Source organism: Roseivirga sp. AWQ4_251 (assembly GCF_056158225.1).
Genome location: NZ_JBSWSW010000001.1, coordinates 1,264,809 through 1,495,494, shown reverse-complemented (window position 1 = coordinate 1,495,494; position 230,686 = coordinate 1,264,809). Strand labels below are relative to the sequence as shown.

The following is a 230,686-nucleotide window of genomic DNA, read 5'->3' as shown; positions in this document are numbered from 1 at the left end:
ACCATTTCCTAAGAAATAGGTAAAGCTTCTACCCAAGAGATTCGCATCAATTTCGGTTTCACTTCTGGTGTTTACATAAGCCGGAGCGTTTGCATAACCCAGTGGCCAATGATTGTATGTAGCACATCCCGTAGGAACATAAAACTGGTTATTTGCTTCATTGAATCGCTGGTCGTCTGGATAATAGAAATATTGACTATTCGCCACTACATATTCAAAAGAAAGGCCTTCTGAAGTACTTTCAGACATATTGGTAGCTCCATAAACTTGCGTGAATAATGCTCCCGATGAATGGCCAGTTACAATGATTTTCTCTAAAACTGGGAATACGGATTTATCCGATAGCCTTTCAATCAAAGCATCTATAGCTTCGAAAGAGCTGATTTTAGCCGAGCTGTTGGATTTTTGACCTTCTCGCCAGTCGTTGGCCCAATACATATCAGTACTGGAGGCGGTTTCACTACTTTTAAATTCTGGAGAAATGAGAATCGTACTCTCCAAAAGCGCTTCAGCATTTAAAGGATTCATCAAAAAATTGAAGTAATTATTCGCATCCCGATTTGCTCCATGAACGACTATAATTGCGTATTTCAGTTTTTCCCATTCAGCATTTTCCAGATAGATTGGGTACGTGCTGTAAAAGCCAAAATCACCTGAATTTTCAGAAGCATCGGTAAGCGACACTTTTTGATAACAATCTTGCGAAGCAGAAGTACAAGGCGCCATTTGTCTGACCGTGCCATCTTCCACTGTGGTAAATGATATGATCAAATCGCTTTGCAAAGACTGACCATTGGCCCCAATAGTGCCAGCAGCCACTTTCACTTCATAATTGGTATCGAAGGCCAATTGAGAAGCATTAATCACCACTTTTGAAGAAGCATTTGAATACGTTAATTGATAATTGGGTTCGCTTCCATTATTGGTAAAACTAAATGCTGCTTCAAACTTGGGAATGTCGAGCGTGGCTGAAAAGACAAGTTCTAACTGAGCTTCAACAGGAATATTAGTAGCCCCATTTGAGAGCGCTGCCCCATTAACTTTTGCGGAAATTAAGGTTAATGGATTTGGCGCAGGATCATCCTTCCCTCCACACCCAAACACTGTGAACAACACAAACACACACATCCATACAATGTTGTTCGATCTATTTTCCCAAATTCTATTCATTCTTTTATAAGCTTTAACATTCCGAACCCATCCGACCCCTTTGGGCCGGACAAGTCGGAACTTCCGTTAACTTAATTAGCTACCTAATTAATTTTCTTGTTTAGACATCGATTTAAAATTAGAAGTCACTGCCATCTGCCTTTTTCCCTGGAGAGAATAATAAAGCGGCATTGGCGGTTTGATGTAAAGTATACGCTCCAGTAATATCAGGTGATCGTGTTACTGACTGGTCAGATCCAAAATCAATTCCCAAACCGTCTACTGCACTATCGAAAGTGAGATAAACATTGCCAGAGGCGTCTAGAAGAATGATTTTATCAGCCGCATTATTCAGGTTCATGTTACCCGTAGTAGAAACTGCAACGGTGGCATTTCCGAAATCGCCAGCGGGACTACCTCCACCAAAGAGCACATATACACCGTGGGCAGGAATTATCGTTCCGCTAGGGAAAGTGTGACGAGGCGTTAACGTGGCAAAATTATCATCATCGTAAAGCGTAAAACCGCTCAAATCAATGGGAGAATTACTATCATTTACAAATTCGATAAACTCATCTTCGGAAGCGCTTCGAGTACCGTCTCCATTGGCATCGCCAGCATCTCCTGAAGCGGGATCGAAAAGCACTTCATTTATGATTAAACCTGCACCTGAATCTCCACTTTCCGCAAAAATTGGAGAACCATCGGCTCTAGTTCCTGGTGAGAAAAGAAGACTTGCGTTGATTTCTGTGTGAAGCGCAAAGCCACCCGTAATTTCTGGAGAACGCGTAACCGATTGGTCTGCACCAAAATCGATTCCTGCTCCGTCAATAGTTGAATCGAAAACAAGGAATTCATTACCAGAAGCATCCAGAATGATGATTTTATCGGCTGCGTTGTTCAAGTTCATATTTCCTGTGGTTGAAGCTGCCACCATTGCTCCTCCAAAATCTCCTGTCGGATTTCCTCCACCAAAAAGCACAAACACACCGTGCGCGGGCACAATTGTTCCTTCAGCAAAAGTATGGCGAGGGGTAAGTGTAGCGAAATTGTCTTCATCGTATAGGGTAAATCCGCTTAGATCTACTGGCGTATCGCTATCATTTACGAACTCAATAAATTCATCGGCAGAAGCACTTCTTTCTCCATCGCCATTTGCGTCTCCAGCATCTCCTGATGGAGGATCGAAGAGCACTTCGTTAATGATAAAGCCTTTGCCCTCAGCATCGTTGTCTTCAATACCAATAGAAACTTCTTGTGGAGTAGCCTCAATAGCGTTCGTAACACTTTCTATAGAAACCGAAACATTCTCTAAACCTTCAATTTCAACATCATCAATGGCGGTAATGGTCATCGATCCGCTTAACTCTCCAGCAGGAATCGTAATGCTGTTCGCGCTCGTCAAATAGTCGCCAACAGAAGCAGAACCTGCAAAAGCCAAAGTCACAGTCACTTCTTGAGAAACTGACTCGCTCATAGTTGCGGTAACAGTAGCTATTCCCCCAGCTTCAACAATACTTGGTTTATCGCGAGTCAAAGTCACATTAGGCGGAACAAATTCTTTGACAGTGAATGTGTATGAAATATTCTCTTCCAATTTATTACCGTCTACACCATAAGTTCCTGCAGGCAGTGAGATTGTATACTCCGTTTCATAGTCCAATTCTTCGGTTGAACTTAGAGTCACTATAGAATTGGAATTGGTGTATGCCAAGCTGTAATTGGCACTTCCAGCACCAGAAGAAAACGACAAAGCGCTTTCTAAAGCACCGGTATTTAATGGGTGTGAAAAAATGATTTCTACACTCACCTCCAGATCAACTCTTGAAGGGCTATCTTTTAAATTCTGTTCGTTTACATTGGCCTTCAATATTCTCAAATCGTTAGAAATTGGCGGCTGATCATCTTCTTTACAAGCACTAATGGCCACAAAAAGGATGGCAAACACAAGCATCGCTAGTTTAAATTGTCTGCTTTTCATGATAGTATTTTTAAGCGTTAGAGTCTTTTAATTTTAATTACCGACAAGGTTTGAAAACTGATCGGGTACGAAATCCCATAAGGGCGGCAAAAGGAAGTAAATCATCAAAGTGATGAAGAATATGGAAATGCAATTCATCCATACTCCCGCACGCATCATATCCGGAATTCGAAGGTATCCCGAACCAAAAACCACAGCATTTGGCGGAGTGGCAACGGGCAACATAAATGCACAAGAAGCCGCCAATGTTGCGGAAACCATCAGCATATAAGGGTTCATATTAAAGGCTAGTGCCATTGGTGCCAAAATGGGCAATAGCATGGCGGTAGTAGCCAAATTGGAAGTTAATTCTGTAAGGAAATTCACAGCCGCAACCAGAATCAAAATCACCAGAATCATTGTGATTCCATCTACCATAGAAATCTGAGAACCGATCCAAAGGGCTAAACCTGTACTGCCAAAAGCTTCGGCCAAGGCCATTCCACCACCAAACAGCAAAATGATACCCCAAGGCATTTTAACCGCCTCTTCCCAGTTCAGAATTCGCTCTCCTTTTTTACTCGAAGGCAGAATGAAAAGCGCTACTCCAGCAATAATGGCAATGATGGTATCGTCAATGGCGGGAATGAATTTCTGAAGAATGAAACTGCGTGTGATCCAGCAGAACGCTGTTGCTATGAAAACCACTAAAACGGCCTTTTCTTCCTTGCTAAGTTTACCGAGCTCTTTTAGCAGTCGACTTATCTCTTGCTTTCCTCCTGGAAATTCAGCTTTCTTAAGCTTAAATGCATATTTGGTTAAGTATTTCCAACACACAAAAAGCAGTACAATGGAAACTGGGAAACCAAACTTGAACCATTGAAGAAATGAAATTTCCACTCCGTAGGTTTCTTCTACCACGCCCACAAGTACAAGATTTGGAGGCGTACCAATTAAAGTAGCCATTCCGCCAATGGATGCACTATATGCAATAGCCAGCATCAAGGCTTTTCCGAAAAGACCGGAAACCTTTTTGTCTACCATTGCACTTTCATCCAACTGGCTTACAATGGCCATACCAATAGGCAGCATCATTACAGAAGTTGCCGTGTTGGAAATCCACATAGATAGAAAAGCCGTGGCCAGCATAAAGCCCAAAATGATATTTACCATGTTGGTCCCTATAGCATTGATGATGGTAAGCGCAATACGTTTATGCAGTCCCCATTTTTCGATGGCAATGGCAATAATGAAGCCGCCCACGTAGAGAAATACATATTTGTGACCAAATGAAGCCGTTGTAGTGGCTAAGTCCATCACGTTAAAAACCGGGAAAAGAATGATAGGCAACAATGCCGTAACCGCAATAGGTATGGCCTCAGTTACCCACCAAATGGCAATCCAACAGGTAATAGCCAAAAGATGATACGCACTCACCGACATTGATTCTGGTCTACCGATGATTTCCAAAATGATGAAAACCAAAGGTCCCAGCGCGAGTGACAACCATTTACGTTTTTCACTCATAAGTAACTTCTTTTATATCGGCAGCATCTACCAATTCTTGAAAGTAATCCGCTAAATCTTCTGGCATTATGGCCAAATACATGGTTTCTCCATCTTTATCGGTTCTGGTAAGCCTATGAGGAATATCTGCGGTTTGTTTTCCTGTTAAGAATTTGAAAAAAGCCAACGCATTGAAGTAGGTTCCATAAGGAGAAGGGTGACTGCCGTCAGCAAAATATAAATCCACATCGGGTCTGGTTTTAAGAGACTTCATCCACAGTTCACCTACCGGAACCACATTAGAATGAGTGTTTTTGGCCAAAGTTTCGTAGCCTTTGGTTATTGTATGCTGCATTTCAGGTTTTCCCTTTCGTGCCCAAGTCATATAGAACACAGGCTTGGCCCCTTTTGATTTGATTAATTCCGCAAACAATTTTCCGTAAGTATCAAAATCTTCAGGAGTGTCAATGGTGCTCAAACTATGGTTGTTCATTACCACATAATCCCATTCTCCGCTTTCCAATAAATCACGGGTTTTGGTTTCTCTTTCCCGCTTCCAATGCTGCTCCAAATTGCTTCCGCCAACGGTTGATTGCCGAGCGATAATTGGCACCCCCTGTGATTCGCCCATGGCCATTACGAGTTGAGGTAAATTCCAGAAGTAGGTATAACTATTCCCCACAAACAACACTCGAATGGTATCTTGTTTTGCTTGCGAGAAAAGAGAAGTCGGAAGTAAAAGGATTGCCAGAAGAAAAATCTGGCTAATCCATTTTCTACGATTGCTATTCATGTATAAAATCTAATTATTGATTGACCTTGGTAGGTTCAAAGAAGTTTGGAATAGGGTTAGGAACGTTACTGTTTCTGTCGATTTCGGATTGAGGATAAATGAACCTCTGCGGCAACTGATTGCCTACATTAGGCTGAACTGGCACTCGGACAACCAACTCATTTTCTGTTCTTCGGGTATCGTTGAAACCTTCTACCTGACCGAAAAGCGTGATATATCTTTCTTCCAGAATTTCGCGAAGCAAAGCATCATCAGCAGAAATATTATCTTGATTTTCGATTCCACCGTTGGTGAAGTCCGCAGCATCGTAAGCATCATATTGCACGTTGGCAGCGTTGGCGTTTGTCAAATATCCACCAGCATCCATATAAGTTCTGAAGTCGTTCAAATGCTGTAAACCCGTATTAAAGTTTTGTGACCTGAAACCAGCTTCAGCCAAAATCAGCATATTTTCTTCATAAGTAACTAAAGCAGCTGAGGCGGTTTGCGCACCAATACCATCAACAGTATTAGGCTGAACGCCCACGCCTTTCACTTGGAAATAGAAACCATACCGGCCTGCTTCATTGGTTTTTGCATTCCCTCTATAATTCGAGAAATCAGGGCTTAAACCAGCTTCTGGTGCCACAAGGCTTGTCATGAAATCGGAAACAATTAAATCCGCTGCGCGGGAATAAATCGCAAAAAACTGGTAGGTCAAATTTGATTCATCTTGACCTGTTCCATGAGGAGCATATAACCCATTAGCTTGGGCGTTTATTCCTTTTTGAGCTGCTGCATATGCATTCCCATATTCTTTGGTATGCATAAAATAGCGCGCCTTTAGCGTATAAACCACTTGAATCCACTTCTGGGCATCTCCATCCAAATACACATCAGAACCTGTGGTTGGGCGGCCTGTTCCTGCTTGCAAGTTCACAATGGCATCATCGAGCAGTGCTTGAATTTTTCCATAAACCGTAATTTGGTCTTCATAAGTTGGGTTTTCTACTTCGAAAACCGCTTCATCGAAAGGAATATCACCATAAAGGCTGGTTGCCGTTCCGAAAGCCATGGCCTGAAGTGCTTGAGTAATTCCAATAGCCACACCTGAAACACCAGCCTCTTCAGCGGTTTGCATAGCTACTCTGGCATTTCTCAAAGCATTGACAAAGGCATCGTCCCAAATATTGTTGAAGTCACTCGTAGTTACGGTGTATTGGCTATAACCTTGATGCTGGCGATCAATCCCTGTATAGTAACCCGCAAAAATACCTGCTCTACGCGCTGTTTCACCAGTTTGAAGCACAATATTCCCCACTTCTGCCCCGGTAAGAATATTTCCGTAAGGCGCACTGGTAGGATTGTTTGGGTCATTATTGATACCCTCAAACATGTCTTCACAAGAGAAAGCAAAAAGGGCTGTAAGTATGATAAAATATATCTTTTTCATCGTCATCTTCTTTTTGAACAATTAGAATGTAGCCGTTAGGGTGAACACATAAGACTTGGTTCCCGGATTATTGAAGTAGTCGATTCCGCGAGCAGAACCTACACCGGTAAGGTTGGTATCTGGGTCGTTTCCTTCAAATTTGGTCCAGATAAACAGGTTACGACCCGTTGCAGAAAGCGAAGCCGATTTCACCCCGATTTTCTTTAACCAAATGGGCTTCAAACGGTACGAAAGTGTTAATTCACGCAGCCTTGTCCATGATCCGTCTTCAATATAAAGCTCATCATTTCCACCGCTGAAATATCCTCCGTCACCATTATACCATGGCTCGGTTAAGGCCACAGGACCAGCTCCGAAATCATAAACACTACCCCTAAATGTGGTTCCTATCGGAATTAGGTTTCCGTTGTAGTCTAGTAGGTTTTGGTTGGCCGTTACTTCATTGCCAGTGCTTACCCAACGGCCTAAGTCAGCTAACACTGATTTGGTACCTGCATAAATATCAGCTCCTTGATAGGTTTCAAAAAGGGCTGAAAGCGACCAGTTTTTGTAGTTCACTTGAGTTACAATACTTCCTTGCCAATCAGGGTTTGGGTCACCGATAATTCCTTCTGTTTGATCTTGTTCTGGGAAGCCATTTTCATCGTAAACAATGTTTCCATTTTCATCTCTCAAGGTTCTAGAACCCCAAAGCACGCCAATGGCATGGCCTTCAACCGCTCTTGCATTTACTGCAGCCAAACCTCCCAATTCGATAGACTGAACACCAACAAGGTCTTCCACCCTGTTCTTGTTTTTGCTCCAAATTACATTGGCTTGCCAGCTAAAGTCTTGCTTTTGAATAATGGTGTAACCCAAATCTAATTCCGCTCCTTTATTGCTGATTTCAGCGCCATTCGCATAAATTTCGTCATAACCTCTTGAGTTGGCTATCGGGAAATTCAAGAGCACATCGCTGGTTGTATTGTGATAATAAGTTCCACTGAAACTTAATCTATCGTTAAGAAAACGAAGATCTAAACCAATCTCGGTTTCCTTCTTTCTTTCTGGTTTTAAGCTTGAATTGCCACGGTTTGTGCTAGGCACAAAACCACCATTTCCATAGAAACCTAAACCTAATCCTCCACCCCATTCATCGCTATAGGTTGGCGAAACAAACACATTGGTTGTGTTATACCTTGCAGGTTGAACCCCTACTTCTCCATAAGAGAAACGAAGTTTCCCGAAAGTCATGGCTTGTGTTTGAAGGGCATCCAATTTGGTAAATTGCCAAGCCAAAGAAGCAGAAGGGAAATAGAAAGGCTTGTTGGAAACATCTCCAAAAGTAGAAGCCTTTTCCGCTCTTAACGAACCACTGAAATACAGCATGTCGTAAGCTGAAAAATTAGCTGAAGTGTAAATCGCAGCTGTTCTTTCTTGTCCGAAAGTGCTACTCACACTTCTGTTTTCAGGAAATGCATTATCAATGTCTCTTACTGTGCTGTTCACATCGGTGAAGAGAATAAAATTGGTGATTTCGCTTCCGCTGGTTTCGCGTTTTGTTGCGTTATAATTCACGCCTACCAAAAGTGAACCGTTGAAATTTTCGTTGAAGGTTTTGGTTGCTGTGGCAATGTAATCCATATTGAAAATGGTGTTGGAAGCCATCTCCCTTCCAAACAAACCAGAACTGTAAGCACCTGCTGCTGAACCTGGCGTAAAGAAAGATTCCCTTCTTTCAGTATAATGATCTAAACCAACTCGGGCTTTCAAATTCAACCAAGTGGTTGGATCGGCAGTTAAGGTAAAATTGGTGATGAAACGATCGTTGTTCGCCAAATTCTCTTGCTCATTGATCGTCCAAAGAGCGTTGTTATATACCGCTGTGTTATCGGCTCCAAGTGGTTCTCTGTAAGATCTGTGACGATTTGAAACTGGTGCGGAGTTGCTACTAGCATAATAATCGCCTCTATAACCCGACTGATCGAAATCGGCTGGAGTTCTCAATAAACCCAAGTAAAAACCTGAAGAAGAAGCTCCCTTTAAAATCTTGTTGGAAGAAGTTCGAGCATAAGTGGTGTTGGCCGTTAAGCTTACGTTTTTAGAAAGCAGGTATTCCGCATTGATTCTGGCGGTTGTTCTTCGATAATCAGAATTATTACGAATCAAACCTTGTTGATCCATATCGCTTAAACTGAAATAGATTCGGCTATTATCGTTACCAGCGCTTAGGCTCAAATTGTTTTCGATGAACTGACCATTTTGAAACACCTGATCGAAATTCTGATCGTCATAAATGGTTTGTGAATTCTTTTGATTGATGGGATAATAAGTCACGCCATTCTGGCCTACGAAAAACTGACCTGAGGTATTGAATTCATCTAATCCTCCTGACCGATCTGAAATTTTATCGCCCCATGAATCACGGGCAGTTTGGTTATAAATTCCGTTATCGCCTTGGCCATAAGCTGTTTGCAAAGGATATTTTCGGCTGATTTGATCTAGCGAATAGCTAACTCTGTAAGCGATGCTCAGCTTTTTATTGAAATCACCTTTCTTCGTTGTAATGTAAATCACGCCACCCAAAGCCTTGGTTCCCCAAAGTGCGGCAGCAGAAGCTCCTTTTAAAACGGACATGCTTTCAATGTCATTAGGATTAAGGTCGTTTAAGCGTGATTCATTGCTCACACCTCCTGTTCCGCCATCCCCACGAACATCATTGCTTATAGGCACACCATCTACAATTATCAATGGCTGGCTGTTTCGTGTAATACTGGACAAACCGCGAATCTGGATAAAAGCACCGGCTCCTGGGTCGCCAGAAGTTCTGGAAATCCGTACGCCTGAAACTTTCCCCGAAAGGCTATTCAATAAAGTAGGTTCTGCGGCTTTGGTAACCGATCCTCCATCTACCGTTGAATTGGCGTAACCCAAATTATCCTTATTGGCCGTTTGCCCCAAAGCTGTTACCACTACAGTTTCCAATTCTGAGATGGCCTCAACCATGGTTACATTCACTTCTGTTCGGTTACCAATAGTTTGAGTTACTGTTTTGAATCCTAAAAATGAGAATCTTAAAATTGAACTTTCATTTTGCACTACGATGGAATAAGCACCATCTAAACCCGAAACGGTTCCGTTTCCAGTGCCCACTTCTAAAATGGAAACACTGGACATTGGCTGACCCGTTTCGTCAATTACTTTTCCGGTTACTTTGATTTGCCCAAAGCCCTGTTGCGTAAAAAAACAGAAAAGGCAAAACATTATGAGTTTAGAAAACCTGATCATATAGAATTATTTGTTTCTTAAAATTTTAACTTCATCCTTTGAACCAAAAGATGCACTGGTTTAAAAAAGTGATGTAGAAATCTACACCGGCAATCGTTTGCATCTTACGAAACATAATTTTGTTTTCTGTTGATTCATGGAATTATATTCTATTTCAATGAATTTTAATGGATTTCAACAAATGTTAAATTGAAAATAACACGCTGAATGGCTATTGATAAGTATCAGGAATTTGTAGAAAAACTAGGGCAGCTCTTCGGGGAGTTTGATTCTGAATTGAAGCGTTTTAAAAATGCTAGCAATTCTGAAATATCAAGGAAACTCGGATATAGCGATGCACAGTTTTCCCGACTTATCAATTCTAGTGCTACTGAAGGTGAATACGATCGAGCTCTCCAGAACACAGATCGAATTCTAAAGCTGATTTCTTTAGAAGAAGAACTTTCTATTTATAAGGAGAAAGATGGTTCGCCCAACCAAGCTAAAAATGGCCGCGGAAATAAGCCTATTCTATTCTTTGCTATTGCCTTTACAGCATTTATCGCGGTATTTTTTATTTACCAACAAACCAAAGAGCCTAAAATGGCTCAAGACGAGCTTCAATACAGAGACGGCATGTTGAAATGGAGTTTTGAAACTCCTTTTGTAAATCCATTTGTAGAATTAGACGATCTGCCCTCCGATTGCTCCTACCCCTGCTACAAATACCAAGGCAAATGGGAACTTCAGCAACCTTATAAAATCCCGTTTTTCAGAGAAAGAAATGGCTTTCATTACCTCGCCACGGAAGTGAATATGTATGCGCGCTGTATGAGCGAAAAAAGTGCTGAAGGCGATGTTATTGAAGCTTATGAGTATCAGCGTCATGAAATATGGTACGACAAACGTGAACTTCCAATAGACTCTTTTATGGTTTCTTCAAATTCTTCAAAGTTGAAGCCTTCTTACCAAGAATTGGATTTTGAAAGCGACAATACTTTTGTAAGGTTAGCGGTGATTCACACATTCTTTAGAAATGAATTCAATCTTGATTCGGTAGGCATTAACCGAAGTGGAAAAGTGATTGGTCGCGATGTGGAGTTTGTTTCGGAAGAAATTCTAAGAAATGAGTTTTCCTCAGAAAGCTTAATGAAAGATGCTTTGACTTAGGTAAACGCTATTATAGCCAATAGACTTGAAGATTTTTCTCGTCCCATTTCATGTGATTTTGCAGAGTTGCCTAAAGACGACTTCAACCTTATTTCCGAAGGCGATCAGATCAGTTTCGACTGTCAAATGACGACAAGCCGTTTTTCTGTAGACTACACAAAGACTTATGTTCTGAAAAATCAATTCATTAAGAACACCTGTGTACCGGGCATTTAAATGGGTTTAATCATGCTGAGTTCATGATCATAACTTCCGGCCTCTAAGTCTTCCCACTCCCAACCGTCATCTTTGATTAAGGAGAGCAGAAGCCTTCTTCTAGAAGTAAGATTTTCATATTCCACATCTACTTTTTCTCCATATTCAATTGGCACGCCCATATCTTCGAGCTCACTCAATTTTAGAACTGGCGGAACTTCATCAGATGGTGTCACAAAAGCAGAAGGAAGCGTGACCAAATAACTCGATATGGCTTTTCTCAAACCAATTAAAATGTTGTATTCGGGCTTCACACTATCCGATACATGGTGAAGCAAAATGGTAAGTGCTTCATCCAAATTGGTAATATTGAGCACAAAAGCTTCCTTTTTATTCGATGTATGAAAGAAATGAAGCACGGAATAAGCTTTGTGATTCTGACTGTGCAGAATTATCATTTTGGTAAGCTCTGAAAAAGGAGTTTCAAGCGATTTAAAATTCTCCCCATTCCAATAATTGGTTAGGATTTCCTGAACAGAACAGCCCAATGTGGTAATAAATACGCTGATTCTGCGCTTTTCTATTTCAGCAGAAACCACAGGAATCAAATAAGTAACGGCAATGGATAGCAAAATCAACCCAGCGAAAGAAAGAACAGCAGTTAGCACTTCCCAATAAGCCCCATCAGGTTCCATATCTCCCAAACCTAAAGTTGAAAGTGTATAGCCAGTATAGAAAATCTTGCTGATGATTGATGCTTGAGTATTAGTTTCCACATTCATCAAATCATCAGGCTGACTGATAAACATGAGACTAGCACCTGTCCAAATCAAAAGAAGCCAGGTTATCAAAATAGAAATCAGAATCATGGCTCCTCCCATTTCCAGAATTTTCTTCTGGCCAAGATTCCGGTTAATGGCCAAAAGCATTTTCCAAATGGCTTTAGACAACCTTCTTGTTATAAATCCAGCTCCATTCACTGAAAGAGCAGTTCTAATCAAATCTGTGGCGGTAATGATGAGCAACAAAACGCCAGCACTAAAAGAAATGTAGTTCATCTTGGTTGAATCGACCCTAATCGAAGAGATTTCATAGGTAATAACCTTTGATGATCTACTATGTTCTTAAAAGCATCAGCAAAAAATAAATTAACAACTAGTTAAAGCCTACCTAAGCCTGCAAGTTTCCAATAGTATTGCCCAAGCTTTGTCAGTTCACAGTGTTTCTCTTCCTTCGCTATCTCACTCATTTGTCTTCCCTGATCTTTATGGTCGGATGGTGTTACCAAACCAGCGCTGAGATACATTTGCAAATGAGAGAATTCGAGTTCCTTTTTAGGGTTTGAAGGCTCATCTCCAATCAAATGCTCTTTGCTCAATTGTAGCGTTGAGTTTTCTTCGGAAAAATAGGAAGGCAGTAATCTCAAAATATTCCGATGCACTCTGGGTTGGCAATTTCGAACCGAAATCATAGTTGAGGCATGTGTTTTAAAAATAGGTCTTTGCTCCCAAGAAGACAGTACTTGATCAGAATATTGATAAATACTGGCAACATCCACTTTTCCTAATAAATCCGCAGCTTCACCGTCAATTGCTTCGCATATTATTCTAGTGAAAACCCCTCTTCCGTTCTTTTCTTTTGATGGCTGATAACTTCGACTTGATGTTAATATAGAAACCCCTTCTCTGAGTAAGGTCTTCTTTCCATTATCCATTGGGTCGTTCCCAAAATTCCCACTGTAGCAACAGTCCAAAATGATCACAATTTCTCTTACTCTAGATTTATTGGCCATTATCAGAATTTCGTTAATGGAAACTCCCTCGTCAAATTGAATAGCATCTTGAGTAATTAGATATCCACCAAAATCATTTTGCCCGCCATGGCCTGAAAAGTAGAGTAAAGCCACATCGGCCTCGTTTGAAAATAAACTATGAATTTTTCTTCTGAGCCGATATCTCGTGATAAAACCTGGATGCTCGTTGTCTTCCTGTGAAATCATGAGATCACAATCAAAATTTGGCGATCCATCCTCATGATTATCTAATAACTGCTTTACTTCCTTGGCATCTTCAATGCATCCCGCCAAGGGGCTAAAATCATAATGATTAATACCTACTAAAAGTGCTCTTCTCATCTTTTTTTGCTTCCAATATCCTATTCAGAGTTATTGGAAACCATAGCTGAAACCCACTATTTAGACTAGTCAGAACTGACTACTGTAAGGCTTCTTGATTTTGAAGTGCCCACTTTATCAAGCCCTTGGTAGAATTATCTACACCAAGCTTATCGATCAAATTTCTACGATGTGTCTCTACGGTACTATGGGCAATGAAAAGGAGTTCTGAAATTTGCGGTGTAGTGTGTCCATCTGCAATAAGCTTAAGTACTTCCTTCTCTCTTCTTGTTAATGGAGGGTGATCATCGACCTTTTTCTGAGCATCAGATTTGATCTGTTCAATCAGCTTTTGAGTTACTTCCTTTCCAAAATACGGTTTGCCCTCAGCTATATCGTTAATTGCCTCTACAAGTTCTTCTTGACCCTTATTCTTTAGAATATACCCATTCACCCCAACTTCTATCAACTTTTTTATGAAAGCTTGTTCATTGTGCATACTCAAAACCAGGGTATATATTTTGGGGTACTCCTTTACAATATGTTCAATTACTTCAATGCCATTCATTTTAGGCATCTTCAAATCTACAATCGCAATATCTACAGAATTAGACCTAAGAAAATTGAGGACCTCTGCCCCGTTATTTACCATTCCTACAACATTAATATTGGCTTCTTTATCCAACATCAATCTTAGACCGTCCAGTACAATCTGGTGATCATCAGCTAAAAGTACCTTGATCATTTGACTTGTTATTAAAAGGTATATCGATTGTTATAGTGGTGCCTGCTCCTTTATCGGAATCAATGCTAATTTCACCACCTAAACTCTCCACTCTATTTTCTACATTCTGCAAACCTATGCCGGCTGCCTGATTTCTTTTGTTAGTTGAAAAACCCACTCCATTATCTTCAACTATTATGTTTATGCTCGTTTTCTTTTTGAAAACCTGAAGATTCATTTCGCTTGCTTCGGCATGCTTTAAAGTATTACTCAATAATTCCTGAATCATTCGATAAATATTGATTTCGTAATTGTAATCGAGACGTTTTTCTAAGCCAATGGCAACCAAATTGATTTTGAGCTTTCCTGTACTTTCTACGGCTGACTTTAAATCGTTCAATGCTTCAACTAAGCCAAATTCAACCAACACACCAGAAATCATATCATGGGCAACTTTTCTAACCTCATCACAAGCTTCATCCAGTAAGGTATTTGCCTTCGCGTATTGCTCCAAATTTCTTTCTTGAAGAACCTTTATTTCGCTTTCTACAGACTTAAAATGCAGTTTCACCATAGAAAGCATACTCCCTAATCTATCATGCAGATCTCTGGCAATTCGGTTTCGCTCCTTTTCTTGACCAGATATCATGGCCGAAAAAGTGGCCAGTTCTTGCTTCTGTAGAAGCTCTTCTACTTGCTGTTGACTGATTTTTGCTGCTTGTTCGCTTAATTCTTTGTCCTTTTTAAGCTTAAGATTTATGAACATGTAAAAAAAGAGAGCCGATAGTAGCAAAACTCCAATCACAAGGGCATAATTAATCGTCTTTTGGGTTGCCAGTTCCGATTGCTTAATCAATGTATCTTTCTTCAATAATTCATTTTGAACCTTCTGATCTTCAAATTTGTCAGCCGATCTTAGTGTTTCTTGAAGCTCCTCTGTCGTGTTTTTTTGAATTTCCTGATACTTACCAATGAACATTTTGGCTTTTGAGGGCATTTCAAACTTTGTGTAAAGTTTAATAAGTTCCCAATAAAGCTTTTTCTGGAGAAATGGATACTGGGCTTTTTCGGCATAGGCAAGAGCTGTTTCTAAATTGAATAAAGCGCTATCTTCCTTGCTTAAATGGTTATAGATATTACCAAGGTTATAATAAGCCAATGATAAACTCTTATGGTCGCTAGAACCTATTTTTATTTCTAATGCTCTTCGGTAAAGTGAATGCGCTTCCAAAAAGTCTCCTCTCTTTTCAGAAACCAAAGCCAAATTGTTGTAGTTATGAAACACATCTCCTTTCCCTTGCTCAATTTTGGAGTTAAGGCTTTTTTCGAGCCAAAAACTAGCTTTATCTAAAGAGTCCAGCTTGATGTAATTCAATCCAATATTCGTTTCTACTTTCGCTACTTCTAATAAATCCTTTTCACGATTATAAAAGTCGAGAGCAGAGTTATAATTGGTAAAGGACTTTGAGTATAGTCCAAGCAATGAATAGATGTCTCCCAAAACCAACTTTGAAGAAGCCATTAATCGTTCATCACCAATTTCGAGTGCTTTGTTATAAGTGAGTTCATTATAATAAATGGCTTTATCATAATTCCCTTTGGAATAATATGCTATGGCCTGCCTTTGTAAGGCTCTAGCTTCACTTCTTAGATTGTTTATGCCTTTAAACGTGGTGATGGCCTCTTCCCCAAAACCAAGTGCTTCATCATATTCACCAATATCAATATGCAATTGGGTTAGCTGGCCAAGCGCTCTTCCTATTCCATATTTATGATTTTCTGCCCTTTCAATGGATAGTGCCTCTTTAAATAATGGAATTGCCTTTAGCGGTTCATTTTGCAAACGCCTCACTTCGCCTGCTCGATTAAGCGAAGTAGCTCTTATTAGGGGTTGACTGATTTTGAAGGAGAGGTCAATAGCATCTTCAGCATATTGCAAGGCCTCTTTGGGCGATTTAATTCTAAGCTGCCACGCAAGCTCATTAAGGATTTCACACCTTATAGAATCATCTTTTGCTCCCATCAAGAGGGTTTTTAACTCCTTTACATTAGAAGGCAACTGCGCCAAGCAATTATTAATTATCAAAGAAATTATAAAAGCTAAAATCATGCATTTCCTCATAGTTAATAAAGATAACAGACTTTATGTAACCTGCCTGTTATCTTTATACTTCAATTTACTATTGGACCACTCTAGGATTATTAGAACTAGAAGGATCACCTGGTTTGTCGGTTTCCACGACTGGTGGATCATCGGGAGAACCCTCGCCTTCTCCTCCTCCACCATCTTCTGAATCATCATCTTCGTCTGGCGGAGGACTCATTCTCATTTCAATAGAATTTGCCCATAGCAATGAATTGAACCACTGCGGTTTAAAAAATTGGGATTGATAGTTTGAAGTAATCATAATTTATATGTTTTGATCTACTTCAAATTTTGTGGATTGATTAATCGAAAAAGCCCTCAGTACTTACGTTTCTTATTCTCATCAGAACTGAGGAGTTACAAATCATCAGAAACTAGCTAATATTTAGGACTTCCATTATAAAACTTTGAGTCAACCAAAACCAAAGTCTTGTTATGGATACCACTAGTCAAGAAGATAAAAATTCTAATAAGAAGGATGGTCGAAGAAAATGGAGTTTCAGGCCATTCATTTTTTCTAAAAAATCCAAGAAGAAAAAACAAAAGGCTAATAAACCAAAACCTGTCGATATTTCTTCTCAAACTCAGATTGGAGATAATCACTATCAAAAAATAGGCTTCTATTATGCAATAGAAACACAAAAGTCATATAGCGACCTCCTGACATTTCACATTGAAGAAAGAAATCAGATTGAATTTTCGTATAAAAAATACATCGATGAGCGTATTCAATTTTTACATGCAAGAATACTAAGCCTTAGAAACAACTCAAAAGAAAAGCTTGATGTAATAAGAAACTATTACAACTCTTCGGAAGCCCTGATTCAAGAAAGGAGCTTGTTAATTGAAAAGGTAAAATCAGTTAAAAAAGAGGTAATTGCTTTGTTATCTACTTTTCTCTTAAGAAAAAAAGAATTCTTAGAAAACAGAATCAGCACCCGGATAGACAAAGTAAAAGGTCAAATCACAAAACTCTTAGACAGTGTAAATCTGGTTAACGAAACAATCGACCTCAAAGACAAAGATCAAGAACAATCCATACAAAATGCTTGGACACGATTTATTGACTATCTGACAGAAGAAGCCAACAAAAAGAGACAGTTCTTATCACTTTTAAATACTAGACTGGGCAAATTAAACGAGCTTCACGTCAGCAATAAGGTCATTAGCATTCTTGGGCTGGCGGCAATTACCTCCATGACCACTACGGGTTGGTTTTTCTCAATTTTTGCAGAAAAATCGCAATACGGAAGTGCTGACAAAATATCATTCATTCTCGATTCTCTCTTAAATTTTGGTCAAAAGGTATTCCAACCTGAGCAAAATATATTAGGAGCCTTACTGAATCTATTGATTGCGACCCTAATTATTCTTCTTGCTTTAGGGATTATTACATTTCTTTTCATTCTCTTAGATCGATTGGTGAGCCCTGTACCCTCTCAAAGTCTCCCCAACAACAGTTCAGAATCTATTAAACCAGATAAGTTTGAGAAGAACGGCAAACCTAAACTCCCTAGGCAACTGAGTTTCTCAACCTTAATCTGGCTTCAAAATCTTCCTTATATTCTTATAGCCCTAATGGCTATTTTAATTGCCATTTTCTTATTAAGCTTTTCAAAGAATGGAAGTGACAATCTTGCCGGACTTACAAATGCATTGTCAGGTCAAGTCGTTGGTTCCTCTATTGCTCTGGCTATCGGAGGCATATTATTTATCTATGTCAATTATGTGATTGAACACAGGTTAGATTCCAAGGGGCAATTTAAGGCTCTCCATTTCTGGGAATTATTCGTATCTCTTTCCGTTCTGTTACTCGGTTTCATTCTGGTTCTCTCCTACGAAATGTTCGGTCCTATTAAAGGCGCAAAGCTCATTGAAAGAACATCCTTTAGTTTATTCGTGGTTATGGCTTTCACCTCAGGCTTAATCATAGCCTATTTCGCAAAACTCAGCTCTTTCTTTTTACTGGCCAAACAAACAGAATCCGACATCATAGATTACGAAAACAGCATAATGTATTATTCTGAATTGCGTCATCAAAAAAGATGGAGACTAATTCCGCAAAAGGATTTTGTACATGCTTTCAAGGTGGTCAATTATGAAATATTTGATTCCATTTCTCTAGAAAATCAAGAAGAGGTAGAGTTGCTGAAAGATCAAACTTCAAATTCTTTAAGAAAGAAAATCAGAAATCTCTGGAAAGGCTTGGTTGAAAAAAAACAATCCCCGACCCCAGAAAACAACCCTCTTCAGGCAATTATTTTTTGGAGGAAAAATCCAAACACAAAAAATAAGCAAACTCAAGACTCGAATACTGAAGACCCCAATCCCATAATTATTCCTTCCAAGAATTCTGGGGAACTCAATTTCGACAATTATATCGCCAAAGAATACTTCACCGACCTCTACTTCGAAATCAGAGATAAACTGAATGTAATTCATCAGTTAGAAACAAGGATAGCAGAGTCATACGATGAAATGGACAAACTCAGAAAAGGTGAAGAACCCCAAGCCATTCTTAATGCCCGAAAGGAAAAACAAAACATTGAAGATCAGATCACTGACGTAGAAGTTGAAATTGTGAACAACAAGACAGAAAGTCTAGAATTTGAGCACAAGCATCAACAAGAAAGTCAAAAAATATGGCTCGAGCTATCAGAAGGATATGAACTAGGGCAATGGTACCTGAACAACAAACTTTAAAATCCGATGAAACATTTTTTCAAAAATAAACTCAAATCCATCCGTAAATTTTTCTCTGGTAAAAAGTCAAAGTCACCCAAATCAGGGTCTGCCCCAAAAAATGAATCTTCACATGAATATGATTCATTCAACGATTTTGAGTTGTTGGTTAAAGACAATCTACCCGATACGCTACTAAAAGAGGTAGAATCATTGAACAGAAATATCAATGAAAGCGGTAAAAAAATGGAAAAACAAGGCTTTCGTGATGGCTCTACAGGAGTTGTAAATCGAGAACAGGCCAAATTGAAAATCTACGCCATTACTACCCACGTTTTGGAACCTGTAAGAGCGCTTTCACAGGGGATTTGTGATGGATTAGAAAACCTGCAAAAGATAAAGCGTGAGAACGAATATGAACTTCATCAAAAATATCTGAAAGCCTACGCTGCCAATGAATTCATTCTCAAAAGTTATCTAAAAGATTTTGTCAGCTTTTCTCGGGGGTTAGGGGTTTTCTATCTAGTTATTGCATTCATATTAATCATCGCTGATATCCCCTTAGCAGTTGAACTAACAAAGGAAGGATTCGAATTAGATAAAATTGCTAACAAGGAATCAGGAATCGCTTATCTGTTCATTCACTTTAAACAGGTCTTGGTTAATAACTGGGAAGTCTTTATTCTATCTTCTGGGATAGCCCTTTGTGCAATCTACTTCAAAGTATATTACGACTATCTAATCGGAAAATCTCCATATAGTTTTATTCTATTTAGAAAATATTTCAATAGTGAACATTCCCCCTCATCAGATGATATAAAACACTTAAAAAATTCAGAGAAAAGAAAATTCTGGATCAGTTTAGGTTTATTCCTAATCACTGTGCTGACATTGATTGCCCTTGGTTATTTTAGAATTGAAACGATAAAGTCTTTAAATAAAGTAAAGTATAAGGGCTATTATCAAGCTTTATCTTTTAGTAAAAAGGCTGCCCTAATCTTGATTACTATTATTTTCCCGATAATTGGTGGGGTATGTGCTTCAATAGGCTTAAACCATATCTTTAATTTTTTTCATAAGAGAAAACACAACAAGGAAACCAATAGAGCCAAAGAAGAATACAACTCAGCTTCTGAGGATTTAAAGGAAACTGAAATTCATTGTAGTACATGGAAAAGTTTTCATTCTCGACTAACTGCTGATTCCCATGCTTTACAATCCAAAGTCGAATCAATTCCTTCCATAAATTTATCGAATACCGAAAGCTCATTTTTACCCAGCTCATTTACATGGAGGCTCTCAAAAGCAGAACTCCAAATTTCAAACTACTTAATGTCTTGTTATGAATTGGGGCACAGCCATGGCGTTGTAAATCCACAAAATCCTACTAAGACTAACGATCTTTTCGATAATACAATGGAGCTCAGAAGCCGAATGAACTCCACTAATTTTTATAAGAAACTCAGAAAAAACTAACTTCCTATCATATCATGAAAACCCTATTTATACTTTTTGCAATCTCCTTCTCTAACCTTTTTTATGCCAACAACAGTCAGAAACTGTTGCCTGCCAAAGATGATTTAAGTCCAAAATCAAATTTTGTAGTTCAAAAAAAGGACACATTGATAACCGTAGTCTGTGATTTAACCTTAGAAGACCCAAAGCAAATTTCAAAGGTGATTACCGATGCTAAAAAGATATTGTCCATAAATGGGGCTGAAAAAATGAAGTTTGTCTTTTATGTATTGGACAATCATATCAATGGATCAATTCTCCAATATCAAAGACCTAAATCAAAGTACCCTAACCCTAAAACCCTTTCCGAACGAAAACTAAAAGCCCTTGAAAATCAAAAATTCAAAAAAGAAAAAAACGAATATATAAACTCACTGGGTAGAAAACTTCAAAAGCTATATGAAGAAGAATTCAAGGATAGGGTTAGTATTGCCAGAAGCTGTCATTTTAGAGCGCTTTCTACCTTAAGCAAAACCATTGCTTACAACTCAACCGAAGAGGACTATAAAATTTTAATATTTCTTTCCGATTTGGTAGAAAAGTGTGACCCATCCATATGTGGCGAAAAGTTGTTTTTCACAACTCAAAGCGAAGAAAACGCAAGCAAGATTATTGAATCATGCGAAACGGACACAGACCTCAGTGGTATAGACAAAATTGTGGTGATAGAATCCGCTACGTACAACCATCAAAACCCAAATGCTATTAGACCAGAAAGGATCCATAAACTTTGGAGACAAGCTTTGGCGAAATTCCAATACCCAAAGTCAAAATCAGAGAATCTAATGATCACCGCAGAAATCCCATCCCAATTGTTTTGGTGAGTTATTTCAGCTTATTTATTAATTCATCAAAACCACATTACACGAATTGAAGATTCCATATCTTTGCGGCCAAATTTCGATTCATGATTTCAGTAGATGCCGTTGGGGTTGAATTCAGTGGACACACACTTTTCAACAATGTAACCTTTAACATTAACGATAATGACCGAATTGCCCTCATGGGTAAAAACGGTGCAGGTAAATCTACCCTGCTGAAAATTATTGCAGGGAAGAACAACCCTACACACGGAAAGATTTCTGCTCCAAAAGATGCCATTATCGCGTATTTGCCTCAGCATTTACTTACAGAAGATAATTGCTCTGTTTTTGAAGAAGCCTCTAAAGCTTTTGCCAAAATCCAAAGCATGAAAACTAGAATTGATGAGTTGAATCATCAACTGGAAACTCGCACCGATTATGAATCTGATGCGTACAGTAAAATCATTGAAGAAGTTTCTGAACTCAGCGAAAAATACTACAGTATTGAAGATATTAACTACGATGCTGAAGTAGAAAAAACACTTCTTGGTCTTGGGTTCGAACGTGCCGACCTTCAAAAACCAACCAATGAATTTAGTGGTGGCTGGAGAATGCGTATTGAACTCGCTAAAATCCTGCTTCAGAAACCAGATTTGATCTTGCTCGATGAGCCTACCAATCACTTGGACATTGAATCGGTACAGTGGTTGGAAGATTTCCTAAAGAACAGTGCGAAAGCCGTAATGGTAATCAGCCACGATAAAACTTTTGTCGATAACCTGACCAACAGAACCATCGAAATTACTCGTGGAAAGGTCTATGACTACAAAACCAATTATTCGCATTATCTAGAACTGAGAAAAGAAAGGCGCGAACAGCAGCAAAAGCAATTTGATGATCAGGCTAAGGAAATTGCAGAAATCAAACAGTTTATTGAGCGCTTTAAAGGCACTTATTCTAAAACTCTCCAAGTTCAATCGAGGGTGAAAATGCTTGAGAAGATAGAGATTGTTGAGGTAGATGAAGTAGATACTTCCGCTTTAAACATCAAGTTCCCTCCTGCCCCTCGTTCTGGAAACTACCCAATCATTGTCGATGATTTGGGCAAAAGCTATGGCGATCATGTGATTTTCAAAGGCGCTTCGTTTACGGTTGCCAGAGGAGAAAAAATTGCTTTAGTAGGTAAAAATGGTCAAGGTAAATCCACTTTCGTAAAGGCTGTAATGGGTGAAATTGATTTTGACGGAACTCTTACCGTTGGCCATAATTCAATGATCGGATATTTCGCCCAAAATCAGGCTTCTCTTTTGGATGAAAACCTTACCGTATTCCAAACCATAGATGAAATTGCCCAAGGCGATATCAGAACCAAAATCAAAGATTTGTTGGGGGCCTTTATGTTCTCGGGCGATGCTATCGATAAGAAAGTAAAAGTGCTTTCTGGTGGAGAAAGAACACGTTTGGCCATGGTGAAACTTTTATTGCAACCTGTCAACCTTTTGATTCTGGATGAACCTACAAACCATTTGGACATTCGTACTAAAGACATTCTTAAAGACGCCCTTAAAGCTTTCGATGGTACTTTGGTACTTGTCTCCCACGACCGAGATTTCCTTGATGGCCTAGCCACGAAAGTGTTTGAATTTGGGAATCAACGAATCAAAGAGCATTTGGAAGACATTAATGGTTTCCTTCGCAACAAAAAGATGGAAAACCTACGTGAAATTGAGCGCAAAGCATAAATCTGCTGCTCATCACATATTGTTGCTCAATCCATTCTAGGATACTTATCTTCAGCATTTAATTGAAATTATTATGCTGAAGAAGTCATTTTTATCCCTTCTGATTATCACCCTCTTTCTTTCAGGGTTAGAGAACGCGCATGCTCAAACTGTTTTGGAAGACAGCCTAATGAACGGTAATAACTTTCAGAAAGCAGCATTTCGCTTATGGATTGGCCCGGAAACCAATACAATAGCCGGTGTCATCGTGATGGTGCCCGGCTCGAATGGCAACGGCAGAAATATGGTGGAAAAGCCCGAATGGCAAGCTCTGGCCCAAAAGCATAATATGGCTTTATTGGCAGTACATATCACCGATAAGCGAAGTGAGAATATGGCCATTGAGCATTATGCCGATGTCAGTCAAGGCAGCGGTCAGGCGATGCTGGACGTGCTTGACAGACTTGCAGATAAAAGCGGACACCCTGAACTGAAAAAAGCCCCCTTTGCTTTTTGGGGAATGTCGGCCGGTGGAGAGTTCAATTACGAATTCGCTTGCTGGAAGCCAGAGCGGGTTATCTCGTTTATAGTGAATAAAGGAGGTGTATACTACACTGCGCTGGCCTCAGAAGCTACGCGAAAAGTTCCAGGCGTATTTCTCACCGGAGAAATAGATAATCCTTATCGAAACGAAATTGTCGAGGGCATTTTTTCAGTCAATAGGCGATTTGGTGCCCAATGGATCTTTGCAGAAGAGCCCGGACAAGGTCACGAATTTGCCAAGTCTGAAGTCTTTGCTTTAAAGTACTTCGACCTGATCATACCAATGAGATTGAAAAGTTCAGGCCTCGCTCCTTTGCCTTCTTCCGGTTATTTAGCGTCAATCGATACTCATGAAATCGTGGAAGATAGCCTAAAGCCCCTACCCAAAGGAATTACCTCCTGGTTTCCCAGCAAGCAGATTGCAGAATTGTGGTTGACTCTTTTTGAAAAGTAAGCACTAGCTCAAAGAAACTTCCCAAAAGCTTGAAGCTTTTGGGAAGTTGTTATCATAGCAAACAGAACTCAGTGAGCCTTTTCTAAAGCCTCCTTTCCATTTTTAATCGCTTTGTCAATATCCTCAGCGACAGTTTTCACAAGCTCAAGTTCTTCTTCCAGAGCTTTGGTCAGCTTGTCCTTTTCTGGTATTTCGGCTTTGCTTTCAGATGCAGTCTCTCCTCCCATCAAAGTTCCTTCAGGAAATCTTGCTGAGAAGTTCCGCATCCAGGTCATCATGCCGTCATTAGCTTTGGTTAATGCTTCTACATTGTGACTTACCAAACTGTCAGGGATAGTCTCATCATCAAGTTTGGATAACTCAGCTTTCAACTTCATAATCTCGCCCATTTTAGCCATGGCATCATCATGAATTTCAATCACTTGCTCTTTTAGTTCATCGATTCTTTCTTGCTGCTCATCTTTCGGCTGACAAGAAGAAACCACAACCATCAAAGCCACAGCAACACCTAAAACCAGAGTCGTGGTTCTGTTTATTAGCTTTCTCATAATCTTCTTTATAAGCTATAATAAACCCCAACTGACAACCTGTTGCCTCCTTTAATCGAAGCGAAAGCATCTGTGTGAAATTTCTGTTGAACAGGAATCTGATACTGAGCATTTAAGGTCAGTCCTTTGAAGAAAATCTGAGTTCCTAATGTCGCCAAAAGAGAATTTCCACCTGTATTGGCTTCGCGAATTCCCTGATTGTAGTGGTAGTTTCCATTTTCATAAAACCCACCCACAAAAGGCAAAACAGAAACCGTGGCAGTCTCTACATAGCGATAAAGGTTCAGAGCCACATTGGCCTGATTCCCGAACTTATAGTTGAGACTATTTGCTGAATTCATCTTGTAAGAAGACTTTACATTGGCACCAAACTTTCCAAACCTCACCATATAATTGGCGGAAAGTATATAATCCAAACTACCTGAACCTAACTGGAAATTACGGTTGATAATATCGCCATCATCCGTTTTTTTGAATTCACCAACCGGCAGTTTTAAACCTGCACCCAGGCTCAGCGAATGCACAATCCCTTCCATGTTTTCGGAAGTGTTGAAAATGGAATAGTATCCCAAAATCATCGGATCACCAATGCCCGATGAACGGACATTCTGATGAGAACCTTCCATGTGATTGCTGATAAATGGCACCACATATCTCAACTGAAATTTCTGGTTCACCCTGAACATTCCTGTTAAATCGAATCGCTGATAAGTATCGTGAGAATACTCATCTTCATAGTAGTAATCATCATTATCGATAAAAGCCTTGAAAGAGGCTGAACTGTATTTTAGGCCAATAAAATGTCGGTTTTGCATGGATACATAACCGAAATAAAGGCCCGAAAGGCTGCATCCGCACACATCGCAAGCCCAGCTTTTGGGAATGCTCATAATGGTCAGTAATGCAACCAGAATTATTTTTCTATTCATGATTTCTGAATCTTTCGTCTGAAATAAATGTGTAATCGGTCAGGGTGTTGATGAAGTCAATAATCCTGGCCTTCTCTTCTTCTGTCATGGGAATTCCAACCACCGCTTCTCCATTTTTGAATGAAGGATCAAGCGTGGGAGAATCCACCATATTCTCCGAATAATGGTCGAGCACTTCTTCTAAAGTGGAAAATCTCGCATTGTGCATATATGGGCCTGTAATAGCCGCATTCCGTAAACTTGGCACTCGAAATTTGCCATTGTCAGCAACATCTTCCGTGATTTTGCCCCTGCCCTCATCGCCAAAAATGGAGCTGATTCCATTGTTTCGATAACTCTGATCGGTAAACAATACGCCTTCATGACAGCTCGAACATTTCTGTTCGAATAGTTCTAGTCCTGTCAATTCATTCACAGTCAGCTCTTCCTTTCCCAACAGGTATCTGTCGTATTTAGAATCGGCCGAAACCATCATGGAAGTGAATTGAGAAAGCGCATGAAGCATAAATGGCGAAGTGATTTCATCGACATCAAAGGCTTCTTTGAAAAGCTTCTTGTACTCTTCAATGGCATTCAACTTCTTCACCACATTCTCCAGCAACTCGTCCATTTCCACATCAGATTCTATGGCATTGATGGGCACAAAATCCAGATGCGTTACGCCTCCATCCCAGAAAAACTCCTTTAGAAAGGCCATATTAGCAATGGATGGCGCATTTCTGATTCCGAACTGGCTATCTACGCCAATGCTGGTTTTGTGCAATGGCGAATCGGCAAACGCTCTCGATTGCTGATGGCAATTGTTACACGAAACACTGTTGTCTCTTGACAAAATGGGATCGAAAAACAGCTTTCTTCCCAACAGAAAACCTTCCTCTGTAACAGGGTTATTCTGAAAGGTGTAAGTCGGTTCGGGAAAATGCGGAGGCTTCACAAATGCGAATTCCTCCGAAGGCATTTCTTCCATTCCACCCTGGCAAGACCAAAAGGAAAAAAGCACCCAGCCAATGGCCAGGCACTTTTTGAATAAACCTTTAGTCACCATGACCATTAGAGCTCTGGTGCACATGATTTACCTGAAAAGCACTGCTTAATTGATTGGCAAATGGACTTCCGGCTTTAGGTGCATGAACTGAATAAGTTGAACTAAAGTCAATATTGGCCCCATCCAAAAGCTTCAACACATCTGTAATAATATGTGCATTGGGAGAAAGTTCTTCAGAAACAGAAACTGTGGTGCCGAAATCAAGTGTGATGGTTCTTACATTGTTCACAAAGTTTTCATTGCCAGCAACATCTTTCCAGCCTCCAATGTGAATGGCGAAAGTTTTCTCCTGAGTTTCTGCTCCACCACCCCAATCTACATATTGCTGAGGAGAATTTTCGGCAGTTCCTTCCATGGCCAGACCTATGTAGCCCGCATTCCAATTCCAGAACCAGGCACCATTGGCAGGATCTAAAACACCGCCCAAAGCTCCTTCCTGAACGCCATCTTCTTCAACACCAATGGTAAAAGTGACTTTGTTGTATGAACCAGCAGGAACATTTTCTACCACAATATTGTGCGTGCTGGCATCACTTTCCAAAACCTGATAGTATCCTTTAAACTCACTGGCAGAAACGCTTACTTCATCTTCGAAAAGTTCGCCATTTGGGCCTTCAAGCTTGATTTTGCTCACATAATACCCCAACATAGACATGTTGAATTTCTCGCCATTGGCAGTTTCGTAATCGTAAGTGGTTGAACCCGGCTCAGAAAGTACCAGCTCATTAGGGCCTACTTTGTTATCGAAATAAAGTTGAAAGGTTCCGAATTCTTCTGGGCTTGGATCATCGTTGCTACTACAAGACACAATGGTTCCGATTAGCGCCAACAGCGCTATTATTTTAGATATTTTCATTTTTATGATTTCTTAGATTTCTATTCGATTCGGCAAAAACTTATGCATAAACCTTCAGCCTAAAAGTTCACTTTGGAACTAATAGACACAGGTTTTCAGTAGCTCCACTTAGAAAGAAGAGCTTTAAGCTTAAACCGAATTCGCTTTATTATTTAGTTTAGAAAATAGTGTACAAGGCATTCTCTCATTCACTTTGAGCGAATGGAAAACACAGCAGTTAATACACAAATTGGGAGTGGGGAATCTAAGCCCGGGGAGGATGGAAAATATCGAAAGTGAAGATATCGCTCGGGATTTCTTCGTTATAAGCTTTTGGCGAATCGTTTTGCAACAATTGCCAGTTGGCCTCACCTATTGCTGCGCTCTGCTGTTGCACATTACAGAAGAAGGTAAAATCTTTAGGAATCACCTTTTCAGACTTTTCCTTAGTGTCTTGAGCGGTTTGTAGGTTTTTGCTCAAAACACAGCTACCATAACAGACTGTAATGGGCTTGTCTCTTTCGACACACAGAAACTCAGCAATATAATCTTTCCTTATCTCGTAGTCGAGATAGATCAGCGGCAGAAGCAATGTGCTCACCAATTGGGAGCAAATCACCACACCGATTATAAATGATCGAATTGCTGACATTGCTGCAAATGTCGGTTACTAAAAAAGAAGATTCAAAGACTTATCTTCATTTTTTGGCAAACGAATAAAATCATATTTAAACGGGTGTATCTGTTTTAGATTGACATGGATGATAGCCAAAACAAATGATTTGCATAAATTCCGAAGCAATTTGATAAACCATGTCTAAACGCACTCCCGCCATTGGATTCATTTTCGTTACCGTTTTAATCGATGTAATAGGTATCGGCATTATTCTTCCTGTTATGCCTAAGCTTTTGGAAGAACTCACCGGAAAAGGCCCAGCAGAAGCCTCCTATTTAGGCGGACTTCTCCTCGCATCTTATGCTATTATGCAATTCTTTTTTGCTCCAATAATGGGAGGCATTAGCGACAAATACGGAAGACGACTTGTATTGCTCATCGCTTTATTTGGGCTTACCATCGATTACCTTTTTCTAGCACTCGCCCCTACTCTTTCTTTATTGTTTATTGGGAGACTTATTGCAGGAATTGGCGGAGCAAGCTTTACCACAGCATCGGCATATGTTGCAGATGTGAGTCCACCAGAAAAAAGAGCACAAAACTTTGGAATTCTGTATGCAGGTTTCGGTCTTGGTTTTGTTTTGGGGCCGTTTTTAGGCGGAGTTCTTGGCGACCTTCATATCAGACTTCCTTTCTATGTGGCAGCAGGCCTTACTTTTGTAAATTTCATTTATGGCTTTTTCGTTTTGCCAGAATCGCTCAAAAAAGAACACAGAAGAGAATTTGAGTGGAAACGCGCCAATCCGTTTGGATCATTCAAACAACTTCAGAAATACCCTCTTATGATGGGCATGATCACGGCCGCTTTCATTATTTACATTGCCACGCACAGTGTAAATAGCAACTGGTCGTTTTTTACCGATGAGGTATTTGGTTGGAGTTCAACTCAAATCGGCCTTTCTTTAATGTATGTGGGCATTTTGGTTTCAATTGTTCAGGCGGTTCTTGTTAAAATTTTCGTAAAACGAGTAGGCATTAAAACTGCCATTTACACAGGCTTGACTTTTAATTGCCTTGGACTAATTCTTTTCTCTATGATGTATCAGGAATGGATGGTTTATGCCATTACTACCATTTATGTTTTGGGAGGAATTGCTGGTCCTGCTGTTCAGAGTATTATGTCGAACATGGTTCCAGCAAACGAGCAAGGCGAATTAATGGGGGCAATCACAAGCCTTCAAAATCTGGCCAATATTTTTGGGCCGCTAATCATGACATCCATTTTTAGCTATTTCACAGTAAAAAGCAGTATATATTTCCCGGGAGCTTCTTTCGCTTTAGGCGCTCTGCTCGTTATGCTAAGTATCTACTTCGCTTCCAGAACTTTAAGAAATTACCACCCAGAAACAGAACAAGATTCTAGCTCCAAATCCTTAGAGGAATCTCCAATTGAAGCGGCCTAAACTGGTCTTTCTAGGCATTTATCACCAAATTGGGCGCTCAATGAACAACAAATTTATGAGCGAGAAGCGTTCCGAAAACTCAAATAGCTATATACCACTATACATAACAAACGAAACCGATAAGCTAGAAGCGGTTGTATTGGGCATCGGTTCTGACTTGGGGGAAGAACTGGACATTAACCCCACTAGCAAATGGCATATGGAACATGGTACCTACCCCAATGAGGTCGATATCATGAGAGAAATTGCCACTTTAGAATCGGCATTGAAAAGCCAAGGTGTAGAAGTTTTTCGCCCTAAAAACATCCCTGGAATTGAGCAAATCTTCACTAGAGACATCGGTTTTGTAATTGATGATTTCTATGTAATGGGAAGTATGCAGGAAGATGTCCGCCAACTGGAACTGCCTGGAGTGGCTCATGTAACAAGCAGAATTTCACCTGAAAAGATATTGACTCCACCTAAAGAAGCCAGTATTGAAGGTGGCGATGTTATTCTTTGGAACGAACACATTTTTGTTGGCATTAGCGCCAGAACCAATTGGGAAGGTTACGAATTCATTAAAGCCTCATTTCCGAATAGAAAAGTACATGCCATCCCTCTTTTTGTGTCAGATGACAGAACCAAAAACATTCTCCATTTAGACTGTACCTTTCAACCGATTGGTCAAAACGAGGCTATTATTTATGAAAATGGATTTTTAGAAAAGCCTGAAATCATTTACGACTTATTTGAGGAGAAGAATCTGATTAAGGTAAATCAAGATCAGATGATGAGAATGTTTCCCAACATTTTTTCAGTAGCACCGGATACCATTATCATCGATCAAACCTTTACAGAATTGATTGAAGAACTTGAAAAAAGAGGCTACAAAACCTTAAAAGTTGAGTACCGCGAAAACTCAAAATTGAGCGGCTTATTAAGATGCTCTACACTTCCTTTGAAAAGAGCTAAATCCTCGAAATAGGCGGCAACGATTGCAATTATCACAATTCAATATAAAACAGAATTTTAAAAAATATTGATCAATAATTAACCCTCAATTATTGTTGAATACGTTTTTAATTTTTAAACTGGTATAAATTTTAACTGGTTTTAACATGAAAAACGTTTTAAGGGAAGAGACAACTCAAGAAATTGACATTCGTAGCTTGAATATTAATGATGAAACCTCGACCCTTAAAACCGTTATTCTTGGTATCGCCACAGACACTGGAGAACCTCTCGACATTAACCCCATGAGTCGTTGGCATATTCAACAGGGCACTTATCCAACGGATGAAAATCTTCAGAAGGAAATTGCTGAATTTGAAAAGCTATTATCGCAACTCGGCATAGAAGTGTTACGACCCAAAAACCTTCCCGGAGTAGAGCAGATCTTCTGCAGAGACATCGGTTTTGTGATTGAAGATTACTTCATTATAGCCAATATGAAAGAGGGAGTCAGGAAAAGAGAATTGCCCGGCATTCAACACATCATTAACTCATTCGACCCAGAAAAGGTGATTCAAGTACCCGAAGAAGCCATGATTGAAGGTGGCGATGTAGTACTTTGGAACGAATACATTTTTGTTGGGCAAAGCGACCGAACCAACTATGCTGGCTATAAATTCATCAAAGAAACTTTCCCTAATAAACTTGTTTATCCTGTTCAGCTCAATTTTGGTGACGACCCTGAAGACAATGTGCTTCACTTAGATTGTGCCTTTCAACCTATTGGAGACAATCAGGCCATTATTTATGAGAATGGTTTTACAACTTGGCCCAACATCATTTACGATATTTTTGGGCCTGAAAACTTTATCAGAGTAACAAAAAGCCAAAAGAACAGAATGTTCCCAAATGTGTTAAGCGTGGCGCCTGACACTGTTTTGATAGATCAAAGCTTCACGGAATTGAAACTAGCATTAAAAAGCCGCGGATTCCGAACTTTCGAAGTGGATTTCTTCGAAAACTCAAAACTCAGCGGCCTCTTACGTTGTGCTACGCTTCCTTTAAAAAGGATTTAAAATCTATTTTTCCACAAAGGAAAGTTCTACCCTTCTGTTAATCGCTCTACCAGCAACAGTTCTGTTTGAAGACACTGGCAAGTCCTCACTGAATGTTTTCGTATCCATCTGATCTGGGTTTACGCCTTTACTCACCAAATACCTAAACACTTCTTCGTATCTCAATTTACCCAAATCGACATTATAGGGGTTCGTTCCATAAGCATCGGTATGACCCGCCACCAATATTCTCAAATCTCTATGCTCTTTAAGAAGTTCTGCAGCCTCATTTAGCCTGTCAAAAAACTTGGGTTTAATGTTGAACTTATCGAAATCAAAGAATACAGTCGGTAGCTTCAATTTCTCTTCAGGCGCCAAAGCAGCAAAGGCTACAGCGGCTTTAGAACTCGGCTCTTCCGCAACAACTTCCACCACAGGTTCTTCAGTAATTTCTTCTTCATAAATTGGCGTAATACCTTCAACAGAAGGATCTTCAACAGGAAGTTTGAAAGGATCGAGATCGAAACTGTTAATCATTTTCAAATAAATGGTTTCATCGTTTTCATCACAGCCCACAAAGAAATCCTGCTCTACATCAAACTCATCCCTGAACAACACGCGAATGGTATGTTGCTTTTCGTAAATCACCTCTCCGTGTTTTTCTACCTTCAGCGTAAACGGCTTTTCGATAGGCATAACCATGCGATAAACTCCATATTCATTCGTTACAGCGGTCATTGACTCTTCTTCCTGACCCACCACTGAAATTGTTGCGTTTGGCACTGGTGTTACACCATCGCACTCCAACAATTTCCCCTGGATTTGAGATGCATCAAACATAATCACTCTGTAAATATCTACTTGACCATAACCTTCTGGCCTACTTGAAGAGAGATAAGCCACCTTTCCATATAGGGTGAAGAAAGTATCGTCATTAGGCAAATTGATTGGAGCGCCCATATTTACAGGAGGCGTGAAAAAGCCGGAAAGACTATCGTACCTGGTAGAGAAAATATCATAACCGCCCATTAAGTCGTGACCGCGGGAAGAGAAGTAAAAAGTACCATCATCGGCCACAAATGGCGCATCATCGTTTAATGAAGTATTCAATTCACGAATCGGAGCTGCTTTTCCCCATTTTCCATTCGCGTCTTTATGCATGATGTACAAATCAAGATTCTCAACTTCGTGATTCACATCGGAAGCAAAAATCATCGAATTTCCATTGTTATAGATAAAAGCGTGAGAATCCCAACGCTTTGAATTAACAGGAAGCGCTTCTCTTTTGCCCCAAGTTCCGTCCTTGTTTCTTTTAGAAATGAATAAATCTTCGTTGTAGAAGGTGATCAAGGAATTATCATTGTTGAATAACTGAATGGGCGCTTCATTGGCTGTGGCACTCGCAAAGCCTTCAAGCGGATTGTCCTTATCCCATTCATCAATATCATTCATATCAGCGGTGAGCACTTGTTCAAAAGCTTCACCATCGTCAGCAATTTGGGCAGCCCCTTCCCTTCTGGCCGTAAAATAAATACCCCGTTGGTTGGCTGTTACTACCTGACTATATTCATTTCCTTCGGTGTTAATATGCGGCCCAAGGTTCTTTATAATTATCTCTTTTGGTTCAGGAAGATACTTTTTGGCACTCTGTATATTACTGCTCACAAGTAAATAATCCGATCTCAGAAATTCTTCCAAATCCTGAATTCTAACCCTTCTGATGGTTCGTTCGGCATCTTCAACTTGTTGATTCAACAGGTATGCTTTGGCAAATTTCACCCAGAAATAGGGCGTATCTTGAGCAAATGGAGTTGCCTCTTTAAAAAGCTCAATGGCTTTATCAAGCCTATATCGTTCTGTATGGCAAATTGCGGCCAAAAATTTAGCCTCATAATTATCCGCATTCTTGTCGATCATAGGTTTAAGCATGGTCAATGCAATCTCCCAATCTTGATCTTCCAAAGCAGCATAAACCTTATTCATGTTTTGGCCAAAAGCCACATGATTAAGCGTTAAGTATATGATGGAAAGAAATATAGCTTTCTTCATAATGACAGTTTTAAACAAGGCATAACTAAAATACCAGAAAAATATAAGAGTAAAGAAATGAAATGCTGAATGGATGAGATAATGGCCGAGTTAACCACTTTGAACGAAGGTATAGAGAAAAAGTTAAATTATAAAGTTAGGATATACTAACGCTCAGAATATCATTTGGCGTACAAGTTAAGCTTATCAAATCACCTGGTTGTTTTTTAGTATTCACCAATGCTTGAACTGTATAACCTTCGCCCTTCACATTCAGCAGCTTCTCTGCTCCCATAAAGTAGCTGGTTTCAATATAACCTTGAAAAGAAAAATCTGTTTCTCCTTCTGCAAAGGCTTCTGCTCTAATGATCGCTTTATTATCATCTTTCAATTGAAAAGGCAAACTTTCACCAAAAAGAGACTGAAATGCGATTGAATCGAAAGTGTTGATCAAACCAAAAAAGCCTGCAATTCCAATATCCTTTGGCTGTTCATAAAGTTCACTAGGTGTTCCGAATTGAATCAGTTCTCCCTGTCTTATGAAGCCAATTTTATCCGAAAGCATGAGTGCATCTTTGGTATCATGAGTAACTAAAATCATACTCAAGCCTTCTTGACGAACAATTTCAGAAACTTCTCTGATCAGATTTAGCTTAACCACAGGATCCATACTGCTGAATGGTTCATCCATCAAAAGCAGTTCTGGTTCTTCTGCTAAAGTTTTTGCTAAAGCAAGTCTTTGCTGCTGCCCACCCGAAAGCTCTCTTGGCCTCCTTTTTCGAAATTCTGTAAGTCTACAAAGGTCTAGTAGCTCATTTACCCGAGCTTCTTGAAATTCCTTGTTAAATAGAAGTAGAGGATATTTGATGTTTTCTTCTACCGTATGATTTGGCATCAAGTGCAAATCTTGAAATACCATTTTTATGCCTTCCTCTCCTGCAATCAACTTATCCTCAGGGTCAGTTAAAGGTTGATTCTGGAATAAAATGGTGCCTTCATCGGGCGCCATAAGTCCATTAACCAGCTTCATCAGGGTAGACTTCCCCGATCCACTTGGGCCAACAAAGGAAACCACCTGACCTTGATCCATTGAAAAAGCCAGACCTGAAATGGCTGGCTTTTCATTACCTGGATAATACTTTGTGATATTCTTTACTTCAAGAATCTTCAATACCGGTATTTTTAATTACTTCTCGTATGTTATTCTGTAAATCGCTCCGGCAATATCATCAGAAACGAGAATAGAACCGTCAGGCATTTCTAGAATATCTACTGGCTTGCCCCAACCTTTATTCTCGTCTTTATCTAACCAGCCAGAAGCAAATATCTCACTGCTCACTACTTTATCGTTTTCCACTTGAACAAATCTCAATTGATAACCAATATGGCCAGCTTCTGGGCTTCTGTTCCAAGAACCGTGTTGGGCTACAATGATATTGTTCTTGTATTTAACAGGAAACATATCTCCTTCGTAGAATCTCAAGCCTAAAGGAGCTGAATGCGGCTCAAATTTATAAGCAGGTTCAGTAAAATCCGTTCTTGGGAATTTGTCACCAAAATCAGGATCAGGAATATCGCCTTGATGCCAATATGGAAAACCGAAATTCATTCCTTTTTCAGGAGCAAAATTAAGCTCACAAGCAGGAATATCATCGCCCAACATATCTCTACCATTATCGGTAAACCACATTTTGCCAGTTTTTGGGTTCCAATCGAAACCTACACTATTTCTTACTCCTTTGGCGTAAATCTCCATATTAGAACCATCAGGATCCATTCGTGTGATTGAAGCATAAACTTCATTTTCCTTTTCACACACATTACAAGGAGCACCAACTGGAATGTAAAGTTTTCCATCAGGGCCAAAGGCAATGAATTTCCAACCATGGTGCGTATCGGTTGGGTAATCTTCATAAATCACTTCCGATTGAGGATTGTCCAAATGATTCATAATATCTGGAAATCTATGAATTTTATTCACTTCGGCTACATACAAATCGCCATCATGATAAGCTACTCCGTTTGGCATATTCCAGCCAGAAGCCAACTCATAAGTCTTGTCTGGCTTCATATCTCCATCCGTGTCGGTAAGAGCATACACGCTTCTTCTGCGTTGATTGCCAACAAAAATGGTTTTTCCATCAGGTGTTCTGCTCAATGAACGAGCGTTAGGAACTTCTGCAAAAAGAGAGATTTTGAAACCTGCTGGAAGTTTAATTTTTGAAAGGTCGACTTTACTCTGTGCCTGACCTTCTACCTGAGCAGAAAACAGCAATAGAGCACCAGCGGCCAATATTTTAGTTATGCGTTTCATATTCCAATCCGTTTAAGTTCGAAAGATATCACTTAAACCGATAAGACTTAAAAAAGATTTGACAAATGGGCTTTTGGCAAATTACGGTATCAAAGATTTGAATTGGCCTTACAAAAGCTAATTTTGCGCCATGATCGCGATCAATAATCTTTCTTACCTCATTGGAGGACGTGCCCTTTACGAAAATGCCTCATTGCATATTAAGCCTAAAGACAAAATCGGCTTGATTGGTTTGAATGGCAAAGGTAAATCGACTTTGCTGAGGCTGATTGTAGGCGAATTTCAGCCTTCATCAGGAGATATCAGCAAGAGTAAGGATTGCTCTATCGGTTTCTTGAATCAGGATTTGCTTTCATATCAATCGGAAGAAAGCATTTTGGCCGTGGCCATGCAGGCGTTTGGAAGAGCCAACGAGCTTCAAAAAACGATTGACAAGATTTTGAAGGAAATGGAAACCAATTATCGCGATGAATTGGTAGACCAACTTGCAAAAGCACAAGAGCAATTCGAAACTTTAGGTGGCTATAGTATGCAATCCGATGCGGAAGCCATTCTTGAAGGTATTGGTTTTAGAACAGAAGACTTACAAAGACCATTGAAGCAGTTTTCTGGAGGTTGGAGAATGCGTGTGATGCTGGCCAAGCTTCTGCTTGAAAAGCCTTCCCTCCTAATGCTCGATGAGCCTACCAACCACTTGGATTTACCTTCTATTCAGTGGATTGAAAATTACCTGAAAGGTTATGAGGGAGCTGTAATCGTAGTTTCTCACGACCGCTCATTTTTGAATAATGTAGTGACTTCCATCGTAGAAGTTTCCAACGCAAAATTGACACAATATAGCGGCAACTATTCTTTCTATTTGGAAGAAAAGCAGCAAAGGGAAGAAATTCAGAAAAACGCTTTCGAAAACCAGCAGCAGCAAATCAAGCAAACCGAGCGATTCATTGAACGATTCCGCTCTAAAGCCACAAAAGCGCGCCAAGTGCAATCAAGGGTTAAAGCGCTGGAAAGAATGGACATGATTGAAGACATTGTGGACGACAACATGGTGATGAACTTCAAGTTCGGCTTCAAGCAGAAATCTGGTCGTTCTATTATAGAACTCAATGATATTTCGAAAGCCTATGGCGATCTTCAAATTTTGAAAAAAACCACAGCTCAAATCGAAAGAGGTGACAAAATCGCTCTGATTGGTGCGAATGGGAAAGGTAAATCGACCTTGCTCCGAATTATTGCGGGAACCGAGAAAATCCAGGGAGGACGAAATGAAGGCTATAATGTCATCACTACATTCTACGCGCAGCACCAGCTTGAAGCTTTAAATGTTGAAAATGAAATTCTGCAAGAACTTCAACAAGCCGGAAGTGAAAAGTCAGAAATGGAGCTCAGAAGCGTTTTGGGATGCTTTCTTTTCTCTGATGAAGATGTCTTTAAGAAAATCAAAGTGCTTTCTGGAGGTGAAAAATCCAGAGTGGCTTTAGCGAAAACTCTAATTTCCGAAGCCAATTTCTTGATGATGGATGAACCGACAAACCACTTGGATTTTCTGTCGGTAAATATTCTAATTCAAGCCTTGCAACAGTATGAAGGCACTTTCTTGATCGTATCTCACGACAGACACTTTATTTCTCAAATCGCGAATAAAATTTGGTATATCGAAGATCAGGAAATCAAAGAATATCCTGGCACTTATGCTGAATATGTCTACTGGCAAGAAAAAAGAGAAACAGAGAAAAAACCTGTAGAAGCAGAAGAAAAGCCTAAAAAGGAGAAGCAAGCTCAAAAGCAGAAACCACCTCGCAACCCCAATGACAAGGAATTAAAAAGGCTTCAATCCAAATTGGAAAAGGCTGAAGAAGACATTGAAAAACTGGAGGCTCAGAAAAAGCAAATTGAAGCTGAAATGGCTGACCCGAAGGTGTTCGGAGACTTCAATTTATTGCAAGAAAAGCAAGCTAATTACGATAAAATAGGAACTCAGCTAGACAAAGCCCAAGAAGAATGGGAAGCTTTAGCAGAACAAATTGATGAAATCGAAGGAAACTAAAACTTAGTATCCTTCGATTCTAATTTTTGCCACTTTAGGCTGATCTGAGTTTTCTGTATTTGGGAACGGAGTAAGCTCTTCTAGGGTAAATGTGTAGCCATTTATCTCTTTGGACACATATTCCACATCATTCAAAGTGAAGGTCAATACTTCATCCGTAGACCAGCGAAGTGTTACGGAGGCTCTTCCCTCCCATATACAGTCTGTTTCTTCAGGGCATCTAGAATCTTCAACTTCTGACAATTCAATGGTCGAACCGTCCATTAGATTTCGAGTTTCATTGAGCCTTAGAGAAACAACAGCTTCTTCAAAAGTAGGATGCTCCTCTTCACAAGCACTGAAAAGAGAAATCAACAGCGCCAGCATCACGAATTTTATACTATTTACTCTCATATGGTTCTTGATAATGTTCCTAAGGTTTAGCAACACACATGCCATTTTCACAAGTAATTTCAGGAATATGAAGCAAATCACAAGTACTGAAAATAGGAAAACGCTGGTTTATTTCTGCTTGATAGTTCGTGAAATCGTTGCACCTGCTAATCAGCAAGCTTTCGTTCACACCACTTCCATAGATTATATAAGTAGAAGGCCCACCACAAGCTTTTCTGCCATAAGCATATATTTTGCAGCTTCCGGCATTAGCACAACTTTTATCCGCAGCTATTTTATTAATGTCAGCTTGAATTTTACTCAATTGTTCTTGGGCTTCATCCAAAGTAATATCGGGATCTAAAAAGTTATCAGGATCCGTCTCATCGCAGCCATTCAGTGCAAGAAGCAGAATCACAGCAACACACTTTATAAAGTATTGAGCTTTCTTATTCATCTTCCTTTTTTATGAAGTAATTAACGCCAACCCCAAAGCCCAAAATGGAAGCTTTCGATTTGACTACGCCATCACCATTATTGGCTCTAAAATATTTTCTATAGTTGGCATCCAAAGCCACTCCCCATTGCGAATTGAACTTATAGCCCAAACTCAAACCACCTGTAGTTCCCAAATTAAAGCGATTGAATAAATCCATTTCAGAAAAGTCAGCTTTCCTAACTTCAAGGAAATTCAAATCGCCTTTAACTTGGTAAGAGAGGTAATAATCAGCTACTAATCCTCCGTTTAGCCTAACATTGAAAGCCCCAACATGGAACAATTCATAAGAAGCCTGAAGCGGAAGTGAAATACTTCGAATGGTGTTCGTAAGGTTATAGAAACTGGTATAAACCAAATCTCCAGAATAACCCGCAGGAAGATAAACCGGCAACGAAACACCATCTTCAATAGAATAGAAATTAGCCTCGTTGGCAAACTTGTATTCTGAATATCTTAAACCCGCATTAAGTCTCCATTTTTTATCAAGGTCATAGGCCAAACCCAAACCAGCTGAAATAGAACCAAGCGGTTTATCTTCAGAATTACGCGCAATGTCTACAGATGCAAATGAGCTTGGACTAAAATTCATTTGTCTGACATCGGCAAATTCAGCACCGCTTGAACCGCTGTTTGGGTTGGGATTAAAAGATCCACCGCCAATTCCTCCGGCTAAAACAATTCCTCCGGAAGAAGATGGGTTAACAACTGATTCCTTAATGATTTCAGTACTTTCCAAAGCCGCAACCATATGCTTCATTTCCCACCGCGCACGAATAATGTTAATGCTTTCATCTGGATTTCTGAGTTCAAAAATGCGCTGTAGATCGTCCGCATTGTTTTGGGCAATCAAAGCTTCATTGCTATTATTCTCAAAAAACATTGATTGTGATGCGCTTTCAGCCAAACCTTTAGAATTGCTCGTTTTTCCAAATTCTGTGGTTGTGACATTGTTTAAAGCAGCCATTTGCTGATTATTCACATCTATATTAGAAGCGGTTTTTTCTAACTCCTGATTAGATGAAGTCGATTCCTCTGTTGTTTGGCTTTCTTCAATTTCAGAATTTTCTGATGAATTGGCCGATTTACTATTTTCCTTTGTTTCGTTTTGGGTTAATTCTTTGCTTTCTGAATTATCAATTGAGTTTTCTGGCTTCAAAAACAAATAGCCGAGCGAAACCAACAGCGCAAGACCTGCGGCCACGCCATAAGTTTGCCAATAGAAGAAAATTCCCTTTTTCTTCTTTCCTTTCAAAGCACTTTCAACTCCTCCCCACACACGTTCGGACGGGCTAAATACAGCCTGCTCGAACATTTCCTTCAATTCCTTCTCAAAATCGCTCATGAGTTCGACATATTAACTTGAACAACTTTATTTGCTTCTTCAATCATGACCTTCATCAAGGCCCTTGCCCTGGCATACTGAGATTTAGACGTCCCTTCGCTTATTTCCAGCATTTCTCCTATTTCCTTATGGCTATAACCCTCTATAGCGAATAGGTTAAAAACTGTTCTGGAACCTACAGGTAACTTCTGCATCATGGCCAGTATTTCGGTAAAATGCATATTGCTGATCGTGAAATCACTTTCTACATGCAATGGTGCTTTTTCAATATCCAGCATAGGCTGCTGGTAAAGTTTCTTTCTGTTGTGATTGATAGCCGTATTGATAACAATACGCTTTAACCAAGTAAGAAACTGAGCTTCTTTTCTAAAGGAAGAAAGACTTGCAAAAATCTTGATGAATGCATCTTGGAGAATATCCTCTGCGTCTTCTTGCGAACGTGCATAACGCATAGCCATAGGCATTAGCTTTGATGCATAGCGATCGTAAAGCTCGCGCTGAGCCTTAGGATCATTATTCACACAAGATTCTATCAGTTTTTCGTCCAAATTCATGAATTGAATGAGGGCATTTCTCCCCTTTCCCGTTAAATAGACACCAACCACAAAGGTATCGTTGTAATAGAATATATAATTTATTTGATCGTATTTAAACCAGTATTGCTTTAGGCATAATTTTGGAACAATTGCCTTTGAAAACTTGGCTGGATTGGCTCAGGAACTTAAATTTCAAAAAAACCGAACTCCATTGAGAACACTACTTCTTTTCATTTTCTTATTCTCTTTTTCTCTGCCTTCATTCTCTTATCAAAAAAGGAATTTAGAATATGACAACGTTGCTTATAAAGAGACTATAAAAACAGTTCAAATTTTCCCTAATGGAACTTCGGTGCAGAACAGTATTTCACCTTCAGTAAAGAAAATAGATGAAGGAAGCCCGCTGGTTTTGGAGTTTGATGACCTAAGAGATGATGCCGATTATTATTTTGTAAGATTTATCCATTGCAATGCAGATTGGACTCCTTCAGGCCTTAAGCCTAACATGTACGTTAAAGGCTTTAACGAATTTGAAATTGTTGATTTTCAATTTAGCGATGAGTCAAAAATCAACTATGTGCATTACCGTTTTCCATTCCCTCAATTCATCACTACCGGCAATTATTTGGCTGTTGTTTATCGCGACAGAAATAAAAATGATCTCGTACTCTCTCATCGTTTTATGATTTATCAAAACGAAGTTGGAGTAGGCGGAAACATTGAACGTTCAACCGCTGCAGGAGACCGCATGACACACCAGAGAATTGAAGTCTCAATGAGTTATGGAAATGTAACCAGCCTTAATCCCAATAACGATTTCAAGGTTTTAGTAAGACAAAACCAAAGACCTGATGAGCAATTATGGCTGAAACCTACTTTCCTTGATGAAAACAATAAAACCATCCGCTTTCAGAATTTAGGTAGCGAAAATGATTTTGCTGGAGGCAATGAGTTTAGGTTTTTCGACCTAAGCACCGTTAATTTTAATGGAAGAAATGTGGTTGATGCTGGCTTTAGAGACAACAAACCTTATGCTGTTTTAGGAGTAGATCAAAAAAGAAATGATGGCTATTTCCAAAACTTGGACCTGAATGGCCGATACTACATCAGAGATTTAGAAGGTGGCGGCTCTTATGCGATTTCATCAGAATATGTCGATACTCAATTTAATCTAAGCATAGAAAAACAACCCTTCGACATTTACATTCAAGGAGCTTTCAATGGATGGGAAAAGAACGAGAAATCTTTAATGAAGTGGAATTCCGAAGCCCGCATGTACCAAAATCATTACCTCTTAAAACAAGGCTGGTACGATTACCAATATTGGTCGGCCGATCCTGAAGCTCCCAACATGTTGGAAAGGAGCTTCTTCCAGACCGAAAATTTATACGAAATCTTTGTGTATTTCCGCCCCGTAGGTAGCCGAGGCGATTTATTGGTTGGTTATTCCCGAATCGACTTTAACAGAAGACGTTAAGGAGTAACCTTTTCACGTTTAAATTCATAAGCTGTGGAACGCTCAATCGGATTTACATTAGCTAAATCTACCATTCCAAAGCCTTTGTAAGTATAATTTCCTATACCACAATTGAAAATGAATTCTTGAACCTCTTTAGCCGCGTATAGTTTGAAGGGCAAAGTATAACCGCGAACTTCATATTTCACGTCCATATCGAAAAGAGAATAAATCCTGGCGAACTTCTTCTCGTTTTCTCTCAGCTTATTCAAATAAACAGAATCAGGCACTACCTGAAATTTGTTAAAGCCTTCAATTTTATCGAAGTCATACATTTCAGATTCTTCCATTCTTTGAATAGTTGAATCGAAAAGATAATCAGAGAACTCATCGTTTTCTGGTTCGATAAAACGCTTGCCTTCTGGCCCATTGAAAGAAGACCTTACTGGCACAATTGGAGAAATACAGATAAACTTCATTTCAGAAGTAAAATCTGGCGTTTTCTCAATTTCAGTGCTTTCTGGAATCAATTGCAAATTGCCCAGTTCGAAGTTTTCGAAACGGAAAATCTCCGATAACACGTAATCAATAAACTCTTTGCTTGGTGATGACAAAACCAAAGTCACAAGATTTGAGAAATAATGTAATCCTGTTCTACTTACTTTAGTTTGCCCCTTTAAGCCTGAAAAACTATAATATGGATAGTTAACAAACTTCTCGTTTCTACCATTTACGATAACCCCTTTAATAAACTGGGCCAAGATGTACTGGTGGTGAAAAGGGAGTACTGCCCCCCTGTTCTTAAGCTTAAAAATAATCCTAACTCTCACGACAACTCTACTTTTAAAATCAAAAATTTTCTTGAACCGTTGTTCAGATTTACACTTTAAAGTATAGCAGTAACCACTTACGTTAAAAGTTTGTTCAAAACACGGTGTAAAAAATGAAGTTGGGTCTCAACAACTGATTATACGTTAAATCTAAAATGCATAACGTCTCCATCCTTCACTATATATTCCTTCCCTTCAATAGACATTTTGCCCGCTTCTTTAACGGCTACTTCAGTCTTATACTTTTCATAGTCATCAATTTTGATAACCTCTGCCTTGATAAAGCCCTTCTCAAAGTCTGTGTGGATGACTCCGGCCGCCTGAGGTGCTGTCCAGCCGTTTTTGATGGTCCAAGCTCTAACTTCTTTCTCGCCAGCTGTAAAGTACGTAATTAAATTTAAAATTGCATAAGAAGCACGAATAAGTCTACTTAATCCCGATTCTGAAAGGCCATATTCCTCTAAAAACATGGTTTTCTCCTCTTCATCATCTAATTCTGCAATTTGAGATTCAATTGCCGCAGAAACAATAATTACTTCAGCATTTTCTTCCTTTACTGCGTCCTTTAAAGCTTCAACATGCTTGTTTCCCGTATTTACACAAGCTTCCTCTACATTAGCTACGTAAATTACAGGCTTAATGGTTAGCAAACTTAGATCTTTTACAGAAGCTAACTCTTCTTTGGTAGCTTCAACTGATCTTGCATTTTTACCAGCCTCTAAAGCTTCTTTAAACCTCTCTAAAACCACCAAATCCTTTTTGGCGCTGGCATCACCAGATTTTGCAATCTTAGAAAGTCTTAAAATTTTCTTGTCGATAAACTCAACATCCTTGATTTGTAATTCAGTGTCAATTACTTCTTTATCAAAAACAGGATCTACAGTACCTGCCACGTGAACTACGTTATCATCATCGAAGCAACGAACTACGTGCAAAATGGCGTCTACCTCACGAATATTGGCTAGGAATTTATTACCAAGCCCTTCTCCTTTAGAGGCTCCCTTTACCAACCCAGCAATATCTACAAACTCAATAACCGTTGGCAAAACACGCTGTGGGTTCACTAAACTTTCTAAAACTTTAAGCCTTGGATCGGGTACAGTTACTACACCCACATTAGGTTCTATTGTACAAAAAGGAAAATTAGCAGCTTCTGCCTTTGCGCTTGATAATGCATTAAAAAGTGTTGATTTACCTACGTTTGGCAATCCTACAATCCCACACTGAAGTCCCATTTTATCTTTACTATGATCTGAATATTCTATACTGATTATAGCCCCTTCTCAACTCTACCACCGAAACCCTAATAATTGTATAGGCAGGTATGGCAGCTATCATTCCGGGGATACCCGCTATTGAAGCGCCCGCAAAGATAATAACAAAAATTTCTAACGGATGCACTTTAACGGATTTGGAGAAAATGAGAGGTTGCAGAAGTATATTATCAGTGAGTTGAACCACTGAAAAAACAGAAACTACTTTTATTATTAGGAAAACGTAATCGTTAGAGGTCTCCAGACCATTGCTCGTGGAAAGCCCAACGATAATACCAAATACAGAACCTAAAATTGGACCAGCATAAGGAATTAGATTAGCCAAAGCTGCAAAAAGGGCAATGGTAAGCGAATATTTTATCCCCATTAAAGAAAGTCCAATAGCCGCCATACTGAAAATAGCGAAGACTTGAAATGAAAGCCCGAGAAGGTAATTGGAAAGTAAACGTTCTATTTTATCCAGAATGGCAATACTCACTTCAAAATATTTATTAGGAATAGCCGCGATTAAGCTATTTCTCAATAAACCCTTTTCATAAAGAAACAAGAAAGTGATAAAACTCAAAGCCAATAACCCAACAAAAAAGCTGCTCAAAAACGATAGAATCATGGATAAAATGCTTTGAACCTGTACTTTACTAATGGCTTCTGTAATGGTTTCTCTCAAACCGGTTACCATAAAACCTGGAGATTCCTCCGTGAGCCCCTTTTCAATCAAAAAGCTCTCGAAATCTTGGATAGGCTCTAAAACGCTACTTGTAATACTGTCTATACTTAAACCCGAAAGAAGAGAAATCTGGTCGTCAATCAATGGAATAAAGAGGATAACAAACAACGTAAGCACACCAACAACAGCAGAATATGCCACCAAAATGGCCATCCAACGGGGAACATGGGTTTTGAAAATTTGTGTTCCGTTGATTTTCTCTACCAAAGGCCTCAAAATAGAAGCTAAAACCAATGAAAGAACTAGATAAGTAAAAATATTAGTGAAATACCATATAAATAGAATCAGAGCCGCAATAATTAAGGCAATGTATATGGCAGTTTTTCTCATAAGTACTAAATAAAAAAGAGTTCTTGAATGTTCAAGAACTCCCTCATAAACTCTTTAATAAATTTTCTTTAGTCCCAGGACAAATCAGAATTGTTGCTGTTAGAAGATTCAATGGCCATGTCATCTTCATCTTCAAATTGATCAAAATCGAAATCTGGCATAAGCTCATCTTTCACATGATCAACGGTAGAATTCAAAGCATTTAAAAACTTATTGAAATCTTCCTTGTACAAAAAGATTTTGTGCTTTTCGTAGGTAAAGCCGTCATCTTTATATTTTCTCTTGCTTTCCGTAATTGTCAGGTAGTAATCGTTAGAACGCGTAGCTTTGATGTCAAAAAAATACGTTCTTTTACCTGCCCTTACTCGCTTAGAAAAAATCTCGTTCTTGCCACTATCCTTATTCTCTTCCACAATGCAACGTTGGTTTGGTATCTCTCTTCGGTAGATGAATCTGTAAAAACTGCTTCAATATAAACCAATAATACTTACTATTGCAATAGACGAATATAGAATTTGACAAACTTAATATAGAGAGAACAGTAACTAGATTAAGTTCAAAAAACGTTATTTCGGGTAATTAGGGATAAAAAAGGAACCGATAAATGGGATTTTCACTAGATGACGTAAAACAGTTTTCCAATATAGAACTCCTTGCTAAGCAGATGGTTGAGGGATTTATTACGGGTTTACACAAGTCTCCTTATCATGGATTTTCTGTTGAATTTGCCGAGCACAGATTGTACAATACCGGAGAAAGTACAAGACATGTTGATTGGAAAATTTTTGCAAAAACTGATAGACTTTATACAAAACGATACGAAGAAGAAACTAATCTTCGCTGTCAAATCGTAATTGATCAGTCGTCATCCATGTATTATCCGGAAGAAAATTTCGGAAAAATGCGCTTCAGCGTTTTGGCCGCTGCTGCCCTAACCTACCTGTTTCACAAGCAAAGAGATGCCGTGGGACTTCATACTTTCAGCGATAAATTGGAGATAGAAACACAGGTAAAATCTTCCGCATCTCACATTCATAAGCTTTTTCTTCAGTACAATGAATTATTGGAAAAACAAAAATCAGAGAAACGAACGAATGTTGCTTCAATACTTCATCAATTGGCAGAAAAGGTTCACAGAAGATCGCTGGTAATTTTGTTTAGCGATATGTTCGACAACGAAAATAATGACGCTGAAATCTTAGCCGCACTTCAACATTTAAAGCATAAAAAACATGAGGTTCTGCTTTTTCATGTTACCGACCATAAAACGGAGTTTGAATTTGAATTTGAAGACCGTCCGTATGAATTTATCGATGCTGAAACCAAAGAACGTATAAAACTCAACCCCGCTTCAATAAAGAAGGATTTCAGAAAGCAAATGGATGCTTATTATAAAGAACTCTACTTAAAGTGTGCGAAGCTGAAGATCGATTTGATTGAAGCAGACATCAATGAAGGCTTTGATCAAGTGCTGAAAGCTTATTTGATCAAAAGAGGAAAAATGAATTAAGCGCTTTGAAATGACAAATGAAGAATTCATTGAAATGGCACTTTCTTTTCCAGAAGTGGAAGCTAATCCTCATTTTGAAAGAACCGCCTTTAAAGTTAAGGGTAAAAGGATTTTCGCTACAATTCTGAGTTCAAATCAAACTGCTAACTTAAAATTGAGCTCAGCTCAGCAACAAGTTTATTCTGATTTTAAAAGTGGTGCCATTTATCCCGTCCCCAATAAATGGGGAGAGCAAGGTTGGACTACTTTCGAATTCTTGAAAATCCCAGAAGGGCTTATGCTCGATGCTCTTGATTCTGCCTATCAAGAAGTTTTTAAAGGAAAAAAGAAAGCTAAGAATTAACTGTCTCGTATTCTTCTTCCTTTTCTAGAGTCTCTTCCACTTCTTCCTTATCCGATTCATCCGCATGGGGAGTTTCTTGAATTTCTACAGGCTCTAAGTCAATCGAAATAAAGATTGGAAAATGATCTGAACCCACATTCTCGCACACCTTTAAGTCGTTCAACTTAAAATGAGCTGAAACGAAAATGTGGTCTAAGGGCCATCTCAAAAGCGGATATTTAGCATGAAACGTATTGAAAGGTCCACGCCCAATTCTAGGATCGAGCAAGCCGCTGTATCGCCTAAATAGCCTAGTAGTATGCGACCAGGCCACATCATTCAAGTCGCCCGTTACAATCACTGGCATATCAATCGTTTTGATTTCATCGGCCAATTTCAGTAACTCAATATCTCTGGGTTCCGAAGTTTCACTTTCACCTGGCGCTGGTGGCTCAGGGTGAACTCCATAAAACCTAATCTTATTATTTTCATAGAGTAACAAATCTGCCTTGATTGACGGGATATCGTCTTTCAATAAAAATCGCACCTCAACATTTTCGAGCTCTACTTTAGAATAAAGCAGCATTCCATACGTATTCTCCAACGGGTATTCGACCGCATAAGGATATTTCTGTTTCACAACTTCCATAGCTTTAGCCCACTTCTTATCCGTTTCTAAAAGCAATACCATATCTGGGTCAGCCTCGTTGATCAAATTCTTCAGCTTAGCATATTCGCGATTATATTGATAAACATTGGATGACATGATGGAAATTGAATGTTCCTTTCCCTCCTTATTTGATACCAAATCGTAAGAATGAAGTTTTGTATACGGCCAAATCCTAAACATTAGGTAAATAGAACAGATCACTGCTACTGAAAGAAACACAAAATGTGTTGGCTTAAATCCGCCCCAATGAGCCCAAACAAAGAGCCCTAGTGTAATTAATTCTAGAACTAAGAGCTGTTTCATTGGAAAATCGAAAGCCCTAACTAACCAATGAACCCACCTTGTAAGTTGAGCGAAAACCGACCAAACTAATAACAGAGTCGATCCATAAAATAGGTAATTTGAAATTTTTGCTAAAATGCTGACTGTATCATTCATTTTCGTTCGATTCTGGTTCTATATGGGTTATCTCCTCCCCGGAAAGCGAAGCGAGAGGTTTTAGATTGATAAAATGTTCGGCTAAAATTCTTGCCATGGCCGCAAGCGGAAGAAATAGAATCATGCCTGCCAAACCCCAAATATATCCACCAACAGCCAAGGCCATAATGGAAGCTAGAGGATTGAGTTTCATACTTCCTCCCACGATTTTAGGTGTTAGAAAATTCCCCTCAATGGTCTGAATCACGATAATGGATCCAATCATCAAAAGTGGAATTAGGTGATTATCTAAAGTGAGATAGGCATAAACTACGGGAAGCGATGCCCCCAACGTGGTTCCTATATATGGTATGATGGCCAATAAAGCCGCCAAACCACCAAATAACAATGGATAATCAAGGCCAAAAGCCCAGAAGGTAATGGTATACATAGAAGCTAAAATCAGGATGAGCATGCTGAGCCCAGCGATATAATGTTGACCGGTTTTCAGAACATCTCTAAGAATTTCAGACTGCTCTTCCGTATAAGCTTGCTTTCCTAGATTCACAATAATCTCTGCTATACCATGCCTATAAAGCAAAATCAGGAAAGTATAAACTAGAGTTAGAATGGCGCTACTGAAAAGCTTCCCCATAAAGGAGAACGTGTCGCCTATCAGAGGCATTCCTATGTCATTGAGAAGCTTGTCTTTATTCTCCTCGAATTGTTCGCTTCCTAACTCTCCTGTTTCGAAAGGTAAGTAGGGCCTCACTCCTTCATAAATCTCTGCAGCTCTATCATCCAATTGCACATCGCCTTGAACGGATGATACAACGCGATAAACCTGCGATGAAATGAAGAAACCTATGGTAAGCAGTAAGAGAGAACCCGCTACGATGGACGTAAAAACTGACCAAAAGCGGGAAAAACCCCATCTTTCTAAAATTTGAGATGGTTTTAAAAAGACTGTGGTCGCGAGTAGAGCGAAAGCCACTGGTTTAAGAATAACTTCCCCTTCTTTGAGAATTACCACTCCTAAAACAATGGCTAGTAGAATGTATGCGGTTCGTTTGGCTGAAATTTTCACAATTGATACATCGTGAAAATCTTGCCAATTGCTTAAACCGCTTTTTAACGCGAAGAAGACAAATTTCAGAAACAAAAATGAGGACTTTTTTCCCCAACACGAGTGGCATTAAGCACTCAAATCTGGCTAACTCTTCTTTATTTCTGGTTGATTGTTCACCTGAAGATTGAAGACATCATTGCGTGAATAATGGCCAACTACATCAAAATCAAGTTTGGCTCGCACAATGTCATCTAAATCAATTTCTGCTGTAAGTACGCCTTCTTCGTCCCAAAGTGGACCCGCCAGCACTTCTCCTTTGGGCGAAATAATCACCGAACCGCCTCGACTCATCACTTCTGGCTGACCTTCTAAATCTTTGATGCCCGCTAAATCTTGTGGATACATGGATTTGGTTACAAACTGATTACAACCGAGCACAAAACAACCTCCCTCATGCGCAATATGCTTCAGAGTATATTGCCACATATCGCGATTATCGGCAGTTGGTGCCAAATAGAGCTGGACTCCTTTTTGATACATGGCAGTTCTGGCTAATGGCATATAGTTTTCCCAGCAAATCAAACCACCTATTCGGCCAATCTGAGTTTCAAAAGTCGAAAGGGTTTCTCCATCGCCTTCTCCCCAAACAATTCGTTCAGCTGCTGTAGGCTTTAGTTTCTGATGCTTGCCAAGCAGTTTTCCATCGTGATTGAAATAGAGCATGGAACAATAGATGGTTCCAGTGACCTTATCTCTCTCATTCACTCCAATGACCAAGTAAATACCGTTTCTCTTGGCAATTTCACCTAGCCGATCCGTGGTTGAACTAGGTACTTCTACCGATGACTGCCATAAACGCAGCCATGTTTCGCGCCCCTCTTCTGACCTACTGCCTACAACCGTTCCAAAAGTCAAGCCTCTAGGATAAGCCGAAAGAAAAGCCTCTGGAAAGAGTACGAGTTTAGCTCCTTGCTTAGCAGCTTTCTCAGTCCATTCCTCTACTTTCTTTACGCTGTTTTCCAAATCGAATAAAACAGGTGCGGCTTGAACCACAGAAACTTTGAATTTTGTTGCCATGCCTGAAAGTTATGAATTAATCAATCAACAAGTCTTTAAAGAATGGCTAGGGCAATCTTCGCTCCTTTCGATGGTTGAATGAAGGCTTAGAAAGAAGAATTCCGAAAGTGAATCAAATTTCCATTGGTAAAAGAGATACGATTTTTGTTTACTAAATCGATTGCGTGTTTTAGCTTAGCATATTATCAATTATTGTAAAAAGACGCGCAAAGTTCAATGATAACACTTCAGAAAGAATGGCGGCTAAAAAGCCCATCAAACCTATCATTAGGTAGTATATCCAAATTATTTCTCTTATTTCTCATTGGTTCAATGGCAGTTCAATTCAGTGCAACTGCTCAACAAAATCGATTGATTAATTCATACAACAGGGAATCTGTAAGTTTAAACGGGGAATGGAATTACATTGTAGACCCTTACGAAAACGGCTATTACAATTATCGTTATGAACCGTTCGACCAATCCGAGAACCCAGCCAGAGCGGCCTTTTTCTTGAATTCTAAGCCAAATGATAAAACCGACTTAATCGAATACGATTTCGACACTTCGCCTACCATGACCATTCCAAATGACTGGAATACTCAAGACGAAAAACTCTTCTATTATGAAGGTACAGTTTGGTTTAAAAAGAGCTTTGACTACAAGAATAAGGAAAATAACACAAGACAATTCCTCTATTTCGGAGCTGTAAATTACAAGGCTGAAGTTTACCTAAACGGCAAAAAGTTGGGCACACACATTGGTGGCTTCACTCCTTTCTATTACGAAGTAACCAACCTTTTGAAAGACGAAAACTTTGTTGTGGTTAAAGTAGATAACAAGCGTCATGCGGAAGGTGTGCCAACATTGAACACCGATTGGTGGAATTATGGCGGAATTACCCGCGATGTAAAGGTGGTCGAAACTCCTTCGACCTATGTTGAAGATTATAAACTGGCTTTAACTGACCTTAAGTCGAGTACAATTGAGGGTACTATTCAATTAAATGGGGATACCAAAGCCAATCAAAAAGTAACCGTTAACATTCCAGAATTAAAGGTTAATGAACAATTGACTACGGATGCGCAAGGAAAAGCTTCATTCAAACTAAAAGCAAAAAAGCTTGAACTATGGTCGCCTGAAAGCCCAAAACGTTATGAAGTAAACTTCAAAACCAATGAAGAAACATTAACCGATCAAATCGGATTCAAAACCATTGCTACCCAAGGCACAGAGATTCTTCTCAACGGAAAAAAAGTATTCTTAAGAGGTATTTCTATTCATGAAGAAAGACCAGGCGGTGGACGCGTAAGCAGCTTGAAAGACGCAAAACAACTATTGGAATGGGCAAAAGAATTGGGCTGTAATTATGTTCGTTTGGCACATTACCCACATAACGAGCATATGTTAAGATTGGCCGATGAAATGGGAATCATGGTTTGGGAAGAAATCCCAGTGTATTGGACCATCGATTGGACAAACGAAGAAACTTACGCCAACGCAGAGAATCAGCTTACCGAAGCTATTCAGCGTGATAAAAATCGAGCGGCCGTTATCATTTGGTCTATGGCCAATGAAACTCCAGTTCGCCCTGAAAGAAATGCATTTCTTAAAAGATTGGCAGCAACTACCAGACGCCTCGACCCAACTCGCTTGATCAGTGCAGCATTAGAGCAAAGCAGCTACAATGGGGATCCAAACACAAAAACAATTCACGATCCATATGCTGAAGTAGTGGACGTTTTAAGCTTTAATCAGTACGTAGGTTGGTATGATGGTTTGCCAGACAAAAGCGAGAAAATTTCATGGAAAATCGATATCAATAAACCTGTTTTGATTTCTGAATTTGGCGCTGGTGCCAAGTACGGTTTCCATGCCGATAAACTCACACGCTTTTCTGAAGAATACCAAGAATACCTCTATGAAGAAACTTTGAAAATGGTAAGCAGAATCGATCAGCTTCAAGGTTTTTCACCATGGGTTTTGATGGATTTCCGTTCTCCACGAAGAGCTCTTCCTAAAATTCAAGATTACTGGAATCGTAAAGGCCTTATTTCTGAAAATGGGGAGAAAAAGAAAGCCTTCTTCGTTTTACAATCTTTTTATGAGAGTAAAAAACAAGAAAACAAATAGATAAAAACTTCAAGTCATGAAAAGCCTTCGCCAAAACGAAGGCTTTTTTTATGCCTTCTGAAAAAGTCTTTCTCGGCACAGCATACAGCATTCTCAAAATCCCTTATCTTCATTTTATCATACTTCAGATTTATGAACATGATTGAAAAACTTGCACTTCGCGATTTAGACCCCACAGATTGGGCTCATGTAGCTAGAATTTACAAAGAAGGTATAGACACGGGACAAGCCACTTTCGAAACTCAAATTCCCAGTTGGGAAGCTTGGGACAAAAGCCATATGCCACAGTGCAGATTTGTGGCCAAACTAGGCAAAGAAGTTTGTGGATGGGCCGCATTAACCCCTGTTTCTGGCCGTTGTGTGTATGCTGGCGTGGCCGAAGTAAGCGTTTACATTGCTCAGTCGCACCGAGGCAAAGGAGTCGGTCAGTTTCTATTGAAAAACTTAGTTGAAAAAAGTGAATCTGAAGGCATTTGGACTTTACAGGCGGGTATTTTTCGAGAAAACACCGCTAGTACCCAGTTACACCTGAAAAACGGCTTTAGAGAAATCGGATTCCGCGAAAAAGTCGGCAAAATGAATGGCATTTGGCGAGATACATTATTATTGGAAAGAAGAAGCAAAATTGTTGGCATTGGCTAACAACGCCTTTATTTTCAGGTTAACATATAAACCACTTTTATGAATCTATATACGATTGGACTTCCTGGAGGAGCCGAAATCTTTTTCATTCTCATCATCATATTCATCATTTTTTGGGTCGTGGCTCTATTCGACTGCCTTAAAAGCGACAAACCCATAGAATCTAAAATCATCTGGGTAGTGTTAATTATGGTGCTTCCTGTAGTAGGGTCTATCATTTATTGGCTTGCTGGTCGCGATGGCAAAAAATCATAGCTTCATATACTCCACACCAAAAACGTAAGCACTTAAACACCTCCACATACATCAATTCCCACTCACATCATAAAAATTGGTTGTGGCTAAAAATGGAACTAGTTTCCAAACTCAAACAACGCAACAATTTTATGAAGACCATCGGAAGAATTTTGATGGCGCTGATGCTACTCTCAGCAACATTAAACGGATTTGCTCAAGATGATGCAAAAGCCAACTCCACAAAAAAAGAAAATAAGAAAAAGAAAGGCCTTCCTCTTGAGCCAGGACGAACTTTCAATTTTGATTTAACTGAAGGATCATGGATTGCGCTAGACGTTAGCCCTGATGGAAAAACAATTGTTTTTGATTTTCTTGGCGACCTCTACACCATGCCCATTTCTGGCGGAACAGCCTCTAAACTTACCGAAGGCATGCAGTTCGACAGCCAGCCTAGGTTCAGCCCTGACGGGAAAAAAGTAATTTTCATTTCCGATGAATCCGGAGGAGAAAATGTGTGGACCGTGGATTTGCAGAGCAAAGAAACCAAGCAAATCACCAAAGGCAATTCAAGCAGTTATCAATCTCCAGAATGGACTCCCGATGGCAAATATATGATCGCCTCAAAGCAAGCAAGAGGAATGCATAAAATCTGGCTTTACCATGTAGATGGTGGCTCGGGAACAGCTTTGGTAGACGAACCAAGCAACCTCAGAATGATTGAAGGAGCATTTGGAAAAGGAGATCGATACGTTTGGTTTTCGCAACGCAACGGCCTTTGGACATACAATGCGCCCATGCCACAATATCAAATTGCGACCTACGACAGAGAAACCGGAGATATCATCACCCAAAGTTCCCGATATGGTTCTGCTTTCCGCCCAACGCCATCGAGCGATGGAAAATGGTTGGTTTACGCCACGCGACACGATGCAGAAACAGGTCTTATTCTTCGCGATTTAGCCACAGGAGACGAAAGTTGGTTGGCCTACCCTATTCAGCACGATGATCAAGAATCAAGAGCTTCTCGGGATGCACTGCCTGGTTTTTCCTGGACTCCAGACAATCAAAACATCGTAATTTCTTATGGAGGAAAAATCTGGAAAATCAATGTCAGCTCAAAACAAGCTTCAGAAATTCCATTCAGAGTAAACTCAAATATCGAAATGGGTCCACTTTTGGATTTTGGCTATCCAATTTCCGATTCAGAAGAATTCACCATAACCCAAATCAGGGACATTACACCTTCACCTGATGGAAAACAATTGGCTTTTACTGCATTAAATGAGGTTTATGTAATGGATTTGCCAAATGGTGAACCTAAAAAACTAGTCAAACTTGACGAAACTCAAGCAGAGCCAGTTTGGTCGCCAAATGGTGAATGGATCGCCTTTGTAACTTGGCAGCCAGAGGGCGGTAAAGTTTACAAGGTTAGGCCTAACGGCAGAAACTTGACTCAATTGAATAAAAGTAATGCTGTTTATCAAAATCCAGCTTGGTCGAATGACGGTTCTAAAATTGTATTGATCAAAGGCCATTCTCAAGACTTCCGCGAAGCACTTCAAAGAACGGCCTTTAGAGGAACCAGCGACTTAGTTTGGGTTTCTTCTGAAGGTTCTGAAGACAACTTCATTGCGTATTCAAATGGCAGAAGTAGTCCTCATTTTGTAAAGAGTTCCGACAGAATTTATCTTTCTGGTTATAGAGGCCTTTCTTCTATTCGCTGGGATGGAACCGATGAGAAGTTCCATGTTCAAATCAAAGGAAAAGCTGCCGCTGGTTCTAGCAACGCACCAAGCGCTTCGCTTATCAAAATGGCACCTGAAGGCGATCAAGCTTTGGCTCAGGTTGTCAATGACTTATTCGTAGTTACTGTTCCTCAGGTAAGCGATGAAGCTCCAAGTATTTCTGTAGCCAATCCATCCAGCGCTGCTTTCCCTTCGCGTCAGCTTACCGATATCGGTGGGCAATTTCCGGCATGGAGTGCTGATGGCACCAAAGTGCATTGGGCAGTAGGAAACGCTCATGTGGTATATGATTTAACAGCTGCTAAGGCTTTTGAAGCAGAAAAAGAAGCACAAACAGAAGAAGAAAAGAAAGAGGAAAAAGAGAAAGAATACAAGCCTGTTGAAAATCGAATAGATGTAAAAGCAACTAGAGATTTACCTGAAGGAACAATTCTGTTGAAGAATGCCCGAATCATTACCATGAAAGGTGATGAGATTATAGAAAAAGGAGATATTCTGATTGAAAACAACAGAATTAAACAAATAGGAACGAATCTTTCTGCCGATCGCAAAGCCACTGTTATGGACATGAGTGGAAAAACGATTGTACCTGGTTTTGTAGATACGCATTCTCATTTCCGTGTGCCAGTAAACCTACACAGAGGCGAATTTTGGCCTTATCTAACCAATTTGGCATTTGGGGTAATCACCACACGTGACCCGCAAACCGCTACCACGGATGTTCTTACTTATGGTGATTTAGTGGACGCTGGCAAGTTAATTGGTCCTAGAATCTACTCAACGGGCCCTGGTATTTTCTCAAGCGAAAACATTAGCAGCTTAGAGCATGCTCAAAAAGTAATGAAACGCTACAGCAGTTACTACAACACCAAAACCATCAAAATGTACGGTGCTGGTAACCGCCAACAAAGACAGTGGCTCATTCAAGCGGCTCGTGAGCAAAACATTATGCCAACAACCGAAGGTGGTTTAGATTTCAAAGCAAATCTTACGCAGGTAATCGATGGCTACCCTGGTCACGAGCATTCTTTCCCGGTTTTCCCATTGTATAAAGATGTAATCGATTTAGTTGCTTTCTCCAAAACAGCCTATACGCCTACCCTTTTGGTAGCCTATGGTGGCCCATGGACTGAAAACTACTTCTATGCTACAGAAAACCCTCATGGCGATGCTAAACTGAACCATTTTATGCCTCACCATAACCTGGATTCAAGAACAAGAAGAAGAAACGATGGCTGGTTTATGAAAGAAGAATACGTTTTTGAAGAAGAATCATTATTTGCTAAAGACTTAATTGAGGCGGGTGGCCGAGCCGGAATCGGAAGCCATGGCCAACTTCAAGGACTGGGTTACCATTGGGAACTTTGGGCCATGCAGTCAGGTGGAATGAGCGAACATGATGCGCTTAAAGCTGCAACTATTTTAGGTGCAATGGCCATTGGTTTAGATACCGATTTGGGAAGTTTAGAAACCGGAAAACTTGCCGATCTTTTGATCTTAAACAGCAACCCATTGGATAACATCAAAAACTCTAAAGACCTTCAATATGTGATGAAAAATGGCCGTTTATACGAAGCCAACACTTTAGATGAGGTGTATCCTATGAAAAAACCATTGCCAAAATTGTGGTGGATGGATGCCGAGCCAAAAGATGTGCCTGGCATTAAAAAGTAAAACTTAAGAAGCTGTTTCAATTAATCTGCTTGGGATAACCCTGAATTTCCTTCAGGGTCTCTTCCAAAATTTATGATTGAAACAGCTTCTTTCTTTTAATAAAAGTAGAAAGACATCTTTAAACCGTCTTCAATACATTTTCTTCAACCCAAGGTTTTCCCCAGTTTTCATGTTCTTGTTCACTCCAAAGCGTTGGGAAAAATGTGATTTTCTGAAATTTAGGAGGAAGATACTTCTGCCAATTTGTGCCACCAGTAGCTTTAATATCCGAAGGATTGCGCTGTAAATAACGAACAGCCGATTTATAATGCATCAAAGGCCATTCTACATTCACTAAGTAATCGAACTGCCTCAATTCAGAAACCAGTGCTTCTGACCCCTCCACTCCTTCATAATTTCTCAAGTAAAGTTGATTCAAGTTCACACTTTTCACATCCTCAGCTAAATGAATAAATTGTCTGGAATACTTCTCTTCAAACTGTTCAAGTGTCAGCGTTTTCTTCCCTGATTTAAGTTCCGTAGCGCCCGTTTTCCAATATATACAATCATACAATTCATCTATCGATGAATAGGGATCAAACTCATCGCGCTTGTCCAGGTTCACCAAATTGATCATGTCGGTAGCATTGATTTCAATCATTCGATATTGCCCCGACTGAAAACCTGAGGAAGGCAAAAGCGACATTCTGAACTGTAGAAACTGCTCTTTTTCCATGCCTTCTATCATAATTGAAAAGGAATGGCACAGAAATTTAAAGTAGTTGTTCATTCGCTTTAAGCGCGTTGTAAAGAACTCCGCATTCGGATGTTCAGCTTCTTGTAGCTGCTTCATTTCCCACAAAACCAGCTTAAAATAAAGTTCGGTAGACTGATGATAGATAATAAAAATCATTTCATCAGGAAAATGAGTTTTGGGCTGTTGCATTCCCAAAAGCGAATCCAGATTTATATAATCCCAATATTTTAGATAATCCGCATGTAAAAGGCCGTCCAAATACGAGGTCATATCTTGCCCCATAGATTCATATTTAGCCTCAAGCTTCTTAATTCTATCTAATATATTTTGGTCGATTTCGTGGTTGTTCATACGTTTGCATAACACGGAGAGCCGTGTAAAATTGTGAGTTATTAAATTAGAAACCAAAAACCTATGAACGCGAACGAAAGTGTAAAAATTCAAAAATCGTCTAAGCAAGATACGTTCGAACATCCCGACTTTTATGGCATGGACGACTTGCTTTCTGAAGAGCACAAACTCGTTCGTGGTGCCGTTCGTGATTTCGTTAAAAAGGAAATCTCGCCTTACATTGAAAGCTGGGCCGAAAATGCGCATTTCCCGCTTGAAATCGTAAAGAAATTTGGAGATATCGGTGCTTTTGGCCCTCAATTGCCCGAAGAATATGGCTGCGGAGGCATGGACTACATCGCCTATGGCCTAATTATGCAAGAAATTGAAAGAGGTGATTCTGGCATGCGATCAACCGCTTCTGTTCAAGGATCTTTGGTAATGTACCCGATTTACAAGTTCGGTAGCGAAGAACAACGCAAAAAATTCCTTCCAAAGCTAGCTTCAGGAGAAATGCTGGGATGTTTTGGACTTACAGAACCTGATCATGGTTCGAACCCTTCTGGCATGACCACCAATTTTAAAGATATGGGCGACCATTATCTCTTGAATGGTGCAAAAATGTGGATTTCAAATGCTCCTCATGCCGATGTCGCTGTTGTTTGGGCTAAGAGTGAAGAAGGAAGAATCCATGGATTGATTGTAGAACGCGGCATGGAAGGTTTCTCAACGCCAACAACGCATGGCAAATGGTCGCTAAGGGCTAGCGCTACCGGTGAATTGGTTTTCGATAATGTGAAAGTACCTAAGGAAAATTTGCTTCCAGGTAAAAGTGGATTGGGTGCTCCTATGATGTGCCTTGATTCTGCTCGTTATGGCATTGCTTGGGGAGCCATAGGTGCTGCCATGGATTGTTATGAATCGGCAAGAAAATACTGTGCTGAAAGGCATCAGTTCGGAAAGCCAATTGGTTCTTTCCAGCTTCAGCAGAAAAAACTTGCTGAAATGCTTACTGAAATCACAAAAGCTCAGTTATTGAACTTCCGCTTAGGCCAACTTTTTAACGAAGGAAAAGCTACTACTTCTCAAATTTCTATGGCGAAACGCAATGCCGTAGAAACCGCGCTGAACATTGCCAGAGAAGCCAGACAAATGCATGGCGGAATGGGAATTACAGGCGAATATCCAATGATGCGCCACATGGCTAATCTTGAATCTGTTGTAACATATGAAGGAACGCACGATATCCATTTGCTGATTTTAGGTGCAGAAATTACCGGAATTCCAGCATTTAAGTAAACCATAAGAACATAAATGAAAAGGCCTGTGTTGAACATTCGACACAGGCCTTTTTTATAATGAATATGCAATATCCTAATAAGGTACAATCACCTTACCCGTTGCTTTCAATTCATGTTCCTTTCCAAATAGATAAACCTTCAATGGCTGGTTCGATTCATTGGCTATATTCACATTGTCCTTCTTCACATTAATCTTAAGGTTGCGCTCCCTAAACTTAATTTTGAAAGAATAACCATTCCAATGATCTGGTAAAACAGGATTGAAATGCAGTTTACCTTCTCTGACTCTCATGCCTGCAAAACCCTTAGCAAAGGCCATCCAGGTACCCGCCATACTCGTGGTATGACATCCGTCTTCGGTATCATTATTATAGTCGTCCAAATCGAGACGAGCCGTGCGCAAGTACATTTCGTAGGCCTTCTCTTTTCTTCCTAGTTTACAAGCCAAAATTGAGTGTACGCAAGGAGAAAGTGAAAACTCATGAACCGTCATAGGCTCGTAGAAATCGAAGTTTCTTTCAATCGTTTTTACATCGAATTCATCTTCAAAAAGGTAAACCCCCTGCAAAGTATCCGCTTGTTTGATGAAGCACGAACGAAGAATTCTGTCCCAAGACCATTTCTGGTTTATTGGTCTTTCAGAAGCTGGTAAGTCTTTGGTCTGAATTAATTCCTTATCCAAGAAACCATCTTGCTGAAGGAAAACACCACGCTCTTCATCGTAGCCCAAATACATATTTTCTAAAATATGTTTCCAGTGCTTAACTTCTTCTTTCGAATTGAAATCTACTTTTTTCAGAAGATTTGAAAGCTTCTTGTTTCCCTCATATTTCTCCAAACCTTCAAGCGTGTACTTTAAAGTCCAGAGGGCAATTTTACTAGTGTACCAGTTATTGTTAACGTTGTTTTCGTATTCATTTGGCCCCGTAACACCCAGCATTACGTATTGTTTCTTGTTCTCAGACCAAGAAACACGTTGAGCCCAGAAACGCGAAATGCCGATTAAAACCTCAAGACCATATTCAATCAAGTAATCTTGATCATCGTGGTAATTGATGTAATCGTAAATGGCATACGCTATGGCTCCGTTTCTATGAATTTCCTCAAAAGTGATTTCCCACTCGTTATGGCATTCTTCGCCATTCATAGTCACCATTGGATACAGCGCGGCTCCATTTTTGAAACCTAGTTTTTCTGCATTTTCGATGGCTTTCTTCAAATGCTTATAGCGATAAAGCAACAGATTTCGGCCAACCTCCTTATCGGAAGTAGCTAAATAGAAAGGCAAACAATAAGCCTCAGTATCCCAATAAGTACTTCCTCCATACTTCTCTCCGGTGAATCCTTTTGGCCCAATGTTCAATCTTTCATCTTCGCCAGTATAAGTCTGGTTTAATTGAAAAATATTGAAACGGATGCCTTGTTGCGCTGAAATATCACCTTCGATAGTGATATCGCTTTGCTCCCATTTTTTAGACCAAGCGCGCATATGAGAAGCCAACATTTTCTCAAAACCTTCTTCAAAAGCTTCGGTCACTTCCTTTTCGGCCACGGAAGCCAAAACATTTTTGCCGTGGTTTAAAGACGACACATTGGAAGCGTATTTAAAAATGGTAAAAGAAGCTCCCTTTGTAACATTTCCTACTTCGGCAACTTCTACATATTTCTCCTTTTCAGAAGGTGTTGACGCGGTAGATTCCCATTCACCTTCAATTTGATACTTCATTCCTGTGCCTACCCAGAAATCAGTTTTCTTGGTGCTGGCCACTACATAAGAAAATCCTTCATCAGCCTTCTTTTCTTGCTCTATCCAGAATTTTTCATCGTAGTTCGAGTCCTTATTCACCACATCGAAATCTACAAAAGGCGTTACTTTGGCTTCGCCAGAAAAGTTCAAAGGAGTGACTTCATATCGAATAGCTCCTACCCTGGTTCTCACCATACTGCAGAAGCGTTTGGCAGTAACTTTTACTTGTTTACCACTTGGCAATTCAGCCTTAAAAGAGCGCTCTAACCAGCCCTCCTTCATATTCAATTCCCTTTTGAAATTGCTGACTTTGCAAGTGTGTAAATCGAAAACTTCACCTTCAAACTCAATATGAATACCTATCCAATTACTGGCATTCAATACTTTAGCAAAATATTCCGGATAACCGTTCTTCCACCAACCCACACGGGTTTTATCAGGATAGTAAACTCCAGCGATGTAATTTCCTTGTAAAGTTTCACCCGAATAATGCTCTTCGAAATTGGCTCTCTGGCCAAAAAGTCCATTGCCAAGGCTAAAAATACTTTCCGAAATACAGTTGTATTCTGGAACAAAACCTTCTTCAATAATAGACCATTCGTGGTGTTTGATGTAGTCTTTCATAATACGCGTTTCTTAAGGGAATATAAGACTATTATAAGTTTTGGAGCAAACGTAGGTCTGCTTCTTCAAGAGATTTTAATACTACGGTAGCTTTGGCTAAAACTTGAGAATCTCCAATGCCAATACATTTCATGTTTGCATTGAGAGCAGCTTCAACTCCAGAAATAGCATCTTCAATAACAAGGCAATCTTCTGGCGATTCATTCATTCTTTCTGCTCCTTTCAGGAAAACCTCTGGATCGGGTTTGGAATGTGTTACTTGATTTCCATCCACAATGGTATCGAAATCGTTTTCCAAACCTATACATTTCAAAATGGTAGGTGTGTTTTTGCTTGAAGAGCCCACGGCCATTTTTATTCCGTTAACTCTTAATAAATCCATAAAATCAAGTACTCCAGGCAGAATATCGTCCTTAGTCATTTTGGAGATAATGCTAACGTACAGATCATTCTTGCGAGTGGTGTAATCTAGAATTTCAGCATCCGATTTTTCAATTCCTCCAATGGCAAGAATTCTCTTCATGGAATCAACTCTACTAACGCCCTTTAGGGCTTCGTTAGCGGTTTCGTCAAAAGGAATGTTAAGCTCATCGGCTATGCTTTTCCAAGCAATAAAGTGAGCTGGAACAGTGTCAACTATAACACCATCCAGATCGAAAATGCAGGCTTTTGGTAAGCTCATTATTTAAAATCAGGGTAATTATTGCGAATCATCGCTTCGGTTTCAGATAAGGTTTTGAACACTTCGAAAGTGCTTCCTTGCGTGCGCTGAGCTCCAAGAGCATTGGCATACATGGCTGCAATATTATATTCTTCTTCCCTACCTAGCAAACCATAAGCAAGTCCGCCAGCAAAAGAATCGCCACAACCGGTGGTATCTACCACGTTATCCATGAAAATTGAAGGCACAAATTCTTCGTGCAACTCTCCGTTTTTCTTGGTGAAAATCTTACATCCAGAAGAATCCGTTGTAATAATCAATACTTTTGGACCTCTATCGAGGATATAATCGGCCATAGGCACCAAGTGATCGTGACCAATATTATCGAGTAAATCGGTAAGTTCACTTTCGGCATATTCATGCTTAAACCAAGTGCACCAAGATTCCTCAAGGTTCATTTTTAGGATATCGATATAAGGCAACCACATATCCCTTTCAACCCAAAACTTCTTATGCCTATCTCCTCCAATGGTCATGGTATGTGTAGGGCCATGTCCATCGAAAATAATGGTTCCGGAACTGTTTTCTTTCAAAAACTTCAGGGTATCCAAAGCAATTTCGTGATCAGTAATGGGCACAAACACAAAAACGTCACAGTCTGTGAAATTTTCAACATCGGCTGGCATTATGGGATTCATAAATGCCGTTTGTTTTTCCACTCTGAAATTTTGGTCTAGGAACTTCAGCTTAATTACATCACCACTGTCGGCTTCATCGCTTACCCCATTCATATCAATAGCGCTATAAGGAGCAAAGATCTCCTTTACCGCTTCCATATCTACTTTGCGAATGTGTGAAATGGGATAAACCGTGCCTTGACCGGCAAGCAATTGCGCCAAACCAATAGTTGGATGTGTAATACATCCGTACTTCTCAATAACCTCACCTTTATGGGTTGTAATATGGTCTCTGGGAATTGGCCCCAAAACGGCTACCTTATATGAATTATTCATATTCTATTCTAACTAAAATAGATCCAAAGTGCAATGATCACAACGATCAATATAATAGTAAGTAGTAAATCCTTCGACTTGTTTGCCGATTCTACTTTCTGACCTCTTTTATAGGTAATTCCTTCGGTTTTTTCTGGCGCTGGCGCTGGAGTTAGTAAACTCACAACCACAAGCACAAAAGAACAGATAATGAATAGGAATATCGCGATATGCAAGAAATTCACTGAGGCGTATTCATATAGCAAACCAGGAGAAAGTGCATCTTTATTCAATTCAAGAACAAACCTTAAAGTACCCAAAACTAGGCCTGTAAGCAATGAAGCCATAGCGCCTTGAGCATTAAGCCTTTTGAAGAAAATACCCAATAAAAACACTGCAGCGATTGGCGGTGAAATATAGCCTTGTACACTTTGCAGATAAACAAACAGCTGATCGGAAACATTGGCCATAAATGGAATCCATACCAGACCAATTCCTACCATGATTACGGTTGCTACCTGACCAATAACAACAAGCTTCTTCTCGCTAGTCTCTGGTTTCCATCGTTTATAAACATCAATGGTAAACAAGGTAGAACATGAATTAAATACAGAAGATAAAGAACTCATAAGAGCGGCTAAAAGGCCCGCAATTACCAAACCGCGCAAACCAGCAGGCACCATAGCTTTCACCATTACGATCAAAGCCTGGTCGTTGCTTTCCAATTCTACAATTCCTTTTTGAGAAAGTGCATAAGCGATAATACCAGGAAGAACGAATAAGAAAAGCGGAAGCATCTTTAAAAATCCGCCAAAAATGGTTCCCTTTCTAGCCTGTTCAATATCTCTGGCAGAAAGCACTCTTTGAACGATATATTGATCCGTACACCAATACCACAAGCCTAAAATCGGGGCACCAAAAAGAATTCCAGTCCAAGGGAAATCAGGGTGATCCATAGGTTGCCACATATCGAAATAACTGTCGCCAACGGTAGCCTTCAATTCACCCCAACCGCCTAAAGCTTGTAAACCGAAAACCGTAACGGCAATGGCTCCGCCTATCAACACAAACATCTGAATCATGTCTGTATACAATACAGCTTTTAATCCTCCGAAAATCGTGTAAATCCCTGTGGCCACCACAATGATTAAAGCACCCGTCCAAAAATCAACTCCAAGAGCAGTGAAAACAATGGCTCCAGCAGCAATGGTTACCGATATTTTAGTAAGAATATAGGCAATAATAGAAACCCATGTTAGATAAGATCGGGCTCCTGCTGAATATCTTTTTTCAAGAAATTCGGGCATGGTGAAGACGCCACTTTTGACATAAAAAGGAACGAAAACCCAACCGAGTAATAAGAGCATAAAGCCTGCAATTACTTCAAACTGACCTACTGCTACTCCAGAGCCTGCACCTGAGCCAGCAAGCCCCACTAAATGTTCTGAACCAATATTTGAAGCGAATAAGGAAGCGCCTATTACAAACCAGCCAACGTTCTTACCTCCTAAAAAATAATCGGATGATGAAGCGTTAACTTTTTCTTTAAAAGTGGACCAGGCGGCAATACCAAAGACCACCACAAAGTACCCCGCTATGATGGCATAGTCGAGGCCAATTAAATCTAACATGGAGAGAAAAGTTAAAAGTTAATCTGACAAGATATCAAAATTCATATACACGGACATAATCTATTTTCATAGATTGAGGCCAGATGCTATCGTCAACTCCATATTTACCTCCCCAATCGCCACCAACGGCAACATTGAAAATGATATAATGCGGCTGATCGAAAGGCCAATCGTCAGATCCCTTTCCTGTATTTTCAAAAGTGTGGTAATGTTCTCCATCTATAAACCACTCAATTTTATCTTCGCGCCATTCAATGGCATATTCATGAAATTCTGAAGAAGCTGTAGACACTACTAAAGAATCGCCTTTTTGCGTGCCCTTGGTATGATTGAAAGATTCTGTGTGCACTGTTCCGTAAACTGTGTTTTGGTTGTACCCAACGTGTTCCATAATATCAATTTCACCACTTCTGGGCCATCCACCATAGGTGTTTTCAGTAGGAAGCATCCATAATGCTGGCCATGTGCCTAAGCCTTCAGGAAGTTGAGCTCGGATTTCAATTCTTCCATATTTAAAATCGCCTTTGCCCTTGCTCGTCAGTTTTGAAGATGTATAATCCCTTTGCCCTTTTTTCTCTTTCAAGGCAGTAATTACCAAGTTGCCATCTTCAATTTTAACGTTTTTAGAATTGTCGGTATAATATTGAAGCTCGTGATTCCCGAAACCGCAAACTTGTGGACAACCATCTCCTACATACACATTCCACTTACTGTTATCAGGAGCACCAGAATCGTTGAATTCATCACTCCAAACTAATTTTGGGCCATCGTTCTGGCTACAAGCAGCGGTTCCAAAACCTACTGTAAGGATGATTAACGCCATCCAATTTTTCATAATTATTTGATTTATTGATTGAAAATAAAATTCGACTTTAACGATAAGGTTCAGCCTTTAGCTGTAATAAAAAATCGCCTCCCTAAAAATGCTGGTATTCAAAAAGCCCCACGCATTTTGGTGGGGCCGTTGGTTAATCTTTTGAAAGATTGAATTATCTGGAAGAATCGCGAATTACCACACGCGAATCAAACTTCATATGCTTTTCATGCTTAGGAATGTGGCGCTTTTGAATCACTTTGAACAATAATTCAGCAGCTGCCTCTCCCATAATGCGAGGCTCATGGGTAACACTTGTAAGGTTTGGTTCAACAATTTCACAAAGGTTACTATCGCCAAAACCTACTACAGAAACATCTTTAGGAACATTCAATCCCATTTTCTTCAATTTAATAATGGCCTCTACAGCCAACTCATCACTGAAGGTGAACAGAGCATCTGGCATTTTCTTGCGATCGGTAAATAAGGCTTCAATTTCCTTGTCGTGTTTTACTTCTGGATCGGTAAAAATTACATTTTCCTCTTCAACAGGGTAATTATAATTCTTCAATGCCTCAATGTAACCTTGATATCTTCTCTGGCTAATGCCCAGTTCGGCAGGGCCGCCTAAGTGAGCGATTCTTTTTCTGCCCCTTTTGATCAAATGCTCCACCGCTTGATAACCGCCTTCAAAGTCGTTTGCTTCTACTGTTGGCGTATCAAAAGATGGCGCAGCTCTATCGAAGAAAACGAAAGGTGTTTCGTAAGCTTCCAATGCCTTTAAGTGTTCAAAATCGCGAGTTTCGCTGGAAAGTGATAGAATTACGCCTTCTACTTTACAAGAAAGCAACGACCTGATCTGATCGATTTCATCATGATAGTTTTCATTCGATTGACAAATGATGGTAAAGTATCCATGATCGCTCACCACCTTTTGAATTCCATCGATTGCAGCTGAAAAGAAAGAACTAGTGATGTGGGGCACCAAAATACCAATGGAATTTGACTTTCGGGTTCTCAAACCAGCTGCAATAAAATTGGTTTGATAGTGCATTTCCTTCGCTTTTGCCGAAACAAGCGCTTTGGTTTCATCACTGATATTAGGGTGGTCGTTTAACGCTCTGGAAACGGTTGAAGGTGAAATCTTTAACTCGTTGGCGATGTCTTTTATAGTTACTGGCATAGTCTAATTTGTCTTTTGGGCATGAGTACCATCGCAATAGGGATGCTTTGCAGACCTACCACAGCGGCAAAACGAAATGGTTTCGTTAAAAACTTCGCTTTCGTTTCTGATATTCTTCACGGTTGCCCCTCCCTTAATGATTATTGGGCCGTGAGGAATGACAATAACTTCAGTTGAGCTATTGCCTTGCTCCTTGAATTTAACTCCTTTTATTGAAAGTGCCTTAGAAGGACATTCTTTTACAAGGTTTACAATTTCAGTTGAGCTTGCTTGGGTCACATCGGCCCAAGGTCGTTTTTTAAGGTTGAAAACTTGAGGTAATCCCCTCAAACAAATTCCCGAATGAATACACTTTTCTGGTTGCCAAACTACGGTGATTTCACCGTTGCTATACTCCTTTATAATTAGTTCATCGGCCATTTTTAAGCATTACCAAATTGAAATTAATTTAAAATTGGAAAATAAAGAAGACGTCAACCTATAAAAACCGTAGGATGGATGATTATTCAAATCAAGGCAAAATAGCAATCGAATAACATGTTAACATGTTAATTTATTTATGCAAACGTTCCAATTCGCTCCTGATGCGATTTTCCCAAGCCAACTGCTCTTCAACATCTCTCCCATTTTTGCTTTCGTAGTCGTATCGCTTCGAAAAAACATTGAATTCACTCAAAAGATTTTTCACCTCTTCTTTATAAACGGCTTCTTTCTTCTCTCCTCTTTTCTTCAATTCTTGAATCTTCACCGCAATTTTCCTTCGGTACAATTCGCCAATATCAAAGTGTAATCTTTCATGGTTCAAGAGCGCGACATCGGTAGTATCGGTTGTCCACGAATCGGCTGGCACAAAAAGCACCTTAACATCAAACTCAAGCTGGCCTTGCCTTTTATAACCCACTATGGAATGTTTCACAGACGTTATCGCAAGCTTACCTGTTCTTCTAAACCTTCGAAACGTGTAATCCTGCCAAGTTAAAGGGCGCTCTGCATTCCATTCAATTTGCGGCAGTTCATTCACCTGTTTCGATTGATGCTGCGCCACAATGGGAATTATCCCAAATGAAATCAACATACTCATCAGAACCAGCTTTCGAATCATGGCGAAAAGTAAAACCATCTTATCTCTGTTGCAAACCACAGCATGGCAAACCGTAGAATAATAATTTTAGTGTATCTTCTTCCATATTTATGGAGAAGATACTTTCATCTGAAATCAGAAGAGCCAAAAATGAAGATTTGCCAAAGCTTAATCAAATTGCTTGGGAAGCAAAGCAATATTGGGGTTACCCAGCCTCATGGATGGAAGCTTGGAAAGAAGACTTGAGTTTCTCCACCGATGACCTACAACGCTTTAGCACTTTCGTGATTTGTAAGAAAAAATCTGTTGAAGGTTTTTGTGCAATCCAAGCAAATGAACATGATTACGAAATTATGCACCTCTGGATTTTGCCCGAAAATATTGGCCAAGGTTTAGGCAGAAAGTTACTTAGGAGATCGTTAGCAGAAACTACTTTGGAAGAAAAACCCATTTTTGTATTGGCCGATCCTAATGCCGAAGAGTTCTATAAAAAGGAAGGTTTTATTACCATTGAGTTAAAAGAAAGCCTTCCAAAAGGAAGGTTTTTGCCTTTCATGAAAAGAAGTTAGAATAAGCGGTATCTTTGCGGTTTGGAAAAAGCGTTATGAGATTTGATCAATACAGAATTGCCGATGGCATAAAAACCAGCATTGCCAAACTGGGTTATAAAAAACCAACTGACATTCAGTTCAAATCTATTCCTCCGATTCTTAAAGGGGAAGATGTTTTGGCTATTGCTCAAACCGGAACAGGTAAAACGGCTGCTTTTGCCATTCCTGTTTTGCACATTTTGCAAGAAAGAAAAATTGCTGGCAGACCCGATGGCGTTAAATGCTTGGTGATGGCCCCTACCCACGAATTGGCACTTCAGATCGAAAGTGTTTTTCATACCCTTGGCAAGCATACTCGAATAACAACTTTTTGTATTCATGGTGGCGTAGATCAAGAACCTCAAATCAAACAGCTAAACAAGGGCGTAGATGTTCTAGTAGCTACTCCTGGCAGAATGTTCGACTTGGTTAGTCAAGGTCATTTAAAACTGAATCGCGTAGAAATTCTAATTCTCGATGAAGCTGACCACATGCTCGACCTCGGCTTTATTAAAGATATTCGCGATTTGATGAGGCACCTTCCTAAAAGAAGGCAAACCCTTTTCTTTTCGGCTACCATTAATGAAAAAATTAAAGAATTAGCTTATTCTTTGGTTACCAACGCCATCCGAATTCAAATCTCGCCTAAAAACCCTGTTGCCAAAAACATCGATCACGCGGTTGCTTTTATTGAAATGGATGATAAACGCTTCTTTTTAGAAGGACTTATCAAGCAACATAGTGAAAAGAAAATCTTGGTGTTCGTGAGAACGAAAGTTCGGGCCGAAAGAGTGAAAAAAGCGATGGAACGCGTGGATATTGTCACTGATACCATCCACAGCGATAAGCTTCAAAAAGAAAGAGAAGCTACCATGAGGGCTTTTAGAAGCGGGGAGCTGAAAATATTAATTGCCACGGATGTGAGTGCCCGTGGTATCGACATTCCGAATGTGGAGTATGTAGTAAACTATGATCTGCCTGATACTTCTGAAAATTATGTTCACCGTGTGGGAAGAACAGGCCGAGGAAGTCAGAAAGGGCAAGCGGTATCGTTTTGCAGTACAGAAGAGCTCCCTGTTCTGGAAGAAATAGAGAACAATTTAGGCAAAGCGATTAACCGCCTAGAAATTTCTAAAAGTGATTACCAGTACACCCTAGATGTATCAGAAGACAATTCTGATAATTGGAAATTCTTAATGAAAGAAGCAGCCGCTGAAGAAGAAAACTGGAAAAAGAAAAAGGGTAAGAAAAAGAAAAAATAGAAGCTTCTCTCCTTCATTTCCCTAAAGAAATACTCAAACAAAAACATGGTTTATTTCAAGTAATTCTTGAAATTTAGAAATGGCAAAAATCAGCACATGTGAACCTTCTCAAGTTGACGAATTGAGAGACTTCTCTATTAAAACTTTCTCAGAAACCTTTTTGGTCGATAATCTCGCTGAAAATGTAGAGTCGTACATTGCCAAAGCCATGACAAAAGAAAAGCTCGAACATGAGCTTAAAACTGACGGTTCTTTCTTCTATTTTCTGAAAGATGGGGAAGAAACGATTGGCTACTTAAAACTCAATTTTGCTCCTGCACAATCGGATTTAAACGACAGCGATAGCTTAGAAATAGAGCGCATTTATGTAGACCAAGAGCATCATGGAAAGGGTTTTGGCAAAATGCTTTTCGATTTTGCTTTAGATCAGGCAGTCAGTCATAAACTCAAATACATATGGCTTGGTGTGTGGGAAAGAAACTACAAAGCCATTGAATTTTATAAATCCAATGGCTTTGTAAAATTTGCTGAGCATCCTTTCAAATTAGGTTCTGACCTTCAAAAGGATCACCTTATGAGGCGTCCGCTTTAATCCATTACAGGTTCTGTTGTAGCGCTATAAACTTCAATATTTGAAATCACTGGGCTGGCTTTCGCTTTCACAAAAGTGATTCTAATCGCCTCTGTAGTAACTTCTTTCAACCTAAGAATTCTTTTATAGCCAATGGTGGTTTCACTAGCAATTTTCTCGAATCCATTTTCAGTTTTCGCCTCAACCGTGAACTCTTCAATTCTTTGACCAAGCTCCACATACTCCTGCAATAGAAGTCTGTTGAATGTTACTGGTTTACCAAAATCTATTTCAAGCGAGCTATTGATAGTTTCATTATCGGTAGCCCAATAAGTATCAGACTTTCCATCCAAAACATTTTCCGCAGCATACTGGCTTCCTCGGGTGTTTGAAGCTTGAATAGAAGCGCCTTCTGCCAAATTATTGCTGAAAGTTTCACCCAAGGCTTTTCTTAATTCCATCAGCGCGGCTACATCATTCTCATGTACAAGACCTCTCCTGTCCACAGGTAAATTGAGCAAAAGATTGGCATTTCGGCCAACTGACTTATAGTAAATATCAAGAAGCTGAGAAAGGCTTTTCACTTCCTCATCTTGGCTTTCGTGGTAATACCATCCCGGACGAATCGAAACATCACACTCTGCAGGAACCCAATCAGTTCCATCTTCATGTCCAGAAGTCAGTTGTTGATAAGGGCCAATACCTGGAGCAAATTCGGCTTTCCTTAAAGGTGCCCAGTTTGTAGCATCAGCAAAGCCATTTTCATTGCCTACCCAACGCACATCCGGACCACCATCGCTAAAAACAACAATATCAGGCTGAAGCTCTTTGGCCAAGGCAAACGTATTGTCCCAGTCATAATAGGTTTTTCTGTCCACATTTCTGGTTTCATTCGCTCCGCCATAATAGCCATCTCCACCATTAGCGCCATCTACCCACAACTCAAAAACATCTCCGTATTGGGTCAATAATTCACGAAGTTGATTTCTGTAATAGGTAATATATTCTGGCTTTCCATAGTCAGCGTGGTTTCGGTCCCAAGGCGAAAGATAAAGCCCCATTTTCAAACCATATTCTTTACACGCTGCTGCCAATTCTTTAATCACATCACCTTCTCCATTCTTCCAAGGGCTATTTTTCACTGAATGTTCAGTAAAAGCGGATGGCCATAGACAAAAACCATCGTGATGTTTTGCGGTAAGAATTATGCCTTTCATTCCCGCATCTTTGGCCACTTTTGCCCATTGCCTTGTATCGAGTTCGGTAGGATTAAAAGTTGCAGGTGACTCTCCGCCCAAACCCCATTCCATATCGGTAAAAGTGTTCATGTTGAAGTGCACGAACGCATAATATTGCATATCGTGCCATGCCAATTGTTGCGGACTTGGAAGTGGCCCTACAGGAACCGGTGGCGGAACATCTTTTTTACAGGACGCGCAGCATAAAATTGCGCAAAAAATCAGTAGCGTATTGAATTTCATAGTCTTGGTTTCTGCTTGAAGATAGCAAGTACAAACATTTCAATCGTTGCCAATTCTATATAAATTTCAGGTAGATTGAAGAACTCAAGAAAAGCTATGAACAGATATTCAAAATTGTCTCTTTTTATTTTTGTGCTATTCTGTTTGAATGGATGTGCCAAGTTACCTTACAATTCTGCTGAAAATGATGCCAGTTCTTTCGAAAGGGCACTTCAGGTTTCTAAAATTGAACAAGAATATGACTTCGCTAAAAAGCAATGCCCGGATTGTCAGTTCTTAGGCCAATCTCTGGCTTTTGAAAAACGAAAACCATACGATCTTCTCACCTATCAAAAGCCAGATGGCACACGAGTAGTGTACTACTTCGATATTTCTAAATTCTACGGAAAGTGGTAATTAGCTTAAATTCTAGCCAAATATTCATGAACGAATTTTATAGCCATTGCTCCTTCTCCAACAGCTGAAGCAACACGATTCATGGCGCCAGATCTTACATCTCCGGCAGCAAAAATGCCGGGAGTACTTGTTTCCAACATAGCAGGTTCGCGTTGATCTTTCCAGAGCTTTTTAAAGCTTTCTTGCTTAGCCACATTCCCGCCAGTCAGTACAAAGCCACGATCATCTTTCATGACTGATTCACCAGTCCAGCTTGTATACGGTCGTGCTCCAATAAAAATAAGAAGAGCACCAGCAGGCTTTTTCACTACTTCTCCCGAAACCAAACTTTTCACGCTTACGCACTCCAAATATTCAGCACCATAGGCCGCATCGATTACTGATTCAGGTTGAAGTTCAATGTTGTGCGTTCCATTAATTTGGTCGATCAAATACTGGCTCATGCTGCTAGACAAATCAGGTTTTCTGATTACGATATAAACCTTTTTAGCAAAGTTTGATAGATACATGGCCGCCTGCCCTGCAGAGTTTCCTCCACCAACAATGTACACATCCTTACCTTTACAAGCGTGCGCTTCAGTAGTTGCGGCTCCGTAATAAATCCCTGCACCAGTAAAGTCATTGATTCCAGTAGCTTCCAGTTTTCTGTATTGAACACCCGTAGTGATGATTACAGACTTGGTATTTACCGATCCACCATCTTCAAGCTTTACAATTTTATATTGATCCCTAGTTTCGATGCCCACTACCGTTTGAGGAGAAAGGAATTCGATACCGAAGCGTGTTGCCTGGGTAATTGCCCTTCTTGTCAACTCGGCTCCGCTTAAACCTTTAGGGAAACCCAAATAGTTTTCAATTCGAGAACTTGTCCCAGCTTGCCCTCCAGGAGCATGTTTTTCGATCAAAAGAGTTTTTAAACCTTCCGAACCACCATAAACCGCAGCGGCCATTCCAGCAGGGCCAGCTCCCACAATCACCACATCATACATGGTTTCGGCTGCCTTGCTTCGCAAACCAATTTTCTCTCCGATTTCAGTCATTCTAGGATTCTGTAAAAAAGAACCGTCTTCGAAAAAGACTACGGGCAAATCCTTGCTACTCAGTTCAGAAACCTCAATTAATTCCTGCCCTTTTTCGTCATGAAGAAAATCGAGCCACTGATATGGAATCAGATTTCCGGAAAGAAAATCCTTGATGCCATGAGCTTTAGGCGAATGTTGATACCCAACTACGCGAATGCCTTTGAATTCAGGAATGTGATGAATCTGCCACTCATCCAACAGATCTGTCAGTGTGGGATAAAGCTTCTCTTCAGGCGGATCCCAAGGTTTTGTTAAGTAGAAATCCAGTTGAACCTCATTGATTGCACGAATGGCTGCATCGATATCGGAATAGGCAGTGAGCAAAACCCTTTTGGCTGCAGGATAGATTTCTCTGGCCTTCTCCAAAAAATCAACTCCGCTCATTTCAGGCATACGCTGATCGGTAAGAAAAAGCGCCACCGACTCCCCTTTTTGTTTCAGTTCCACCAATGCTTCAAGCGCCTCATTTGCAGAAGTCGTACTCATTACGCGATAATCGGAACGGAATTCAGCACGAATATCCCTTCGGATAGCGGCCAGTACCTGTTCGTCATCATCTACGGTAAAAATTATCGGTTGTTTGCTCATGAATTGACCTTTTGACTGAGGCTTATTTATTGATTGATTGGTAAACAGAATTCGAATTTGGTGCGACCTGGAGAAGACTCCAAACTGATGCTACCATCATGCGATTGAATAATACGATGAACCACATCAAGGCCAAGGCCTGTGCCTTTACCAATGTCTTTTGTGGTGAAAAAAGGCTCAAAAATACGGTCTTGAATGTCTTCTGCAATCCCAACACCAGAATCAATGATTTGAACGCTGATCATTTCACCGTTATGCGAAGTTTTAATCTTCAATTCGCCTCCGGTACTTTCCATGGCATCTAGCGCATTATCAATGATATTCGTCCAAACTTGATTTAGCTCTCCTGGTCTCGCTTTTATTTTCGGCAACTCACCATCAAGTTCCTCTTCAATCTTGATGTTGTGTGTCTTAATTTTATGATTCAAAATCACCAAAGTATTGTGAATTCCCTCATGAATATCGGTCAGTTCTTTTTCATTAGAACGATCCATATTCGAGTAGCTTTTTATTGAATTCACCAAGCTCGAAATTCTTCTGGATGCTTCTTTGATTTCACTCACCATGCGTTCAGTGGTAAGCATATTATCAATCCAAGCCATCACTTTGGGAAACATTTCCTTATCTAAACCTTCATTGATTTGGCTGAGCCTTTCAGCACCAAAATCAAAGTCGGCTAATGTTTCTGCTAAAAGATAATGATCGCCATAACCGTTTTCTTCCAGCCAATCTGTAATTTCTTCTTCGCGTTGAGTTCTCACCATAAGAGACTCTTTTCTGTTTACACCACAGCCACTTTTTGCAGCCATAATGGTATTCAAGAGGTCGACTTGCTTATGGCTGATTTTCATCGAAATCACCTTTTTGAACTTCTCTGGCACACTTCCTAAATGCTTTTCCAAAGATTCGGAACTTCGCACAATGGCCGAAGCAGGATTGTTAAGTTCATGTGCCAACCCCGCAGAAAGCTTGCCCAGCGCCATCAATTTTTCATTCTGCTGCTGAAATCGCGTAAAATCCCGAACCCTATCAGTCATATGATGAACCAACATGCTGGTAAGTTCGTGACACTCGCATATTAAGTCACGGAAATGATCTTTATCGAGCACAAACATTTCCGAATCCATAACTGCCATTCCATAACCCAAAGCGGATTGTGCACGACTGTAAGGTAAAAGGCCGGAAATCTCGCCCACTTCCAAATGAAAAACCTCCTTAAACTGACCGTTTTGTTCACGTTTAAAGCTCAAACTGCCTGACAGCAAAACCTGAAGTTTATCTATCGGATCGCCCTTTTTGGTATAGTAATCACCAGCTTTCACCGATTCCACACGCCCTCGGTTCACCATCCATTCTATTTGGTTTCTTGGTACTTCAGAAAAAATAGAAAATGAAGCAATCTGATTAACAATACTTTCTTTGTTCATGGTTTGGTCATTTGGATGGCATTTAAATGCTAATCATAATTGAAGGTAAAAAAGTTTCTGAGGCCAAGCAGAAAGAACATATTAAGATGTAGAGATGTGACTATGAATATCTTGAATCATTAATTCTGCAGTTCTTTCCGAAGCCCCTATTCCCCCGAGCTTTTCTTCCAAACGGTCATAATCTTCGAGCATCTGCTCTCTTCTTTTTCCTTCTAAAATTAAGCTCAGTTCCTTCACCAATCGAGTCTCATTCAAATCACTTTCTATCAGCTCTTGAACAGCCATTTTATCCAAAACCAAATTCACCATACAGATATATTTGATTTTCACTAGGCGTTTTAACAAGTGGTAAGTAACAAAACCAGGTTTGTAACAAACTACTTGAGGCACCCTGAAAAGGGCCGTTTCCAAAGTGGCAGTACCAGAGGTTACCAATGCCGCAGTAGCATTGTTAAGAATATCATAAGTACTGCGGAAGAGCAACTTAACATTATCATTCAAGTATTCATCGTAGAACGATTTGTCAATGGTTTCAGAACCAGCCACCACAAATTGGTATTCAGGAAAATGCTTAACCGCCTTAAGCATTGCGGGCAGCTTGGTTTTAATCTCCTGCTTTCTACTTCCGGGCAGCAAAGCGATTAATGGCTTATCATTTAAATTGTGTTTGGCTTTTAATGCATCCCAATCCAATAAGTTCTGTTTTCGCTGTTCTAGCGCATCTAAAATTGGGTGGCCGACATAGTCAACATCATATCCGAAAGACTTATAGAAAGCTTTCTCGAACGGCAAAATGGCGAAAATCCGATGACACCATTGGTGGATCGTATGAACTCGTTTTTGTTTCCAAGCCCAAGCCTGAGGCAAAATATAATAGTAGATTCTAGTATTGAGCTTAGACAGTTTAACAAACTTCGCGATACGTAAATTGAAGCCTGAATTGTCTATTAGAATCAAAACATCGGGCTGAAATTGAAGAAGATCATTTTCGCAAATCGTGAAATTTCTTTTGATAGTTCTGATGTTCCAAAGCACTTTAAAAATCCCCATGAAGCTGGTGTCTTTAAAATGCCTAACCATTTCATTGGTTTCAGCCTGCATTTTATCGCCTCCCCAAACCCTAAAAAAGGCTTCTGAATCGCGCTTTTTCAGTTGCTTCATTAAGTTGGCGGCATGCATATCGCCAGAAGCTTCTCCTGCAATGATGTAGTACTTCATATCCTTGGGTCGAATTTCAGAGTTCTCGCTCAATAATCAAAAAGATACGGCCAAATGAAAACGCTGTGATTTGGCTTTTCATGCTTATTCATTTCTTACTCAAAAAGGCCTGTTATATTTGAATATGGACGGAAGAAAAAGATCAGACATTCAACCTGGAACGGAAGTGAACATTGTGTTAAAACAAGATCAAAGATCTGGAAACTTAACTCATGGGTTTGTAAAGGATATTTTAACCAATTCGCCTCAACATCCACATGGTATTAAAGTGCGATTGGAAGATGGCCAAGTGGGCCGAGTGAAAGAAATTCTGTCATAACCAAAAACGCATGAAAGCTCTCATCTGCACCGAATTTGGCTCTGTTGAAAACTTGGAATTGGCCGAAATAGAAAGTCTAAAACCAGCCGAAAACCAAGTTTTAATAGAAGTTGAGGCCTGTGGAGTGAATTTTCCAGATTTACTTATTCTTCAGAATAAATATCAGTTTAAGCCAGAACTTCCATTTTCGCCCGGAGGAGAAATTTCTGGTAGAATTAAAGCTATTGGAAAGAATGTAGAAGGCTTTAGCATTGGCGATTCTGTTTTTGCGCTTACGGGCTGGGGTGGTTTTGCAGAAAATGCTTTAGCCAAGGCCAGTAAAACGTTTCATATTCCTGAAGGAATGGACTTTACTACAGCGGCTAGTACTATGTACAATTGTGGAACCGCACTTTACGCCTTAAAGCAAAGAGGGAAATTGCAGGCTGGAGAAACGCTTTTGGTTTTAGGAGCCTCGGGCGGAGTGGGGCTTGCTGCCGTTCAAATCGGAAAGTTGATGGGCGCTAAAGTAATTGCTGCAGCATCGAACAATGCCAAATTGGAGATTTGCAAAGCCAAAGGAGCTGACGTTCTCATAAATTACGCTGAAGAAGACTTAAAAACTAAGGTTAAGGAAATCACCCATCAAAATGGTGTGGATGTAGTTTTCGATCCCGTGGGAGATCAATTTACGGAATCAGCTGTACGCTGTTTAGCTTGGGAAGGAAGATATTTAGTGGTAGGGTTTGCTGCAGGTAAGCCGGCTTCTATCCCCATGAATTTACCTCTTTTGAAAGGTGCTGCTATTGTGGGAGTGTTCTGGGGTGCTTTTGCTAAAAAGCAACGAGAAGAGAACGCTGCAAACTTTGAGCAAATCCTCAACTGGATTGAGGAAGGAAAACTATCTCAACATCTCCATAAAGTATATGGCCTTTCTGAAAGTGCTCAAGCCATTCAGGATTTGATGGAACGAAAAGTTATTGGAAAGAATGTGGTAAAAGTGAAGGAATGATCTTGCTTTTAATCCAGAAAAGAAAAAGCCCCTTTCGGGGCTTTTATTATTTTTTGACTTCTTTACCATCCTTCTGCCAGGCGGTTATACCTCCATCTAAATCATAAATTTTTCGAAAGCCCATTTCCTTCAGAATTTCAAAAGCTTGACCGCTTCGATTACCTGAACGGCAATAAATAGCAACTGGCTTTCGCTTCTTCAAAACTTTGAGCTGCTCTCTAAAATTCTCCGATTTAAAATCGATGAGCATGGCTTCAGGAATGTGTCCCTCTTCATATTCTTGTGGAGTTCTAACGTCCACCAGTTGAAGTTTAGGCTTTTCATCAATCATAGTCTCAAACTCATTCGTACTCACTTTTTCAGCCACTTTAGGCGAACAAGCCAAAGCCGAACTGAGCAGCAATACAGTCGATATTTTCAAAACCTGATTTTTCATATTAAGAAGTCTTTTAAAGTCAAATTAGGTCAACAAGTTTCCGTCAGCATCCCATTCTGCAATCACAGTACGTTTGCTTTGGTCTACACATCTGGCAATCCATTCTGGATCGTATGACATGCCTTGTTGCTTTAAAACATCTTCAGGAATTCCATCCCAAACACCTGGCGTATTTCCTTTGTAACCCAAATCTTTGATTCCCATTTCAGAAGTATAATATCCTGTCATGGTAAGGTTACGCATGGTGGTAAAGAATTTTTCACCTGCCAATAAATCTGCTTCGGTTTTTCCTGGGTATGCAATGGAATCGCAAATTGCTTTTTGCTCCTTCACATCCAATTCCTTAAACAGTTTTCCGTAAAGGTCTTTAGCACGGTTATCAATCCAAGCCAAACCACCTCTTACAGGCATTTGGTAATGAGGCATGTCCTTCACGATAAACTCGATGAAATCAGGAACACCTGCCTCACTTGCTGAACCGAAATTGGCATTTGCTGGCAAAATAAGATCTACTAAAACAGTAATTGTTGCTAGCTCATGCTCGTTCAAAAACTTCTCAGCCAAGATTTTTTGGTCGTGAAGTTTTTCCTTTTCGTTTCTACCATATCCTGGCAGTTGCTCTTGTGCCTTTTCAGCTGCCTCTAAATTGGCACCCGAAACCATCAAACCACTAGCAACCGAACCTACAAGTATAGATTTTAATGAATCGCGTCTATCCATGAGTTTATAGTTTTCTCTGTTTTACTTGTTCAATTAAATAATCTGAAGCTCTCCAAGCTAAAGCAAGGATCGTCCAAGTTGGGTTTTTATCGGCTTGCGAAACGAATGGACCTGCATCCATAACAAATACGTTTTCGCAATCGTGAAGCTGGTTAAACTTGTTCGTTACCGACTCACGTTTGTCGTCACCCATTCTTGTAGTACCCACTTCGTGAATAATTTCACCCGGAGCGGTCAAACCATAATCTCTGTCGGCACCTGGCTTATCGCCAAGAAGAATACCGCCAGTTGCTGAAAGAACTTCTTCAAAAGTATCTTGCATGTGCTTGGCTTGCTTCACTTCGTGCTCAGTCCATTTGTAGTTGAACTTCAAAACAGGAATACCCCATTCATCCACGGTATCTTTATCGATTTCGCAACGGTTTTCCCTTTGAGGCACACTTTCTCCTCTTCCTGAAATGCCCATTACTGCTCCGTAATACTTTCTGATATCATGACGAAGGTTTTCACCATATCCACCGATTTCGCCACCAACAATATCGTTAAGGCTATTTGGGTTAAATCCGAAGCCATAGCTTGGCATTCCCATTCCACCCCAAACTTCGATGTGGTAACCTCTTGGGAAATCTAATTTCTTATCGTTCAACCACCAAGGAGTATACACGTGCATACCTCCTACTCCATCTTCATTGTAAATCTTACGATCCATCAATTTAGGAATGAAAACTGAACGGCTAGCACCAGTAGAATCGTGAAGGTATTTTCCCACCAAACCACTACTGTTTCCTAAACCGTCTTGGTGAATGCTACTCTTAGAGTTCAACAAAATACGTGCTGTAGAACAAGCAGAAGCTGCCATAACTACAACCTTCGCCTTAAGGTGGTACTCTTTTCTTTCAGCTTTATTGATGTACTTAACGCCTGTAGCCTTACCATTTTTGTCGGTAGTTACTTCGCGTACCATAGCATCAGTGAAAATCTGAACTTTTCCACCGTTTCTTTGAGCAGGGAAAATCAAACATGTACCTGCTGAGAAGTCAGCATAAGCCATACAAGCTCTGTTACACTGACCGCAATAGAAACAGCTACCACGTTGATTGTTGATTCTTTTAGTAAGGATTGAAAGCCTTGATGGGATTACCGGAATACCTGCTTTGCGCGCTCCATTGATGTAATAAAGTTCGTGCAATCTTGGCTTTGGAGGAGGAAGAAAGAAACCATCTGGTTCGTTCGGAAGGTTTTCTTTTGTTCCGAAAACCCCGATGAGCTTATCTACTTTATCGTAATAAGGCTTAACGTCCTCGTAGCCGATCGGCCAGTTATCCCCTAGTCCATCATGACTTTTTCTTTTGAAATCAAGAGGTCCGAAACGAAGCGAAATCCTACCCCAGTGGTTTGTTCTACCACCCAACATACGAGATCTGAACCAAGCGAAACGAGTTCCAGGCTCAGTAGTATAAGGTTCGCCCTCAATGTTCCAACCGCCATAAGCAGCATCGAAGTCACCGAAAGATCTTCGGTTCGAGCTAGCTCCACGCCTAGGAGATTCCCAAGGCCAGCGAAGTTGATTTCTGTATTCATCTTTAGCCGGATCAAAAAATGGTCCCGCTTCCAGTACCGCAACGTCAAAGCCGGCTTCGGAGAGAATCTTGGTGGCCATACCGCCACCAGCTCCTGAGCCCACAATCGCTACGTCATAAACTTTTGAGGATTCAATAATTTGCATAAGGTGAGTTTGATTTTGGAGGGAAAATTTAAGGAATTCAATCCAAACCGTCCCCCTTTATTTTCGAAGTTTTTTTGAGTGGGCGCTTAACTTCAAAGCCCACAAACTCTGTGTAGCAACCCATTTTCAAGGTAAATTACTGAATCTGATAGAGTAAAACTTCACCTTCTTGCGTAAGCAGTTTCAGTTCTAAACCCCGATCCAAAATTTCAGACTTAAGTTTGTTATAATGCTCAAAGTCTTGGTATTCAGCGTTAAAGTAAGCTGGGTTGATCAATAAATAGTCACCACTTACGGGTTGATATCCTTGCATATCAGAAAGCCATATAAAGCGATCTTCTGGCTTTTTCATGCGGTAAAAAAAAGAAGCTCCGTATGAAGTTAGACCATCTGTTATAATGGTTTGCTGTTCAAAATTTTTTACGAAAAAATGATGAATGACTTCCTCTTCTTTCCTAAAACCGCGCCTTCCGCTCTTAGCAATTGTATAAATGGGGATAAATAGAAAAGCTCCGAGCGTCAAATAAACCAGCCACCGCTTTTTGATTAGTAACAAACGCTTGGGGTCTGTCCAAAACGTTACAGCTGCCATAACCAAAAGAGGAATAAGAAACATAATATGGCGAGTTTCTAGCGGCAAGGGACTGTAATAACGCCATGTAGTGGAGAAAAACCAGTAGGTTAAAATCAATATCAGCGATGCCAAAGGCCAAAGCTGTTCCGGTTTTTTCAAGGCAAAGCCCTTCTTTTTAAGCGAGAAAATGGAGGGTAAAGCAAGAATTAACGGAATAAAGAAACCTCCTTTGGTAAAAGTTAAAAACGGCAAATATGTGAGCCTTTTCCAGAGAAGGTTTTTCTTATCGAAAAAGGTTTTGGCTGTAGCCACATGATTGTCGGCAATATTCTGAAAACGAAAAAAGAAGCTCCCTTTGTTTTCTAAATACCAGAAACCCTGGAGAGCAAAAAAGAAAATGCCCAAGACTATAAAAATGCTCCAAAAACCTCTGTTCCTCTTTTGAATTCTGTCATTTAAAAACAGATAGCCGATTAAAGGCAAAAGCAAAACCACTGTGGTTTTAATGAATAACGCACCCAATAAAATTAGAGCACATAAAAGACCGGCAAATCTGTAATCAATTTCATTTTTCAAGAGCAAATAGTACACACAGAAAAAGCCAAAGATGCACAGTGCCAAAGGCATTTCAGGAAACAAATGAATTGAGAAGTTGATCATATGATAATCACAGATCAGCAGAAAAGCCCCCATTAAGCCATACCAATAATTGACAATTCGGCCGAGGGTGAAAGTAAGATTGAGAATACCCAAGGCACAAAGCAAAGGGTAAATAACCATTGTGTATTCATTAATACCAAGGCTTTTAATCATCCAAGCTGTAGGGAAAATCAATCCTATACGGCTTGTAAAGTGATTTGAAGTAATTTCAAAAGTACCCGTATTGATTTGATGAGCGAGGTTTAGGTAGCTAAAGTCATCCCAAAAAAGCAGACCTTCATTCGCTAAAAACCACGTCAGTATAAAGAAAAAGTTGGCAAGCAACTGCATGAGATTATACTGACGTGGTGAAAATATTCTTTCTGCAATCATAAACGCTCAATATAAGCTAAATTGGATTGCCAAGATCGCACATTTCGCTAAGAAGGTTAAAGCTGATTTACTTCACTGGAAATTTGATTTCAGTTACCAACTCATTTGCAGCAACTTGAGATGGATCGCTAACATAGACTTCAAAAGGAGCAATTTTCTTGTTCTGTGCAAACACTTTTGAACGTCCTAAATTCATCATCGCACTCCAGGCATTGCCCAAATGATGATATGGCCCAATATGAGTTGTAGTATATACCTGAGTTGTCGGGATTTCTCCAGGAATAAAGCCATTTGAAAGAGTAGGAACCGTTTTTACGGGAAAGCCAACGGTATAGTCTACTCGTTTTTTAGCCAAATCCCATTTGTGATAAATTGAAACAGGATAACCCGCCATATTGTCTTCTTGCCCCTTCATAAATTGAGAAAGCTTATCAAAATCTGAAGACATATTTGGGCCAATTTCTGAGATAGGGCATGTAGTTCTTAAACCAACATAGGTTATGCCTTGGAAAGTTGACACGCCATCATAACTCATTTTGCTGTGCGCTTCCCCATCTTCAACATAATCTTTGAGCAAGGCAAGGCCACGTTCAAAGTCCATTCCTATCCAAGCTTCCATCATAGATTTCATCCAAAACATAAAAAAAGGAAGACTTGTATCCATATGCCAAATCACCTTTGTAGCAGCGCCAGAAGGCTTCAATTCAAACTTAACTTTAGCAAACGACTTCCAAGGTTTTAAAAAAGTAAGGTCGTAATCCACAGATTGATTTTCGGATTCGCCTGTGATTTTCATATTGCCCGAACCTATGCGCTTTCCTTCCCATTCGTAGAATTTGCCATCCTCAGCAACTTTCACTTCTGTTTCGGGCTCAAGAATAAGCCATGGCGACCAGCCCTTCCACTGGTGCAAATCATTAACGGTAGTATAAACTTTTTCAACAGGAGCATCGATTTCGATACTGCGTTCAAGATGCAATTTTGGCATAGCAAGTAGTGATTTGATTATTGAAATCTACTAAATGCCTTAGAAAAAGAGAACAATCTTTAGGTTAAAGAATTGATAAATATGGATTTACGGTAAAAATTCAACCGATAGAACCTTAACCCTTTCAGGCGCACTTTCAACCAAACCTTCTCCATCGGCTTGAGTAACCTTTTCTATAAAGACATGCAATTTCCGTTGATTCTGCCACAACTCTGTATCGAAAGAAGGTTCCCATTCTCCCAAATCTTCTTCCAATAAATCTGAAACCTGCCACTCGCCTTCTGGGAAATTACTATTGAAAAAAATGGAGGGTTTGTTTCCGCGTTCTTGATCCCTGAAAATGAAAACCGCAAAGGTTTGCCCTTTATGATCACTTAATAAGATTTGTGGCCTTGAAATCGGAATTCTCTTTGTCCCTCCTCCGCTGAGAGAAAAATCCATTTGCCTTTGGGAAACTACTTGCGATTGCCATGATTCATTTCTTCTAAATATGACTCTGAATTGAGGTGCTTGATCTTCACTGCTCTTCCAATAGGTCGCGATTACAGGATTTCCATCGTTATCAACAGCCATGGAAGTTTGATTAATGAGTTCACTTTTTTGCGGTATGCTAAAGGCTACTTCTGCTGAATTCAAATTTATATTTCCAGAATAAGCAGTACCATCGGATTTAAGCCAAGTAAGTCCACCATCTTCAGATTTGGCATAACACATGTCGTGATTTGTAGCCACATCCCAAGTTTCTCGCCAAACCCAAGAAACGTGAATCACACCTTTTGTATCCACAAAAGCCTGCCAGTAAGCATTTCGTTGCCCTTCCCCATCAATTAAGTTAGACTGAACTTGGCTCCATTTTTCATTTTCTAGGTCATAGCGATTGATTACCAGATTTCCATTTCCTGAGCCTCCATCTCTATAAAGAAAGATCAAATCTCCATCTGGCATTTTATAAAACTCCGGATACGTCACGGCTTCTTCATTTTTCCCCGTCATGCTCTGCATTTCTCCCAAAACCAAAGTATTGGGTGCGGTCGTTTTCGCGTATCTCAATTGATTATTATGATGATCCCATGCCACATGAAGAAATCCGTTTCCATCAACCATTATACTGATTGAATTATGAGCGTCTTTGGCATTTCCCTGATACTGAGTTTTCTGAACTTCCCAATCATCACTCTCCAATTTTCGCTTTGCCAGCGTTAGAAATCCAGCAGAATCATAGAAAGCTATGTATTGAAAAGTGTTGTCTGAAACGATCGAATTCTTTCTGAAGATGGTAGTGTTCACCGAGTTTCTTGCCCAACCCTTAGCTACATTTGAAACACTGATTTGCCATAATTCTTTTTCAACTGATGTGCTCTTTTGGCAAGTGCTGAGAGTAAAAATGAGGAAGACGAAACAGAAAAAACTTTTCAAAATCAAAGTGTTTAAGGTCTTTCAAACCTAATAAAAGAATCCCATTTTCAATCTTCCAGAATAGAATATGCCAAGCTAAAAGCAAGCTGACTTTGCTGCGTAACGTATTCCCTTCCAACCAATCTATCCAGACTTTCCGCGGTTTTACTCAATCCAAATTCATATTTGAAATCTATATAGAGTTTTCCAATATCAATTCCCGCTCCCAATTTCCAGTACAATGAAAGCTTATTGTACTGATCCGTTACATTAGTTTCCTCTTGAAGAAAATACTGCGAACCTTTCAGTAAAACACTGAAACCAGGGCCACCATCTAACCGCAAGTTCCCAATGTTAACGCCAATGGTGAGCGGAATTTCTAAGGTTGAAAATTCAAAATCGGCAGTGGGATTAAAACCGTTGATATCGTTGTAATTATTGAGGGTTAATCGGTTTTGAATATTGCTCAAAAGGAGTTCTGGTTGAACATAAATATTGTTGATTCTGGCCCTAAAAAAACCTCCTAATTGATAACCCACCTCGCGCCCTTCTTCAGGAATGGTTACTTCATCACTATCTACTTTAATTCTCGGATTTAAGATGCCAAAAATGGGACCTGCCATGTATTCACTTTCATATCGGTCTTGTGAAAACAGCGAACTACAACAAAGCAGAAAGCCCAAAAAGAAGACTGCTTGCCTTAAACGCCAAAGCCAATTGTGTAAAGATTGCATATCTTCTAAGATTGAATAATTTTGATAGCGTAATTTATGCAATTCAAGAGAAATGGAACTACAAACTGAATTTGAAAGTGCGGTAAAAAACGTAGATACGCTTACCCAACGCCCAAGCAACGAACAACTTTTAAAGCTCTACGGACTCTACAAACAAGCCACTCATGGCGACAATAACACAGAACGCCCTGGAGGTTTCGACTTTAAAGCAGCCGCTAAGTACAATGCTTGGGATTCGCTAAAAGGCAAAACCAAGGAAGAAGCTATGAGGGAGTATATCGACCTTATAAACGCCTTGAAAGCCGCTGAAAACTAAATAGCTGCTGATGGTGTATTGCACACGTTTTCAGTTCTGAGTATTAAAACAAATTGCTTTTTTATTCGCATATTGCGACTGGTTAAGTAAAAATTCAAAATAAACAACAATGGGATTATTTGGTTTCGGAAAGAAAAAGAAAAAACCTGCGAGATCGTGTGATTTGGAAGGGTCGTTACTGGAGTTTGGTGAAGGTTATCTTCTTACTTCAGCCCAAATCATTCAATCAAAACGTTTTTGGGACAACAAAATGATTGAACCTGAAACGCTAGCTTACTCTAAGGCTCATTTTCAAAGAAATGATGAAATGGGCACAAAAATGAGAACCATGATTTTTCAAAAATACAGCAGCCAAGAAAAGCCTTGGTTGGTGGGTGATGGTCAGGTAAATCAGTTTGAAATTGATAAAGATCAGGCTCGTGAATTTGCGAGGCAATGGTGGGAATCAGAATTCAAATTCATGCCTCCTTCTGCTGGTTCAGCCGACAAAAACATGGAATCTGAGGAGTACGAAAAATGGAGAGATTATGCCATTATGAAAGCTGGCGAAGAGCAATTAAGAAAATTAGGCTAACACAATAGCTTCAAATATTAGAAAAGGAGATTGAAATCAATCTCCTTTTTTTATGCCTTGTTCTCTTTAAAAGTGAGCTTAAAATAAATGAGAATTAAGCTCAGAATGAAAATCATAGCATTGGCTAGAATAACAGGAAGGAGATTCAAGGAAAAACCATAAATCAACCATACAATGGTGCTACCGAATACGATCAAAAGCATGACTATACTCAAGTCGCCCACACTTTTCGTTTTCCAAGCTCGAACTACTTGAGGAATAAATGTGATACTGCTAAGAAGGGCACCCATATGCCCCATCAATTCTGTGATTTCCATGGATTAAAAGTAGCATAACTAAAAGAGTGTTAAATATAAAGTCAGCTATTTTTCTTTCAGCCCATTAAAATCCTAATTGAATTTCACTCATACCTTAATGCATCCACTGGATTCTGATAAGCTACTTTCAAACATTGCAAAACGATAGTAAATAGCGCTATAAATAGAATGACCAATGCAGGAACTACAAACACAAACCAAGACAAACCTATGTGGTAAATATACCCGTTGAGCCATTTTTGGCCACCATAATACACTAATGGCACAGCCAAGAAAATAGAAACTAAAATGAGCTTGATAAAATGTGAGGAAAGCATAGTAATGATACTCATGGTTTCAGCCCCTAAAACCTTTCGAATTCCTATTTCCTTAATACGTTGCTGTATTTCGTAAAGAATCAAACCGAACAATCCTAAAATGGAAACCAAAACGGTTATGGAAGAAAACAGCCCAAACACCACACCAAATTGTTGATCTGCTTTGTATTGTTTGTTGAATTGATCATCCAAAAAGAAAAAATCAAAATCACTTTCAGGATAAACGTCTCTGTAAGTGCTCTCAATTTCAGGTAAGGCAGATTTATATCCCTTTTCTGAAGTTTCGTTTCCTGAAATTTTAATTGAAGTATAATCCGCGTGGATACCATCACGATCATAGAACAGAATTGTAGGGTCTACCCCACTTTTTAAAGAGTGGTGATTATAATCATTGAACACGCCAATGACCGTAAATATCCGCTCCCACCGATCTATTTTTTGACCAATGGCTGCTTCGTTGGTTTCAAAACCTAATAGCTTACGAGCCATCTCATTAATCATCAATCCCTGAAACTGTCTATCCGTATCTTCAAAAGGCACTTCCAATTTCTTATCGAACGACCTACCAGCTAATACTTTAAAACCAAAAGTTTGAACAAACTGATCGTCCACAGTATAGAAATAATAATTGATGCCTTTGCTTTCTTGATTACCAACCCTGGAAATTCCGGTTGAAGCACTCATATCATTTGTGCCCTGGCCAAAAATGGTTCCGGAGTATGAAACGCCTTCAACCCAGCTTTTTCTATTCAATTCGTTTTGAAAAACATCACGTTTTTGTGCTTGATCAGCTTCGGACAAGGCAACAATCGGAGTTCGAATCACAATGGTTCTATCAATATCAATCCCTAATTCTTTGGTTCGCATATGCTGAACTTGCCTGTAAATAATCAATGTTCCGGATAGCAAAACCATGGTAATCAAGAACTGAAATACCACCAGTCCTTTTCTCAATAAAATGCCACTTCTTGAGTCTTTCAATTTCCCTTTCAAGACTGAAAGTGGTTTATAGTTGGCTAAAACAACAGCTGGATAAACACCTGATGCAAAAGAGCCTACCAAAAATATGATGAGCACAAGCCAAAGCGTTTTCTGGTCAGAAATAAAGCTTAATGAAAGATTTATACCTGCTAATTCATTGAACAATGGTAATGCGCCTTGAATACAAGTAATGGTTAAAATGAGTGATAAAAAATTGAGTAAAAATGCCTCTGTAAGAAATTGAATAAAAAGGGAAAAACGACTAGAACCCAAAACCTTTCTTACCCCTACTTCTTTGCCTCTTTCTAATGCCTTTGCAGTAGAAAGATTGATATAATTTACCCAGGCAATTACCAACACAAACAAAGCCACAACTAATAAAATATTGACCATGGCCTGGCTGCCATTGACGTCCGCCTCGTAAGTTTTATCAGAGTTAAGATGAATATCAGTGAGAGGTTGGACGATGAGTTTTTCTTCGCGGTTATCGGCCACCTTTACTTTAAAAGCTTGGTTGAGTTTTTCCGAAAAGTTATCTTCTAAGGGACTTCCGTTAGTTTGCAGGTATAAAAACTCATTATTCCCAGACCAACTATTTCTGTCCATCCCGATGTACTCCACACCCGTTTCATAGGAAATTAGCACATCGAATTTCAAGTGCGCATTCTCAGGAACATCCTTAATGATTCCATTAACCTTAAGCGGAATTTCACCTGCATCGGAAACCACAGCTAAAGTTTGTCCCATTGCATTTTCTTCTCCGAAATACTTATGCGCTAGACTTTCAGTAATTACCATCATACCTACATCATTCAATGCGGTTTTTCGGTCTCCACGAATCATTTGCCAATCGAAAACTTCTAACCAACCCGAATTAGCAAAGTAAGCCCTGTTTTCATTGTAAGCTTGTTGGCCATTTTTTAAGAGCAAACGGCCAACATTTCGAGCCATCGCAAAATTCTCGATTTCAGGAAATTCTTCCATTGTCATTGGCCCAACGGCAGGATAACATTGGGCATCGGACACCTGAAAAGCACCTCCCACGTACATATCAACACTTACTCGATAAATATCATCTGCATAAGGATGAAACCTATCATAACTCATCTCGAACCTCGCGTAGATAAGAATCAGAAAGCAGACCGTCATTCCGATGGTGAGCCCCAGAATATTGATTAGGGCAAATGACTTGCGTTTGAGTATGTTTCTGAAAGCTAAGAGAATGTTGTTTTTGAGCATTTCAATTGAGTTTAATCGTGGTGAAGCGCATTAACAGGATTCAAACGTGCGGTTTGCAAACTTTGACCGATTATGATAACTACCGAAATCAGCACTACAGTGAGAATCGGTAGAATGAAGAACAACAAACCGATGTCGGTTCTGTAAGCATAGCCATCGAGCCAAAGTTGAGCAGCAAAATAGATCAATGGAAGACCGATTATATTGGCTAAAAGAATCAACCAAAGGAATTCTTTAGAAAGCAGTTGTAGAATATCGGCAATTGAAGCGCCAAGTACTTTCCGAATACCGATTTCTTTGGTTCGCTGAACCGCAGTATAACCTACCAAACCAAATAAGCCTAAGCATGCAATAGAAATGGCCAGTAAAGAGAAGAGGTTGAAAACCTGACCGAAGCGAATATCGGCCTTATATTGATTGTTGAAACGGGCATCCATAAAGCCATAATCGAATAAATCTCCAGGGAAAAATTCATCGTAGGTCTTTTCAATGTAGGCCAATGTTTGCGGTAAATCAGTGGTGTTAACGCGAATGTGATAAGTGTCTTCCCCTCCTTCGTAAAATGGCAATATCAACAAAGGCTCGATAGATTCTTTTAAAGATCGCTGATGAAAATCATCTGTAACTCCAACCACATTCCAGTCCTTTCCAAAAAAATCGAGCTTCTTGTTAATGGCATCAGCAGCTGATTCAAAACCTAGCAGCTTGGCCGCCTTTTCATTGATGATGCAATTGTCAATGAACTGTGCATCTTTGTTATGATCGCTCGGACGGAAACTTCTTCCGGATAAGAGCTTGATTTTATAAACATCCAAAAAGCCATAATTAGCACCAAGTCTATTCAGCATATGGCCTTCAGCATCCCCCACTCTTTTCACATTGAAAGTTCTGGGCAACCTTCCGCCAAAAGCACTTGTCGATGTACCTGCTCTCACAATCGTTGGGTTTTGTTCCAGTTTGTTAAGAAAAGCATGAATGTGTGTCACAAATGTGGTGTCCATATTTGTGATTGATGGCCCTTCAACCGTAACTACTTGTTCCAAATCAGCTCCCAAATCTTGATTTTGCATGAATGAGGTTTGCTTCATTACCAAATAGGTTCCCGCGATTAAAGCGGTAGATAACATAAACTGTAGCGTCACCAAGGTTTTGCGAAGTAGGCGACCTTGAGCACTTTTTTGATAGTCTCCTTTTAAGGTTTGTGAAGGCTGAAAGCCAGAAAGTATAAAAGCAGGATATACGCCAGAAATAAAAGCACCAAGCAAAAGAATGCCAATTATCCAGATTGAAATGGGTAGATTCATTACTTCCATCGAAGCAAATTCTAATAGCGAAAGCTTTATTTCTACAAGGTTATTAAAAGGAACTTGAAGTGCCTGAATGAAGGTTAGCGACACAAGAAAGGCCAGAAAATTAAGAATAAGAGACTCTGAAAGGTATTGCCAAATCAACTGCTTTTTACTCGCGCCAACCACTTTTCTGACTCCAACTTCTTTAGCTCGTTGTAGCGACCTCGATGTTGTTAAATTCACGTAATTCATCCATGCCATTACTAGAATGAAAACCGCGATTATAATGAGTACCCAAACCATTTTACCATTAAAAGTTTCGTGGTTTTCATATTCATAATCAGAATACAGGTGAACATCTTCCAAAGGCTGCAAGTGAAATTTCTCAAAGGTTCCAGTCACTTCGTCTCCCCTGTAGTATTTCTCCGAAAAGGCATCGAACTTCTTCTGAAATTCCTTGTAATCCACACCTTCAGCCAGTTGGAGATAATGAAAATAGTCCGAGCCAGTCCATGTATTTCGCGCTTGCTCGCCCCAAAAATCAAAGAGGGTTTCACGCGAGAAAATAGCTTCAAACTTTAAACTGGAATTCACGGGTGGATCGGCCACAACTCCTGTTAATTGAAAAGGAACCTCGGACGAACCCATCTTCACAATCTCTCCTAAATAATCCGCCCAATTGGCTTCTCTGACTTGAAAAACCTTCTGAGCAAGAGATTCAGTTAAAACCAACTGTTTCGTTTCAGAAACCATGGTTTTGGGATTTCCAGCAAGTATTTTGAAATCAAACATTTCGAAAAAAGTCGGCTCAGCCAATAGAATAAATGGCACTGGTGTAGCTCGGTTGTCATAAACAAAAGCATTATCCATGAACATATTGATTGTGGTTTCATTCACCACTTCCGGATAATCAATCTTCATTTGAGGCCCTACTGCAGCATAGGTAATTTGCCCTCTTTGAATCATCTGATCTCCTTCAAAACGTTCATTCATTACTCTGAAAATGCGATCAGATTTATCATGAAACTTGTCGAAGCTCAGATGAAAAAAAGCATACTGAAGAATGAAAATCGAAGCTGCAAGGCCTAGGGAAAGGCCAAGAATATTGATAAAAGAAAAAGCTTTGTTTCTCCTTAAAGACCTAAATGTTGTTTTTAAATAGTTTCTGAACATTGTTTTTTAGTTTATTCGTAACGGAGCGATTCGACCGGATTCGCTAAAACGGATTTAACGGAGTGGAATGCCACTGTAATTCCGACAATGGAAAGGCAGAGCAAAGTAGAAAACAGAAATAGACTTGCTGAAATACTGATACTATAAGCAAAAGTGGAAAGCCACTCGCTCATGATGAAATAAGAAATAGGAACGGAAATGAGCGTACTGATTAAAATTAACCATAAAGTTTGCCTATTCAAAAGAAGGGCAATGTGTGTAAAACCCGCTCCTAAAACCTTTCTTATGCCAATTTCTTTGGTTCTGTTCGCCATATTGATTCCCGTTAAACCAAAGAGTCCAATACATGCAATCAACACTCCAAAACCCGTACAGATATTGACAATCTGCTTCCACTTTTGACTATCCTTGTATTTAGAATTTAGATAAGCATCTAAAAATTGAAGATTTTCTAAAGGCTTACCCATAATCTTTTCATAAGCAGAATGTATGACTTCAATCCCCTCTGGAATCTGATTAGGCTTAAGCTTAATAAAAACCTTAGAAAGCTGCTCCTTTGCTGTTAGCTCAAAACTTATGTTTGAAATGGGCTGCTGTAAAGATTCAAAATGAAAGTCTTTGATTACCCCCGCTACATCTTTCAAAGCTTTATTCTTTACTGTAGAATCGGCTATAATCTTGTTATAAAGCGTTTCGTTAATAAGCTGTTTACCTTCAGTAAGTGCATCCAAATCCATTTTAGGAATTCCTTGTACATCAATGACTTGTAGATTTAGCGTACTCAACAGATCATCATCCATATAAATCGCTAGAATTGACTCTTCCTGCCCATTAATCACTCGGGAATTATATCCAGTATAATTGTCGAATAGGCCGAATGCAGCAGAGGTTTGCGCCAATGTTGGGGATTTATCCAACTCTTCTTTCAAAAGATGAGCTTTGCCCCAGAGACCAGAGACGTACACGACTTGTTCTTTGTCAAAACCTAAATCTTTATTGTTGATATAATTGAATTGCTGTTTCATGATCAGGCTGGTAGATATGAAAATCAAACACAGAGTAAACTGAAAAACCACCATTCCTTTGATCAATCCTGGTTGAATTCGATAAGAAGAACTTTTTCCTTTTAGGCCAGTTAAAACCTTAAATCGAGTAAGGATTTGAGCCGGATAACCTCCGGCCAGAAAAGTTATCAGCACGCCAAAAGCCAATCCTACTTTTAAAAGTCTAAGGTTTTCGATTACCGATAAACTCAAATCTTTATCGGCAAGCTTAAGAAACAAAGGCATGAATGCTTGAGTAAGCGTAAAACTCAGCAAAACCGCTACGGTAGATAGCAAAAATGCTTCAGCGTAAAATTGTCCCTTTAAATGTAGACCTCTTGCGCCAACTACTTTTCTGATGGCAATCTCTGATCTTCTTCCTGCCGATGAAGCAATGCTGATTGACAAATAATTGATACAAGCTATGATTAGAATCACCAAAGCAATCCCTGCTAAAATAACCGAGTATAGCGGTGATGAACTTTTTGAGAAGCGAACCGAAGGGTTCAAGTAGAGTTCTGAAATTGGATCAAGATCATATTCAAAAACGGGATTATCTTCACTAAGCTTGAACATTTCCCTTCGCATTTCCACCGTTTTATCTCCCCTATGAGCAATGTCCAGATCACGAATCTTGTTGCTTACAGTCGATTTATTTTCTAATTGGTCAACCACGATAAGGGCACTAACCGCATTGTAATCCCAATTGTCTTTATTCCCTTTATAGTATCCAGAATTCTCAATCCTTAAAAAGAGATTATTGTAGAGGACGGAGCTTTGCTTGCTCGCAGTAACTCCACTAACCAAATAAATTTGATTGGGCTTACCTTTAATAGTGAGCTCTTCTCCCACCACATTGGTTTTGCCGAAATATTTCATCGCTAGATTATCTGTAATCACTACAGAATTAAGATTCTTCAGAAGGGTCTTCCGATTACCATAAAGCAATTCAAAGCCTATGTAGTCGAAGTAATTCTGACTTACATACTGAGTGTATTCATCAAATTCTTCTCCCTCATCAATTACAGTAGAGTAATTGTTCATAACCTTTATCAGGCTTTCTACTTCGGGAATTGAGCTTTCGATTTGTTCTAAAAATGGAAGATTGAAAATAGGAGATTTAGAAATTCCTTCTTCAATTTTAGGGTTTAATACATTTGGTTCTGCCCTGATTACATCATCATTATAATCTACTCTTGAAAGCAAAAGTGTTCTTTCACTGTAAGGATGAAAAGTATCGTAACTCAATTCATCTTCGATATACAAATAGCTGAAAAAGCAAATCATTAGGGCCATCGACAAACCCAGCAGGTTAATCATGGTGTATACTTTATTCTTAATCAGAAGTCGAAAAGCGGTTTTAAAATGGTTCTTAAGCATAATTTGGCTTTTATATCAAAAAGTGAGTTGAACTAAACAAAGCATTAAGGTCTATTTCAATAGAAATTAATTTAATGAAATTCATTCAAACTCCTCTCGCATTAGTCATAGAGCATGCCAACTATGCAATCATCTGAAAAACAAGCAGTTTCAATAACTTATTCACCGTCAATCAAGTATTTTGTATCAAAGTGAAACAAATACATGTATCACATTGACACATGTATTACCTTTACCTATCACCATTCAGATTTTCAGTAGTTTATGTCAAAGATTGAAGGAAAAATTCTAGTTCTAGACGATGATCAAGGCGTGTTATACACCGCCAATATGATTTTAAAACAGCATTTCACCACTGTAATTATCGAAAAGGATCCGTCCAAATTAGATTTTCTTCTCAACCAACATAAGTACGATGTAATCGTGTTGGACATGAACTTTTCATACGGGCTCACCAGCGGAAAAGAAGGCATCAAGCTTCTGAAGAAAATCATCGAAAAAGATCCTGACGCCCATGTTCTAATGAACACCGCTTATGGGGATATAGACATTGCTGTTGAAGCTATGAAAGAAGGTGCTGTGGATTTTTTAGTAAAGCCATGGCAAAAAGAAAAACTTCTGGCTACAGTTCAGGCCATCTTTGAATTGAGTAAAAGCCGGAAGGAGGTTCAAAAATTAAAAACCAGCCAGAGAATTCTGATCAATGACCAGCAAAAGGAATTTGACGGAATTATTTCAGAAAGCCCTGTAATGAAACCCATTTTCAATGCTATTGAAAAGGTAGCTGCCACAGATGCTAATGTGCTGATTCTTGGGGAAAATGGAACGGGAAAGGAACTCATCGCTCGCGAAATTCACCGTCAATCGAAACGAGCCGATGAAAATTTCATTAAAGTAGATTTAGGTGCCGTACCCACTAGCCTTTTTGAATCCGAGTTATTTGGGCATTCAAAAGGCGCTTTTACAGACGCCAAAGAAGATAGACCAGGTCGGTTTGAATTGGCTTCAAATGGCACTTTGTTTTTGGATGAAATCGGAAACTTGCCCTTACCTTCTCAAGCCAAAATGTTAACGGCTTTACAGTTCAAGCAAATCAGTCGTGTAGGTTCCAACACCGTTCTACCTTTGAATATCCGTTTGATTTGTGCTACGAATATGCCGCTTTACGACATGGTAAAACACAATGAGTTTAGACAAGATTTACTATACAGAATCAATACAGTAGAAATCAAGCTTCCTCCATTACGCGAACGAGTGGAAGACATTGCTCCATTAGCCAAGCACTTTTTGACAATCTACAGCAAAAAATATCAAAAGGAAAAAATGAGGCTCAATGAAACTACTTTGAGCAAATTGCAGACTTACTCATGGCCAGGAAATGTGCGAGAACTTCAACATGCGATTGAGCGAGCCGTGATCATGGCAAATTCACCACTTTTGGCCCCTGAAGATTTTCTTCTTCGGGAAGAAAACGAGAATAACAGCATTGCCCCTAAAAGCTTGAATATAGAAGATATGGAAAAGGCTGCCATTCAAAATGCTGTGCGGAAAGCGGGTGGAAATCTTACCCAAGCAGCTAAAGAATTGGGTTTGGGCAGAAGTACACTCTATCGTAAAATGACCAAATATGGTCTATAATGCTGTTTTTTCAAGAAGAATTATTCTTCTGATTCTTCTCACAGTGTTTTGCTCTTCTCTATGGGCTCAAAGAAGTATTGATGAAATTCACGATCGTATTAAGGAAAGCCAGTTGGCCGATGAAAAGTATGATTGGAAATACTTTGGTACGCTCAATTATGAGGTTGCTGGCACTGACAATTCTGGCGATTACAAATTAGACATTGAGGCCGGAACCATTGTAAGGATGTACTTATTGGTAAAAACAGACTGCATTCCCTACTTTGACATTCGCGACCCACAAACCCGATATGTTTTCGGCTCGAATGACAAAAACAGCCTTGAAACAGAAATTGATGGCTATAAAGCCGTAACAGCGGTATATCAATATCAAAATGATGCTTCAATGGTAATTGAGTTTGGTTTGCGTTGGGGTTGCTCTGCCATGCTTAAAACTCAACTGAAGCTTTTGATTTTCTACCAGAAGCCAAAAGAATGAAATACCACTACTTCAGAATAAACGTTGTAACAAGAATTGTCGCCATATTATTGCTAGGCTATTCGGGTATATACGTCCTCACGCAAACACATTTCTGGTTAGTCTCCTTTTGGCTATTTCTAGCATTAATATTGACACTGCTGAATTTAATCCGCTACGTTGAAAAATCGAGAAGAGAGTTGGCTTACTTCTTACTTTCTATTAAACAAGGCGACTTTACAAATACCTACCCTTACCTGAAAAAAGAAGATTTGAATTATGCCTTCCATGAAGTGAACAGGGTAATGAAAAACCTGAGTAGCGAGAAAGCCTCGAATTATCAATATTTACAGACTGTGGTAGAACACATTCGTGTAGCCATTATTTGCTTTGACGAAGATTTTAAAATTGAATTGTTGAACAAAGCGGCTCGCGATCTTTTTCATAAGCAGCATATCACTTCCATCAATACGATTGGAGTCATTTCACCAGAACTTTCTGAGGCTATTAAAAAACTACATTCAGGAGAAAGGGAGTTGGTGAAAATTCACATCAATGGAGAAACACATAACCTTTCCATTTTAGCAACCACATTTAAATTACAAACAAAGGAGTTTAAGCTGGTCTCCTTTCAGGATATTAAATCCGAACTGGAAGCGAAAGAAATTGAATCTTGGCAAAAGCTAATCAGGGTGCTTACGCATGAAATCAAAAACTCTGTAATTCCTATAAGCACACTTTCTGAGGTTCTTATTCAAGTTCTTCATGAACAAAAGCCACTGCTTTCTGAAATTCAGAATGGAGAAATTTACAATGATATTGTAGGCGGACTAGAGACTATTGAAAGCCGCAGTAAAGGATTAGCCAGTTTTGTAAAGACTTACGATCAATTGACAAAAGTACCTAAACCTGAATTTCAAGAAGTTACTCTCAAAAGTCTCTCTCATAGAATTCATCAGCTATTTAAGGTTGACTTAGAAAGAGACAATATTCAACTCAGCATGTTGATAAATGATGATTGTATGATAAACGCAGATCCAAATCTGGTTGATCAGGTACTTATCAATTTGCTAAAAAATGCCATGGATGCTTTAAGAGAAAATTCTCATAAACGAATTCAGTTATTAGCTATTGAGAGTGAAAATCATATCAATCTTCACGTCAAGGATAATGGTTCGGGAATCCCTCCTGAAGTACTGGAGAATATATTTGTTCCGTTTTATTCGACTAAAAAACTTGGATCAGGTATTGGCTTATCTCTCTCTCGTCAGATCATGAAATTACATGGAGGAAGTTTGTCCGTTGAATCTTCTAAGGAACAAGGAACTACTTTTACTTTGAGATTTCGAAAAGTATAGAATAAAGGAGTAAAGGAAAATTTCGTTTTAGTGAACGATAAACTTCTTAGTTTCTCTTTTCCCCAAATAGTCGATAGTAAGGATATAAATACCACTTGCTAACGTTCTAGTTTCTTCAATAGAAGTAGATGAAGTGGTTTCCATTTCCAGTGATTTTTGAAGCAGAATTTTACCTTTAATATCTCTGATATAAAGGCTTGGTAATTCATTACTTGCTTGAATATTAGTTTGCCATAAAGTCAGAGCATCACCTTGAATAACTGGGTTTCTGTTAATTCCAAAGTTGAAATGAGTGGCTCCTTCAAATACCGCAGTAATCACTTTAGAGTATTCGAACTGACCGTTGAAATCCGTTTGTTTAAGTCTATAATATGATCTACCAATGATAGGCTCAACATCTGAAGCAGTATAATGTCTAATATCAGTGCTATTTCCTGCTCCATCCAAATACAAAATTGGCTCGAAAACCTTACCATCACCAGATCTTTCTATGGTGAAGAATTGATTATTGATTTCAGAAGCAGTTGACCATTTCAGCAAAACAGATTCAGCTCTTGTTTCCGCCTCAAAAGAAATCAGGGTAATTGGCAATCTGGTTCCCTCATTATCCATTGCATAAAGATCACCAAAACCATCCGCAGAAGCGAAAGAAACCGTATTCGAAGTTGGATTCACATCACCGTTTACATACCAATCTAAAGTTGATCCTGCTGGTAAAGTCCTATATAAAGTGGCCACCATATTTCCTTCTGTTGTCTGAGTAAAGTCAGAATCATCATAAATATAGGTAGCATCATAAACAGGGTCTGTAATATTAGTTCCGCCTACCGTCCAGTAGACATCTAAATAGTCTGTAGCTGCAGTTCCATCATCATCTCCTGCTGGAGAATCGCCAGTGTTATCTCTATCTCTATTTGGATGAGCTGCATCGGTAACGTTAAAATCAAGTGAGGCTCCAGCTCCGATAGTGCCCGATGTAAGATCAATTGTAATTGGTGAATAATTATTTCCACCAATAGGAGCATTGACCGAAGTTAAAGCAGAAATTTCAACACTATAAATACCTGAAGAATTTGCCTGAACATAGCTAGAAGATGAACCTCCAGAAACTAAAGCTCCATCGGATATTACTAGATTATTGGTACCTAATACAATATCTCCAGCAGTTAGGGTTAATTGATTGTCAACCGTGATAAGACTACTCAAAGAGGCATCAACTCCATTCGCCTTATTTATAACCAAATTGTAATAATTATTATCGGCATCCGTAGTAGGCTGAATGGTTTGCGAAGCACCAGTATTATTATAGGTCACTATATTATCTGTCGCAGAAGCAGTAAAATTGGTAATTGTAAAATTAGCATCCGTACCTGCATAAAGTAAGCTTCCTGCTACCCCATTTATAAATTCACCAGTGCCCGTTAATCCATTGGTTATATTAACACCTCCAGAATTCGTATTTGTATAACTAGCAGGTGAAGCAATAGCCACATTTGCTAATTGATCAATGGAAGAAGCTCCAGAAATTGATCCAGACGTGTTTGACAAAGTGTAGGTACAACCTGTTGTATTTAAACATGCAGTAAAAGTCCCATCGTTAGCTATATCGCCAGAGATAGAAGGACTAAAAGTACTTTCAATGTCCCAAGTACCAAGTGCATTAATCGAAATATCGTTAAAGGAATAAGTCCCGGAAGAACCTCCTACCCAAAAAGAACCATTATCTACAGTAATAAGCCCTGTTGAAGTAATAGTTGGATTTCTTACCTCTACAATAGCACCTGAGGTAATAGTCATATCTACAAAAGAAATAGATCCTGCTTCTAAATCATTGGTTCCCCCAGTTGCCAAATACTCTCCACTTATAGCTAAAGTATGTCCAGAGTTATTCATGTCTATAGTTCCGGCTGAAACCGTTAAACCACCACTCGCATTATTAAGTGTTAAAGTCCCTTTCGTTAAGGTTACCGTTCCTCCAGAAATAGACATATCACTAGCATCAATGGTTGAAGTTCCAAGGGTCGTTCCTTCCGATACATTGATAGCACCTGAAGCAATTACCAGATCTCCTGTAATGTTTACATCTCCATCTTTCTGTTCAAAAGTTCCTCCATCTACTATCAAATTACCCGAAATATTGACGACAGTAGTTGAGCTGTTTGGCTCAAAAATCCCACCATCTACATTAACATTTCCAACAACGGTCAGAGTATTTGAAGCATTTAAGAAGAACCTACCAACATTCACAGTAAGATCATTATCAACATCAACATCTGCTCCATTAACTCTTGCTAAAATGGAAGAATCATCCATTTCAATTATAAGATCGTAATAAGGGCCAGGAAGCAGATTACCCAAAGAAGAGCCCCCAATTCTAACAATATTGCCAATGGTGTTTAGTGTTAGAGTTGAAATCGAAAATGTACCATTAATATTCAAAGTTAAATCACCAGTGCTTCCATTAATAAATTCACCGGTTCCTGTAATATCACTTTGAACTACTAGATTTCCATTGTTGGTTACTTCATTAGGAGTATTAATTCTCATTTTGGAGAAAACTGTTGTTCCGGTTCCTCCAATTTCATGAACGGCACTATTAAAGGTATAGATACTTCCTGTAGAAGATGATGAAGGGGTAAAAGTATTTGAGCTATTATTAACAATATCTCCATTCACTGTAAAGCTATCCGTGGTATTATTTGTGAAAGTTCCACCAGAATTAACAGTTAAGTTAGTTAAAGAGTGACTGGCTCCAGTAGTAGTGTTGAATTGTAATTCACCATTTAAGTTAATAGTGCTAGCTCCTGTGAATCTAACTCCATTCACTTGTAAAGTTCCAGAAGATGCAACGGTTGTAGAACCTGATGAGAGTACAACAAATCTATGAGTGGTTAAAGAACCTGAAATTGTTGAAGAACTAGTCGCGGTAAAAGCTCCATTAACGTCCAATCTTACTCCACTACCAAAAGTATAAGCGAGAGTTCCTCCATTTATGGTTAGAGCCAAGCAAGCCTTGGTTCCTGTAGTAGCTATATTAATAGTATGACCCGACTGAATAATAACATTATCATTCGAATCAGGAATACCATCAGCATCTCCACCATCAACGGTTACGGTCCAGCTAGATGCAGAAGTCCAACTTCCTCCGGAAGGGGTATTACTCGTAAAAGTTGACTGAGCAAAACCAAATCCAGCAGAACTAAGAAAAACTAAAATCAAAAAAACTCTAAAGGTCGAAAGCATTTAATAATTCGATTTTCCAAACACGTAGAAACCTACATTTCGTCTGAATACCACCATCATAACAATGAAAATGACATATGGTTTTGTTGAGGTACTTCTGCGAAAGTAAGAAATTAATTACAAACTCCTCGAATTGATTTGACAAGTTTTAATTAAGAAATACAATGAATTATTATTTCACTATTATCCGCTCGGTACTTTTGAAATTGGGTGTTAAAACTATTAAAAGATAATAACCAGTTTTAATACCTTCGTTGATTACAAAAGTTATATTATCAAACGTTTTCGTTGTAAGTTTCTGGATTTCCTCTCCTTCCAAAGAGATTAATTTTACAGTAATATTCTGAATAGGCTCAAAATTTTTCAATTGAATATTTAGGTCATTCCCAACCGAAACCGCGTTGGGATAAACCTGAATGGACTGTTCCGATATTTCCTTACTTCGTTCTACAAATGCACTAATAATTTCTGAATATTCATATTGCCCATTGAAGTCCGTTTGTTTTAATCTATAATAATTCCATCCAGAATTAGGAGAATGATCCAACATTTGGTATTTCTTTAAATCGCTACTAGAGCCTGCTCCGTCTTGATAAAGAATGGGTTTAAAATCAATCCCATTTGAAGAATGTTCTATAGTGAAAAAGTCGTTGTTCTCTTCAGATTCTGTTTCCCAATTCAAACTAATCTCACCTTCAATAACGTTAGCATCGAACGATAAAAGTTGGATGGGTAGCCTACCTCCATTGTCATCCATGGCATATAAAACACCAAAGCCATCACCTTTGGAAAGGGAAACTGTATTGTTAGACGGATTTACCGCTCCAGCCACAAGCCAATCTTGAATGGTTGAAGCGCCAACCGAAACTTGCCTTCTTAATACAGCTACCATATTAGCTTCTGTACCATTTACATCATCGTCAATATATTGATATGAAGCGGAAAATTTAGGTGAGCTGATGTCGTTGCCAGAAACCGTCCAATATCTACTAAGGTAAGCTGTAGTTGCAATGCCGCTATCATCTCCACCTGAAGCGGTATTACTGGTATTTCTATTCGGGTGAACGGCATCGGTTACCGAAAAATCAATGTATGGATTGGCTCCCAAAGTAGCAGAGGTTAGCACAAAACTTGAAATAGGAGAATAATGACTGTTACTATTATCTCCCAAAGGATAAAAGTAACTAGAACCTGTTGAAGTGATAAATTGCCTTACTTTTCCTGACGAATTGATTCTGATATAATCATCAGCATCACCACCTGTAATAGAAGCGCCTGCAGCCATTTCTAAATTATAGGTATTCAGCACAGGATCCCCTTCAATGATATTCAAAGTGCCATTCACTCTAATATTACTGTTGAGCTGCAATCTTTGATAATCCCCTGTATTAAAATTCAAAGTCACATTATAATAGTCGTTGTTAGCGGTTACGGTTTGTTTCCACCTTTGACTAGAACTTACACCAGCATAAACCACTGTATTCCCTACTGCCGAAGCATTAAAATTTGAAATCGTAAAATTAGAACCTGCGCTATTGTCTCCTTTATAAGTAAGAGTTCCAGAAGCTCCGTTAATAAATGTTCCCGTTCCGTTTAAAGTGTTCGCCACGGTTAATGATGTATTATTGGTATAGCTGGCAGGGCTATTAATTGCAATATCGCGAACCGAGAGCCCAGAAGTTCCTGAGATTTGTCCGTTAGAACTTGTCAAAGTATATACACTTGTTCCATAACCAGGATCACCAGTGAATGTGCCATTATTGGTGATGTTGCCAGAAATGCTGAAGTTATTAGGCTGTGTAACCGACCATGTTCCTCCCGAAGCTACGCTTACGGAGCCAAAACTCTTAGTTCCTGAAGAACCATTAAAAGATAATGTTCCGTTGATAGTTGCTGCGCCAGAAACATTAGTGGTTACATTCGTCAGTGTTAATTGTTTTCCTGAAGCAATGAAAACAGCTCCCGCGGTCAAGCTACCTCCTGGAAATGTAGCGGTTCCGTCATTCACAGAAAAAGTACCTGCAGCACTAATCGTAGCACCAGGATTATTAAATGCTGCCCCTGTATTGATATCAAAATCGCCAGTGCTAGTGATTGTTCCCGAATTCAAGGTGAGCGAAACACCTGTTAACGAAACACCTCCGACATTCAAGAATGAAGAAGCTCCGTCCAGAAGAAACTCCCCTCCTGTCACCACAAAATCTTCATCAGCATTTACTTGCCCACTGTTGTGATCGTATTGACCACCAGTCATTGTAATACCGCCACCTATATTGACTATTCCAGATGCGTTATCTGGTGTAAATTCTCCTCCTTCAACAATTAAATCGTTGCCTACGGTAAGCGTCACAGCGTTTACGGTTAAAATTCCACTTTGAACTTTCAAATCATTCAGCACAGAAAGGCTACCACCAAAACTTAAATTGCCTGAAGATTTATTGAGTGTTAGATTATAGTAATTCCCTGTAAACGAGGTTGGGTTACCGTAACCCGTATAAGTTATGGTATTGCCTGTTGCCGAAGCATCGAAAGAAGTTACCGAAAAAGGACCTCCATTTTGAAGCTCTAGAGTCCCACCTGCTCCGTTAGTGAAACTTCCCGTCCCTGACATACTATTTCTTACCGTTAGGTTTCCATTATTTACATATGAACCAGGTGAATTAAATACAGCCTTATACATACTGATATTTCCGCTTCCCGAAATCGTTTTTGAACTTCCTGTAAAACGAAACTCTGTTTGATCATTCGCTGTAAAAGTTCCATTGTTAGTAATGTTACCACTGAAGGTATAAAGATCGGCACCAGCCACAGACATGGTTGCCCCTGAATTGATAATCAAATCTGCAAAGTTTCTAGGTTTAGCTCCATATCCTGAAATGGCCAGCGTTCCATTAATTGTAGTGGTTCCAGCAATTGAAAAGGTATTAGCCCCTACCGTAAGTTGAATTCCGCTATTAATCGTGAGCCCGCCCAACACATTAAATATGTGGTTATTTGAGTAGCCAGAAACTGTAGAATTAGCAATTACACTTACATTTCCATTTATGGTAAGTGTATTATTGCTATTAAAACTTATCGTTCCATTATTAAAAGTGAGGTTATTACAAGCCTGAGCCGCAGAAATTGAAACGTTATGTCCCGATTGAATAGTTACATTATCGTTACTATCTGGTATTCCATCTGAATCCGACCCACTTGATAGAATCCATCTTGAAGCTGAATTCCAATTTCCCGATCCGTTTGATAAAAAATTAGCTTGGGCATAGGAGGTCGAGGTACTTATAGCGCATACGGCTATAAATAAAAGTAGTAGTCTCATGTTTTGGTTATAGGGTTTCCTTAAAAATCAGACCGTACATACGAGAGATATCCGGTGTTTAGATCTGACTTTTAAATTTATTTTTCAGTATGTGAAAAACATTTTTATTTATTCAAACTGCATTTTTACACCTGTCGGAACAAAACCCCTACCACAAAAGTTTAAAAAAGTTTACACCATGTTTATTTTAAATATTAAAATATAATAATTACATTTTTAAGCAGTCAATACTTTCAAGTAAACTGACGACTAAAAGGCGAGAAGGGAAATCTGAATTTTTAAAGCCGAAAGCGAACCCCTTCTGTATTCTGTTGTTTATACTTGCAGAATTAAATCAGAACAACTCCTTTATGAACCCACTATTGGAAATCCAAAACGGCCCATTTAACACTCCTCGCTTCTCTTCTGTAAAAAACGAACATTTTAAACCTGCCATCGAAAAGCTGATTGATCAGGCAAAGGCGGAAATTGATGCTATTGCCAAATCCGAGGAAATTCCTGGATTCGCAAATACTATTGAAGCTTTGGAAGGTGCTGGCAAGCAATTGGATCGGGTTTCCTCTATATTCTTCAATTTGAATTCTGCTGAAACTAACGATGAGATTCAGTCTATAGCAAGAGAGGTTTCTCCCCTATTAACTGAGTTTTCTAATGATATTCTTTTGAATGAAGAACTGTTCAAAAAGGTTAAAACCGTTCATGACAACATCGATCAATCTCAATTAACTCCCGAACAAAAAACGCTGCTTGAAAAAACATATAAAGGCTTTGTAAGAAACGGGGCTCTCTTGAATGAAGAACAAAAGAAGCAGCTTCGCGAAATCGATGTCGAACTTTCAAAACTCAGTCTACAGTTTGGCGAAAACGTACTGGCCGAAACCAATAAGTACGAAATGGTTATCGAAAATGAAGCTGATTTAAAAGGACTTCCTGATTTCGCCATAGAACAAGCCGCTCAAGATGCATCGGACAAAGGCCATGAAGGCAAGTGGGTAATTACACTCAACTACCCAAGTTATGTCCCTTTTATGACCTACGCTGCAAACAGGGAATTAAGAAAGCAATTGAGCATAGCTTTTTCTTCCAAAGCATTTAAAGGAGATGAGCTCGACAACCAAGAAACAGTAAAACGCATTGTTTCTTTAAGAAATAAAAGAGCTCAACTTTTAGATTATGGTACACATGCTGATTTCGTTCTGGAAGAAAGAATGGCCAAATCGCCCGAAAGTGTAATGAACTTTTTGAATGAAATTCAGAAATATGGATTAGATGCAGCCAAAAGAGATGTTGCAGAAGTTGAAGCATTTGCCAAAAAACTGGATGGAATTGACCAATTACAGCGCTGGGATTTCGCTTATTATTCTGAAAAGCTTAAAAAGGAGAAATACAGCATTGATGATGAAATTCTAAAGCCTTACTTCAAGCTAGAAAATGTAATTGATGGCGTTTTTAAAACGGCTGAAAAACTTTATGGCCTCCACTTTATTCCGAATAAAGAAATTGAAGTTTACCATCCTGAAGTCACAGCTTATGAAGTTCGAGACGATAGCGGTAAACACATGGCTGTTTTCTATGCCGATTTCTTTCCAAGAGCAGGAAAAAGAGCAGGCGCTTGGATGACTCAATTTGCAGGTCAATTTAAAAATAGCGAATGCGACCACAGGCCTTTAGTTTCTATTGTTTGCAATTTCACTAAGCCAGGAAAAACGACACCTTCTCTTCTCAATTTTAATGAAGTAACTACCCTATTCCATGAATTTGGTCATGCACTGCACGGCATGCTTTCCAATACTCAATACGAAAGTCTTTCTGGCCCAAGCGTTTACTGGGATTTCGTAGAACTTCCTTCTCAAATTTTCGAGAATTGGTGTTACGAAAAAGAATGTCTGGATCTGTTTGCCAAGCACTACCAAACTGGTGAAACTATTCCTGAATCACTGGTAGACAAAATAAAGGAGAGCGCCAATTTTATGGAAGGCTACCAAACTATGAGACAACTTGGTTTTGGCAAATTAGACATGGCTTGGCATGGTCAGGACAATGATGGAGTAGAAAGCGTTTCTGATTTTGAGCATTCCATTTTTGCCGAAACAGATGTACTTCCTGCCATTGAAGGCACAAATATGAGTTGCTCATTCTCACACATTTTCCAAGGTGGATATTCTGCAGGTTATTATAGCTATAAATGGGCTGAAGTTTTAGATGCCGATGCTTTCGATTACTTCAAGGAAAAAGGGATTTTCAATAAAGAAGTGGCCGACAAATTCAAAAATAACATTTTGAGTGCAGGCGGTTCAGAACACCCAATGACGCTTTACAAGCGCTTCAGAGGCCATGAACCTGAAGTAAGACCGCTATTGAAACGCGCTGGTTTGTTAAAATAATTAAGCATAAGCTAACCATCCATTTCAAAAGGAAGCAAACAAACTTTATATTGCAGTGAGCTTCAAATACAGGCTGTTTCAAACCGACTTGTATTTTAAAATTCCTTAAAAATGAAACGTACACTTATGTTCGTGGCCGTGCTGTTTTGCAGTGCGTTTACATCTTATGCCCAAATTGATTTTGTAGTTAGAAGAGCTGATAATGATGAAGAAGTTTCGCTCAAAACCCTTTTAGCCGGCAAAGATGGGCAAAGCAAAAAAACATTCTTAGTTACTTGGAGTGGCTCATGGTGCTTTCCATGTATGGAGGTTATCGCATCTTTAGACAAATCTGCAAAAACTGGCATTATTCAATTATTAGCCGTAAACGTAGATGATGATTGGTCAACCATTAAAAAAGAAGGTTACCATACAAAGTGGGCAAACACTACCAATCTTTATATAGATAATGAGTTGAGCAATTCCTTCAGCTCTTATTTTACGGTTGAAAACGCGCCTGTTGTCATCTTCTTTAATGAAGCGGGAAACATTCAGTATATGGATGCTTCTTTTAGTCTTCGATCATATATGTTTGTGGATTATTTCGGAAAAGAGTTTATCTGGGAAGACCACCAAAGCTTAAACACGCTTGCATGGAATTATTATTTGGACAACGAAGATAAAGACAAGGTAATTCCTAAGACTGACGAAGAAATGGCAAAAGCCTTGGAATACGTAAAGCGCTCTATCGAAATCGATCCTAATTATAATAATACCGATACTTACGCAGCGCTTTTATATTTAACAGGCGAGTACACCGAAGCTCTAAAAACCGCCAAGGAAGCTATTGACATTGCCAAAGCCAATGGCGATGATTACGAAACGACTTCTGAGTTAATTCAGAAGATTATCGAGAAAATGTAAATCCCAAAAGCTCTTGACTGTTAAAATTTTAATGGTCAAGAGCTTGATTTTGACTCCTAAATGAGTTCCTCTCCCATTCCCAAGCGTGTTTTACCAAGCATTGTTTTTGCCCAATTTGCAGGAACATCTCTATGGTTTGCTGGTAATGCAATCATCAAAAACCTTCAGTCAGATTGGGATTTACCCGCAGATGCCACAGCTTCGGTCACCTCATCCGTTCAACTCGGCTTTATTTTAGGAACTTTCATTTTTGCCCTGCTTTCTATTGCCGATAGATTCAAACCTTCAAGGGTTTTCTTCATCTGTGCTTTGTTTGGCGCTATTTTGAATGCTTCTATCACTATCGTTCCGCATACCTATACTGCATTGCTAATCGCTCGTTTTGCCACAGGCATCTTCATTGCGGGCATTTATCCTGTAGGGATGAAAATCGCCTCCGATTGGTTTGAAGGAAAATTAGGTAAGGCGCTTGGGTATTTAGTAGGCGCACTGGTTTTGGGTTCGGCTTTTCCTCATTTACTCAATTATTCTGGCAGTGATTTCTCTTGGAAGTTTGTTTTGTACGCAACATCTGCTCTATCCATTTTAGGGGGCCTGATAATGCTTCTCTTTGTAGGAGATGGCCCATTTAGAAGAGCCAGCGCTAAATTTAAACCTGCCGAAATCCTGGTAGTTTTTCAGGAAAAGAATTTCAGGAATGCTGCTTTCGGGTATTTTGGCCATATGTGGGAACTGTATGCCTTTTGGGCCTTTCTTCCCGTTATTATTACTTTTTACAACCAAGCCCACCATACCGAGATCAATTCAAGTTTGTGGACATTTATAGCCATGGCTGTTGGTGCTTTGGGCTGTGTTTTAGGAGGTATATATTCCACCAAATACGGAAGTGCTAAGGTAGCCTTCGCCTTTCTAATTACTTCAGGAATACTTTGTTTGCTCTCTCCTCTTTTCTTCCACCTTTCTCCTTCGCTATTTTTAGGTTTATTGCTGATTTGGGGTTTTGCTGTCATTGGTGATTCAGCACAGTTTTCATCGCTCAACGCCCAAACCGCACCCAAAGCTTATGTTGGTACTGCACTAACCATTGCGGTAAGTATTGGCTTTCTGCTCACCATCCCGAGCATTCAATTACTCGGTTATTTAGCTGAAAGAATAGACATCAAATGGTTGTTGTTCACTCTTTCCCTTGGGCCTCTTTTTGGCCTGATTTTCACCAAAAAGCTAGTTCGGGATTTCAAACTCTAAAGCCTCAATTTCAGCCTTAGTCATTTCAATTACATTCACATCCATGGTAATGGGCTTCAATGGCTGATCACTCTCATCTGTTTCGACTTTCACCATTCGATCTACCACATCCATACCTTTAATCACATGTCCATAAATGGTGTAATCTCCATCAAGTCTTGGTAAACCCTTTTTATTCTGAACAATGTAGAATTGGCAAGTCGCGGAAATTTTGCCGGGGTTATCGTCTCGGCCTGCGCCAAAAGCTCCATAAACGTGCTTAGCTATTGGAGCAAATTCCGGTTCTTCCAAATGGGTAGAGTACGCAAAGCCTTCAGGCGTATCAGGGCAGCCACCTTGTGCTACAAAGTTTTCGATCACACGGTTGAAGGTATAATCGTCCCAGTATCCTTCTTCAGCCAACTCAATGAAAGCCTTTTTATGTTTGGGAGTTTCATCGTACAACCAGACCAAAATTTCACCCATCGGGGTTTTTATTTGACCAACTTGATACTTTACATCCTGGGGAGAAGAAGCTCCAACCAAGAGAAAAAAAGAAAGGCTTAAAAGAAGATTTAATTTCATGGTTTTGAATAAATCTCCAATTTAAGCCAGAAAATGATTTTATGAAATTTCAGTTTCGAAGAAATGAATTAGCTCAATGGCTTAAACTTTATCTTCAATTCTCTTTCCATATCCTTCAACTTTGAAACTTCTTTTTCTAAAACAAACAGAATAGAATGTCCCTTTTTACCCGCTCTGCCAGTTCTGCCACTTCGGTGAGTGTAATATTCCGTTTGCTGAGGCAATTGATAATGCAATACAAAAACCAAATCCTTTACATCGATTCCGCGAGCAGCAATATCAGTAGCCACAAGCAAATCGATTTTCTCGCTTTTGAACATTCGCATTACTTTGTCTCTATCTCGCTGCCCCATATCGCCTTCCAATACCTCAACAGAAATATTTCTGGACTGAAGTTGTTTGGTCAAAGTTTTAGCAGCCTGTTTGGTTTGACAGAAAATCATTCCTCTTTCATTTTTATGATATGAAAGAAAATGAACCATCTCCTGAACTTTGTCTTTCGATTGGCAAACTACATATTCATGCGTAATATCAGCGTTGACACCAGCGCTACGGCCAATCTCTACTTTTTGAGCGTCCTTTCTTAAGAATTTGCGGATGATTTCACGGATGCCATCAGGCATGGTAGCGGAAAACAACCAGATTGATCTTTCTGTAGGCACATAGTCCAAAATCTTGTGCATGTCTTGTTTGAAGCCCATACTCAGCATTTCGTCAGCTTCGTCTAACACAACATACTTCACTTGGGAAATATCAACTGCCTGCTTTTCGATCAAATCCATTAAACGGCCAGGAGTGGCCACAACAATGTGGGTTGGCCTTTGCAAACGAGAAATCTGAGTTTGAATATCAGCACCACCGTAAACGGCTTCTGTAAAAATCTTGTCGCTGTATTTGGTGAATTTGAAAAGCTGTTTTGCAATTTGCTGGCAAAGTTCACGGGTTGGAGCAATAACCAATCCTTGAACTTCTTCCTTTTTAGGATCGATTTTCTCCAACAAAGGAAGACCAAACGCTGCCGTTTTACCAGTTCCGGTTTGAGCCTGACCAATAAAGTCAGAATTTCCTCCCAAAAGAATTGGAATAGCAACCTGCTGAATTTGAGAAGGATTATAAATGTTCAGCTCATTTAAACCTTTGATAAAAGCTGGCGAAACACCCAGTTCAGAAAATGTACTCACTTTAAATATCAATTAATTGAGCTACAAAGGTAGAAGGAATAGTTCGGATTAAAGCATTGCATTAGTGTAGTGCCCTGACTTTATTGCAGAACGGTTTGAAAAAAGGCGAATGGAAGTTAAAATAGGAATAATTACGGTTAGCGACAGAGCCAGTAAAGGAGAATATGATGACCTTTCTGGCCCTGCCATTATTGAAACCTTAAAGTCATATTTAAAGAGCGAGTGGGAACCGGTTTACCATGTAATTCCTGATGAGCAACATTTGATTGAAAGTGCACTAAAACAAATGGCCGATAAAGAAAAATGTTGTTTGATAGTCACTACAGGTGGTACTGGCCCTGCTCCACGTGATGTAACACCAGAAGCTACCGAAGCGGTTTGCCATAAAATGATGCCCGGTTTTGGAGAACTCATGCGACAAGAAAGTCTGAAATATGTACCCACTGCCATTCTTTCTAGACAAACAGCGGGAATCAGAGGTAAGTCTTTAATTGTGAATTTACCCGGAAAACCAAAGTCGATTAAAGAATGCTTAGATGCTGTTTTTCCAGCCATACCTTATTGTATAGACTTGCTTGAGGGTCCTCGGCTTGAAACCCACGAAGATGTAATGAAAGTCTTCAGGCCAAAAGCCAAGTAAAACGGAATGAACTCTTTTTACCACATTCGGTTAATGCTAAAAACACACCTACACCTTCTATGAAAACTACATTTACACTTGTATTGCTTTTATGTGCCATGGCAAGCACATTCGCTCAAAGCAGACCATCAGCCGACATCATTAAGACCGAAAAAGGAGATTTGGAAATTCAGCCTATTACACATGGTACTGTAGTTTTCAAATGGAATGGCAAAACCATTTACGTTGATCCTTATGGCGGAGCTTCTGGTTTTTCAGGGCTTGAAGATCCGGATTTAGTACTTATTACCGACATCCATGGTGATCACTTAAACGCTCAAACTTTACAAGCACTCAACACGGCTAATGCTGAATTTATAGTGCCTCAAGCCGTTGCAGATCAGCTGAAGGATATAAAAAACAAGGAAATTAAAGTATTGAATAATGGTTCAACTACGGATTTCCAAGGCATTAAAATAGAGGCTGTTCCAATGTATAATTTGCCTGATGACGAAACTTCTCGTCATACAAAAGGAAGAGGTAATGGCTACATTTTAACCATGGCAAACAAGAGAATTTACCTTTCGGGTGATACTGAAGACATTCCTGAAATGCGCAAGTTGAAAAATATTGATGTCGCATTTGTTTGCATGAACCTTCCATACACTATGGATATCAATCAAGCGGCAAGCGCAGTTTTGGAGTTTGAACCCAAAATTATGTACCCTTACCATTATCGAGGAAGCGATGTTGAGGCTTTCAAAAAGTTAGTGGACAATGGACACAAAAACATTGAGGTTCGGCTTAAGGAATGGTACCCCGCAAACTAGTTTAAAAGAAGTGTCTAGAAACCTTCCGGAACTTCTACCCAAGTGGGTTCTCCATGATAAAATTCTCCAGAAGTTACTTTCGTAAATTGCTTTCCATCCACAGTAATGGTGTAAATCTGATCACCATCATTTTCAGTGGTTCCATGGAAAGCAATTTTCTTTCCATCTAAAGACCATGCGATTTCCTGTTCGGCATAAGGTGTATCCGTTACCTGAACCAATCCCGATCCATCGATATTTATGATATAAATATCTTCTTTTGAATGGCTTGAATTCTCTCGCATCGTAAAAGCAATCTGGTCGCCCTTGGGTGACCAGCTGATATACTTTTCAATCCTATCATTGTCCGTGAGTTGCTTTAACTCCAGCGACTTAACATTAAGCAAATAGAGCTCATTCGATTCCGTTCTGTCAGAAATAAAAGCCAACTGATTTCCATCGGGAGAAACTGCAAAACGACCGTTATAACCATTAGAATCTGTTAATTTTCTATCGGTAGAATCTTTAAGATTTCGAACCCAAATATTTTTACTTTGACCAGATTTCTTCGTGTAAAAAACATATCTGCCATCGGGTGAAAGTTGATAGGCGGCCAGCTCTGAAAAAGGAAGACCGTTTTCGACCTTGTCTGAAAGGTTTTTACTCAATACAGAAAAACCTCCCGCGCTACCTTGATGATAAAAAACCAGTTGTTTTAAGCCCTTATTCCACTTGGGAAACCAATTAGAGCCTGAGCCAAAAGTGACCTGTTTTTCCCATTGCCCCAATTCATCGATATAGAAAATATCAAAACCATTTCTATCGGAAATATAGGCAATCGCTTGATTTACAGAATGCGCCTCTTTCAAGCTAGAATTACAAGCTGAGGCAAACAAAAGAAGTAAGACGGTCAGTTTTTTCATATCGGAAGGCCATTCTGCTTTCAGCAATTTTTTTGAAAGTTAGCAGCTTTAACTTTAAATTGATAGGGAGTTTAACACCTATGATAATTGACCCTACCGTAATCGCCATTCCGGTCTATTTTTTATTGATCGGGATTGAACTGATTGTGCATCGAATTCAGGCTGTAAAAAGCTATCGATTAAACGATGCTGTTACCAACATTAACTGTGGGGTTACTTCTCAAGTAACTGGTGCATTTCTAAAAGTATTAAGCATTGGTGCCTATACTTTTATTTATGAAGAATTCGCAGTCACTCAAATCCCAAACTCAGTTTTGGTGTGGATTTTAGCATTTATAGCTTACGACTTTTTCTACTATTGGGCACACCGAATGAGTCACCAAGTAAATCTCTTTTGGGGAGGTCATAGTGTACACCATCAAAGCGAAGATTACAACTTATCGGTTGCCTTGCGCCAAAGCTCTACCCAAGTTATCTGGACCTTCATTTTCTATATACCCATGGCCATTGCGGGCATAAATCCAATTATTCTGGTTTCAGTATCAGGTTTTAATTTGCTCTATCAATTCTGGATTCATACTGAAGCCATTAATAAACTTCCCAAATGGTTCGAAGCCATCTTTAATACTCCATCGCACCACAGAGTTCACCATGCAAGAAACCCGAAATACATAGATAAAAATCACGCTGGTACTTTAATAATTTGGGACAAAATCTTCGGTACATTTAAGGAGGAAGAAGAGCGACCTGTTTACGGAATTACCAAGAACATCAACAGCTGGAATCCGGTGTGGGCCAACGTAGCTCACTATTCTGATATGATGAAGGAAATCAAAACCATTCCGCATTGGAGCGATCGGTTTCGGTATATCTTCTATAAACCAGGTTGGCTTCCGGAATATATGGGTGGGTACATAAGCCCAACAGAAGTTGATAAAACTATTTACCAGAAATATGATGTAAAGTCAGCATCAAGTTTAAACCTATATGTTTTGGTCCACTACATTATTCTTTTGGCAGGCACTGCCCTATTTCTTTTCAACATTGATAAAATCACCACTGTAGAAAAGATAGCTTTTGCTGCTGCCATTATTCTTTCTGTAATCAGTTTCGGTGGACTTTTTGAAAACAGATCTTGGAGCCTTATGATCGAAATCCTCCGTTTGATAGCTACTCCCTTAGCCCTGCTTTATGCATTTGTTGGCACTGAGATTCAATTATGGCAAGCTATTGCTGCTATTTCTTTTATTCTAGTTTTTGGAATTTGGTTGATGAAAGCCCGAAGGTTACCTTTGCCAGCCAATCCTTAAAGCGCATGAAAAAAGCAATTGGTTTTTCACTTCTCTTCACCTGTTTATGTTTCTCTTGTACCAAAAAAGTTGAAGTTGGCGATTTTGATTCTGAAAAATGGATTGGAGATAAAAACGGCTGTGCTTTGCAGAGGGCCGAAATGGTTGAAGACGTAATTAAGATCAAAGAAAATCTACTCGGTTTATATCAAAAATCAATCATAAAAGTTCTAGGAAAACCTGAAAGCGAAGAACTTTACGAACGCAGCCAAACTTACTATTGGTATTACATCGATCCTTCTCCTTTATGTGATACTCCTTCTGAAAATCCTAGAAAGCTTACAATACGATTCACCGCTTTGGGCATAGCAAACCAAATCGATATTAAGTAATTGCTACTGTATCATTCAGAACAATCTGCACCTCTAAACATCCTAACAGAATATTTACCTTCTTTATAAAGTACAAAAAACAAGGCGCAATATCAAAAAACACACAAGACAACAAGAAGAATACTTTATAAGGCCAAACGCAATCAAAACACAACTTAACGTAAGTATTTACTTTTTTTTTGAAATAATATTTCATGTTTAGAAATATTTATATAATTTCAGAACATCAGATCAGTACAAAAACTGAATTGATTTCTAGCCCTTGTTTTGTTAGAAATGGCAAGTGTTAGTTTGCTTAAACTAAGTTAGTTTTAGTTTTATAGGTAGTTTAGGTGAAGGTTAGTCTCTCCTCAGGCTAACCTTCCGTTTTTCTACGGATTTCGTAATCAAAAATCTCTATTTCTCCAGCTTTATAGAGGCCACCCAAAATCTTCTTGAAGTTCTTTTTGCTCATTCCGAATTCATCTTGAATTTCTTCTGGGCTACTCTTATCACCATAAGGCAAACTTCCACCTTCCATGCGGATTTTATTCAACACAATTTGGCTCATATCTTTAACAGCTTCATAGCCCTGCTTCTGTAGAGAGACATCTATTTTGCCATCTTCTCTAACTTGCTTCACATAAGCCTCGCGAGCATCACCAACGTGGAGATTTTCAAAAACTTCGTTATGAAAAATCAATCCTTGATATTTTTGATTGATAATGACTTTAAAACCCAGATCGGTTTTTTGCCAAACAAGAATATTTACCTTTTCGCCCTCGCTAAGATCGAATCCATTTTTATCTAAAAATGGGGTAAGTTTAGAAGTTCCGATAAGTCGTTCGGTACGGTGATCAAGAATTACCTTAACCACATACTTTCTGCCTTCTACCATTTCTTCTTTCTGTTCCTTAAAAGGAATAAGCAAATCCTTCTCTAGTCCAATATCCACGAAAGCTCCTACCCTTGTGGTTTGCTTTACTTTTAACGCCACCACATCGTCAAGCTGAGCCAGCGGCATTTTTGTTACTGCCACAGGCCTACCCATAGAATCTATGTAAACAAATACATTGAGTTCGTCATCGACTTGAGTTCCTTCAGGAACATATTTACCCGGTAAAAGCACATCATTTTCTCCGTCAGTTAAATAAACTCCAAAATCTACCTCCCTAACTACTTTTAATTTTTGACTTTTACCTATTTCCATCTTCTTAATCGTCAGGTTTTAATTACTTTATTATATCAATTCGCAAAGTTATGATTAAGCATTGGTCTTTTACGCACTGCAACTTAAAAATTAGGAATTCGCTCATTTTCATCATCTTATGGATACCTTCTTTAGTTTATGCCCAAAAGCCATATTTAGCTAGTGAATCCTTTGATCCAAGCCTAAGAAATGAAAATTCGGTAAGGTTGGTCTTTTATAATGTTGAAAACCTGTTCGACTATTTTAATGACAGTACCACCAATGACGAGCAGTTTCTTCCGAGAGGGGATCATTATTGGACTAAAAAGCGCTATCAGTTAAAACTAAACAATATTGCCAAAACGCTAATTGCAATCGGTGGATGGGAGGCTCCTGCGCTTGTTGGCTTGTGCGAAGTGGAAAATCGATACGTATTGGAAAGTTTAACTGAATTCACCCAACTCAAATCTGTTGGCTATGAAATCATTCATCAAGACTCGAAAGATTCAAGGGGAATTGATGTGGCTGCCCTTTATAGACCTGACAAACTAAAATTGCTGAATTACGAATATTATCGCCTAAAATTCCCTTTCGACACCAGCAGCAGAACAAGAGACATTCTTCATGTTATAACTTTATTGCCTAATACCGACACGTTACATTACTTCGTAAATCATTGGCCATCAAAATTTGGTGGCGAATTCGAGACTAAACCCAAGCGACTTTATGCGGCACAGATGGTAAAAAGAAAAGTGGATTCTCTTCTTGCCCGGAACCCTAAGGCCAGAATCGTTATTACCGGTGATTTTAATGATGAACCCGAAGAAGAAAGCTTAATGGTGGGTTTGGCGACCAAAGAAACTTTAGAAGACACAAAACAAACCGACCTCTTCAATCTTATGTATCCGATTCGATTTAAAACCGGAACCCATAGCTTCGAAAACAAATGGGGAATTTTGGATCAATTTATAGTATCAGGGAATTTACTTGACAAATACGAAAAGACTAGCATAAAAGGGTTCTCGGCTCAAATTTTCGATATGCCATTCTTAATTATGGAAGGTGCTACGGGAGCCACAAGACCATTCAGAACTTATCAAGGCCCAAAATATATTGGCGGTTACAGTGATCATCTTCCCATTTTACTTGACATAGAATTGACTAAAGACCAATAAAAAAAGCCGAATCAATGACTCGCTTTCTATTCTTTCAAAATCTTTGATTACAGTTCATCCAAATCAACTATTTCGGATTTCACTTTCCATTTTTTATAACCGAACATTAGGTTGAAACCAAATCTCATATCGAATTTGGAATACTGCTCTGGTTTATTCCCTACCAAAATATTATCCATAGCTACGTAAAGTTGCACAGGACCTATATCTGTGGCCAAGTTCGCTCCTACATTCAATTCATTGTTTGCTCCTCTGTAACTTGTCACTAAACCCGCAGTAAAATTGTTTACAGAATGATTGAAAGCCAATGCATAATCAGGTTTAAATTCTTGAAAAACCGAGTTATTAAAGGCCATAACGGTCAATCTATTTTTGGGGCTCAAGTAGAAAGCAGCCGACAAATAAGTCTTTGTAGGTAAACTGCGACTAAAGCCAATCTGAGACTCGCCAGATCTTAATTTGTTTTGAACACTATCTTTAAAAGCATTAGAAGAATCTTCTAAACCTCTCAACTGAACACCTGAAATTGTAACGGTCGTGTCAGCAGAATAATAGTTTCGCACTTGTTCAACCCAATTGATGGTTCCGATGTCATTCATCGAGCCCTCAAGGGTAAGCCATTTGTTCACTTTAAACTTAGCTCCAAAATCAAAAGCCACAGTGCGATTATCATTATTCATAGCATATTTGGTCAAAGCATTATCAGCGTAGTTGTCGCTATTGAATATGTAATCTAAACCTGCCGTGTTTACTTTCGCATTCTGAAGAGTAATGCGCCATGAATAATCCGTAGGATCAGTATACAAGGTCCCTGTCGCATTCTTTTCAGTAGAAGCATGAAAAAGCCCAGTTACGAGCTTAACCCTTCCTCCTACCGTTAACCTTTTCTCTAAAAAGGTTCTTGCATGACCAATTCCAATTTCTTGATAAGAATTAGCTACCACTTGAGAATTCTCCAGATTGATTTCTCCACCAATTCGGTTTGAATTACCATTGGCCAAAAATTCCATCAAATCTTTATTGTATCGGATATCAATGGTGGTTCTAACATTGGCAAACAAGCTGTAAGCCCCATTTTTCGTTTTAATCCCGAAATATGCCAAGTTCGAAGTGAGGTCTGAGTTGATCGTATTCAACTCCGAAGAAGCAGCCAACAAAACGTTGAAGTCTATTTTGAAATTGACATCACCTTGCTGTTTAGACAAGATATCTTCAAGTCTGTATTGAGAGCGAGTTAAGATTCCAGCATTCGCACCAGGAATAGCGGCAGTAAATGAATTCTTAGGTATAAATGCGGGCTGTAAGCTTTGGGTTTGAGGAACCATTTCCCTCAATTGGTAAAACGAAAAATAAGCTTGGCCAAAAGAGCTAATCGTTGCTACAACCAATAAAGCTACTGTGAGTAAAATTCTTTTCATAACCGTATTAGTTTCCGCTTGTTTTTAAATCAACATCAGCTTGAATAGCCAGCTTAATCTTCAGCTCGTAGTCTTCGAAAAACTTGACAATATCTCCAGCATCGGCATTTGTAGAAGAAAGGCTAGAAATCAAATCAATATTGGTAGCCTTCTGAAGTAGTTTGACATCCTCCTCACTGAAGCTGATATCGACTGTCTTTATAGATGGCTCTACAATTCGGCCATCACTGCCCACTGTGGCGCCATCAAAATAGGCTCTCTCATTTACCACCAGTACATCTTCACCGTCATCATCTTTGAAAACCATTTGAATGTCTCCTCCAAGAGGCAACGAATTCTCAGAAACCAACCTCATGGTCATTTTGGTTGCATTTTCTAAGTCTTCTCCAAAATCAAAACTTACATTTTGGGTAGAAACCAACTGATTGATATTTACAATCAAAGGAAGCTCAAGTAATACCGAGGCGTTCAATTCGCTATTCTCAGTTACGAAGTTGTATTGCTGTGGTGCTTCATCAGGATTTGAAACCGACTTAACTTCCAAAATTACTTTTGATGGTTTGGAGCTTACCAGTTCTGCCACATTCGAATTCGTTTTATCCAAAACAAAACTCTTTGTAAGCGTGCCTCCAATATCATTGATTTCTGGGCCATCCACTATTACTGTCGAATTTGCCGCAGCCCCTTCTAAAGGAATAATCTGACCTTTTTGTGTTACCGCAGCAATATTGCTGAAGTTCATTCCAACGGGAAAACCAAAGCTATTTTCAAACACAAAGCTGAATCTTGGAGAATCGAAAATCAAGTCTCCGTCCTTAAACGAATCGAAAAAATTAAGATTCATCAACTGAAAATTGATATCTATTTCTCTCTGCCCAACATCACCATAAACCAAATCATAATCTGCATCAACAATAGCAAACGAGAAGTTTACGCCATCCTCAGCTGATATCTGAGAATTCTCATTTACATGAACCACGTATGAAAGCTCTACGACAATGTTGTTTCTAGTCGCTGAACCATCAGCCATTTTCGAAAAATCACCTTTGTATTGAGAAAGAGCTTTTGTAATGGATTCACTCGGTGATGAAGACGTTAATGTTCCCGTAAGAACTACAGGTTGATTACTAGATTTATCGATCAATGACTTAATAGTCATTTCATAATCTATTGGAGCACTAAAATCAGAGTTAACAGTAACGACTAAATTTCCACCAATGAAGTTGATACTATCATATTCCTCATTTTCAGTAGGTTTTAATGGGAAATTAAATTTTTCGTTCTTGCTTTCATCTTTGGTGAAGCCAGGATTATCATACACCAATCCGCCTTGCAAACTTTCATTAAAATTTTGATTAATCAAGGAAAGGAAACTTCTTGCTTTTTGAGATTGCAATTGTTGCTCGTAAGTTAGCAGAACAATATTGTTATCATCAGTTCCAATCTCCACTCCGGAATTACTGATCTCGGAAAACAATTCGCTTACAGAATAGGAAATTTCTCCGATTGGAATGGCCAAAGATGGGTTCCATGTAAATTCACTAAGTTCAGCATCAGCGAAGTAGTCAAGATTACAACTCGCTGTCAGAATCGCCACCAGACTAAACAAGGCAACGTTCTTAGCTATTTTTTTTGTCATTTTCGGTTGTTTATAATTTTTAGAGACAAACTCAGTTTTCTGGCATAACTATCCACAGAATAATGTACACTATCAATCCCGAAAAAGCGGTAAAAATAGTGAGCAAAACGTAGAGAATCCTTACTACGGAGACGTCCCATCCGAACCACTCTGCTAGGCCAGCACACACGCCTCCAAGCATTCGATCGGATGATCTTTTCAACTTTTTTTCAGTACTCATGATTTTGGGAAATTATCTGTAATTTAATCACTTACAGAATAATAACCTACTACAGGAAAATGGTCAGAATAATCTATGTGCTTTAAAGTGCTAAATTTATGAACTTTAATTTTACCTCTAAAAAATTGATTATCAATGCGTAAAAAAGGTATTTTACCATTATATGTAAAACCAAAACCGCTCCCTGCTTTTTCAAAAGCGTTATCAAAATATCGGGAAAGTTTAAAATAATTGTAACTGTAGGGAATATCGTTGAAGTCTCCTGCTACTATCACGGGATATGGGCTTTCTTCTATATGCTTAATGAGATCATTAATTTGCTTGGCACGAGATACTGACCCATTTTCTATTTTGTGCCTCACAATATCATAGTTTTCTTCAATCTTTTCTTGATCCATCATTTGGTCGACATTAATAGCCATCGACTCTAAATGGACATTGTAAACTCTTATGGTATCTCTGTTAATCTTAAGATCTACGAAAAGAATATTGTTGGTTGATTTACTCTCGTAAAATGCGCCTTTGTTTATAATTGGATATTTTGAAAAAATGGAAAGTGCATTTTTATAAGCTCCCGCAAAAACATTGTACTCTCCCTTCTTCGCTATTTCTTTGGCTATCTCAGGAGTGTAAAAGAATTCTTGAAAGCATTTTATATCTGCAGTTTCATTGGCCATCCACTTGACCATTTCCGGTCTAACCTCAGTGCCTTTTTTACGCATCAGCATCACATTGTAATTCATTACAGAAAAATTACTTTGATCGACTGAAGTCTTATGGAATACAAGTGTGGACTTTATAAACGGAAAGCCGATAAGAACCAGAATAAATGGGAGCAATGCTTTCTTAGGTTTTTTGAAAACCAAAATCAGCACTAGAGCAATGTTCAACAATAAAAAAAACGGAATGCCAAAAGACATTAAGCCCGAATACTTAAAAGTTACAGGAGAAACCCAAACGCTGGCATAAGCCATTAAGGTCAACACAGTCCAAATAAGAATAGGAAGTTTGGCAATACTTTTCATTCTCTCCTGCAATACAAGTTGCTATTCTAACACTTTTGCAGCGAACTTCTTGTATCTATTATACAAAAAAAGCAGTCCGATACACGAACTGCTTCTTTGTGAAGGCTTTATGATCTTACTCGCTTCTTAAAGCTTTAACTGGGTTAGCTCTTGCCACCTTTATGGACTGATAGCTCATGGTTAAAAACGCGATAACAAAAGCTGTTAAACCTGCTAAAAGGAATAGGAACATATTAATCGGAGGTCTATAGGTGAAATCCTGCAAATACCAATTCACACCTGCATAACCCAATGCTGAAGCCACTACAAAAGCCACTAAAACCAGAATAGAAACTTCCTTAGACATAAGGTATACCAATTGAGGAAGTGAGGCCCCCAATACCTTTCTGATACCGACTTCTTTGGTCTTTCTTTGAGCAGTAAATGCAGCTAAACCAAACAATCCTAAACAGGCAATCACTATTGCCAAACCAGCGAATACAGCTGAAAATTTCTCCCAAACGAGACTCAGCGGTGTACATATTATCGAAGCGATCGTCCAAAAATGAATATTCAAAAGGTTGACCTGGTGCCAATTCCTCCCATTTTGATCTTACTTCGTTTATAATTTGAGCGTAATTATCGGAATTGAGTTTAGCGCCCATATAACCCGTAGTATTTCCCAATCGCATAATTACGGGAGCGATTTCTGCCTTGAGCGATTCAAAATTGAAATCTTCAATAATTCCGACCACATTATAGCTATCTAAAATCTGATCATCATCCTCAAACGTTCCAATTATGGCTCCGTCTACTTCTTCAATACCAAATAGGCGCGCGGCCGTTTCGTTAATTACCATTGCGGTTGAATCAGTCGCAAATGTCTTATCAAAGAATCTGCCTTGCTTCAAATTCATCCCAAAAACATCCAAATAATCGTAATCTACTCTCCAGTTTTGCATTACCATCCCTCTTTCTTGGTCTTTAATAGCATCTGGAAAAAACACTGTAGAAGAACGAGAACTACTGGTAGGAAGAAAACTAGAAAAACCTGCTGCTTCAACTTGAGGAATGTTGGAAACGCTGGTTTTAAAAGCCTGTGTATTATCGCCAAGCATATAGGCGTTGTTCACAATCAGAACTCTATCTCTATCAAATCCTAATTTCCTATTCTGAATATAGCTTAACTGATTTGAAATACTGAAAGTAGCTATGATGAGTAAAATAGATACAAAGAACTGAAAACCGACCAACAGTTTTCGTAATCCCCCGGATTTAGAACCCAACGAAATATTCCCTTTTAAAACCTTAGCCGGAGCGAAAGCAGAAAGGAAAAATGCAGGGTAAAGTCCTGCTAAAAAGCCTACAACTACGGAACCAATGGCAACAAATGGCAAATTTGTAGCAAAGTCTACGTTCATGGCTCTATCGGCAAAATCGCTAAAGTAAGGAATGGCGATTACAGCCAAGGCCAAGCCTAAAAGACCAGAAATGAAAGTAATAAGAATTGATTCTGAAATAAACTGGCCTATCAACTGACTTCTGAAAGAGCCCAAGACTTTTCTTACTCCAACTTCCTTCGCTCTGTTTGCAGAACGAGCTGTAGAAAGGTTCATGAAATTGATGCAAGCCAATACCAAAATAAATGTGGCAATGGCCGTGAAAATATAAACGTAGGTAATGTCTCCTTCTGGTTCGAAGCCCCCATAATTATCAGACCAGAGATGAATTTCATCAAGAGGTTGCAAAAAGTATTTAAATCTGTTGCCAGCTTCTTCAAACTGATCAAAAGACATATCCAAATATCTAGAAAGCTCCGCTCCCATTTTATCGACAGCGATTGCATTCATTTTATCCGTAACTTGCTCTATATCAGCATTAGGATTCAAAACCATATAGGTTTCATAGTTTTGGCTTAGCCACTCCTGATTTTCGTACTGATCCTTTCGAGTAATGAATGACAGAATGAAATCGAACCTGAAATGTGTATTATCTGGGATGTCTTCATAAACCCCAGAAACCACAAAATCTTCTCTATTATCAAGTTTTAAGATTTTGCCAACTGGATCTTCATCTCCAAAATACTTTTTGGCCATGGTTTGATTGAGAACCAATTGATTTGGCTCAGACAAAACTTTGTCGGCCGTTCCTGATAAAAGATTGATTGAGAAAACATCGAAAAAGGTGGGATCAGCAAAGACTAAATTGTCTTCAGTAAATACATTCTCCCCATACTTCACAATCCAGTCCCCTGTATTTCTAAATCTTATAATTTCTTCAATTTCAGGAATTTGAGACTTAAAAGTAGGCCCTGCAGGTGCAGGATTTTGAACTCCAGTAAACTCACGTCCATTGAATCTTCCTTCAACCACTACGCGATAAATGTTTTCCTTATTCTGAAAATGACCATCGAAACTCAATTCGTAGTTCACGTAAGTCATTATCAAAACCACGCAAGAAATTCCGATGGCTAAGCCAGAAATATTGAGAACAGAAAAAAACTTGTCTCGCCAAAGACTGCGAAACGCAATTTTGAGGTAATTTTTAATCATAATGTTGTCGTTTTGAGTTGTTTTGACCGAACACTCTATCCATGTGTTCAGCAAGTAGACGACCGCATTATGCAATAGGTTGCCTCGGGTTTAAAAATTTTCCAAATGCAAAATTTCTTCTCCTTTAAAGGTTACGTACTTTTTCATAAGATTGGCAGTTAAGCACGAATGAATCGGCAAAACGCCAATAACATCGCCAACCTCTAGGGTTTCATAAATTTCGGGTTCGGCTTTCAGAATGCCATGTTCTTGAGAAAGTGAAGTCAATCTGATGCCTTCAATAATAGGCGACCAGCCTTCTTCTTCTAAAATCACAACTTCTCCGAAAAACTTATGCTCATTTTCATCAAACAAATGATCTTTCGAAAAATGAACAGCACCACCATGAATCACGATTTCCTTTCTATCCTCATTTTTAGCAACAATTGGGCAAGCCATGGCCACAGCAATGTCGGTTTCGTTGCAAACATCTAGGTAATTCATCACCAAATCGTAGAAAACAAAATTGCCAGGGCCAATCTCATCCACACCTGGCATTTCCTCCACAAGGGTGCAACCAGGAGTATCGCCCACTCTAACTTTAATCACTGGAAACTCAGAAATCAGATTTGCTTTCACTTTTGCCATTTTGGTTAGAGTAGAAGCCCATATTTCACGAATTCCCTCAACCGAATCGGCATGGTAAGTATTTCCTGAATGGCAGTATAGGCCATATAAATCCGTTTTCTCCCCTTCTTTAATCGTGTTCGCTAAAGCTGAAATCCTTGATAAATCATCGGTAACAATACCTGATCTTCCATAACCAGCATCCAGCTCAATAAAAACGTTCACCTTTCCACTTAACTGTTCATTAAGTGCTGAAACTACCTTTTCTTCTACCACAAAAAGATAGAGCTCAACACCTTCTTCAATTAATCTATTGGCTACGGGGATTTCTAAAATATTGAAAGGAAAAGCAATGGTTATCTTCTTCCAGCCCAAGCTCGCAAAGAACTCCGCCATTTTCACAGAAGAAACCGTAATCGCATCAATCCCAAATGGCTTGAACCACTCGCCTACCTCTTTGCTCTGATGAGTCTTAAAATGCGGAACCAATTTAACTCCCAGCTTATCAGCTTTTTGAGCCATCTTTTCAATATTTCTTTTGCATTGAGCTTCGTTCAAAAGCAAGGTTGGTCTGGAAATTGCAATCATGTGGTGGAGTTTAAAATTACCCTTAAATGAATTTAGCCATGAAGAAACTATATTTCTTTCTTTTCTCCATATTAATTCTGAGTGCTTGTGAGCCCGGTGGAAATGGAGGTATACCTGCAGAACCTTCTGCTGATTTTAGTCCTCAAAATGAAGCCGTTGAAATGGCAACCGATGGATTTGTGGGCAGAAAAATGATGAGCACCCAAGCCGGAAATTTCAACAATGAAATTCAGGATCAAAAAATAATCACTACTGGAAATTTGAATTTGGAGGTGAAGGATATCGAAGATTTCGAAAAATCAATTCCTGAATTATTGAAAAAATATGGCGCTCATATTACCAACCAAAGCAGCAACGATAATGATCAGCGTTTAGAAGCCAATTATACCATTAGAGTTCCAGCGAAAAATTTCGATCAGCTTTTTAAAGGGCTACAACCATTGGCGAAAAAAATCGCATTTCAATCTCAAAATCAACAAGATGTAACCGAGCAATATATCGACTTGGAAACAAGGTTGAAAAACCGAAAAGCGTTGGAAGATCGTTATAGAGAATTGCTCAAAAAGGCAACTGACATTAACGACATAATGAATATTGAGCGTCAGCTGAATCAAGTGAGATCGGAAATAGAATCTCAAGAAGGAAGATTGAAATATTTGAACGATCAGATTGACATGAGCACCATTCACCTAAACGCATATGAGGTGAAACCATATGTATATGAGCCAGAAGAACAAGACAATTTTGGGCAGCGAATTCTGAATTCACTTGCCAACGGATGGCATGGTTTCGTAGGAGGCATTATCTGGTTAATCAGCCTTTGGCCATTACTAATCGTATTCTTCTTAATCGTATTTGCCTTTAAGAAGAAATCAAAAAAATAAGACAAACTACATGTCCACTCTCGCCTCAGAGTCACCGAATTTTGGTCGATTCTGAGGTATTTATTTTTATAAATAGTCTTCTTTTTAAAATCCGCTTACATAATTCTGCCATAAAAAGGTGTTTGGTGATAGGAAACAATGCTTAAATTCCATTCCGAAAATCAACCACAATTACTATGAACAGAATTTTTTTATTGTCACTTCTACTACTCTGTAGCTTGAGTTTGGCCGCCCAAGTAAGGCAGCTAAATCCAGTAACTTGGCCAGAATCTGACAAAGACACCACCATGTATACCGTAAAGGGAGAAAGACACGGCATCAGCTTTTTTAAGCAGTACAGACATCCCGAAGTTCAATACGAACCCATGAAACAGCTTACATTCGACACTTATCACACAGTGGATGTAATGTATTATTGGTATAAGCTTTGGGCCGAAAAATATCCAAACCTTATTGATTTGTATCAGGTCGGCACCAGCTTTGAAGGTCGCCCAATATTACAAATGACGCTCACCAATAAGGAAACGGGCAAAGACACCGACAAGCCAGCCGCTTATTTTGAAGGAGGAAGACACAGCGGGGAAATTACAAGTAGTGAATCCATTTTATGGCTTACTCAGCATTTATTAGAAAGTTATGGCTCCGATCCCGCCATTACTAAACTTATTGATACCAAAGCCATCTACTTGCGTCCACAAAATAACCCTGATGGTTCAAACCTCTATTTACATACAGCCCAAAGAAATCGATCTACAGTAAAGCCTCATGACAACGATCGTGATGGTTTATTAGATGAAGATGACGAAGAAGATTTGGATGGTGATGGAATAATGTACCAAATCCGAAGAAAGGCCAAGAAAGGCGAAGAAGGAACTCACACGATAGATGAACGCGATCCGAAAGGTAGACTGATGAAACGTGTTTCTAGTGGCGGTGATTGGTTTGTCTATTCTGAAGGCATTGATAATGACGGAGATGGTAGATTTAATGAAGATGGAATCGGTGGCTTAGACCTTCACAGAAACTATTTGGAAAACTGGCGCCCCGATACTGGCGGAGATGCAACTGGCCGTGGATATACGCAAAATGGAGCTGGTGAATTCCCGTTGTCAGAAGCAGAATCACGTTCTATTGTAATGTGGATGTTGTCACACTCCAACATTTCCGTGGCAAACTCAATGGACACCCGTGTACCCATGCACTTGCGTGCTCCATCAACTTCAAAAAGTGAGGAACGCATGTATCCTGAAGATTTAGAACTTTATAAAAAATACGACAGCGTTGGCCTTTCCATTACCGGATATCCTTGGGCTGGCGATGTTTACGAAACTTATGCCACTCGCTATAAAGTAAACCCTTCTACAGGCGATCCATTGAAGCCAAGCCCCTTGTTCGGCCATGGGCCAGATTTTGGGTATTTCTACTTCGGAGCTATTTGGTATGGTGATGAGCTATGGAACAATGGCGCCATGAAAGATTATGATAACAATGGCATTTATGATGATTATGATGGCTTAAGATGGGACGATGAAGAAAATGGCGGAAGAGGCTTTAAAGAATGGGAACCTTTCGAACACCCAACACTCGGAAAAGTAGAAATTGGTGGATTTCATCCTAAATTCTTTGGGCAGAATGGCCCTCCTTGGCAGTTAGAAAATTGGGCTAAAAAACAGGCGCTTTTCAATCTAGCAATGGCTATGGATTTACCTCAAATTCAATTGGATGATGTGAGTGTAGCCAAAAAGAACAGAAATACATACTCGGTAACGGTTACCTACAGTAACACAGGCAATTTACCTACTGCACTACTCCAAGCTCAATTGGTTAAAATTGTTCGCGAAGATCGTGTTCAGCTTCAGTTTGATTCAAAATTGATCAAAGGAGAAAAAGATGCACAAGTTCAAATTTTGACACCCACCCTGCACGACAAAACTTTGTATATGGACAGAACTCTTCCAGGAGAAGTTAAAAAAGCTGTTTTTGAGGTTCAGTTTAATAAAATTAAAGGAGCAAAAGCGAAGGTGAAAATTCTCTCAACACGAGGAGGGTACATTGAAAAAGAAATTACAATTGGCGAAATAGAAGATTAACCTTGTTAGCCACTTACATTTTAATCTACCTAGGAATAACCTTAGCCATAGGTCTGTTTTCATCGAAGTATGTGAAACGATCTAATGATTTTATACTTGCAGGACGAAGGCTGCCGCTTTTTATGGCGGCCTCTGCCCTGTTTGCCACTTGGTTTGGTTCTGAGACTATTTTGGGTGCTTCTACAGAATTCGTGAACCACGGATTCCTAGGCGTGATTGAAGACCCTTTTGGGGCTGCTCTTTGCCTTTTCCTAATCGGTATTTTCTTTGCCAAGCCTCTTTATAAAATGGGCATCAACACTTTTGGCGATTTCTATAGAATCAAATTCGGCAAACGTGTAGAATTTATTGCAGGCATTTGTTTGGTGCTTTCCTATTTTGGCTGGATTGCCGCTCAATTGGTAGCCCTGGGCATAATGGGCGAATTGGTTCTGGGTGTTCCGCTCAAAGTTGGCATTTTCTTAGGCGCTGCTATTGTGTTGTTATACACAGTTTCTGGAGGATTGTGGGCGGTGGCCATTACGGACAGTATACAAACCATTATGATCGTGATAGGTTTGGTTTTTATCTCTATCAGTCTGACTCAAAAAACCGATGGCCTCGCTCCTGTTCTTGAAAATGTACCTGAACATTTCTATCGTTTTGTACCCGAGGCCAACTTAAGTCAAATACTAACATATTTTGCCGCTTGGATTACAATCGGTTTAGGTTCCATTCCTCAGCAAGATGTATTTCAAAGGGTGATGGCCGCTAAAAGCTCCAAAGTGGCTGTTCAAAGCGCACATTTAGGAGGCTTCATGTATTTAACCATTGGCCTTTTGCCTTTATATATTGGCCTATGTGCCAACTATTTAAATCCAGGGTATACCCAACAAGCCGAAAGTGAATCCATTTTACCTCAAATCGTTATGATGCACACTGGGTTGGGCATTCAAGTGCTGTTTTTCGGAGCACTTATTTCCGCCATATTAAGTACTACAAGCGGAGCCATTTTAGCCCCAGCAACCATTTTGAGCGAAAACCTGATAAAACCGCTTTTCAAAAATGGCCTTACCGACAAAAAAGAACTGATGTTGGTAAGACTTTCCATTATAGCGATTACGTTGATTTCTATTGCCTTTGCATTTAATGAAGGGAATATTTATGATTTGGTGGCTTCTTCATCAATACTCAGTTTGGTCAGCTTATTTGTGCCTTTGATTGCAGGCTTATATGCTAAAAGAGTGAACGAAGCTGGAGCAATTGGCTCTATGATTTTGGGCTTAGTCGGTTGGCTAATTGCCGATCAGTTTGAATGGGTTGTCCCTTCTTTGATCACGGGTTTAATAGCTTCATGGTTGGGCTGGGTGATTTTCTCGCGATCCTTCTTTCAGAACAAGTTCAATGAGATTTGATCAGCTTCAAAGTCTCGTTAAAATATTTGCCTTTCACGTTTATGAAATAGAAACCAGATTCAACCTGCGCTGAATTTTTATCGGTTCCATTCCATGAAATCAAATGAGTTCCTTCGGAGAATACTCCTTGGTGTAGACTTTTTACTGCCTTTCCTTCAGCATTCATTACAGAAATTTCAATGGGCTGAGTTTGTTTCAAATTCAACTCAAATTGAAAACTATCATGAAAAGGGTTTGAACTCAAAATATCAATATAGTTCGAAATTTGAGGTTCATTCAAATGCAGTGAAGTAACAATGTTCTCTTCACCCAACAAGTGTATCGATTGATAATCAAGCTGTCCCAAACTTTCTCCTTCAATAATTTTGTAAGCTTTATCGGGTTTAATCTGGGTGAAAACTTCCTCTTTACCATTCGGCCATGTTACTTTCAATTCTTCCACTTCGGTCAAATCACCCAATCCAAAGTGAATCATATGGCTATCATCGGCAGCCCAACTTCCTCCAGAAGTAATAACTCGGCTGAAAGTTTTTCCTTTAGAATGAAGCAGAACCTTGGCACCAATGGCAGAACGATTGCTTTCTGATCCTTGTAATTTAAGACGGAGCCAATGATTTTGATTTTCTTCAGCATTGATAAAGAGCTGAGCCACATCGGTTTTGCCTTGGTTTGAAATGAGAATATCAGGTTTTCCATCGCGGTTAATATCTCCGATTGAAGTACCATAAGTGGCTCCATTACTCGCCAAATCTGAATCTTGACCAACTCTGGTGAAAGTTTCATCTCCGTTATTCTTGAAAAGTGCATTTGAATAAGCCGAATAATCAGAATCATTGGCAATGTATAAATCTAACAAGCCATCATTGTTATAGTCTAGCCAGCTTACACCCCAGCCCATTCCTTCATCTTCTATGCCCGCTTTATCGCTGACTTCTGAAAAAGTGCCATCTCCGTTATTTTTAAATAAATCGTTGTGATAAAGATTGGTCAAATAAAGATCGGGCCAACCATCATTGTTAAAATCGCCAACGGCAACACCCATCGCCTGGCTCTTGGTTTGTAAACCAACCTTCTCGGAAACTTCGGTAAAGTGACCTGTTCCATCATTTTCAAAAAATAGATTCCCAGAACCATCATGGGTGGCATAAACATCTAAGTCATTATCCAAATCATAATCGATGAAAACCGTGCCCATACTGAGCCTCAGCCCATATAAACCACATTCCGATGTAGAGTCTTGAAAAGTGCCATCGCCTTGGTTGATCAACAAATGATTGTCGCCAGTCATGACCAAAACATAAAGATCCAGCCAACCGTCATTGTTTACATCACCCCAAATAGCTCCAATGGTTAAGCCTGTGATTCTTGTTTCTGTGGCTGAAGTAACTTCTTCAAAAGTTCCATTTCCTTTATTCCGATAGAGCCTATTGGGTTCATCAGCGCTCGTGGCCAAATAAAAATCTTCCCAGCCATCATTATCATAATCGGCCCAAGTAGCAAAACTCGATGCACCTATAAAGGCCACTTTAGCCTCGTTTCCCACTTCCTGAAAAGTGCCATCTCCCATATTCTGAAAAAGGCAATTGTTCCTCCCCTTTCTAGTGATGAACAAATCTTCAAAACCATCATTATTAAAATCGACAATGGCAGCACCACGGGAAAAAGGAACATCTACATCCAAGTTTTTTCCTAGATCGAAAAAACGAACTTCTTGCCCTTTGATGGGAAAACAGGATATAACGAGCAGAAAAAGAATTAACCCTCTCATATGTAGCACAATGGAGACAAATACTCCTCAGTGATAAAAATAGAAGTTAATTCATTTCAGTGAAATGCAAACGTTTGCTAAATCGAGAAAAATGTATTCAAAACCGCTTTAGAATAAATGAATAATGAAGTAATAGGCCATCACAAAACAGGCAATAAACTTTAATAAGGTACCTGCCAAAAAACCAATAAAAGAGCCCAATGCCGACTTCATGGCTTTATTCGTATCCTGACCTGCACTCATTTCGCCAACAAAAGCGCCAATCAAAGGCCCTAGAATGATTCCAAAGGGTGGAAAGAAAAACATGCCTATCACTAAACCGATGGTACTACCCCAAACACCACGTTTTGTACCTCCAAACTTTTTTGTTCCGTAAATGGGTACCACATAATCCAACACGGTTACACCTGCCGCTATCAAACCTAAAGTCCAAAGTAAATCATCAGAAAACGAAACTCTGTCCGTCCAATGGAGTAACAGAATACCTAAAAAACTAATGGGCGGCCCAGGCAAAATCGGAAGAATGCATCCTGCTATTCCTACTAAGGTGCAGACCATTCCTAAAATGATTAATACAATATCCATGGTGTGTAAAGGATGATATTTAAAGATGACTAAATTTGATTGAACAGAAAAAATGGACTTCAGAAAAGAACTTCTTGCCCACCGTTCCAAAGAACATACGGCCATGCTTGTTAATTATATTGATAATCAGCAGGAACGGTTCGATGCGCTGATGAATGTGTTTTTATCTGAAGATCAACTGTTGTCGCAAAGAGCCGCATGGGTATTGGGAGATGTTGGAAGAAAGTATCCAAAACTTGTTCAGAAGCATTTAGCCACGCTTGTCCAAAATTTGAAAAAAACGGAAAATCATGATGCCATCAAGCGAAATACCGTTCGAATTTTACAGGAAATCGATATTCCAGAAACGCTTTGGGGTGAAACAGCCGATATTTGCTTCAACTTCTTGGCTTCTAAAAATGAAGCTATCGCGGTAAAATGCTTTTCAATGACGGTGCTTTTTAACATTGTAAAGCACATTCCTGAATTAAAGGAAGAACTCAAAATTCTAATAGAAGATCAATTGCCCTACGCCTCAGCAGGTTTTAAGTCAAGAGGTAAAAAGACTTTGGCGCAACTGGCTAAACTAGACTAACTTTTACTGTACACATTAGACGCCTCCTACACTGCTAATATCAACCTAGGTTTGTTTTAAATGGAAGATATATTGAAATTCAAGCAAACATTTTTCTCTTAAACATGAAAAGCTCTTCACTTTTTGAAATTCCACTCACCCCAGAAGAAGCCCAATTTATTGATGATTGTATTCCGATTAAAACCTATAAAAAAGGAACCATACTATTGCGCGAAGGAGAAATTTCGAAAGAAGCTTATTTTAATCTGAAGGGTTTGGTAAGGCAATATTATCTGGTCGATGGAGAGGAAAAAACCACCTACTTTTACACTGAAGGTGAAGCCGTAGCCTCGCTCATTAGCTACAATAACAAAACACCGGCTCCACATTATTTTGAATGTTTAGAGGAAACAACACTTACGGTTCTCACATATGAGAAGGAAAAGGAATTGATCGCGAAAGTACCGGCTTTCGAGTCGCTTTGCAGAGTGAGTGTTGAAAATGACTTTGGCAAAAGCCAGCAAATTCTTTCTGATTTTATCACCAAAAGCCCTGAAGAACGCTATCTCAATTTGATGGAAACCCGGCCAGAATTGCTCAACAGAGTTCCTCAATATCATTTGGCTAGTTATTTAGGTATTAAACCAGAATCGTTAAGCAGAATAAGAAAAAGAGTTGCCCTTAAGCAATCACATTGATCACCACATTGCCGCTCTTATGGCCTTTTTCCACGTAGGCATGCGCCTTTTGAATCTCACTTAAGGCATATTCACAGTCAATGGTAGGTTTCAACTGACCTTGAGCCATCATATCCTGAATTTGGTTTAAGTCGCTAAGGCTTGGTTTCGATATTCCCAAAAACAGTTTTCTTTTTCCTTTGAAGAAATTCATTCCTTGAAAGTAATCGCTAGGGTCAGCAGCACAGCTCAAATAGACTCCTTTTTCTTTTAATAAATGCTTACATGCTGAAAAAGAAGTTTTACCTACTGTGCTGAAAATTACATCGAACTTTTCGTTGAGTTCTCTAAAATCTTCTTCCTTGTAATCAATAACTTTTTCCGCACCTAAAGACTTCACCAACTCCACATTTTTTGTACTGCAAACGCCTGTTACCAGTGCTCCCAAATGATGAGCCATCTGTACAGCAGCCGTCCCCACTGATCCCGAAGCTCCATGAATTAGTATTTTTGTTCCTTCCGAAATCGTTGTTTGCCTCAAAAAATAAAGCGCGGTTAAAGAACCAATTGGACCCGCAGCAGCTTCCTGAAAACTCAAGTTTTCTGGCATAATTTCAATGTTTGCATCCTCAGGAACCGCTTTAAATTCAGCATAGGTTCCAGGGTCAAATCCGGTAGAGCCAAAAATCTTATCACCCACTTTAAAGCGCGTAACTCGGCTGCCTACCTCCACAATTTCGCCTGATAGTTCGTAGCCTAAAATTGGCTTTTTAGGTTTGATAAGACCTGCCACAGCCCGAATTATGAAAGGTTCAGCTTTTCTCATGCGCCAGTCGCCAGCGGTTACAGAAGTTGCATGAATCTTCACCAAAACTTCATTTTCTTTCGGAACAGGGTTTTCCACTTCTTCCAATTTAAGTACTTCAGGACCACCGTATTTGCGATAAACAATTGCTTTCATGTTGTTTTGATTTTTGACATTTCAAAAGTAGTCGCCCCAATTTTGAAAGTCATTGACTTAAGTCAAGATTGAAAAAAATATTAAAAATGCATTTTCATGCCTTCATGAGTTGCTCTGAACCCAAGGTTTTCGTAAAAATGGATAGCTTCTGGTCTGAGCTTATCCGTAGTTAACTGTAACAAATGAGCCCCTTTCTTTTTTGCTCTATCAATTGCCCACTTGAACATGATACTGCCTAATCCCTGTCCTCTATACGTTTTATCGATTCTCACAGCTTCAATTTGAGCTCTTACTCCACCTTGATAAGTAAGATATTGAAGAAAACTCAATTGCATAGTGCCTAAAATTTGGCCATTCTCCCCTTCCAAAACAATCAGTTCTTGATTTTCATCTTCAGCAATCTTCTGGAAAGCGAGCAAGTAACTGTTAGGCAGAGGAAGTTGAAATGCTTCTCTCTTTTGCCCAAGTTCATCATCGGCCAGCAAGGCTACAATCGTTTCTAAATCGGCTAGTTTGGCTTCTCTAAACTTCATATGAAAAAGATTCTCGAAAATTTCTTTTCAAGAGTAAAGTAAAACATAGTGACAATTCGGCTAGCACTGCAGGAATTACCACAACCATTGCCAAAATTTCGGCATACTCAGGAGCTAAGAAATTACCGAAACTCTCAATCAAATAGGTTAGTCCTGCCACAGCTAAAAATACACCTAACCATTTAGAGAATAAAGAAGAACGGTAAATCAATATTCCTAATAGAACACAGTGAATGCCAAATAATGAGCCTGCAATAAGATAACCATGCTTATGGAGGTCGAAAAAGAAGCCGACCAAAACCTGAATTTGTTCTTGAGAAAAAGCTTCAAAATTAGATTGACTTACCAGAAGTACTGGTGCCAAATGATTCAATAAATTCATTGTACCAATAGCAGGGTGAGCCAACAAACGAAATGCGGCAGCTGTCATGGACAAGGTTTTATTGACTGGTTTTAACAGCTGATATAGGATAATGGAAACCGCAACATCGCAAGAAAAAGCAATCAAATCGAAAAGGAAACCAAGCCTGAATAAGCCTTGATTTTCTTGCAGATTATGAAACGTTTCAACGGCATTATTAGGGTTAATAAGCGATTCACGGACATAGCCTTCGGCAAAACCAGCCGTGATAAAAATGACCAAATAGAGCCAACCAGCCCATCGGAATTGTGATTTCAAGTTTTTCATAGTTGTTGTTCTTTTGAGTTTTTTTGACCTTTCAGAAGCAAAACTACAAACCACCTTAGCCTCAATTCATTGACTTTAGTTAAGAAAACAAGGGCATAAAAAAATGCCTTAAAACGAGCAACTCTGTACTCGCCTTAAGGCATTTTCAATAGGTTGAAAATCTTAGTCTTTCACAGTAACAGTAATGGTTTTGCTCCATTCTTCACCATAAGATTGGTGAAGGCCATTTGCAAACTGTAAAGTGATAGTGTGTTTACCTGGGCTTAAAGTCAATTCAGTTTCTGTTTGACCTTTTCCGTAGTGAATATGTGTTTCATCGGCAGGTACAACCGTAGCAGCAGGCACATAACTACCGTCTACTACAATATGATGGTGACCTTTACCTTTATGAACTTCGCCAGCAGGTTCAACTTCCATTCCGTTCACACCCATTTCAACCTTAAAAGTGCGTCCAACTTCATCTCCATCCTTAAGATTTTTGAAGTAAACACCTTCTGAAGAGCCACAAGCATAAACGGTAAGCAATACCAATAGCGTTAAAAGTAATCCTGATATACGTTTCATTATTTCTGAATTTAATAATTAGAATGGTTCTAAATAATAGCTCGGCAAAAGTACCAAACTCTGAACGCTATGCAAGTTGAAACAGTTCTAAGAAAGCACAAATAAGGTTCAACGGAAGCATATTTTCATTACTAGTAAAAAACTCCTAGTTTTCGTTAGGTTTGAAACCATTCCAGTTAGGCATTTGTATTGAAAAAGATGAGCGAGAAACAGAAAAAGAAAGGACCTTCGAAACGGGATATTATTGAATTGGCGATCATTATTGTGGTTTTCCTTGTCATTTATATCACGGGTGCCCAAGCTGAAGTCTTTGGAAAAGTGCAGCAAGTGGTTCTTAAAACTGGTGTCATGAATGCCGGAACTTTGAAAGAAGAAGAATTCATTGATGCCGATTACAATTTCTCGTTGGTAGATGCTGAGGGCAATCATCTTGATATGAATTCCTTAAAAGGAAAAACCATTTTCATCAACATGTGGGCTACTTGGTGTGCGCCTTGTGTTGCAGAAATGCCGAGCATCAACAAACTCTACAATAAAATTGAGAATAAGGAAGATATCGTTTTTGTGATGATTTCTTACGATAAAGAAATGAGTCGTGCCCGAGGTTGGGTAAAAAGAAAGGGATTTGATTTCCCGGTTTATCAACTTACTTCTGATTTGCCTCAAGTGTACGAAACAGGCGTAATTCCTTCAACCTTTGTGATTTCACCCAATGAAAAAATCGTAGTTCGCAAAACTGGAATGGCTAATTACGACAGTAAAAGGTTTCGGAAATTTTTGAATCGCTTAGCCGAAAAAGGAAAGTAAAAGGGAGTTCTTAATCGAACTCCCCAGCTTTATATCTTCTGAAATAATCCTTGGCAGCGTTCATAGCTTTGGGAGCTAGAATAAGCGCTGAAACCATAGTTGGAATAGCCATCAAGGCGAATCCGCTATCGATCAAACTCACAACAAAGCCTAAAGAAGCCACCGCCCCTACCACAATGGTAGCAATGTAGATGTAGTTATAGTATTGCCCGTTTTTCGCACCAAACATAAACGACATACTTTTCACTCCATAGTAAGAATAAGAAAGCAAAGTGGATACAGCAAACACCAAAATACAAAGGCCTAGCAAATAGCCCCCTACACCCGGAATGGCGGTATTAAAAGCTTCCAATGTTAAAGTAACGCCCAAAAGCCCAGTATCTTCAGCGCCAACATATTGTTCGTAAACGCCTGTTCCTAAAATCACCAAAGCGGTTAAAGTACAAACCAAAATTGTATCGATGGCAGGCCCCAACATAGCCACTAACCCTTCACGCACGGGTTCATCGGTTTTTGTATCGCCATGCACCATAGGCGCAGTACCAATTCCCGCTTCGTTAGAAAATGCAGCGCGTTTAGCTCCAGTTATAATAACGGCACCAATTCCTCCACCTAAAATGGCGCTTCCCGTAAAGGCTTCATCGAAAATCGAAGCAAAAATGGAAGGAATTTCAGATACGTTTTGTAAAAGAATGTAAACCACCAACACAAAATAAAGCACAACCATAGAAGGCACTAACTTTGACGCTACCTTACTGATTTTCTTGATTCCACCGAAAATTACAAGCGACACGAGCAGCATAAGCGTGATTCCTGTCACTAAGGAAGAAATGCTAACTGAAGCATCGAATACCTGGAAAGAAGCAGTGGTATCATAACCGATTGAAGGCCCCAAAACAGCATTTAAAGCGGCTGTCAATTGATTCGCTTGAAAAATAGGCAAGGCACCAACAAGTGTTACAATACAGAAGAAGACCGCCATAGGTCTCCATTTTTGCCCTAAGCCTTCAGTAATCACATACATTGGGCCGCCTCTCACTTCTCCTTCGCTATCTTTTCCACGATACATTACGGCAAGCGTACAAGTGAAAAACTTAGTGGCCATTCCGAAGAAAGCAGAAATCCACATCCAGAAAATTGCTCCTGGACCACCCATGGTTATGGCTACTGCCACTCCACTGATATTCCCCATACCCACGGTAGCAGCAATGGCAGTAGAAAGTGCCTCGTAGTGCGTAATTTGGCCAACCTCGTCCTTTTTATCATATTTTCCCCGCAACACATTAATGGCGTGCAGCAAATATTTAAACGGTAAAAAACGAGAGTAAATCAAGAAGATAAATCCTCCTCCCATTACTAAGATTAAGAGAGGAATTCCCCAAATCCAACCACTGAAACCCGAAACGGCATCTTCAATAAAACCCAAAGCAGAGAAAATTTTAGTTAAACCCCTATATTAATTCAATCCCCGTAACGGTACAAGAAGTAAGATGTTTTTGTATTCGGTAAGCCAGTTGACCAACTCTTGAAGAAGCTAAAACTTGCATGGTTGAAAACTAAAACTTACATTCAACTAAATTTTTAGTCAATATTCTTATGAAGCACCGTTTAGCTATTCTTTCCCTTTCTGCCCTCTCTTTACTTTTGATTGCTCAAACCCTTTTACCTTTTTCTCTCAAACTTTCAAAAGCCTATAATGATGAAGAGTTTAATGTTGAAGAAGAGATTCAGCTATTTAGCAAAGCTTTGTTGGAAGCGAGCGTATTGGATTCTGCTGACCTGAAGGATGCCAGTGCCATTTATGATAAGCTCCAGGCCGAACTACCTTACGCCAAACCAGAACACTACGGAATCAAAAAATATATAGATGAAAGGGCACTTGCCGAGATCAAAAAAGACAAATCCATACTTAAGGCCAATGAAACTGATCAGGCTCGTATCGCCCTTTTCACCTATTACCAGCTTTTCTCAGAAAAATATTGTGAGTTCAACCTTCAAGTAAAAGAAGATAGAACCGTAAATTTCAATAATGAACATTTGCCCATTGCTAGCTTTGAATCGGTTTTGTTCGAAGCCATCCAAAATAGAATCCAGAACAATGTATCCGTAGAAAATGCTGTAATGGTAATTTCAGCCGACCCTTATACAGATACTGACTTTCTAAGCTTCATTCAGAAAAAACTCAGAGAACTTAGCTTAAGAAAAATCAAATATACCAAAACCGTGAAACGCTAGAGCTTTCTCACCTCTCCCTTTTCAACACTCTCTTCAATCAAGGTTTGGGCGAAATCCCAGATTGCGGAAGAACCTTTACCTATTTTGCTTAATTTCTGAATAACCTCTTCAAAACTGACATCAAATTCAGCCCAGGTTCCTCCTTTATTCGATGTGTTTTGCAACACTGGCTCAAACCTATCTAGAGCTTTTGCAAATCGGGCTTCAGGAGTTTCTCCTTCTTCAAACTCCTTCCAAATAGCAATCATTTCCTCTTTTTGATCATCGGGGAGGATTCCGAAAATCCTTTCCGCAGCCAAAAGCTCTTCCTCAGAATTATCATGACTTTTCTGCTGATCGAATAAAAATGTATCGCCAGCATCTATTTCAACAATATCATGAATGAGCAACATTTTAATCACCTTAAGCTGATTAAAACTCGCATCGGCATGTTCGGAAAGCACCAAAACCATCATGGCCAAATGCCAGCTGTGTTCAGCATCGTTTTCGTGTCTATCGCTATTAATCAAGCGCGTTTTACGCTTTATATACTTCAGTTTATCGATTTCCTTAATGAATTCAATTTGTCGTATCAGTCTTTCGGAAGTCATGCTTTTGATTAATCTGTTAAATTGCGACAAAGAAACAGCTAAGGATTGAATCAGTAAAGGACATTTGTCCCAAAGCGATGATAAGAAGCAACCCAGAACTTTTAAACTATATTAAAAACTTAGCTGAACACGCACCTGAAAATGGGCTAATCCGAAGTCATATTTCTGCAGGAGAAATAATTTTGGCTCCTCAACAGCAAGTTTTCAATGCCTTTATTATTGAAACTGGATTGGCGAAATGCTATTTGGTTGAAGACAATGGCAATGACTTTATTCAGGAATTTTTTGCCGAAGGGGCATTATTCGGAGAAATAGAATTGATCAACGATCACCCGGCTTTCTCCTATATTCAGGCCATAACGGAAATGGAAATTTACCAGATTTCGAAGCCTATTTTCCAAGAAACACTTAAAAGTGATTCCACATTCAATCAATTGATTTTAAAAGCTTTAGCCACCAAAGTTCACTACAAGGCCATCCGGCATTCCTTTCATCAATCTCACCCGATTGAAGCTAATTTATTAAGGTTGAATCAAGAGCTACCTAATTTCTTCAACTTGATTAGCAAACCAGACATTGCAAGTTATTTAGGGATTACCTTAAGAAGTTTGAATCGGGCTTTGAGCACTCTGAAGTCGAAAGGGCAACTTTGATAAGTTTGCCTTGAGCTTTATCAATAATCCCAACCACCCATAAATTTCTCCCCGCTCACAACTTTCTTATTCCCTAAATTCCCATTCTACCTTAAACAAATTTGCTAGAACTCACTTGCTATGAAGAAAAAACCGTCTGACGAATCCTTAGGTCTGAATCAAAAGATCACCCGAAGGGACTTTGTAAACTCAACGCTGATTGGCGTTGGCGGCACATTATTAGGAGCTGCTGCCCCGCTGTCCTTTTTAGGATGTGAAAGTGCCAAATCAAATCCCATTGAAAAAGACGCTTGGACGGGCTACGGAGCCGTGGGTGATTATGCAAACGCTTCAGGAAACACGCGTTCAGTTATGGAAGCTGCTCATAAAATTCGAGATGGTGTTTATGCCAATCCTGATCTGAAAATAAAAGATACAGGCGAAGTTTATGACATGGTGGTTGTAGGCGGAGGCATGAGTGGTTTAGGCGCAGCCCATTACTTCAAAAAAAATACTGCGGAAAATCAGAAGTGTTTGATTCTAGAAAACCATCCCATTTTTGGCGGAGAAGCTAAGCGAAACGAGTTCGATGTAAACGGAATTCGGCTGATGGGGCCGCAAGGTTCCAACGATTTTGGCGTGCCAGCAAAAGGCACAGGTTCTATAACCGACCAACTTTTTGATGAACTAAAAATCCCAAGGGAGTTCGAATACCAAACTTGGAGTCCAGACTTAAAACCCTTAGAATTCGGTTTAGACAATTACGCTCATATGACGGGCGTAGCAGAATCGAAAGTAGATATCGGCTATTTTTTTAAGGAAGGTCAAAATGTATCTTCTAACCAATGGTTCAACAATATTTGGAGAGATGACTTGGCCAATGCGCCATTTTCAGAAGATGTTAAAAAGGATTTGTTAGCCTGGAGATATCACCGTGGTGATAGAAGAGGTTTGGAATATGCCAAATTTCTGGATTCGATGACTTACAAAGATCTTTTGGAGAAAGAGCTCAAGTTTTCTTCCCAAGTAACAGAATACACTGCTCCTGTCATTGGGCTAATTAATGGTGCTGGCCCTGATGTAATTTCGGCTTATGCGGCTTCTCAAATTGGTATGCCAGGCACAGGTAGGTCGAGAGGCAAAAATGCTTCGTTACCGCTTTCTTTCCCGGGAGGAAACACTGCCTTTGCTCGTTTCTTCGTGAAAGATTTGATCCCAGGTTCTATCGAAGGCAATCACACTTTTGAAGATATCACCAATCAGTCAGTGAACTTTGCGGCCTTAGACAACGAAAGCAATAAGGTAAGAATGAGAGTTGGCGCTACCGTTTTGAGCGTTCAACATGAAGGAAATCCTGATTCATCGGAATTTGTAAACATACTTTACGAACAAAACGGAACCGTTTACAAAGTGAAAGCCCGAACAGCTGTAATGGCTTCAGGAGGGTGGATCAATAAGCATATCATTCGTGATTTACCTTCAGATATCAAAACCGCTTACGATGAATTCACCTATGCGCCTGCACTAATCGCCAATGTTGCTTTAACCAACTGGCGCTTTATGTATAAGCTAGGGATTACAGCAGCTCAATGGTTTGGCGATGGATTTGGTTTTTCATGCAATATCCGAAAGTCGATGGTTATCGGAGACTACAACCCTCCGCTTCACCCCGATCAACCTGCTGTTCTTACTTTCTATATGGGTGTGAATAACCCAGGAATGCCATTGGCACAGCAAAACATGGCGGCAAGAGCAAAAATATTCAGTACCAGCTTCTTTGATTATGAAAAGCAATTAAGAACCCAAATGCTGGAACAGTTTGGAGCGGCTGGCTTCAATCCAGAAAAGGATATTGCAGGAATTACTTTGAACCGTTGGGGCCATGCCAGAATTACTCAACCACCAGGTTTCTACTTCGGAAAAGATGGAAATCCTTCTCCGAGAGAAGTAGTAAGCAAAGGCTTTGGTAGGGTAATCATTGGCCATTCTGAATTAAATGGGCACCAAAGCTGGACAGGCGGTGTAAGCCAAGGATATAGAGCAGCCAAAGAAGCCTTAGAAAAGATTTAATACAATAGATTAAAGAAATGGTTTGGGTAAAAGGGCTTCTGCCTAAATTTACAGCATGAAAGCGAAGTTCTTTTACCTGATCCGTATTCAGTATCTTGGTTATCGTTTCCATGGCTGGGCCAAGCAACCTCAGGTAAAAACAGTTCATCATATGGTGGATAGAACCCTGACCTTTGTCTTTGGCCACAACAATTTTAAAACCTTGGGAAGCAGTAGAACCGATGCCAAAGTATCGGCTAATGAATTTGCGCTAGAGTTATTTACCGAAGAGCCTATCCAAGAAAATTTTCTTCAAGAATTCGATCTTAACTTACCAGCTGACATCAGTGCTCTATCAGTAAAAGAAGTTGACAAAAGCTTCAACATCATAAAATCACCCCGCACAAAGGAATACATCTATTTATTCTCTTTTGGAGAAAAAGCTCATCCTTTCTGCGCTCCTTTGATCACTACAGTTCCTACAGTTTTAGATTTAGAGTTGATGAAAAAGGGAGCCAAACTTTTTGAAGGTTTTCATGATTTTACCGCGTATTGCAAACAACCAAATGAGAAAACGCAAACCCAAAGAGAAGTGCTTTTCTCCAGAATAGAGCCCAATGAGCAATACGAGGCAAACTTCTTCCCTAAACAAACTTATCTGCTTAGAATAAAAGCGAAAGGTTTTTTACGACATCAAATCAGAAAAATCATGGGACAATTGCTGCTCTTAGGCGAAGGCAAAACTACTTTGGAAGAAATTGAACTGACTCTGAAAAATGAGCATACCTCCGATGTTTTTTACGTTGCGCCTGCCTCTGGCCTCATTTTGAATAAAATTGAATACGAAGATTAACATTCTCCAATCATCCAAGCTTTGAGCCAAGCCTATAACCGCAGGGCTTTCCATACAAAAGTTGTGCTTTAAAAGCGGGATAATTTTACTTTTGGGCTGAAGAGAGAGACTGGAGTACCCTTGAAGCCAATTGTTGCATCTATATTGCTAGCATTGTTGGTTCTGCCTTTTGGTGGAACTTATATTTTTCTGGAATTCGAGAAATCAAAAGCTCGTAAGCAAGCGCAAACCCTTCTTTCTAATCCATCGGAACCTGCTGAAATGCTCTGGTTAAAATTTACCAAAGAGCAACTTAAAAACGAGCTGCGTTGGGAACACGACCGTGAGTTTGAATACAATAGCCAAATGTATGATGTGGCCAAAAAAGAGCAGCGAGGAGACACAACCTACCTTTATGTGTACTGGGACAAACTGGAAAGTTTAATTAATCAAAGGCTTCACCAATTATTGATATTGAACATGGAAGGGGAAGAAGATGAAGAAGACAGCAAACTTATATCTTCATTATTCAAAGCCGTTTACATGCAGCCTGAAGCACAATATCCTGCCATTCTTTCAAAACAATCGGCTAAATACTACCAAAACTACATCGCATTTTATAAGTCCATTTTATTTGCTGCGGATGCCCCTCCCCCGCAATGTGTTGCCTAATAAATTATACTAACTGCTTAAAATCTTCAGAAGAACTCTGGCCGAATTTCAGTGAATTCGTGGATAATCATTTATGTGTTTTTCCCACGAACCAGATGGGCTTATTCATTTTTTAAGTGGTTCAACACCAAACCAAAAAACATTTAAAACTTTTTTAACAGACTTATGAAACAGATTTTCATTGCCTGTTGCTTTTTGCTATGCGCTATGCAAGCTACAGCTCAGGTAGTAATTACAATAACTGACAAAAACACCAAGGAACCTTTAGAAATGGTCACATTGGCCAGTGAATCGCCTAAAGCCTTTGTGGTAACTAACATAAAAGGCCAAGCCCATATTAGTGTTTTTGCGAATGCCGAAGAAATCGAAGTAAGGCTTTTAGGTTACGAAAAGCAGACTTTTAGCTATGATGAACTTTCTCGTTCAGGCTTTACAATTGAGATGTCTCCAACTCGATTCTCTCTCGATGACGTTGTGGTTTCCGCTTCAAAATGGAACGAAGGACTTCAGGAAGTGCCAAACAAAATAACCACTATTACCCCAAAGGATATTCAGTTGCAAAACCCACAAACGGCAGCCGATCTTTTAGGGCAGTCAGGCGAGGTTTTTGTTCAGAAGAGTCAGCAAGGAGGCGGAAGCCCAATGATTCGAGGTTTTTCAACAAACAGACTTTTGATTACGGTTGATGGTGTTAGAATGAACACGGCCATTTTCCGTGGGGGAAATCTACAGAATGTTATATCACTCGATCCTTTCGCAACCGAAAGTGCCGAAGTTCTGTTTGGCCCTGGTTCGGTAATCTATGGAAGTGATGCCATTGGTGGAGTTATGAGTTTTCAAACTTTGAATCCTCAACTTTCATTGACGGATGAAACCTTGGTAAAAGGCAGTGCTCTGGCGCGTGTTTCTTCAGCGAACAGCGAACAAACCGCTCATTTTGACATCAATGTAGGCTGGAAAAAATGGGCTCTAGTTTCAAGCTATTCTCAATTTCACTATGGCGACCTTCGCATGGGATCTCATGGACCTGATGAATACTTGAAGCCATTCTATGTAGAAAGAATCAACGGTGAAGATGTGGCAGTAACCAATGACGATCCTTTGGTACAAAAACCAACGGGTTACAATCAAACCAATATGATGCAGAAAATCAGGTTTAAGCCAAGCGCGAATTGGGATTTAACCTACGGACTGCACTATTCTACCACTACGGATTATTCTAGATATGATCGTTTGATCAGAACCAGAGGCGGAAATCCAAGAAGTGCCGAGTGGAATTACGGCCCACAAGAATGGTTGATGAATAATTTAAATGTGAATTATCAGGGAGAAGCCGGAATCTTCGATCAGATGACTATCCGATTGGCTCATCAGTTCTTTGAAGAAAGCAGAATCGATAGAGACTTTGGAGGAGACACTAGAGCCAGCCGAATTGAAAAGGTTAATGCCTATTCCTTCAATGTTGATTTCAGCAAACACCTTTTAGAAAACAGTGAATTGTTTTACGGCATTGAATACGTTAAAGATGACGTAGAATCTATTGGAACGGATGAGAATGTAGAAACTGGCGAGGTAGTAGATGGCCCTGCTCGTTACCCTCAGTCCGACTGGAAGAGCATTGCCCTTTACAGCTCATTCAAACATAGACTTTCACCAAAAGCGTTTTTGCAAGCGGGTGCGCGATATAACTGGTTTGGTATAAACGCCACTTTCGATACCAGATTCTATCCTTTCCCATTCGAAAAAGCTAAAATGAGAAATGGTGCTCTGACCGGAAGTTTAGGCCTAATTGTAAATCCTGAACCTGACATGACGCTTTCTGCCAATCTTTCAACAGGTTTCAGATCGCCTAACATTGATGATTCAGGAAAAGTATTTGATTCTGAACCAGGTTCTGTTGTGGTTCCAAATCCAGATTTAGGGCCAGAATATGCCTACAATGCTGAAATTGGTTTTGCCAAAATCTTCAATTCTACCTTCAAAATCGATTTCACAGGCTTCTATACTAGACTTGAAAATGCTTTAGTTAGAAGAGATTTTACTTTAAATGGACAAGATCAAATCATGTATGATGGTGAATTGAGCCAAGTTCAGGCAATTCAAAATGCTGCATACACGAAAGTTTATGGAATTCAAGCAGGTATAGAATTGAAGTTGAATTCAGGTTTTGGGGTTTCTTCTCGACTAAATTATCAGCATGGAGAAGAAGAGCTGGACGATGGAACTACGAGCCCATCGAGACATGCGGCACCAATGTTTGGCGTAACAAGAGTTACCTTCAGTCAACAAAACTTAAAACTCGATTTCTATTTAAATTATAGCAGTCAAGTAGCATTTGAAGACATGCCTGAGGATGAAAAAGGCAAAGATTACATGTATGCGATAGATAGTAATGGAGACCCTTACTCACCAGCTTGGTACACGCTTAACTTCAAAGCACTTTACAAATTGAACAACGGAATTACCGTAAGTGGTGGCGTTGAAAACATTACAGATCAGAGATATCGCCCATACAGCTCGGGAATTGTGGCAGCTGGCCGAAATGTGATTCTTTCCGTAAGGCTTGATTTATAATTACTTCAAATCTTGGTAAGGACGAGATTTCCTTCCAGGAAAATAAAAAGGGTGTCAAAAATGACACCCTTTTTATTTAATACTCATTAAATAATTTCAACGCGAATTCTTACACCGGATTTCCACTTACGTTTCGAACCCTTCAGGTTCTATTTACCTCTTTATGTAGTAAATAGAACATTCCCATAATTGTACTGGTAAGCAATAATAAATAAAACAGGGCAATGTTACTTTCAGACGAAAAAAGGCTTCCATGATTTAAGAAAGACATAGTCATCATTCCAGAGTAAGTTATTACCACAAGCAACACAAACATTAGAAAGTACCTTAAAAGAAAAATCAGCTTCATAATCTTATTTTTTCATAAAATAATAAAAATAATAATTATTTGCTCAGATATTGAGTTGATATGCCGGTCCTTTTCGGATGCTCACTATAACAGCATTAATTAAGTAGATTTTTCACTTCCCATTAGAAAAGTGATTTGCTTAGATAGACACCAACAAAAAAGCCTCATTTATAATAAATGAAGCTTCTATTTTATTTAAAGTCTTATAAGAATTATACGTGAAGCCATTCTTTTTTGGCCACCAATTCTTCTTCGGTTTCTCTATAATCAGGGTCGTCCACACAACAATCTACAGGACAAACCGCTGCACACTGAGGCTCTTCATGAAAGCCAGTACACTCAGTACATTTACCTGAAACAATATAATAGAACTCGTCTGAAATTGGCTCTTGTGGCTCATTGGCATCCACAACAGTACCATCTTCCAATTCTACTTCGTGCAAGTCAGTTCCACCAGCCCAAGTCCATTCTTGGCCACCTTCATAGATCGCTGTGTTTGGGCATTCTGGCTCGCAAGCCCCGCAGTTAATGCATTCGTCTGTAATTATAATTGCCATATCTGCTCTTTTCTAGTCCTTATTGGTACGCTAACAAAATTTGAGAACAGAAGTTTCCACTCTCTCTCCTTTTATTTGCCGCAAAACTAATCACTAATTTGACTTTGAAGTAAAGTTAACGTGTATTTTTGCCCCAAGTTAAAGAAATATGGAGTTACAAAAGAGAATTGAAGCCTTCGCTGAGTTGGGAAACCGACTTAGAAGCCTTACCGCAAATCAAACTGATGAATTAACTTTCAGAGCCGGCAACGCCAATAACTGGTTTACGAAAGAAAGTGTGGAAGCGGCTCTTTCTGCTTGGGCTGAGCTTTTAACCGAAGAAAAACTTAATCAATGGTTGAGCCCATATACTTTCAAAACTGATGAAGCCAAACGCGTAGGCTTAGTAATGGCAGGAAACATTCCTTTAGTTGGCCTTCATGATTTAATCTCTGTACTTATTTCTGGACATAAAGCTCATATTAAATTATCCAGTCAGGATACCGTTCTGATGAGCTTTATCATTCATGAAATTAAAAATATTTCAGAAGACTTAGCCAATCACATTATTCAAGTAGAAAGAATGAACGAAGTGGATGCTGTAATTGCTACCGGGTCTGATAACAGTGCGAGGTATTTCAAACAATATTTTTCAAAACATCCACACATCATAAGGCAAAACCGTACTTCTATTGCGATTATTAAAGGCGATGAAACCCCAGAAGAACTAGAACAATTTGGTAAGGACTACTTTCAGTATTTCGGATTAGGCTGTAGAAATGTATCCAAAATTTATGCGCCCAAAGACTACAACTTTGTACCCTTGATTGATGCCCTGCTAGGATACGAAAAGGTTCTAGATCACCATAAATACAGAAATAACTACGACTATAATAAATCCATCTACTTAGTTAACAAAGAACCTCATTTGGATTCTGGCTTCTTTTTACTGAAAGAAAGTGAAGAATTGGTTTCCCCCATTTCGGTTCTGTTTTATGAGTATTACAACAACGAAGCAGAACTTTCTCTCAAGCTTTCCAGCCTTAGCGAAAAAATTCAGTGTATGGTTTCGGCAAATAGCTGGTACGAAGGCAGCGTTTCCCTTGGTAAAGTCCAAACGCCAGAACTTTGGGATTATGCCGATGGTGTAGACACTTTAGAATTTTTGAGCGAGTTATAGAATTTACTTCTTCGTAAACCGGAATTGTTGACCGCCCTGTTTTAAGGTGAATGAAGTATAGTCGACCTTATTCTTTATTTGAGCAAATTCGATAATAATGCCGGCCAAATCGTATCTAAATTCCCTTTTGCTAAACGGAGTTAAAAGGAATGCGGCTTGGCCAGTAGCTTGAGCTGTAAGTCCATTTTCAGTGGTTGCAATTTCAATCTCAATAGGCAAAGTCGAACTGCTGAATTGGCCTATGTAATTGGCCCATTCACTTTTAGAAAGTTCAATCGGGTTGAAATTAGGCATTACAATTTCTTCCCCGTAAAAACCACTGAGCGCCACAATCAGAATATCATTAAATGAGGTATTTGTGCCGCTAGAAATTAAAGAAACATTCATATCCCCTTCTTCAAAATAGTACGCAGCTGAATTGAAATTATCGATTCTTCCATTGTGCCCCCAACCTGTTTTCTTTCCAAAAGGAACAGGAAAAACGCCATGTCCTAAATGTCCATTTAACTTTTTCATTTCTGTAATGCTCTGTTCTGAAACCAATTTGCCATGAAACAATGCATACAAAAACTCATTTAAATCGGAAGGTGTCGAAACTATAGAACCCGCTGAAAATGGAATGCTCATATCGCCTTCGGCCGGAAAAGGCATCCATCTACCCATTTGAAAAACCTGAGAAGCTGCTTCATTTTTATCAACCTCTATTCTATCTCCATAACTCGTGTGTGTCAGCCTTAACTTATCAATGATTCTCTGCATTAAATTACTTTGATAGCTTTCACCAGTTACCTTCTCAATCATTAAGCCTAGCAACACATAGCCACTGTTTGAATATTTAACTTCGGTACCTGGTTCAAAATCTGAATCCAAACTTTCCATAATTTGAAGAAGCTCAGCAGTAGTTTTTTGCTGGGTCATGTAGGTTATGAAATTTGGTAAATCAGTAAAATTCTGAATACCACTTTGGTGCCCAAGCAATTGTGCTACGGTAATGCTTTCAGCGTTTTTAACCTTCGGGAAATAAGTAGAAAGCCTAGTTTCTAATGAAATTTCACCTTCTTCAATAAGTTGAAAAATAATTACTGCGGTAAAAGTTTTGGTAATTGAACCAATTCTGAATAAGGTTTCTGAATTGATTTTCTCTTCTCTTTTCGCTGACAAAAATCCAGACTGATTTTGGTAAACCGCTTTTCCTCCTTGAGAAATAGCCAAAGAAATATTGGCTTTATCATTTTCATCTAAAAGTTTAAAGTATTCATCGAGCCCCGATCTATTTAACGATTGACTAAAGGCTGAGGTACTAAGGAATAAAAAGGCTAAGGCTAGAATATTTTTCATAACAACTATTTGATGCTCATGAATTTAGTAATTCAATCGAAACACGCTTTCAAGATGATGATAGATGGATTATGAATCGCTTGAGCGTTCAACTTGGGCATTTTAAAACGTACGGATTTACCCTTGATAAGTCCTAAATATTAATCTCGGACGATTGACGAGGCTTCTTTCCCCAATTTTGGATCATCAAACAACAACACAACAGAGCCTTTAGGCACGAACTCAAAATTCAAAACAACACAACAATGCAAAACACACAAACAAGGTTAGTTCAAGCTTCGGTCAAAAGCTGGCTACCTAAACCACATCGTCCGAAACCTAATCTTCAGGTTTCGGATTGCAGCAGCGAAAAACTCATCAATACGAATGTTTCAAGCTGATGAAAACGCTCTTACCTTATAGACTTTCTATAGCACTGCTCTTGGTGCTTTCATTATTCACTATGGTTTATCAGATTACGATCATTTTGACTGAAGTGAACAAAGGAAATGAACTGCTCAATTTCAATTCTCAATTCATGAAAATTGCTGTTCAAACTGCGTTGATTTTTGTAATCAGCGAAATGAAAAGAAGTGATAGACATGCAAAGTCGCGGTCAAGGTTTTGTCTATTCGCTTTAATCTTCTACTTGTTTCTCACAGGCATTAACAGTTGGCTAGAAACTGATTGGACGATGTCTTTAATAGAATTCTCCATAGCCATTTTAAGCCTTAGAATTTCCTTACCGAAAGGCCAGAAGTCTAGAGCAGCTGCCAAGAGTAGCCAATTTCATGCTATGCAGTTCAGCTGAAATACTGACCTTAAAGTCAAAAATTCAGGCAATGGAGCTCTTAATTGCAGAACGACTTTAAAGAATTCCTTAGCTGATCATTCGAAGAGTTTAACTAAATAAAAAAAGGCATTAAACCAACACAAGATAATTTCAACCACCCAAACTAATTACTGAGGCATTTGAGAAGCGAGAGTATGTGCGGAATTCAATGCAAAAGTTTGCCTTAGGTTGTGTTGGCCTGGGTTTGATGAAGGGAGTTGCCAGTTCTGAAAAACGGACTGGCAAACTCCTGACCTCAATACCAAAATCATTGCCTATTAAAAATTAAACCAAAACACAGAAATTCAATTTCCATTCACCCTTTTTCCAGCCTGGGTGAATGGTTTTGGTTTTGTTCTACGCTTTCTTTTGAAAAAAAGATGGATGGTGCTATCATTAGCTATGAACTACCAGCCAAGCGATATTGCACTCACCACAGCACACTATATCAACACAACTCATCAGCATATTTTCTTGACTGGAAAAGCAGGAACGGGCAAAACTACTTTTCTGAAATACATTGTTGAACACACGCACAAAAAAACAATTGTAGCTGCCCCAACTGGAATTGCGGCCATCAATGCCAATGGAGTAACTTTGCATTCCTTATTACATCTGCCTTTTGGCGCATTTCTTCCTGTGAGAAATCACCCTCCTCAAATTGGCGCTCAGGTAACCACTCTTTTCAATCTTTTCTCAAACGTGAGGTTCAACAGTAGCAAACGCGATATGCTTCGCGAAATGGAATTGCTCATTATTGATGAAGTCAGTATGCTTAGAGCCGATCTTTTGGATTGTATCGATCATATGCTTCGGTTCGTTAGAAAGAGAAGGCATGAACCCTTTGGTGGGGTTCAAATCTTATTTATTGGCGATCTTTTGCAGCTTCCTCCTGTAGTTAAAGAAAATGAATGGAACGTACTTTCGGAACTTTATAACAGCAGCTACTTTTTCGATGCTCAAGTCCTTAAAGAAAACCCTCCTATTCATATTGAATTAGAAAAAGTTTACCGACAAAAAGATAAGTCCTTCGTTTCGATTCTAAACCGCTTTAGAAACAACCAGCAAACACTAGAAGACATTCAGTTTTTGAACCAGCATTTCGATCCTAAGGCTAAGGATTCTTCGGAAGATGGTTTTATTTATCTCACAACTCACAATCGTAAAGCAGACGAAATAAACGAAAAACGCTTGGCGAATCTTACCGATAAAGAAGTTAGGTTCAAAGCGCAAACACAAGGTGATTTCCCCGAAAACATGTTCCCAACTTCTTCAGATTTAATTCTGAAAAAAGGGGCTCAAGTCATGTTTATTAAGAATGATCCTTCGGGACAATCCCAGTTTTTCAATGGGAAAATCGGAAAAATATCTAACCTCAATTCCGATCAAATTGAAGTTGAATTTGAAGATGGAAATACGGTTGAAGTAGGCATGTACACCTGGGAAAACAAACGCTTTAGTTTGAATGGAGAAACCAATGAAATAGAAGAAAAAGTAATTGGCAATTTTGCTCAATATCCACTGAAATTGGCTTGGGCCGTAACCATTCACAAAAGCCAAGGACTAACTTTCGACAAAGCTATTCTCGACCTAACGGATGCTTTTACGCAAGGCCAGGTTTATGTGGCACTTTCCCAACTCACAAGCCTCAACGGAATGGTTCTTTCTTCTCCAATTCCTGAAGACATTTTTGATCAGGATGTGCATATGAAAACCTTTCTTAGGTCGAAATCTTCTTCAGAAATGCTGACACAGCAATTGCCTGTTCATCAGAAAAAATATTACCTGAAATTGGCAGAAAGCACTTTTGATTTCAATCGACTTTTAAACGCACTAAAACAGCATATTGCAAGCTTCGACAAAGAAGAAGGCAGGTCTACGAAACAACAATACTTGGATTGGACAAAAGAACTTTTAGCCCAAACTGAGCCATTGCAGGAGGTTGGAAAGAAATTTATTGCTCAGGTGAACAAAATCCTAAATCAAGAAGAATATCTGGAAGAACTGAATGAACGCTCTACAAAAGCACAAGCATATTTTATGTCGCAGTTAGATAGTATCAATGGGAAATTAAGCGAACATAGAGAAGAAATTCGAGTAAAAGCAAGGGTTAGAACTTACCAGAAAGAATTGAAAACGCTGTCGGCTGCGTTTTTCAGTCAGAAAGCTGAAATTCAACGCTTTCAACTTTTGGTCAGCAATGCATTAACAGGCAAAGGCTTGTCTAAAAGCCAATTGTTAGAAACCGATCTTTTTAAAAACAGACCATCACCAAAGGAAGATTCCAAAGTCAAAACAAAGAAAACACCTACTGCAGAAATCAGCTTAGAACTTTATAAAGAAGGAAAGAACATTGAAGAAATTGCTGAAGCTAGAAATCTCGTTCCTAGCACTATAGAAGGGCATTTAGCCCAGTTTATTCCCTCGGGAGAGGTGGATATAAAAAGGCTGATTCCTGAAGAGAAATTGAAAAATATTCTTTCGCTTATTACCCCTGAAACTACAGGGACTTCAGAAGTAAAATCGCAATTAGGAGATGAATACACCTATGGTGAAATTCGTTTGGCTCTGGCCCATTTTCAGATGGAACAGAGCCAAACTTAAATTCTTAATTCTTTAATCGGATTTCGTTTTGAACCTCAAACTTTTGGGTTAGCCCTTCTGAAGAGTTCGGGCCTACCCAAATTCTGAATTCGCCAGGTTCAACAACCCTTTTCATATCTCTATTCCAGAGTGCCAAATCTTCTGGCGTAAGCTTAAAGCTAACTGTTTTGCTCTCTCCTACTTTTAAAGGCACTCTTTTAAAAGCTTTCAACAATTTAACTGGCGTAGTAACCGAGCTATAAACATCGTTTACATAAAGCTGAATAACCTCTTCTCCTGCTCGTTTCCCTGTGTTTTTCACAGTTACGCTGAGTTCTACGAAACCATCTCCAGAAGTATTTACAGTAAGGTTGCTGTACTCAAATGTGGTATAGCTCAATCCATATCCAAATGGGTATAAAGGGGTGATTTTCTCATCAACATAACGATGATTACGAGTTGGTTTAGCACTGTAGTAAATCGGTAGTTGGCCAACGCTTCGAGGTACAGTCACCGGCAATCTACCAGCTGGATTAAAATCTCCGAATAAGGTTTGAGCAACAGCCTGTCCACCTTTTTCACCTGGAAACCAAGCTTCCAAAATAGCAGGAACTTTTTGAGCTAATCCATTGATAGAAAGAGGTCTCCCATTCATCAGTACAGCTACAACTGGTGTTCCGGTTTTAAGAATTTCATCTACAAATTCTTGTTGCAAACCGTACAGATCTAAGGAAGAAACATCCTTATTCTCTTCAACCAACTCAGTCGATTCACCTACGACAACTATGGCTACATCTGATCTCTTAGCGAGTTCAACCGCTTTGCTAAAATCAGGTTTTTCTTTGTTCCAAAGCAGAAAAGCTTTTGCTCCATATCCACCTTCCCACATCTCCAACCTGATTTTATAGGCTCGTCCTGCTTCAAAATTAAAAGCTGCTGTTTCAATATTTGTAGCCCCTTTCTTCCAGTTATCTATCACCGGAACATCATCTACAAACAGTCGAACACCATCGTCTGAACTAACGCCTAACCATCCTTCAAATGCGGTATCTGGCACCAAATAGCCTTCCCATCTCACCGAAAAATGATCAGCATTGACTCCCTTTCCTGGTGATTCTTCCCATTGAAAAGCAACATTAGCATCAATTCTTTCCAAAGCAGGTTTCCCCTCTAAGTCTCTATTATTGAAGAAGGAGGCTTTCAGTCCTTTGCTCTTTTTATCTGGTTGAAGCAGATTCACTTCTGGAACTGGCTGCCCCTTATAAATCAAGGGAACACCTTCTTCATAATTTACTTCAGCTAAAGTTCCCAACAATTCCTTTATGCATTCAAAAACAGTAATTGCCTTTTTATTTCGAACCGCATAGCCTCCAAGCAAGGATTCATCGGCCAAGGGACCTAAAACGGCTACACTTTTTGTGCTTTTGGAAAGCGGAAGCAAACCGCCCTCATTTTTGAGCAGAACCATGGATTTCAGAGCCGCTTTAAGAGCCAAAGCCTGATTATTTGCTGTATGATTTCTTTCATCAATCAGCGTCTGTGTGGTGTAGGGATTCTCGAATAAGCCCAATATAAACTTCAAACGCAGAACTCCACCAGCTGCTCTATCAACATCCGACATCGGTAACTCACCTGACTCTACCAATTCAATAATGGTATTTTGGAATTGCTCATTTGGAAAATCGTAAAACTGCATATCGATACCGGCAGAAATTGCAGCCTTGATGGATTCCTTGGGTGAAGAAGTGCTTCTATGACTTGTTTGAAGAAATTTGATTGCTCCCAAGTCAGAAACCACAATTCCTTTGAAGCCCCATTCACCACGCAAAACCTCTGTCAGTAAATGATAATTTGACGCATTGGGAATACCATCTATTTCGGAATATGCGGCCATAGTGCCTAATGCGCCTGCTTCTTGAAACGCTTTTCGGAAAACGGGCAAATAATCTGAACGCACGGAACGTTCGCCAAACGGAACTGGCCCTGCATTACCACCAGAAAGCGGTGAACCATGCGCTGCAAAATGCTTAGGCTCCGCAATCATGGCTCTATCCGAAGTAAGATCTTCCCCTTGAATTCCTTGGATTAAAGAAGCTCCCAAAACTGAAGACAGATGAGTATCTTCTCCAAAAGTTTCGGCAATTCGTCCCCATCTTGGTTCGCGCCCCAAATCCAAATTTGGTCCTAAGCCAAAATGAACTCCGTGGGCTCTTCCTTCCGTACCAATTACTTGCCCTACTTGTTTCATTAAAGCCTCATCCCAAGTAGCTCCCAAACCAATATTCATGGGGAAAGCGGTACTTCCTTCTCCAGAATATCCATGTAAAAACTCACAGAAAATCAGCGCAGGAATACCCCAACGATTGTGTTCAATGATATATTTCTGAAGTTCATTGACTGTTTTGGCATCCTTTGGATATAAATCGTGAACTGAACCGGCTCCTAAATTGTCATTGAAAGTAGATTCTACCTTTTCGATATTTAGTACCTCGCCACTTTTCATTTCAGCACCGTTGTACATATCCATCTGTCGTACTTTTTCGGCTAAAGACATCCTAGAAAGTAAGTCAGTCACTCTTTCTTCGACAGAAAGCTTTGGATTCTGATAAGGGTAATTTTGGGCTGGTAGAGCGAAGCAGCAAAAAGTAAGAAGAATAGATAGCACTGGAAATGCCATCGATTTCACATAGGTCAATTTCATTCTGATTTTATTCTCCCCTAAAATAAGAAAGCTGAACGAAATCATGAACCTGATTTCATTATTGGAAGAGTTGGGATTCGAATTCTGGTATAAAACTCAATCAATCAGATTAAGAAAAATACTGAAATTCAATAATTAAAAATAAATTCAAATTAAATATCAGCAGGAATAAGCGCTGATTTCAAGAAGATTTAAACGACAGGAGCTTTCCACTTTAAGCAAATTCCTTCAATTTTTTCTGAGAAATCAAAAACGGAGAGATAAGCATCATAGCCTCTGTTCAAGGTATTCTGGATCATGGCTCCCACTTGATATAAATGAATAGCCACCAACCTAGATTGGGGAAATCTATGTTTTAATTCCGTCAACAATTCTTTTTCCTCACAACTTAAATCTATAAGATTAATAAAGATAAGTTCAGTGTCAGGCTTGTTAGCAGACTTTAAACCAGCGATACAATCGGACATATCTACAAAGCTACATGCGTAAAGAGTAGAAAGTTGCTCAAGTAACTTGAGACTTGTAGGAGTCCGTTTTCCTAAAAGCATTGATTTCAAGAGTTTTTAAATCCCTATAAAAGTAGGAACAAATAACTTTCTCAAGTTACCTAAAATACCTATTGTTTTTCAATAGGTAATTCACCTATATTAAAGATCGTCAAAAAGTTGCCGTTCAATGGCATAAAAAACCAAGCCTGCCGTATTCTTGGCTCCAGTTTTATCCAATAAATTTCTTTTATGCGCATCCACAGTTCTAACACTTATAAATAACTCATCGGCAATTTCTTGATTAGAATATTCTTTGAGTATTAAATGTAGAACTTCCATTTCTCTTTGTGTTAGCGGCATTTCCACTGCCATATTAGATTAGAATGGTTTCTCTTTACCTTTCTAATGTTATTCATGATTACTGAAGTTACCTCGGGCGAAAAGTAAGTTCCTCCTGATGAAACATTTTCAATCGCTAATTTAATCTCATCTTCCCCGCAATTCTTCAGTAAATAGCCCATTGCACCATTGGCGAGCATTTCTTTAATATGCTGACTTTCACCAAGCATGGTAAGCGCAATAACCTTTATATCGGAATACTTACTCATTATGGCCTTTGTAAGATCAAGACCGTTCATGCCAGGCATGTTGATATCACTGAGCACGATATCTACTTCGGTATTTTCAAGAATGCCCAAACACTCATTCCCATCGTTTGCTTCTGCTACGATTTCATAGCGATCATCATCGTTTAAATAAGTCTTCAATCCGTCTATAATCATCGCATGATCATCTACCAACATGAGTTTAATGGGTTTCATATTCGAATTCCGATTTAGATACTTGAACTACTATGGATGTACCTCTTCCTGGTTTACTATCAATTTCAAGGTGACCGCCTAAGGCTTGAATTCTATTGCGCATGCTATTCAAGCCAAAGCTTCCGTTGGAACCTCTTCTTTCAATATCGAATCCAACACCATCGTCTTCAACCGTTAGCATGAGCATATCTTCAAATTCCCGAAGTTGCACCATTACTTTTTTGGCTTTGGCATGTTTTACAATGTTGTTCAAAGCCTCTTGGAGTATCCTGAAGAATACAATATGAATGTTACTATTTTTTTGCTTAAGATTTAAGAGATTATGATAAAAAGAAAAGTCAATCTGCTCAATATTTTGGTTCAATTCACCAATCAAGCCCTCAGCAGCCCTGGCCAAACCGTAATCCTGAATCGATTTTGGCATTAAACTATGCGCTATGCTTCTACTTTCGTGAATGGATTTATTCAAATATTCACATGCTACAGCATATTTTCCTTGGGCGTATTCAGTAAGCTGCTCCAGTTCCCTTTTCAAAAACTCCAAATTAATGGAAGCAATGGTGAGTGTTTGCTGCAAACCATCGTGAATTTCGCTAGAGATTCTACTTCTCTCGTTATCTTCTGTGCTCAGAATAGCCGCTAAAATGGCTTGGGCTTGTTTTTTATCGGCTGTAATATCTAAGTGGCTACCTATAATCCTTGCTGGTGCTCCTCTTTTGGTCCAGCTTACTACCTTACCTTTGAGTAAAACCCAAATGATATTGCCATCCTTTCTCCTGAATTTTAATTCTTCTTGGAATAAATCGTCCTCAACATTTTTAGCAAATTCGAGGTATTTATCAGGCTCCGATTCTTGTTTGTCAGAATACATCATTGCCGTTATGGCTTCTCTTGTTGGAGGGAAATCTTCAGGCTGATACCCAAGCATATAATACACGCGCGGACTAAATTCTAACGTATCATTTTTAACATTCCATTCAAAAAAACCATCAGCAGTAGCTTCAAGAGCATGCCTCAACTTTTCTTCATTGTGCTTTAAGTTGGCCTCGGCATTCATTCTTCGAGTTATATCATGAGAAATACCCACAATTCTGACTGCTTTATCTCCCTCACAAATCGGAACCAAAGTCGTTTCCAAATGGCGAAGTTCTCCACCAACTTCTTGAAGTTCTGGAAATACAACTCTAGATTTTGTTTCTGCGCATTTATTGAATTTAGTATTGAGAAACTTGTTCTTATCTTCATCAAAAAGCTCTGATAAGTATTTACCTGCCACTTCGGCACTCGTTTTATTCGAAAGTTTTTCTTGAGCTTTATTGAATTCTAATATTTTAAATTGATCCTTGGCTTCAACATCAATCACAAAAACTGCATCGCCTATATTCTCGAAAATACTTTGATACTTAAGTTTTTGCTGCTTCGTTTCGTTCTCTCCTTTTTTGAGTTGTTGTTCAGCTTTTACAAAGGCTGTCATGTCTACCACAACCGCCAAGGTAAATGCCTTACCTTCAACATCTAGCGGACTAAGCCCGATTTGAACAGGAAACTGAGTCCCATCCTTTCTTTGTGCCAAAAACGTTCTTCCATTCCCCATAAATCGATGAGAACGCTCTTTGAAATAAGATTCTCGAAAATTAACATGGCCACTGCGCTTATCTAGAGGCACTAAATCTTCAAGTTTCAACGACTCCCATTCCTCAGTTTCGTAGCCAAACATAAAATTGAGTTCGTTATTGGTGAGCTCAATTTGTCCAGCTTCATTCACAAGAAGAATTCCGTTGGTACTGGCTTCAATTACTTTTCTAAACCTTTCCTCACTTTCCTTCAGCTTTAATTCCGCCCGCCTTCTTTGCGTAATATCTGTGATAAGCCCAGTCAGTATCGAGGCTTTGCCTTCCTGATCGCGATCCATCACCATTCCCTTCGCTTCTACCCAAATGATCTTTCCAGATTTAGTATATTTTCTATACTGAAGCGAAAAACTGTCTTCTGGACGATCCGAATTCCCCGACCGATTTAGAACTTCATCTACCTTAGCTATGACGTAGCCCAAATCGTCTTCATAAATCATAGCCTCCCAAATGGAACGCTCAGGATGAAATTCGTTAGGTTCATAACCCAACATGCGATAGTATTCTTCGGTATAAACCCGCTTTTCTTCATTTTCTTTAAACTCCCAATGAAAAGCAGCATACTTCCCCGCCTTCATCGCCATTTGCAACAACTGACTGACTTCCGCTACATCTTGGTCAGTTTGCACATTGGAATGAGTAAAAGGAAAATTCACCTCTTGGTACTCTGAAGATTCCTCAGACGAATTTTTATAAGATTTTACAAAGTATTTTCTAATGAAGAAAAAAAAGACACCTAGAAGGACAGCACCAAAAAGTACATATAGAAATATTGGAGCAAATACGAATTGTCCTTTTAACAGGCCAAATGGAATAACTGATACTAAACTACTTACTGAGAAGGAATGGCTTAATCTCTCTGATTTTCGACTAAAAAATTTGAAAAAGAATTTTGAAAAAGCATGAAGGTATTTTTTGATCAAGAAGCAGAAGTCCGATCGATAATTATAGTGTATAGGGATACAATATTTAGTTGTTTTTCTTGACACCCTGAGCTAGTTGTTAAAAAATGTGGGGTGAATAGCTGCTTATGTTTCATCATTTTTTTCTCCCCATTTTTAATATACATAAATATTTCATGAAGACATTAAACTTACAGACCTAATTTAAAATACAACCCCATATTTACTACAGGATATCTATCACTTAAGCCAGCGCCCGTTGCCAACACCAATGATTTATTCAATGAAATTCTCGCATCCATCATAGGCATAAGCGAAACAAAACGATCATCACTCACAACAACATTCAATCTTGGGCCAACTCTAAAGTTGTCATTGATTTTCACCTGATAGCTCATATACCCTCCAACATCTTTATGAGCAGGAGCTTCCAAATTGAAATCCTCTCTGGTGTTGAAGTATCCAAAACGAAGGCTTTTCAGTAAAGTCAAAGAAACATCTACCCCACCATAAGTACCTCTTACCGATCTTGTTACAGAAAAACCAGCTTGAATACTCGGTCCTTTAGAAGAAGAAGTAAGATGATACATTTCGCTTCGGGTATTTTTGAATTTCTGAGCTTGAGCAGTACAAGCAAAGAGTATCAGAATTATGGTTGCGAGCAGCTTTTTCATGTTGTTTTTGTTTATTCAAAATTGCCTAAATAGCCTAAAAAATTTGTCGGCAATTGCCGTGTTATTAAAAATTAAGTGATTGTTTAACTGGCATTAGGTGATTCACCTAAAGGATTTTTTAAACGGAAAAAAGCAGGCCCTCCGGCCTGCTTTATCGAACAAACTACCATAAACACAGCCCAAACTTCCGGGGCTCACGCTCTTTAAAGTGTCTCTTTTATGTATATCCTAATGTCCTGGGGAGCCGTCTCGTCCCCTCCGAAATATGGGTACAGCAGGTAATAGATGCCGCGGTCGCAGTCCGCTCCGCGCTTCACCGTACGCACGTTGCCGTCAAAGTTGAACTCGTACTCGTCACCCATCAGCAGTATCGAAAGGTCCCGCTTCTCCCCGATGGGCATGGACCCCATCTTCTCGTACTCTCGCTGACCTTGCGCATAAACGTACCAGTAAATGTCTATCTCCTCCGTCTCAAGGTTGTAGTTCCAACCGAACCTTGCGCTGTTCTCGTGGTGAAGGCTGTTGCAGTCAGCAAAGCCGAAAAGCTTGTTGATGTCCCCCTGGTCATTGTTCTTCAGGTCGTAGCGGGCCGTTTCATCGAACCATACCGAGATCGTCATCTGGGTCGACTTCAGTGTCCTTACCCCCTTGCTGATGCCTCCGGCCACTTGGCTCTCGTGGTTACCCTTCTTGATCAGGTACACCGTGTTCGCTGGCTCGAACACTTCTGCGCAGGATGTCGCCAGCACAGTGGCCAGTACCATTACCATTACCGTCAGTCCCCTGTTCATGGCCGTATCAATAAAGGTTCACGATAAGTTTAAGGCTTGTCGCCTTGTGGTCGCCAGAAAAGCCCTGTTCGTAGGCGATCCTAAGCTTGTCGTTGAACTTGTAGCGGATCTCACCCCCATAGTGCATCTTCTGCCATTCCATGTTCAGGGTGCCCTTTCTTACCCCGCCACCGATCTCGAAGCCCCCGCATACTGGGAACACAAGACTGGCATAGACCCCGGCAAAGCGGTTGTCCATATAGGTCTCCTTGGTGTCGTAGTCCCTGGTGTGGAAGTAGTTCAGGCTGAAGATCTGCTTGTAGTTCATGCCGATGCCGAAGCCGTACTTAAGCCCCTTGTAGTCGATGGCAGTGGCGGCAACCTGAAAGCTGAGCGCCTTCATCTTTACCTGTGGCCTTGCCCTTGGCACGAATTCGTAGACGGTGGAGTTGTATTTCGATATCTCGATCTGTTGTGAAAATGCAAAGCTGCATACCGTCATTAAGAGCCCGATGAGTAGAAGTTTTTTCATTTGAGTTGCGTTTTAAGGTTTGTTTGTTTCGATACTCAAAGGTGGCGGAAAGGGCGTTCTTATAAATCGGGGTATCACCAGAATCCAAAATATGGGCACATCTCTGAATACCAATGGGTGATTCACCTAGTGGCCGTACCAGGTACGCTTAAAACCGCATTTCACAGACAAAAAACACACAATGAAAGGCAGTTTTGATTTTGAAGAAAACCATGGAGGACAAATTCCAATATCAAAAAATGGCCATTAAAACCTATTGAAAGCGTTTATTGATTATCCCAAGCCCGATAAACCGTCCTCCCTTCCCTTGAAATTTAAGCCACAGCTTAACGCGGAAGAAAACCAGTTTTAAGCAGATGGGCAGAAAAAAGAGGCTCTTCAAGGCTGTATATTTTTTAACACACCAAAACAACCAACTTGGAATTGTTATATTTTAAGGAATTCCAAAGAAAGAAACAGAACCATTCCACTCGCGATCATTAGGTTATAGAAATAACTTCAATTGCACCTTTTCTTATTATTGAATAGATTAAGCACACACCAAAATCTAACTCATGAAAAGATATTTATTTGTAGCGCTCCTATGCCTCTGTTGCTCAATGGCTAAAGGGCAAATCTCCAACAAATTGGAAATGCTCGACATTTTCAATTTGGAATACGTTTCTGATCCCCAAATTTCTCCTGATGGCAAAAAAGTCATTTACGTCAGGAATTTTTCAGATGTAATGACCGACAAAAACTTATCGAATCTTTGGATAACCAATTTTGACGGTTCTCAAAACAGGCCTCTCACCACGGGAGAACATAATGATCGATCACCTGTTTGGTCACATGATGGATCAAAAATCGTTTACCTTTCCAATAAATCTGGCAAAACAGAATTGTATTTACGTTGGCTAGATACCAATGATGAAATGGTTTTGGTGAATTCAGAAAAAACACCTTCAGGCATCAGCTGGTCTCCAGACGACAAATATTTGCTTTTCACAATGTTTGTTCAAGAATCGAAAAGTTCTCCGATCAAAATGCCTTCCAAGCCCAAAGGAGCCGTTTGGAACGATCCTCCAAAATATGTTGACGAATTAGGCTGGAGAAGAGATGGAGCGGGAGAACTCCCTACGGGCCATAGCCAACTTTTCACAGTTCCTGTTTCTGGCGGAACCCCACGACAGTTAACGGAAGAGCCTTTCAATCATTCTTCCGCAACTTGGGGAATGGATGGCAAGATGGTTTATTATAGTGCCAACAAAAGAGAAGATGCAGAAATAGAAGGTTCAGATTCAGACATTTACTCGTTAGATATTGCTTCAGGGGCAATGAAAAGGTTAACGAATCGCTATGGCCCTGATGGCAGTCCAACCATTTCACCCAATGGCAAAAAAATGGCCTATACAGGTTATGATGACACTTATAAAGGCTATCAAATCAGCCAATTGTATGTAGCCAATATAGATGGTTCGAACTCCAAACTGATTTCAGGAAAGCTCGACAGAGACGTAAACAATATTACTTGGGCTGAAGATGGAAAGGGGATCTATTTTCAATACGTTGACAAAGCACATACTAAAATTGCCTACATCAACCTGAATGGAAAAGTAACCGATATTACAGAAGGTTTAGGCGGTATGTCATTAGGAAGACCTTATACTTCCGGAGCTTATAGCATTGCCTCCAATGGAAATTATGCTTACACATGGGCAGAAACAAATTTACCGGCTGATTTAGGAACTGGAAACAATGGCAAAAACCAGAGAATAACACAGGTAAACGAAGATTTATTCGACCATAAAAAATTGGGGAACGTAGAAGAGATCTGGTATAAATCTTCGGCAGATGGTCTTGACATCAACGGCTGGATTGTAACGCCTCCAGACTTTGATCCTTCCAAGAAATACCCGCTCATTTTAGAGATTCATGGAGGACCATTCTCGAGTTATGGCCCCGCATTTAGTGGCGAAATTCAATTGATGGCTGCAGCCGGTTATGTTGTTCTTTATACCAATCCTAGAGGAAGCACCAGCTATGGCGCTGCATTTGGGAATGAAATCGATAAAAATTACCCAAGCCACGACTACGATGACTTGATGTCTGGAGTAGATGAGGTGATCAAAAGAGGTTATATAGATGAAAGCCAACTATTTGTGACTGGTGGAAGTGGTGGCGGAGTATTAACCGCATGGATTGTAGGGAAAACCGATCGCTTTAAGGCAGCAGTAGTCGCCAAACCGGTAATTAACTGGTATAGCTGGTCGCTGAATGCCGACATGTCGGCTTTTGCAACACGATATTGGTTTGAGAAAAAACCTTGGGAAGATCCAGAAACCTATATGAAACACTCTCCTATTTCTCTTGTAGGAAATGTAAGCACACCAACCATGTTACTCACGGGAGAAGCAGATTTGAGAACGCCAATTCATGAGTTGGAGCAATTTTTCACGGCCCTGAAATTAAGAGGGGTGGAAACTGCTATGGTGAGAATCCCTGGAGCTTATCATGGCATCGCTTCAAGACCAAGCAACTTGATCGGTAAAGTAGCTTCAATATTAACGTGGTTTGGCAAATACAGAACAGAACCTGTAAGCGTAGATATAAGGAGATAAAGGCTCGACTTAATCCATACCATTTAAAAATCAAAAAGCCGATGCTCTCCATCATCGGCTTTTATCATTGTTTTCGGGAATGAAGCGAGTTTAACTTCCGCTAAACCAAATCATTACCCATACTACAATGGCGACAATCACCACTGAGAAAACAATATCCTTCCAATTATAACTGGTTTTATTACTTGCTTTATCTTCTTCGGAAAGTGTTCCCATCGTAAGGCCAGCAAGTTGCGCTTCCGATTGAGCCGGAAAGGCAAAACTTACGCCCACCGCCAAAAGGATACAGAACAAAAAGAACCAAGCTCCAAATGTCAAAAAGTTCATGGTAGCCAAATGATGAATTGCACTTCCCTCAGTCAGGCTATCGCTGAATAATTCCAACACAATTCTTAAAGCACCAATGATGAACCCGACCACCAAAGTAGTGTAAGCTCCATTGGCATTGATTCGTTTGTAGAATATTCCCAAGAGGAAAATCACGGCAATGGGTGGAGCCAAGTACGACTGAACCTTCTGTAAGTATTCATAAAGAACACCCGAAATGTTCTGCATAATAGGAATCCAGAAGATGCCCAAAACCACCACGATCACCGTAGCTACGCGACCTATGGCCACCAACTTTTTCTCTGGTGTTTCTGGCCTTAACTTCTTATAAATATCAACAGTGAAGAGTGTAGAACAGGAATTAAAGACAGAAGCTAAAGAACTCATAAGTGCAGCCAAAAGCCCTGCAGCCACTAATCCTCTCAATCCTGAAGGCAATAAATTACTCATCAAAACGGGGAAAGCCTGATCTGGAGTGTCCCATTCTAATTCACCTTTTGCTTTTAAAGTAAGCGCTATAATCCCCGGCACAAGGAACAAAAACACAGGAAGCAATTTCAACAAGGCACCGAAGATCGTACCTCTTCTCCCCTCTTTAATATTCTTAGCTGTCAATGTGCGTTGTACGATATACTGGTCGGTACACCAATACCAAATACCAACGACTGTACTCGTAATCACCAAAGAAGGCCATGGAAAATCAGGGTCCGTGGCAGGCCTCCACATATTGAAGTATTCTGCTCCCAAGGTGGCTTTCATTTCGCCCCAACCACCTACATGGTTCAATCCAATGATCGTCAATACAGCGGCACCAAAAATCAAAACAACAGTTTGAACCGCCTCCGTGTACACCACGGCACGCATACCGCCCAACACTGTATAAATTCCGGTGAGAATCACAGTCGCTAAAGCACCCACCCAAAAGTTGATACCTAGCAGAGAAGCCACTACAATTCCGCCAGCATAAATGGTGACAGAAACTTTGGTAAGCACATAGGCCACTAAAGAAACGACCGATAGAAACCATCGAGATTTAGCACTGAAACGCTTTTCTAAAAACTCGGGCATGGTAAACACACCACTCCGCGCATAAAAAGGAAGAAAAACCCAACCCAAAAGCAAAACTACCCAAGCCTGAATTTCATAAATGAGCATGGGTATTTTATTGCCAGCACCTGCACCAGCCAAACCGACAACGTGTTCTGAACCAATGTTCGAAGCAAAAATGGAAGCTCCTACTACGAACCATCCAATATTTCTGCCCGCCAAAAAATAGTCTTCGGTATTGTTCGTCTTCTTGAGAATTACCCAAATGGCAACGCCAAAGAGAATCAAAAAATAGACGACTATAAATACCCAATCAAGCGTTTCTAAACTCTTCATTTCCTTCAGATTTAGAGTTCTTCAACTATTTGGTTGAAAACACCAATTTGGTTGTGGTTGAGTAGGTTTCTCCCGGATTCAATACCACGGAAGGAAAATCAGGCTGATTTGGCGAATCAGGATAGTGCTGAGTTTCTAAACAAAGCCCTGAACGGTAAGGATAAACTTGCCCGCCTTTGCCTGTGATTGAACCATCCAAAAAGTTTCCTGAATAGAACTGAATAGCAGGTTCGGTAGTGTAAACCTGAAGCAATCGGCCACTTTGAGGCTCATATAACTCAGCGGCTTTCTGCATTTTCTCAGCACTTTCAGTTAAAATCCAGCAATGATCATAGCCTCCTCCAAATTCAAGTTGTTGGTTTTCTTCATTGATTTCTTTACCAATTTGTTTTGAGCTCGTAAAATCGAAAGGTGTTCCCGAAACATATCTCAATTCTCCCGTTGGAATTAAAGTTTTGTCAACCGGCAAAAAACGATTCGCATACAAAGTCAGTTCGTGATTTAAGATGGAAGACTTGTCTTCTCCCAAATTGAAATAGGAATGATTGGTAAGATTTACAATCGTTTTCTTGTCGGTAGTGGCTTTATAACTGATTTCCAGACTTCCATCCTCGTCCATCATATAGGTTACCTCGGTATTCAACGTTCCAGGATAACCTTCTTCTCCATCAGGGCTCGTATATTTCAACAAAAGGCCCGTTGAGTTCTCATTTTTTATTTCTGAAGCAGCCCAAACCACTTTATCGAAACCAACATTACCACCATGTAAATGGTTGGCGTCATTGTTTGTAGCTAATTCATATGTTTCACCATCGAGGGTGAATTTACCTTTGGCAATACGATTGCCGTATCTTCCAATTAGCGCTCCGAAATACGGGCTTGGCAACAGATAACCTTCCATTGAATCGTGACCAAGCACAACATCTCCCAAATTCCCATTCTTATCGGGCACCATCCAAGAAGTAATAATTCCACCGTAAGTGATGATTTCAATCTTCTCCCCTGATTTGGCTTCCAGTGTATACTTATCAATTTGAGTTCCATCGGGCAGTTTATCGAAAGGAGCTGAAGTGATCGTGGGTGCCGAACTGGCCGTTGTGGTTTGTTCTTCTTTCGAAGATTTTCCGCCACAGGAAAAAAGTAAAGCTGCGCACATGAGAGTGATTAATTTTTTCATAGGTTTTTGATTTAGTTAATCTGAAGGAATGGTGAGTTTAATTAAAAAATATGATAATAAACCTCATTCCAACGCAAGGTATCTTTGAAGCTTCTCGGCTCAGTATTCTTATCGATTACCAACAATTCAATGTCCGCCATTTCTGCAAAATCCTCCATGTATTCTGTGTTTATGGCCTTGCTAAAAACGGTATGATGAGCTCCACCCGCCAAAATCCAAGTTTGGGCAGCCACTTGCATATTCGGTTGCGGATCCCAAAGCACTCTGGCCACAGGTAGTTTTGGTAATTCAAATTCTGGTGTTACGGCCTCAACTTCGTTCACCAAAAGCCTGAAACGATTGCCCATATCAATTAACGAAGCATTGATTGCTGGGCCAGAAGCAACATCGAAAACCAATCGAGCAGGATCATCTTTTCCTCCGATACCCAAAGGATGCACTTCACATTTCGGCTTATCCATGGCTATGGAAGGGCAAATTTCCAGCATATGAGAACCCAAAACCCGTGATCGGCCCGTACGGAAATCGTAGGTATAATCTTCCATAAAAGAAGTTCCACCTTCCAAACCTTGATCCATCACTTTTGCTGCTCTGAGTAAAGCCGCGGTTTTCCAATCGCCTTCAGCTCCGAAGCCATAACCCTCGGCCATTAAGCGCTGAACCGCAAGCCCAGGAAGCTGCTTCAAATTGCCTAAGTTTTCAAAAGTATCGGTAAAAGCCTGGAAGCCGCCATCTTGAAGAAAAGCTCTCAAACCAGCCTCAATCCTTGCCGCTTCTTTGAGCGATTCGCTCTTCAATAATTCTTGGGTGATTTGATAACTATCGCCATACTCACCTAACAACTTCTGGATTTCTGAATCAGAAATAGCATTCACGAACTTTTCCAGATCAGCAATTCCATAACCATTTACCGAGAATCCAAATTTCATTTGGGCCTCAACTTTATTGCCTTCGGTTACCGCCACATGACGCATATTATCACCTATTCTAGCCACTTTAATGGTTTGCATGGTATGCCAGCCTGCTGCAACTCTTGTCCATACGCCAATCTTTGCCAATACCTCAACATCCTTCCAATGACCGACAACAACTTTGCGATTTTTCTTCATTCGAGAAGCCATAAAACCAAATTCACGCCCTCCATGAGCCGACTGGTTTTCATTCATAAAATCCATGTCGATTTCACTCCAAGGAATTTCAGTATTGTACTGAGTGTGCAAGTGTAGCATCGGTTTTCTGAGCACTTGAAGCCCACGAATCCACATTTTGGCCGGAGAAAAAGTGTGCATCCAAACGGCTACTCCAATGCAATTCTGAGCATGATTAGCCTTTTCGCAAACCTCAAATATTTCTTCAGGAGTTGTTACAACTCCTTGATATTTCACCTGAACAGGAATGACAGATTGAGCATCTAAATGCTGGGCAATTTCTTTAGAATGATTCGCTACATTTTTAAGCACTTCTTCACCATAAAGGTGCTGGCTGCCTGTAACAAACCATATTTCTAGCTGGCTTAAGTCGTTCATGTTCTATTGGAGAAAGGTGTTAAGGTCTAATTCAGTAAAATCTTTGACAAAGGCCTGAATATTATCAATACCATCAAATTCTTGTGGTGTATGCGTGGTAGTAATCACCACCGTTTGGCAGCCGGCATTAGCTGAAGCTTTGGCTCCAGTTGGAGAATCTTCAAAAACCACACAATCCTTGGGGTCAACTCCCAATTGCTCGGCTGTTTTCAAATAGATTTCAGGGTGAGGTTTGCCTTTGGTTACACTTTTAGAGTGAAGAATGGCCTGAAAATGATCGTGCAACTTCAAGTTATCAACTACAAAATCAACGTTTTCTGGTGGAGCCGCAGAAGCAATTGCAGCAGGAATTCCCAATTCTTTGAGTTTATCGAGCAATTCGCCACAACCCGGAATCAGTTTCAATTCATTCAGGAAAATATCGCGATAACGACTTTCTTTTCGCCAAGCAATTTCCGCTCTTTCTTCATCATTGAACCTATCGCCAAAAAGGCGCGCCAGAATTTCTTCATTTATACCATGAATCTGTTGCCTAACTTCTTCTATTTCCAGTTCCAGTCCCAAGGAAGCCAATTCCTTTTGCCATGCCCTGTGATGCACCATCATGTTGTCTACCATGGTGCCATCCATATCGAAAATTGCTGCTTTCATTCTTGTCCGTAGTACGAGTTTGCCCCGTGTTTTCTTTCGTAATGTTTTTTAATTAATGCATCCTTTAACCGAGGGGCCGAAGGATTTATTTGCAAAGTGAGATAAGCCATTTTAGCCAATTCTTCCAACACTTTACTATTATAAACGGCCTTTTGAGCATTCTTTCCCCATGTAAAAGGCCCGTGATTGCCAATCAATATCATTTCTACTTCTTGATAACTCAAGCCTTTTTCTGTAAAGCAATCCAGAATTTGCTGGCCTGTCATATGCTCATAATCGCCTTGAATCAACTCATCGCTCATAGGCATTGAGCAAGGAATATCAGAAGTTAAGTGATCGGCATGGGTTGTGCCCATAATCGGAATATCGCGTTGCGCTTGAGCCCATGCCACAGAATAGGTAGCATGTGTATGTGAAATCCCTCCAATAGTTTCCCAATTTTTATAGAGAAAAGCATGCGTTTTTGTGTCGGAAGAAGGTCTCATTTTTCCTTCAATCACTTTATTATCGAAGTCCAAAATCACAATATCTTCGGCCTTCAAAATATTATAAGGCACTCCGCTAGGCTTAATCGCAAAAACGCCTTTCGACCGATCCACAGCACTCACATTCCCGAAGGTATAAATGACCAAACCGAGTTTTGGCAAAAGCATATTTGCTTCGTAACACTCCTCTTTTAAGCTTTTATATTCTGACATCAATTAATTCCTTTTTTGCCTTACTTAACAATAATCCGCCCTGCATCACACTTCTAGTCCTTGTTAATCTGTTGCTCCACAAACTCTCCCAGAAGTTCGTACTTTTTGTACATAGTTTTATAATAAGCCACTTTTTCTGGTTCGGGAGAATAGGTAGTTTCAAAACCATTGCCTATGGCATTTACCGCAGACTGAACATCAGGATGAATTCCAGCAGCTACTGAAGCGTACATGGCAGCTCCCAAAGCTGGGGCTTGCTCTGAAACGGTAACCTTAATCGGCATATCCAATACATTGGCCAAAGTTTGCATAATAAATGCCGACTTTTTGGCCACGCCACCAATACCCACCACCGTTTTGATATGCACGCCCTGCTCTTCAAATCGATCGACAATTTTTTTAGAACCAAAGCAAATAGCCTCGATTAAAGCCCTGAAAATCTGAGGAGCACCTGTTCCCAAATTCAGGTTTACCATAGCAGATTTAAGCGCTTGATTGGCATCAGGAGTTCTTCTTCCATTGATCCAATCCAGAGCCACAGGAGCACTTTCGTTCAAAGGAATTTTCTCAGCTTCTTCGGAAAGCTTCACCATTATTTCTTCCTTCAATTGATCAATTTGTTCCGAAGAAAGATTGAGCGATTTGAGGTTCTCTAAAGGCCACGCAACTACATCTCTAAACCAGGCAAGCAAATCGCCAAAAGCAGATTGGCCAGCTTCCAAGCCCACCATGCCGGGGATTACCGAACCATCTACCTGGCCACAGATCCCATGAACGGTTTTGTCACCTACTACTTCTTCCGAAGCCACAATAATATCGCAAGTGGAAGTGCCCATTACCCGCACCAAAGCGAACTCTTCAACTTCGGCTCCAATGGCTCCTGCGTGCGCATCGAAAGTGCCAACTGCCACTTCAACTTCTGTGGTCAATCCTAATCTTTCAGCCCATTCGGCACTCAACTTTCCTGCAGATTCATTCGATGTATAAGTATCACTATAAAGACGCTGCTTCAATTCAGCCAAATAAGGATTTAATTGCGACAGAAAATCTTGGGAAGGTAGCCCGTTCCATTGCTCATGCCACATGGCTTTATGCCCCGCTGCGCAACGCGATCGTTTAAAGTTGTCCAAATTTGGTTCTCCAACAAGAATATAAGTCATCAAATCGCAGTGCTCCATCCAGGAATAGGCCGCATTTTTAACGGCATTATCTTCTCTAATCACATGCAGGATTTTCGCCCAAAACCATTCTGAAGAATAAATACCGCCTTCGTATTTTGTAAAATCAACGCCTCCCCAATCTTTCGCCAATTGATTGATTTCTGCCGCTTCTTTAATCGCGGTATGATCCTTCCATAAAACCACCATCGCATTAGGGTTTTCGGCAAATTCTGGAAGCAAAGCCAAAGCCTTACCCGAATTGTTGACCGCTACTGGCGAAGAACCTGTGGTATCGATACAAATTCCTTTTACCGATGAAGGATCAATTCCAGCATCTTTCACAACATCATGGATGGTGGTTTCCATGCCTTCGATATGATCGAGCGGATGTTGACGGAATTGGTTCGCACTTGGGTTGCAATATTTACCCGCTTTCCACCTTTGAAACCAATGCACCTTGCTTCCAATCGTTTCACCGTTATGGGCATCTACCAGCATAGACCTGACCGAATCGGTACCAAAATCAAGGCCTATCACATATTTCTTTTCCATTTCTACAGATCCTTATTCTATTTAACTTCCAACACAACTACTGAAAATGGAGGCAAAGTGGTTGTCAACACGCCATCTTTGAGTTTCCAAGTTTTGAAATCTGACGGTGTGATTACTTCGGGTTTGTCGAAGCTATTATAGTCTTGCAGATTGGCCGATTTCAGAATTGTACCCGAAACTTTGTTTTTCCCAGTTCCTCGTAATGAAATACTAATTTCTTGAGGTTTCGAGGCATCAATATTGACCAATGAAACATGTACAATTCCATCTTTCTCAGAAGCTGAAGCCGAAATGGCTGGCAGTTTTCTACCATTGAATTCATAAACCGCATTGTTACTGATATCCAAAGGCAACAAGGTCGCATCTTGATGAACGTTGTACATTTTCATCACATGATAAGTTGGAGTTTTAATCATCTTTTCGCCATCAGTTAAAATAACGGCTTGCAAAACATTGATGGTTTGGGCCAAATTGGCCATTCGGACTCGGTCCGCATGGTTATTAAAAGTGTTCAAAGTTGTACCAGCAATCATGGCATCGCGCATGGTGTTTTGTTGGTAAAGAAAACCGGGATTGGTTTCTGACTGAACATCATACCAGCCACCCCATTCATCCACAACCAAAGCAACTCTCTTTTGTGGATCGTACTTGTCCATTATGGTAGAATGGCGCGTAACCAATTCTTCCATTTTCAAAGCTTCCGTCATAGTTCTGAAATATTGGTCTTCGCTGAATTCTGTTGCTGAACCTTTATTTCCCCAATCAATTACCGCATAATGATGCAACGCCAAACCTTCGACCAAACTACGCGGGACATCACGCATCAACACTTCCGTCCAATGATAATCCGCACCACTGGCTCCAGAAGCAATTCTAAAAAGTCGGCTTGAATTGGACCAATTCGTCATAAAAGTGGCGTACTGCTTATAGATGTTTGCGTAATATTCGGCAGTCATATTGCCCCCACAGCCCCATGCCTCGTTTCCAACTCCCCAAAAATTCACATTCCATGCTTTTTCACGGCCGTTTTCTTTGCGCAAATCAGCCATAGGACTCACTCCGTCATGATTTACATATTGAACCCAATCGGCTAATTCTCTTACTTCGCCACTTCCCACATTGGCCGCCAAATAAGGTTCTGCACCTATCATTTCAGCCATGTTCAAAAAGTCATGGGTCCCAAAACTATTGTCTTCAGTTACACCTCCCCACCATTGATTCACAATAGTTGGGCGTTCTTCCTTAGGGCCAATTCCGTCTTTCCAATGATATGTATCGGCAAAACAGCCTCCCGGCCAACGCAAAACAGGAACTTTCAATTCCTTCAAAGCCTCAACCACATCGTTTCGCACACCATGGGTATGGGGAATTTGCGTGTTATCTTCTCCCACATAAAAACCATCGTAAATACAACGGCCCAAGTGCTCAGCAAAATGGCCATAAATATTCTTATTGATGATGTATTTTCCCTGGTCGGCATTGATTAGGATTTCTACTTTGTTTTGAGCCTGAAGCCCCAAACTGGCCAGAAAAAAAATCGGCATTAGGAGTTTTCGTATCATTTTAAAAATCGTTTAAAGCTTTCAAACTTATCTTCCACGACAGCTTCTCCCCTTCCTTCTTCCCTCACACAATCAAGTATTTGCTTATTTCTACCTATTTCAAGGTTTAGCTAGCAAGAATACTTGTCTTAACTGTCATAAAACTTTTACTTAGTACATGCTTGCATCTATAAGTGTAGTTTTTACATTTATAAATGTATTGATTTCTCGGAAGAAAGCAACGATTTCAAACGATTTCCTAATTCATTACCTCGAAAAGCACCCGATATGATTGAGAATTACACTGGCCAAACGCGAATGCTCGTAGCAGTTGACTGCATCATTTTTGGGTTTGACGATGATGAGTTGAAACTTCTGTTGGTTCAAAGAAATTTTGAACCCGAAAAGGGAAAATGGTCTCTGATGGGTGGTTTCTTGGGAGAAAATGAAACTTCAGACGATGCTGCGAAACGCGTTCTTCATCAGCTTACGGGGCTGAATGATGTGTACTTACAACAGGTTAGAAGCTTCACAGAACCTAATCGCGATCCCGTAGAACGTACGATTTCCATCGCCTATTATGCGCTTATCAATATCAATACACATGATAAAAGCTTATTAGAAGAACATTCCGCACAATGGTTTGGGCTTTCGGAAATTCCACAATTGATTTTTGACCATTCGGAAATTGTGAAAAAGGCGATGCACGAAATGCGCTACAAAACCTCTGTTCAGCCCGTTGGCTTTGAACTTCTGCCAGAAAAGTTCACCATGAGGCAGCTTCAAAAGCTCTACGAAGCGATTTATGGAGAAACACTGGACAAGCGCAATTTCCAGAAGAAGATTAACAATATGGATATTCTGATTAAGCTTGAGGAAAAAGATATGAGTTCGAGCCGAAAAGGCTCATTCCTTTTTCAATTCGATCAGGAAAAATACAACCAGAAGGTTCAAAATGGTTTTTCTTTCAAGCTTTAAGGAAGATTCCTGTCAAGCTGCTTTCTTAACGATAAGCCCTTGCTTCAATCTTGGCTTTTCGGCAAAAGGCTGCATTAGCTTCCAGCCAATTAAAGCAGCGAGAATGCCAAAGATACTTCCTACATATACATCCCTTAAAAAGTGCTGTAGAATGTAAATTCTGGACATTCCTACAAGAAATGCCGCAATGAAAATACATGCATTGAGCAGTCTATTTTTGCTCAAACTGATCAATACAAATGCGAACACAAAAGCAGTAGCCGTATGGCCTGAAGGAAAACTATTTAATCCACGCACGTTCACACCATCTACAAAATTCAGTTCAGCCAACCGATCGTTAAAAAAGGTTTTCGGGCGCGGTTCGCCAGCCCACAACCATTGTTTAAAAAGGTGAACCAAAGCGGTTTGAGCCACGATAGCAATCAGTATGTAATAAAAACGATAGAGATTGGTGAACAAAAAGTAAAGGGCCGCAATGGCCAGTATTATTCCATCACCAAGGTTGGTCCAATACTTAAAAAAGAAGTCTCCATAGGAGGAATGATGACTGTTAAGCCAAAGCACGAAATCACCATGATTAGTGGTAATCAGTAAAATCCCAAAGCCTAGAATGTAGGCCATTAGTAGTAATAAGGTACTCTTATCAATAAATGGCTTATTGTTCATGCTTAAATTTGAATTTCATGTACTTAATGGTTTCGCCTAAATCGAAGTGTTTCTTCTCAAATTTAGTTTTGATCCCAAAATGTTCATCCATGTATTCTGAATGATAAAGATCGTAGGTATACTCTAAGTCCAAAATATCGTTTCGCTCTTGCAGTACTTCCAAAGTATAATCAAAAAGGCCAGTATTATCGGTTTTAAAAAACACCTGACCTTCTGGCTTCAACATGGTTTTATAGTATTCCAGAAATCTAGGCGAAGTTAACCTTCTTTTGATATCACGATCCTTTGGTCTAGGATCTGGGAATGTCACCCAAATTGTATCCACTTCATTAGGAGCAAAAAAATCTTCGATTTGCTGTATTTGGGCTCTTAGAAAAGCTACATTTTGCAGATTCTCTTCAAGGGCTTGAGTACTTCCAACCCAAAGCCTATCCCCTTTTACATCTACACCAATAAAATTTCTATTGGGAAAAACCTTAGCCAAACCAATAGTATATTCTCCCTTTCCACAGCCCATTTCAACGGTAATGGGGTTTTCATTATTGAAGTAAGATGAATGCCAATTCCCTTTTAATGTTTGATAGAGTGGTTTGTCATCTTCAATAACGTTCCTCCTATCCTTTAACTCCTCAAATCGTATTAACTTCTGCCTAGACATTTACAGCTCTTCAATTTCCGCAACCACAAAAGTGCTTCCTCCAATATAAATCATATCCTCGGCCTTGGCTTGGGATTTTGCAAAGGTAACAGCTTCATTAACATCTTCTATAAAATGTGCTTTCAAGCCGAAAGGAGCTACCAAAGATTTCAACTGTTCAAGTTTCATGGCTCTTGGCACCTTGGCTTCGCAGAAAATATATTCGGCCTTTTGAGGCAGTAAAGGAATAAGTTCATCCAGCTTTTTATCACTGACAAAGCCCATCACCATAAATAACTTTTGGTGATCAACAGAATTGATTTGGGGAATCAAATAATCGAAAGCCTCTTTATTATGACCGGTGTCGCAAACCGTATATGGTTTTTCTGAAAGCACTTGCCATCTGCCTTTCAAGCCTGTTTTGGATTTCACATGAGCCAAGCCTTCTAAAACAGCTTCATCCGAAATCTGCCAACCTTGATTTCTTAAAATGGAAATACAAGCCATTACTCCTTTTATGTTCTTTGCTTGGTAGGTTCCTGGCAAGTCTAAATTAAAGGCTCTTTCTTCCCAAATTTGATCAGCAAACGTAATTTCTGAACCTCGTTCTTCTGCAACTTTTCTAAAAACGGACTCCGTTTCAGAATGCGTTTCGCCAATTACAACAGGTACTTCTGACTTTATAATTCCCGCTTTTTCTGCAGCAATTTTTGCCAGCGTATCACCAAGCATATCCATATGGTCGAAACCAATGTTTGTAATGAGGGAAACTTCTGGAACAATCACATTGGTTGAATCTAGTCTTCCGCCTAAGCCCACTTCTATAACGGCAATATCTACCGCCTGAGAAGAGAAATAATCGAAGGCCATTGCTACAGTCATCTCAAAGAAAGACGGCATGATTTCCTCAATATTCGGCCTTATACGTTGAACGAAATCTACTACTTCTTGCTCAGGAATAGGGATACCATTAATTCTAATCCTTTCCGTAAAGCTTTTTAAATGAGGACTTGTATAAAGCCCAACTTTATAACCTGAGCTTTGCAAAACTGACGCCAACATATGGCTAGAACTCCCCTTTCCATTTGTACCTGCCACGTGAATGGATTTGAAGTTTCGCTCAGGATTACCTAAAGCCGAGCAAAGCAGAATGGTATTGGTCAAATCCTTTTTGAATGCCGTTTTACCCACTCTCTGATACATGGGTAAAGCGTTGTACAAATAGTCTAGTGTTTGTTGGTAGTTCACAGTGCGAAGATAAATAGTGAGAAAGAGATTCGAGATGAGTGAGATAAAAATATCTCATTTCTGGAAACTCAAAAAAATATGCATTTCGCTTACGTGTGATCAGGAAGTGGTTCGTCATAGCATTACAACAAACTCAAAGTATAAAATGAAACAACCCAAATTGTTTATTGCAGCTCTTGCAATGATCATTATCAGCTCGTGCGAAAATGAAGTAATTAGAGGCCACGGAAGTGTAATCAGCGAATCGCGAACCTTGGATGATTTTCATTCTGTAAGATCGGAACTAGCTGCTAACATTTACCTTTCTCAAGATTCCGAACAGGAAGTTAGAATTGAAACCAATGAGAATCTGATGGGCGCAATTCAAACCTATGTTTTGAATGGGGAATTGATCATCCGTACAGATTACAACATCAGAAACATCACACGCTTGGATGTTTACTTGAGTGCTGAAAACTATCATAAGATCACACTTACAGGTTCGGGCAACATTCGAAACATTAGCTGCATGAATGTTGAGAACCTTGACATCCGCATTACTGGCTCCGGGAATGTAGAATTATGCGGAGAAGTGGACGCGCTTACCGCCACCGTAACAGGTTCTGGCAATATGGATTTCTTTGGAATGATGGCTCAAACCGCAGATGTGAATGTAACGGGTTCTGGAGATATTGAGGTATTGGTAGAAGAAGCTCTTGATGTCTCTATTTCAGGTTCTGGAAAAGTGTATTACAAGGGAACACCAGTGATTCAAACTCAAATTTCAGGGTCGGGAAAAATCGTGAATGCTAACTAAAACCAAATAGACTTACCCAGCTGATCCCAGTTAGCAAAAAGCCCGGTCAACTTTGGTTGCCGGGCTTTCATTATTTCTAATTCGTTTTAATTACAAAGGTGATTTCTCCTTGGGAAAGTGGAGCCGCCAATTTTGAAGGGTTCGTTTGGGAGAAAGAAAGTTTTTCAACTTGCTTCTTATAAAATTCAATAATGGTATTATCACTTATGGTAGTACCAGGGATTTTAGTCACGTTAACGACCGTTCCTCTATCATCTACCTCAATTCTGAATTTGATAACACCATCAATTTGAGAATCATCCTTTTCCGCAGGAGGTCTGTTCCATTTCCAACCTTCAAGGCTAAGGCTAACACCTATATCGGCACCACCAGGCAAAGCTCCATTCGCTGTGGTTTTTCCCTTAGGATCACCCATATTACCTCTTTTGTCTACTTCTTTGCCTTGGTTGTTTGAGGCATTTTGATCACTCTGAGTATCGGTCTTTTTTCCTCCACCCATCAAAGCGCGGTTATCGACTGTTGGCTTAGGTTTGGGTTTTGGTTCTTCTTTTTTCTCTTCGGTCTTTACCTCTTCCTTCTTTTCTTCAACTGGTTTGGTAACCTCTTTCTTCTCTTCAACTTTAGGCTTTGGTTCTTCCTTCTTCTCAACAGGTTTTTCTACCTTTTTCTCTTCTATCTTAACATCGCTCTCCTTCTGAGTCACTTCTGATTTAACCTCTTCCTTTGCAGGCTCTTTCACTGCTTCTTTGGTTACTTCAGGAATCGCTTCTTCTTGAGGCTTACTTTCTTCAGGTTGTTCTTCAACCACCTCTTCCATTTGCTGTTCCTCTGGTTCTTCAGTTTCTACTTCAGCATCGGGAGGAGTTTCATTTTCGGTTTCTTCGATTTGAGCCTGATTTTGGCGTTCAATATCGCCAGAACCAGCTTCTTCGAAACCAAAATTAAGTTCTATACCATATTCAGGAAGTGGCGGATCTGGAGGTCTCCAAGCCACCAAAAACAGCAGCAAAGCAATGATTGATCCGTGAATCCCCACGGACATGATTAAACTAAACTTCTTATCTTTTTTTTCTTGATCAGACATCTTATTCAGGTAACGTTACAATGGTCACCTTTTGTTTCAGCTTCGCAACGATGCCAGAAACCTTCATTAAGTATTCTGTATCTACCGTTTTGTCTACATGCAACGAAACTGAACCATCAGGGCCAGATATTACTTTAGACAATTCTCGTTCCAAATTTGAAAGTTGAACTTCCTTGTCGTTAAGATAATAACGAAGATCGGCCGTAATACTTATGCTATTCTTCTGCATTACAATATTGGAAGCAGCGGAAGAAGGCAAGTTAACAGGCAAACCTGATGGTGTAATGAAAGAAGCCGTCAACATAAAGAAGATCAATAACAGAAACACAATGTCTGTCATTGACGACATGCTGAAACTGGGGTCTACCTTATGCTTTGATTTGATATCCATTATTGTGGCTCTTGAAGAAGATCAATAAAATCGATAGAAGTGTACTCCATGTAGTGAATCGCTTTTTGAACGCGAGACACTAAATAGTTGTAACCTAAATAAGCTATGATACCCACCACAAGACCTAGAGCCGTTGTGATCATGGCCTCATAAATACCAGTTGAAAGCAATTTTGGACTTACAGAACCTTCTTCTTGTGCAATGGAAATAAAGGCTTGAATCATACCCGTAACCGTTCCCAAGAAACCGATCATTGGAGCCGCTCCGGCAATTGTGGCCAACATGGAAAGATTTTTTTCCAACTTGTAAACTTCAATTTTACCTACATTTTCAATAGAAGCTTCAATGGTTTTAAGCGGGCTACCAATTCTGCTAATACCCTTTTCAATCATTTTGGCTATTGGCGATTCCGTTTGGGAGCAAAGCAACTTTGCGCCATTGATATCTCCATTTAACACCAAGTTTTTGATTTTATCCATAAACTCAAAAGGGGTTTTAGAAGCCCGATTGATGTTTCTGTATCGTTCAAAGAAGATGTATATCGCAGTTACCCAAAGTGCCAAAAGGGGAACTAACCAAATCCCTCCTTTCATCAACAAATCGAACCAAAACAATACTCCTCCGTTATCACCAGCCACACCCGTGGTGTCAGCCGATGCTAATTCTTGAAAAAATGCCATTTTAATATTTAAGTGCCCAGACTTCGTTTCCGTATTTTTCTCTGAATGTTGGTAGTGCAGCTTCTGCTTCTTGTATAGAACTCACATTTTGGATAATTACTCCTACTCTATGAAAATTCTTCTCACCATTTGGCTTGAACAAATAAGCAGTCACTCCAGATTCAACCAGTTCATTAGCTCTATCTTCAGCTAAGTCGCCATCAAAGAAACTTCCTACTACAGCAAAATAACGGCCTTCTCTCTGAGAAATTGTGATCAATTCTGCCTTAGGTTTAGTTTCTGGTTGCGGCTCTGGTTCTGGCTGAACTTGAGGTTGGGTTTCCTCTACTTTAGGTCTTGTGTTCTCAACAGGTTTTGGTTCATCCTTTTTGTTGAAGAACAAGAAATATGCAGCTACTGCTACAATCAATAAAACCAAAAGCACAATCCAAATGGCTCCGCTTCCTTTATTTTCTTCCTTTTTCTCTTCCACAACTACCTTTTCCTGTACAACGACTGGTTCTTCTTTAGCTTCAACAACTACCGGAGAAACCGATTCTACTTTATATGTAATTTCTTCTGGAGCTTCTTCCTCCGGCTGAGTTTCTTCTTGTTGCGCTGGTTCTGTTGTCTCTTTGTATTCTACAACTGGAACTACCGGAACAATAACTTCTTCTTCTGGTTTTTCTTCTTCAACTACCTCTTCCTTTTCTTCAGGCAATTCTATCTCCTCAGTATCGTCACTGATTGGCTCAAGATCATCGATATCATCTAAGCCGAAATCATCATCGGAAATGCTTGATTCTTCGTTAGTTTGAGCCGAAGAAGCCTCTGATGATTTCTTTTTTTTCTTCTCCTCGTCTGAAGTTTTTCCCTTCTTTTTAGCAGCCATATGCTTTTTATCTTGGTTGAAATTGATTCAAATTAACAAAATATCGCCATGATATTACAAATGTGACTCGCACGAATGTTCAAATATCAGAACGATACTGTCAAACCTCCCAAAAACTGGATGCCACGGGTCTGGTAATTGAGATACCTTTCGTACTTCTTACCGAATATATTCTTGAACTGTAAAAAGGCTGAAATGCGATCGTTAAGCTTATAATCGCCCCCTAAATTCAAGTCTAAAATATCATCCATTTCAACTCTTGTGCTACTTTCTTGATTCAAACCAACCAAACCGCCTAAGTAGTATAAGTCGGCCGAAACTTTGAGGTCTTCAATCGGGAAGAAACTATTGTTGAAAACGGCCTTGTATTTTGGTTTGTGATAAGGATCAGCCAGAGTTGTTAATGAGTAATCGTAATAATCAAATCTTAAGGCACTTCTTACTCCTTCAGACTTTTCGAATACGATTTCTCCGTAAATATTGGTTCTATCCACCGCCTCTTCGTCATACAAGGCATCGAAACGTGTGGAGTCTGTAATGCTGTTTGTGAAGAAGGCCAGTCTTTGTAAAGAAGCTTGAGAGAAACCAGCATTCACTCTAATTCCGTTGGTCAAATCAACATTCAAACCTGCAAAAATATCGCTTTGCTTGTCAGTGTTTAACAGAATGAAATCTAGCTCAAGAAAAGGGTTTTCATCGGTAAAAGATTGGAATGAATTGTATTCCAAATTTCCTTCATAACCACCATATACTCCAACATTGGGAGTTGGGTTAATTTCAATTTTCGCGTAAGGATATACTTTAAAGCCATCTTCAGCTGAAGTTGTGATTTGGGTCAAATCATCATTGTCCGTTGCTAAGTTCGCTCCTGCATGAATACTGAATACCTTACCGAAATACTCCAACCTTGGTTTAGCTGCGTAGTAATTTCTTCCCACCTTCAAGGCATCTTGCCTGTTTTCTCTGGAAGAAAAAGTAACCAAACCTTGAACTTTAAATTGAAGCTGTTCGCTGAATTTATAGCCAATACCTAAATCAAAATTGAAACGGCTTTCACGGGCTTCAAAATTGTCTCTTACAAAATCCCAATCTGTAATGAAGTGGTAAATAGTAGCTTCATCTAATGCTGTCTTTTGAACTCCCGCGCGAGCCGTAAACGTATTGAACTTACGTTCGATCATATCAGGATCAAGTTCTAAAACAGGATTATAACCATAGAAATGAACCTTTCTTTCTCCGTAATGTAAATCTCCCCAAATGGTATTTGTTCCATTGAAGAACTTGCCTCCCAAAACCACATCGGTTTTGCTATCTCCTGAATTCTTATCGTAAATAGGGCCTTTAGAAGAAGACCTATGGCGCGCATAGAAGTTATATTGGTACATCGGGTTTCTTAGCGAACCCATATAAAGTTCGCCCAGAAGTGTACCGTAATTTCCATAACCAAGCTTTAGGTAATTCCCGGTTATCTCCTTCTTTTTATCATTAATGGCCAGATTAACCGCCCTGAAATTAGGCTGCAAAGGCGTTAAACTTAAGGCATATTCATGAAAAGTATATACCTGTTCCGATTGGGCTTTTTGAACAGGCAATTGCGGGATTTTCTCGAAATTTCTGGTAGCAGGAGGCAATGTAATTTTTCGATCCTTGCGAATCACAATTTCTGCCTCTTCCAATTCACTTTGTTGCGCAAATGCAGAAGAGCAAAACGCAAGACCAAAAACAAATGCAAATATATATCTGATGGTTCTCATGTTAGTTTCCTCCTTTTCCTGTGGTATCAGCATTTACTTCTTCCTGAGTTGGTGTTTCTCCTTCCAACTTCTCAATCTCAGCCAATTTCAATTTGGCTGCGTCCACAATCTCTTTTATAGGAGAGTATTCAATAATTGAATTTACGGTTGCTTTTGCTTGGAACAGTTCGTTCAAGGCAATGTAATTGTCAGCAATCAACAAGAACCCTTTACCCAACCAATTGTCGTATGCCGAGAAGTTCTCGTTCATTTCGAAAAGGGTATTGAGCGACTGCTGATATTGCTGTTGCTGATAGAAAATTCTACCTACCATATATTGAGCTTCCGCTCCGTATTCATTTTTAGCAGTATTCATAGTAGCCAAAAACTGGTCTATGGCTTCGCTGAAGTTTCCTTGTTCGTAAGCTGCTTTTCCTAAGTAAAGCTGTGCTTTGTCGCTTCCACCCGGTGTTACAGAACCTTTTTCAATCAGTTTATTCGCATAACCTTTCATTTCGCTATAATTGGTTAGCCTGTAGTAAGATTCTAAAAGGCCAAGCCATGCATCATTTTCCTGGCGTTTGCTCTTAGCCACCTGCTCCAATTTAGTGTAATAGCTTACGGCTTCTTGATAGTCGCCAGCTTTCAACTGAAGCTCGCCTATTCTATCGTAAACCCTATCCATTCCAGTAATCTGATTATCTCGATCTATTTCGTAGTAGAGTTCCAAAGCCTTCTGAACATCATTCAGTCGATAATAGCTTTCCGCTTGATAGAATTTGGCTTCGTAAACCAAGCCACTGTTCGGATAATTCTTTCTGTAATCGGAAAGTGCACTGATGGCCGCATTATATTCCTGACCGAAGTATAAGTTTTTAGCAGATTCGAATTCGATGTTTTCCAAGGCCTGATTTTCAGGGTGAGCGTTTTTATACTTCGCCAAATATGGATCGAACTGAATGGTTTTATTCTGAAGCTTAAGCGTGTTTTGTAATCCTAAAAGTGCAGAATTGGCCACCGAACTGGTGATGTAATTATCAAGAATGGTTTTGTAATCCCTTTCTGCCTGATCGTAATCTTCTAAATTAAAATAGGCCAAAGCGCGGCTTTCATAAGCGTATGGCAAAAATGGGCTTTGTGGCAACCTGTCAATAATTCTATCAAAGCCTTGAATTGAAGTTCTAAAATCACGGTCTTCCAATTGAATCTGAGCCTTTTTATAGATAGCATCATCGTAGTATCTAGAACTAGAGAAACGGTTGATCACCGTATTCAAACTAGCGATGGCTTCGGCCGATTTATCTTGAAAATCCCTAACTACACCTTTCTGGAAATACGCATAGTCGATATCAGGATTATCAGTGGCAATGGCTTTATCATAATAAGTAATGGCCGTTGCGTATTCCTTGTCTACATAATAACAGTCCGCTAATCGGATTAAAGCATCATCATAGTTTTGCTTATCTCTAGCATTTTCCAAGGCATCCACATATCGCTTAAAGTAAATGCGGGCATTGGCATAATCTCTACTATTATAATAGGCGTAACCGATCCCATAATTCGCTTTGATGTAATATTCAGAAGCTCTGTTTCTAGTGCTGAAAACTTTTTGGTATGCAGCTATTGATTGAGGATAATTTCTCGCAGTAGCAAAAGCTTCTCCTTTCCAGAAGTAAGTAGCGGTGGCTAAATCTTGATCGACAGGATATTGAAGTGATTTATCGAAGAGCTGAACTGCGTTATCATACCTTCTGGCGTTGTAAAACTCGGTTCCTTTAAAGAAAGTAACCTTCTGGTAAGCCTCCTTTAGTCTTGGGCTTTTATTTTCTATTCTTTCAATAAAGGAAATGGCCCTTGAATAGTCATTCGTATTTAAGAAAGCCTCACTGATTAAATTGTTGGCTTCAGTAATGTAATCACTGGATGGATAATCTCTCATGAACTTATCCAGAGAAATAATGGCCTGCGAATACTTTCCTGCCTGAAAATTAACTTTAGCCGAATTGAAGGCAGCTTCTTCCTGAATTTCTTTGTTGAAATTTAAGGTTGAGGCTTTATCGAAAGCAGCAATTGCAAACAAGAAATTCTCTTGTTCAACATAGAGTTTTCCTAAATAGTAAGAAGCATATTGAGCGAGTGTATCACTATTCAACGCCACCTTTTTAAACTGCTCAATGGATTTTTCTGGATTGCCAGAACGGTACTGAGCATAACCAATTCTATAAAGCGTTTCTTGAGTAATGTTTTGCTGAGCCAGCTCGCTGTACAAGTCGTAGTACTCTAAACTTTCTTGGTATTGCCCCTCATTATAATAAGCTTCAGCAGCCAACTGATAGATTTGATATAGATAATCAAGTCTTTGGTTATTCTTTACGGCATCTTTAAACCTAGAAGCATATTGAACCAATTCACCAAAACGCTTCTGCTTGTAATAAGCGCTCACGATCATGACAGGAACTCGGTTCTTGTAACTTTCAGTTTCACCCGCGTTTTTAAGATCAATAAGAGCCTTATCATATTGCTCATAAGCGTAAGCCAAATAGCCTGAATAATAATTTGCATCGGCATAATATGGGCCTTGCACCTTTTTGGCTAAATCGAAATAAGGAACGGATTCTTCATAACGCCTGAGCGCGTAAAGCGAATAAGCAATTTTGAAATTGGTTTCGGCCTTTTCAGCAGTAGAAAGTACACCTGAGTTTACAAGCTTAAAGTACCTTTCGGCTGTTTTAAAATCACCGTTTTTGAAGCTCACAACTCCCAAGCTATAATAAGCCTTAGCGGCTTTTGGGTGGTTGGGTCGGTTTCTAACAAATTCGGAAATAAGCTGGGCGCCATCTCCATTGTCGAGGTTTAAGGCACAAAAAGCGCGGTAATATTCTGCATCGGCCTTTTTAAGTTGGTCATCGCCTTCCGACAAATATCGCTCGAATTGATCACGGGCTGCGCTGTATTTCTCCATTTCCAGCAGTTCTACCCCCTTTGAAAAATAAAGTGCAGGGTATGATGGATGAAGTGATTTTTGTGCGTTTAATGACCCGTGAAGACAAAACAGCGTGGCGATCAAAAGAATTGGTTGCTTCATTAATCTCTGTTTGTTCACTCTCTATCTAAACTCTAATCTCTTATGAATATTGCTGACTAACAATTCCACACTGAAATTATTTTGTCAATGTAATGCTGTGGTAATCTTTTATTAATGCATGAGGCGATATACCAGTTCCTTCATTATATCTCCTTCGGCCATGCTGCCCGCTCCTACTCCTTTGCTCCTTAAATCTGCCTGACGTAAAACACTGATATTCTGCATCACTTTTCCTACTGGATAATTTCGCGCTGCTAATCTGTATTCCTTCAAAAAGAAAGGATTTGTGCCCATAGCCGAGGCCAAAGCCTTATCGGATTGATCCTTACTGCCATGCATAATCAACAGTTTGGAATAATAGCTATACAAAGCTGCTACCATAGGAATGATCGGATTCTGTTTTGGGTTTGCCGCAAAGTAGTTCACGATTTTGGTGGCTTTAAGCACATCGCGCTGCGAAATGGCCTTCTGCAATTCAAAAACATTATACTCTTTGCTAATACCAACATACTTCTGAATAAGATCTTCGTTGATGTTGCTTCCCTTTTCAATGTTTACCAGAATCTTTCCGATCTCGTTAGAAATTCGTTCCAGATTGGTACCAATATATTCGGCAAGCATTTGAACAGAATTCTGGTTGATGCCGTAGCCCTTTTCCTTCACATACTTTTCAATCCAAGCGGGCAATTCGTAATCCCTAAGCTGAGTAGTAGTTACGAGCACAGCTTTGTCCTTTAGCACTTTTGCCAAAGGTCTGCGGCCATCCACCTTTTTGTGTTTATGGCCAAATACCAAAACCGTAGATGGAACAGGTTGTTCTAAATAACTTATCAAAAGCTTTTGGCCTTCTTCTTTATTCAAGTCTTGAATATCCTTGGCTTCTTTTACAATTACCACCTGCCTTTGGGCCATCATTGGAAACCTACGGGCATTGGTAAGCACCTGAGCCATAGTTACATCTTTACCATAAAGAATGGTTTGATTGAAGCCTTTTTCAGCTTCTTGAAGGCAATTATCTTCAATAAAATCTACAATCTGATCAATGTAAAAAGGTTCGTCACCTTGAAGAAAATAAACTGGTTTATAATCGCCAGATTTTAAAGATTGAAGCACCTGATCGGGATGTAAACTCATAGGGGGGAATTTGTCACGAATATACAATGCCTATCCGTTTTAAGCACAGCCAATGGTAAATTCTATTGTGCAAAAACAAGAAGTTGAATCTACTTCATGAATCGTAATTCAATCACAAGCGGACAATTCGAAAGGGAATACATTATTCTGCTTTTCAACCTAATTGACCATTTCGCGGTTTTGCTTCATGAAAGACCCTTGGCTTGTTTATATTTGTCAAAAAAATGAGCTGATGACTGAAGAGTGGATAAAAAAGGGAGTAGAAAGCTGTGAGCAAGCTGATTTTAAAGGAGGCGTTGTTTTCTTCAACAAAGTAATCGAAAAAGACCCTAACCATATTCTAGGTTTACACAATCGAGCTAGAGCCCTTTCAAGGACCGGAGAACTGGAAGCCGCTTTAGCCGATTTTAAAGAACTCACTGAACTTCAGCCTCAAAATGCTTCATTTATTGCGGATTATGCGGTTGCACTGCACCTGAATAACAAGAATGATTTGGCCAGCCAAATGTTTGACAAGGCTTTACAAATGGAGCCTGGCAATCCCTATCGCTATTCAAGCAGAGCCTATTTTAGAGATAGAATGGGTGATTTAGAAGGTGCCATAGCAGATTATGATAAGGCTGTAGAATTGGATCCTGAAGACGCAATTGCGTTGAATAACAAAGGAATTATAGAGGAGAAACTGGGCTACAAAGACAAAGCTAATTCTAGCTTCGATCGTTCGAACAATCTCATTGGCTATGAGCCCAAACAGGAGAAACAGAATCAAACTAAAGCAGAAATCCCTGAACCTAAGAATGAAAGCAAAAGCGAATTTACTCGCTGGAGTGTCATTAAGTCTGTGTTCACCAAAGAAGGCTTCAGAGATTTCGTTAGTTTCTCTATGGATCTATTTTCTGGTAAGAAGAAGTAGCAGTCTTTCTAAAAAAAAGGAGTTCTCGAAATTCGGAACTAGCCCCGTACCACGCAGTTTTGATCTTTTAAAATAGCCTCAATTCCATCCAAATCCATCGCATCGATGCTTTGTTTGAAGTTGGCTTTATATTCTTTCACCAATTCTTTGCGCTTCATTGCCTCAATAAAACGCCTCATATCTTCTCGAGTTTCTAATTCCAAACCGGGAACGGGAAGCGCAGTTTTTGTTTTTTCATCCACCCTAACCATTGTAAAATAGCTGGAGTTGGTATGTCTTCTTTCTCCGGAAGTAATATTTTCCGCTTCTACCCTGATACCAACAGTTACTGAAGAACGCCCAACATGATTTACCGAAGCATATAAATGCACTAAATCCCCCACTTCTACCGGAGCAAGAAAATCGACAACATTCATAGAAGCTGTAACACAATAGCCACCAGCGTGCTTGGCGGAGCAAGCATAAGCCACCTTATCCATTAAAGAAAGAATGGTTCCTCCATGAATTTTACCCCCAAAATTGGCATATGAGGGTATCATCAATTCTGTAATTAAAGTTTGGGAGTATTTGACGGATCTGTGATCGGGAATTTCCATTTATAAAGCTGTAAATAATTAGTCAAAGATGGTTAAAAGCCTCCCTAATTCACAAACTCTTGTTCTCAGATAATTAAAGAATGTGCGAAAGAGAAAGGTTCCCATGGCTTAGCGAATTGCTTTTCATTCTTTTCTGAAAGAATAGGCACTGAGTAATTCTTTTGAAGTTAAAACTCAAGTCTTTACTCAACTATCATATCCTCAACACCTTCTATTTTATTAAAAAAATATAACATTGATTTATAAGAAAAAATCAAATTAGAATAGAAATGAATTATTTTAGTATCAAAAATCACTAACAACCGAAACACTATGAAAGCCATTTTTAACTTTTTCGCGCTTACCTTATTTGGTGCTTTGATGCTCTTTTCGTGCAGTCCTGAGGCCAGTTCAGATAACTCAACAGAAGATGTATTGGGCAACTTTTTAAGCATGTCCGATATTCATTTCAACCCACTTTACGATTCAAGTTTGAGCAAAGCTTTAATTGATACTGATGCCGAACATTGGGACACTGTTTTCGCTACTTCAAAAATTGAGAGTTATGGCCATTATGGATGGAATGGCCCTTTTTACGATACAGGTTGGAAGCTTTTCAAAAGTGCGCTTCAGGAAATGAAAAAGGCCAATGCCAACCCTGATTTTATAACCATAAATGGAGATTTTTTAGCTCATAGTTTCGAAAGTCAATTTCAAACGATAATGCATAGCAACGATACCGCAGCGCTTCATAGCTTTATCATCAAAACTGTAGATTACATTGCTACTTCCATTTCTAAAGAATTCCCAAACACTCCTATTTTCCCAACTTTAGGCAACAACGACTTATTTTGCGGAGATTATGAAGTACAAACTCCGGGATCATTTTTAACAAGAACGGCAGGCATCTGGCTTAAAAACCTAAATGGATTGGTCGATGAGTTTGCTTACACAAATAGCTATAAAAAAGGAGGCTATTTTGTGACAAAAAGTCCTGCCAACGAAAAGCATAAAATCATATCGTTGAACACCATAATGCTTTCTGTTAAGTTTATGAAAACCCAGAATTTTTGTGGTACAACGCCCAACTCAACAGACAATGCTCAAAGTGTTCAGGCTCAATTTGCTTGGCTAGAAAATGAACTCAAAAAGGCCGAGGCCAATCAAGAAAAAGTTTGGTTGATGTTTCATATTCCTCCGGGAATTAATGCTTACAGCAGCATCGCTACAAAAGACACTACTTCTTGCGGAATTGACCCATTCTATTATTACCATCCCGACTATAACGCACAATATTTAGCCCTTATCGAAAAATATCAGAACACTATTACAGCGCAACTTGGCGGCCATACTCATATGGATAATTTCATAGTGATTGATGGAGATCAGACGCCAGATTCATTCGTGCATATTATGCCCGCCATCTCTCCGATTTATTACAACAATCCAGGCTTCTTAGAATACACCTTTTCTGAAAACAGTAGTATAATTAAGGATTACAATGTCCATGGCTTTGAAGATGTAGAAACAGCAAAAAACCCCAATTGGATCAATGAATACACTTTTTCAGAAACTTATCATCAAAATGAGTTAACTCCTGAAAGCCTAAAAAAGGTGTATATGGGCTTCGAAACTAACGCAGAAATGAAGCAGCATTACATCGATTATTATGTCGTGGAAGACACTGTAAACACTTCCATTAATAATGAAAATTGGGCAGCGTATTTTTGCGCTTTTGGAAACCAAACTGCCGAAAGTTATCAAGACTGTGTATGCAGATTGACCAACACAAAATAGACTGAATTAAGGTGGATTATGAAATTAGCTTCCTCTCAATCCACCTTAACCTATTATATTGCGAAAAATCCAGCGCTATGAAACTTCACAAACTTTCAATTTTACTTTTTTGCATTGGCCTTAGTTCGTCATGCAAAGCGCAAAATGATTATGAAGATCAAATCAAAATGGCTTTACTTGCCGCTCCTGTAGAGGCACGAGAAGGCGCGCATGTCTACGGTTTCGATAAAGACGGAAAGATGATCACGTTAAGAGAAGGCACAAACGATTTTATTGTTCGCTCTGACGATCCGAAGCAGTCTGATTTTGAGGTTGTTTGCTACCGAAAAGATGCAGAACCTTTTATGGCCCGAGGAAGAGAATTGAAGGCACAAGGCAAAAATAGAGGTGAGATTTTACAGATTAGGGAAAAAGAAGCGGCAGAGGGAAAATTGAAAATGCCTGATTACGGTTCTACCTTAATTATTTACGATGGACAAAATGCAAAGTACAATCCTGAAACAGAACAAATTGAAGGAGCTGACTTCAGGTATGTAATTTACACACCTCTTGCTACTCAAGCCTCAACAGGACTTCCATTGCGACCAAATGGCCCAGGGCACCCTTGGTTGATGTTTCCGGGGACTTACAGAGCACACATTATGATTACCCCACCAGACGAACAGAAATAGTATTTCAATAAACTAACTTTAAATAAAACTTGACATTCTGGAATAATTTGTTTTATTGAAAGAATGTCTAACCCAAAAAACGAGATATGTTAAAAGAATCAAGAGGTTCAAAATACGATGAGAAGGTTGAAGAAGTGATAAGAAAGCTGCTTCGTAGAGGATATACTGACGTAAGAGCTTCGATTGAACCTTATGAGGCCCCTAAAAGTATTGTTGGGCAAGGAAATTCCACAGAATATATTCCTGACATTACCGCTGAAAAATGGGGAGGCAAAGGATATTTCGAAATTGCTAAAAAAGAGCAAAACCCGAGTGAATTGGCCAGTAAATGGAAAGTCCTAGAGCTTTTGGCTAAAATGAAAAATGGAGATTTTCAAATCTTTGTTCCTCACGGGAGCATGCAATTCACTCAACGCATCGTAGACGAATACAATATTCAGGCAGAACTGATAAAATTATAAGTTCAAATATTAATTAAAGTTTGGCCTCTGCTTTTGCAGAGGCTTTTTTTGCCCTTTAGCTCAATTTTTCAATCAATCGATGCATAAACTCCACTCCCATTTGTAGCTGTTCTTTGGCAATGAATTCATTCGCACGATGCGCTTGGGCTATATCACCAGGGCCACAAATAATGGCTTCGAAACCTGCTTGTTGAAATTGCCCAGCTTCTGCGGCATAAGAAACAGCATCTGTTTTGTCTGTATCGGCCAATTCTTTTACCAAGGCCACTATATCAGCGTCTTCACTCGTATCTAAACCTGGCACAGCGGGATGGCCGTAGGTATTGCTGATTTTGAAACCAGAGAACACTTTTCTCAATTCTTCTTCTCTTTCTCTACAATAGGCCTCAAACTCTGCTAAAACCTGTTCTGGGGTTTCCGATGGAATGGTGCGCACATCCCAGTTGAATTCGCACTTTTCCGCAATAATATTGGGTGCCAATCCTCCCTGAATATTGCCAATATGGATAGAGGTATGATTTGGAGTAAATCGATTATCAGTATTTCCTGCTTCAATCAGGCTGTTCATTTTATTTTCCAACCAAAGAATCAAACGCATGGATTCGTGGATGGCACTTACCTCTTGTTTAATTCTGCTACTATGGCCTTGCGAACCTGAAACCGTGGTTTTATAAATACAAATACCTTTCTGACCCAGAGTAGGAATCATCATAGTTGGCTCACCTATTATGGCAAAACGAGGCTTTTCCTCGTAATAATTGTTGATCGCTTCAGCCAGTTCTGGCGCAGCCAAACAACCAATTTCTTCATCGTAGGAAAAAGCAAAGTAGATCGGTATTTTTAAGTCTGCCTTTACCATTTCTGGCAAAGCTGCAAGGCAACATGCCACAAAACCTTTCATGTCGCAAGAACCTCTGGCGTACAATTTACCATCTCCTTTATCTACCAATTCAAAAGGATCTGTTGCCCAATCTTGGCCTTTCACAGGAACTACATCGGTATGACCAGAAAGTATTACACCACCGTCAACGGCTGGGCCTATTCTGCAGTGTAAAGAGGCTTTGGTTCCTTCTTCATTAGGCACTAGCACGGTTGCAACGCCCAGTTCTTCAATATAATCTTGAATCCAATGTATAATCGATAAATTGCTTTCACCTCCCAAAACAGGAAATGAAACTAGCTTTTTCAGTATTTCTTCAACAGTCATTATAGTCGGTATTTCTATTGCCTTCGGAGTCTCTTTTCAGCAATATTAAGTTCTTAATTTGAAATGTTTAAATGCATCAAGCTGGCCCCCAATGTATGGCCACGCTAATGAGCAGAAATATCCATGAGATTAACAGAATACCCAAAACAGTCGGCATTATAAATTTCAACCAACGATCGAAGGATATTCTGCACATGGCCAACATGGCTATTAGCCCACCTAAAGTTGGATTGAAAAGATTAGTCACTCCATCACCAATTTGGAAAGCCAAAATGGTGGTTTGGCGGGTTAGCCCTAATAAATCTCCCAAAGGGATCATAATGGGCAAAGTGGCTAATGCTTGTCCGCTTCCCGAAGGTATCAAGAAGTTTATTCCGCATTGGGCTGCCGACATAGAAACAGCAGAGGCATAAGTGGGCATTCCTTTTAAAGTTTCGGCCAAATTGAAGGCGACAGTATCGGAAATATTGCCCATTTCCATAGCTACTTTAATAGAAGTAGCCAAACCCACCATAAATGCTCCAGGCGCTACCACAGCCACAGATTCAAGTACCGTTTCGCTGATTTGAGTACCTGACATTCTAGAGAAAATCCCTGAAGCCAAAGCTATCATCAAAAACACAGCACTAATTTCATTGATGAACCAATGGTTCTCGAAAACACCATATAGCATGTACACAATTCCGCCCACAAAAATGGCCATGATCAACCAGTTGTTGGGTGTAATGTAATATTCATGCAAAGGCCTAGATAACTTGAAACCCTTTGTATCGATACCAATAGAAAGGCTTTTTGAAGGATCTTTTATGATCTTCTTGAAATATCGAACATTGACAAAAGCTAACAGACTAAGCGCAAAAAAGCACAGAATGGAACGCAAAATCCATCCTGAAAACATCTGCATTTCTGCCAGCGTATGCCCAGTCCCAACGGTATAAGGATTCACTGGGGAGAGGCCAAAACCAACAGTCACACCGCCAACTGCAATACCTGCCGCCAACATTAAATCGCCTCCCAAAGCCAAACTGGCCATTGCGGCAATAGGAATCATAGCAATGTTGTTTTCGTAACCTACGAAAATGCCAAGTCCACCGAAAAGGAAAGTCATAATAACGACAAGCAGCATTCGGTTCTGATGCCCCAATCTCTTTACAAAAGTGCCCACGGCATTTTCGATCATTCCTGATTTTTCTAGAATGCCGAACATGATTCCGCTACTGAGCACCACAAAAATGATGGGGATCGCTGAAATAAATCCGCCAGGAATTGCCCTGAACATATCGAGCACGGAAAGCGAAGTACTTTCAACGGAATGATAAGATTCAGGAACCACCATCATTCTGCCATCCACTTCGGTACGGTCATAAGCACCAGCCGGAATCAAATGACTTAGTACAGTAACCAAAACTAGAATCCCGAAAAGCATAACCACGGGATGAGGAATTTTCTTATACCATTTTGATGACGCCATATTGAAAAGTATAAAATAAAAGCTGTTGCCTAGTTAAAAAGATCATTTAAAACCAAGCAACAGCTTATATCCATTTTAGTAGAACTTCACTCCTACTTTAAATCTTCGAACGCCTTTTTGATGGCCTCATATTCGGCTTTGAGTTCTTCAAAACGCTCATAAACATCTTGGCCTGGCGCTTGATCTGCTCTGCTTAACATTCCATTCAAATAGCTAAGTTGACTTTCGAGCATACCCTGCATATAAGTTCCTGGAGGCGTTACAATTCTGTAGTACAATGCATCCAAGGCCTCTTTTTTCTTCTGATCTTTTTTGCTTACTCTTTCTTTATTCAAGCTATTGTCCAAAGCTTTTCTGGCATCAGAAACCTGAATCAACAAACGATCAACATCTTCTGAAAAAGACTGCAGCATTAAGGCTACTCTCTCTTGCTCTTTCACATCTTCATCAGTTACCAAAGTAGCACGCGGATCTAGAGCAACTTTAAATTTTTCGGTGAAAGTTTTATCGCCAACAGTAAGTTTAGCGGTGTATTCTCCTGTAGAAACCATTGGTCCAAAACCTTGGTATGATCTTCTTGGGTTGGCATTCCAAGCACCTGTGTTTCTCATGTTCCAAGTAAATCGGTTCAAGCCTTCTTTTTTGGAAAGTCCTGAAGAAGGTGGCGGAGTTACAAAGCCAGTAGCCATATCAACTTCAAGGTCTTCAACTGGAGCTGGTCTGCCACTGATGAATGATTTCACAATTCTGCCTTCTTCATTGATGATATCGAGCTTGATTTCCTTGTCAGTATCTTTCAAGTAATAATCAATAGCCACCGCTGGGCTTGGATATTCTGGAACTCCTCTTCCACCACGGTATCTGAAACGGTAAGTATCCTGAGGTTGAAAAAGGTAAGCATCGGCCTGAAGCGCTTTATCCATTTCGTAAAGACTGCTGATGTTATCTAAAATCCAGAAACCTCTTCCCATGGTAGAAAGTGCTAAATCATTGTCGTGGAATTTAAGATCGGTTATTGGCGTAATTGGCAAATTGTTTTGGAAAGTCTGCCAGCTTTCGCCATCATCCATTGAAATGAACAAGCCAAATTCTGTTCCTGCAAACAAAAGTCCTTCTTTGTTCGGATCTTCTCTCACCACGCGCACAGGGTAATCGCTTGGAATTCCATCGGTGATTAGCTTCCAAGTTTGACCAAAATCTTCCGTTTTAAAAATGTAAGGCTTGTAATCATCCAACTGATATCTCAAAACGGTTACATAGGCCTTTCCTGCCTTGTGTGGTGAAGGTTCAACAGAATCCACTCTACCGTCACCTAGCATATCAGGCGTTACGTTATCCCAATTTTCGCCACCATTCTTTGTTACATGAACTGGTCCGTCATTAGAACCTACCCAAATAACTCCTGCCTGAACACGAGATTCTTGAATGGAATAAATGGTGCTAAAATATTCTTCACCCGTTACATCTCTTGTAATCGGTCTACCCGCAGAAACCTGTTTTGCAGGATCAAAAGCCGTCAAATCTGGAGAAATGATCTCCCAAGTTTTTCCGTTATCAGTGGTTTTATGCAAGTATTGAGAACCATGATAAACCACATCAGGATTGTGTGGAGAAACGGTGATTGGAGCCACACGCTGAAATCTGAACTTCAGTTTATCACCATCGTGACCATAGATATTCATCGCTCCCACACTGTACTGCATTTCCTGACCTGTACGCTTATCGTAAACCCCGAAATTCCCCTTACAGTTGGAATATACAATATCTGAATTTCCTGGTTTAGGAACCGCTGGACCAGTTTCGCAACCTCCTAGATTGAAAAGAGGAAAATCATTCGATCCTGTTGGCAAACTCGGCACGGCCACGGTCGCATTATCTTGCTGACCTGCATAAATCCAATAGGGTTTTTGATCGTCAATATCTATTTGATAAAGCTCTGCCGTTGGCTGATTCAATTGGGTAGACCAAGTTTTTCCATTATTGATGGTAATATTTGCTCCACCATCATTCGCTTGAATCCAAATGGAAGTATCGCTAGGATTTATCCATATATCGTGATTATCACTGTGAGGCGTAGAAACTCCTCTCCATGATTTACCGCCATTGGTAGATCTGATAAAACGCAATGCACTGTTATAGATAACATCGGCATTTTTAGGATTGGCATAGATATTTGTATAGTAAAAAGGGCGGTTGGTCAGGTTATCATTATCACTCACAAAGGTCCATGAAGCACCTCTGTCGTCCGATCTGTAAAGGCCTCCTTTGTTATCGCCAGCTTCAATATTTGCATAAACCCTATTTGGATCGGCCGCTGAAACGGCAAAGTCGATTTTACCGATCAAACCATTTGGCAATCCGTTAGTAAGTTTAGTCCAAGTGTCTCCACCATCGGTAGATTTATAAACGCCACCTTCCATTGAACCACTGATGATATCCCAAGGCTTTCTTTCACCTCTCCATGCACCAGCATAAATAGTTTTTGGATCGTCTGGAGCCAATTCTAAATCAGAAAAACCCACACTATCAGAATGATAAAGTACTTTATCCCAGTTCTTTCCTCCGTCTCTGGTTCTGAAAATTCCTCTTTCTGTATTTCTTCCAAAAGCATTTCCGATTGCTGCTACAAACACTTCATTCGGGTTGTTTGGATTAATTTCCACTGCACCAATCTGGCCCGCTTCTTTCAAACCAATAAAAGTCCATGTTTTACCTGCATCGGTAGATTTGTACATACCTTTTCCGGTAATCACATTCGATCTTAAACCATCGGAACCAGTACCTACATAAATGATATTGGGGTCCTTTTGGTAAACGGTAATATCACCGATTGAAGGCGTAGCAAAGAAACCATCGGAGATGTTTTCCCAGCTCATTCCATAGTCGTCAGTTTTCCAAACACCACCTCCGGTTGCTCCCATGTAAAAGACAGAAGGTTGAGATTCTACACCAGCCACAGTAGTTACTCTGCCGCCTCGCATAGGCCCAACATTTCTGAACTGAAAAGCATCCAGATTGGGTTGGTTTTGTGCCTTAGCAGTTTGCCCAAAAGACAAGCCGCAAAAGGCCACAATAGTTAGTAGTAAAGTTTGTTTTCGCATTTTCTAGAGGATGTTGATGTGGGAATATAATAAACATAGATGTCTCAACATCAAAAAATTGGTTGACTGGTAATTCGGCCATGCAAAAACTAAGCAATTGGCTTAAAACTAAGCCAACTAAGAAATGAAACTGCCTTAAGAAGCTTTGGAGGATTTCATAATAGCCTGAGGAATTGGCCAATCCGAACCCTTACTTTCACGATTAACAGCGTAAATACCAATGGGTTCCAGCTTTCCACGAAGTTGTTCTTCTCCCAAAAGCTCAAGATGATAAGGTTCAACATCGTTCAAACCTTTTAAGTAGCATTCAGAAACCAGTAGACTTCGTTTGAAAGTATTGCATTGCTCCTGAATTCGGGCTGCAATATTCATTGTATCTCCATGGAAAGCGATTTCTCTTTTAATCTCTCCTACTTCAGCCGCGGTAACTTCACCTTCATTAATTCCCGCCTTAAAAACTGGCTGAATTCCGTAAGTATCCAAATAATAATCTTTCCGCTTTAAAAGTTGATCTTCAAAAGCCCAAAAGGATTTTATGGCTACAGAATGGTCGAGGTTGGGTTTTACTCGCCAGCTAAGCACAACTTCATCGCCAACATATTGATAAACTTCCGCATCAAATTGCTGCACCACGTGCAAATCGTAAAAGCAATCTTGCAAAAAACGACTGTAATGAATGTGGCCTAATTTTTCGGCAATTCCTGTTGAACCACGTAAATCAATAAACATAAAAATCCTATTCTCAACACTCGGATTGTAAAAATCGCCTCTAAAGAGCCTCCATAAATTTCCCGGGCCAAGCAATAAATTCAGTTGCCTTAAACTGAAAAGCACAAAATTTACCACTAAAGAATAAAGGAAAATTAGGAAGGTATTGGGATTTGAAAGAAACTGCCAAAAACTAATGGGTTCATTAAAGCCAATTACGTTTTTCAAAAAGTAGTAAACAGCCACGAATAAAATACTCATGATGTAGACGTTCACCGAAAAGCCCAAGAAAAGCAGTTTTCTCAACGGAATTCTACGATAATAATAGCGTTCCACCTTCAAATGAGCGGCTCCAAACAATGCTCCAGCTAATGGGCCAAAAATGAGCATCATTCTGAAAATGCCATGCGGAGTTATATCTGCAGGAGCAATCACCACAGTGCCATAGGTTCGCACAATGCCAAAAAGGCCAATAGCCACTACCCAGCCTATAATATAATCCCTAAGAACCCTTAGCGCCTGCTTCTTCATTCACAAAAATTAATGCCGAACCTAACCTTTTTGGCTAGCACAAAGTAAAACATTGTATTTTAAAATAGGTTCAATGTTGTCTTTCATACGTATATAGTGAAAATCGCGTTAGCCTAACTGCCAATTTTTATTCAATATCTTTGTCGCATGCATCAAAAAAGGGGGAAGAAGAGTTATGATTTATCGCTGCTTTTTGTTTGCCTCTATCTGTTAACGATTGCATCATGTAAAGAACACAAAGAACCTCCTCCTACTTTCACACCAAAACTTCAGGTTCAATATGTTGATTTACATGGCCCCGAAGGCATTATCACGCTGAATGATAGCCTTGTGCCCCCCATCCTCTACTCCCATGTTCCGCGTATTGATACGTTGCCTATTTTTGAAAAGAAGGACAAATTCATTTCCGCAGTGCTACCTGCTATTCTAATTGCCAAATATAGAATAGCTAAAGATAGAAGCCGTTTAGAAGAACTGCTAGATAAGGAAGAATGGCTGGCAGAAGACAGTACCTTTTACAATGCGCTTTGTGTAGATTATAAAACAGACAATGCCAGTGTTCTCCATAACAGAATGGAAACTCACCCCAACAGTATCATTCTGGCACAGGCCATAATAGAAAGCGGTTGGGGAAGCTCTCGTGTTTTTCGCGAAGCTAACAACATGTTTGGCATTTGGTCATACACCCATAAAGAGCCGCGCATTGCTGCCCGATACAAACGAAATGGCCAAACCATTTACCTCAGAAAATATGCTGACCTTTCTGAATCTATTGAAGATTATTTAAAAACTGTAGGCCGAACAAATGCCTATCGAGATTTTAGAAGAGCCAGACTTGAGACTCAGAATCCGTATAAGTTGATCATGCATTTGAAAAATTATTCTGAACGGAAAGACGATTACGTAGTTCAATTATCGGGAATGATCAGGTTCAACAAACTCACTGCTTTTGACAATTATGTGCTTGATCCCAACTATATTCAACTCGTTGTCGATCAAGAATGAAACTGAAAATCGTCCTCTTTTTACTACTTAATTTATCGGGAACTGGCTTAGCACAAACCGGAAATTCTGAAGTTGTAATGCTAGTTTACCATCGTTTTGGAGACAATCGCTATCCTTCAACCAATATTAGCTTACCAACTTTCGAAGCACAACTGGGATATTTAAAAAGCTCAGGATTTGAATCAGCGACTTTCGATGAAGCCCTTAACTATATTAAGGCGAAAAAAAATGATAGAAAGCTGGTAGTAATCAGTATTGACGATGGATACAGCAGTTTCTATACAAATGGTTGGCCGCTGTTAAAGAAATATGGTTTCACGGCAACTTTATTCATTAATACATCCACAGTTGGCAGCGCTGATTACATGGACTGGAAAGAACTTGCTGAAGTTCAAAAAGCTGGAATCGAAATAGGTAATCACAGCCATTCCCACCCTTTCTTTTTAAACGAACCCGAAGCAAAAGTTAAAAAGAATTTCAAAGAGGAAGTTGAAACCGCGCAAAAACTCATTCAATCCAATTTGGGATTTAAACCCACCACTTTCGCTTACCCTTACGGAGAATGGACAGAAGATATGGCCTCTGTATTGAAAGACTTAGGTTTTAAAGGAGCTGCGGCTCAAAATTCGGGAGTTATTTACGCTGACACTGACCTTTTTCATTGCCCCAGATTTCCGATGTCAGAAACTTATGGTTCGCTTAAGCAATTCAAAAGCAAAGTGAACATGCACGCGTTAGAAGTAGAGCAAGTAAAAATTGAAAGCACTGGATTCAATGGCTCCAAAGAAAGGCCCAAAATCGAAATGACTTTTCAAGAAGGTAATTTGAACCTAAACGCATTACAATGCTTTGTGCAAGGTTCAACGTGTTCAAAATCTATTCAGGTTTTAAAAGAAGGAATCACAAAACTCTCTGTAAAGCCAAAAACCAACCTGAGTGCAAGAAGAACTTTATTTACCATTACCGTACCGGATAAAAAAGGGAATTGGCATTGGTTCAGTTATTTGTGGCTTTTACCCGAAAACAAATAAACTTGAAGGGCTAGCAAAACAGCCATAGAATGGCATTGCAAAAGCTTTCCTGACTAAAAACCGTATGTTCATCTTGCTGATTGGTGGATGAAAACATGGTTTCTATATGGGAACATATTCTAGTTTTTCGTTCTAGAATTCGCTTTAATCGAAGCACATTCGAAAAGTAGAATCGGCTTTCTCCCCTTCCAGAGCATAAATAGATTTTCACAGGGCATTCACTTTGATCGAGCTGATCTAAATCGTGATAAACAATTGGAGAAACCCATAAACTTGGGGAAAAGGCCAAAACCTTTCCAAATACACTTCCGTGTTTCAAACCAGCATACAAACTGAGTAAACCCGCTATATATCCACCGCCAATCGCGGTATTTGCAGGGCCAACTTTCACCCGAAACTCATTATTGATTTCAGGTATGACATTTTCCATCAAAAAATTCAGCATCTCTTTACCCAAACCATCTCCAAAATGAGGATTGTAATAAGGAGAGTAATCCTTTTTAACCTGTTCCTCAGAATCGATTTGAACGATGATGATGCCATCAAATTGGTCGCATTTTGATGAGAAGAGCTTCTTAGAAAGTGAATAAGACGTGGCATCAACAAGATTTTCTCCTCCCAAAAGGTACAATACAGGGTAAAAACTGTTAGAATTCTGGTAGTCAGATGGGAGCAAAATGGAAATTCGGTACGATGAATCGAGGTTAGAAATGGTACACTTTTCCTTTAAAATATGAACAGTCGGTTCTATCAAGTTAATTGCGCATTGGTTAGGTTACAGCTTTCAAAAGTAATGAATCGATATATTATTTCTTAATTATTTTAAATTTTCAATATTAAGGAATAAATATATTATCAATTTAATCATCATTCAGCTAGATTCACAGATTCAAAATTGCTCATTGTAACCTGTAAATCATTTTATATACCTAATTGAAGGTTTAGCAAATCCCTAACTATTTGAAAAACAGCCCTCATCTTTACTATATTTGCGGGCTAAAAATTGTACGATGCGCCTCAGACAACTTGCTCGAAAATTGGAAGTTAGTCCAAGTAAAATCTTGGAAATTCTATCTGCGAATGGTCATTCAGTTGAAAATGACCCTAACCTAAAATTAACCGATGAGCAAGAAGCGCTGGTTCTGGATAAGCTTCAACCTAAAATCGTTCAAGAAGAAATAACTTCAAGTGAAGCAATACTAGACACGGAAGAGACAGTAACTATTGAAGAGTCCATCACTTCAGAAGTCGAGGAAATTCAAGCTGAAGAAGTAAAAGAAGTCGAGTCTGAAGTTATCATCGAAGAAAAACCCCTTCCTCGTAAAATAGAACTACCAGAAACTAAACGTAAAAAGCCTGCGGTCTACACACTTGAAAAAGAAATAGAGGAACAAGGTAAAGATTTGGAGCTAATTAAGGCTCCGAAAGTTAAGCTCGATGGCCTGAAAGTGCTTGGAAAAATAGATTTGCCAGAGCCCAAACCAAAAGCGGTAGAAAAGGAAGAAGAAAGCAGGGAAGAGAAGCCGAAAACTGAAAAGAGACCAGTTAGAAATGGTAGAAATAATGGCCCATCTCATAGAAAAAGCCAAAACAGAAAACCAAGACTGAATCCGGTAGAATACGAAAGAGTAAAAGCCGAAAAGGAAGCCAAACGTAAGAAAGAAGAAAAAAATAAGGCTTTAAAGGAAAAGAAGGCAAAACACTATCAAGAGAAAATCCAGACAAAACAGAAAAGTGCTAGAACGAGCAAAACTAAAGCGAAAAGCACATTACAACCTAATGTAAGCGAGAAGCTAGTTCAAAACACCAAATCAGCCAACAGAGCCACAAAACAAAGTAAAAAGCCTACTGGATTGAAAAGAATTTGGGCCTGGTTAAACGGAAGATACGATCACTATTAATTAGCGATTGGGGCAGCTTTTACAACGCTTTTTTTCCTTTTTCTTGTACTTCTTACAGCACTTTTTAAACACGCATTCATCGGTATTTAAAAAGCCTTTAGGTTGAATCAACTCAACTTCTTCTCTAGAACATTCACCCTCAAGCGGTAGGCTATCAAAAACTGACATTGTTTTTATTTAGATCAATTCTTAATAACAAAGTAAACGGATGATTCTGGTTTCACAAAACCAATTAGCGATTATCCTTTATTTGCTTTAAGAATTCTTCACCTTAATCACTTCCGCCATAACACTCAAAGCAATCTCCCGAGGTAATTTAGAACCAATATCAATCCCAATAGGTGCGTGAATTGTGGCAATCTGTTCTTCAGAAAAGCCATATTCTTTTAATCGGTCAACACGCTTTGCATGAGTTTTTCTACTTCCTAATGCTCCAATATACCGCACTTCTGACGGTATAAGAATCTTCAAAGCTTCATCATCAATTTTAGGATCGTGCGAAAGAATTACCGCATATGTGTTTTTATCCAACTTCACATTTGGCAAAACCTCCTGAGGCCAGTTCACATAAACTGATTCTGGTTTTACTTTAAATCGCGTGCTATTTGCAAATGTATCTCTGGGGTCAATGAGCAAAGTCTGAAAACCAAAGCCCTGAGCCAATTCGGTAAGTTCCACAGTAATATGAGCCGAACCAATCAACAACATCAAAGGCTTTTGTGGGAAAACATGAATGAAAAATTCACCATTCTCAGAAATACGACTTTCGTCCGAAGCATAAGCGTCTTCAAGCTCATTCAACAGAAACTTTTCTGGAGCCTCCCCTATTGAATCTCCATTTGCTTTCACCAAGCCATTGAAGTTCGTTTCTTTCGTAGAGCTAATCCAGCTGAAACCTTCATCATTAGAAAGCAAACGATCCATTTCTTCCCAAATTTGATTAGGAAATGGCTGTATCAACACATCCAAATGTCCTCCGCAACTCAGGCCAACTTCCCAAGCTTCTTCATCGGCCACACCAAAATGAGCCAACTCAGGCGTTTCTGTTTCCATAACCTTAAGCGCCTTTTTCACCACGGCCATTTCCACACAACCACCGCTCACCGACCCAATCATTTCGCCATCTTCAGTTACAATCAAGGCCGAGCCCACAGGCCGAGGCGAACTTTTCCAAGTATTAGTTACCCTTGCTATGGCTAGTTTTTTACCTTCTCTACTTAATTTGCGTATACTTGAAACTATGTCTATCATAGATGGAGTTTTAACAGCGTTGAACCTTAGAATCGAATATACATTTGCTTTACGATAATCACGGCAGACAACTCAGATATTTACGGCTTGCGGTAACAGAGCGGTGCAATTTGCGCTGTTTTTATTGCATGCCAGAAGAAGGCCTAAAATTCAGTCATAAGTCTAAAATTCTTTCATTCGAAGAAATGGAAAGGCTTACTAGAATTCTAGCCGAAATGGGTATTAGCAAGGTTAGAATTACTGGTGGTGAGCCTTTTGTGCGCAAAAACATTATGGATTTAATTGAATCCATAGGCCTAATGCCGGGTATAGAATCGGTGAACATCACCACAAACGGAACCAACCTAATTCCTCACATTCCAAGGTTGAAAAAAACCGGCATCGATGCCATTAACCTTAGTCTCGATTCACTGAATAAAGAGCGCTTTTTTAAGATCACCAAACGAGATGAATTCGATGCGGTGATGGATTCATTCAATGCACTAATGGAATCTGGCATCACGACTAAAATCAATATGGTGGTGATGGAGGAGCATAATTTGGATGACATTTTGCCTATGTGCGAGCTAACAAAAAACAACGAGGTTAGTGTTCGATTTATTGAAGAAATGCCATTCAATGGAGGGGGTAAAACTTACACACCTATTCATTGGAACAGCAAACGCATTCTGAATCATATTGAATCGGCTTTCCCTGACATTCTCAAACTAAACGACCCAGAAAGCAGTACTTCATACAATTATCAAATAGAAGGTGCTAAAGGAAGTTTCGGAATCATTCCCGCTTATACTCGTTCAATTTGTGGCCAATGCGACCGCATTAGAATCACGCCAAAGGGCGATTTAAAAACCTGCCTTTATGATAATGGCGTTTTCAGCTTTCGTGATTTTATTAGAGCTGGTGCTTCTGATGAAGAAATAGCGCAACAATTCAAAAAGCTTTTCAATCAGCGTCCAAAAGACGGCTTCGAGGCCCAACAAAACAAGAAATCTTCTCTCAATACCTTTGAATCAATGGCCACTATTGGCGGATAATATGAACTTGACATCATACCAAGACGCACTTCAAATAATTAAAGCTCATCCATTTCGACCAGAAAACACCACCAAACCCCTGAAAGAATGCTTGAGATATATTCTGAATGAGGATGTGAAAGCAGATCGGGCCTTTCCTCCTTTTGACAGGGTAACGATGGATGGTATTGCCATTGCTTTTAGTGATTTCGAGAAAGGACAGCGGACTTTTGATATAGAGCATGTGGTTGCAGCAGGAACTCCTCAGTATACAATGTCTGAGAATAATTGCTGCGTACAAATCATGACGGGCGCCATGATGCCTAAGGGAGCCGATACTGTGATTCGTTATGAAGACCTCAGCATTGAAAATAATCAGGCCACGATTTTAATTGAGGAAATCAAGCCAAAACAAAACGTACACTTTAAAGGAATTGATCGCCAAATCGGAGATGTTATTCTCAAAAAAGGAACTCGACTTGGCGCACCCGAAATGAATGTAGCTGCGGCCATTGGAAAGTCGGAATTATCGGTTCTATCAACTCCAAAAACTGTGATTGTCACTACGGGCGATGAATTGGTTCCTATTGAAGAAATCCCTCAAGACCATCAAATTAGGCGATCTGGCAATTATGGTGTTCAAGCTTTGCTCAATCAGTGGGGCGTAGAAACTTCTATGCATCACATGAATGACGATAAAGCCCTGATAAAAAAAGAATTAGCAGAATTGATTGCTCAAAATCAGTGCATCGTTTTGATTGGTGGCGTATCGAAAGGCAAGTTCGATTTTCTACCTGAAGCGCTGGAAGAATTAGGTGTAACAAAACATTTCCACCGCGTGAACCAACGGCCTGGAAAACCATTTTGGTTTGGAACGGCCCCGAATGGGACTACTGTTTTTGCTTTGCCAGGCAATCCCGTTTCTTCCTTTATGTGTGCTTCCTTCTATTTTAAAACTTGGCTCAATCATTCATTGGGAATAGAACAAAAAACAACACAAGTAAGATTGGCTAAGGATGTCAACTTTCCCGCTCCCCTCACCTATTTTCTTGAATGCAGAACTGAATTCAATGAAAAAGCAGAACTCATTGCAGAACCTTTTATCGGGCATGGTTCGGGAGATTTCGCTAACCTTACCGTAGCCGATGGCTTTATTATTCTTCCCGAAGGAAAAGACCTTTATGCCCAAGGCGAAGTATATGACTTTGTACCCTTTAGAAATCATTTCTAAGCATGACCAAACAGTTTACACATATCGATAAAAACAAGCCCAGCATGGTTGACGTGGGCGACAAAGCAGAAACCAAAAGAACAGCAATTGCTCAATCTCAGGTGCAGTTGCCCGATGATATGAAGCCATACATTGCCGATGGCGAAATAAAAACGCTTAAAGGGCCTGTTTTTCAAACTGCGATTATTGCAGGAATTCAAGGCGCGAAAAGAACTTCAGAGTTAATTCCATTGTGTCATAATCTTCCACTTAGCAAAGTGGAGATCAATATTGAAGTGAAAGAAAACCTCTTGGTTGAAATTACCTGCGAAGCAAAAACTTTTGGCAAAACTGGCGTTGAAATGGAAGCTTTAACCGGAGCTTCTGTAGCTGCGCTCACCATTTACGACATGTGTAAAGCATTCTCACATCACATTGAAATCAAAAACACTAAACTGCTAAAAAAAACAGGTGGAAAAAGTGATTTTCAATCTTCCGAAGAAGTATGAAAATAGCGGTTGGCACAGACAAAGGTCTTCTGATTTATGAAGGTGATTCGGAAACTTGGAAACTTAAAGACCTTCATTTTGTAGGCTTACCGATTGGCGCATTTCATGCCGATGTAGATGGCGGTTGGTGGGTTGCCGTAAATCACAAACATTGGGGCAGCAAGCTTTATCGTTCTTCCGATCAAGGAGAAAGCTTTAAGGAAATTTCACGACCTCAGTTTTCTACTGACTCAGCATTGAGTCTGAAATCTATATGGATTATTGAATCGCAGATGCTTTCCGATCGCAAAAGAATATTGATTGGAACAGAGCCTGCCGCCATTTTCTATTCTGATGATGAAGGTGAAAGTTTCCATGAAATGAGAGGTTTGAGCGAGCACCCAAGCCGACATTTGTGGCAAGGCGGTGGAAAAGGGAGCAAATCACCGTTTCTACATACCATCCTGTGCCATCCACAAAATGAAAACCATTTGATTGCTGGTATTAGTTGTGCTGGTATTTTTCAATCAGCAGATGCAGGAAATACCTGGCAACCGACCAATATAGGACTGAAGGCTTTCTTTTTACCTGATGGAGATCATCAAATCGGTCACGATCCGCATACTTTGAGGCAATCGCAGAAAAATCCGAATATTCTATGGCAACAAAATCACTGCGGAATCTACCGTTCGGAAGATACAGGGGAAACTTGGCAAGAAATTACCGATGCAAATGGAAACACTGAATATGGCTTTGCGCTAGTTTCAGCTGCCGAAAACGACAATGAAGCTTGGGTTATTCCTGCGCAGAGTGACGACATGCGCTTGCCACTAAATCAGAAACTTGAAGTGTTCTATACTGCGGATGGGGGAAAAACTTGGCTGTCGAAATCAAAAGGCCTTCCTCCTGCCCCTTGCTTTGATCTGGTTTTGCGCGATGCCATGACCATTCACCATAAGCTCATTCTGTTTGGAACCAACAACGGCAACCTTTACCTTTCTTCTAACAAAGGCGAAGAATGGCATATTTTAAGTCAAAACCTGAGCACCGTCCGATGCGTCAGGTTTGTCTCTTAATTTAGCCTCTTTTGAAAAGCATATTGGTTTCGTCCGAATTTTCTTCATCAAACCAATAACCTTCATAATCAAAGCCTTTCATTTCTTCTGGGGTGTTAATTCGGTTTTTGATGATGTACTGAGCCATCAGCCCACGGGCTTTTTTGGCGAAGAAAGAAATGATTTTGAATTCACCATTTTTAAAATCCTTGAACTCAACATTCACCACTTTGGCCTTTAGTGAAGGGCGATCGATGGCCTTGAAGTATTCCTGAGAAGCCAAATTGACAAGAACCTTATCGCCTTGTTTTTTTAAATCTTTGAGAACTTCCTTCACAATTTTATCGGCCCAGAAATTGTAAAGTGTGGTATAATCATCAAACGCTAAACGCGTGCCCATTTCCAGGCGATAAGGCTGAATCAAATCCAAAGGACGAAGTATGCCATACAAGCCAGAAAGAATTCGCAAATGCTCTTGCGCATAAAGAATATCCTCATAGCTCAATTCTTCCGCTTCCAAACCAATATATACATCACCTTTAAATGCATAAACAGCCTGTTTCGCAATTTTTGGGTCTTTTGCCTTTCTGAATTTCTGATAACGAGAAACGTTGAGTTCTGCTAAATTCTCGCTGATATCCATCAATTCTTGAATCTCCTCAGGAGACTTTTCCTTCAGAACACCAATGAGTTCGAGGGTTTCTTTTTTAAAACGAGGATAACTTAATTCTTTGTCACAAGGGGTTTCGAAATCGAGGGTTTTCGCAGGGGAAAGGACTAATAGCATTCGGTAATTCTTTTTTTACAAACATACTAACTGCCCACCGTTCTTGTTCGGCCAATGCATTGAAAGTTTCAATAATGTATTTGGAAGAGCGACTAAAAACTAAAAGACATAAAAAAGCCGTTTCTAAGTTTGTTAACTCAAAAACGGCCTTTCTTTTCGTTAAAGAAACGAGAATTATCTAACGCTAGCCTTGTCAACTCTTGTTGGAGTATCTTCTCCAGAAATCATATGCTCAGCAGCCTTTGCAATCGCTTTGATAGTGTTAGTCATATGGGTTAAATCCAAAGTACTCACCTCATCAGAAGCTTGATGATAATCCTTGTCAATATCAATTTGAGTTGTAGAAATGGTATGCGCAGGAACGCCCAACCTTGCTAAAGTCGCGTTGTCAGATCTGTAGAAAAGGTTCTGAGTTGGGTAAGGATCTGGGTAGAAAGTGTATTCAGTACCTTCAACTGCTTTTTGTAAAAGCTCACCAAAGTTCGACTTATCAAAACCGGTGATCCAAGCCGTATTTGGACCTTCTTTAGCGCCTTTTCCAATCATTTCGATGTTGAACATGGCTACAATTTGATCAGGATTCAGTTGCTCAGAAAAATATTTAGAACCGTATCCGCCACCTTCTTCGGCCGTAAAGGCCACAAACATGATGGTTCTTTCAGGAGTAATGCCTGATTCTTTAAAGTATTTAGCCAGCGCAATTACTGCTGTTGTTCCAGAAGCATCATCATTGGCTCCGTTGTAAATAGTGTCGCCTTCTTCTCCCCTAACACCTAAGTGATCGTAATGACCGCTAAAAAGGATGATTTCGTTAGAACGTTTTCCACTGATTTTACCAGCAACATTGGCCAGGCTTTGAGTGGTTACTTTGTTCTTCACTTTTACGTCTACAGATTTTACTGAAGTTTTTGTGGTAATTACACCAACGAAAGCATTGGAGTCATCCATTTTCATGACTTGGCTACCGCGAGAAAGAAAGCCCTTGTAACGATTAAAAATGGCTTCATGCGCAGGATCGATCAATAAAAGTGATTTTCCTTTTCCGCTTCTTGCTTGATTGAAAGCAGATTGGAAATTTTCGTCAGCTTTAATGGAAACAACATTCAAGGCAGAAACATCTGTCCAATCTAAACCTTCAGTACTTGCTGAAACAATGATTTTGTCGGCATCTACAGCAGTACCATCCAGTGATACAGAAATTGATTCAGGTGAAATTGAATACATGTCGAATTTCTGCTGATAGCCGTTCAATCCGTCTAAATGCTCCAATCCAATTTTCTCAAATTCGCCAGCAATAAATTTTGCGGCTTTATCGATTCCTGGAGTAAACATTTTTCTGCCTTCCATTTCATCGGACGCCAAAGTGGTTATGACGTGAGTTACGTATTCTTGATCGATTTCAGCTGGTTTCTGGCAGCTGCTAATGCTAGCAATGGCCAAAAGTCCATAAGCTAAAAAGAAGAAAAAGCGCTTATTCATAGTTTTGTTCTATAGGTTTAAAAACTGAAAGTTACAGTTATTTTAAGGAAAGATGTGTACCGTTCTTACCATTGACTATCGGGTATTGATAAAATTCCAAACCCAAGTGAAGCCTACCATTGGGAAGATATAATATTCTAAGTTGATGTTTAAAGAGCCCGCTGGCCCTGTGGCAGCGCCAATGTAAATGACACCCACGGCTACCATTGCCAAGCTGAACACAATCACAAAGTATTTCACCCATGTTTTATGCGCATCAGCAATTCTACCAATAGGTAAAATCAAAGTGTAGCCAATAATCATAGTAGCCAAAAGAACTTCAGAACGGGTGAAAATCCAACCCACCAACGCCAAAACGAAAATGATAAAACTTATACCTACAAAAGCAGAAACAGTTCGCTCCAATTCGTTTAGAAGATTTCGAGAATACACATTAATGCTCATGAAAAAATTAAACAGCGGCTGAATAATCCATGTGGTTACCACAAAGAAGGTAAGCAAATAGCTCAGTGGTAGAAGAATGGCACTCAACCCTGTTGATTCAGCTCCGGCCACTAATATTTTATTGATCAAAATGATTCCAACTATCACTCCCCATTGAACACCCGGTTTTAGGTTCGACATAAAGAAGAAAAACCGAAGGAAAATGCGATAGAGCCAATATTTCGCCTTCAGAGCTTCTAACATCCCCACCTTTGCATATTCATTCATCGGGTTCATGGAAAGGGCTTCCGCAAAATGATTCAGCGCTGCCTTATGACTGCCTTTTTCAAGTTGAGCCCAACCCAAAGTAGCATGTGTATTAGCATCGTGCGGATCGATCTCCAAGGCCTTATCTATTGTATTGAAAGCTTCTTCTTTCTGGCCTATTTTAAGCTGAGCCGTAGAAAGTGCATTTCGACACATTAAATCCTCAGGATTGAATTTCAACCCATTTTGAGCTGCTTCAATGGCTTCTTGAAAATCCCTTCTAGCAAGTTTTACATTGGCCAAAACACCATAATAATCCGACACTATGGGGTCTATTGCTATGGCTTCATTAATGGCTTCTTCTGCCCTTTTATAATTTAATAATGAAAAATGAGCATTGGCAATGAGGTAATGTGCAAAGGCATTATTGGGGTCGGAACCTAAGGCATTTTTTGCAATCTCAATGGCCTTCACCGCTTCCTTTAGATTCAACTTACACATAGCCAACAGTGCAAGCGCATCGGAATCGTTGGGTTGCTCTGCCAAATATTGATTGAGCAGTTCAACCGCCATATCATAGCGCTTCTGATCTATCAGAAGTTCAATACGAGATAAGCCCTGCACTATTTACTGATTTTCAAGTAGTTCAAAATAGAATCGTAAAGACCCGATTCGTTGGAATACAAAGCATAGTTTCGGGCTTTTGAAAACCATTCCTTGGTTGAAGGCACCGTATTACCCACTGCCTTAAGAAGATCTTTGGTCGATAATGATTCGAGGTTTCCTGATTCAAAAGCCCTTTCTAGCTTATCTTCAATACTTCGATCGATAGCTGCTTTTAAATCTGCCCCTGAAAACTCCTTCGTTTTCTTGGCCACTTTCTCGTAATCAATGCTTTCGGTTGGTTTGTCGCTGAGCATAATTTCGAGAATATTCTCACGAGCAGCTTGATCGGGTGGAGCCACGAAAATCATTCTGTCAAAACGGCCTGGCCTTTTAAATGCCGGATCCAAATGCCAAGGAGAATTAGTAGCCGCCAGAATGAGTACGCCATCATTATCGGTTTCCACTCCGTCTAATTCTGAAAGAAACTGGTTGATGACGTTTCTACCCGAAGCACCGCGCATGTCGGAACGATTGGCTCCTAGTGCGTCAACTTCATCGATAAAAAGCACGCAAGGCGTATTGGCTCTGGCCGTTTCAAAAATTTGGTGCAAGTTCTTTTCACTATTGCCAAGCCAAGCATCAAGAATATCATTAATGCCAATACTGATAAAATTGGCCTTCACTTCTCCTGCTGTTGCTCTTGCAATATGCGTTTTTCCACAACCCGGAGGGCCGTAAAGCAGAATTCCCCCACCTATTTTTTTACCATAAGCCTTATACATTTCCGGATGCTGAAAGGGCTTAATGATTTTCAAATCAATCTCCCTTTTCACCTCAGTCATACCTCCTACATGAGAAAAATCGACTTGAGGTTTAACCATTCCCAAAGCCTCATTTACAAAATGATCGTCATATTCTGGAGCTTGAGGCTGGCTGGCCACTCTAAATTCTTTATCGAGTTCATCTTCGGCCAAATGTGGATTTTGTTGAACTACATCTTGATAAACCTCACGAGCAGAAGCCACACTTCCATCTTTCAAAAGTGCTTTGGCATAAAGGATTTTATGATGCGATTTTGATGCACCGTTCTCTATCAATTCTTCCAAAACCACAATTGCCGTAGAATAAGCCTCAGTTTCAAAATAAACTCTGGCCAAATCGTGTCGCGCCTCTGCGTCTTCAGGATGAATGGATAAAATGGATTTTATATGTCGTTCGGCCTCGCTGAATTGCTTTAGCTTAAAAAGCTCTTGAACCACCAATTTTCTCAAAGGAATATTTTCAGGAGAAGTTTCTAAAGCCAGCAGCAGAGCCTGTAATTGTTCGTTTGCCATTATTTCGATAAAAGTTTGGTTTGAAGATATCAGAAAACTCGGTCTTAAGAAATCCATTTGCATACATTCCTAATTCATTTAGTCTTGAGCTTTCTTTCTTCATTTTTCACAGATAGAAGCTTTAGTAGTAACTTCGCGCTTCAAATCAAATTCATATTCCTTGCCTTTCAATCCTTATTCCATAGATCTTCCGATAACGGAAACCTTCGATGATGTAAAAAAGCATTTAGCTGCTCAAAACACTTTGATCGTTAATGCGCCTCCTGGTGCTGGAAAAAGTACGCTTCTGCCTTTGGCTTTAATGAATGAACCGTGGTTGGAAGGCAAGAAAATTTTGATGCTGGAACCGAGAAGGTTAGCCGCTCGAACCATTGCCGAAAGAATGGCTCATTTTTTAGGAGAACCCGTTGGCAAATCGGTGGGTTTTCGAATAAGGTTCGAAAATAGAACTTCAGAAGAAACCAAAATTGAAGTGCTAACCGAAGGAATTCTTACCAGAATGATACAGAGCGATAATGCTTTGGAAAACATTGGCATGGTGGTTTTCGATGAATTTCACGAAAGAAGTATTCATGCCGATGTAGCTTTGGCTTTATGCCGAGAAGCACAGCAAGTTCTCCGGCCAGATTTGCGTATAATGGTAATGTCGGCTACACTGAATATGCCTCAGTTGACTTCATTATTAAAAGCTCCAGCGGTAATCAGTGAAGGCAAGCAATACCCTGTTGAAGTTCATTACGAAGGAGATATTGACGAATTCTTAATGGCCGATCTTTGTGCCAGAACGGTAATAAAAGCCACAAAAAAACACGAAGGCGATGTATTGGTTTTTCTACCCGGCCAAAGAGAAATCCATCAAGCTGAAGGCATTTTAAGGAAAGAATTGAAAGGCTTTTCGATTCATCCTTTATACGGTTCTTTACCTCAAAGACAACAAACAGCAGCTATTCTACCCGATAGAAATGGCAAACGAAAAGTAGTTCTCACCACCTCTATTGCTGAAACCAGCTTAACCATTGAAGGCATTAAAATCGTAGTAGATAGCGGCTTTGGAAGAACCAGCCGTTTTAATCCTAATTCAGGCTTATCGCGATTGGAAACCGTGCGTATTTCGGTGGATTCGGCCGATCAAAGAGCTGGCCGGGCTGGCCGTTTAAGTCCGGGAGTCTGTTACCGAATGTGGTCTAGTGCAACTCATTTAAGACTTGCTGAGCACATTACGCCAGAAATTATGGAAGCCGATTTGGCTTCTCTTGTGCTCGATATGGCGCAGTGGGGCATTACTGATGTTCAAAACATGACCTGGTTAACGCCTCCACCGAAAGGTCCTTTGGCCCAAGCCACAGAACTTCTGCATCAGTTAGAAGCACTGGAAAATGGAAGAATTACTTCTCATGGGCAGAACATGCTCAAGTTACCTTGTCATCCTCGAATTGCCCATATGCTGTTAATGGCCGAAGATGATGATCAACTGGAACTGGCTACTGACATTGCCGCTTTGTTGGAAGAACGCGATCCTTTGGGCCGAGAAGCGGGCATCGACATCAACACTCGTATTGAAGCCTTAAGAACTCACAGAAGGGAAAATCGAGACAATCGAAAAATGGCCCGAATTGAAAAAATTGCAGATCAGTACAGAAGTTTATTCAACATTGAACCTGACAACAGCAGTTACGATCCCTATGAAACAGGCGTTTTGTTGACGCATGCTTATCCTGAAAGAATTGCTTTTGCTCGACCAGGCAACAACGCTCAATTTCAACTTTCAAATGGAAGATATGCGATGGCTGGCCATCGCGAAGATTTAGCTCATGAACCTTGGCTAGCCATTTGCCACATCGATGCCCGAGATGGAATGGGCAAAATCTTTATGGCTTCCCCTCTAAATCCAAGAGATTTAGCACCACTTGTTAAGGAAAAAGAAGTGATTACTTGGGACACTGATGAAGGTGGGCTAATCGCTACCAAGGATTTAAGAATTGGCAGCATTGTACTGCAAAGTAAGCCACTCCCTTCACCGGATGAAAGCCACTTAGTTGCAGCTATTTCTGAAGCATTGAAAAAGGAAGGTGAAAGACTTTTAGACTTCAATGAAGATGTGCAACAATGGCAAAATCGTGTGCTCAGCGTAAGAAAGTGGAATCCTCAAAACGAATGGCCTGAAGTAAGAACAACCAGTCTTTTGGCTACAAATGCCGAATGGTTAGCGCCTTATCTCTCACAGGTAAAGAAACCCGATGACCTTAAGAAAATCGATTTAAAAGAGGTTTTGCAACATAGCCTCGATTACGAACAACAGCAGTTGCTCGACCAACTGGCACCTACACATTTGCAAGTTCCTAGCGGTTCGAAAATTAAACTGATGTACAGAGAAAATGGAGAAGCACCAGTTTTGGCCGTTCGCATTCAAGAAGTATTTGGTTTAGCCGAAACACCGCGTGTGAATCAAGACAAACAACCTGTCCTTATGCATCTACTTTCTCCAGGTTTTAAGCCAGTTCAAATTACCGGAGATCTGAAAAGCTTTTGGTCGGACGCTTACTTTGAGGTGAAGAAAGAGCTGAAAAGGCGATATCCAAAACACGTTTGGCCAGATGATCCTTGGAACGAACCTGCCATAAAAGGAGTAAAAAAGAAATCTTAAGTCATCCAACTCTTCTTACTTAAACTTGAATTGACCTAACAGAAAGCTTAATTTCTTGCCTATGAATACTCGAATTTTGATGACAGCCAGCGCACTATTTTTAGGCTTAACCAGCGTTGGGCTTACTTTTATGCCAGATTTGATTCTTGAAGGATTGAATCAAGATGAAAACCCAGTTTTGCTTTTGGCTTTCCAATTGGGCGGAGCCTTATATTTTGGGTTTGCTATCCTCAATTATATGGCTAAAGGTGTTTTAATCGGTGGGATTTACAGCCGCCCTCTAGCTTTAGGCAATTTCTCTCACTTTTTAATTGGGGCTTTTGCATCGCTCAAAACCTTGGGCTCAATCGAAGAAAATTATATCTACTGGCTGTTTATCACTATCGCCTATTGTATGTTCGCCATACTTTTTGGATATGTATTTATGACTAACCCAAAGCCTAAAAAATAACATAGAACAAACTGAATAATTGAGATGAACCAAACTTTGATCAACATACTAGCTATAATCGGAGCTGCTACTCTTTTGTATCTGATTTTCAAATTATTGGGTCTATTCTCGTTGATAAATTATGCTTTAATTACAAAAGCTTTAGGCTATCCCATTTCATTAACCTCCCTGATTCTCATGAAACTAAGAAAGGTTAATATCAAGGAAGTAGTGAATGCATATATACAACTTAAGAAGAATGGCGTTTCTGTTGATCCTTCTGAACTAGAAGTAGCTGATTTAATGGGGAAGAATGTGATAAGGATCACACAAAATATTATTCGTGCTAAAGAACAAGGGAGCATATTGACTTTTAAAATGGCGGCAGATGAATTTCCAAGTTCTAAAACCCACTAAACTTGTCTTCCAAAAAGTAGCGCCCTCCCGACATACATCGAAGAGGGCGCGGGCAACCAAGGCCATTAATATTTTATACTCTTACTTGGCCTGTTCCGTAAACGTAATATTTATTAGTAACCAACTGTTCAAGCCCAAGTGGACCGCGATGGTGAAGCTTATCGGTACTAATCGCTAATTCAGCGCCAACTCCCATTTGGCCACCATCGGTAAATCGGGTTGATGCATTATGATACACTGCTCCGCTATCTACCTGCTCCATAAACTTTTCAGCCTTGGCCAAATCGTTGGTCATAATTCCGCTGGAATGGCCTCCAGAATAATGGTTGATTTTCTCAATCGCTTCATCTTCATTTTTCACCAAGCCAATGCAGGCTTTCAAGGCTAAAAACTCTTCAAACCAAGTTTTATCTTCTTCTATCTCAACTTCTTCCGATAGAATTTTCTTGGCTTTATGATCGACTAATAGTTCAACATCAAATTCATGAAGTGATTTTTGTAAATGCTGAAGCTTTTTATTGAGCTCAGGCATGCCTTCATCAATTAAGATTTTGTCGAGTGCATTGCAGGCCGAAATCTTATCCGTTTTTGCATTCAAAATCACCTTAATACTTTGCTCCCAATCGGCAGTACGGTCTACATAAATGAAGTTATTTCCTCTACCACTCACCAAAACAGGGCAACTTGCATGTTCTTTCACAAAGGCAATAAGCCTCTCACCACCTCTGGGAACAATCAAATCAATGGGTTCTGTGGGATTCATCAAGAAAGCCTGCGTTTCTTGTCGATTCATTTTCAGAAGTTTAATCCAATTCTTGGATAAACCATGAGTTTCCAGTGCTTGATGCCAAAGGCTTTCCAAAACTTCATTGGAATGTATGGCTTCTTTTCCTCCTTTCAGAAGTATCTTATTATTCGCTTTAAAAGCCAGAACTGATGCTTCAATGGTAACATCTGGCCTTGATTCATAAATAATCATGATGGTGCCAAATGGAGCCGTTTTGTTGATGATTTTCAAGCCATTGTCTCGCTTGATCGAAGAACGGGTTTTGCCCACTGGATCTTCTTTCAACATTACCTCCTGAACGGATTGCATCATGCCATCCACTTTTTTATCGTCAACCACCAACCTATCATACATCGCCTGATCATCCTTATTAAAGGCTTCTAAATCAAGCTGATTGGCTGCAATGATTTGCTTTCTGTTTTCATCCAAAAGGCGAATCATCGTGTTTAACACTTTGTCTTTTATATCTGAATTAAGAAGTTTCATATCTGTATTTATTCTGCTGTAAATTTTGTTCCTACATTTTTTCCTGCCACAATATCCAGAATCACGTTTTTTTGTTTTCCGTTGGCAATGTAAGTGGTGATGTTTTTCGCGGCAGCACCTTGGGCAATCTTCAATTTTGAACCCATACCACCACGGCCTTCGGCCTCACCTTTTCTGCTTTCGCGAATGTATTGGTCCACCTTGTCGGCAGCGCCCACTTCCCGAATTATCTCCGAATCGTCATCATCTGGGTGACCCGTATATAGTCCCTGAGTATCGGAGAGCATCAACAGCATATCAGCATTGATCAAATCGGCTACAAGACTTGCCAACTCATCGTTATCCGTAAACATAGAGTTTGAAACGGATGTGGCGTCATCTTCATTGGCAATCGGAATTACACCTTCCGAAAGCAAACCTTCGTAACAATTGATCATGTTTTCGCGCCAAATGCCAGGGTTGAAATCCCTTTTTGTTGCCAACACTTGAGCACATTTCATTCCATAGTCATGGAAGAGTTCGTAATAAGTCCGCATCATTCGCGGTTGGCCAACCGAAGAAAAAACCTGTCTGCGGATAGCCTTGTCTTTTATATCACTATAGCCCAAAACCTCTTTTCCGGCAATTACAGAACCCGAAGAAATGAGCACAGTTAAAATATCCTGCTCATAGAGTTCGGCAATCTGCCGCACGATTTCCGTAATAATTGGGCGAACAATTCGATTATCTTTATTGGTAAGCACATTGGTACCTACCTTAATTACTATTCTTTTTTTATTGCTTTTTACCAAAACGTCTATTTTTCCTTACCTAATTCCACAGCGCGATTGAAAGCCGCATAGGCCGCATCGTGAATCAACTCTTTTACGTTGTTATCTTCCAGCGAATCGAGTGCTGCTTGTGTAGTTCCACCTTTCGAGGCTACCCTTTTCATCCAGCTATTGGGTGAAAGTTTATTCTGATTGAAAAGCTCAATAGCACCTTCAAAAGTTTGGCTCACCAATACCTTTAAGTCGTTTTCGGAGAAGCCCATTTTTTCCGCAGCCTTCATCATAGATTCCATAAAATAGAATACATAGGCTGGTCCACTGCCTGAAATACCAGTAGAAGCGTCAATGAACATTTGCGAATCTACCCTCACTGATTTACCCGTACTGTTCAGCAAATCTTCCACCATCCAAAGTTCGATTCTCGAAATCTCCGGAGATGCCAAATAAGAAGTCATCCCCTTACCTACCTGAGCAGGTAAATTTGGCATAGCGCGAACTACTTTTACGATTCCCAAACCTGCTTGAATGGTTTCGATGGTAATACCCGCCATAATGGAAATCACCAATTGCTGGTTGTTCATCATGGGCCTCATTTCATCCATAAGACCTTCGTTGTGATATGGCTTTACGGCCAGAAAAATAATGTCTGCAATAGGCAATGATTCTTCTAGCGAGTTGTAAACCACATAGTTGTCTTTTGATTGCTTTAGGGTTTTCCTAAGCTCAATAGATTTGTCAAAAATCATCAAGTCGTCCTTTTTGAGGTAACCCGATTTTGCGATTGACTCCGCATATGTGAGGCCCATATTTCCGGCCCCAATAACAAGTACTTTCATTGTTGTTATTAGTTATTTAAGTTGGTTTTTACCGATTAAACAAATAGTTCTAAGCCCAGAATGAAAATTCAGGACAAAGCACAAATTCAATAAGAGAAAGATTAGTTTTTGGGCACGGGGGAATTCACAAGCGAACTTGTGGGGTGCGATATCATTTGAATACTGCCTTGGTTAGTTTTCTCTTGATTGCCCATACATCAAAAGAACAGGTTAGAAAGCTGAATGTTCCGAATAAAACAAAAACCTTAGCAAACGATTGAAAAAATTAACTTTAAGAGGTTTATTTTGAATTTTTGTAATTCAATATGATTCAACTGCCTAAGTAACAAAAGTGTATCTTGGTCAATTGACCGTATAAAAAGCTTTCTAACCAGCATATTTAGCAGATTAAATTGGCAAGCTGACAACTTTCATAAACTGTTAACCATTTAGAAACACTTCTTAACCATAGGCGGCCAAATAGTTTGCTAATTTCGGGCTTCGTATGGTGTATGCTTTTTAATTAAATGGAAACCCGTTTTTAACTCAACCCCAAAAATGACCAGAAGAATCAGCTTGCTATTTTTATTGCTTTATCCGTTTGTTGGTTTTGCACAAACTCATCCTGAAATTATTGTCCAACCCTATTTGCAAGATGCTCAACCGAATAGCATTATCGTAAAATGGGAAACCAGTTTTGGAGAAGAAAGTATTGTTGAATTTGGAGAGACCAAGAACTTAGGTCAAAGTTCAAAAGGCAATTCTGAAAGCATCAATTTTGGTTCTTCAAGAATTCACGAAGTAAAAATCACTGGCTTAAAGCGCTTCACCAACTACTTCTACCGAGTGGTAACCAACGGCACCAAATCCGATGTTTTTCAGTTTAAAACTCCTCCTTTTGCTAAAGATCATCAGTCGTTCAATTTGGTTGCGATGAGTGATATGCAGAACGACCATAACCAACCCAACAAGTTCGCTGAAGTGGTGAATGAAGGTATTCTTACTTACATGAAAAAAATGTACGGTGGAGAAGTGCCCGACAACTTGGCTTTGGTAATGATTCCCGGAGATTTAGTAGCCAGCGGATCGGTTTATAATCAATGGAAAGATCAATTTTTTGAGCCAGCGCAAAAGTTATTCTCTCAAGTTCCTGTTTACCCGGTTTTGGGTAACCACGAAGCCAATTCACTTTTCTACTTTAAATATTTCAGCCTGCCAGAAAACGGTTCTGGGGCTTATGCCGAACATTGGTGGTATAAAGACTACGGCAATACAAGAATCATCGGTTTAAACTCAAATGATGGCTACAGAGACTTGGGCCAGCAGATCAATTGGCTCAAAACCGTGCTCGATAAAACAGCCGAAAATGATGATATCGACTTTGTGTTTGCTCAAATGCACCATCCTTTCAAGTCTGAACTTTGGATTCCAGGCGAAAGTGATTTCACTGGAAAAATCGTAAAAATGCTAGAAGACTTCTCTACCCAAACAGGCAAACCGAGCGTTCACTTTTTCGGTCATACGCATGCCTATTCAAGAGGCCAATCAAAAGACCACAAGCATTTGTGGGTAAATGTGGCCTCAGCAGGTGGAGCAATAGACAATTGGGGCGAGTTTGAAGGGCGCGATTATGAAGAATTTACCGTAAGCCAAGATGAATATGGTTTTGTTATGGTTGAAGTTGACGGAGATGCTGAAAATCCAAAATTCACCGTGAAGCGCGTAAGCCGAGTCAATGTAGAAAACCCAAAAAATAATGCGCTCACCGATAGCATTACAGTTTTCAGGATTAATGCTAAGCCTCAACAACCTAGCATCACCTTCCCGACCAAAAACGCTACAGTAGATTACATCGACTTAACACTTAAAGCTTCCACATTTAAAAGTGATATGAGTCAGGCATTCCATGCGGCTAGCAACTGGCAAATTTCAGAATCCCCTGACTTTGAACGTACCGTTTTCGATAGCTGGAAGCAGTATGAAAATTGGTATTACAAAGAAAACCGCCAGAAAGATGATGATTTAACAGATGAAAAATTAGACGAAAGACTAAGACCGAACAGAACTTACTACGTTCGGGTACGCTATCGCGACCAAAACCTGAACTGGAGCGAATGGTCTAAAGCTGTTAGTTTTCAAACCAGCCAGCAGAAATAGCATAAAATCTTCTCTTAAAAAAGGAATTTCAACCTCAATACACTTCTTACTAATTGACCCCAGTACCTGCAAGGCCTTCTTCTAAACTAAAGACCACTAAAATCTAAAACCTTATCATCTCCGGTAAAAAGCACACCATCTTCTCCAGGGGTGAATAACCTAAACGTTCTCTCATCGCTTGCGAAATAGTGAACATTTTGATTAAAAAGCTCCAAGGGCTTAGATATGTTAATAGCCTTGCTTAATTCTGAAAAACTCTTGGGCACCCTGTTCTCAACACTATAAAATTCGCGAATTGCCCCTCTTAAGCTCGAAAATGCTTTTGAGTTTAATCTACCTCGCTGATAATTCAATTTGAAAATTAAGGTGTCTCTTTCCATAAAACCATTATCTAACAATCCTGCATCATATAAAAATTCAACCCTCTCTTTTTGCAATTGCTTATCTGAAATGGCGATTGCTTCTTTTACCAATCCGTATTTGAACTGTTTAAGTGATAAGTCAGAGTCTTTACCCCAATTTATAAGGCCACCTACAACTACTCCCAAGAATCCAAATAGGCCAGCTTGGAAAAGGAATTTTAAAAAACTATTCTTGTTCATTTTTGTAAATTGATTATTTCATCAAAAATTAAAGGATCTATTTTTTTCAGTTTATCGTCCATTCTTTGCTTAAGCCATTCTGACATTGCCCAATTGAATGCAAAAGGAATTTCTTTATAATCAGATGCACTTGTATAAAGCTCTAGCTCAAAATAATTGTGTTTAACCTTATCGAGTTCAGATTTCCTCATCAAATATTGCCTCAGCCTCTCATCATTTATTCCTGTTTGTTCACCATAAGAGCCAGCCAATGTTAAAAGAGGAGCTGCTACATCATTCCCGATTGGACTTACCATAGATAAGTGATTCTGAGCAAATTTTGGAGAATTTTTGATATGGATTACATGGTAAGAAAATGGATTTCGCTGCCCTTTCGAATCAAAATAATGATCGATTGCTCGCATTGTTTCCAGTGTTGTACCAGCTCCAGAATTATCGAAATAACCACCATCAACAAAAAAATGACCCCTCAAATTAGCTGCGGGACTTACGTAAGGAAAACGTGAACTCATTATCATAGCCGAACTAATGGACATCTCAAATTGCTGATTACCATAACTAATCAAATCAAGCACATCGATTCGACCATTATAAATAGCATTCTTATTATCAATTTTTATGTTACTAATTACCCCCGGCTTTCCATCTTGAACTCGAGTGGTATTGAGAAATAGAAGAGGAAGTGAATAGTTCAGATCGGACTCCTGAAGGATGAAATCTGAAAAATTCTTTTTCAAGATTCCATAATCATCCAATACCTCAAAAGATTTTTCTAACGCTCTTCCCCTATCACTATTTACGAAAGGTAAAGCTTGGGCAAACAAGTCGAGCCCTAACAAACGAATTAAGGGAGCTGACAAGTAATCTTTACCAGCTGTTTGCTTCATCCATTCATCATCATTCTTTTGCTTCAAATGACTGTAATAAATCACATTGCCCACAGTGCCTCCTGAGGCTCCAGATATCGCTAGTAAATTCTTCTCGTCAAAGCACATACTATCTAGCTTATCCATTACTGAAACCACCCAATACGCACTTCGCGAAGCACCTCCATCAGACATTAGAAAAAACAAAGGACGAGTGACATGGTCTTCACTGCCTCCTCTTTCCGCAATTTCAAACTCTTGCCTATATCGCTTTTTCATATAAGCAATTAAGTCAGGTCTTTTATCGTACTTCTTATCATTCGATTGAGAATTTTTTAGTGGAATTATATATGGTGAAGACCAGTTGTTGAAAAAGATAATGAGCAAAACGGTCAGGGCAATCCAGTTAATCTGGGTTTTGCTTTTTAAGAGCGATAGGATATTTACGGTTCCAGTTAAAAGACAAAAGCAAAGCAGGAATACAACCCCTGGTGATAGTTTAGTACTGAATGGAATGGAGAGCAAACCTGAAATATAAATGGCTAGCAGTAGGATAGATGAGAATAAGAAGATTCTAAAAAACTCAAATTCATAAGGACTAAAATCGGGATCGATTAACTTTATAATTCTTCTAATGAAACCAGCTTCAGCTATTGGCTCAATACTGTCAGTTGAATTATTTAAAAGTGACCTTCTTATTTCCACAAAAGCTGCAAAAATTATTGAAGCAAAAAATAAACTAATCGCCATTAAATAGTAATAACCAACAGCTGTAGGCTTATTATTCTCTCCGAAATAAAGTTGTAAAAGCGCGGTTAAAGCTGCGATAAAGCCATAAGAAAATAACACTATCCAATGTAGCTGAACACCGCTTTGCTTTATTCTATTGGTGATTTTTAACTGAATATATGCTTTGAATCTATTCGAAATACTCCAATCGAATACAGGGCCAATAACACCGATAAAAAGTACGAAGAGATTTAAAACGACACCTAATAAAAAGAGAATGAAGGGTGTTCTTTCTCGGGTTAACTCTACTCCTTCTTTCCAATAGAAATTGGGGAGAGAAAGCAAACACAATTGAAGTATAATCAGGCATGACCAACCGAGTAATCTCGGCATAAGGTGGTGCAATTGAACTTCAAGCCTTTCTTTCTGCATTCTCTGGTTAGAGAAATCTAAAATTGAATTCTTTGCTGAACCAAGTTTAACTCTTAAAACATAAGTAGCTAGTCTGCTACTATACCAAACTACTAAAGCCCATATTGAAGAAATAAAGATGAAGATGAAAGAAGACCATGGGCTTTCTCCAATTATAATCAGCAAATCTTCTCCTTGGGATAAATAAGAAAATGCAACACATACTATTACCAAAAGGATAATAACCGGCAAATAAAATGTAAAGGCCCTTACAAAAACTTTAAATGCCCAATGTGCTCCCCACACCAAAACAAAGAACAAAAGCAAAATGTATAAGCCTATAAATTTCGCGGACGATAAATGCTGAGTAACATAAATTATTCTGCCTGAATAAAGGTTTTCCAGCAGGCAAATATTTTCAATAACATCGGCTATGCCAACCAATATGATTACTGCGAATAAAAGCCAATACCACAATATTTTCTGAGGTTTTAATATTCGAGTAACAAGACTGTGAAATGGGCTGATTTTTTTCTTTACTCTCGCTCTCACCTCGCCAATTAGAGAAACAAAAAATAGGAGGTAGAACAGGATAACCAAAAAATCCAGGTATACAGCTCTTTTAGCCAGTAAGAGCAGATTCCCTTCCTTATTAGGCCAATAATTGGCTAGTCGCGATGCGTTGTAAAGTTCTTCTGAAGAAATTATTTTCCACTCCTTCAATATAATTTCAGCCTCCAACTTACTGGATAACTCAAAAGAAATTAAGCCTTTTGGCGAACTAGGAATATTCAGCCCATCAAACTTAATCCAAGCAACAAGCAAAGAAATTACAAGTAAACTCCCTAAAAGGAGTGTCTTCTGTCTTTTTAACCAATTCATCTGAAAAAATTTTGATGTTATTCTTTATCGATGATGGCCGAAAACCCTCCTACAAACGAAATGGTAGTTAGAATTCTAGCATTGGTCAACCCTTCAATGTCCAATTCATTTTGAGCATCTTTTAAGTTGAAATAGGCAAATTCGGCTTTCAAATTCTTTAATCTTAACTCTATGCCAAATGTTAATCCTCTAAAAACCTTTCCATCGGTACCAAGGACATCTTGTCGGATGTCATCATTCATGTCAAGGGCAATATCTCCCCTGAGTGAATTATAAGCCCAACCGACCTTTATCATGGCTGAATAATCCTTTCTATGTTTATAAGATACCAGATCGTGGAAAGCCAAAAGGCGCAAAGCATTATTGTTTGCTTGATATGATATTGAATTATCGATCCAATCTCTATTTGAACTGATAAAGCTCACTTCAAACCCACTTACAATCTGAAACATTGGGTTTTTGTTGAACAGCTTAAGGTTCACATTTACAGCTTGCCCTGAATTGATTGGCGCCAGAATGGAATTGCCGAAATCATTAGTATTAGTTACTTCATTGTTGAGTGTATCACGAGTTGTAGACAGTCCTTCAACCGTTGATGCCACGCTGATGTAAGCCTCCAGATTGACCTTATAAAAGCTTAAAAACTTTTTACCAATTCTGTCTTTAAAATATTTCTCTAACCTAATCCCCAAGGCTGTGTTTGCCGGAATGTCTTCTCCTTTTTGAAATGAAGACTGCAAATTACCATTACCCACAAAATCAATCGTAAACTGGTTAGCAGAATCTAAACTTGAATCAGGAATACAGTTTGAACAGTATTGATTAAGGATTGCACCTTGAACAACTCCCTTTTGTTCATATTTACTCAAATCTAGATCATCATTAGGAATGATTCGATAATTGAGATTAAAGGTATGATCGTCAAAAAAACGCTTTGTACTTAAAACCTTCTTTGTTCTAAAAATTACCGTATGTGTCTCATTATCCCTTCCCTCAAATTCAACAACCCTTTTAGTTACATCCATCAATTGATTCAGTTTGGGATTAAAAGCTGAATCAACAGAAGAAGGAGTGAATTCTACCAGAAAACCGTTTGGGAATGCATTATTGGCCTGAATTTTAAAGACAATATCACCTCCCCTAAAGGCTGTTCCACTTTCCACTGAAACACTCAACTTATCCAAATCCAAAATGATAATGGTTAAACTTGAAAGTGAAGTGGAGACTGAGCTGTTGCTTGGTGTAAATAGGATTTTCAGTTCTTCATTTTGTTCTACAAGACTATCGTTGTGAAGCAATATTTTAACTTCTAGCTCCTCATTCTTATTTCCTTTAAAAACAAGGCTATCGCTAGACAAAAAAGAATAATCATTTTTAAGTATAGCTCCATTCAATGAGTTTGAAGGCTGAAGTTTTAGGCCAAAACCATTGCTTACCGCTTCATTAAGTTTAAAACGCAACGTGATTACACTTCCCTCTTGGGCTTCGATTTCATCGCCCGAAACACCTGAAATAGTTATACTGGGAGTTTGCTGAAAAGCGTTGAGATTGGTGTTAACACCAAAGAAAAACAGGGTGATGATTAGTGTGAAACGACAAAAAATCGTGCGACTATTCGATAAAAAACACATTCGATCTTTTATCAAATTTTGAGATGTAGAGTAGGTTGACATGGCTAATAAATTGATGGTTCATTAGCTCTTAAAGCACGTCACTTACTCATTCATGATTTAACGTAATATTTGATTAAGTAAAATCGTGCTAAAAAAGCTTATCCGAAGTTGGATCAACCTATCAATTATTAACAGGGGTATTTGTGCAATGAGAACGGGGAGTTTTATGCTACACGGGATTGAATTCTATAATAGATCAAAGAGATTATGCTTAAGAACAAATAGAACGAGGCCAGTTTTTGACTTAATGGCAAACTTTTCAAAAATAGATTCCCTATAACCATCAACAGTGCGGTGCTGAACGCCCATAATTCCTGAAATCTGATCATAAGTATACTCGTCTTCGTGACATACAAGTCTTAAAAACTCTTTTTCCCTCTCAGAAAGCTGTTCCATTATCTTTTCCTGATCTGATAACTTCTTTCGGGGCGTTTCATTTTGAAGAGAATACAACAAAAAGTCATTATGATAATAGCCCGTATTAAAAATTGCTTCAAGTGCTTCCTTCATAGTTTGAGCCGTACAGTCCTTTGCCAAATAGCCCCTAACTCCTGCTCGAAAAAATTTAACGATTAAATGTTCTTCGGTATCCAGTGTCAAGATCAATACCGGAATATCAGAATTCATTTCCTTCAATCTTTGAAATGCCTCATAACCATTCATAATTGGCATATTGATATCCATGATTATCAAATCAGGGATGGATTGATATGGATATGCATCCGTCAGTGTTTTTCCATTATCAAATTGCTGAACAACTTCATATTCTCCCAATCTTTCGATCAACATCTTGAGGCCGCTTCGGACTACGGCATGATCATCCACCAATATTATCTTCTTCTTCATATGTCAATCTTGAAAATGGGTTTTCATTTTTAATTGATATTCGCATCCCTCATTTTCAGCAGCAAAAATTTGGCATTCCATGCCAGCCATTTCTGCCCTTTTCTTAATATTTAGAAGTCCGGAGGCTTTATTTGAACTTAAAATATGATTGAGGTTAAAGCCAATTCCATTATCCTTTATGGACATTAAAAATGAAGGTTTACAGTATAAACTTATCTTCAAATCATTGGCCTTAGAATGCTTCAAAGCGTTATTCAGAATTTCTTGAAATATTCTAAATATAATCAGTTCTTGATCCTTGGCGAGTAAGCCTTGTTCATAATTATGATCCCATTCAATTTTTAAAACACCCAGTTTATGTTGCCTCTGTACCTCCAGTCCTATGGCTTCGTTAAGCGGTAGTTCTCCAATATAATCCTTATTAAGTGTACGGCTGAGCAGTCTAATTTGAGAAGAAGCCCTTGTTACATTCTCGTTGAGTGCTTCAAAAAGTTCAGCCATATCAGGATAATCGAGCTTGTGATTTTCAAACGCCAATCTTAAACAAGTAATCTCATGCCCTAAGTGGTCATGAAGTTCCCGTGCCATCTGACTTCGCAATTCTTCTCCAAGCTCTATTTCTATAGCCCTTAATTCTTTCTGATATTTTAAAGCAGCTTCAACTAAAAGTGTTTTCTGTTTTTCCTTATGCCTGTTGATTTCGAAAAATGAAATGGTTATTCCTGCCAATAAGAGCAAAATCAGTAGTGATGTAAGAATAACGGTCAATACAACTGGGGATACGTCTACCATCAGACAATGATTGCATTACTTTTAAATTGCTTATAGAACATGAAAAAAGAGAGCGTTGCAAGAAAATATCTAATATTCCCAAGCACATCGGTAATTAAAAGAAAAAGTTTCCCATTGAGTTCAGGAGAATATTCTTGCAAATAATGGATCATACCAAAATATGGGGAATTGCAGCCATAGTAAACGATTAACCCTATAAAAAGCCAGATTTCAGGGTAATCCTTCCAAGAATTAGGGTTGTTAACAATCCGTTCATAAAGTGCGAACATGTAAATAGGAATAATTACAATACCTGCGATTAAAAACGCATAGTTTGCTAAAGCACCAAATCCTCCATTTACAAGCTGAAAAGAAAAAATCAAAAGGAAAATCAACATACCTATTGTGGCAAACTTATTGAGCTTCCTACTTTTAATCAGAATACTTCCTGCCAAAACCAACAAAACAACCTCCAATAAAAGATACACATTAAAAATCCATTGGTTGTTGAGAGTTTCCCCATGCAGTTGTTGAAAATAGGTAATCAAATAAGCAGCTACATATACGACAAAAGCTAAAAATATTTGTAAAAAGATTAACCTGAAGGGTAAACTCAATTTTCTAAAAATAAAAATACCAAGGGCTAGTGTAGTAGTAAGAAAAAAAGCATCCTTGAGTATATTGATATAACTAGGCATATATAAATATACCTACAAAAAAACACTTAATCCGCCCTTTAATAAATATTTCAAATTTCAATTCGAAGAAATAATAAAGAGAAGGAAGCCTTCACTAATAGTGAAAACTTCTTTCCAGCTGTCTAGGCTTTAGTTTCATCTTCAATTAAGGAAATGGTACCACAACTTGGGGGGCATAAATGAGCAAAGTTGGCTAAGTCATCAGGTTCAGGGGGTTGAGGAAATAAAAATTTCAAATTCTTAGTACTCTCTGTACCCATATCTTCTGCACCGAAAAGCAAGGTATGCTTGTGTCTATTCCTATTGACAATTCCTCCAATCACTGTAGAAGAATAATCAATAAGTACAGAGCCATTGAATGGTGCGATCCATTTGTGGTAGGTAAAGTCTGGATCAACATCTTCAAAATTAATCTCATACAATTTAAAGAGTTCTTGAAAAGGAATAATTACAGTTTTAGTATCTCCCTTCCAGTCATCTCTCAGATAAAATGGCCAAAAACTTCGACCTGACCTAAATCTTCTAATGACAATATTGTTACGATATGAATCGACTGACCTTTTCCAAAAATCACTTTTTTGAGGCTTAAAAACATTGTCCGCAGGAATATATAAATGTTGCTCGACTTCTTCCAGAGGGTAGATTTTTCCTTGAAAAGCACCATTCTCAGTTTCGCTAGATCTGTATATAAAAATAGGTTCATAAAACAGATCCATTTTAAATGACTCGTCCAATCCAAAGCCAATTCTAAGGGCTGTCACATACATTTTCTCTCCTTCCCCACTTATTTTATCATGGTTAATTTTAGTTTGAGCTGCTCTATCTGCCGATTCATATAAAGGCAGAAATGCATCCATTCTAATAGGTGAAAGATTGGTTTGTAGGGGGTCCGATAGACTTCCCGTTCTTCTAAACCGATCGTAGAAAGCCTTTATTTCAATTGCCGCCTCATCTTGATTTCTAAAAGATGAGTTTAATTGAAGTGGTATTTCGTGTTCAAACTTTAGCATAAAAAATAGTTTAAGTAAAACAAAAATTTACAATGTTAAATTATAACACATCAATATTAAACACAATTAGAAGTAAGGGGTAAATTATGAGCAGGTAGTACGTGAGTTATCTCGGAGCGATTGAGTAAAAGCACATTTCTTCATCGCCTTCCTTTGGGTATGTTTATCATTCACCAAGAGCAAATTTAGCTTCCAATGATTGAAATGTTCAATACGACCTATAGCCTAGCCATATTCTTTCTTATTATTATTTCTTCCACTCTTTCGGTATTAACCTTCCCGATATTGATCAGAAAAGCACTACCCCAAAAGAAGAAAGCAATCATCTTAATAGCTATCTCTCAATTAGTTAAACAGTTTTTACTCCTTCAATTTATTTGGCCTACCAAAAATTTGCCCATCATTACAGGATTAATGATTGAATCAATAGTCATCATAGTTCTACTGACACCCATATTTATCAAAGAGAAAACTTAGTACTAGACTAGAGCTATTGTTGGGAAAAGCACTCCAAAAAAATATAGATTTGAACTCTTTAGTTTTCCTTAAATGTACCTTTCAATAAAATAAAGCAGTACTGGGAACCAAGGTTTTGCTTCCTCCATTTTGCTTCCAGCTAACCGACAAACCACTTCCTCCCGTCCTTTGCATATACTCTACTTTGATTTTATGGAAGCCCTTTTCTAAGCCTACTAAATGTGATTTCTCGAGCAAATTATGCAAGCCATCATTATCAATTATGAGCTGATCGTTGATATATAATTTACTGCCATCATCAGAAGCCAAAAAGAAACGGTAAGTATCTGTTTCTGGAATTTGAATGTAGCCTTCGAATGAGATACCGTAGTTTTCTTCGCGCTGCCCCAATTCAGAATCAAAATCAGTTGAAGTTCCCTGACTTACAACTTTCATTTTTGAAAAATCAGGCACTGTATCCCAGCCACCTTCATAATATTTATATTGAAGACCTGCTTTGGGATTCGCTAATGGAGAAGCCTTCTGTGCAGATATTTTAGAGAAATCAGCTTGTGCTACTTCACTTACAGGAATTTCTCCTTTAAAAGCCCTAACCGAAAGTTTCACATCTCTATCAAGAACCAAAGCTTGTGTATAAACAGAAGAATTGGCCAAAGGTGTAGAACCATTCAAAGTATATCGGATATCAAAGCCTGAAGCGGTTTTGAGTTCAACACTTTGAGAGTTCATAAATTGAAATTCATCGGTTAAAATTTCAGGAGGTAAAACAACTTCGGGTTCACCTTCAATGTCAATGTAGATCACCTGATCTATAGCATCAGGCTCAATTTGAGGCAGTTCAATTACAATGGCATCTTCCACTTTTGACATCTTCAATTTTTGAGCTTTTGAAGAAAGTAAGCCAGCCGTTAAAGGTTCATTTCTAATTCCACCAAGCCTTAGAAGTTGATTTTCAGGCCAATCAAAAACGTGTAAATAGAGTTTGGTTTTGTTGCCCATTTGCTTCTGGGTCACTCGCCCCCATTCAAGTTTTTCAAACGGACTTGCCTTTGTACCATAAATCGACTCCCCATTCACATCCATCCAATCGCCTATAGCTTTCAATCGCTCAATGCTCTCTGTCGGAAAAGTACCATCCGCTTTTGGCCCAATATTGAGTAGAAAATTCCCTCCTTTAGAAGCAATGTCTACCAAATTCTGAATTAACTCTTCGGTAGATTTCCAGTGATCATCATCCTTATTGTAGCCCCAATGATCATTCATGGTCATGCAGCTTTCCCAGTCAATACCGGGTAGGCCTGTACCTGGAATTTCTTGCTCAGGTGTACCAAAATCTCCAGCAAAATCGCCTTCGGCTGTCAGACCTCGCATACCTTGTCGGCCTTTGTCTACACGGTTGTTGATAATGATGTTGGGTTGAAGGCTTCGCACATAATCATAAAGTTCAGCTCCTTCTTCGTGTGTCCAAGTATCTTCCCATTCTCCGTCAAACCAGAGCACACCAATTTCTCCATAGTTGGTCAGCAGTTCCTTCAACTGGCTTTTCATATAATCTACGTATCTCGGAAACTCAGCACCTTCCACAGAACGATTCTTCTCCCATTCTCTTCTAGGCAAATAATCTGGGTGATGCCAGTCCATGATTGAATGGTAGAAACACAGTTTTACATCATATTTGTGACAGGCATCCGCAATCTCTTTTAAAATATCCCGCTTGAATGGGGTTGCCATTACATCAAAATCCGAAGTTTTGGAATCATAAAGTGCAAAGCCATCATGGTGTTTACTGGTAATGGTAATGTATTTCATTCCTGCGTCTTTGGCCATTTTCACCCAGGCCTCGGCATCA

Annotated in this window: 194 protein-coding genes (2 of these 194 only partly in view); 70 read left to right on the top strand and 124 right to left on the bottom strand. The window is 39.5% G+C overall.

Translation table 11 applies throughout. The features are described from left to right. The 6 genes from ACXACJ_RS06645 to ACXACJ_RS06620 form a co-directional block, all read right to left on the bottom strand. A protein-coding gene (locus tag ACXACJ_RS06645) for an Ig-like domain-containing domain (protein WP_475133560.1) crosses the window boundary here: on the bottom strand, nt 1-1,170 show its 5' portion. It extends 219 nt beyond the left edge of the window; 1,170 of the gene's 1,389 nt are visible here — the first part of the coding sequence; it begins with the start codon at nt 1,168-1,170; its stop codon lies off the left edge, out of view. Between the two features lie 118 nt (nt 1,171-1,288). Then, nucleotides 1,289-3,130 carry a lamin tail domain-containing protein gene (locus ACXACJ_RS06640; RefSeq protein WP_475133559.1) on the bottom strand — a complete coding sequence of 614 codons (1,842 nt, stop codon included), beginning with the start codon at nt 3,128-3,130 and terminating at the stop codon, nt 1,289-1,291. Nucleotides 3,131-3,163: 33 nt separating this feature from the next. Beyond that, nucleotides 3,164-4,636, bottom strand: coding sequence for an SLC13 family permease (locus tag ACXACJ_RS06635; protein WP_475133558.1), 1,473 nt, complete (start codon nt 4,634-4,636; stop codon nt 3,164-3,166). Beyond that, on the bottom strand, nt 4,629-5,408 hold the full coding sequence (locus ACXACJ_RS06630) for a hypothetical protein (protein WP_475133557.1): 780 nt from the start codon (nt 5,406-5,408) through the stop codon (nt 4,629-4,631). Before ACXACJ_RS06630 ends, ACXACJ_RS06635 begins: the two co-directional genes overlap by 8 nt. A 13-nt stretch (nt 5,409-5,421) precedes the next feature. Next, on the bottom strand, nt 5,422-6,840 hold the full coding sequence (locus tag ACXACJ_RS06625; protein WP_475133556.1) for a SusD/RagB family nutrient-binding outer membrane lipoprotein: 1,419 nt from the start codon (nt 6,838-6,840) through the stop codon (nt 5,422-5,424). 21 nt (nt 6,841-6,861) lie between these two features. Next, nucleotides 6,862-10,107: a SusC/RagA family TonB-linked outer membrane protein gene (locus tag ACXACJ_RS06620; protein WP_475133555.1), complete on the bottom strand. Its 3,246-nt coding sequence runs from the start codon at nt 10,105-10,107 to the stop codon at nt 6,862-6,864. Between the two features lie 207 nt (nt 10,108-10,314). On the opposite strand from ACXACJ_RS06620, the gene ACXACJ_RS06615 reads away from it, so the two are divergent. Continuing rightward, nucleotides 10,315-11,256: a hypothetical protein gene (locus tag ACXACJ_RS06615; RefSeq protein ID WP_475133554.1), complete on the top strand. Its 942-nt coding sequence runs from the start codon at nt 10,315-10,317 to the stop codon at nt 11,254-11,256. 212 nt (nt 11,257-11,468) lie between these two features. Here the strand turns inward: ACXACJ_RS06615 and ACXACJ_RS06610 are convergent, their stop codons facing one another. The 5 genes from ACXACJ_RS06610 to ACXACJ_RS06590 all read right to left on the bottom strand — a co-directional run bounded on the left by ACXACJ_RS06610 (nt 11,469) and on the right by ACXACJ_RS06590 (nt 16,696). Next, on the bottom strand, nt 11,469-12,509 hold the full coding sequence (locus ACXACJ_RS06610) for an ion channel (protein WP_475133553.1): 1,041 nt from the start codon (nt 12,507-12,509) through the stop codon (nt 11,469-11,471). 101 nt (nt 12,510-12,610) lie between these two features. Next, nucleotides 12,611-13,585 (bottom strand): caspase family protein, encoded by a 975-nt coding sequence (locus tag ACXACJ_RS06605; RefSeq protein WP_475133552.1) that lies wholly within the window; start codon nt 13,583-13,585, stop codon nt 12,611-12,613. A gap of 79 nt (nt 13,586-13,664) precedes the next feature. Next, on the bottom strand, nt 13,665-14,309 hold the full coding sequence (locus ACXACJ_RS06600) for a response regulator (protein ID WP_475133551.1): 645 nt from the start codon (nt 14,307-14,309) through the stop codon (nt 13,665-13,667). After that, nucleotides 14,287-16,311 carry a tetratricopeptide repeat-containing sensor histidine kinase gene (locus ACXACJ_RS06595; RefSeq protein WP_475133550.1) on the bottom strand — a complete coding sequence of 675 codons (2,025 nt, stop codon included), beginning with the start codon at nt 16,309-16,311 and terminating at the stop codon, nt 14,287-14,289. Before ACXACJ_RS06595 ends, ACXACJ_RS06600 begins: the two co-directional genes overlap by 23 nt. Nucleotides 16,312-16,468: 157 nt before the next feature. Then, the gene (locus tag ACXACJ_RS06590; RefSeq protein ID WP_475133549.1) at nt 16,469-16,696 is read right to left on the bottom strand and encodes a hypothetical protein; all 228 of its coding nucleotides are present in this window, start codon (nt 16,694-16,696) and stop codon (nt 16,469-16,471) included. Between the two features lie 173 nt (nt 16,697-16,869). Between ACXACJ_RS06590 and ACXACJ_RS06585 the strand changes: the two genes are divergently transcribed. The 5 genes from ACXACJ_RS06585 (at nt 16,870) to ACXACJ_RS06565 (ending at nt 24,152) form a co-directional block, all read left to right on the top strand. Next, nucleotides 16,870-19,137, top strand: a complete 2,268-nt coding sequence (locus tag ACXACJ_RS06585) for a hypothetical protein (RefSeq protein ID WP_475133548.1) — start codon at nt 16,870-16,872, stop codon at nt 19,135-19,137. Nucleotides 19,138-19,143: 6 nt separating this feature from the next. Continuing rightward, entirely contained in the window at nt 19,144-20,592 is a 1,449-nt protein-coding gene (locus ACXACJ_RS06580; RefSeq protein WP_475133547.1) for a hypothetical protein, read from the top strand. Between the two features lie 14 nt (nt 20,593-20,606). Then, nucleotides 20,607-21,455, top strand: coding sequence for a hypothetical protein (locus tag ACXACJ_RS06575; RefSeq protein WP_475133546.1), 849 nt, complete (start codon nt 20,607-20,609; stop codon nt 21,453-21,455). 83 nt (nt 21,456-21,538) lie between these two features. Continuing rightward, nucleotides 21,539-23,176, top strand: coding sequence for an ABC-F family ATP-binding cassette domain-containing protein (locus ACXACJ_RS06570; protein WP_475133545.1), 1,638 nt, complete (start codon nt 21,539-21,541; stop codon nt 23,174-23,176). 73 nt (nt 23,177-23,249) lie between these two features. Continuing rightward, a complete protein-coding gene (locus ACXACJ_RS06565) occupies nt 23,250-24,152 on the top strand; it encodes a hypothetical protein (protein ID WP_475133544.1) in 903 nt (300 codons plus the stop codon). A 68-nt stretch (nt 24,153-24,220) separates the two neighbouring features. Here ACXACJ_RS06565 and ACXACJ_RS06560 read toward each other — a convergent pair whose 3' ends face one another. The 5 genes from ACXACJ_RS06560 to ACXACJ_RS06540 all read right to left on the bottom strand — a co-directional run bounded on the left by ACXACJ_RS06560 (nt 24,221) and on the right by ACXACJ_RS06540 (nt 28,161). Beyond that, on the bottom strand, nt 24,221-24,700 hold the full coding sequence (locus tag ACXACJ_RS06560) for a hypothetical protein (protein WP_475133543.1): 480 nt from the start codon (nt 24,698-24,700) through the stop codon (nt 24,221-24,223). A gap of 8 nt (nt 24,701-24,708) precedes the next feature. After that, nucleotides 24,709-25,629 carry a hypothetical protein gene (locus tag ACXACJ_RS06555; RefSeq protein ID WP_475133542.1) on the bottom strand — a complete coding sequence of 307 codons (921 nt, stop codon included), beginning with the start codon at nt 25,627-25,629 and terminating at the stop codon, nt 24,709-24,711. Then, a complete protein-coding gene (locus tag ACXACJ_RS06550; RefSeq protein ID WP_475133541.1) occupies nt 25,622-26,674 on the bottom strand; it encodes a cytochrome-c peroxidase in 1,053 nt (350 codons plus the stop codon). Before ACXACJ_RS06550 ends, ACXACJ_RS06555 begins: the two co-directional genes overlap by 8 nt. Then, nucleotides 26,664-27,530, bottom strand: coding sequence for an MbnP family protein (locus ACXACJ_RS06545; protein ID WP_475133540.1), 867 nt, complete (start codon nt 27,528-27,530; stop codon nt 26,664-26,666). Before ACXACJ_RS06545 ends, ACXACJ_RS06550 begins: the two co-directional genes overlap by 11 nt. 244 nt (nt 27,531-27,774) lie before the next feature. Continuing rightward, nucleotides 27,775-28,161, bottom strand: a complete 387-nt coding sequence (locus ACXACJ_RS06540; RefSeq protein WP_475133539.1) for a hypothetical protein — start codon at nt 28,159-28,161, stop codon at nt 27,775-27,777. A 161-nt stretch (nt 28,162-28,322) separates the two neighbouring features. On the opposite strand from ACXACJ_RS06540, the gene ACXACJ_RS06535 reads away from it, so the two are divergent. From ACXACJ_RS06535 to ACXACJ_RS06525, 3 genes are all read left to right on the top strand, one after another. After that, nucleotides 28,323-29,588, top strand: coding sequence for a TCR/Tet family MFS transporter (locus tag ACXACJ_RS06535; protein WP_475133538.1), 1,266 nt, complete (start codon nt 28,323-28,325; stop codon nt 29,586-29,588). A 40-nt stretch (nt 29,589-29,628) separates the two neighbouring features. Next, a complete protein-coding gene (locus tag ACXACJ_RS06530) occupies nt 29,629-30,555 on the top strand; it encodes a dimethylarginine dimethylaminohydrolase family protein (RefSeq protein ID WP_475133537.1) in 927 nt (308 codons plus the stop codon). 133 nt (nt 30,556-30,688) lie between these two features. Then, entirely contained in the window at nt 30,689-31,597 is a 909-nt protein-coding gene (locus ACXACJ_RS06525) for a dimethylarginine dimethylaminohydrolase family protein (RefSeq protein WP_475133536.1), read from the top strand. A gap of 3 nt (nt 31,598-31,600) precedes the next feature. On the opposite strand, the gene ACXACJ_RS06520 is transcribed toward ACXACJ_RS06525, so the two are convergent. The 3 genes from ACXACJ_RS06520 to ACXACJ_RS06510 form a co-directional block, all read right to left on the bottom strand. Then, nucleotides 31,601-33,625, bottom strand: coding sequence for an OmpA family protein (locus tag ACXACJ_RS06520; RefSeq protein WP_475133535.1), 2,025 nt, complete (start codon nt 33,623-33,625; stop codon nt 31,601-31,603). Between the two features lie 136 nt (nt 33,626-33,761). Next, nucleotides 33,762-34,775, bottom strand: a complete 1,014-nt coding sequence (locus ACXACJ_RS06515; protein ID WP_475133534.1) for an ABC transporter ATP-binding protein — start codon at nt 34,773-34,775, stop codon at nt 33,762-33,764. A 15-nt stretch (nt 34,776-34,790) separates the two neighbouring features. Continuing rightward, the gene (locus ACXACJ_RS06510; protein ID WP_475133533.1) at nt 34,791-35,918 is read right to left on the bottom strand and encodes a PQQ-dependent sugar dehydrogenase; all 1,128 of its coding nucleotides are present in this window, start codon (nt 35,916-35,918) and stop codon (nt 34,791-34,793) included. Between the two features lie 130 nt (nt 35,919-36,048). On the opposite strand from ACXACJ_RS06510, the gene ACXACJ_RS06505 reads away from it, so the two are divergent. After that, nucleotides 36,049-37,965 (top strand): ABC-F family ATP-binding cassette domain-containing protein, encoded by a 1,917-nt coding sequence (locus tag ACXACJ_RS06505; protein ID WP_475133532.1) that lies wholly within the window; start codon nt 36,049-36,051, stop codon nt 37,963-37,965. 3 nt (nt 37,966-37,968) lie between these two features. Here ACXACJ_RS06505 and ACXACJ_RS06500 read toward each other — a convergent pair whose 3' ends face one another. From ACXACJ_RS06500 to ACXACJ_RS06485, 4 genes are read right to left on the bottom strand one after another with little or no spacing between them, the layout of a single operon-like run. Then, complete coding sequence (locus ACXACJ_RS06500) at nt 37,969-38,358, bottom strand: hypothetical protein (RefSeq protein ID WP_475133531.1); 390 nt, start codon at nt 38,356-38,358, stop codon at nt 37,969-37,971. 19 nt (nt 38,359-38,377) lie between these two features. Beyond that, nucleotides 38,378-38,794, bottom strand: coding sequence for a hypothetical protein (locus ACXACJ_RS06495; protein WP_475133530.1), 417 nt, complete (start codon nt 38,792-38,794; stop codon nt 38,378-38,380). Next, complete coding sequence (locus ACXACJ_RS06490) at nt 38,787-40,178, bottom strand: outer membrane beta-barrel protein (protein WP_475133529.1); 1,392 nt, start codon at nt 40,176-40,178, stop codon at nt 38,787-38,789. Before ACXACJ_RS06490 ends, ACXACJ_RS06495 begins: the two co-directional genes overlap by 8 nt. Beyond that, nucleotides 40,175-40,732, bottom strand: coding sequence for an RNA polymerase sigma factor (locus ACXACJ_RS06485; protein WP_475133528.1), 558 nt, complete (start codon nt 40,730-40,732; stop codon nt 40,175-40,177). Before ACXACJ_RS06485 ends, ACXACJ_RS06490 begins: the two co-directional genes overlap by 4 nt. Nucleotides 40,733-40,925: 193 nt before the next feature. On the opposite strand from ACXACJ_RS06485, the gene ACXACJ_RS06480 reads away from it, so the two are divergent. Continuing rightward, complete coding sequence (locus ACXACJ_RS06480) at nt 40,926-42,191, top strand: type IX secretion system plug protein (protein WP_475133527.1); 1,266 nt, start codon at nt 40,926-40,928, stop codon at nt 42,189-42,191. On the opposite strand, the gene cas6 is transcribed toward ACXACJ_RS06480, so the two are convergent. The 4 genes from cas6 to ACXACJ_RS06460 form a co-directional block, all read right to left on the bottom strand. Further along, nucleotides 42,188-43,000 (bottom strand): CRISPR-associated endoribonuclease Cas6, encoded by an 813-nt coding sequence (cas6, locus tag ACXACJ_RS06475; RefSeq protein WP_475133526.1) that lies wholly within the window; start codon nt 42,998-43,000, stop codon nt 42,188-42,190. The genes ACXACJ_RS06480 and cas6 overlap by 4 nt on opposite strands. A 137-nt stretch (nt 43,001-43,137) precedes the next feature. Beyond that, nucleotides 43,138-44,235, bottom strand: coding sequence for a redox-regulated ATPase YchF (ychF, locus tag ACXACJ_RS06470; protein ID WP_475133525.1), 1,098 nt, complete (start codon nt 44,233-44,235; stop codon nt 43,138-43,140). A 10-nt stretch (nt 44,236-44,245) separates the two neighbouring features. After that, nucleotides 44,246-45,331, bottom strand: coding sequence for an AI-2E family transporter (locus tag ACXACJ_RS06465; RefSeq protein ID WP_475133524.1), 1,086 nt, complete (start codon nt 45,329-45,331; stop codon nt 44,246-44,248). A 68-nt stretch (nt 45,332-45,399) separates the two neighbouring features. Then, nucleotides 45,400-45,744, bottom strand: coding sequence for a DUF3276 family protein (locus ACXACJ_RS06460; protein WP_475133523.1), 345 nt, complete (start codon nt 45,742-45,744; stop codon nt 45,400-45,402). Between the two features lie 191 nt (nt 45,745-45,935). On the opposite strand from ACXACJ_RS06460, the gene ACXACJ_RS06455 reads away from it, so the two are divergent. Next, nucleotides 45,936-46,841: a DUF58 domain-containing protein gene (locus ACXACJ_RS06455; protein ID WP_475133521.1), complete on the top strand. Its 906-nt coding sequence runs from the start codon at nt 45,936-45,938 to the stop codon at nt 46,839-46,841. Nucleotides 46,842-46,851: 10 nt separating this feature from the next. After that, a complete protein-coding gene (locus tag ACXACJ_RS06450; protein ID WP_475133520.1) occupies nt 46,852-47,184 on the top strand; it encodes an MmcQ/YjbR family DNA-binding protein in 333 nt (110 codons plus the stop codon). Here ACXACJ_RS06450 and ACXACJ_RS06445 read toward each other — a convergent pair. The 3 genes from ACXACJ_RS06445 to ACXACJ_RS06435 form a co-directional block, all read right to left on the bottom strand. Beyond that, nucleotides 47,174-48,136 (bottom strand): endonuclease/exonuclease/phosphatase family protein, encoded by a 963-nt coding sequence (locus ACXACJ_RS06445; RefSeq protein WP_475133519.1) that lies wholly within the window; start codon nt 48,134-48,136, stop codon nt 47,174-47,176. The genes ACXACJ_RS06450 and ACXACJ_RS06445 overlap by 11 nt on opposite strands. A gap of 127 nt (nt 48,137-48,263) precedes the next feature. Then, the gene (locus ACXACJ_RS06440; RefSeq protein ID WP_475133517.1) at nt 48,264-49,337 is read right to left on the bottom strand and encodes an AI-2E family transporter; all 1,074 of its coding nucleotides are present in this window, start codon (nt 49,335-49,337) and stop codon (nt 48,264-48,266) included. A gap of 126 nt (nt 49,338-49,463) precedes the next feature. Continuing rightward, nucleotides 49,464-50,396: a carbon-nitrogen hydrolase family protein gene (locus ACXACJ_RS06435; protein WP_475133516.1), complete on the bottom strand. Its 933-nt coding sequence runs from the start codon at nt 50,394-50,396 to the stop codon at nt 49,464-49,466. A 312-nt stretch (nt 50,397-50,708) separates the two neighbouring features. On the opposite strand from ACXACJ_RS06435, the gene ACXACJ_RS06430 reads away from it, so the two are divergent. The 4 genes from ACXACJ_RS06430 to ACXACJ_RS06415 all read left to right on the top strand — a co-directional run bounded on the left by ACXACJ_RS06430 (nt 50,709) and on the right by ACXACJ_RS06415 (nt 56,806). Next, nucleotides 50,709-52,508 carry a glycoside hydrolase family 2 protein gene (locus ACXACJ_RS06430; protein ID WP_475133514.1) on the top strand — a complete coding sequence of 600 codons (1,800 nt, stop codon included), beginning with the start codon at nt 50,709-50,711 and terminating at the stop codon, nt 52,506-52,508. A gap of 138 nt (nt 52,509-52,646) precedes the next feature. Further along, nucleotides 52,647-53,150: an N-acetyltransferase family protein gene (locus ACXACJ_RS06425; protein WP_475133513.1), complete on the top strand. Its 504-nt coding sequence runs from the start codon at nt 52,647-52,649 to the stop codon at nt 53,148-53,150. A 39-nt stretch (nt 53,151-53,189) separates the two neighbouring features. After that, entirely contained in the window at nt 53,190-53,405 is a 216-nt protein-coding gene (locus ACXACJ_RS06420) for a PLD nuclease N-terminal domain-containing protein (RefSeq protein WP_475133511.1), read from the top strand. Nucleotides 53,406-53,536: 131 nt separating this feature from the next. Continuing rightward, nucleotides 53,537-56,806, top strand: coding sequence for an amidohydrolase family protein (locus ACXACJ_RS06415; protein ID WP_475133509.1), 3,270 nt, complete (start codon nt 53,537-53,539; stop codon nt 56,804-56,806). Nucleotides 56,807-56,924: 118 nt separating this feature from the next. Here ACXACJ_RS06415 and ACXACJ_RS06410 read toward each other — a convergent pair whose 3' ends face one another. Further along, nucleotides 56,925-57,893, bottom strand: coding sequence for a tryptophan 2,3-dioxygenase family protein (locus tag ACXACJ_RS06410; protein WP_475133507.1), 969 nt, complete (start codon nt 57,891-57,893; stop codon nt 56,925-56,927). Nucleotides 57,894-57,956: 63 nt separating this feature from the next. On the opposite strand from ACXACJ_RS06410, the gene ACXACJ_RS06405 reads away from it, so the two are divergent. Next, the gene (locus ACXACJ_RS06405) at nt 57,957-59,171 is read left to right on the top strand and encodes an acyl-CoA dehydrogenase family protein (RefSeq protein WP_475133505.1); all 1,215 of its coding nucleotides are present in this window, start codon (nt 57,957-57,959) and stop codon (nt 59,169-59,171) included. Between the two features lie 75 nt (nt 59,172-59,246). Here ACXACJ_RS06405 and ACXACJ_RS06400 read toward each other — a convergent pair whose 3' ends face one another. The 8 genes from ACXACJ_RS06400 to ACXACJ_RS06365 all read right to left on the bottom strand — a co-directional run bounded on the left by ACXACJ_RS06400 (nt 59,247) and on the right by ACXACJ_RS06365 (nt 67,945). Beyond that, nucleotides 59,247-61,544, bottom strand: a complete 2,298-nt coding sequence (locus ACXACJ_RS06400; RefSeq protein ID WP_475133504.1) for a family 65 glycosyl hydrolase domain-containing protein — start codon at nt 61,542-61,544, stop codon at nt 59,247-59,249. A gap of 31 nt (nt 61,545-61,575) precedes the next feature. After that, nucleotides 61,576-62,226, bottom strand: coding sequence for a beta-phosphoglucomutase (pgmB, locus tag ACXACJ_RS06395; protein WP_475133503.1), 651 nt, complete (start codon nt 62,224-62,226; stop codon nt 61,576-61,578). Then, entirely contained in the window at nt 62,226-63,218 is a 993-nt protein-coding gene (locus ACXACJ_RS06390) for a carbohydrate kinase family protein (protein WP_475133502.1), read from the bottom strand. Before ACXACJ_RS06390 ends, pgmB begins: the two co-directional genes overlap by 1 nt. Nucleotides 63,219-63,226: 8 nt before the next feature. Beyond that, nucleotides 63,227-64,828: a sodium:solute symporter gene (locus ACXACJ_RS06385; protein ID WP_475133501.1), complete on the bottom strand. Its 1,602-nt coding sequence runs from the start codon at nt 64,826-64,828 to the stop codon at nt 63,227-63,229. A gap of 34 nt (nt 64,829-64,862) precedes the next feature. After that, entirely contained in the window at nt 64,863-65,663 is an 801-nt protein-coding gene (locus ACXACJ_RS06380; protein WP_475133499.1) for a glycoside hydrolase family 16 protein, read from the bottom strand. 154 nt (nt 65,664-65,817) lie between these two features. Beyond that, nucleotides 65,818-66,825 carry a LacI family DNA-binding transcriptional regulator gene (locus ACXACJ_RS06375; protein ID WP_475133497.1) on the bottom strand — a complete coding sequence of 336 codons (1,008 nt, stop codon included), beginning with the start codon at nt 66,823-66,825 and terminating at the stop codon, nt 65,818-65,820. A 3-nt stretch (nt 66,826-66,828) separates the two neighbouring features. Then, entirely contained in the window at nt 66,829-67,245 is a 417-nt protein-coding gene (locus ACXACJ_RS06370; RefSeq protein WP_475133495.1) for a (4Fe-4S)-binding protein, read from the bottom strand. Nucleotides 67,246-67,378: 133 nt separating this feature from the next. Then, nucleotides 67,379-67,945, bottom strand: coding sequence for a hypothetical protein (locus ACXACJ_RS06365; RefSeq protein ID WP_475133493.1), 567 nt, complete (start codon nt 67,943-67,945; stop codon nt 67,379-67,381). A 71-nt stretch (nt 67,946-68,016) separates the two neighbouring features. Between ACXACJ_RS06365 and ACXACJ_RS06360 the strand changes: the two genes are divergently transcribed. From ACXACJ_RS06360 to ACXACJ_RS06350, 3 genes are all read left to right on the top strand, one after another. Beyond that, complete coding sequence (locus ACXACJ_RS06360) at nt 68,017-68,475, top strand: GNAT family N-acetyltransferase (RefSeq protein WP_475133491.1); 459 nt, start codon at nt 68,017-68,019, stop codon at nt 68,473-68,475. Between the two features lie 35 nt (nt 68,476-68,510). Next, nucleotides 68,511-69,758 (top strand): DEAD/DEAH box helicase, encoded by a 1,248-nt coding sequence (locus tag ACXACJ_RS06355; protein WP_475133489.1) that lies wholly within the window; start codon nt 68,511-68,513, stop codon nt 69,756-69,758. 79 nt (nt 69,759-69,837) lie between these two features. Beyond that, complete coding sequence (locus tag ACXACJ_RS06350; protein ID WP_475133487.1) at nt 69,838-70,350, top strand: GNAT family N-acetyltransferase; 513 nt, start codon at nt 69,838-69,840, stop codon at nt 70,348-70,350. Here ACXACJ_RS06350 and ACXACJ_RS06345 read toward each other — a convergent pair. Then, the gene (locus tag ACXACJ_RS06345) at nt 70,347-71,810 is read right to left on the bottom strand and encodes an alpha-L-fucosidase (protein WP_475133485.1); all 1,464 of its coding nucleotides are present in this window, start codon (nt 71,808-71,810) and stop codon (nt 70,347-70,349) included. The genes ACXACJ_RS06350 and ACXACJ_RS06345 overlap by 4 nt on opposite strands. A gap of 96 nt (nt 71,811-71,906) precedes the next feature. Here ACXACJ_RS06345 and ACXACJ_RS06340 point away from each other — a divergent pair, with 96 nt between their 5' ends. Next, entirely contained in the window at nt 71,907-72,206 is a 300-nt protein-coding gene (locus tag ACXACJ_RS06340; RefSeq protein ID WP_475133484.1) for a hypothetical protein, read from the top strand. A gap of 5 nt (nt 72,207-72,211) precedes the next feature. Here the strand turns inward: ACXACJ_RS06340 and ACXACJ_RS06335 are convergent, their stop codons facing one another. The 3 genes from ACXACJ_RS06335 to lpxB form a co-directional block, all read right to left on the bottom strand. Further along, entirely contained in the window at nt 72,212-73,876 is a 1,665-nt protein-coding gene (locus ACXACJ_RS06335) for an FAD-dependent oxidoreductase (protein ID WP_475133483.1), read from the bottom strand. Between the two features lie 26 nt (nt 73,877-73,902). Next, nucleotides 73,903-75,303: an ATP-binding protein gene (locus ACXACJ_RS06330; protein ID WP_475133481.1), complete on the bottom strand. Its 1,401-nt coding sequence runs from the start codon at nt 75,301-75,303 to the stop codon at nt 73,903-73,905. An 81-nt stretch (nt 75,304-75,384) separates the two neighbouring features. Beyond that, the gene (gene lpxB / locus ACXACJ_RS06325; protein WP_475133479.1) at nt 75,385-76,521 is read right to left on the bottom strand and encodes a lipid-A-disaccharide synthase; all 1,137 of its coding nucleotides are present in this window, start codon (nt 76,519-76,521) and stop codon (nt 75,385-75,387) included. Between the two features lie 124 nt (nt 76,522-76,645). Here lpxB and ACXACJ_RS06320 point away from each other — a divergent pair, with 124 nt between their 5' ends. Then, the gene (locus ACXACJ_RS06320; protein ID WP_475133478.1) at nt 76,646-76,840 is read left to right on the top strand and encodes a YwbE family protein; all 195 of its coding nucleotides are present in this window, start codon (nt 76,646-76,648) and stop codon (nt 76,838-76,840) included. Between the two features lie 10 nt (nt 76,841-76,850). Next, nucleotides 76,851-77,831, top strand: a complete 981-nt coding sequence (locus ACXACJ_RS06315; protein WP_475133477.1) for an NADPH:quinone oxidoreductase family protein — start codon at nt 76,851-76,853, stop codon at nt 77,829-77,831. Between the two features lie 46 nt (nt 77,832-77,877). Here ACXACJ_RS06315 and ACXACJ_RS06310 read toward each other — a convergent pair whose 3' ends face one another. The 7 genes from ACXACJ_RS06310 to ACXACJ_RS06280 form a co-directional block, all read right to left on the bottom strand. Then, nucleotides 77,878-78,267 carry a rhodanese-like domain-containing protein gene (locus tag ACXACJ_RS06310; RefSeq protein WP_475133476.1) on the bottom strand — a complete coding sequence of 130 codons (390 nt, stop codon included), beginning with the start codon at nt 78,265-78,267 and terminating at the stop codon, nt 77,878-77,880. Between the two features lie 24 nt (nt 78,268-78,291). Next, a complete protein-coding gene (locus ACXACJ_RS06305) occupies nt 78,292-78,987 on the bottom strand; it encodes a gluconate 2-dehydrogenase subunit 3 family protein (protein WP_475133475.1) in 696 nt (231 codons plus the stop codon). A gap of 4 nt (nt 78,988-78,991) precedes the next feature. Beyond that, nucleotides 78,992-80,713 carry a GMC family oxidoreductase gene (locus ACXACJ_RS06300; protein ID WP_475133474.1) on the bottom strand — a complete coding sequence of 574 codons (1,722 nt, stop codon included), beginning with the start codon at nt 80,711-80,713 and terminating at the stop codon, nt 78,992-78,994. Between the two features lie 136 nt (nt 80,714-80,849). Beyond that, a complete protein-coding gene (locus ACXACJ_RS06295; RefSeq protein WP_475133473.1) occupies nt 80,850-82,319 on the bottom strand; it encodes a hypothetical protein in 1,470 nt (489 codons plus the stop codon). A 67-nt stretch (nt 82,320-82,386) separates the two neighbouring features. Continuing rightward, nucleotides 82,387-83,307 (bottom strand): SRPBCC family protein, encoded by a 921-nt coding sequence (locus tag ACXACJ_RS06290; protein WP_475133471.1) that lies wholly within the window; start codon nt 83,305-83,307, stop codon nt 82,387-82,389. 87 nt (nt 83,308-83,394) lie between these two features. Further along, nucleotides 83,395-84,723 (bottom strand): BNR repeat-containing protein, encoded by a 1,329-nt coding sequence (locus ACXACJ_RS06285; RefSeq protein WP_475133469.1) that lies wholly within the window; start codon nt 84,721-84,723, stop codon nt 83,395-83,397. A gap of 47 nt (nt 84,724-84,770) precedes the next feature. Continuing rightward, nucleotides 84,771-85,436: a porin family protein gene (locus ACXACJ_RS06280; RefSeq protein WP_475133468.1), complete on the bottom strand. Its 666-nt coding sequence runs from the start codon at nt 85,434-85,436 to the stop codon at nt 84,771-84,773. A gap of 52 nt (nt 85,437-85,488) precedes the next feature. Here ACXACJ_RS06280 and ACXACJ_RS06275 point away from each other — a divergent pair, with 52 nt between their 5' ends. Next, nucleotides 85,489-85,752, top strand: coding sequence for an acyl-CoA-binding protein (locus tag ACXACJ_RS06275; protein ID WP_475133467.1), 264 nt, complete (start codon nt 85,489-85,491; stop codon nt 85,750-85,752). 109 nt (nt 85,753-85,861) lie between these two features. After that, nucleotides 85,862-86,326, top strand: a complete 465-nt coding sequence (locus ACXACJ_RS06270; protein ID WP_475133465.1) for a hypothetical protein — start codon at nt 85,862-85,864, stop codon at nt 86,324-86,326. A gap of 50 nt (nt 86,327-86,376) precedes the next feature. On the opposite strand, the gene ACXACJ_RS06265 is transcribed toward ACXACJ_RS06270, so the two are convergent. The 4 genes from ACXACJ_RS06265 to ACXACJ_RS06250 form a co-directional block, all read right to left on the bottom strand. Then, nucleotides 86,377-86,643 carry a SemiSWEET family sugar transporter gene (locus ACXACJ_RS06265; RefSeq protein ID WP_475133464.1) on the bottom strand — a complete coding sequence of 89 codons (267 nt, stop codon included), beginning with the start codon at nt 86,641-86,643 and terminating at the stop codon, nt 86,377-86,379. 83 nt (nt 86,644-86,726) lie between these two features. Next, entirely contained in the window at nt 86,727-89,180 is a 2,454-nt protein-coding gene (locus ACXACJ_RS06260) for an ABC transporter permease (RefSeq protein ID WP_475133462.1), read from the bottom strand. An 11-nt stretch (nt 89,181-89,191) separates the two neighbouring features. After that, nucleotides 89,192-91,642 (bottom strand): ABC transporter permease, encoded by a 2,451-nt coding sequence (locus tag ACXACJ_RS06255; protein WP_475133460.1) that lies wholly within the window; start codon nt 91,640-91,642, stop codon nt 89,192-89,194. A gap of 11 nt (nt 91,643-91,653) precedes the next feature. Continuing rightward, nucleotides 91,654-94,065, bottom strand: coding sequence for an ABC transporter permease (locus ACXACJ_RS06250; RefSeq protein WP_475133458.1), 2,412 nt, complete (start codon nt 94,063-94,065; stop codon nt 91,654-91,656). Between the two features lie 264 nt (nt 94,066-94,329). Between ACXACJ_RS06250 and ACXACJ_RS06245 the strand changes: the two genes are divergently transcribed. From ACXACJ_RS06245 to ACXACJ_RS06235, 3 genes are read left to right on the top strand one after another with little or no spacing between them, the layout of a single operon-like run. Further along, on the top strand, nt 94,330-95,703 hold the full coding sequence (locus ACXACJ_RS06245) for a sigma-54-dependent transcriptional regulator (RefSeq protein WP_475133457.1): 1,374 nt from the start codon (nt 94,330-94,332) through the stop codon (nt 95,701-95,703). Then, complete coding sequence (locus ACXACJ_RS06240; RefSeq protein WP_475133455.1) at nt 95,693-96,181, top strand: hypothetical protein; 489 nt, start codon at nt 95,693-95,695, stop codon at nt 96,179-96,181. Before ACXACJ_RS06245 ends, ACXACJ_RS06240 begins: the two co-directional genes overlap by 11 nt. After that, the gene (locus ACXACJ_RS06235) at nt 96,178-97,518 is read left to right on the top strand and encodes a sensor histidine kinase (RefSeq protein WP_475133454.1); all 1,341 of its coding nucleotides are present in this window, start codon (nt 96,178-96,180) and stop codon (nt 97,516-97,518) included. Before ACXACJ_RS06240 ends, ACXACJ_RS06235 begins: the two co-directional genes overlap by 4 nt. A 27-nt stretch (nt 97,519-97,545) precedes the next feature. On the opposite strand, the gene ACXACJ_RS06230 is transcribed toward ACXACJ_RS06235, so the two are convergent. Both ACXACJ_RS06230 and ACXACJ_RS06225 read right to left on the bottom strand, forming a co-directional pair. After that, nucleotides 97,546-100,737 carry a T9SS type A sorting domain-containing protein gene (locus tag ACXACJ_RS06230; protein ID WP_475133452.1) on the bottom strand — a complete coding sequence of 1,064 codons (3,192 nt, stop codon included), beginning with the start codon at nt 100,735-100,737 and terminating at the stop codon, nt 97,546-97,548. A gap of 196 nt (nt 100,738-100,933) precedes the next feature. After that, nucleotides 100,934-104,080 carry a hypothetical protein gene (locus ACXACJ_RS06225; protein WP_475133450.1) on the bottom strand — a complete coding sequence of 1,049 codons (3,147 nt, stop codon included), beginning with the start codon at nt 104,078-104,080 and terminating at the stop codon, nt 100,934-100,936. 350 nt (nt 104,081-104,430) lie between these two features. Between ACXACJ_RS06225 and ACXACJ_RS06220 the strand changes: the two genes are divergently transcribed. From ACXACJ_RS06220 to ACXACJ_RS06210, 3 genes are all read left to right on the top strand, one after another. Continuing rightward, nucleotides 104,431-106,464: a M3 family metallopeptidase gene (locus tag ACXACJ_RS06220; protein ID WP_475133448.1), complete on the top strand. Its 2,034-nt coding sequence runs from the start codon at nt 104,431-104,433 to the stop codon at nt 106,462-106,464. Between the two features lie 111 nt (nt 106,465-106,575). Continuing rightward, the gene (locus ACXACJ_RS06215) at nt 106,576-107,367 is read left to right on the top strand and encodes a TlpA family protein disulfide reductase (RefSeq protein WP_475133447.1); all 792 of its coding nucleotides are present in this window, start codon (nt 106,576-106,578) and stop codon (nt 107,365-107,367) included. Nucleotides 107,368-107,427: 60 nt separating this feature from the next. Beyond that, nucleotides 107,428-108,612 (top strand): MFS transporter, encoded by a 1,185-nt coding sequence (locus ACXACJ_RS06210; protein WP_475133445.1) that lies wholly within the window; start codon nt 107,428-107,430, stop codon nt 108,610-108,612. Here ACXACJ_RS06210 and ACXACJ_RS06205 read toward each other — a convergent pair. Together ACXACJ_RS06205 and ACXACJ_RS06200 are read right to left on the bottom strand one after the other, a co-directional pair. Continuing rightward, entirely contained in the window at nt 108,589-109,176 is a 588-nt protein-coding gene (locus ACXACJ_RS06205; protein WP_475133443.1) for a peptidylprolyl isomerase, read from the bottom strand. The genes ACXACJ_RS06210 and ACXACJ_RS06205 overlap by 24 nt on opposite strands. A gap of 68 nt (nt 109,177-109,244) precedes the next feature. Continuing rightward, entirely contained in the window at nt 109,245-110,357 is a 1,113-nt protein-coding gene (locus ACXACJ_RS06200; protein WP_475133441.1) for a DEAD/DEAH box helicase, read from the bottom strand. A gap of 109 nt (nt 110,358-110,466) precedes the next feature. On the opposite strand from ACXACJ_RS06200, the gene mog reads away from it, so the two are divergent. Then, the gene (gene mog / locus ACXACJ_RS06195) at nt 110,467-110,997 is read left to right on the top strand and encodes a molybdopterin adenylyltransferase (protein WP_475133439.1); all 531 of its coding nucleotides are present in this window, start codon (nt 110,467-110,469) and stop codon (nt 110,995-110,997) included. Between the two features lie 59 nt (nt 110,998-111,056). Then, a complete protein-coding gene (locus tag ACXACJ_RS06190; RefSeq protein WP_475133437.1) occupies nt 111,057-111,806 on the top strand; it encodes an MBL fold metallo-hydrolase in 750 nt (249 codons plus the stop codon). A gap of 14 nt (nt 111,807-111,820) precedes the next feature. On the opposite strand, the gene ACXACJ_RS06185 is transcribed toward ACXACJ_RS06190, so the two are convergent. Next, nucleotides 111,821-112,708, bottom strand: a complete 888-nt coding sequence (locus ACXACJ_RS06185; protein ID WP_475133436.1) for a TolB family protein — start codon at nt 112,706-112,708, stop codon at nt 111,821-111,823. An 80-nt stretch (nt 112,709-112,788) separates the two neighbouring features. On the opposite strand from ACXACJ_RS06185, the gene ACXACJ_RS06180 reads away from it, so the two are divergent. Then, nucleotides 112,789-114,018, top strand: coding sequence for a sterol desaturase family protein (locus ACXACJ_RS06180; protein ID WP_475133434.1), 1,230 nt, complete (start codon nt 112,789-112,791; stop codon nt 114,016-114,018). Between the two features lie 5 nt (nt 114,019-114,023). Continuing rightward, nucleotides 114,024-114,389 carry a hypothetical protein gene (locus tag ACXACJ_RS06175; protein ID WP_475133433.1) on the top strand — a complete coding sequence of 122 codons (366 nt, stop codon included), beginning with the start codon at nt 114,024-114,026 and terminating at the stop codon, nt 114,387-114,389. Between the two features lie 355 nt (nt 114,390-114,744). Here the strand turns inward: ACXACJ_RS06175 and ACXACJ_RS06170 are convergent, their stop codons facing one another. Beyond that, the gene (locus tag ACXACJ_RS06170; RefSeq protein ID WP_475133431.1) at nt 114,745-115,578 is read right to left on the bottom strand and encodes a CvfB family protein; all 834 of its coding nucleotides are present in this window, start codon (nt 115,576-115,578) and stop codon (nt 114,745-114,747) included. A 50-nt stretch (nt 115,579-115,628) separates the two neighbouring features. Between ACXACJ_RS06170 and ACXACJ_RS06165 the strand changes: the two genes are divergently transcribed. Continuing rightward, on the top strand, nt 115,629-116,732 hold the full coding sequence (locus ACXACJ_RS06165) for an endonuclease/exonuclease/phosphatase family protein (protein ID WP_475133430.1): 1,104 nt from the start codon (nt 115,629-115,631) through the stop codon (nt 116,730-116,732). 47 nt (nt 116,733-116,779) lie between these two features. Here the strand turns inward: ACXACJ_RS06165 and ACXACJ_RS06160 are convergent, their stop codons facing one another. The 7 genes from ACXACJ_RS06160 to ACXACJ_RS06130 form a co-directional block, all read right to left on the bottom strand. Then, the gene (locus ACXACJ_RS06160; protein ID WP_475133429.1) at nt 116,780-118,150 is read right to left on the bottom strand and encodes a DUF5723 family protein; all 1,371 of its coding nucleotides are present in this window, start codon (nt 118,148-118,150) and stop codon (nt 116,780-116,782) included. A gap of 7 nt (nt 118,151-118,157) precedes the next feature. After that, entirely contained in the window at nt 118,158-119,789 is a 1,632-nt protein-coding gene (locus ACXACJ_RS06155; protein ID WP_475133428.1) for a hypothetical protein, read from the bottom strand. 31 nt (nt 119,790-119,820) lie between these two features. After that, nucleotides 119,821-120,009, bottom strand: a complete 189-nt coding sequence (locus tag ACXACJ_RS06150) for a PspC domain-containing protein (protein ID WP_475133427.1) — start codon at nt 120,007-120,009, stop codon at nt 119,821-119,823. A gap of 23 nt (nt 120,010-120,032) precedes the next feature. Then, complete coding sequence (locus tag ACXACJ_RS06145) at nt 120,033-121,034, bottom strand: endonuclease/exonuclease/phosphatase family protein (RefSeq protein ID WP_475133426.1); 1,002 nt, start codon at nt 121,032-121,034, stop codon at nt 120,033-120,035. Nucleotides 121,035-121,149: 115 nt separating this feature from the next. Then, nucleotides 121,150-121,476 (bottom strand): ABC transporter permease, encoded by a 327-nt coding sequence (locus ACXACJ_RS06140; protein ID WP_475133425.1) that lies wholly within the window; start codon nt 121,474-121,476, stop codon nt 121,150-121,152. Beyond that, nucleotides 121,373-123,565, bottom strand: coding sequence for an ABC transporter permease (locus ACXACJ_RS06135; protein WP_475133424.1), 2,193 nt, complete (start codon nt 123,563-123,565; stop codon nt 121,373-121,375). Before ACXACJ_RS06135 ends, ACXACJ_RS06140 begins: the two co-directional genes overlap by 104 nt. A gap of 90 nt (nt 123,566-123,655) precedes the next feature. Continuing rightward, on the bottom strand, nt 123,656-124,759 hold the full coding sequence (locus ACXACJ_RS06130; protein WP_475133422.1) for an alanine racemase: 1,104 nt from the start codon (nt 124,757-124,759) through the stop codon (nt 123,656-123,658). 38 nt (nt 124,760-124,797) lie between these two features. Between ACXACJ_RS06130 and ACXACJ_RS06125 the strand changes: the two genes are divergently transcribed. The 3 genes from ACXACJ_RS06125 (at nt 124,798) to ACXACJ_RS06115 (ending at nt 129,127) form a co-directional block, all read left to right on the top strand. After that, nucleotides 124,798-125,643 carry a DUF4349 domain-containing protein gene (locus ACXACJ_RS06125; protein WP_475133421.1) on the top strand — a complete coding sequence of 282 codons (846 nt, stop codon included), beginning with the start codon at nt 124,798-124,800 and terminating at the stop codon, nt 125,641-125,643. A gap of 176 nt (nt 125,644-125,819) precedes the next feature. Continuing rightward, a complete protein-coding gene (locus ACXACJ_RS06120) occupies nt 125,820-127,733 on the top strand; it encodes a M14 family metallopeptidase (RefSeq protein ID WP_475133419.1) in 1,914 nt (637 codons plus the stop codon). A gap of 2 nt (nt 127,734-127,735) precedes the next feature. Then, entirely contained in the window at nt 127,736-129,127 is a 1,392-nt protein-coding gene (locus ACXACJ_RS06115; RefSeq protein ID WP_475133418.1) for a high affinity choline transporter 1, read from the top strand. Here the strand turns inward: ACXACJ_RS06115 and ACXACJ_RS06110 are convergent. Both ACXACJ_RS06110 and ACXACJ_RS06105 read right to left on the bottom strand, forming a co-directional pair. After that, nucleotides 129,114-130,895, bottom strand: a complete 1,782-nt coding sequence (locus ACXACJ_RS06110) for an FG-GAP-like repeat-containing protein (RefSeq protein ID WP_475133417.1) — start codon at nt 130,893-130,895, stop codon at nt 129,114-129,116. The genes ACXACJ_RS06115 and ACXACJ_RS06110 overlap by 14 nt on opposite strands. Nucleotides 130,896-131,003: 108 nt before the next feature. Further along, nucleotides 131,004-131,480, bottom strand: coding sequence for a DUF456 domain-containing protein (locus ACXACJ_RS06105; RefSeq protein ID WP_475133415.1), 477 nt, complete (start codon nt 131,478-131,480; stop codon nt 131,004-131,006). Between the two features lie 52 nt (nt 131,481-131,532). Between ACXACJ_RS06105 and ACXACJ_RS06100 the strand changes: the two genes are divergently transcribed. Continuing rightward, nucleotides 131,533-132,054 (top strand): hypothetical protein, encoded by a 522-nt coding sequence (locus ACXACJ_RS06100; RefSeq protein ID WP_475133414.1) that lies wholly within the window; start codon nt 131,533-131,535, stop codon nt 132,052-132,054. Nucleotides 132,055-132,158: 104 nt separating this feature from the next. Continuing rightward, on the top strand, nt 132,159-132,731 hold the full coding sequence (locus tag ACXACJ_RS06095; protein ID WP_475133413.1) for a Crp/Fnr family transcriptional regulator: 573 nt from the start codon (nt 132,159-132,161) through the stop codon (nt 132,729-132,731). Here ACXACJ_RS06095 and ACXACJ_RS06090 read toward each other — a convergent pair. From ACXACJ_RS06090 to ACXACJ_RS06075, 4 genes are all read right to left on the bottom strand, one after another. After that, nucleotides 132,715-133,671: an NAD(P)-dependent alcohol dehydrogenase gene (locus tag ACXACJ_RS06090; protein ID WP_475133412.1), complete on the bottom strand. Its 957-nt coding sequence runs from the start codon at nt 133,669-133,671 to the stop codon at nt 132,715-132,717. The genes ACXACJ_RS06095 and ACXACJ_RS06090 overlap by 17 nt on opposite strands. 80 nt (nt 133,672-133,751) lie before the next feature. After that, nucleotides 133,752-134,204 carry an N-acetyltransferase family protein gene (locus ACXACJ_RS06085; RefSeq protein WP_475133410.1) on the bottom strand — a complete coding sequence of 151 codons (453 nt, stop codon included), beginning with the start codon at nt 134,202-134,204 and terminating at the stop codon, nt 133,752-133,754. Then, nucleotides 134,194-134,892, bottom strand: coding sequence for a DUF4386 domain-containing protein (locus tag ACXACJ_RS06080; RefSeq protein ID WP_475133409.1), 699 nt, complete (start codon nt 134,890-134,892; stop codon nt 134,194-134,196). The genes ACXACJ_RS06085 and ACXACJ_RS06080 overlap by 11 nt, the downstream gene beginning before the upstream one ends. A 162-nt stretch (nt 134,893-135,054) precedes the next feature. Next, on the bottom strand, nt 135,055-135,456 hold the full coding sequence (locus tag ACXACJ_RS06075) for a DUF4399 domain-containing protein (RefSeq protein ID WP_475133408.1): 402 nt from the start codon (nt 135,454-135,456) through the stop codon (nt 135,055-135,057). Nucleotides 135,457-135,654: 198 nt separating this feature from the next. Here ACXACJ_RS06075 and ACXACJ_RS06070 point away from each other — a divergent pair, with 198 nt between their 5' ends. Continuing rightward, nucleotides 135,655-136,263 (top strand): TlpA family protein disulfide reductase, encoded by a 609-nt coding sequence (locus ACXACJ_RS06070; protein WP_475133407.1) that lies wholly within the window; start codon nt 135,655-135,657, stop codon nt 136,261-136,263. Nucleotides 136,264-136,273: 10 nt separating this feature from the next. Here the strand turns inward: ACXACJ_RS06070 and ACXACJ_RS06065 are convergent, their stop codons facing one another. Next, complete coding sequence (locus tag ACXACJ_RS06065; protein WP_475133406.1) at nt 136,274-137,689, bottom strand: alanine/glycine:cation symporter family protein; 1,416 nt, start codon at nt 137,687-137,689, stop codon at nt 136,274-136,276. Nucleotides 137,690-137,859: 170 nt separating this feature from the next. Between ACXACJ_RS06065 and ACXACJ_RS06060 the strand changes: the two genes are divergently transcribed. Further along, nucleotides 137,860-138,498: a hypothetical protein gene (locus ACXACJ_RS06060; RefSeq protein WP_475133405.1), complete on the top strand. Its 639-nt coding sequence runs from the start codon at nt 137,860-137,862 to the stop codon at nt 138,496-138,498. On the opposite strand, the gene ACXACJ_RS06055 is transcribed toward ACXACJ_RS06060, so the two are convergent. Next, on the bottom strand, nt 138,495-139,088 hold the full coding sequence (locus tag ACXACJ_RS06055; protein WP_475133404.1) for an HD domain-containing protein: 594 nt from the start codon (nt 139,086-139,088) through the stop codon (nt 138,495-138,497). The genes ACXACJ_RS06060 and ACXACJ_RS06055 overlap by 4 nt on opposite strands. A gap of 77 nt (nt 139,089-139,165) precedes the next feature. Between ACXACJ_RS06055 and ACXACJ_RS06050 the strand changes: the two genes are divergently transcribed. The 5 genes from ACXACJ_RS06050 to ACXACJ_RS06030 all read left to right on the top strand — a co-directional run bounded on the left by ACXACJ_RS06050 (nt 139,166) and on the right by ACXACJ_RS06030 (nt 145,847). Continuing rightward, nucleotides 139,166-139,741, top strand: a complete 576-nt coding sequence (locus ACXACJ_RS06050; protein ID WP_475133403.1) for a Crp/Fnr family transcriptional regulator — start codon at nt 139,166-139,168, stop codon at nt 139,739-139,741. Nucleotides 139,742-139,861: 120 nt separating this feature from the next. Next, nucleotides 139,862-141,790 (top strand): NAD(P)/FAD-dependent oxidoreductase, encoded by a 1,929-nt coding sequence (locus ACXACJ_RS06045; protein ID WP_475133402.1) that lies wholly within the window; start codon nt 139,862-139,864, stop codon nt 141,788-141,790. Between the two features lie 55 nt (nt 141,791-141,845). Continuing rightward, complete coding sequence (locus ACXACJ_RS06040; protein ID WP_475133401.1) at nt 141,846-142,622, top strand: tRNA pseudouridine synthase A; 777 nt, start codon at nt 141,846-141,848, stop codon at nt 142,620-142,622. A 120-nt stretch (nt 142,623-142,742) separates the two neighbouring features. Further along, on the top strand, nt 142,743-143,273 hold the full coding sequence (locus ACXACJ_RS06035; RefSeq protein ID WP_475133400.1) for a hypothetical protein: 531 nt from the start codon (nt 142,743-142,745) through the stop codon (nt 143,271-143,273). A 165-nt stretch (nt 143,274-143,438) separates the two neighbouring features. Beyond that, a complete protein-coding gene (locus ACXACJ_RS06030) occupies nt 143,439-145,847 on the top strand; it encodes a TonB-dependent receptor (RefSeq protein WP_475133399.1) in 2,409 nt (802 codons plus the stop codon). A 561-nt stretch (nt 145,848-146,408) separates the two neighbouring features. On the opposite strand, the gene ACXACJ_RS06025 is transcribed toward ACXACJ_RS06030, so the two are convergent. Further along, nucleotides 146,409-146,753, bottom strand: coding sequence for a 4Fe-4S dicluster domain-containing protein (locus tag ACXACJ_RS06025; RefSeq protein WP_475133397.1), 345 nt, complete (start codon nt 146,751-146,753; stop codon nt 146,409-146,411). A gap of 148 nt (nt 146,754-146,901) precedes the next feature. Between ACXACJ_RS06025 and ACXACJ_RS06020 the strand changes: the two genes are divergently transcribed. Then, nucleotides 146,902-147,912 (top strand): acyl-CoA reductase, encoded by a 1,011-nt coding sequence (locus tag ACXACJ_RS06020; RefSeq protein ID WP_475133396.1) that lies wholly within the window; start codon nt 146,902-146,904, stop codon nt 147,910-147,912. A 3-nt stretch (nt 147,913-147,915) separates the two neighbouring features. Here the strand turns inward: ACXACJ_RS06020 and ACXACJ_RS06015 are convergent, their stop codons facing one another. Further along, a complete protein-coding gene (locus tag ACXACJ_RS06015) occupies nt 147,916-149,250 on the bottom strand; it encodes a serine hydrolase domain-containing protein (RefSeq protein WP_475133395.1) in 1,335 nt (444 codons plus the stop codon). Nucleotides 149,251-149,629: 379 nt separating this feature from the next. On the opposite strand from ACXACJ_RS06015, the gene ACXACJ_RS06010 reads away from it, so the two are divergent. After that, entirely contained in the window at nt 149,630-150,040 is a 411-nt protein-coding gene (locus tag ACXACJ_RS06010; protein ID WP_475133394.1) for a hypothetical protein, read from the top strand. Nucleotides 150,041-150,445: 405 nt separating this feature from the next. Then, nucleotides 150,446-152,665, top strand: coding sequence for a helix-turn-helix domain-containing protein (locus tag ACXACJ_RS06005; RefSeq protein ID WP_475133393.1), 2,220 nt, complete (start codon nt 150,446-150,448; stop codon nt 152,663-152,665). A 4-nt stretch (nt 152,666-152,669) separates the two neighbouring features. Here ACXACJ_RS06005 and ACXACJ_RS06000 read toward each other — a convergent pair whose 3' ends face one another. From ACXACJ_RS06000 to ACXACJ_RS05965, 8 genes are all read right to left on the bottom strand, one after another. Further along, nucleotides 152,670-155,390, bottom strand: coding sequence for a glycoside hydrolase family 3 protein (locus tag ACXACJ_RS06000; RefSeq protein WP_475133392.1), 2,721 nt, complete (start codon nt 155,388-155,390; stop codon nt 152,670-152,672). A gap of 146 nt (nt 155,391-155,536) precedes the next feature. Next, nucleotides 155,537-155,893, bottom strand: a complete 357-nt coding sequence (locus ACXACJ_RS05995; protein WP_475133390.1) for a hypothetical protein — start codon at nt 155,891-155,893, stop codon at nt 155,537-155,539. A 99-nt stretch (nt 155,894-155,992) separates the two neighbouring features. After that, nucleotides 155,993-156,172 carry a response regulator transcription factor gene (locus tag ACXACJ_RS05990; protein ID WP_475133389.1) on the bottom strand — a complete coding sequence of 60 codons (180 nt, stop codon included), beginning with the start codon at nt 156,170-156,172 and terminating at the stop codon, nt 155,993-155,995. Nucleotides 156,173-156,183: 11 nt separating this feature from the next. Next, nucleotides 156,184-156,654, bottom strand: a complete 471-nt coding sequence (locus ACXACJ_RS05985) for a response regulator (protein WP_475133388.1) — start codon at nt 156,652-156,654, stop codon at nt 156,184-156,186. Then, a complete protein-coding gene (locus ACXACJ_RS05980) occupies nt 156,641-158,941 on the bottom strand; it encodes a PAS domain S-box protein (protein WP_475133386.1) in 2,301 nt (766 codons plus the stop codon). Before ACXACJ_RS05980 ends, ACXACJ_RS05985 begins: the two co-directional genes overlap by 14 nt. Before the next feature lie 437 nt (nt 158,942-159,378). Further along, nucleotides 159,379-159,861: a hypothetical protein gene (locus tag ACXACJ_RS05975; protein WP_475133384.1), complete on the bottom strand. Its 483-nt coding sequence runs from the start codon at nt 159,859-159,861 to the stop codon at nt 159,379-159,381. Between the two features lie 203 nt (nt 159,862-160,064). Beyond that, nucleotides 160,065-160,652, bottom strand: a complete 588-nt coding sequence (locus ACXACJ_RS05970; protein WP_475132471.1) for a hypothetical protein — start codon at nt 160,650-160,652, stop codon at nt 160,065-160,067. A 7-nt stretch (nt 160,653-160,659) separates the two neighbouring features. After that, entirely contained in the window at nt 160,660-161,163 is a 504-nt protein-coding gene (locus ACXACJ_RS05965; protein ID WP_475132470.1) for a hypothetical protein, read from the bottom strand. A gap of 554 nt (nt 161,164-161,717) precedes the next feature. Between ACXACJ_RS05965 and ACXACJ_RS05960 the strand changes: the two genes are divergently transcribed. Continuing rightward, nucleotides 161,718-163,763 carry a S9 family peptidase gene (locus ACXACJ_RS05960; RefSeq protein ID WP_475133383.1) on the top strand — a complete coding sequence of 682 codons (2,046 nt, stop codon included), beginning with the start codon at nt 161,718-161,720 and terminating at the stop codon, nt 163,761-163,763. Between the two features lie 90 nt (nt 163,764-163,853). Here the strand turns inward: ACXACJ_RS05960 and ACXACJ_RS05955 are convergent, their stop codons facing one another. From ACXACJ_RS05955 to ACXACJ_RS05925, 7 genes are read right to left on the bottom strand one after another with little or no spacing between them, the layout of a single operon-like run. Continuing rightward, on the bottom strand, nt 163,854-165,473 hold the full coding sequence (locus tag ACXACJ_RS05955) for a sodium:solute symporter (RefSeq protein WP_475133381.1): 1,620 nt from the start codon (nt 165,471-165,473) through the stop codon (nt 163,854-163,856). A 25-nt stretch (nt 165,474-165,498) separates the two neighbouring features. After that, nucleotides 165,499-166,650, bottom strand: coding sequence for an aldose epimerase family protein (locus tag ACXACJ_RS05950; protein WP_475133380.1), 1,152 nt, complete (start codon nt 166,648-166,650; stop codon nt 165,499-165,501). A gap of 41 nt (nt 166,651-166,691) precedes the next feature. Next, complete coding sequence (gene araA, locus ACXACJ_RS05945; RefSeq protein ID WP_475133379.1) at nt 166,692-168,176, bottom strand: L-arabinose isomerase; 1,485 nt, start codon at nt 168,174-168,176, stop codon at nt 166,692-166,694. Between the two features lie 3 nt (nt 168,177-168,179). Further along, nucleotides 168,180-168,827, bottom strand: a complete 648-nt coding sequence (locus ACXACJ_RS05940) for an HAD family hydrolase (protein ID WP_475133378.1) — start codon at nt 168,825-168,827, stop codon at nt 168,180-168,182. Then, the gene (locus ACXACJ_RS05935; RefSeq protein ID WP_475133376.1) at nt 168,824-169,525 is read right to left on the bottom strand and encodes an L-ribulose-5-phosphate 4-epimerase; all 702 of its coding nucleotides are present in this window, start codon (nt 169,523-169,525) and stop codon (nt 168,824-168,826) included. Before ACXACJ_RS05935 ends, ACXACJ_RS05940 begins: the two co-directional genes overlap by 4 nt. Nucleotides 169,526-169,578: 53 nt before the next feature. Next, nucleotides 169,579-171,237: a ribulokinase gene (locus ACXACJ_RS05930; RefSeq protein ID WP_475133374.1), complete on the bottom strand. Its 1,659-nt coding sequence runs from the start codon at nt 171,235-171,237 to the stop codon at nt 169,579-169,581. A gap of 17 nt (nt 171,238-171,254) precedes the next feature. Further along, nucleotides 171,255-172,799, bottom strand: a complete 1,545-nt coding sequence (locus ACXACJ_RS05925) for an alpha-N-arabinofuranosidase (RefSeq protein WP_475133372.1) — start codon at nt 172,797-172,799, stop codon at nt 171,255-171,257. A gap of 267 nt (nt 172,800-173,066) precedes the next feature. On the opposite strand from ACXACJ_RS05925, the gene ACXACJ_RS05920 reads away from it, so the two are divergent. Continuing rightward, entirely contained in the window at nt 173,067-173,756 is a 690-nt protein-coding gene (locus tag ACXACJ_RS05920) for an NUDIX hydrolase (protein ID WP_475133371.1), read from the top strand. Nucleotides 173,757-173,768: 12 nt separating this feature from the next. On the opposite strand, the gene ACXACJ_RS05915 is transcribed toward ACXACJ_RS05920, so the two are convergent. From ACXACJ_RS05915 to ACXACJ_RS05905, 3 genes are read right to left on the bottom strand one after another with little or no spacing between them, the layout of a single operon-like run. After that, the gene (locus ACXACJ_RS05915; protein ID WP_475133369.1) at nt 173,769-174,422 is read right to left on the bottom strand and encodes a phosphatase PAP2 family protein; all 654 of its coding nucleotides are present in this window, start codon (nt 174,420-174,422) and stop codon (nt 173,769-173,771) included. Beyond that, entirely contained in the window at nt 174,412-175,080 is a 669-nt protein-coding gene (gene trmB, locus ACXACJ_RS05910) for a tRNA (guanosine(46)-N7)-methyltransferase TrmB (RefSeq protein ID WP_475133368.1), read from the bottom strand. Before trmB ends, ACXACJ_RS05915 begins: the two co-directional genes overlap by 11 nt. Then, nucleotides 175,081-176,262 (bottom strand): bifunctional folylpolyglutamate synthase/dihydrofolate synthase, encoded by a 1,182-nt coding sequence (locus ACXACJ_RS05905; RefSeq protein ID WP_475133366.1) that lies wholly within the window; start codon nt 176,260-176,262, stop codon nt 175,081-175,083. 190 nt (nt 176,263-176,452) lie between these two features. Here ACXACJ_RS05905 and ACXACJ_RS05900 point away from each other — a divergent pair, with 190 nt between their 5' ends. After that, complete coding sequence (locus ACXACJ_RS05900) at nt 176,453-177,103, top strand: head GIN domain-containing protein (protein ID WP_475133365.1); 651 nt, start codon at nt 176,453-176,455, stop codon at nt 177,101-177,103. A 76-nt stretch (nt 177,104-177,179) separates the two neighbouring features. Here ACXACJ_RS05900 and ACXACJ_RS05895 read toward each other — a convergent pair whose 3' ends face one another. From ACXACJ_RS05895 to holA, 7 genes are all read right to left on the bottom strand, one after another. Continuing rightward, nucleotides 177,180-178,187: a hypothetical protein gene (locus ACXACJ_RS05895; RefSeq protein ID WP_475133363.1), complete on the bottom strand. Its 1,008-nt coding sequence runs from the start codon at nt 178,185-178,187 to the stop codon at nt 177,180-177,182. 1 nt (nt 178,188) lies between these two features. Further along, nucleotides 178,189-178,578 (bottom strand): ExbD/TolR family protein, encoded by a 390-nt coding sequence (locus ACXACJ_RS05890; RefSeq protein ID WP_475133361.1) that lies wholly within the window; start codon nt 178,576-178,578, stop codon nt 178,189-178,191. Then, complete coding sequence (locus ACXACJ_RS05885) at nt 178,578-179,258, bottom strand: MotA/TolQ/ExbB proton channel family protein (protein ID WP_475133360.1); 681 nt, start codon at nt 179,256-179,258, stop codon at nt 178,578-178,580. Before ACXACJ_RS05885 ends, ACXACJ_RS05890 begins: the two co-directional genes overlap by 1 nt. A gap of 1 nt (nt 179,259) precedes the next feature. Next, a complete protein-coding gene (locus ACXACJ_RS05880) occupies nt 179,260-180,129 on the bottom strand; it encodes an SPOR domain-containing protein (protein WP_475133358.1) in 870 nt (289 codons plus the stop codon). 86 nt (nt 180,130-180,215) lie between these two features. After that, on the bottom strand, nt 180,216-181,916 hold the full coding sequence (locus ACXACJ_RS05875; RefSeq protein WP_475133357.1) for a TonB-dependent receptor: 1,701 nt from the start codon (nt 181,914-181,916) through the stop codon (nt 180,216-180,218). Then, nucleotides 181,885-184,947 carry a tetratricopeptide repeat protein gene (locus ACXACJ_RS05870; protein WP_475133356.1) on the bottom strand — a complete coding sequence of 1,021 codons (3,063 nt, stop codon included), beginning with the start codon at nt 184,945-184,947 and terminating at the stop codon, nt 181,885-181,887. Before ACXACJ_RS05870 ends, ACXACJ_RS05875 begins: the two co-directional genes overlap by 32 nt. 111 nt (nt 184,948-185,058) lie before the next feature. After that, the gene (gene holA / locus ACXACJ_RS05865) at nt 185,059-186,081 is read right to left on the bottom strand and encodes a DNA polymerase III subunit delta (RefSeq protein ID WP_475133355.1); all 1,023 of its coding nucleotides are present in this window, start codon (nt 186,079-186,081) and stop codon (nt 185,059-185,061) included. Nucleotides 186,082-186,313: 232 nt separating this feature from the next. Between holA and ACXACJ_RS05860 the strand changes: the two genes are divergently transcribed. Then, entirely contained in the window at nt 186,314-186,994 is a 681-nt protein-coding gene (locus tag ACXACJ_RS05860) for a tetratricopeptide repeat protein (RefSeq protein ID WP_475133354.1), read from the top strand. A 38-nt stretch (nt 186,995-187,032) separates the two neighbouring features. On the opposite strand, the gene ACXACJ_RS05855 is transcribed toward ACXACJ_RS05860, so the two are convergent. After that, nucleotides 187,033-187,533 (bottom strand): acyl-CoA thioesterase, encoded by a 501-nt coding sequence (locus tag ACXACJ_RS05855; protein WP_475133353.1) that lies wholly within the window; start codon nt 187,531-187,533, stop codon nt 187,033-187,035. Between the two features lie 369 nt (nt 187,534-187,902). Here ACXACJ_RS05855 and ACXACJ_RS05850 point away from each other — a divergent pair, with 369 nt between their 5' ends. The 3 genes from ACXACJ_RS05850 to ACXACJ_RS05840 all read left to right on the top strand — a co-directional run bounded on the left by ACXACJ_RS05850 (nt 187,903) and on the right by ACXACJ_RS05840 (nt 190,498). Continuing rightward, nucleotides 187,903-189,366 (top strand): metallophosphoesterase, encoded by a 1,464-nt coding sequence (locus ACXACJ_RS05850; RefSeq protein ID WP_475133351.1) that lies wholly within the window; start codon nt 187,903-187,905, stop codon nt 189,364-189,366. A gap of 77 nt (nt 189,367-189,443) precedes the next feature. Beyond that, on the top strand, nt 189,444-190,037 hold the full coding sequence (locus ACXACJ_RS05845) for a hypothetical protein (RefSeq protein WP_475133350.1): 594 nt from the start codon (nt 189,444-189,446) through the stop codon (nt 190,035-190,037). Nucleotides 190,038-190,123: 86 nt separating this feature from the next. Continuing rightward, entirely contained in the window at nt 190,124-190,498 is a 375-nt protein-coding gene (locus ACXACJ_RS05840) for a hypothetical protein (protein ID WP_475133348.1), read from the top strand. Between the two features lie 55 nt (nt 190,499-190,553). On the opposite strand, the gene argE is transcribed toward ACXACJ_RS05840, so the two are convergent. The 4 genes from argE to ACXACJ_RS05820 form a co-directional block, all read right to left on the bottom strand. Next, entirely contained in the window at nt 190,554-191,705 is a 1,152-nt protein-coding gene (argE, locus tag ACXACJ_RS05835; RefSeq protein WP_475133346.1) for an acetylornithine deacetylase, read from the bottom strand. A 76-nt stretch (nt 191,706-191,781) separates the two neighbouring features. Beyond that, nucleotides 191,782-193,176 carry a YfcC family protein gene (locus tag ACXACJ_RS05830; protein WP_475133344.1) on the bottom strand — a complete coding sequence of 465 codons (1,395 nt, stop codon included), beginning with the start codon at nt 193,174-193,176 and terminating at the stop codon, nt 191,782-191,784. Nucleotides 193,177-193,268: 92 nt separating this feature from the next. After that, the gene (locus tag ACXACJ_RS05825) at nt 193,269-196,277 is read right to left on the bottom strand and encodes a WD40/YVTN/BNR-like repeat-containing protein (protein ID WP_475133343.1); all 3,009 of its coding nucleotides are present in this window, start codon (nt 196,275-196,277) and stop codon (nt 193,269-193,271) included. Nucleotides 196,278-196,412: 135 nt separating this feature from the next. After that, nucleotides 196,413-197,516, bottom strand: coding sequence for an adenylate/guanylate cyclase domain-containing protein (locus ACXACJ_RS05820; RefSeq protein ID WP_475133341.1), 1,104 nt, complete (start codon nt 197,514-197,516; stop codon nt 196,413-196,415). 147 nt (nt 197,517-197,663) lie between these two features. Between ACXACJ_RS05820 and ACXACJ_RS05815 the strand changes: the two genes are divergently transcribed. Together ACXACJ_RS05815 and ACXACJ_RS05810 are read left to right on the top strand one after the other, a co-directional pair. Next, nucleotides 197,664-198,521 (top strand): glucosaminidase domain-containing protein, encoded by an 858-nt coding sequence (locus ACXACJ_RS05815; protein ID WP_475133340.1) that lies wholly within the window; start codon nt 197,664-197,666, stop codon nt 198,519-198,521. Then, a complete protein-coding gene (locus ACXACJ_RS05810) occupies nt 198,518-199,552 on the top strand; it encodes a polysaccharide deacetylase family protein (RefSeq protein ID WP_475133338.1) in 1,035 nt (344 codons plus the stop codon). Before ACXACJ_RS05815 ends, ACXACJ_RS05810 begins: the two co-directional genes overlap by 4 nt. 10 nt (nt 199,553-199,562) lie before the next feature. Here ACXACJ_RS05810 and ACXACJ_RS05805 read toward each other — a convergent pair whose 3' ends face one another. Then, a complete protein-coding gene (locus ACXACJ_RS05805) occupies nt 199,563-200,306 on the bottom strand; it encodes an alpha/beta hydrolase (protein WP_475133336.1) in 744 nt (247 codons plus the stop codon). A 256-nt stretch (nt 200,307-200,562) separates the two neighbouring features. Between ACXACJ_RS05805 and ACXACJ_RS05800 the strand changes: the two genes are divergently transcribed. Further along, on the top strand, nt 200,563-201,453 hold the full coding sequence (locus ACXACJ_RS05800) for a hypothetical protein (protein WP_475133335.1): 891 nt from the start codon (nt 200,563-200,565) through the stop codon (nt 201,451-201,453). 255 nt (nt 201,454-201,708) lie between these two features. Here ACXACJ_RS05800 and ACXACJ_RS05795 read toward each other — a convergent pair whose 3' ends face one another. Beyond that, the gene (locus tag ACXACJ_RS05795) at nt 201,709-202,704 is read right to left on the bottom strand and encodes an XdhC family protein (protein ID WP_475133334.1); all 996 of its coding nucleotides are present in this window, start codon (nt 202,702-202,704) and stop codon (nt 201,709-201,711) included. Nucleotides 202,705-202,748: 44 nt separating this feature from the next. Between ACXACJ_RS05795 and moaA the strand changes: the two genes are divergently transcribed. From moaA to ACXACJ_RS05775, 4 genes are read left to right on the top strand one after another with little or no spacing between them, the layout of a single operon-like run. Further along, nucleotides 202,749-203,738: a GTP 3',8-cyclase MoaA gene (gene moaA, locus ACXACJ_RS05790; protein ID WP_475133332.1), complete on the top strand. Its 990-nt coding sequence runs from the start codon at nt 202,749-202,751 to the stop codon at nt 203,736-203,738. Nucleotide 203,739: 1 nt separating this feature from the next. Beyond that, nucleotides 203,740-204,948: a molybdopterin molybdotransferase MoeA gene (locus tag ACXACJ_RS05785; protein ID WP_475133330.1), complete on the top strand. Its 1,209-nt coding sequence runs from the start codon at nt 203,740-203,742 to the stop codon at nt 204,946-204,948. A gap of 2 nt (nt 204,949-204,950) precedes the next feature. After that, nucleotides 204,951-205,436, top strand: a complete 486-nt coding sequence (gene moaC, locus ACXACJ_RS05780; RefSeq protein ID WP_475133329.1) for a cyclic pyranopterin monophosphate synthase MoaC — start codon at nt 204,951-204,953, stop codon at nt 205,434-205,436. Then, nucleotides 205,433-206,491, top strand: coding sequence for a WD40/YVTN/BNR-like repeat-containing protein (locus ACXACJ_RS05775; RefSeq protein ID WP_475133328.1), 1,059 nt, complete (start codon nt 205,433-205,435; stop codon nt 206,489-206,491). Before moaC ends, ACXACJ_RS05775 begins: the two co-directional genes overlap by 4 nt. A gap of 1 nt (nt 206,492) precedes the next feature. Here ACXACJ_RS05775 and yaaA read toward each other — a convergent pair whose 3' ends face one another. The 4 genes from yaaA to ACXACJ_RS05755 all read right to left on the bottom strand — a co-directional run bounded on the left by yaaA (nt 206,493) and on the right by ACXACJ_RS05755 (nt 211,366). Then, nucleotides 206,493-207,257, bottom strand: coding sequence for a peroxide stress protein YaaA (yaaA, locus tag ACXACJ_RS05770; RefSeq protein ID WP_475133326.1), 765 nt, complete (start codon nt 207,255-207,257; stop codon nt 206,493-206,495). A 174-nt stretch (nt 207,258-207,431) separates the two neighbouring features. Next, nucleotides 207,432-208,736, bottom strand: a complete 1,305-nt coding sequence (locus ACXACJ_RS05765; RefSeq protein ID WP_475133325.1) for a M28 family metallopeptidase — start codon at nt 208,734-208,736, stop codon at nt 207,432-207,434. Nucleotides 208,737-208,811: 75 nt separating this feature from the next. Then, nucleotides 208,812-210,050, bottom strand: coding sequence for a tetratricopeptide repeat protein (locus ACXACJ_RS05760; protein ID WP_475133324.1), 1,239 nt, complete (start codon nt 210,048-210,050; stop codon nt 208,812-208,814). Next, nucleotides 210,050-211,366, bottom strand: a complete 1,317-nt coding sequence (locus ACXACJ_RS05755) for an AAA family ATPase (protein WP_475133323.1) — start codon at nt 211,364-211,366, stop codon at nt 210,050-210,052. Before ACXACJ_RS05755 ends, ACXACJ_RS05760 begins: the two co-directional genes overlap by 1 nt. A gap of 160 nt (nt 211,367-211,526) precedes the next feature. On the opposite strand from ACXACJ_RS05755, the gene hrpB reads away from it, so the two are divergent. The 3 genes from hrpB to ACXACJ_RS05740 all read left to right on the top strand — a co-directional run bounded on the left by hrpB (nt 211,527) and on the right by ACXACJ_RS05740 (nt 214,857). Next, entirely contained in the window at nt 211,527-214,010 is a 2,484-nt protein-coding gene (gene hrpB, locus ACXACJ_RS05750) for an ATP-dependent helicase HrpB (protein ID WP_475133322.1), read from the top strand. Between the two features lie 61 nt (nt 214,011-214,071). Then, nucleotides 214,072-214,461, top strand: coding sequence for a hypothetical protein (locus ACXACJ_RS05745; RefSeq protein ID WP_475133321.1), 390 nt, complete (start codon nt 214,072-214,074; stop codon nt 214,459-214,461). 24 nt (nt 214,462-214,485) lie between these two features. Beyond that, nucleotides 214,486-214,857 carry a flotillin-like FloA family protein gene (locus tag ACXACJ_RS05740; RefSeq protein ID WP_475133320.1) on the top strand — a complete coding sequence of 124 codons (372 nt, stop codon included), beginning with the start codon at nt 214,486-214,488 and terminating at the stop codon, nt 214,855-214,857. A gap of 73 nt (nt 214,858-214,930) precedes the next feature. On the opposite strand, the gene ACXACJ_RS05735 is transcribed toward ACXACJ_RS05740, so the two are convergent. The 3 genes from ACXACJ_RS05735 to proC are packed head-to-tail and all read right to left on the bottom strand — an operon-like array spanning nt 214,931 to nt 217,736. Continuing rightward, the gene (locus ACXACJ_RS05735; protein WP_475133319.1) at nt 214,931-216,130 is read right to left on the bottom strand and encodes a glutamate-5-semialdehyde dehydrogenase; all 1,200 of its coding nucleotides are present in this window, start codon (nt 216,128-216,130) and stop codon (nt 214,931-214,933) included. An 8-nt stretch (nt 216,131-216,138) separates the two neighbouring features. Then, on the bottom strand, nt 216,139-216,921 hold the full coding sequence (proB, locus tag ACXACJ_RS05730) for a glutamate 5-kinase (protein WP_475133318.1): 783 nt from the start codon (nt 216,919-216,921) through the stop codon (nt 216,139-216,141). 5 nt (nt 216,922-216,926) lie between these two features. Then, entirely contained in the window at nt 216,927-217,736 is an 810-nt protein-coding gene (proC, locus tag ACXACJ_RS05725; protein ID WP_475133317.1) for a pyrroline-5-carboxylate reductase, read from the bottom strand. Nucleotides 217,737-218,273: 537 nt separating this feature from the next. Between proC and ACXACJ_RS05720 the strand changes: the two genes are divergently transcribed. After that, complete coding sequence (locus ACXACJ_RS05720; protein WP_475133316.1) at nt 218,274-219,872, top strand: purple acid phosphatase family protein; 1,599 nt, start codon at nt 218,274-218,276, stop codon at nt 219,870-219,872. Nucleotides 219,873-219,958: 86 nt separating this feature from the next. On the opposite strand, the gene ACXACJ_RS05715 is transcribed toward ACXACJ_RS05720, so the two are convergent. The 8 genes from ACXACJ_RS05715 to ACXACJ_RS05680 form a co-directional block, all read right to left on the bottom strand. Beyond that, a complete protein-coding gene (locus ACXACJ_RS05715) occupies nt 219,959-220,474 on the bottom strand; it encodes a hypothetical protein (protein WP_475133315.1) in 516 nt (171 codons plus the stop codon). Continuing rightward, on the bottom strand, nt 220,471-223,362 hold the full coding sequence (locus tag ACXACJ_RS05710) for a patatin-like phospholipase family protein (RefSeq protein WP_475133314.1): 2,892 nt from the start codon (nt 223,360-223,362) through the stop codon (nt 220,471-220,473). Before ACXACJ_RS05710 ends, ACXACJ_RS05715 begins: the two co-directional genes overlap by 4 nt. 17 nt (nt 223,363-223,379) lie before the next feature. After that, nucleotides 223,380-225,035: a hypothetical protein gene (locus ACXACJ_RS05705; protein WP_475133313.1), complete on the bottom strand. Its 1,656-nt coding sequence runs from the start codon at nt 225,033-225,035 to the stop codon at nt 223,380-223,382. A 186-nt stretch (nt 225,036-225,221) separates the two neighbouring features. Continuing rightward, entirely contained in the window at nt 225,222-225,881 is a 660-nt protein-coding gene (locus ACXACJ_RS05700; RefSeq protein WP_475133312.1) for a response regulator, read from the bottom strand. 3 nt (nt 225,882-225,884) lie between these two features. Then, nucleotides 225,885-226,673 carry a sensor histidine kinase gene (locus ACXACJ_RS05695; protein ID WP_475133311.1) on the bottom strand — a complete coding sequence of 263 codons (789 nt, stop codon included), beginning with the start codon at nt 226,671-226,673 and terminating at the stop codon, nt 225,885-225,887. Then, nucleotides 226,673-227,350, bottom strand: a complete 678-nt coding sequence (locus ACXACJ_RS05690) for a hypothetical protein (protein ID WP_475133310.1) — start codon at nt 227,348-227,350, stop codon at nt 226,673-226,675. The genes ACXACJ_RS05695 and ACXACJ_RS05690 overlap by 1 nt, the downstream gene beginning before the upstream one ends. A gap of 122 nt (nt 227,351-227,472) precedes the next feature. Next, the gene (locus ACXACJ_RS05685; protein WP_475133309.1) at nt 227,473-228,360 is read right to left on the bottom strand and encodes a hypothetical protein; all 888 of its coding nucleotides are present in this window, start codon (nt 228,358-228,360) and stop codon (nt 227,473-227,475) included. A gap of 558 nt (nt 228,361-228,918) precedes the next feature. Beyond that, nucleotides 228,919-230,686 carry the 3' portion of an alpha-L-fucosidase gene (locus ACXACJ_RS05680; protein WP_475133308.1) on the bottom strand. 272 nt of this gene lie beyond the right edge of the window, so the window shows 1,768 of its 2,040 coding nt (coding positions 273-2,040); the start codon falls outside the window, past its right edge; the stop codon is at nt 228,919-228,921.

What these genes read in the sequence shown, in the direction of transcription:
- ACXACJ_RS06365 (WP_475133493.1), bottom strand. Translation starts at nt 67,945, where the DNA reads ATGGTTTTACTTTTCGCCATGATTCGAAAGCTGGTTCTGATGAGTATG.
- ACXACJ_RS05855 (WP_475133353.1), bottom strand. Translation starts at nt 187,533, where the DNA reads ATGATACCCTCATATGCCAATTTTGGGGGTAAAATTCATGGAGGAACC.
- ACXACJ_RS06545 (WP_475133540.1), bottom strand. Translation starts at nt 27,530, where the DNA reads ATGAAAATATCTAAAATAATAGCGCTGTTGGCGCTAATCGGAACCATT.
- ACXACJ_RS06385 (WP_475133501.1), bottom strand. Translation starts at nt 64,828, where the DNA reads ATGTTAGATTTAATTGGCCTCGACTATGCCATCATAGCGGGGTACTTT.
- ACXACJ_RS06300 (WP_475133474.1), bottom strand. Translation starts at nt 80,713, where the DNA reads ATGCAAATTATTGAATCCTCAAAAGTTTATGACGTAGCGATTGTGGGC.
- ACXACJ_RS05985 (WP_475133388.1), bottom strand. Translation starts at nt 156,654, where the DNA reads ATGAAACCCATTAAACTCATGTTGGTAGATGATCATGCGATGATTATA.
- holA (WP_475133355.1), bottom strand. Translation starts at nt 186,081, where the DNA reads ATGAGTTTACATCCCGATCAGGTGCTTCAATCTTTAAAATCTGGCGAT.
- ACXACJ_RS06490 (WP_475133529.1), bottom strand. Translation starts at nt 40,178, where the DNA reads ATGAGCGATTTTGAGAAGGAATTGAAGGAAATGTTCGAGCAGGCTGTA.
- ACXACJ_RS05870 (WP_475133356.1), bottom strand. Translation starts at nt 184,947, where the DNA reads ATGAAGCAACCAATTCTTTTGATCGCCACGCTGTTTTGTCTTCACGGG.
- ACXACJ_RS05695 (WP_475133311.1), bottom strand. Translation starts at nt 226,673, where the DNA reads ATGGTAGACGTATCCCCAGTTGTATTGACCGTTATTCTTACATCACTA.
- ACXACJ_RS06580 (WP_475133547.1), top strand. Translation starts at nt 19,144, where the DNA reads ATGAAACATTTTTTCAAAAATAAACTCAAATCCATCCGTAAATTTTTC.
- ACXACJ_RS05715 (WP_475133315.1), bottom strand. Translation starts at nt 220,474, where the DNA reads ATGAACAAGAATAGTTTTTTAAAATTCCTTTTCCAAGCTGGCCTATTT.
- ACXACJ_RS06555 (WP_475133542.1), bottom strand. Translation starts at nt 25,629, where the DNA reads ATGAATAGAAAAATAATTCTGGTTGCATTACTGACCATTATGAGCATT.
- ACXACJ_RS06290 (WP_475133471.1), bottom strand. Translation starts at nt 83,307, where the DNA reads ATGCCAAAATTGCATCTTGAACGCAGTATCGAAATCGATGCTCCTGTT.
- ACXACJ_RS06640 (WP_475133559.1), bottom strand. Translation starts at nt 3,130, where the DNA reads ATGAAAAGCAGACAATTTAAACTAGCGATGCTTGTGTTTGCCATCCTT.
- ACXACJ_RS06320 (WP_475133478.1), top strand. Translation starts at nt 76,646, where the DNA reads ATGGACGGAAGAAAAAGATCAGACATTCAACCTGGAACGGAAGTGAAC.
- ACXACJ_RS06070 (WP_475133407.1), top strand. Translation starts at nt 135,655, where the DNA reads ATGAGCGAGAAACAGAAAAAGAAAGGACCTTCGAAACGGGATATTATT.
- ACXACJ_RS06630 (WP_475133557.1), bottom strand. Translation starts at nt 5,408, where the DNA reads ATGAATAGCAATCGTAGAAAATGGATTAGCCAGATTTTTCTTCTGGCA.
- ACXACJ_RS06305 (WP_475133475.1), bottom strand. Translation starts at nt 78,987, where the DNA reads ATGGATAGACGCGATTCATTAAAATCTATACTTGTAGGTTCGGTTGCT.
- ACXACJ_RS05990 (WP_475133389.1), bottom strand. Translation starts at nt 156,172, where the DNA reads ATGGAAGTTCTACATTTAATACTCAAAGAATATTCTAATCAAGAAATT.
- ACXACJ_RS06060 (WP_475133405.1), top strand. Translation starts at nt 137,860, where the DNA reads ATGAAGCACCGTTTAGCTATTCTTTCCCTTTCTGCCCTCTCTTTACTT.
- ACXACJ_RS06610 (WP_475133553.1), bottom strand. Translation starts at nt 12,509, where the DNA reads ATGAACTACATTTCTTTTAGTGCTGGCGTTTTGTTGCTCATCATTACC.
- ACXACJ_RS05965 (WP_475132470.1), bottom strand. Translation starts at nt 161,163, where the DNA reads ATGAAAAAACTTCTACTCATCGGGCTCTTAATGACGGTATGCAGCTTT.
- ACXACJ_RS06240 (WP_475133455.1), top strand. Translation starts at nt 95,693, where the DNA reads ATGGTCTATAATGCTGTTTTTTCAAGAAGAATTATTCTTCTGATTCTT.
- ACXACJ_RS06345 (WP_475133485.1), bottom strand. Translation starts at nt 71,810, where the DNA reads ATGAAATTCAATACGCTACTGATTTTTTGCGCAATTTTATGCTGCGCG.
- ACXACJ_RS06315 (WP_475133477.1), top strand. Translation starts at nt 76,851, where the DNA reads ATGAAAGCTCTCATCTGCACCGAATTTGGCTCTGTTGAAAACTTGGAA.
- ACXACJ_RS06510 (WP_475133533.1), bottom strand. Translation starts at nt 35,918, where the DNA reads ATGAAACGCATAACTAAAATATTGGCCGCTGGTGCTCTATTGCTGTTT.
- ACXACJ_RS06620 (WP_475133555.1), bottom strand. Translation starts at nt 10,107, where the DNA reads ATGATCAGGTTTTCTAAACTCATAATGTTTTGCCTTTTCTGTTTTTTT.
- araA (WP_475133379.1), bottom strand. Translation starts at nt 168,176, where the DNA reads ATGAACGACTTAAGCCAGCTAGAAATATGGTTTGTTACAGGCAGCCAG.
- ACXACJ_RS05840 (WP_475133348.1), top strand. Translation starts at nt 190,124, where the DNA reads ATGTTAAAAGAATCAAGAGGTTCAAAATACGATGAGAAGGTTGAAGAA.
- ACXACJ_RS06390 (WP_475133502.1), bottom strand. Translation starts at nt 63,218, where the DNA reads ATGAATAATTCATATAAGGTAGCCGTTTTGGGGCCAATTCCCAGAGAC.
- ACXACJ_RS05775 (WP_475133328.1), top strand. Translation starts at nt 205,433, where the DNA reads ATGAAAATAGCGGTTGGCACAGACAAAGGTCTTCTGATTTATGAAGGT.
- ACXACJ_RS05820 (WP_475133341.1), bottom strand. Translation starts at nt 197,516, where the DNA reads ATGAAGAAGCAGGCGCTAAGGGTTCTTAGGGATTATATTATAGGCTGG.
- ACXACJ_RS05800 (WP_475133335.1), top strand. Translation starts at nt 200,563, where the DNA reads ATGCGCCTCAGACAACTTGCTCGAAAATTGGAAGTTAGTCCAAGTAAA.
- ACXACJ_RS06005 (WP_475133393.1), top strand. Translation starts at nt 150,446, where the DNA reads ATGGTGCTATCATTAGCTATGAACTACCAGCCAAGCGATATTGCACTC.
- ACXACJ_RS05950 (WP_475133380.1), bottom strand. Translation starts at nt 166,650, where the DNA reads ATGAAAAAATTAATCACTCTCATGTGCGCAGCTTTACTTTTTTCCTGT.
- ACXACJ_RS05700 (WP_475133312.1), bottom strand. Translation starts at nt 225,881, where the DNA reads ATGAAGAAGAAGATAATATTGGTGGATGATCATGCCGTAGTCCGAAGC.
- ACXACJ_RS05915 (WP_475133369.1), bottom strand. Translation starts at nt 174,422, where the DNA reads ATGAACAATAAGCCATTTATTGATAAGAGTACCTTATTACTACTAATG.
- ACXACJ_RS05735 (WP_475133319.1), bottom strand. Translation starts at nt 216,130, where the DNA reads ATGAAACTTCTTAATTCAGATATAAAAGACAAAGTGTTAAACACGATG.
- ACXACJ_RS06405 (WP_475133505.1), top strand. Translation starts at nt 57,957, where the DNA reads ATGAACGCGAACGAAAGTGTAAAAATTCAAAAATCGTCTAAGCAAGAT.
- ACXACJ_RS06575 (WP_475133546.1), top strand. Translation starts at nt 20,607, where the DNA reads ATGAAAACCCTATTTATACTTTTTGCAATCTCCTTCTCTAACCTTTTT.
- ACXACJ_RS06435 (WP_475133516.1), bottom strand. Translation starts at nt 50,396, where the DNA reads ATGGCAACAAAATTCAAAGTTTCTGTGGTTCAAGCCGCACCTGTTTTA.
- ACXACJ_RS05785 (WP_475133330.1), top strand. Translation starts at nt 203,740, where the DNA reads ATGAACTTGACATCATACCAAGACGCACTTCAAATAATTAAAGCTCAT.
- ACXACJ_RS06045 (WP_475133402.1), top strand. Translation starts at nt 139,862, where the DNA reads ATGAAGAAAAAACCGTCTGACGAATCCTTAGGTCTGAATCAAAAGATC.
- proC (WP_475133317.1), bottom strand. Translation starts at nt 217,736, where the DNA reads ATGAAAGTACTTGTTATTGGGGCCGGAAATATGGGCCTCACATATGCG.
- ACXACJ_RS06095 (WP_475133413.1), top strand. Translation starts at nt 132,159, where the DNA reads ATGAAAAGCTCTTCACTTTTTGAAATTCCACTCACCCCAGAAGAAGCC.
- ACXACJ_RS06055 (WP_475133404.1), bottom strand. Translation starts at nt 139,088, where the DNA reads ATGACTTCCGAAAGACTGATACGACAAATTGAATTCATTAAGGAAATC.
- ACXACJ_RS05795 (WP_475133334.1), bottom strand. Translation starts at nt 202,704, where the DNA reads ATGATAGACATAGTTTCAAGTATACGCAAATTAAGTAGAGAAGGTAAA.
- ACXACJ_RS06110 (WP_475133417.1), bottom strand. Translation starts at nt 130,895, where the DNA reads ATGAGAGGGTTAATTCTTTTTCTGCTCGTTATATCCTGTTTTCCCATC.
- ACXACJ_RS05755 (WP_475133323.1), bottom strand. Translation starts at nt 211,366, where the DNA reads ATGGCAAACGAACAATTACAGGCTCTGCTGCTGGCTTTAGAAACTTCT.
- ACXACJ_RS06225 (WP_475133450.1), bottom strand. Translation starts at nt 104,080, where the DNA reads ATGAGACTACTACTTTTATTTATAGCCGTATGCGCTATAAGTACCTCG.
- ACXACJ_RS06210 (WP_475133445.1), top strand. Translation starts at nt 107,428, where the DNA reads ATGAGTTCCTCTCCCATTCCCAAGCGTGTTTTACCAAGCATTGTTTTT.
- ACXACJ_RS06335 (WP_475133483.1), bottom strand. Translation starts at nt 73,876, where the DNA reads ATGAGCAAACAACCGATAATTTTTACCGTAGATGATGACGAACAGGTA.
- ACXACJ_RS06600 (WP_475133551.1), bottom strand. Translation starts at nt 14,309, where the DNA reads ATGATCAAGGTACTTTTAGCTGATGATCACCAGATTGTACTGGACGGT.
- ACXACJ_RS06090 (WP_475133412.1), bottom strand. Translation starts at nt 133,671, where the DNA reads ATGAAAGCAATTGTTTATCGCAAATACGGTGGTCCTGAAGTACTTAAA.
- ACXACJ_RS06120 (WP_475133419.1), top strand. Translation starts at nt 125,820, where the DNA reads ATGAACAGAATTTTTTTATTGTCACTTCTACTACTCTGTAGCTTGAGT.
- ACXACJ_RS05895 (WP_475133363.1), bottom strand. Translation starts at nt 178,187, where the DNA reads ATGTCTGATCAAGAAAAAAAAGATAAGAAGTTTAGTTTAATCATGTCC.
- ACXACJ_RS06190 (WP_475133437.1), top strand. Translation starts at nt 111,057, where the DNA reads ATGAAAACTACATTTACACTTGTATTGCTTTTATGTGCCATGGCAAGC.
- ACXACJ_RS06295 (WP_475133473.1), bottom strand. Translation starts at nt 82,319, where the DNA reads ATGATTGCAGAAAGAATATTTTCACCACGTCAGTATAATCTCATGCAG.
- ACXACJ_RS05850 (WP_475133351.1), top strand. Translation starts at nt 187,903, where the DNA reads ATGAAAGCCATTTTTAACTTTTTCGCGCTTACCTTATTTGGTGCTTTG.
- ACXACJ_RS06000 (WP_475133392.1), bottom strand. Translation starts at nt 155,390, where the DNA reads ATGATTTCGTTCAGCTTTCTTATTTTAGGGGAGAATAAAATCAGAATG.
- ACXACJ_RS06180 (WP_475133434.1), top strand. Translation starts at nt 112,789, where the DNA reads ATGATAATTGACCCTACCGTAATCGCCATTCCGGTCTATTTTTTATTG.
- ACXACJ_RS06220 (WP_475133448.1), top strand. Translation starts at nt 104,431, where the DNA reads ATGAACCCACTATTGGAAATCCAAAACGGCCCATTTAACACTCCTCGC.
- ACXACJ_RS05830 (WP_475133344.1), bottom strand. Translation starts at nt 193,176, where the DNA reads ATGGCGTCATCAAAATGGTATAAGAAAATTCCTCATCCCGTGGTTATG.
- ACXACJ_RS06355 (WP_475133489.1), top strand. Translation starts at nt 68,511, where the DNA reads ATGAGATTTGATCAATACAGAATTGCCGATGGCATAAAAACCAGCATT.
- ACXACJ_RS05685 (WP_475133309.1), bottom strand. Translation starts at nt 228,360, where the DNA reads ATGCTAAAGTTTGAACACGAAATACCACTTCAATTAAACTCATCTTTT.
- ACXACJ_RS06050 (WP_475133403.1), top strand. Translation starts at nt 139,166, where the DNA reads ATGATAAGAAGCAACCCAGAACTTTTAAACTATATTAAAAACTTAGCT.
- ACXACJ_RS06135 (WP_475133424.1), bottom strand. Translation starts at nt 123,565, where the DNA reads ATGATTAAAAATTACCTCAAAATTGCGTTTCGCAGTCTTTGGCGAGAC.
- ACXACJ_RS05955 (WP_475133381.1), bottom strand. Translation starts at nt 165,473, where the DNA reads ATGAAGAGTTTAGAAACGCTTGATTGGGTATTTATAGTCGTCTATTTT.
- ACXACJ_RS05880 (WP_475133358.1), bottom strand. Translation starts at nt 180,129, where the DNA reads ATGGCTGCTAAAAAGAAGGGAAAAACTTCAGACGAGGAGAAGAAAAAA.
- ACXACJ_RS06450 (WP_475133520.1), top strand. Translation starts at nt 46,852, where the DNA reads ATGACAAATGAAGAATTCATTGAAATGGCACTTTCTTTTCCAGAAGTG.
- ACXACJ_RS05935 (WP_475133376.1), bottom strand. Translation starts at nt 169,525, where the DNA reads ATGTCAGAATATAAAAGCTTAAAAGAGGAGTGTTACGAAGCAAATATG.
- ACXACJ_RS06075 (WP_475133408.1), bottom strand. Translation starts at nt 135,456, where the DNA reads ATGAAACGTATATCAGGATTACTTTTAACGCTATTGGTATTGCTTACC.
- yaaA (WP_475133326.1), bottom strand. Translation starts at nt 207,257, where the DNA reads ATGCTATTAGTCCTTTCCCCTGCGAAAACCCTCGATTTCGAAACCCCT.
- ACXACJ_RS06275 (WP_475133467.1), top strand. Translation starts at nt 85,489, where the DNA reads ATGGAACTACAAACTGAATTTGAAAGTGCGGTAAAAAACGTAGATACG.
- ACXACJ_RS06340 (WP_475133484.1), top strand. Translation starts at nt 71,907, where the DNA reads ATGAACAGATATTCAAAATTGTCTCTTTTTATTTTTGTGCTATTCTGT.
- ACXACJ_RS06425 (WP_475133513.1), top strand. Translation starts at nt 52,647, where the DNA reads ATGATTGAAAAACTTGCACTTCGCGATTTAGACCCCACAGATTGGGCT.
- ACXACJ_RS05825 (WP_475133343.1), bottom strand. Translation starts at nt 196,277, where the DNA reads ATGCGAAAACAAACTTTACTACTAACTATTGTGGCCTTTTGCGGCTTG.
- ACXACJ_RS06485 (WP_475133528.1), bottom strand. Translation starts at nt 40,732, where the DNA reads ATGAATTTGGACGAAAAACTGATAGAATCTTGTGTGAATAATGATCCT.
- ACXACJ_RS06030 (WP_475133399.1), top strand. Translation starts at nt 143,439, where the DNA reads ATGAAACAGATTTTCATTGCCTGTTGCTTTTTGCTATGCGCTATGCAA.
- ACXACJ_RS05815 (WP_475133340.1), top strand. Translation starts at nt 197,664, where the DNA reads ATGCATCAAAAAAGGGGGAAGAAGAGTTATGATTTATCGCTGCTTTTT.
- ACXACJ_RS05960 (WP_475133383.1), top strand. Translation starts at nt 161,718, where the DNA reads ATGAAAAGATATTTATTTGTAGCGCTCCTATGCCTCTGTTGCTCAATG.
- ACXACJ_RS05740 (WP_475133320.1), top strand. Translation starts at nt 214,486, where the DNA reads ATGAACCAAACTTTGATCAACATACTAGCTATAATCGGAGCTGCTACT.
- ACXACJ_RS06565 (WP_475133544.1), top strand. Translation starts at nt 23,250, where the DNA reads ATGCTGAAGAAGTCATTTTTATCCCTTCTGATTATCACCCTCTTTCTT.
- ACXACJ_RS06160 (WP_475133429.1), bottom strand. Translation starts at nt 118,150, where the DNA reads ATGAAAAGAATTTTACTCACAGTAGCTTTATTGGTTGTAGCAACGATT.
- ACXACJ_RS06500 (WP_475133531.1), bottom strand. Translation starts at nt 38,358, where the DNA reads ATGAGAGTAAATAGTATAAAATTCGTGATGCTGGCGCTGTTGATTTCT.
- ACXACJ_RS06625 (WP_475133556.1), bottom strand. Translation starts at nt 6,840, where the DNA reads ATGAAAAAGATATATTTTATCATACTTACAGCCCTTTTTGCTTTCTCT.
- ACXACJ_RS05745 (WP_475133321.1), top strand. Translation starts at nt 214,072, where the DNA reads ATGAATACTCGAATTTTGATGACAGCCAGCGCACTATTTTTAGGCTTA.
- ACXACJ_RS05765 (WP_475133325.1), bottom strand. Translation starts at nt 208,736, where the DNA reads ATGAATAAGCGCTTTTTCTTCTTTTTAGCTTATGGACTTTTGGCCATT.
- ACXACJ_RS05940 (WP_475133378.1), bottom strand. Translation starts at nt 168,827, where the DNA reads ATGAAAGCAGCAATTTTCGATATGGATGGCACCATGGTAGACAACATG.
- ACXACJ_RS05905 (WP_475133366.1), bottom strand. Translation starts at nt 176,262, where the DNA reads ATGTATCAGAGAGTGGGTAAAACGGCATTCAAAAAGGATTTGACCAAT.
- ACXACJ_RS06420 (WP_475133511.1), top strand. Translation starts at nt 53,190, where the DNA reads ATGAATCTATATACGATTGGACTTCCTGGAGGAGCCGAAATCTTTTTC.
- ACXACJ_RS05890 (WP_475133361.1), bottom strand. Translation starts at nt 178,578, where the DNA reads ATGGATATCAAATCAAAGCATAAGGTAGACCCCAGTTTCAGCATGTCG.
- ACXACJ_RS06185 (WP_475133436.1), bottom strand. Translation starts at nt 112,708, where the DNA reads ATGAAAAAACTGACCGTCTTACTTCTTTTGTTTGCCTCAGCTTGTAAT.
- ACXACJ_RS05920 (WP_475133371.1), top strand. Translation starts at nt 173,067, where the DNA reads ATGATTGAGAATTACACTGGCCAAACGCGAATGCTCGTAGCAGTTGAC.
- argE (WP_475133346.1), bottom strand. Translation starts at nt 191,705, where the DNA reads ATGACTGTTGAAGAAATACTGAAAAAGCTAGTTTCATTTCCTGTTTTG.
- ACXACJ_RS06525 (WP_475133536.1), top strand. Translation starts at nt 30,689, where the DNA reads ATGAAAAACGTTTTAAGGGAAGAGACAACTCAAGAAATTGACATTCGT.
- ACXACJ_RS06400 (WP_475133504.1), bottom strand. Translation starts at nt 61,544, where the DNA reads ATGAAAGACTACATCAAACACCACGAATGGTCTATTATTGAAGAAGGT.
- ACXACJ_RS06560 (WP_475133543.1), bottom strand. Translation starts at nt 24,700, where the DNA reads ATGAGAAAGCTAATAAACAGAACCACGACTCTGGTTTTAGGTGTTGCT.
- ACXACJ_RS05970 (WP_475132471.1), bottom strand. Translation starts at nt 160,652, where the DNA reads ATGAACAGGGGACTGACGGTAATGGTAATGGTACTGGCCACTGTGCTG.
- moaC (WP_475133329.1), top strand. Translation starts at nt 204,951, where the DNA reads ATGACCAAACAGTTTACACATATCGATAAAAACAAGCCCAGCATGGTT.
- ACXACJ_RS06280 (WP_475133468.1), bottom strand. Translation starts at nt 85,436, where the DNA reads ATGCAATCTTTACACAATTGGCTTTGGCGTTTAAGGCAAGCAGTCTTC.
- ACXACJ_RS05690 (WP_475133310.1), bottom strand. Translation starts at nt 227,350, where the DNA reads ATGCCTAGTTATATCAATATACTCAAGGATGCTTTTTTTCTTACTACT.
- ACXACJ_RS06080 (WP_475133409.1), bottom strand. Translation starts at nt 134,892, where the DNA reads ATGAAAAACTTGAAATCACAATTCCGATGGGCTGGTTGGCTCTATTTG.
- ACXACJ_RS06380 (WP_475133499.1), bottom strand. Translation starts at nt 65,663, where the DNA reads ATGAAAAATTGGATGGCGTTAATCATCCTTACAGTAGGTTTTGGAACC.
- ACXACJ_RS06330 (WP_475133481.1), bottom strand. Translation starts at nt 75,303, where the DNA reads ATGAACAAAGAAAGTATTGTTAATCAGATTGCTTCATTTTCTATTTTT.
- ACXACJ_RS06155 (WP_475133428.1), bottom strand. Translation starts at nt 119,789, where the DNA reads ATGACAAAAAAAATAGCTAAGAACGTTGCCTTGTTTAGTCTGGTGGCG.
- ACXACJ_RS06595 (WP_475133550.1), bottom strand. Translation starts at nt 16,311, where the DNA reads ATGGGAGCAAAAGATGATTCTATAAGGTGTGAAATCCTTAATGAGCTT.
- ACXACJ_RS05930 (WP_475133374.1), bottom strand. Translation starts at nt 171,237, where the DNA reads ATGGAAAAGAAATATGTGATAGGCCTTGATTTTGGTACCGATTCGGTC.
- ACXACJ_RS06145 (WP_475133426.1), bottom strand. Translation starts at nt 121,034, where the DNA reads ATGAAAAGTATTGCCAAACTTCCTATTCTTATTTGGACTGTGTTGACC.
- ACXACJ_RS06370 (WP_475133495.1), bottom strand. Translation starts at nt 67,245, where the DNA reads ATGGCCGATGAACTAATTATAAAGGAGTATAGCAACGGTGAAATCACC.
- ACXACJ_RS06535 (WP_475133538.1), top strand. Translation starts at nt 28,323, where the DNA reads ATGTCTAAACGCACTCCCGCCATTGGATTCATTTTCGTTACCGTTTTA.
- ACXACJ_RS06215 (WP_475133447.1), top strand. Translation starts at nt 106,576, where the DNA reads ATGAAACGTACACTTATGTTCGTGGCCGTGCTGTTTTGCAGTGCGTTT.
- ACXACJ_RS06255 (WP_475133460.1), bottom strand. Translation starts at nt 91,642, where the DNA reads ATGTTCAGAAACTATTTAAAAACAACATTTAGGTCTTTAAGGAGAAAC.
- ACXACJ_RS06360 (WP_475133491.1), top strand. Translation starts at nt 68,017, where the DNA reads ATGGAGAAGATACTTTCATCTGAAATCAGAAGAGCCAAAAATGAAGAT.
- ychF (WP_475133525.1), bottom strand. Translation starts at nt 44,235, where the DNA reads ATGGGACTTCAGTGTGGGATTGTAGGATTGCCAAACGTAGGTAAATCA.
- lpxB (WP_475133479.1), bottom strand. Translation starts at nt 76,521, where the DNA reads ATGAAGTACTACATCATTGCAGGAGAAGCTTCTGGCGATATGCATGCC.
- ACXACJ_RS06010 (WP_475133394.1), top strand. Translation starts at nt 149,630, where the DNA reads ATGAAAACGCTCTTACCTTATAGACTTTCTATAGCACTGCTCTTGGTG.
- ACXACJ_RS06635 (WP_475133558.1), bottom strand. Translation starts at nt 4,636, where the DNA reads ATGAGTGAAAAACGTAAATGGTTGTCACTCGCGCTGGGACCTTTGGTT.
- ACXACJ_RS06025 (WP_475133397.1), bottom strand. Translation starts at nt 146,753, where the DNA reads ATGGCAATTATAATTACAGACGAATGCATTAACTGCGGGGCTTGCGAG.
- ACXACJ_RS06235 (WP_475133454.1), top strand. Translation starts at nt 96,178, where the DNA reads ATGAAATACCACTACTTCAGAATAAACGTTGTAACAAGAATTGTCGCC.
- ACXACJ_RS06585 (WP_475133548.1), top strand. Translation starts at nt 16,870, where the DNA reads ATGGATACCACTAGTCAAGAAGATAAAAATTCTAATAAGAAGGATGGT.
- ACXACJ_RS06550 (WP_475133541.1), bottom strand. Translation starts at nt 26,674, where the DNA reads ATGGTGACTAAAGGTTTATTCAAAAAGTGCCTGGCCATTGGCTGGGTG.
- ACXACJ_RS05975 (WP_475133384.1), bottom strand. Translation starts at nt 159,861, where the DNA reads ATGAAAAAGCTGCTCGCAACCATAATTCTGATACTCTTTGCTTGTACT.
- ACXACJ_RS06410 (WP_475133507.1), bottom strand. Translation starts at nt 57,893, where the DNA reads ATGAACAACCACGAAATCGACCAAAATATATTAGATAGAATTAAGAAG.
- ACXACJ_RS06205 (WP_475133443.1), bottom strand. Translation starts at nt 109,176, where the DNA reads ATGAAATTAAATCTTCTTTTAAGCCTTTCTTTTTTTCTCTTGGTTGGA.
- ACXACJ_RS06310 (WP_475133476.1), bottom strand. Translation starts at nt 78,267, where the DNA reads ATGAAAAATCAGGTTTTGAAAATATCGACTGTATTGCTGCTCAGTTCG.
- ACXACJ_RS06130 (WP_475133422.1), bottom strand. Translation starts at nt 124,759, where the DNA reads ATGATTGCAATTTCCAGACCAACCTTGCTTTTGAACGAAGCTCAATGC.
- ACXACJ_RS06260 (WP_475133462.1), bottom strand. Translation starts at nt 89,180, where the DNA reads ATGCTCAAAAACAACATTCTCTTAGCTTTCAGAAACATACTCAAACGC.
- ACXACJ_RS05860 (WP_475133354.1), top strand. Translation starts at nt 186,314, where the DNA reads ATGACTGAAGAGTGGATAAAAAAGGGAGTAGAAAGCTGTGAGCAAGCT.
- ACXACJ_RS06455 (WP_475133521.1), top strand. Translation starts at nt 45,936, where the DNA reads ATGGGATTTTCACTAGATGACGTAAAACAGTTTTCCAATATAGAACTC.
- ACXACJ_RS05810 (WP_475133338.1), top strand. Translation starts at nt 198,518, where the DNA reads ATGAAACTGAAAATCGTCCTCTTTTTACTACTTAATTTATCGGGAACT.
- ACXACJ_RS06015 (WP_475133395.1), bottom strand. Translation starts at nt 149,250, where the DNA reads ATGAAAAATATTCTAGCCTTAGCCTTTTTATTCCTTAGTACCTCAGCC.
- ACXACJ_RS06040 (WP_475133401.1), top strand. Translation starts at nt 141,846, where the DNA reads ATGAAAGCGAAGTTCTTTTACCTGATCCGTATTCAGTATCTTGGTTAT.
- ACXACJ_RS06150 (WP_475133427.1), bottom strand. Translation starts at nt 120,009, where the DNA reads ATGAGTACTGAAAAAAAGTTGAAAAGATCATCCGATCGAATGCTTGGA.
- ACXACJ_RS05705 (WP_475133313.1), bottom strand. Translation starts at nt 225,035, where the DNA reads ATGTCAACCTACTCTACATCTCAAAATTTGATAAAAGATCGAATGTGT.
- ACXACJ_RS06270 (WP_475133465.1), top strand. Translation starts at nt 85,862, where the DNA reads ATGGGATTATTTGGTTTCGGAAAGAAAAAGAAAAAACCTGCGAGATCG.
- ACXACJ_RS06165 (WP_475133430.1), top strand. Translation starts at nt 115,629, where the DNA reads ATGATTAAGCATTGGTCTTTTACGCACTGCAACTTAAAAATTAGGAAT.
- ACXACJ_RS06540 (WP_475133539.1), bottom strand. Translation starts at nt 28,161, where the DNA reads ATGTCAGCAATTCGATCATTTATAATCGGTGTGGTGATTTGCTCCCAA.
- ACXACJ_RS05885 (WP_475133360.1), bottom strand. Translation starts at nt 179,258, where the DNA reads ATGGCATTTTTTCAAGAATTAGCATCGGCTGACACCACGGGTGTGGCT.
- ACXACJ_RS06100 (WP_475133414.1), top strand. Translation starts at nt 131,533, where the DNA reads ATGGACTTCAGAAAAGAACTTCTTGCCCACCGTTCCAAAGAACATACG.
- ACXACJ_RS06245 (WP_475133457.1), top strand. Translation starts at nt 94,330, where the DNA reads ATGTCAAAGATTGAAGGAAAAATTCTAGTTCTAGACGATGATCAAGGC.
- ACXACJ_RS06375 (WP_475133497.1), bottom strand. Translation starts at nt 66,825, where the DNA reads ATGCCAGTAACTATAAAAGACATCGCCAACGAGTTAAAGATTTCACCT.
- ACXACJ_RS05925 (WP_475133372.1), bottom strand. Translation starts at nt 172,799, where the DNA reads ATGATACGAAAACTCCTAATGCCGATTTTTTTTCTGGCCAGTTTGGGG.
- ACXACJ_RS05710 (WP_475133314.1), bottom strand. Translation starts at nt 223,362, where the DNA reads ATGAATTGGTTAAAAAGACAGAAGACACTCCTTTTAGGGAGTTTACTT.
- ACXACJ_RS05875 (WP_475133357.1), bottom strand. Translation starts at nt 181,916, where the DNA reads ATGCTGATACCACAGGAAAAGGAGGAAACTAACATGAGAACCATCAGA.
- ACXACJ_RS06570 (WP_475133545.1), top strand. Translation starts at nt 21,539, where the DNA reads ATGATTTCAGTAGATGCCGTTGGGGTTGAATTCAGTGGACACACACTT.
- ACXACJ_RS06465 (WP_475133524.1), bottom strand. Translation starts at nt 45,331, where the DNA reads ATGAGAAAAACTGCCATATACATTGCCTTAATTATTGCGGCTCTGATT.
- ACXACJ_RS06105 (WP_475133415.1), bottom strand. Translation starts at nt 131,480, where the DNA reads ATGGATATTGTATTAATCATTTTAGGAATGGTCTGCACCTTAGTAGGA.
- ACXACJ_RS06020 (WP_475133396.1), top strand. Translation starts at nt 146,902, where the DNA reads ATGGAGTTACAAAAGAGAATTGAAGCCTTCGCTGAGTTGGGAAACCGA.
- mog (WP_475133439.1), top strand. Translation starts at nt 110,467, where the DNA reads ATGGAAGTTAAAATAGGAATAATTACGGTTAGCGACAGAGCCAGTAAA.
- ACXACJ_RS06520 (WP_475133535.1), bottom strand. Translation starts at nt 33,625, where the DNA reads ATGAAGAAAGCTATATTTCTTTCCATCATATACTTAACGCTTAATCAT.
- ACXACJ_RS06495 (WP_475133530.1), bottom strand. Translation starts at nt 38,794, where the DNA reads ATGAATAAGAAAGCTCAATACTTTATAAAGTGTGTTGCTGTGATTCTG.
- ACXACJ_RS06415 (WP_475133509.1), top strand. Translation starts at nt 53,537, where the DNA reads ATGAAGACCATCGGAAGAATTTTGATGGCGCTGATGCTACTCTCAGCA.
- ACXACJ_RS05845 (WP_475133350.1), top strand. Translation starts at nt 189,444, where the DNA reads ATGAAACTTCACAAACTTTCAATTTTACTTTTTTGCATTGGCCTTAGT.
- ACXACJ_RS05900 (WP_475133365.1), top strand. Translation starts at nt 176,453, where the DNA reads ATGAAACAACCCAAATTGTTTATTGCAGCTCTTGCAATGATCATTATC.
- pgmB (WP_475133503.1), bottom strand. Translation starts at nt 62,226, where the DNA reads ATGAGCTTACCAAAAGCCTGCATTTTCGATCTGGATGGTGTTATAGTT.
- ACXACJ_RS05995 (WP_475133390.1), bottom strand. Translation starts at nt 155,893, where the DNA reads ATGCTTTTAGGAAAACGGACTCCTACAAGTCTCAAGTTACTTGAGCAA.
- ACXACJ_RS06085 (WP_475133410.1), bottom strand. Translation starts at nt 134,204, where the DNA reads ATGAAGTTTAGAGAAGCCAAACTAGCCGATTTAGAAACGATTGTAGCC.
- ACXACJ_RS05720 (WP_475133316.1), top strand. Translation starts at nt 218,274, where the DNA reads ATGACCAGAAGAATCAGCTTGCTATTTTTATTGCTTTATCCGTTTGTT.
- ACXACJ_RS06445 (WP_475133519.1), bottom strand. Translation starts at nt 48,136, where the DNA reads ATGAAACAGCTCTTAGTTCTAGAATTAATTACACTAGGGCTCTTTGTT.
- ACXACJ_RS06350 (WP_475133487.1), top strand. Translation starts at nt 69,838, where the DNA reads ATGGCAAAAATCAGCACATGTGAACCTTCTCAAGTTGACGAATTGAGA.
- ACXACJ_RS06530 (WP_475133537.1), top strand. Translation starts at nt 29,629, where the DNA reads ATGAACAACAAATTTATGAGCGAGAAGCGTTCCGAAAACTCAAATAGC.
- ACXACJ_RS06605 (WP_475133552.1), bottom strand. Translation starts at nt 13,585, where the DNA reads ATGAGAAGAGCACTTTTAGTAGGTATTAATCATTATGATTTTAGCCCC.
- trmB (WP_475133368.1), bottom strand. Translation starts at nt 175,080, where the DNA reads ATGTCTAGGCAGAAGTTAATACGATTTGAGGAGTTAAAGGATAGGAGG.
- ACXACJ_RS06505 (WP_475133532.1), top strand. Translation starts at nt 36,049, where the DNA reads ATGATCGCGATCAATAATCTTTCTTACCTCATTGGAGGACGTGCCCTT.
- ACXACJ_RS06590 (WP_475133549.1), bottom strand. Translation starts at nt 16,696, where the DNA reads ATGATTACTTCAAACTATCAATCCCAATTTTTTAAACCGCAGTGGTTC.
- ACXACJ_RS06170 (WP_475133431.1), bottom strand. Translation starts at nt 115,578, where the DNA reads ATGGAAATAGGTAAAAGTCAAAAATTAAAAGTAGTTAGGGAGGTAGAT.
- ACXACJ_RS06265 (WP_475133464.1), bottom strand. Translation starts at nt 86,643, where the DNA reads ATGGAAATCACAGAATTGATGGGGCATATGGGTGCCCTTCTTAGCAGT.
- ACXACJ_RS06250 (WP_475133458.1), bottom strand. Translation starts at nt 94,065, where the DNA reads ATGCTTAAGAACCATTTTAAAACCGCTTTTCGACTTCTGATTAAGAAT.
- ACXACJ_RS06125 (WP_475133421.1), top strand. Translation starts at nt 124,798, where the DNA reads ATGAAGAAACTATATTTCTTTCTTTTCTCCATATTAATTCTGAGTGCT.
- ACXACJ_RS06615 (WP_475133554.1), top strand. Translation starts at nt 10,315, where the DNA reads ATGGCTATTGATAAGTATCAGGAATTTGTAGAAAAACTAGGGCAGCTC.
- ACXACJ_RS06430 (WP_475133514.1), top strand. Translation starts at nt 50,709, where the DNA reads ATGGCAGTTCAATTCAGTGCAACTGCTCAACAAAATCGATTGATTAAT.
- ACXACJ_RS06175 (WP_475133433.1), top strand. Translation starts at nt 114,024, where the DNA reads ATGAAAAAAGCAATTGGTTTTTCACTTCTCTTCACCTGTTTATGTTTC.